General features: G+C 57.3%; 190 protein-coding genes, 1 tRNA gene, 1 rRNA gene, 3 pseudogenes and 1 riboswitch. Of the genes and pseudogenes, 80 read left to right on the top strand and 115 right to left on the bottom strand.

Translation table 11 applies throughout. From position 1 onward, the window contains the following. Positions 1-193: 193 nt before the first annotated feature. Both murI and btuB read right to left on the bottom strand, forming a co-directional pair. Complete coding sequence (murI, locus tag DXXMK7_RS01165; RefSeq protein ID WP_038917491.1) at positions 194-1,066, bottom strand: glutamate racemase; 873 nt, start codon at positions 1,064-1,066, stop codon at positions 194-196. Continuing rightward, positions 1,011-2,888: a TonB-dependent vitamin B12 receptor BtuB gene (btuB, locus tag DXXMK7_RS01160; RefSeq protein WP_038920761.1), complete on the bottom strand. Its 1,878-nt coding sequence runs from the start codon at positions 2,886-2,888 to the stop codon at positions 1,011-1,013. The genes murI and btuB overlap by 56 nt, the downstream gene beginning before the upstream one ends. A 67-nt stretch (positions 2,889-2,955) precedes the next feature. Continuing rightward, positions 2,956-3,158: riboswitch (cobalamin riboswitch) on the bottom strand. 139 nt (positions 3,159-3,297) lie between these two features. Between btuB and trmA the strand changes: the two genes are divergently transcribed. Next, entirely contained in the window at positions 3,298-4,401 is a 1,104-nt protein-coding gene (trmA, locus tag DXXMK7_RS01155) for a tRNA (uridine(54)-C5)-methyltransferase TrmA (protein ID WP_038917490.1), read from the top strand. A 12-nt stretch (positions 4,402-4,413) separates the two neighbouring features. On the opposite strand, the gene DXXMK7_RS01150 is transcribed toward trmA, so the two are convergent. After that, complete coding sequence (locus tag DXXMK7_RS01150) at positions 4,414-4,785, bottom strand: YijD family membrane protein (protein ID WP_038917489.1); 372 nt, start codon at positions 4,783-4,785, stop codon at positions 4,414-4,416. Positions 4,786-4,799: 14 nt separating this feature from the next. Continuing rightward, complete coding sequence (fabR, locus tag DXXMK7_RS01145) at positions 4,800-5,438, bottom strand: HTH-type transcriptional repressor FabR (protein ID WP_038664569.1); 639 nt, start codon at positions 5,436-5,438, stop codon at positions 4,800-4,802. Between the two features lie 206 nt (positions 5,439-5,644). Between fabR and sthA the strand changes: the two genes are divergently transcribed. Beyond that, positions 5,645-7,045, top strand: a complete 1,401-nt coding sequence (sthA, locus tag DXXMK7_RS01140; RefSeq protein WP_087881307.1) for a Si-specific NAD(P)(+) transhydrogenase — start codon at positions 5,645-5,647, stop codon at positions 7,043-7,045. Positions 7,046-7,082: 37 nt separating this feature from the next. On the opposite strand, the gene oxyR is transcribed toward sthA, so the two are convergent. Further along, the gene (gene oxyR, locus DXXMK7_RS01135; protein ID WP_033569035.1) at positions 7,083-8,000 is read right to left on the bottom strand and encodes a DNA-binding transcriptional regulator OxyR; all 918 of its coding nucleotides are present in this window, start codon (positions 7,998-8,000) and stop codon (positions 7,083-7,085) included. Between the two features lie 162 nt (positions 8,001-8,162). On the opposite strand from oxyR, the gene DXXMK7_RS01130 reads away from it, so the two are divergent. Then, positions 8,163-8,894, top strand: a complete 732-nt coding sequence (locus DXXMK7_RS01130) for a glutathione peroxidase (protein ID WP_038664565.1) — start codon at positions 8,163-8,165, stop codon at positions 8,892-8,894. A gap of 174 nt (positions 8,895-9,068) precedes the next feature. On the opposite strand, the gene metF is transcribed toward DXXMK7_RS01130, so the two are convergent. The 3 genes from metF to metB form a co-directional block, all read right to left on the bottom strand. After that, a complete protein-coding gene (gene metF, locus DXXMK7_RS01125; RefSeq protein ID WP_038664563.1) occupies positions 9,069-9,965 on the bottom strand; it encodes a methylenetetrahydrofolate reductase in 897 nt (298 codons plus the stop codon). A gap of 354 nt (positions 9,966-10,319) precedes the next feature. Beyond that, a complete protein-coding gene (locus DXXMK7_RS01120; protein WP_038917488.1) occupies positions 10,320-12,755 on the bottom strand; it encodes a bifunctional aspartate kinase/homoserine dehydrogenase II in 2,436 nt (811 codons plus the stop codon). A gap of 2 nt (positions 12,756-12,757) precedes the next feature. Then, positions 12,758-13,918: a cystathionine gamma-synthase gene (metB, locus tag DXXMK7_RS01115; protein WP_038917487.1), complete on the bottom strand. Its 1,161-nt coding sequence runs from the start codon at positions 13,916-13,918 to the stop codon at positions 12,758-12,760. Between the two features lie 188 nt (positions 13,919-14,106). Here metB and metJ point away from each other — a divergent pair, with 188 nt between their 5' ends. Beyond that, positions 14,107-14,424, top strand: a complete 318-nt coding sequence (gene metJ, locus DXXMK7_RS01110) for a met regulon transcriptional regulator MetJ (RefSeq protein ID WP_013315901.1) — start codon at positions 14,107-14,109, stop codon at positions 14,422-14,424. 116 nt (positions 14,425-14,540) lie between these two features. Here the strand turns inward: metJ and rpmE are convergent, their stop codons facing one another. Beyond that, positions 14,541-14,756 (bottom strand): 50S ribosomal protein L31, encoded by a 216-nt coding sequence (rpmE, locus tag DXXMK7_RS01105; protein ID WP_013315900.1) that lies wholly within the window; start codon positions 14,754-14,756, stop codon positions 14,541-14,543. 275 nt (positions 14,757-15,031) lie between these two features. Here rpmE and priA point away from each other — a divergent pair, with 275 nt between their 5' ends. From priA to rraA, 7 genes are all read left to right on the top strand, one after another. After that, a complete protein-coding gene (gene priA, locus DXXMK7_RS01100; RefSeq protein WP_038920760.1) occupies positions 15,032-17,230 on the top strand; it encodes a primosomal protein N' in 2,199 nt (732 codons plus the stop codon). A gap of 435 nt (positions 17,231-17,665) precedes the next feature. Continuing rightward, positions 17,666-18,736, top strand: coding sequence for a DNA-binding transcriptional regulator CytR (cytR, locus tag DXXMK7_RS01095; RefSeq protein WP_038917486.1), 1,071 nt, complete (start codon positions 17,666-17,668; stop codon positions 18,734-18,736). 51 nt (positions 18,737-18,787) lie between these two features. Next, positions 18,788-19,720, top strand: a complete 933-nt coding sequence (gene ftsN / locus DXXMK7_RS01090) for a cell division protein FtsN (protein WP_071605138.1) — start codon at positions 18,788-18,790, stop codon at positions 19,718-19,720. Between the two features lie 85 nt (positions 19,721-19,805). Then, the gene (gene hslV, locus DXXMK7_RS01085; protein WP_012767897.1) at positions 19,806-20,336 is read left to right on the top strand and encodes an ATP-dependent protease subunit HslV; all 531 of its coding nucleotides are present in this window, start codon (positions 19,806-19,808) and stop codon (positions 20,334-20,336) included. Positions 20,337-20,345: 9 nt separating this feature from the next. Continuing rightward, positions 20,346-21,677, top strand: coding sequence for an HslU--HslV peptidase ATPase subunit (hslU, locus tag DXXMK7_RS01080; protein ID WP_038664546.1), 1,332 nt, complete (start codon positions 20,346-20,348; stop codon positions 21,675-21,677). A gap of 139 nt (positions 21,678-21,816) precedes the next feature. Then, positions 21,817-22,734, top strand: a complete 918-nt coding sequence (locus tag DXXMK7_RS01075; protein ID WP_038669173.1) for a 1,4-dihydroxy-2-naphthoate polyprenyltransferase — start codon at positions 21,817-21,819, stop codon at positions 22,732-22,734. Between the two features lie 158 nt (positions 22,735-22,892). Continuing rightward, entirely contained in the window at positions 22,893-23,378 is a 486-nt protein-coding gene (gene rraA / locus DXXMK7_RS01070) for a ribonuclease E activity regulator RraA (protein ID WP_012767894.1), read from the top strand. Between the two features lie 64 nt (positions 23,379-23,442). On the opposite strand, the gene zapB is transcribed toward rraA, so the two are convergent. Then, positions 23,443-23,685: a cell division protein ZapB gene (gene zapB, locus DXXMK7_RS01065; RefSeq protein WP_013315893.1), complete on the bottom strand. Its 243-nt coding sequence runs from the start codon at positions 23,683-23,685 to the stop codon at positions 23,443-23,445. A gap of 550 nt (positions 23,686-24,235) precedes the next feature. On the opposite strand from zapB, the gene DXXMK7_RS01060 reads away from it, so the two are divergent. The 4 genes from DXXMK7_RS01060 to fpr all read left to right on the top strand — a co-directional run bounded on the left by DXXMK7_RS01060 (position 24,236) and on the right by fpr (position 28,620). Further along, positions 24,236-25,081 (top strand): MIP/aquaporin family protein, encoded by an 846-nt coding sequence (locus DXXMK7_RS01060; protein WP_038664541.1) that lies wholly within the window; start codon positions 24,236-24,238, stop codon positions 25,079-25,081. A 27-nt stretch (positions 25,082-25,108) separates the two neighbouring features. After that, on the top strand, positions 25,109-26,620 hold the full coding sequence (gene glpK / locus DXXMK7_RS01055) for a glycerol kinase GlpK (RefSeq protein WP_038917484.1): 1,512 nt from the start codon (positions 25,109-25,111) through the stop codon (positions 26,618-26,620). Between the two features lie 133 nt (positions 26,621-26,753). Further along, on the top strand, positions 26,754-27,764 hold the full coding sequence (gene glpX / locus DXXMK7_RS01050; protein ID WP_038664536.1) for a class II fructose-bisphosphatase: 1,011 nt from the start codon (positions 26,754-26,756) through the stop codon (positions 27,762-27,764). Between the two features lie 109 nt (positions 27,765-27,873). Next, positions 27,874-28,620 (top strand): ferredoxin--NADP(+) reductase, encoded by a 747-nt coding sequence (fpr, locus tag DXXMK7_RS01045; protein ID WP_038917483.1) that lies wholly within the window; start codon positions 27,874-27,876, stop codon positions 28,618-28,620. Between the two features lie 13 nt (positions 28,621-28,633). On the opposite strand, the gene DXXMK7_RS01040 is transcribed toward fpr, so the two are convergent. Continuing rightward, positions 28,634-29,059 (bottom strand): DUF805 domain-containing protein, encoded by a 426-nt coding sequence (locus tag DXXMK7_RS01040; RefSeq protein WP_038917482.1) that lies wholly within the window; start codon positions 29,057-29,059, stop codon positions 28,634-28,636. A gap of 148 nt (positions 29,060-29,207) precedes the next feature. Here DXXMK7_RS01040 and DXXMK7_RS01035 point away from each other — a divergent pair, with 148 nt between their 5' ends. The 3 genes from DXXMK7_RS01035 to phoA all read left to right on the top strand — a co-directional run bounded on the left by DXXMK7_RS01035 (position 29,208) and on the right by phoA (position 32,290). Next, positions 29,208-29,801 carry a YiiQ family protein gene (locus tag DXXMK7_RS01035; RefSeq protein ID WP_107760925.1) on the top strand — a complete coding sequence of 198 codons (594 nt, stop codon included), beginning with the start codon at positions 29,208-29,210 and terminating at the stop codon, positions 29,799-29,801. Positions 29,802-29,942: 141 nt separating this feature from the next. Beyond that, on the top strand, positions 29,943-30,713 hold the full coding sequence (tpiA, locus tag DXXMK7_RS01030) for a triose-phosphate isomerase (RefSeq protein WP_038909994.1): 771 nt from the start codon (positions 29,943-29,945) through the stop codon (positions 30,711-30,713). A gap of 152 nt (positions 30,714-30,865) precedes the next feature. Further along, entirely contained in the window at positions 30,866-32,290 is a 1,425-nt protein-coding gene (gene phoA, locus DXXMK7_RS01025) for an alkaline phosphatase (RefSeq protein WP_038917480.1), read from the top strand. A 97-nt stretch (positions 32,291-32,387) separates the two neighbouring features. On the opposite strand, the gene aguA is transcribed toward phoA, so the two are convergent. Then, positions 32,388-33,488: an agmatine deiminase gene (gene aguA, locus DXXMK7_RS01020; RefSeq protein WP_038917479.1), complete on the bottom strand. Its 1,101-nt coding sequence runs from the start codon at positions 33,486-33,488 to the stop codon at positions 32,388-32,390. Positions 33,489-33,491: 3 nt separating this feature from the next. After that, complete coding sequence (gene aguB, locus DXXMK7_RS01015) at positions 33,492-34,376, bottom strand: N-carbamoylputrescine amidase (protein ID WP_038917478.1); 885 nt, start codon at positions 34,374-34,376, stop codon at positions 33,492-33,494. A gap of 23 nt (positions 34,377-34,399) precedes the next feature. On the opposite strand from aguB, the gene DXXMK7_RS22440 reads away from it, so the two are divergent. Then, complete coding sequence (locus DXXMK7_RS22440; RefSeq protein ID WP_049842589.1) at positions 34,400-34,654, top strand: hypothetical protein; 255 nt, start codon at positions 34,400-34,402, stop codon at positions 34,652-34,654. A 59-nt stretch (positions 34,655-34,713) separates the two neighbouring features. On the opposite strand, the gene pfkA is transcribed toward DXXMK7_RS22440, so the two are convergent. The 3 genes from pfkA to DXXMK7_RS01000 form a co-directional block, all read right to left on the bottom strand. Further along, entirely contained in the window at positions 34,714-35,676 is a 963-nt protein-coding gene (gene pfkA / locus DXXMK7_RS01010; RefSeq protein WP_038664512.1) for a 6-phosphofructokinase, read from the bottom strand. 257 nt (positions 35,677-35,933) lie between these two features. Next, the gene (gene fieF / locus DXXMK7_RS01005) at positions 35,934-36,836 is read right to left on the bottom strand and encodes a CDF family cation-efflux transporter FieF (RefSeq protein WP_038917476.1); all 903 of its coding nucleotides are present in this window, start codon (positions 36,834-36,836) and stop codon (positions 35,934-35,936) included. 129 nt (positions 36,837-36,965) lie between these two features. Next, the gene (locus DXXMK7_RS01000) at positions 36,966-37,436 is read right to left on the bottom strand and encodes a 2TM domain-containing protein (RefSeq protein ID WP_038917475.1); all 471 of its coding nucleotides are present in this window, start codon (positions 37,434-37,436) and stop codon (positions 36,966-36,968) included. 202 nt (positions 37,437-37,638) lie between these two features. Between DXXMK7_RS01000 and DXXMK7_RS00995 the strand changes: the two genes are divergently transcribed. After that, complete coding sequence (locus DXXMK7_RS00995) at positions 37,639-38,103, top strand: NUDIX hydrolase (protein ID WP_038917473.1); 465 nt, start codon at positions 37,639-37,641, stop codon at positions 38,101-38,103. On the opposite strand, the gene DXXMK7_RS00990 is transcribed toward DXXMK7_RS00995, so the two are convergent. The 8 genes and pseudogenes from DXXMK7_RS00990 to cpxP all read right to left on the bottom strand — a co-directional run bounded on the left by DXXMK7_RS00990 (position 38,100) and on the right by cpxP (position 45,523). Beyond that, positions 38,100-38,720, bottom strand: a complete 621-nt coding sequence (locus tag DXXMK7_RS00990) for a tail fiber assembly protein (RefSeq protein ID WP_038917471.1) — start codon at positions 38,718-38,720, stop codon at positions 38,100-38,102. The genes DXXMK7_RS00995 and DXXMK7_RS00990 overlap by 4 nt on opposite strands. Next, on the bottom strand, positions 38,720-39,856 hold the full coding sequence (locus DXXMK7_RS00985) for a phage tail protein (protein ID WP_038917470.1): 1,137 nt from the start codon (positions 39,854-39,856) through the stop codon (positions 38,720-38,722). Before DXXMK7_RS00985 ends, DXXMK7_RS00990 begins: the two co-directional genes overlap by 1 nt. 357 nt (positions 39,857-40,213) lie before the next feature. After that, the gene (locus DXXMK7_RS00980; protein ID WP_038917469.1) at positions 40,214-41,332 is read right to left on the bottom strand and encodes a phage tail protein; all 1,119 of its coding nucleotides are present in this window, start codon (positions 41,330-41,332) and stop codon (positions 40,214-40,216) included. A 232-nt stretch (positions 41,333-41,564) separates the two neighbouring features. After that, positions 41,565-41,942 carry a tail fiber assembly protein gene (locus tag DXXMK7_RS21490; protein WP_038917468.1) on the bottom strand — a complete coding sequence of 126 codons (378 nt, stop codon included), beginning with the start codon at positions 41,940-41,942 and terminating at the stop codon, positions 41,565-41,567. Positions 41,943-41,950: 8 nt separating this feature from the next. Continuing rightward, positions 41,951-42,202, bottom strand: coding sequence for a hypothetical protein (locus tag DXXMK7_RS22950; RefSeq protein WP_231348822.1), 252 nt, complete (start codon positions 42,200-42,202; stop codon positions 41,951-41,953). A gap of 359 nt (positions 42,203-42,561) precedes the next feature. Beyond that, positions 42,562-43,176: pseudogene (locus DXXMK7_RS22945) on the bottom strand (phage tail protein); the annotation flags it as partial. A gap of 213 nt (positions 43,177-43,389) precedes the next feature. After that, a complete protein-coding gene (locus DXXMK7_RS22940) occupies positions 43,390-44,667 on the bottom strand; it encodes a phage tail protein (protein WP_231348823.1) in 1,278 nt (425 codons plus the stop codon). A gap of 331 nt (positions 44,668-44,998) precedes the next feature. Then, on the bottom strand, positions 44,999-45,523 hold the full coding sequence (gene cpxP, locus DXXMK7_RS00960; RefSeq protein WP_038664476.1) for a cell-envelope stress modulator CpxP: 525 nt from the start codon (positions 45,521-45,523) through the stop codon (positions 44,999-45,001). Between the two features lie 185 nt (positions 45,524-45,708). On the opposite strand from cpxP, the gene cpxR reads away from it, so the two are divergent. From cpxR to DXXMK7_RS00940, 4 genes are all read left to right on the top strand, one after another. Then, positions 45,709-46,407 (top strand): envelope stress response regulator transcription factor CpxR, encoded by a 699-nt coding sequence (cpxR, locus tag DXXMK7_RS00955; RefSeq protein WP_038664473.1) that lies wholly within the window; start codon positions 45,709-45,711, stop codon positions 46,405-46,407. Between the two features lie 16 nt (positions 46,408-46,423). Beyond that, a complete protein-coding gene (gene cpxA, locus DXXMK7_RS00950) occupies positions 46,424-47,794 on the top strand; it encodes an envelope stress sensor histidine kinase CpxA (RefSeq protein ID WP_038917467.1) in 1,371 nt (456 codons plus the stop codon). 241 nt (positions 47,795-48,035) lie between these two features. Further along, positions 48,036-50,225 carry a hypothetical protein gene (locus DXXMK7_RS00945; RefSeq protein ID WP_038917466.1) on the top strand — a complete coding sequence of 730 codons (2,190 nt, stop codon included), beginning with the start codon at positions 48,036-48,038 and terminating at the stop codon, positions 50,223-50,225. Then, positions 50,195-50,968, top strand: coding sequence for a DUF3142 domain-containing protein (locus DXXMK7_RS00940; RefSeq protein ID WP_038917465.1), 774 nt, complete (start codon positions 50,195-50,197; stop codon positions 50,966-50,968). Before DXXMK7_RS00945 ends, DXXMK7_RS00940 begins: the two co-directional genes overlap by 31 nt. A gap of 17 nt (positions 50,969-50,985) precedes the next feature. Here DXXMK7_RS00940 and DXXMK7_RS00935 read toward each other — a convergent pair whose 3' ends face one another. Beyond that, on the bottom strand, positions 50,986-51,531 hold the full coding sequence (locus tag DXXMK7_RS00935; RefSeq protein ID WP_038917464.1) for a hypothetical protein: 546 nt from the start codon (positions 51,529-51,531) through the stop codon (positions 50,986-50,988). Between the two features lie 88 nt (positions 51,532-51,619). Then, entirely contained in the window at positions 51,620-52,084 is a 465-nt protein-coding gene (locus DXXMK7_RS00930; RefSeq protein ID WP_038917463.1) for a tRNA (cytidine(34)-2'-O)-methyltransferase, read from the bottom strand. A gap of 232 nt (positions 52,085-52,316) precedes the next feature. On the opposite strand from DXXMK7_RS00930, the gene DXXMK7_RS21485 reads away from it, so the two are divergent. Further along, positions 52,317-52,598: a DUF2756 domain-containing protein gene (locus tag DXXMK7_RS21485; protein ID WP_039695771.1), complete on the top strand. Its 282-nt coding sequence runs from the start codon at positions 52,317-52,319 to the stop codon at positions 52,596-52,598. Positions 52,599-52,672: 74 nt separating this feature from the next. Here the strand turns inward: DXXMK7_RS21485 and DXXMK7_RS00920 are convergent, their stop codons facing one another. From DXXMK7_RS00920 to DXXMK7_RS22435, 7 genes and pseudogenes are all read right to left on the bottom strand, one after another. Next, positions 52,673-53,629, bottom strand: a complete 957-nt coding sequence (locus DXXMK7_RS00920; RefSeq protein ID WP_038917461.1) for an AEC family transporter — start codon at positions 53,627-53,629, stop codon at positions 52,673-52,675. 186 nt (positions 53,630-53,815) lie between these two features. Beyond that, a complete protein-coding gene (gene ugpQ, locus DXXMK7_RS00915) occupies positions 53,816-54,559 on the bottom strand; it encodes a glycerophosphodiester phosphodiesterase (RefSeq protein ID WP_038917460.1) in 744 nt (247 codons plus the stop codon). Continuing rightward, positions 54,556-55,632 carry a sn-glycerol-3-phosphate import ATP-binding protein UgpC gene (locus tag DXXMK7_RS00910; RefSeq protein WP_038917459.1) on the bottom strand — a complete coding sequence of 359 codons (1,077 nt, stop codon included), beginning with the start codon at positions 55,630-55,632 and terminating at the stop codon, positions 54,556-54,558. The genes ugpQ and DXXMK7_RS00910 overlap by 4 nt, the downstream gene beginning before the upstream one ends. Before the next feature lie 6 nt (positions 55,633-55,638). Continuing rightward, positions 55,639-56,487, bottom strand: coding sequence for a sn-glycerol-3-phosphate ABC transporter permease UgpE (gene ugpE, locus DXXMK7_RS00905; protein WP_038917458.1), 849 nt, complete (start codon positions 56,485-56,487; stop codon positions 55,639-55,641). A 29-nt stretch (positions 56,488-56,516) separates the two neighbouring features. Beyond that, complete coding sequence (gene ugpA, locus DXXMK7_RS00900; protein ID WP_038664443.1) at positions 56,517-57,404, bottom strand: sn-glycerol-3-phosphate ABC transporter permease UgpA; 888 nt, start codon at positions 57,402-57,404, stop codon at positions 56,517-56,519. Positions 57,405-57,487: 83 nt separating this feature from the next. Next, positions 57,488-58,807, bottom strand: coding sequence for a sn-glycerol-3-phosphate ABC transporter substrate-binding protein UgpB (gene ugpB, locus DXXMK7_RS00895; protein WP_038664440.1), 1,320 nt, complete (start codon positions 58,805-58,807; stop codon positions 57,488-57,490). Positions 58,808-59,140: 333 nt separating this feature from the next. Beyond that, a pseudogene (locus DXXMK7_RS22435) lies at positions 59,141-59,278 on the bottom strand (serine hydrolase); the annotation flags it as partial. A 476-nt stretch (positions 59,279-59,754) separates the two neighbouring features. Between DXXMK7_RS22435 and DXXMK7_RS00890 the strand changes: the two are divergent. From DXXMK7_RS00890 to DXXMK7_RS00870, 5 genes are all read left to right on the top strand, one after another. After that, positions 59,755-61,437, top strand: coding sequence for a methyl-accepting chemotaxis protein (locus DXXMK7_RS00890; protein ID WP_038917456.1), 1,683 nt, complete (start codon positions 59,755-59,757; stop codon positions 61,435-61,437). Between the two features lie 329 nt (positions 61,438-61,766). Then, positions 61,767-63,440: a methyl-accepting chemotaxis protein gene (locus tag DXXMK7_RS00885; RefSeq protein WP_050569982.1), complete on the top strand. Its 1,674-nt coding sequence runs from the start codon at positions 61,767-61,769 to the stop codon at positions 63,438-63,440. Between the two features lie 537 nt (positions 63,441-63,977). Next, positions 63,978-65,654: a methyl-accepting chemotaxis protein gene (locus DXXMK7_RS00880; protein WP_038917455.1), complete on the top strand. Its 1,677-nt coding sequence runs from the start codon at positions 63,978-63,980 to the stop codon at positions 65,652-65,654. Positions 65,655-66,715: 1,061 nt separating this feature from the next. After that, positions 66,716-68,344, top strand: a complete 1,629-nt coding sequence (locus tag DXXMK7_RS00875; RefSeq protein WP_038917453.1) for a methyl-accepting chemotaxis protein — start codon at positions 66,716-66,718, stop codon at positions 68,342-68,344. Between the two features lie 572 nt (positions 68,345-68,916). Further along, complete coding sequence (locus DXXMK7_RS00870) at positions 68,917-70,542, top strand: methyl-accepting chemotaxis protein (RefSeq protein ID WP_038917452.1); 1,626 nt, start codon at positions 68,917-68,919, stop codon at positions 70,540-70,542. A 97-nt stretch (positions 70,543-70,639) separates the two neighbouring features. Here DXXMK7_RS00870 and DXXMK7_RS00865 read toward each other — a convergent pair whose 3' ends face one another. Next, the gene (locus tag DXXMK7_RS00865) at positions 70,640-71,563 is read right to left on the bottom strand and encodes a hypothetical protein (RefSeq protein WP_038917451.1); all 924 of its coding nucleotides are present in this window, start codon (positions 71,561-71,563) and stop codon (positions 70,640-70,642) included. A gap of 762 nt (positions 71,564-72,325) precedes the next feature. Between DXXMK7_RS00865 and DXXMK7_RS00860 the strand changes: the two genes are divergently transcribed. Further along, positions 72,326-73,963 (top strand): methyl-accepting chemotaxis protein, encoded by a 1,638-nt coding sequence (locus DXXMK7_RS00860; RefSeq protein ID WP_038917449.1) that lies wholly within the window; start codon positions 72,326-72,328, stop codon positions 73,961-73,963. A 66-nt stretch (positions 73,964-74,029) separates the two neighbouring features. Here the strand turns inward: DXXMK7_RS00860 and DXXMK7_RS00855 are convergent, their stop codons facing one another. After that, positions 74,030-74,944: a LysR family transcriptional regulator gene (locus DXXMK7_RS00855; RefSeq protein WP_038917448.1), complete on the bottom strand. Its 915-nt coding sequence runs from the start codon at positions 74,942-74,944 to the stop codon at positions 74,030-74,032. A 387-nt stretch (positions 74,945-75,331) separates the two neighbouring features. Between DXXMK7_RS00855 and DXXMK7_RS00850 the strand changes: the two genes are divergently transcribed. The 4 genes from DXXMK7_RS00850 to DXXMK7_RS00835 all read left to right on the top strand — a co-directional run bounded on the left by DXXMK7_RS00850 (position 75,332) and on the right by DXXMK7_RS00835 (position 79,162). Further along, positions 75,332-76,627: an MFS transporter gene (locus DXXMK7_RS00850; protein ID WP_038917447.1), complete on the top strand. Its 1,296-nt coding sequence runs from the start codon at positions 75,332-75,334 to the stop codon at positions 76,625-76,627. Between the two features lie 101 nt (positions 76,628-76,728). Continuing rightward, on the top strand, positions 76,729-77,589 hold the full coding sequence (gene ttdA, locus DXXMK7_RS00845; protein WP_038920755.1) for a L(+)-tartrate dehydratase subunit alpha: 861 nt from the start codon (positions 76,729-76,731) through the stop codon (positions 77,587-77,589). After that, entirely contained in the window at positions 77,586-78,194 is a 609-nt protein-coding gene (gene ttdB, locus DXXMK7_RS00840; protein WP_038664423.1) for a L(+)-tartrate dehydratase subunit beta, read from the top strand. The genes ttdA and ttdB overlap by 4 nt, the downstream gene beginning before the upstream one ends. A gap of 80 nt (positions 78,195-78,274) precedes the next feature. After that, entirely contained in the window at positions 78,275-79,162 is an 888-nt protein-coding gene (locus DXXMK7_RS00835; protein ID WP_049842579.1) for a fumarylacetoacetate hydrolase family protein, read from the top strand. 53 nt (positions 79,163-79,215) lie between these two features. Here DXXMK7_RS00835 and DXXMK7_RS00830 read toward each other — a convergent pair whose 3' ends face one another. The 6 genes from DXXMK7_RS00830 to DXXMK7_RS00805 all read right to left on the bottom strand — a co-directional run bounded on the left by DXXMK7_RS00830 (position 79,216) and on the right by DXXMK7_RS00805 (position 85,350). Continuing rightward, complete coding sequence (locus tag DXXMK7_RS00830; protein ID WP_038917446.1) at positions 79,216-80,400, bottom strand: PLP-dependent aminotransferase family protein; 1,185 nt, start codon at positions 80,398-80,400, stop codon at positions 79,216-79,218. Between the two features lie 87 nt (positions 80,401-80,487). Next, complete coding sequence (gene livF, locus DXXMK7_RS00825; RefSeq protein ID WP_038917444.1) at positions 80,488-81,189, bottom strand: high-affinity branched-chain amino acid ABC transporter ATP-binding protein LivF; 702 nt, start codon at positions 81,187-81,189, stop codon at positions 80,488-80,490. A gap of 5 nt (positions 81,190-81,194) precedes the next feature. Continuing rightward, positions 81,195-81,965, bottom strand: coding sequence for a high-affinity branched-chain amino acid ABC transporter ATP-binding protein LivG (gene livG, locus DXXMK7_RS00820; RefSeq protein WP_038664417.1), 771 nt, complete (start codon positions 81,963-81,965; stop codon positions 81,195-81,197). Then, entirely contained in the window at positions 81,962-83,236 is a 1,275-nt protein-coding gene (locus tag DXXMK7_RS00815; RefSeq protein WP_038917443.1) for a high-affinity branched-chain amino acid ABC transporter permease LivM, read from the bottom strand. Before DXXMK7_RS00815 ends, livG begins: the two co-directional genes overlap by 4 nt. Next, positions 83,233-84,159, bottom strand: a complete 927-nt coding sequence (livH, locus tag DXXMK7_RS00810; protein ID WP_038664411.1) for a high-affinity branched-chain amino acid ABC transporter permease LivH — start codon at positions 84,157-84,159, stop codon at positions 83,233-83,235. The genes DXXMK7_RS00815 and livH overlap by 4 nt, the downstream gene beginning before the upstream one ends. Positions 84,160-84,237: 78 nt before the next feature. Continuing rightward, positions 84,238-85,350 carry a branched-chain amino acid ABC transporter substrate-binding protein gene (locus DXXMK7_RS00805; protein ID WP_038917441.1) on the bottom strand — a complete coding sequence of 371 codons (1,113 nt, stop codon included), beginning with the start codon at positions 85,348-85,350 and terminating at the stop codon, positions 84,238-84,240. 403 nt (positions 85,351-85,753) lie between these two features. Between DXXMK7_RS00805 and panM the strand changes: the two genes are divergently transcribed. Then, positions 85,754-86,173: an aspartate 1-decarboxylase autocleavage activator PanM gene (gene panM / locus DXXMK7_RS00800; RefSeq protein ID WP_038664405.1), complete on the top strand. Its 420-nt coding sequence runs from the start codon at positions 85,754-85,756 to the stop codon at positions 86,171-86,173. Between the two features lie 132 nt (positions 86,174-86,305). On the opposite strand, the gene rpoH is transcribed toward panM, so the two are convergent. The 4 genes from rpoH to ftsY all read right to left on the bottom strand — a co-directional run bounded on the left by rpoH (position 86,306) and on the right by ftsY (position 90,474). Then, complete coding sequence (gene rpoH / locus DXXMK7_RS00795) at positions 86,306-87,163, bottom strand: RNA polymerase sigma factor RpoH (RefSeq protein WP_038917440.1); 858 nt, start codon at positions 87,161-87,163, stop codon at positions 86,306-86,308. A 335-nt stretch (positions 87,164-87,498) separates the two neighbouring features. Continuing rightward, positions 87,499-88,464, bottom strand: a complete 966-nt coding sequence (ftsX, locus tag DXXMK7_RS00790) for a permease-like cell division protein FtsX (RefSeq protein ID WP_038917439.1) — start codon at positions 88,462-88,464, stop codon at positions 87,499-87,501. After that, positions 88,454-89,122, bottom strand: coding sequence for a cell division ATP-binding protein FtsE (gene ftsE, locus DXXMK7_RS00785; protein WP_038917438.1), 669 nt, complete (start codon positions 89,120-89,122; stop codon positions 88,454-88,456). The genes ftsX and ftsE overlap by 11 nt, the downstream gene beginning before the upstream one ends. 5 nt (positions 89,123-89,127) lie before the next feature. Further along, positions 89,128-90,474 (bottom strand): signal recognition particle-docking protein FtsY, encoded by a 1,347-nt coding sequence (ftsY, locus tag DXXMK7_RS00780; RefSeq protein WP_038917437.1) that lies wholly within the window; start codon positions 90,472-90,474, stop codon positions 89,128-89,130. Between the two features lie 299 nt (positions 90,475-90,773). Between ftsY and rsmD the strand changes: the two genes are divergently transcribed. Beyond that, on the top strand, positions 90,774-91,394 hold the full coding sequence (gene rsmD, locus DXXMK7_RS00775) for a 16S rRNA (guanine(966)-N(2))-methyltransferase (protein ID WP_038917435.1): 621 nt from the start codon (positions 90,774-90,776) through the stop codon (positions 91,392-91,394). Beyond that, on the top strand, positions 91,384-91,665 hold the full coding sequence (locus DXXMK7_RS00770; protein ID WP_038920753.1) for a DUF1145 family protein: 282 nt from the start codon (positions 91,384-91,386) through the stop codon (positions 91,663-91,665). The genes rsmD and DXXMK7_RS00770 overlap by 11 nt, the downstream gene beginning before the upstream one ends. A 60-nt stretch (positions 91,666-91,725) precedes the next feature. On the opposite strand, the gene DXXMK7_RS00765 is transcribed toward DXXMK7_RS00770, so the two are convergent. Next, on the bottom strand, positions 91,726-92,052 hold the full coding sequence (locus DXXMK7_RS00765) for a DUF1820 family protein (RefSeq protein ID WP_038664391.1): 327 nt from the start codon (positions 92,050-92,052) through the stop codon (positions 91,726-91,728). Positions 92,053-92,325: 273 nt separating this feature from the next. Between DXXMK7_RS00765 and DXXMK7_RS00755 the strand changes: the two genes are divergently transcribed. After that, positions 92,326-92,955, top strand: coding sequence for a lysoplasmalogenase (locus DXXMK7_RS00755; protein WP_038917432.1), 630 nt, complete (start codon positions 92,326-92,328; stop codon positions 92,953-92,955). A 44-nt stretch (positions 92,956-92,999) separates the two neighbouring features. Here DXXMK7_RS00755 and tusA read toward each other — a convergent pair whose 3' ends face one another. Next, positions 93,000-93,245 (bottom strand): sulfurtransferase TusA, encoded by a 246-nt coding sequence (gene tusA, locus DXXMK7_RS00750; protein WP_038917431.1) that lies wholly within the window; start codon positions 93,243-93,245, stop codon positions 93,000-93,002. A 414-nt stretch (positions 93,246-93,659) separates the two neighbouring features. On the opposite strand from tusA, the gene DXXMK7_RS00745 reads away from it, so the two are divergent. Continuing rightward, positions 93,660-94,331 carry a 7-cyano-7-deazaguanine/7-aminomethyl-7-deazaguanine transporter gene (locus DXXMK7_RS00745; RefSeq protein WP_038917430.1) on the top strand — a complete coding sequence of 224 codons (672 nt, stop codon included), beginning with the start codon at positions 93,660-93,662 and terminating at the stop codon, positions 94,329-94,331. Positions 94,332-94,502: 171 nt separating this feature from the next. After that, positions 94,503-95,066 carry a DcrB family lipoprotein gene (locus DXXMK7_RS00740; RefSeq protein WP_038917429.1) on the top strand — a complete coding sequence of 188 codons (564 nt, stop codon included), beginning with the start codon at positions 94,503-94,505 and terminating at the stop codon, positions 95,064-95,066. A 55-nt stretch (positions 95,067-95,121) separates the two neighbouring features. Here the strand turns inward: DXXMK7_RS00740 and DXXMK7_RS00735 are convergent, their stop codons facing one another. Then, the gene (locus tag DXXMK7_RS00735) at positions 95,122-96,345 is read right to left on the bottom strand and encodes an MFS transporter (RefSeq protein ID WP_038917428.1); all 1,224 of its coding nucleotides are present in this window, start codon (positions 96,343-96,345) and stop codon (positions 95,122-95,124) included. A gap of 223 nt (positions 96,346-96,568) precedes the next feature. Between DXXMK7_RS00735 and yhjD the strand changes: the two genes are divergently transcribed. From yhjD to kdgK, 3 genes are all read left to right on the top strand, one after another. Then, complete coding sequence (gene yhjD / locus DXXMK7_RS00730) at positions 96,569-97,555, top strand: inner membrane protein YhjD (protein ID WP_038917427.1); 987 nt, start codon at positions 96,569-96,571, stop codon at positions 97,553-97,555. A 28-nt stretch (positions 97,556-97,583) separates the two neighbouring features. Beyond that, positions 97,584-97,787, top strand: a complete 204-nt coding sequence (locus DXXMK7_RS00725) for a 2-hydroxymuconate tautomerase family protein (RefSeq protein WP_015848366.1) — start codon at positions 97,584-97,586, stop codon at positions 97,785-97,787. Between the two features lie 182 nt (positions 97,788-97,969). Continuing rightward, entirely contained in the window at positions 97,970-98,902 is a 933-nt protein-coding gene (gene kdgK, locus DXXMK7_RS00720; protein ID WP_038917426.1) for a 2-dehydro-3-deoxygluconokinase, read from the top strand. Between the two features lie 132 nt (positions 98,903-99,034). Here the strand turns inward: kdgK and DXXMK7_RS00715 are convergent, their stop codons facing one another. The 10 genes from DXXMK7_RS00715 to DXXMK7_RS00670 all read right to left on the bottom strand — a co-directional run bounded on the left by DXXMK7_RS00715 (position 99,035) and on the right by DXXMK7_RS00670 (position 115,681). Next, positions 99,035-100,528: a pitrilysin family protein gene (locus DXXMK7_RS00715; protein ID WP_038917425.1), complete on the bottom strand. Its 1,494-nt coding sequence runs from the start codon at positions 100,526-100,528 to the stop codon at positions 99,035-99,037. A gap of 435 nt (positions 100,529-100,963) precedes the next feature. Next, positions 100,964-102,250, bottom strand: coding sequence for a dicarboxylate/amino acid:cation symporter (locus DXXMK7_RS00710; protein WP_038917423.1), 1,287 nt, complete (start codon positions 102,248-102,250; stop codon positions 100,964-100,966). Between the two features lie 397 nt (positions 102,251-102,647). Then, on the bottom strand, positions 102,648-103,646 hold the full coding sequence (locus DXXMK7_RS00705) for a glycosyl hydrolase family 8 (RefSeq protein ID WP_038917421.1): 999 nt from the start codon (positions 103,644-103,646) through the stop codon (positions 102,648-102,650). A gap of 12 nt (positions 103,647-103,658) precedes the next feature. Beyond that, the gene (gene bcsD, locus DXXMK7_RS00700) at positions 103,659-104,126 is read right to left on the bottom strand and encodes a cellulose biosynthesis protein BcsD (RefSeq protein ID WP_038917420.1); all 468 of its coding nucleotides are present in this window, start codon (positions 104,124-104,126) and stop codon (positions 103,659-103,661) included. Positions 104,127-104,128: 2 nt separating this feature from the next. Then, positions 104,129-108,166, bottom strand: coding sequence for a cellulose biosynthesis protein BcsC (locus DXXMK7_RS00695; RefSeq protein WP_049842578.1), 4,038 nt, complete (start codon positions 108,164-108,166; stop codon positions 104,129-104,131). A gap of 11 nt (positions 108,167-108,177) precedes the next feature. Next, positions 108,178-110,709, bottom strand: a complete 2,532-nt coding sequence (bcsB, locus tag DXXMK7_RS00690; protein WP_038917419.1) for a cellulose biosynthesis cyclic di-GMP-binding regulatory protein BcsB — start codon at positions 110,707-110,709, stop codon at positions 108,178-108,180. After that, positions 110,706-112,799 (bottom strand): UDP-forming cellulose synthase catalytic subunit, encoded by a 2,094-nt coding sequence (gene bcsA / locus DXXMK7_RS00685; protein WP_084682745.1) that lies wholly within the window; start codon positions 112,797-112,799, stop codon positions 110,706-110,708. The genes bcsB and bcsA overlap by 4 nt, the downstream gene beginning before the upstream one ends. 104 nt (positions 112,800-112,903) lie before the next feature. Further along, positions 112,904-113,719: a cellulose biosynthesis protein BcsQ gene (gene bcsQ, locus DXXMK7_RS00680; protein ID WP_038664349.1), complete on the bottom strand. Its 816-nt coding sequence runs from the start codon at positions 113,717-113,719 to the stop codon at positions 112,904-112,906. After that, positions 113,710-114,309, bottom strand: a complete 600-nt coding sequence (gene bcsO, locus DXXMK7_RS00675) for a cellulose biosynthesis protein BcsO (protein WP_038917418.1) — start codon at positions 114,307-114,309, stop codon at positions 113,710-113,712. Before bcsO ends, bcsQ begins: the two co-directional genes overlap by 10 nt. Before the next feature lie 463 nt (positions 114,310-114,772). Next, positions 114,773-115,681: an EamA family transporter gene (locus DXXMK7_RS00670; RefSeq protein WP_038917417.1), complete on the bottom strand. Its 909-nt coding sequence runs from the start codon at positions 115,679-115,681 to the stop codon at positions 114,773-114,775. A gap of 199 nt (positions 115,682-115,880) precedes the next feature. Between DXXMK7_RS00670 and DXXMK7_RS00665 the strand changes: the two genes are divergently transcribed. The 6 genes from DXXMK7_RS00665 to DXXMK7_RS00640 all read left to right on the top strand — a co-directional run bounded on the left by DXXMK7_RS00665 (position 115,881) and on the right by DXXMK7_RS00640 (position 120,826). Then, a complete protein-coding gene (locus tag DXXMK7_RS00665) occupies positions 115,881-116,582 on the top strand; it encodes a YafY family protein (protein WP_038917415.1) in 702 nt (233 codons plus the stop codon). Positions 116,583-116,703: 121 nt separating this feature from the next. Next, positions 116,704-117,075: a VOC family protein gene (locus DXXMK7_RS00660; RefSeq protein ID WP_038917414.1), complete on the top strand. Its 372-nt coding sequence runs from the start codon at positions 116,704-116,706 to the stop codon at positions 117,073-117,075. Between the two features lie 118 nt (positions 117,076-117,193). Continuing rightward, positions 117,194-118,627 carry a PLP-dependent aminotransferase family protein gene (locus DXXMK7_RS00655; protein ID WP_038917413.1) on the top strand — a complete coding sequence of 478 codons (1,434 nt, stop codon included), beginning with the start codon at positions 117,194-117,196 and terminating at the stop codon, positions 118,625-118,627. Positions 118,628-118,724: 97 nt separating this feature from the next. After that, positions 118,725-118,997: a helix-turn-helix domain-containing protein gene (locus DXXMK7_RS00650; RefSeq protein WP_038917412.1), complete on the top strand. Its 273-nt coding sequence runs from the start codon at positions 118,725-118,727 to the stop codon at positions 118,995-118,997. After that, positions 118,990-120,237, top strand: a complete 1,248-nt coding sequence (locus tag DXXMK7_RS00645; RefSeq protein ID WP_038917411.1) for a type II toxin-antitoxin system HipA family toxin — start codon at positions 118,990-118,992, stop codon at positions 120,235-120,237. Before DXXMK7_RS00650 ends, DXXMK7_RS00645 begins: the two co-directional genes overlap by 8 nt. Before the next feature lie 58 nt (positions 120,238-120,295). Next, positions 120,296-120,826 (top strand): DUF3828 domain-containing protein, encoded by a 531-nt coding sequence (locus DXXMK7_RS00640; protein WP_038917410.1) that lies wholly within the window; start codon positions 120,296-120,298, stop codon positions 120,824-120,826. Between the two features lie 87 nt (positions 120,827-120,913). Here DXXMK7_RS00640 and dppF read toward each other — a convergent pair whose 3' ends face one another. From dppF to dppA, 5 genes are all read right to left on the bottom strand, one after another. Continuing rightward, positions 120,914-121,909: a dipeptide ABC transporter ATP-binding subunit DppF gene (dppF, locus tag DXXMK7_RS00635; protein WP_371206762.1), complete on the bottom strand. Its 996-nt coding sequence runs from the start codon at positions 121,907-121,909 to the stop codon at positions 120,914-120,916. Positions 121,910-121,917: 8 nt separating this feature from the next. Continuing rightward, positions 121,918-122,898, bottom strand: coding sequence for a dipeptide ABC transporter ATP-binding protein (gene dppD / locus DXXMK7_RS00630; protein ID WP_033568951.1), 981 nt, complete (start codon positions 122,896-122,898; stop codon positions 121,918-121,920). Between the two features lie 28 nt (positions 122,899-122,926). Continuing rightward, a complete protein-coding gene (dppC, locus tag DXXMK7_RS00625; RefSeq protein ID WP_038917409.1) occupies positions 122,927-123,829 on the bottom strand; it encodes a dipeptide ABC transporter permease DppC in 903 nt (300 codons plus the stop codon). Between the two features lie 12 nt (positions 123,830-123,841). Further along, a complete protein-coding gene (gene dppB / locus DXXMK7_RS00620; protein ID WP_038664321.1) occupies positions 123,842-124,861 on the bottom strand; it encodes a dipeptide ABC transporter permease DppB in 1,020 nt (339 codons plus the stop codon). A 192-nt stretch (positions 124,862-125,053) separates the two neighbouring features. Then, positions 125,054-126,661 (bottom strand): dipeptide ABC transporter periplasmic-binding protein DppA, encoded by a 1,608-nt coding sequence (dppA, locus tag DXXMK7_RS00615; protein WP_038917407.1) that lies wholly within the window; start codon positions 126,659-126,661, stop codon positions 125,054-125,056. A gap of 1,210 nt (positions 126,662-127,871) precedes the next feature. Between dppA and DXXMK7_RS00610 the strand changes: the two genes are divergently transcribed. Then, positions 127,872-129,215: a 2-hydroxycarboxylate transporter family protein gene (locus DXXMK7_RS00610; RefSeq protein ID WP_038917406.1), complete on the top strand. Its 1,344-nt coding sequence runs from the start codon at positions 127,872-127,874 to the stop codon at positions 129,213-129,215. A 104-nt stretch (positions 129,216-129,319) separates the two neighbouring features. On the opposite strand, the gene dcuR is transcribed toward DXXMK7_RS00610, so the two are convergent. From dcuR to ibpA, 5 genes are all read right to left on the bottom strand, one after another. Next, positions 129,320-130,042, bottom strand: coding sequence for a two-component system response regulator DcuR (gene dcuR, locus DXXMK7_RS00605; RefSeq protein WP_013315799.1), 723 nt, complete (start codon positions 130,040-130,042; stop codon positions 129,320-129,322). Between the two features lie 12 nt (positions 130,043-130,054). Continuing rightward, entirely contained in the window at positions 130,055-131,668 is a 1,614-nt protein-coding gene (locus DXXMK7_RS00600; RefSeq protein ID WP_038917404.1) for a sensor histidine kinase, read from the bottom strand. Between the two features lie 158 nt (positions 131,669-131,826). Further along, positions 131,827-133,239, bottom strand: a complete 1,413-nt coding sequence (locus tag DXXMK7_RS00595; protein ID WP_038917403.1) for an anion permease — start codon at positions 133,237-133,239, stop codon at positions 131,827-131,829. 673 nt (positions 133,240-133,912) lie between these two features. Continuing rightward, complete coding sequence (gene ibpB / locus DXXMK7_RS00590; RefSeq protein ID WP_038917402.1) at positions 133,913-134,362, bottom strand: small heat shock chaperone IbpB; 450 nt, start codon at positions 134,360-134,362, stop codon at positions 133,913-133,915. A gap of 150 nt (positions 134,363-134,512) precedes the next feature. Further along, positions 134,513-134,926 (bottom strand): small heat shock chaperone IbpA, encoded by a 414-nt coding sequence (gene ibpA, locus DXXMK7_RS00585; protein WP_013315795.1) that lies wholly within the window; start codon positions 134,924-134,926, stop codon positions 134,513-134,515. Between the two features lie 299 nt (positions 134,927-135,225). Here ibpA and DXXMK7_RS00580 point away from each other — a divergent pair, with 299 nt between their 5' ends. Further along, a complete protein-coding gene (locus DXXMK7_RS00580) occupies positions 135,226-135,597 on the top strand; it encodes a YceK/YidQ family lipoprotein (protein ID WP_049842576.1) in 372 nt (123 codons plus the stop codon). Here DXXMK7_RS00580 and DXXMK7_RS00575 read toward each other — a convergent pair. The 7 genes from DXXMK7_RS00575 to DXXMK7_RS00545 all read right to left on the bottom strand — a co-directional run bounded on the left by DXXMK7_RS00575 (position 135,591) and on the right by DXXMK7_RS00545 (position 145,060). After that, complete coding sequence (locus DXXMK7_RS00575) at positions 135,591-136,595, bottom strand: LacI family DNA-binding transcriptional regulator (protein WP_038917400.1); 1,005 nt, start codon at positions 136,593-136,595, stop codon at positions 135,591-135,593. The two genes, DXXMK7_RS00580 and DXXMK7_RS00575, sit on opposite strands and share 7 nt — an antisense overlap. Before the next feature lie 99 nt (positions 136,596-136,694). Continuing rightward, entirely contained in the window at positions 136,695-138,044 is a 1,350-nt protein-coding gene (locus DXXMK7_RS00570) for an MFS transporter (protein ID WP_038917399.1), read from the bottom strand. Positions 138,045-138,157: 113 nt separating this feature from the next. Then, complete coding sequence (locus DXXMK7_RS00565) at positions 138,158-139,267, bottom strand: exo-alpha-sialidase (protein WP_038917398.1); 1,110 nt, start codon at positions 139,265-139,267, stop codon at positions 138,158-138,160. A gap of 16 nt (positions 139,268-139,283) precedes the next feature. Continuing rightward, positions 139,284-140,243 carry a dihydrodipicolinate synthase family protein gene (locus tag DXXMK7_RS00560; RefSeq protein ID WP_038917396.1) on the bottom strand — a complete coding sequence of 320 codons (960 nt, stop codon included), beginning with the start codon at positions 140,241-140,243 and terminating at the stop codon, positions 139,284-139,286. 3 nt (positions 140,244-140,246) lie between these two features. After that, positions 140,247-141,899: a signal transduction protein gene (locus DXXMK7_RS00555; protein ID WP_038917395.1), complete on the bottom strand. Its 1,653-nt coding sequence runs from the start codon at positions 141,897-141,899 to the stop codon at positions 140,247-140,249. Positions 141,900-141,948: 49 nt separating this feature from the next. Further along, the gene (locus DXXMK7_RS00550; RefSeq protein ID WP_038917394.1) at positions 141,949-143,535 is read right to left on the bottom strand and encodes an FGGY-family carbohydrate kinase; all 1,587 of its coding nucleotides are present in this window, start codon (positions 143,533-143,535) and stop codon (positions 141,949-141,951) included. Between the two features lie 238 nt (positions 143,536-143,773). Further along, on the bottom strand, positions 143,774-145,060 hold the full coding sequence (locus tag DXXMK7_RS00545) for a DUF3748 domain-containing protein (protein ID WP_038917392.1): 1,287 nt from the start codon (positions 145,058-145,060) through the stop codon (positions 143,774-143,776). A 235-nt stretch (positions 145,061-145,295) separates the two neighbouring features. On the opposite strand from DXXMK7_RS00545, the gene DXXMK7_RS00540 reads away from it, so the two are divergent. Beyond that, positions 145,296-145,553: a YdgH/BhsA/McbA-like domain containing protein gene (locus DXXMK7_RS00540; RefSeq protein ID WP_038917390.1), complete on the top strand. Its 258-nt coding sequence runs from the start codon at positions 145,296-145,298 to the stop codon at positions 145,551-145,553. A 78-nt stretch (positions 145,554-145,631) separates the two neighbouring features. Here the strand turns inward: DXXMK7_RS00540 and DXXMK7_RS00535 are convergent, their stop codons facing one another. Further along, positions 145,632-146,327 carry a FadR/GntR family transcriptional regulator gene (locus DXXMK7_RS00535; RefSeq protein ID WP_038917389.1) on the bottom strand — a complete coding sequence of 232 codons (696 nt, stop codon included), beginning with the start codon at positions 146,325-146,327 and terminating at the stop codon, positions 145,632-145,634. 319 nt (positions 146,328-146,646) lie between these two features. Here DXXMK7_RS00535 and uxuA point away from each other — a divergent pair, with 319 nt between their 5' ends. Continuing rightward, positions 146,647-147,831, top strand: coding sequence for a mannonate dehydratase (gene uxuA, locus DXXMK7_RS00530; RefSeq protein WP_038917388.1), 1,185 nt, complete (start codon positions 146,647-146,649; stop codon positions 147,829-147,831). 304 nt (positions 147,832-148,135) lie between these two features. Here the strand turns inward: uxuA and yidA are convergent, their stop codons facing one another. Next, positions 148,136-148,951: a sugar-phosphatase gene (gene yidA, locus DXXMK7_RS00525; RefSeq protein ID WP_038917387.1), complete on the bottom strand. Its 816-nt coding sequence runs from the start codon at positions 148,949-148,951 to the stop codon at positions 148,136-148,138. 231 nt (positions 148,952-149,182) lie between these two features. Here yidA and DXXMK7_RS00520 point away from each other — a divergent pair, with 231 nt between their 5' ends. Continuing rightward, a complete protein-coding gene (locus tag DXXMK7_RS00520) occupies positions 149,183-151,189 on the top strand; it encodes a methyl-accepting chemotaxis protein (RefSeq protein WP_038917385.1) in 2,007 nt (668 codons plus the stop codon). 102 nt (positions 151,190-151,291) lie between these two features. Here DXXMK7_RS00520 and uspA read toward each other — a convergent pair whose 3' ends face one another. Continuing rightward, positions 151,292-151,726 carry a universal stress protein UspA gene (uspA, locus tag DXXMK7_RS00515; protein ID WP_038917384.1) on the bottom strand — a complete coding sequence of 145 codons (435 nt, stop codon included), beginning with the start codon at positions 151,724-151,726 and terminating at the stop codon, positions 151,292-151,294. A 585-nt stretch (positions 151,727-152,311) separates the two neighbouring features. Between uspA and uspB the strand changes: the two genes are divergently transcribed. Next, the gene (gene uspB / locus DXXMK7_RS00510) at positions 152,312-152,647 is read left to right on the top strand and encodes a universal stress protein UspB (protein ID WP_038920750.1); all 336 of its coding nucleotides are present in this window, start codon (positions 152,312-152,314) and stop codon (positions 152,645-152,647) included. Between the two features lie 127 nt (positions 152,648-152,774). Here the strand turns inward: uspB and pitA are convergent, their stop codons facing one another. Further along, positions 152,775-154,283, bottom strand: coding sequence for an inorganic phosphate transporter PitA (gene pitA / locus DXXMK7_RS00505; RefSeq protein WP_038917382.1), 1,509 nt, complete (start codon positions 154,281-154,283; stop codon positions 152,775-152,777). Between the two features lie 304 nt (positions 154,284-154,587). Between pitA and DXXMK7_RS00500 the strand changes: the two genes are divergently transcribed. Further along, positions 154,588-155,772, top strand: a complete 1,185-nt coding sequence (locus DXXMK7_RS00500; protein ID WP_038920749.1) for an NAD(P)/FAD-dependent oxidoreductase — start codon at positions 154,588-154,590, stop codon at positions 155,770-155,772. A 124-nt stretch (positions 155,773-155,896) separates the two neighbouring features. On the opposite strand, the gene DXXMK7_RS00495 is transcribed toward DXXMK7_RS00500, so the two are convergent. From DXXMK7_RS00495 to DXXMK7_RS00470, 6 genes are all read right to left on the bottom strand, one after another. After that, positions 155,897-156,148 (bottom strand): DUF1471 domain-containing protein, encoded by a 252-nt coding sequence (locus DXXMK7_RS00495; protein ID WP_038917381.1) that lies wholly within the window; start codon positions 156,146-156,148, stop codon positions 155,897-155,899. 197 nt (positions 156,149-156,345) lie between these two features. Continuing rightward, a complete protein-coding gene (locus tag DXXMK7_RS00490; protein WP_038917380.1) occupies positions 156,346-157,209 on the bottom strand; it encodes an endonuclease/exonuclease/phosphatase family protein in 864 nt (287 codons plus the stop codon). Between the two features lie 25 nt (positions 157,210-157,234). Beyond that, a complete protein-coding gene (locus DXXMK7_RS00485; protein ID WP_038917379.1) occupies positions 157,235-158,338 on the bottom strand; it encodes an ABC transporter ATP-binding protein in 1,104 nt (367 codons plus the stop codon). 4 nt (positions 158,339-158,342) lie between these two features. Next, positions 158,343-159,389: a carbohydrate ABC transporter permease gene (locus tag DXXMK7_RS00480; protein WP_038917378.1), complete on the bottom strand. Its 1,047-nt coding sequence runs from the start codon at positions 159,387-159,389 to the stop codon at positions 158,343-158,345. After that, positions 159,386-160,303: a carbohydrate ABC transporter permease gene (locus tag DXXMK7_RS00475; protein WP_049842575.1), complete on the bottom strand. Its 918-nt coding sequence runs from the start codon at positions 160,301-160,303 to the stop codon at positions 159,386-159,388. The genes DXXMK7_RS00480 and DXXMK7_RS00475 overlap by 4 nt, the downstream gene beginning before the upstream one ends. A 49-nt stretch (positions 160,304-160,352) precedes the next feature. Beyond that, on the bottom strand, positions 160,353-161,723 hold the full coding sequence (locus DXXMK7_RS00470; protein WP_038917377.1) for an ABC transporter substrate-binding protein: 1,371 nt from the start codon (positions 161,721-161,723) through the stop codon (positions 160,353-160,355). Positions 161,724-161,823: 100 nt separating this feature from the next. Here DXXMK7_RS00470 and DXXMK7_RS00465 point away from each other — a divergent pair, with 100 nt between their 5' ends. Beyond that, on the top strand, positions 161,824-162,927 hold the full coding sequence (locus DXXMK7_RS00465; RefSeq protein WP_038917374.1) for an ROK family transcriptional regulator: 1,104 nt from the start codon (positions 161,824-161,826) through the stop codon (positions 162,925-162,927). A 58-nt stretch (positions 162,928-162,985) separates the two neighbouring features. Here DXXMK7_RS00465 and DXXMK7_RS00460 read toward each other — a convergent pair whose 3' ends face one another. Beyond that, positions 162,986-163,252, bottom strand: coding sequence for a DUF1471 domain-containing protein (locus tag DXXMK7_RS00460; RefSeq protein WP_038917373.1), 267 nt, complete (start codon positions 163,250-163,252; stop codon positions 162,986-162,988). A 283-nt stretch (positions 163,253-163,535) separates the two neighbouring features. Between DXXMK7_RS00460 and DXXMK7_RS00455 the strand changes: the two genes are divergently transcribed. Then, positions 163,536-163,898: a RidA family protein gene (locus DXXMK7_RS00455; protein ID WP_197724557.1), complete on the top strand. Its 363-nt coding sequence runs from the start codon at positions 163,536-163,538 to the stop codon at positions 163,896-163,898. A 62-nt stretch (positions 163,899-163,960) separates the two neighbouring features. Here the strand turns inward: DXXMK7_RS00455 and DXXMK7_RS00450 are convergent, their stop codons facing one another. The 6 genes from DXXMK7_RS00450 to DXXMK7_RS00425 all read right to left on the bottom strand — a co-directional run bounded on the left by DXXMK7_RS00450 (position 163,961) and on the right by DXXMK7_RS00425 (position 177,319). Then, the gene (locus tag DXXMK7_RS00450) at positions 163,961-164,674 is read right to left on the bottom strand and encodes a 4'-phosphopantetheinyl transferase (RefSeq protein ID WP_159077963.1); all 714 of its coding nucleotides are present in this window, start codon (positions 164,672-164,674) and stop codon (positions 163,961-163,963) included. 50 nt (positions 164,675-164,724) lie between these two features. Further along, positions 164,725-165,495, bottom strand: a complete 771-nt coding sequence (locus DXXMK7_RS00445; protein ID WP_157987363.1) for a thioesterase II family protein — start codon at positions 165,493-165,495, stop codon at positions 164,725-164,727. Between the two features lie 45 nt (positions 165,496-165,540). Continuing rightward, positions 165,541-166,473: a DMT family transporter gene (locus DXXMK7_RS00440; protein WP_049842573.1), complete on the bottom strand. Its 933-nt coding sequence runs from the start codon at positions 166,471-166,473 to the stop codon at positions 165,541-165,543. Between the two features lie 56 nt (positions 166,474-166,529). Continuing rightward, entirely contained in the window at positions 166,530-176,240 is a 9,711-nt protein-coding gene (locus DXXMK7_RS00435) for a non-ribosomal peptide synthetase (RefSeq protein WP_071605134.1), read from the bottom strand. A 354-nt stretch (positions 176,241-176,594) separates the two neighbouring features. After that, positions 176,595-176,861, bottom strand: a complete 267-nt coding sequence (locus DXXMK7_RS00430; protein ID WP_038917369.1) for a DUF1471 domain-containing protein — start codon at positions 176,859-176,861, stop codon at positions 176,595-176,597. Positions 176,862-177,037: 176 nt separating this feature from the next. Next, positions 177,038-177,319: a hypothetical protein gene (locus tag DXXMK7_RS00425; RefSeq protein WP_038917368.1), complete on the bottom strand. Its 282-nt coding sequence runs from the start codon at positions 177,317-177,319 to the stop codon at positions 177,038-177,040. 386 nt (positions 177,320-177,705) lie between these two features. Between DXXMK7_RS00425 and DXXMK7_RS00420 the strand changes: the two genes are divergently transcribed. Together DXXMK7_RS00420 and DXXMK7_RS00415 are read left to right on the top strand one after the other, a co-directional pair. Next, on the top strand, positions 177,706-179,073 hold the full coding sequence (locus DXXMK7_RS00420) for a D-serine ammonia-lyase (RefSeq protein WP_038917367.1): 1,368 nt from the start codon (positions 177,706-177,708) through the stop codon (positions 179,071-179,073). Positions 179,074-179,086: 13 nt separating this feature from the next. Next, positions 179,087-179,551, top strand: coding sequence for a GNAT family N-acetyltransferase (locus tag DXXMK7_RS00415; RefSeq protein ID WP_038917366.1), 465 nt, complete (start codon positions 179,087-179,089; stop codon positions 179,549-179,551). 21 nt (positions 179,552-179,572) lie between these two features. Here DXXMK7_RS00415 and DXXMK7_RS00410 read toward each other — a convergent pair whose 3' ends face one another. The 6 genes from DXXMK7_RS00410 to DXXMK7_RS00385 all read right to left on the bottom strand — a co-directional run bounded on the left by DXXMK7_RS00410 (position 179,573) and on the right by DXXMK7_RS00385 (position 186,295). Beyond that, positions 179,573-180,628 carry a hypothetical protein gene (locus tag DXXMK7_RS00410; RefSeq protein ID WP_038917365.1) on the bottom strand — a complete coding sequence of 352 codons (1,056 nt, stop codon included), beginning with the start codon at positions 180,626-180,628 and terminating at the stop codon, positions 179,573-179,575. Positions 180,629-180,640: 12 nt separating this feature from the next. Continuing rightward, complete coding sequence (locus DXXMK7_RS00405; RefSeq protein WP_049842572.1) at positions 180,641-181,648, bottom strand: bile acid:sodium symporter; 1,008 nt, start codon at positions 181,646-181,648, stop codon at positions 180,641-180,643. 136 nt (positions 181,649-181,784) lie between these two features. Beyond that, positions 181,785-183,215 (bottom strand): CehA/McbA family metallohydrolase, encoded by a 1,431-nt coding sequence (locus DXXMK7_RS00400; RefSeq protein WP_038917364.1) that lies wholly within the window; start codon positions 183,213-183,215, stop codon positions 181,785-181,787. Continuing rightward, positions 183,208-184,488, bottom strand: a complete 1,281-nt coding sequence (locus DXXMK7_RS00395) for an extracellular solute-binding protein (RefSeq protein ID WP_082202654.1) — start codon at positions 184,486-184,488, stop codon at positions 183,208-183,210. Before DXXMK7_RS00395 ends, DXXMK7_RS00400 begins: the two co-directional genes overlap by 8 nt. Further along, the gene (locus DXXMK7_RS00390; RefSeq protein WP_049854813.1) at positions 184,488-185,375 is read right to left on the bottom strand and encodes a carbohydrate ABC transporter permease; all 888 of its coding nucleotides are present in this window, start codon (positions 185,373-185,375) and stop codon (positions 184,488-184,490) included. The genes DXXMK7_RS00395 and DXXMK7_RS00390 overlap by 1 nt, the downstream gene beginning before the upstream one ends. A gap of 11 nt (positions 185,376-185,386) precedes the next feature. Continuing rightward, positions 185,387-186,295: a carbohydrate ABC transporter permease gene (locus DXXMK7_RS00385; protein ID WP_038917362.1), complete on the bottom strand. Its 909-nt coding sequence runs from the start codon at positions 186,293-186,295 to the stop codon at positions 185,387-185,389. A gap of 301 nt (positions 186,296-186,596) precedes the next feature. Here DXXMK7_RS00385 and DXXMK7_RS00380 point away from each other — a divergent pair, with 301 nt between their 5' ends. Beyond that, a complete protein-coding gene (locus DXXMK7_RS00380) occupies positions 186,597-187,877 on the top strand; it encodes a histidine-type phosphatase (protein ID WP_038917361.1) in 1,281 nt (426 codons plus the stop codon). Positions 187,878-187,913: 36 nt separating this feature from the next. On the opposite strand, the gene DXXMK7_RS00375 is transcribed toward DXXMK7_RS00380, so the two are convergent. From DXXMK7_RS00375 to DXXMK7_RS00365, 3 genes are all read right to left on the bottom strand, one after another. Continuing rightward, entirely contained in the window at positions 187,914-189,086 is a 1,173-nt protein-coding gene (locus DXXMK7_RS00375) for an MFS transporter (protein WP_038920741.1), read from the bottom strand. 168 nt (positions 189,087-189,254) lie between these two features. After that, positions 189,255-190,145, bottom strand: coding sequence for a LysR family transcriptional regulator (locus DXXMK7_RS00370; RefSeq protein WP_038917359.1), 891 nt, complete (start codon positions 190,143-190,145; stop codon positions 189,255-189,257). 41 nt (positions 190,146-190,186) lie between these two features. Continuing rightward, positions 190,187-191,365, bottom strand: a complete 1,179-nt coding sequence (locus DXXMK7_RS00365) for an MFS transporter (RefSeq protein ID WP_038917358.1) — start codon at positions 191,363-191,365, stop codon at positions 190,187-190,189. Here DXXMK7_RS00365 and DXXMK7_RS22765 point away from each other — a divergent pair. From DXXMK7_RS22765 to DXXMK7_RS00350, 4 genes are all read left to right on the top strand, one after another. Beyond that, positions 191,364-191,510 carry a hypothetical protein gene (locus DXXMK7_RS22765; protein WP_157987362.1) on the top strand — a complete coding sequence of 49 codons (147 nt, stop codon included), beginning with the start codon at positions 191,364-191,366 and terminating at the stop codon, positions 191,508-191,510. The genes DXXMK7_RS00365 and DXXMK7_RS22765 overlap by 2 nt on opposite strands. 157 nt (positions 191,511-191,667) lie before the next feature. Continuing rightward, positions 191,668-192,318 carry an iron-containing redox enzyme family protein gene (locus DXXMK7_RS00360; RefSeq protein WP_038917356.1) on the top strand — a complete coding sequence of 217 codons (651 nt, stop codon included), beginning with the start codon at positions 191,668-191,670 and terminating at the stop codon, positions 192,316-192,318. 4 nt (positions 192,319-192,322) lie between these two features. Next, positions 192,323-193,117: an SDR family oxidoreductase gene (locus DXXMK7_RS00355; protein WP_038917355.1), complete on the top strand. Its 795-nt coding sequence runs from the start codon at positions 192,323-192,325 to the stop codon at positions 193,115-193,117. Positions 193,118-193,254: 137 nt separating this feature from the next. After that, the gene (locus DXXMK7_RS00350) at positions 193,255-193,881 is read left to right on the top strand and encodes a tetratricopeptide repeat protein (RefSeq protein WP_038920739.1); all 627 of its coding nucleotides are present in this window, start codon (positions 193,255-193,257) and stop codon (positions 193,879-193,881) included. Positions 193,882-194,313: 432 nt separating this feature from the next. On the opposite strand, the gene DXXMK7_RS00345 is transcribed toward DXXMK7_RS00350, so the two are convergent. From DXXMK7_RS00345 to ligB, 3 genes and pseudogenes are all read right to left on the bottom strand, one after another. Continuing rightward, positions 194,314-194,390, bottom strand: a tRNA-Pro gene (locus DXXMK7_RS00345). Between the two features lie 149 nt (positions 194,391-194,539). Then, positions 194,540-196,221: pseudogene (gene eptB, locus DXXMK7_RS00340) on the bottom strand (kdo(2)-lipid A phosphoethanolamine 7''-transferase). A 365-nt stretch (positions 196,222-196,586) separates the two neighbouring features. Next, entirely contained in the window at positions 196,587-198,269 is a 1,683-nt protein-coding gene (gene ligB / locus DXXMK7_RS00335) for an NAD-dependent DNA ligase LigB (protein ID WP_038917354.1), read from the bottom strand. 306 nt (positions 198,270-198,575) lie between these two features. Here ligB and gmk point away from each other — a divergent pair, with 306 nt between their 5' ends. The 7 genes from gmk (at position 198,576) to DXXMK7_RS00300 (ending at position 207,886) form a co-directional block, all read left to right on the top strand. Then, positions 198,576-199,199, top strand: coding sequence for a guanylate kinase (gene gmk, locus DXXMK7_RS00330; RefSeq protein WP_013315746.1), 624 nt, complete (start codon positions 198,576-198,578; stop codon positions 199,197-199,199). A gap of 54 nt (positions 199,200-199,253) precedes the next feature. Further along, on the top strand, positions 199,254-199,529 hold the full coding sequence (gene rpoZ, locus DXXMK7_RS00325; protein ID WP_013315745.1) for a DNA-directed RNA polymerase subunit omega: 276 nt from the start codon (positions 199,254-199,256) through the stop codon (positions 199,527-199,529). A gap of 24 nt (positions 199,530-199,553) precedes the next feature. Beyond that, on the top strand, positions 199,554-201,656 hold the full coding sequence (gene spoT / locus DXXMK7_RS00320; protein WP_038917353.1) for a bifunctional GTP diphosphokinase/guanosine-3',5'-bis pyrophosphate 3'-pyrophosphohydrolase: 2,103 nt from the start codon (positions 199,554-199,556) through the stop codon (positions 201,654-201,656). Positions 201,657-201,662: 6 nt separating this feature from the next. Then, positions 201,663-202,355 carry a tRNA (guanosine(18)-2'-O)-methyltransferase TrmH gene (trmH, locus tag DXXMK7_RS00315; RefSeq protein ID WP_038917352.1) on the top strand — a complete coding sequence of 231 codons (693 nt, stop codon included), beginning with the start codon at positions 201,663-201,665 and terminating at the stop codon, positions 202,353-202,355. Beyond that, on the top strand, positions 202,355-204,436 hold the full coding sequence (recG, locus tag DXXMK7_RS00310) for an ATP-dependent DNA helicase RecG (protein ID WP_038917351.1): 2,082 nt from the start codon (positions 202,355-202,357) through the stop codon (positions 204,434-204,436). The genes trmH and recG overlap by 1 nt, the downstream gene beginning before the upstream one ends. A gap of 178 nt (positions 204,437-204,614) precedes the next feature. After that, complete coding sequence (locus tag DXXMK7_RS00305) at positions 204,615-206,003, top strand: NCS2 family protein (protein ID WP_038664174.1); 1,389 nt, start codon at positions 204,615-204,617, stop codon at positions 206,001-206,003. 155 nt (positions 206,004-206,158) lie between these two features. Next, on the top strand, positions 206,159-207,886 hold the full coding sequence (locus tag DXXMK7_RS00300; RefSeq protein WP_038917349.1) for an AsmA family protein: 1,728 nt from the start codon (positions 206,159-206,161) through the stop codon (positions 207,884-207,886). Between the two features lie 63 nt (positions 207,887-207,949). Here the strand turns inward: DXXMK7_RS00300 and fabY are convergent, their stop codons facing one another. The 4 genes from fabY to typA all read right to left on the bottom strand — a co-directional run bounded on the left by fabY (position 207,950) and on the right by typA (position 212,146). Next, positions 207,950-208,891, bottom strand: coding sequence for a fatty acid biosynthesis protein FabY (gene fabY, locus DXXMK7_RS00295; protein ID WP_038917348.1), 942 nt, complete (start codon positions 208,889-208,891; stop codon positions 207,950-207,952). A gap of 33 nt (positions 208,892-208,924) precedes the next feature. After that, positions 208,925-209,362 carry a D-aminoacyl-tRNA deacylase gene (gene dtd, locus DXXMK7_RS00290; protein ID WP_038917347.1) on the bottom strand — a complete coding sequence of 146 codons (438 nt, stop codon included), beginning with the start codon at positions 209,360-209,362 and terminating at the stop codon, positions 208,925-208,927. 7 nt (positions 209,363-209,369) lie between these two features. After that, positions 209,370-209,981, bottom strand: a complete 612-nt coding sequence (yihX, locus tag DXXMK7_RS00285; RefSeq protein WP_038917345.1) for a glucose-1-phosphatase — start codon at positions 209,979-209,981, stop codon at positions 209,370-209,372. A gap of 341 nt (positions 209,982-210,322) precedes the next feature. Next, a complete protein-coding gene (typA, locus tag DXXMK7_RS00280; RefSeq protein WP_038664160.1) occupies positions 210,323-212,146 on the bottom strand; it encodes a ribosome-dependent GTPase TypA in 1,824 nt (607 codons plus the stop codon). Between the two features lie 375 nt (positions 212,147-212,521). On the opposite strand from typA, the gene glnA reads away from it, so the two are divergent. The 4 genes from glnA (at position 212,522) to DXXMK7_RS22430 (ending at position 217,001) form a co-directional block, all read left to right on the top strand. Then, on the top strand, positions 212,522-213,931 hold the full coding sequence (glnA, locus tag DXXMK7_RS00275; RefSeq protein WP_038917344.1) for a glutamate--ammonia ligase: 1,410 nt from the start codon (positions 212,522-212,524) through the stop codon (positions 213,929-213,931). A 204-nt stretch (positions 213,932-214,135) separates the two neighbouring features. After that, entirely contained in the window at positions 214,136-215,185 is a 1,050-nt protein-coding gene (glnL, locus tag DXXMK7_RS00270) for a nitrogen regulation protein NR(II) (RefSeq protein ID WP_033568900.1), read from the top strand. Between the two features lie 8 nt (positions 215,186-215,193). Next, complete coding sequence (gene glnG, locus DXXMK7_RS00265) at positions 215,194-216,606, top strand: nitrogen regulation protein NR(I) (protein WP_013315733.1); 1,413 nt, start codon at positions 215,194-215,196, stop codon at positions 216,604-216,606. Positions 216,607-216,878: 272 nt separating this feature from the next. Beyond that, the gene (locus tag DXXMK7_RS22430; RefSeq protein WP_022635449.1) at positions 216,879-217,001 is read left to right on the top strand and encodes a YshB family small membrane protein; all 123 of its coding nucleotides are present in this window, start codon (positions 216,879-216,881) and stop codon (positions 216,999-217,001) included. Between the two features lie 74 nt (positions 217,002-217,075). On the opposite strand, the gene hemN is transcribed toward DXXMK7_RS22430, so the two are convergent. Together hemN and yihI are read right to left on the bottom strand one after the other, a co-directional pair. Beyond that, on the bottom strand, positions 217,076-218,449 hold the full coding sequence (gene hemN / locus DXXMK7_RS00260; RefSeq protein WP_038917343.1) for an oxygen-independent coproporphyrinogen III oxidase: 1,374 nt from the start codon (positions 218,447-218,449) through the stop codon (positions 217,076-217,078). A 181-nt stretch (positions 218,450-218,630) separates the two neighbouring features. After that, positions 218,631-219,164, bottom strand: coding sequence for a Der GTPase-activating protein YihI (yihI, locus tag DXXMK7_RS00255; RefSeq protein ID WP_038664149.1), 534 nt, complete (start codon positions 219,162-219,164; stop codon positions 218,631-218,633). A 224-nt stretch (positions 219,165-219,388) separates the two neighbouring features. Between yihI and yihA the strand changes: the two genes are divergently transcribed. Beyond that, complete coding sequence (gene yihA / locus DXXMK7_RS00250) at positions 219,389-220,033, top strand: ribosome biogenesis GTP-binding protein YihA/YsxC (protein WP_038917342.1); 645 nt, start codon at positions 219,389-219,391, stop codon at positions 220,031-220,033. A 464-nt stretch (positions 220,034-220,497) separates the two neighbouring features. On the opposite strand, the gene polA is transcribed toward yihA, so the two are convergent. From polA to DXXMK7_RS00230, 4 genes are all read right to left on the bottom strand, one after another. Then, complete coding sequence (polA, locus tag DXXMK7_RS00245) at positions 220,498-223,503, bottom strand: DNA polymerase I (protein ID WP_038917340.1); 3,006 nt, start codon at positions 223,501-223,503, stop codon at positions 220,498-220,500. A gap of 383 nt (positions 223,504-223,886) precedes the next feature. Then, positions 223,887-224,510 carry a thiol:disulfide interchange protein DsbA gene (gene dsbA, locus DXXMK7_RS00240; protein WP_038664140.1) on the bottom strand — a complete coding sequence of 208 codons (624 nt, stop codon included), beginning with the start codon at positions 224,508-224,510 and terminating at the stop codon, positions 223,887-223,889. A 22-nt stretch (positions 224,511-224,532) separates the two neighbouring features. Beyond that, positions 224,533-225,519 carry a serine/threonine protein kinase gene (locus tag DXXMK7_RS00235; protein ID WP_038917339.1) on the bottom strand — a complete coding sequence of 329 codons (987 nt, stop codon included), beginning with the start codon at positions 225,517-225,519 and terminating at the stop codon, positions 224,533-224,535. A 41-nt stretch (positions 225,520-225,560) separates the two neighbouring features. Continuing rightward, entirely contained in the window at positions 225,561-225,830 is a 270-nt protein-coding gene (locus DXXMK7_RS00230) for a YihD family protein (protein ID WP_016942702.1), read from the bottom strand. A gap of 110 nt (positions 225,831-225,940) precedes the next feature. On the opposite strand from DXXMK7_RS00230, the gene mobA reads away from it, so the two are divergent. Then, the gene (gene mobA / locus DXXMK7_RS00225) at positions 225,941-226,516 is read left to right on the top strand and encodes a molybdenum cofactor guanylyltransferase MobA (protein WP_038664134.1); all 576 of its coding nucleotides are present in this window, start codon (positions 225,941-225,943) and stop codon (positions 226,514-226,516) included. Next, positions 226,509-227,036: a molybdopterin-guanine dinucleotide biosynthesis protein MobB gene (gene mobB / locus DXXMK7_RS00220; RefSeq protein WP_038917338.1), complete on the top strand. Its 528-nt coding sequence runs from the start codon at positions 226,509-226,511 to the stop codon at positions 227,034-227,036. Before mobA ends, mobB begins: the two co-directional genes overlap by 8 nt. A gap of 181 nt (positions 227,037-227,217) precedes the next feature. On the opposite strand, the gene rrf is transcribed toward mobB, so the two are convergent. Continuing rightward, positions 227,218-227,333, bottom strand: a 5S ribosomal RNA gene (gene rrf / locus DXXMK7_RS00215). Positions 227,334-227,371 lie beyond the last annotated feature (38 nt).

Genomic DNA, 227,371 nt, shown 5'->3' with positions numbered 1-227,371 from the left:
AGCATGACCACTTACCGTGGTCGCGGGTCGCATATATTATGCTTTCCCGAAAAGAAGTCAAGCGATATGCGCCTGATTTCTTACTGAAACCGCTTCGGTTTGTTGCCGTTGCCGTGTCAGTGGAGGCGCATTATAGGGACTTCTCCGTCGCTGACAAGCACTAATTTCAAAAATAATTTTGACCGCTCAATATTTATTCGCCAGCAGGCAAAAGCGTTAATCGTTCCAGCGAACTGAAACCATAACGGCGCAGAACAGGCAACAGTGTCGCGACCTTAGGTGTAATCGATAAACAGTAAGCCAGATTGCGCTCTGTCGACAATTTCGGATTCTCCAGATGCTCGATCAGCCATGCTGTTCTGCGCGCAATAGCGGAGCCCGAATCGACAAGCCGTGTGCCGTCAGGCAATACCTGCTGCAACTCTTCCGATAACAGAGGGAAATGAGTACATCCCAGAACGACCGTATCCGGGGGTTCCGACAATTTCAGCCAGGGCTTGAGGATTTTCCGCAACGCGTCCTCAGGTACCGTTTCCCCATGAAGTTTGGCCTCCCCCCATTCAACCAACTCTGCAGACCCCAGCAACAGAATCTGACAGTCATTGGCAAAGCGGGAAATCAGTTCGTGCGTATAAGGACGCTGGACCGTGGCACGCGTCGCCAGCAACCCAACGACGCCGTTCCGGGTCAATTTGGCAGCCGGTTTTACCGCGGGCACCACACCAACGACGGGGAAATTAAAGCGCGCACGCAGTGCCGGGAGTGAAATCGTACTGGCTGTATTACAGGCAATGATGACCAATGACAGCGGATGTTGTTTTTCCACCGCGTCAACGATAGACACCACGCGCTCAATGATAAATTGCTCAGGCTTTTCTCCGTAGGGAAAAGCCTCGTTATCAAAGGCGTAGATATAATGTAAGTCCGGCAGTAGGTTGCGAACTTCATCATAAACAGACAAACCGCCCACCCCGGAATCAAATACAAGGACCGTGGGGCGGGCGGGTAAATCAGAAACTATAGCTTCCGGTGAGATAGTATTCTCGCCCTGCAGTTCGGTAGCCATATACCGTCTCATAATTCTTATCGAACAGGTTGGCTATTCTAGCACGAACTGTCAGATGTGAGGTGACGGGATATGACGCAGCAACATCCCACAGACTGACACCAGCCAACTTCACCCTCTCTGATGTATTAAAGTTCTGGTCATAACGCTCACCTAAATAATGATAGGTCACCGTCCAGTCTAGGTCGTTGAACTGCCAGTCCAGATCATATTTGAATTGCTGCCGGGCACGTCTGGTCAGAACTTCATTCGTGTCGACATTACGTGGATCCAGATAATCGTATGACAGTTTGTGTGATACGAACCCTGTATCAAACGATGCGGTTGCTTCCACACCTTGTAAACGGGCGCGTCCCACGTTCATATTTGCAAAAGTCGGCGCACTGCCGCTCTGGATCAGGTTATCCACATCATTGCGATATGCCGATACATGCCAGTTCACCGGACCGGTAAGACCTTCAATACCGCCTTCCCATTGCTTGCTTTCCTCAGGTTTCAGGTTGGGATTTCCAGCAAATGACCCATACAATTGACCAACTGTAGGTGCCTTATAACCCGTCTCATAAGAAGCCAGCAGACGATACCCTTCAACAAACTCCCACGCGGCACTGCTCTGCCAGGTAGTATGCTGACCAAACTGAGAGCTATCATCACTACGCAACGCACCTTCAAGTGTTACTGGCCCGAATGACTGCAACGCCGTGGTATAAACGCCAGTATTCCGCAACTCATACCCATTGGTGACAAAATTGGTTCCAGGCTCGGTGGTCTGTTTCTGCCAGTCGACCCCAACGCCGATATTCCCTTTACCAACCTGAACACTGTTGCCCCACTGAACGTTGTACTGCTGAATATCATCCAACGTTGCGGAAATATCAGAGCGGCCAAAACGCGGATCGTAATTATAGTCTTTACTGTGGCTGTAGCTGGTAATCAGCTGAGATGACCAAATGTCTTGGTGATAACGTAATCCACCATCCCAAGATTGGCTATAGAGCTGCCTTGTATCGGGAAATGCCCCCACACGATTAAAGCTGGCGGTACCATCATACGCGGTCCGATTGTCAAAACCGTATCCACGTAAGAATCCACTTATGCTATCGCTGAACTGATGCTCGACATTGCCGTATAACGTTTTGCTCATAAAGCCATCGCGGTCAGACTGAGCAGGATCCCCAAAGGGATCAGGCAAGTTGGCAACCACATTAAACCCTCTGGTATAGGTGTAATTGCCTGCAAAGGTTGCCAGCGTATTGGCCCCCAGCTGCTGCTGGGTCGCAGCGTCATAAGATTGATAACCATTGGAGCCGATACCTGCGGAAAGCGTGGTACCTTTCTTCTCGCGTGTCGTGATGATGTTAACCACACCGCCAATCGCATCCGAACCATAAACGGCGGAACGCGGTCCGCGGATATATTCTACTTTCTGAACCAGAGAGATCGGGATTTGGCTGATATCGGAAGAACCGCTGACGCCGGCCTGGTTAAGCCGAATACCGTCAATCAACACCAGCACATGGCTTGAAGAAGAACCACGAATAAACAGAGAGTTCAATTGCCCCAACCCGCCGCTCTGGTAGAAATCGACACCCGGAAGTCGGCGCATCACATCCGACAAACTCTTCGACTGCCAACGATCAATATCATCACGCGTCACCACGGTAGTGGGTGCCAGTACGGAAGAAATCGGCTGGGGGAAACGGTTGGCGGTCACCACCATTGCGTCATTGCTGTTTTGCTGTGTGTTGTCGCTACCCTGCGCCCATCCTGAAAAAGCTGTGGCTACCATCGCCGCCAGCATTGTGGTTTTTTTAGTAAACATTCTAAGCATCCAAACTGAATTGGCAGGATGCCGCACCCTCATGATCGATAGCACGCGATGACCATGAAACATTGCGACGTATTCCGGCAGGTCTTCGGACTCGGGGTTATGCCATGATGACTGGCTAGGCGGCGATGACTTCCCATCCGTCAGGACAGTGTCCGCATCACGCTATCGTCGCCCATTCCCCTTACCGCTGCGCGTCAGTTCCAGATTCGCACTGGATTCCCTTTTCACCTGCGAGGCAAGACCGGACGCCCATGCTACGATCGAGGCAGGTGGATGTCTAGACTTCCATTTTGGATAAGAGAATCCGTGCAACAAGGCTGGACATCCCTTCTGGATGCCCTACAATCGCGCCCTGACAACATCGCCACCCTATCCCAGCCGTTTTTCAGATGAGACCATCATGACGCCAGAGATTCTGCCCATCGACCAGTATGACGCCCAACTTGAAGAAAAAACCGGGCGCCTCGGAGCCATGATGGCGCCATTCGATGCGCCGGCGCCGGCCGTGTTCCGATCGCCGGTCAGTCACTACCGGATGCGGGCGGAATTTCGGATCTGGCATGATGGCGATGACTTGTACCACATTATGTTTGATCAGCAGACCAAACAGCGGATCCGCGTCGATCAGTTTCCGGCCGCCAGCGAGTTGATCAACCGCCTGATGCCGGCGCTGCTCAGTGCCCTGCGGGCCGAGCCGGTGCTGCGGCGCAAGCTGTTTCAGATTGATTATCTCTCCACGCTTAGCGGTGAGATTGCAGTTTCGTTGCTCTACCACAAAGCGCTGGATGACGAATGGCAGCAGCACGCCCGCCTCCTGCGTGATCAACTGCGCAGTCAGGGTTTTGCCCTGCAACTGATTGGCCGCGCCACCAAAACCAAAATCTGTTTGGATCGGGATTACGTGGACGAGTGCCTGCCGGTCGCCGGCCGTCAGATGATTTATCGTCAGGTGGAAAACAGCTTCACCCAACCCAATGCGATGATGAATATCCAGATGCTGGAGTGGGCGCTATCGGTGACGCAGGGGTCGAAAGGCGATCTGCTGGAACTGTACTGCGGCAACGGTAACTTTTCGCTGGCGCTGGCGCGCAATTTCGAGCGGGTGCTGGCAACCGAAATCGCCAAGCCATCGGTCGCGGCGGCGCAGTACAATATTGCCGCCAACCAGATTGATAACGTACAGATTATTCGCATGGCGGCGGAGGAATTCACCCAGGCCATGAACGGCGTGCGTCAGTTCAACCGCCTGCAAGGCATCGATCTGAGCGGCTATCGCTGTGAAACCATTTTTGTCGATCCGCCCCGCAGCGGCCTGGACGACGGCACCGTAAAACTGGTGCAGGCGTACCCGCGCATTCTGTACATCTCCTGCAACCCGGAAACGCTGTGCGCCAACCTGGAAACCCTAAGTCAGACGCACCGAATCAGCCAGTTGGCGCTGTTTGACCAGTTCCCTTATACCCACCACATGGAATGCGGCGTGTTACTGGAAAAGCGTCAGTAACCTCACTACGGATTAAGGCGTGTTGGTTTCACTGTCGGGCTTGCGGGCCCGCAGCTTCACTACCAGCCACAGCGCCAGCACCACGCACAGGATTGACGGCACGAAATTGGAGCCGATTTGCGGGTACTCGGCGCGCACAATAGCGCTGTAAAGCAGCAAACCGAACAGGAAACAGCCCGCCGCCAGCAGCGGTGTGCCTTTTGGCATGGCATGATGCATGTAACGCTGATGCAGGCAGTACACCGACAGAACCAGCGCAATCAGCGGAAAGATGGAAAACGGCACGATAGAACTGAACACGGCGACAAAGGAACCATTCGCGGACAAACCGGCCGCCAGCGCCAGCACCAGCGTACTTTTCTCTGAATTTATCTGCTCTGTCATGACTTTTCCTCTGATTATCCCTCAGGGTAGGCAAACCCCTTACCCTGCTCTTTGCGATACCAGTAATAGGCGCCTTTGGCAATCATGCGCAACTGCAACACCAGCCGCTCTTCCAGCTGGCGTCGCTGCTCTATATCCACATCCAGCGCTTCAGCGCCGGCGCTGAATACGATGATCACCATCGCTTCCGCCTGTGCCTCCGCGAAGCTGCGCGGGATATGATTTTCGACTTCAAGATAGTCCGCCAGTTCAGCGATAAAATGCTGAATTTCACGCGCCACGGCAGCACGGAATGCCGCTGAAGTACCGGAACGTTCGCGCAAGAGCAGCCGAAAGGCGTTGGGGTTATTGCCGATGAATTCCATGAACGTCGATACCGATGTTCTGATCACGCTGCCGCCGCTTTTGACGATACGCTGGCGCGCCTGCCGCATCAGCTGGCGCAGCATCAACCCGCTTTCATCCACCATCGTCAACCCCAGTTCGTCCACATCGCGGAAATGGCGATAAAACGAGGTAGGGGCAATGCCGGCTTCACGAGCCACCTCACGCAAACTCAGGCTGGCAAAACTGCGTTCAGCGCTTAACTGGCTGAAAGCGGCCTCAATCAGGGAACGACGAGTTCGTTCTTTTTGTTGTGCTCTGACACCCATTATCCTGCCCGCAGTCATCGGCTCTCCTTAAATCAAGGGAAGCACTATAACAAACTTTACTCTCCACATACTGCGCCAAAGTTTGCCATAGTAAAAATGTGATCATCGGTTCCCATACGGATATCAGGGATGATTGGGTTATCAGCAGGACGATGTTACAATCGCGTTAGTAATTTGTATAAAAACAGGTGGTTCCTACCATGTCCATACAACAGCAATACGATTACGATGCCATCGTGATTGGTTCGGGTCCGGGCGGTGAAGGGGCGGCCATGGGGCTCGCCAAACAAGGGGCGAAAATTGCCGTGATAGAACGGCATTACAATGTTGGCGGTGGCTGTACCCACTGGGGAACCATCCCATCCAAAGCCCTCCGACACGCCGTCAGCCGCATCATCGAATTCAATCAAAACCCACTCTACAGCGACAACGCCCGCGTCATCAGTTCCTCATTTTCCGATATCCTGCGTCACGCCGACAGCGTGATCGGCCAGCAAACCCGCATGCGCCAGGGTTTCTACGAACGTAATCACTGCGAACTGTTTTCCGGCGAGGCGCGTTTTATTGATGCGCATACCGTCGCGGTCTTCTACCCGGATGACACCCACGATACGCTGACCGCCGCAAATATCATTATCGCCACCGGTTCGCGGCCTTATCATCCGGCCGGGGTGGATTTCCATCATCCCCGCATCTACGACAGCGACTCCATTCTCGATCTGGATTATGAACCCAAACACGTGATCATCTACGGTGCTGGGGTGATCGGCTGCGAATATGCGTCGATCTTCCGGGGGTTGAACGTGAAGGTCGATCTGATCAATACCCGCGATCGGCTGCTGGCGTTTCTCGATCAGGAGATGTCCGACGCGTTGTCCTATCACTTCTGGAACAGCGGCGTGGTAATTCGTCACAACGAGGAATTCGAACGCATCGAAGGCCTGGATGACGGCGTCATCATCCATCTGAAATCCGGCAAAAAGATGAAGGCGGATTGCCTGCTCTACGCCAACGGACGCACCGGCAACACCGAAACGCTGGGGCTGGAAAATATTGGGCTGGAAACGGACAGCCGCGGCCAGTTGAAGGTTAACAGCATGTACCAGACCGCTCAGGCGCACATCTACGCCGTGGGCGATGTGATCGGTTATCCCAGCCTGGCGTCGGCCGCCTATGATCAGGGCCGCATCGCGGCGCAGGCCATCACCAAAGGCGACGCCACCGCGCATCTGATCGAGGATATTCCCACCGGTATTTACACGATCCCGGAGATCAGCTCCGTCGGCAAAACCGAGCAGGAACTCACCGCCATGAAAGTGCCGTATGAAGTCGGCCGCGCCCAGTTCAAGCACCTGGCGCGAGCGCAAATTGTCGGGATGAACGTCGGTAGCCTGAAAATTCTGTTCCACCGCGAAACCAAGCAGATTCTGGGCATTCACTGCTTTGGCGAACGCGCGGCCGAAATCATTCACATCGGTCAGGCCATCATGGAACAGAAAGGCGAAGGCAATACCATCGAGTATTTTGTGAACACCACATTCAACTACCCGACTATGGCCGAAGCCTATCGGGTAGCGGCGCTGAACGGTTTAAACCGGTTGTTTTAACAACCGGTTTTTTGATAACGAATCGTTTTGGCTTTGATTAATCAGACTGTTTTGACAGCTGTTCCATGTGGAGCTGCATGTGCTCGCGCACTGAATCGGCCAGTTGTTCATAACGGCCGCGCAACGGCGAGCCCGGACGATACACCAGCGCGATGGTGCGTTTGGGCTCCGGTTTGTAACAAGGCAAATAGCACACGCCGTCACGCACTCGTTCCCGCGGCACCGCCAGCGACGGCAGCAGGGTAATACCGCTGCCCGCCGCTACCATGTTGCGCAGAGTTTCCAGACTGGTGGCGCGGAAATGGGTATCCTCGTCCGCGCCCGCCTGGAAACAAAATCCCATCGCCTGATCGCGCAGGCAGTGCCCGTCTTCCAGCATCAGCAGTTTTTCGCCCGACAAATCGGACATCGCCACCCGCTCGCGGTTCGCCCAAGGGTGATCCTGATAAATCGCCAGCTTCATCGGCTCATCAAACAACGGCACTTCGATAAACGCTTCCGACTCTTTCACCATCGCCAGAATGGCGCAATCCAGCTTGCCGCTGTCGAGCTGGGCCAGCAGTTGGTGAGTCTGGGCTTCATGCAGGTACATTTCCAGCTTCGGGAAAGTGCGGTGCAACATCGGAATAATCTGGGGCAGCAGATAAGGACCGACCGTCGGGATCAGGCCGATATGCAGCGGACCGGACATGGTTTCGCCCTGCTGACTGGCCATCTCCTTCAGCACCTTCACTTCACGCAATACGGTTCTGGCCTGCTCGACCAGCAGCAACCCCGCCTGAGTGAACAGGACTTTGCGGCTGGTTCTCTCCAGCAGCATCACCCCCAGTTCGTCTTCCAGTTTGCGGATCTGGCCGCTCAGCGTGGGCTGGCTGACGTGGCAGGAGTCCGCTGCGCGTCGAAAATGGCGATGCTCCGCCAATGCCACCAGATACTCTAAATCCCGAATATTCATGCCCTGATTCCCCTAAACATGATAGTCCCTAGCGATAGATAGGATAGCAACGAACGATTAGTCCTATCAACATTTGATAATGAATAATGTCCCTAACGAATCGAGTCCTGATCACTGACGGATTCAGCCAAACAGAACGTTTCGACTAGCAGGGACTGAAAAATGTTTGTAAGCCAAGAAGGCAAGAAAATTCCGTCAGTAACTTTCCATACCCGTCAGGGGGATCAATGGGTTGACGTGACGACCGGGGAACTCTTCAACAACAAGACCGTGGTCGTCTTTTCCTTGCCAGGGGCCTTTACACCAACCTGCTCTTCCAGTCATTTGCCACGCTATAACGAGTTGGCTGCGGTATTCAAGCAATTTGGCGTGGATGCGGTTTTATGCGTATCTGTGAACGATACTTTTGTGATGAATGCCTGGAAAGCCGACCAAGACGCAGAAAACATTACGTTTATTCCCGATGGCAACGGCGAATTCACCCGCGCCATGAACATGCTGGTCGAAAAAGCAGAACTGGGCTTCGGCCCCCGCTCCTGGCGCTACTCCATGCTGGTTCGTCACGGCGTGGTGGAGAAAATGTTTGTTGAACCCAACAAGCCGGGCGACCCGTTTGAAGTTTCCGACGCCGACACCATGCTGAAGTACCTTGCTCCTCACTATAAGGTTCAGGAATCTGTTTCACTGTTTACCAAACCCGGCTGCCCGTTTTGCGCCAAAGCCAAACAGTTGCTGCAGGATCGCGGTATTCAATACGAAGAAATCATGCTGGGTAAGGATGCCACCACGGTGAGCCTGCGGGCGGTGACCGGGCGTAGCACCGTTCCCCAGGTATTCATGGGCGGCCGCCATATCGGCGGCAGCGAAGAACTCGAAACATTCCTGACCACATAAATTTTTATAAAGCCAACGAAACTTTGGCGGGCTTCGGCCCGCCCTTTTTTTATCTTCGAATAGCGCTTTTTATTTTCGAATATCGTTATTCACGCCAAATACCCCATGCCTTAAGCACGAATGCCCGCCCGGATATCTCCGGGCGGGCATTCAGCGCAATAATCGGCGAGGAAATCAGGCGGCCGTCACCGGGCGCACGCCCAGCGTATGGCAGATGGCGTAGCTCAGTTCCGAACGGTTCAGGGTATAGAAATGGAAATCCTTCACGCCTTCACGGCTGAGGATCTTCACCATATCCATGGCGATCGACGCGCCGACCATCTTGCGGGTTTCCGGGTCGTTATCCAGCCCTTCGAACATGGCGGTCATCCAGTTCGGCACACGCACATTGGTCATGGTGGCGAAACGCTGCAACTGTTTGAAGTTCGACACCGGCAGAATACCGGGGACGATTTCCACATCGATGCCGGTCGTGACGCAGCGATCGCGAAAGCGCAGATAGCTTTCCACGTCAAAAAAGAACTGTGTGATGGCACGGCTGGCGCCGGCGTCAATCTTGCGTTTGAGATTGATCAGGTCCGCCTGCGCGCTTTTCGCTTCCGGATGCACTTCCGGATAGGCCGCGACCGAAATATCAAAATCCCCTACTTCCTTGAGCAAGGTGACCAGATCAGAAGCGTACATCTCCGGTTTGCCGCTATCCGGCGGTAAGTCGCCGCGCAGGGCGACGATGTGGCGGATGCCGCTCTGCCAGTAGTCCTGGGCAATGGCTTTCAGTTCGTCGCGGGAAGCATCGATGCAGGTCAGGTGCGGCGCGGCTTCCAGGCCGGTACGTTCCTTGATGCCTTTGATGATGCTGTGAGTGCGGTCACGCTCGCCGGAATTGGCGCCGTAGGTCACCGACACGAATTTGGGTTTCAGGCTGCTGAGGCGGTCAATGGAGTTCCACAGTGTTTCTTCCATCTCGCTGGTGCGCGGTGGGAAAAACTCAAAGGAAACGTTAATCCGGCCCTGTAATTCCGCCAGGTTCTGGTTCAACGCTTCCTGATGGTTCGCGTGGAAAAAGCTCATATCCTTACCTCGATTCGCCATTATCATCGTTATTTTCTACAAACGTCTATACGTTTAGACGTCTATATAGAAAATGACCGAATCCGCTTAAAGAGTCAACGCTTTTCAGCGCGATAAATACTGATGTTTGTTCATGCAAGATGAAGAAAATTCATGGTGGCGTACGGCAGGCCGTCATGCCTCATCACAGAAAAAACACACATGAAATGTAAGGGATGCACCCTCAGTATTGGCAAAAAACGCGGCCCTCGCCACTGGATGAACCGAAGGCATAAAAAAGCCCGCGGCTGCGGGCTTTAAGACATGATGACTAACGCCGTCTGATTTCAACTGACGCGATTTCAACCGACACGATTACAACAGTTGCGCCAACCGATTGAGATCCGACTGAATCGCCCCGGCCGTTACGTCGCGACCGGCTCCCGGGCCGCGAATCACCAGCGGGTTATCGCGATACCAGCGGCTTTCGATAGCGAACACGTTATCACACGGCAACAACGCCGCCAGCGGATGATCCGCCCGCACGGCTTCCACGCCTACGCGCGCCTTGCCGTTGACATCGAAGCGGGCGACATAGCGCAGCACCAGCCCCATCTCGTTGGCGGCTTCCAGTCGCTGCAACATTTGCTGATTCAGCGGCTCGCCGTCTTCAAAGAACTGATCCACCGAACCGTTCTCGCATCCGGCAGGCACCAGCGATTCCACCCGCACCTGATTGGGCTCGATTTCATAACCCGCTTCGCGCGCCAGAATAACCAGCTTGCGCATCACATCCTGACCGGAAAGATCGACGCGCGGATCCGGCTCGGTCAATCCCTGCTGCCAGGCTTGATCCACCAGTTCGGTAAAAGGCACCGTGCCGTCAAACTGCAGGAACAACCATGACAGCGTGCCGGAGAAGATACCGCTGATAGCCAGAATGCTATCGCCGCTTTCACGCAGGTCCCGTACCGCATAGTTCACCGGCAACCCGGCGCCAACGGTGGCGTTGTACAGCCAGTGGCGCCCGGTTTTGGCGAACGCGTCGCGGATCTGCCGATAGTTGTCGCCGCCGGATGCGCCCGCCAGTTTGTTGGCGCTGATCACATGGAAACCATAGCTGGCGAAATCCAGATAGAGATCGGCAACCGACTGGCTGGCGGTCACATCCAGCACCACCAAATCATCATACGGATGGGCGCGCATCCACAGGAACAGCTCATCGTCGTCACGTTCCTGCGCTTCATCGCCGAAGAAAGCCAGCACACGACTGGCGTCCAGCCCGTCGTAATTCAGCAGGCTGCGGGAACTGTCCACCACGCCCGCCAGCGTGAACTCAAAACCGGTGCGCGCCGAAATCAGGCTCTGCTCCCGGGCAAACAGCTCCAGCCAGCGCGAACCGATGTTGCCTTTGCCGAACAACACCAGCCCGATGCGTTTTTCCGCCCGGAACAGCGAATGATGCAGACCGCGCACCAGATGCTCGGTCGGTCCTACACGCAGCACCGCCACCAGACTGATGTCGTCTTCCGCCTGCCAGACGAACTCAATCGGCTGGTCGCGCAGTTGCTGGTAGAAACGGTGGCTGTGCAGCGGGTTGCGGCAAACGCCCGCCCCCACCAGCGCCACCAGCGCCAGCCCTTCGCGCAGATGAAGCGATACCGGCAACGCCGCCTGCTCCAGCACCTGCCAGGCGCTATGCACCACTTCCGAGGTGTAGCACAGCTGCAGCAGGTTGCGATCCTGATGCACGCCCAGCGCCAGCGGCCGGATCTGGGATTTTTGCAACAACTGTTCGACGTCTTTGTGGGTGCGGGCAAAATCGTGCTCCGCCGGTACGCCAATCTCAATCAGACAAACATCATCATGACTGGTGACAATCTTGGCGCCGGTGCCGGAGGCCAGCACGCGCTCAATGCGGGTCGACCCTTGTTCAGGTTGGTAGCTACAGCGCAATTGCAGATCGATATCGCTGCCGGAAACCGGCTGCAGGGTGCGGGCATGCAATACCGGCGCCGCCAGACGGGCCAGCTCGCTGGCTTCATCCAGCCGCAGCAACGGCAACAGGCAGGCGTCTTTCACCTTACGCGGGTCAGCGCTGTAGACGCCGGCCACGTCGCTCCAGATGGTGACGCGCTCGACGCCAGCCAACGCGCCAATCTGCGTAGCGGAATAGTCGCTGCCGTTACGGCCCAGCAGGACGGTTTCGCCTGCGTCGTTACTACTGATAAAACCGGTAATCACCAGACGCTGCCCGGCATGCTGGGTCAGCAGTTGTTGCAACAGCGGCCAGGAACGACCTTCATCGACCTGCGGCTGCGCCGCACGCTCGGCGCGCAGGAAGGTACGCGCATCCAGCCAGGCGGCAGGCAGTTTTTTCTGATTCAATACCGCCGCCATCAAACGGGCGGACCAGATTTCGCCGTGCCCGACCACCTCGGCGTAGGCGGCGTCGGTGAGCTTGCCATCCAGCAACGCGGCCAGACGTTCCAGATCGCGAATGAATTCATTGATAAGCGGCGCTGCCGTTTCGGCCGGCAGCAAACCGGAAATCAGCTCGCTTTGATAACGGCGCAGCGACTGTTGTACCTGATGGGCGGAAATCCGATCCGACTGGCTGAGGTTTAACCAGCTGATCAACTGGTTGGTGGTGCTGCCCGCCGCCGATACCACCATCAAATCGCCCGCCTGGCTGTAATCCGCCATGATGCCGGCGACGCGCTGATAACATTTCACATCAGCCAGGCTGCTGCCGCCGAATTTGTGCAGTTGCCGTCCCTTCACGGCCGCTGCTATCCCTAACGCACTCATTGTTACCTCTTGGCTGCTGCCTGAAATGCTCTGTCCAGATCGGCAACCAGATCGTCGCCGTCTTCAATGCCGACAGAAATACGCAATAACGTCTCCGAGATACCGGCGGCGGCGCGCGCTTCCGGCGCCATGCCGGCGTGGGTCATGGTAGCCGCGTGAGAAATCAGGCTCTCTACGCCGCCCAACGATTCCGCCAGCGTGAACAATTCCAGTGCGGCCAGAAAACGGCGCAGGGTACCTTCATCGCCATCCAGCTCAAAACTCAGCATCGCGCCAAAACCGGACTGCTGCCGACGGGCAATCTCATGACCGGCATTCTCGGGTAAAGACGGATGATACAACGCTTTCACCAGCGGCTGATGCCGCAAATACTCCACAATTTGCAGCGCATTCTTCTGCGCGAGCGTCATACGCGGCGACAGCGTGCGCAGACCGCGCAGCAACAGGTAGCTGTCAAAGGCCGCGCCGGTCACGCCGATGTTGTTGGCCCACCAGGCCAGCTCCGTCACCACCGCTGGATCGCGGGCGATAACCGCGCCGGCTACCACGTCCGAATGACCATTGAGGTATTTGGTGCAAGAGTGCACCACCAGATCCGCCCCCAGCTTCAGCGGATTTTGCAACGCCGGGCTCAGGAAGGTGTTATCCACCACGCTCACTGCGCCCGCGTCTCGCGCCGCCTGACAGATAGCCGCGATATCCACCACGCGCAGCAGCGGGTTGCTGGGACTTTCCACCAGCACCAGCTTCGGTTTTTCCGCCAGCGCCGCCTGCAGTTCGGCCGCATTGCCCTGATCGACGAATTTCACCCGGTAGGCGCCGCGTTTGCTCAGGCTGTCGAACAAACGGTAGCTGCCGCCGTAGCAATCGAGCGGAGCCACCAACAGGTCGCCAGGCCGCAAAAACACCGTACAGACCAGCAGAATCGCCGACATGCCGCTGCTGGTCATGACCGCGCCCGCGCCCCCCTCCAGTTCCGCCAACGCGCGTTGAACCACATCACGGGTCGGGTTGCCGCGCCGGGAATAGTCGTGCGCTCTGGGTTCATTAAAGCCGGTGAAATTGTAGGTGCTGGAGAGATGAATCGGGGGAACAACGCAACCGAACTGCTCGTCATTGTTTAACCCACTGCGGACTGCGATAGTAGCCTGTTTACGCGTCATCGGTGCTTTTCCTGACTGGAGGACTGAGGTAAAGAGATTAAAGAGTAAACCCGGACGATATAGACGTCAATACATCTGGACTTCTAAACTTCTTTGCGTATAGATTGAGCATCCCTATAATAATCGTTAGAATTATGGTGTTTTGTGCCAGTGACTGTTTTTATCACGATCAATATTTAAGGTATCCCATGGCTGAGTGGAATGGCGAATACGTAAGCCCATACGCTGAACACGGCAAGAAGAGTGAGCAGGTTAAGAAGATCACCGTATCTATCCCTTTGAAGGTGCTGAAGATACTGACAGACGAGCGTACCCGTCGTCAGGTCAACAACCTGCGTCACGCAACCAATAGCGAGTTACTGTGTGAGGCGTTTTTGCACGCTTTTACCGGCCAACCCTTACCGAATGATGACGACCTGCGTAAAGAACGCGGCGACGAAATTCCCGATGCCGCCAAGGCAATTATGCGTGAGATGGGGATCGACCCGGATACGTGGGAATACTGACTCGCCCGTTTGGAGCGGATGGGGAAAGACACCAGAAACGACAAAGGCACCCGCAGGTGCCTTTGTTTTGGCTGGAAAACCGGTTAACCGGTTTTCCGCCCCGGTGCAAAAACCAATTATTTTTTGGTGCCCGGGACGCTGAAGCGTTTGTTGAAACGCTCAACACGACCACCGGTGTCAACGACACGCTGTTTGCCGGTGAAGAACGGGTGGCAAGCGCCGCACACGTCCAGGTTCAGGTCATGAGCAGCAGTGGAACGGGTTTTGATGACGTTACCGCAAGAGCAAGTAGCGGTAATTTCAACGTAATTCGGGTGAATACCTTCTTTCATGGGAAACCTCTGTTTAAGGCCGTGTCGCTATCCAGCCCTGTTCCGCCAGACACCACACGAAGTTGAGTGAAATGTTCTTTACACCACAAGGTATAAAGGCGGCGGATCATACAGAAATTAACCACCCGATGCAATTGGATCCGTGCGGACTCGCCGCCTCTGATAAACAAGATGGCGCGCAAGATTGCACAACGCATCCGCGCACAGTACCGTGACGGCAGACAAACCCTCATGCATGACGTAAGACTTTCATGACGCATTTGAACGCAGAGACCATGCCCGTTGTTCAGGTTGCCTTGCCGGTACCGCTGACGCGCACGTTTGATTACCGGCTGCCGCCAGGCGCGACGCCGCCGGTGCCGGGCGTGCGCGTCAGCGTTCCCTTCGGCAACCGTAAGATGATCGGTATCGTCACTGCCCTGAGCGCCGGCAGCGAACTGCCGCTGGAACAGCTTAAACCACTGCACGACGTACTCGACGCCGCCCCGCTGTTTCCGGACAGTCTGTGGCGCATCCTGCTGTGGGCGGCGGAGTATTACCACTATCCGCTTGGCGAGGTGCTGTTCCATGCCCTGCCGATTTTACTCCGTCAGGGAAAACCGGCCCATAGCGCGCCGCTCTGGCAATGGTTCGCTACCGAGCAGGGGCGCGCCACGCCGCTGAACGCGCTGAAACGGGCGCCCAAGCAACAGCAGGCGCTGGCGGCGCTGCTACAAGGGCCGCTGTACCGCCATCAGATGGCGGAAACCGAGCTGACGGAAGCCGCGCTGCAGGCGCTGCGTGAAAAAGGGCTGAGCGAACTGCGCGCGCTGCCGCAGCAGGTGCGGGACTGGCGCAACGATTTCAGCCTGACGGGCGAGCGCCTGCGTCTTAATACCGAACAGGCTACCGCCGTCGGCGCCATACGCAGCGAAGACGATCATTTTGCCGCCTGGCTGCTGGCGGGCATTACCGGCTCCGGCAAAACCGAGGTCTACCTCAGCGTGCTGGAAAATATTCTGGCGCAAGGCAAGCAGGCGCTGGTGCTGGTGCCGGAAATCGGCCTGACGCCGCAAACCATCGCCCGCTTCCGCGATCGATTCAACGCGCCGGTGGAAGCGCTGCATTCAGGGCTGAACGACGGCGAGCGGCTGTCGGTGTGGCTGCGCGCCAGACAAGGCGAAGCGGCCATCGTCATCGGCACCCGTTCCGCGCTGTTTACCCCTTTTGCCCGACTGGGGCTGATCGTCATCGACGAAGAACACGACGGCTCCTACAAGCAGCAGGAAGGCTGGCGTTATCACGCCCGCGATCTGGCGGTGTTCCGCGCCCGGCAGGAAGACATTCCCATCGTCATGGGGTCGGCCACGCCGGCGCTGGAAACGCTTTATAACGTGCAGATTGGCAAATACCGCCAGTTGCGTCTTAGCAAGCGCGCCGGCAATGCCCGACTGGCGCAGCAACATTTGCTGGACCTGAAAGGGCTGCCGCTGACCACCGGTTTGTCGCAGCCGTTAATCAACCGCATCCGCCATCACCTGGCCGCGGACAATCAGATCATCCTGTTTCTCAACCGCCGGGGTTTCGCGCCGGTGGTGCTGTGCCATGAATGCGGCTGGATCGCCGAATGCCAGCGCTGCGACAGCTACTACACCCTGCACCAGCATCAACGGATGATGCGTTGCCACCACTGCGACAGCCAGCGTCCGATACCGCAGCAATGCCCGCAGTGCGGCTCCACCCATCTGGTGCCGGTCGGCCTGGGCACCGAACAGTTGGAACAGGCGCTGCCGACGCTGTTTCCCGAGGCTCCGATCACCCGTATCGATCGCGATACCACCAGCCGCAAAGGGGCGCTGGAGCAGCAACTGGCGCAGGTTCGCCAGGGCGGCGCCCGCATTCTGATCGGCACCCAGATGCTCGCCAAAGGCCACCACTTTCCCGACGTCACGCTCGTGGCGTTGCTGGATGTCGACAGTTCGCTGTTTTCCGCCGACTTCCGCGCCACCGAACGCTTCGCCCAGCTCTACACCCAGGTGTCCGGTCGCGCCGGTCGCGCCGGCAAGGCGGGCGAAGTGGTGCTGCAAACCCACCACCCGGAGCATCCGCTGTTGCAGACGCTGCTGCATCAGGGCTACGACGCTTTCGCCAGCCAGACGCTGAAAGAACGCCAGAGCGTGCTCCTGCCGCCGTTTACCAGCCATGTGCTGTTCCGGGCCGATGACCACGACAATCAGCAGGCCAGCCTGTTCCTGCAGCAGTTACGCAATCTGCTGGAAGCCAGTCCGCTGCGCGACGACTCGCTGTGGCTGATGGGACCGGTGCCGGCGCTGCAACCCAAGCGTGCCGGGCGTTTTCGCTGGCAATTGCTGCTGCAGCATCCGTCGCGCGCCACGCTGCAACGACTGATCCGCAATTCCATGCCGTTGATCGATACCCTGCCGCAAACGCGCAAAGTGAAATGGGTGATGGATGTCGACCCGACGGACAATTGAGCCGATTCTGAGCCGCCGGAATATCTGATGCCAGCAGCAGCGGCATTTTTTGCGAACAGCCCCGAGAAACAGATAATTCAGGCTGCGCCTGCGTAAATTATTCGATAAATATTGAATGCAATCTGTTAAGAGTGATGGCGGAAGCAGTATGCTGATCAGGCGGTTGGCACAACACCGGACGCCAGGCGCCGGGGTGACAACCCGCCACCCAGTGCTATACCTGTGCATAGGGCTCCCGATACCGTCGCCGCCCGCACGGAGCATGTCCGGTCGGGAACCCTGAACCATACGATACTTCACGACAGCACCGCCTGGTCATGCCGCGTTTCATGACGGCGCATGGCAAAATCAGACATCCTGAAAAACGGTGGCCGGCCTTTGATAGCGGTCCCTTGACTACGGCGCCAGTAAACGCTGACGCAAGGAGGAAATGCGTTGGAGCAGAAAAAATTCATCCCGCCCGCAACGATGAAAGACGTTGCCGACCAGGCCGGCGTATCCACCGCAACGGTGTCCCGCGCCTTGACCAATCCTGAGAAGGTGTCGGCCACCACTCGCCAAAAGGTGGAGCAGGCCGCGCTGGCGGTGGGATACTCTGCACAAAATCTTGCCCGTAATATGAAACGGCATGAGTCAAGAACGATTCTGGCGCTCGTTCCCGATATCTGCGATCCCTTTTTCACCGAAATGCTGCGCGGTATTGAGGAAACGGCGGCGGAACGCGGCTATCTGGTACTGATTGGCGATTGCGCCCACCAGCGCAAAACGGAAAAGACCTTTCTGGACCTGATCACTACCCGGCAGATCGACGGCATTCTGCTGCTGGGCTCGCAGCTGCCGTTTGATGCCGGCAAGGACGAACGCCGTCATCTGCCGCCGATGGTGATGGCAAATGAGTTCGCCCCTGAGCTGGATATGCCCACCGTACACATCGATAACCTGACCGCGGCGTTCGAGGCCGTCAGTTATCTCAATCAGTTGGGGCACCGGCGCATCGCCTGTATCGCCGGTCCGGAACAGATTCCGATCAGCGAATACCGGCTACAGGGCTATATTCAGGCGTTACGCCGCTGCGGGCTGGTGATCGACAACCAGTACATCGTGCGCGGCGACTTCAGCTATGACACCGGTTCCCGCGGCCTGATACGGTTGATGTCGCACCCCACGCCGCCCACCGCGATTTTCTGCCACTGCGACGTCATGGCGCTGGGAGCGCTGACGCAGGCGCGCAAAATGGGGCTGGACGTGCCGCGTGACCTGTCGCTGGTCGGGTTCGATGACATCGCGCAGGCCAGCCACTGCTTTCCGGCGCTGACCACCGTTTCCCAGCCGCGCTACGATATCGGTCGCGAAGCCATGCTATTGCTGCTGGCTCAATTGCAGCAACACAAGGTCCAGCGGGGGTCGCGGCTGATATCCAGCCAACTGATTATCCGCGACAGCACCGCCGCGCCGTCTCTGCGTGTTACAGGCTTTAAGAATTCCGGTGCTGGTCAAACATTTTAGGGTTCAGTAACATGGCGACCTGTTACTTATTTTTTTCGCAACGAAACGATTGTGGCACAACGAGACTATGTCAGCCGGGGGCGTTCTGGAACGCGCCGGAAAAAAACATCCAGCCGGAAACGAGGCGGGTCCTCGGGCGCATCCAAGACGATGATAGCGCTGGCCGTTGCCGTGCTGGTCACGTTTGCCGGCGGACTCTATTTTATCGCCCACAATAAGCCGGACGAATCGCCGGTCCTGCCGCATCAGGGGACCAAAGGCAACGGGTTGCCGCCTAAACCGGAAGAGCGCTGGCGTTATATCAAGGAACTGGAAAACCGGCAGATTGGCGTTGCTTCGCCGACCGAACCCTCGGCGGGCGGAGAAATCCAGTCGACGGGCCAACTTACCGATGAACAGCGGCAACTGCTGGAGCAGATGCAGTCGGACATGAAACGCCAACCGACCACGCTGACGGAAGTGCCCTACAACGATCAAAGCCAGATGCCGGCCCGCTCGGTAGCGCCCAGGCCGCAGACGGTCGTGCCGATCGTGCCCAATACCAGCACCATGACGCCGCCGACGCCGCCGCGTACCACGACTGCCGTTCCGGCGGCCAGCCAGCATCATACGACCCAGGCGACGACGCCACCGGCACAGACGGCGCAGAAACCGGTGCAGACAGAGCCCCGTAAAGAGGCCGTCAAAACGGAAACGGCAGCCAAAGAAACCGCCAAAGCCGACAGCAAGACAGCAGAGAACACCAAGCCAGAGAAAGAACAACGCTGGATGGTGCAATGCGGTTCGTTCAAGACGGCGGAGCCTGCCGAATCGGTAAGAGCGGAACTGGCGTTTGCCGGCGTCGAAAGCCGTATCGCCAGCAGCGGCGGCTGGCATCGGATTATGCTCGGGCCGTACAACAGCCGTACCGTGGCCGACAAAATGGCACAAAAACTCAAAGGCATGGGGCAATCCAACTGCATCCCGTTAGCCAGCGGGGGTTGAAAACCCCCCGCCCCTCCCCCATGTTTATCGTCAATATGCCCCGCGTCCGCGCGGGGGCCTTTTTCTCAGTAACGGGGATAAACTCGTGACAACAATTGTAAGCGTACGCCGCAACGGTCAGGTCGTGATTGGCGGAGACGGACAGGCCACCCTGGGCAACACCGTAATGAAAGGCAACGTGCGTAAAGTACGCCGTCTGTACAACGACCGGGTTATCGCCGGATTCGCTGGCGGCACCGCCGATGCGTTTACCCTGTTTGAACTGTTCGAACGCAAGCTGGAGCTGCATCAAGGGCATCTGGTGAAGGCCGCCGTGGAACTGGCTAAAGATTGGCGCACCGACCGCATGCTGCGTCGGCTGGAAGCGCTGCTGGCGGTCGCCGACGAAAACGCGTCGCTGATCATCACCGGCAACGGCGACGTGATTCAGCCGGAAAACGATCTGATCGCTATCGGCTCCGGCGGCCCCTACGCGCAGGCTGCCGCGCGCGCCCTGCTGGAAAATACCGAATTAAGCGCCCGGGAGATTGTCGAAAAATCACTGGGTATTGCGGGTGACATCTGCATCTACACCAACCAGTTCCACACGATTGAAGAATTAGCCTCCAAGGCGTAAGGATCTACTATGTCTGAAATGACCCCGCGCGAAATAGTCAGCGAGCTTGATAGCTACATCATCGGCCAGCACAAAGCGAAGCGCGCCGTGGCGATTGCCTTGCGTAACCGCTGGCGCCGCATGCAGCTGGAAGAGAGCCTGCGCCATGAAGTCACCCCGAAAAACATTCTGATGATCGGCCCGACCGGGGTGGGGAAAACCGAAATCGCCCGTCGTCTCGCCAAGCTGGCCAACGCCCCGTTCATCAAGGTGGAAGCGACCAAATTCACCGAAGTGGGCTACGTCGGCAAGGAAGTAGACTCGATTATCCGCGACCTGACCGATGTCGCCATCAAGATGGTGCGCCAGCAGTCGATGGAGAAAAATCGCTACCGCGCCGAAGAGCTGGCCGAGGAGCGCATTCTGGACGTGCTAATTCCGCCGGCCAAGAACAACTGGGGCCAGACGGAAGAGAATCACGAGCCGTCTGCCGCCCGTCAGGCGTTTCGCAAGAAACTGCGCGAAGGGTCGCTTGACGATAAAGAGATCGAAATCGAGCTGGCGGCGGCTCCCGTCGGCGTCGAAATCATGGCCCCTCCGGGCATGGAGGAGATGACCAATCAGTTGCAGTCAATGTTCCAGAATCTGGCGGGTCAGAAACAGAAAAACCGCAAAATCAAGATTCGCGAAGCCTTCAAGCTACTGGTGGAAGAAGAAGCCGCCAAGCTGGTCAACCCGGAAGAGCTTAAGCAACAGGCGATCGAAGCGGTAGAGCAGCACGGCATCGTGTTTATCGATGAGATCGACAAGATCTGCAAACGGGGCGACACCTCCGGTCCGGACGTGTCCCGCGAAGGGGTGCAGCGCGACCTGCTGCCGCTGGTGGAAGGCTGTACCGTATCCACCAAGCACGGCATGGTGAAAACCGACCACATCCTGTTCATCGCCTCCGGCGCGTTCCAGGTCGCCAGCCCGTCGGACCTGATCCCCGAGCTGCAGGGTCGTCTGCCGATTCGCGTGGAATTGCAGGCGCTGACCACCGAAGACTTCGAACGTATTCTGACCGAACCCAGCGCGTCGCTGACCCGTCAGTATCAGGCATTGATGGAAACCGAAGGCGTCAACATCACGTTCCAGCCGGACGGCATCCGTCGTATCGCGGAAGCGGCCTGGCAGGTTAACGAGCGCACGGAGAACATCGGCGCCCGCCGTCTGCACACGGTGCTGGAACGACTGATCGAAGAAGTATCCTACGGCGCCAGCGAAATGAACGGCCAAACCGTGACGATCGATGCAGATTATGTACGCAGTCACCTTGATGAGTTGGTAGCAGATGAAGATCTGAGCCGATTTATCTTATAATCCGTGTTCACGGATCGCACTGATGACTGACCAGTGGGAGGCCAATGCCTCCCACTGCTGTTTTTATCACCGTCACCAGGCTTTATTTTCCAGAACTGAACGCGCCACAATCTGGCTGATACCATGGCCCATTAACACCATGACCCAATTGACACATAGCAGCAAAACCCAAGCCTGGCTGGACAGCCTGCGTCCCAAGACGCTGCCGCTGGCTTTTGCCTCCATCGTTACCGGCACCGTCATCGCCTGCTGGCACAGCAACTTCAAGCCCGGCGTGGCGCTGCTGACGCTGATTACCGCCGGCTTGTTGCAAATCCTCTCCAATCTGGCTAACGACTATGGCGACGCCGTGAAAGGCAGCGACAAGGAAGACCGCATCGGCCCGTTACGCGGCATCCAGACCGGCGCCATCAGCCTGCAGGAGCTACGCAAGGCTCTGCTCATTACCGTGACGCTGACGGCGATTTCCGGCAGCGCGCTGGTCGCGCTGGCCTGCGAAAAGCCGGTGGACATCGTGGTGTTTCTGGCGCTCGGCCTGCTGGCGATTCTGGCCGCCATTACCTATACCGTCGGCAATAAACCGTATGGTTATATTGGGCTTGGCGACATCTCGGTGCTGATCTTTTTCGGCTGGCTGAGCGTGGCCGGGTCGTACTACCTGCAAACCGGCTACTTCGACAGCAGCGTCATTCTGCCCGCCACCGCCTGTGGTTTGCTGGCCGTCGCGGTGCTCAACATCAACAATCTGCGCGATATCGACAGCGATCGGGAAAACGGCAAGAACACGCTGGCGGTAAGGCTCGGCGCTCACAAGGCCCGGCGCTACCACATGGTGCTGCTGATGACGGCGCCGGTCTGTCTGGCGCTGTTCGCCATGCTTTATCTGCATACGCTGGCAGGCTGGCTGTTTATTCTGGCGCTGCCGCTGCTGGTGAAGCAGGGGCGCTACGTGATGCGGGAAACCACCGCGTTCAGCATGCGTCCGATGCTGGAAAAAACCGTCAAGGGCGCGTTGCTTACCAATCTGCTGTTCGCGGTGGGCGTGCTGCTGAGCTAGGCGCATGCCCGCTGAGGCAGAGTAACGGCTTGTCCCGGTTGGCAAAATCACTACCGATTACTGATGCGGGTCAAAGCCGCAGTTGATGATTTTGCCAACAACAAACAGAAAGGGATATACTCAGTCTCACACTTCCAGCGGCAACAGACGTTACTCCTATGAAATACGATACTTCCGAACTGTGTGATATCTATCATGAAGAGGTCAATGTAGTTGAGCCTCTTTTCTCCAATTTTGGCGGGCGTAGTTCATTCGGCGGCAAAATCATCACGGTGAAATGCTTTGAGGATAATGGCCTGCTGTTCGACGTGCTGGAAGAAAACGGCAGCGGACGCGTGCTGTTGGTCGACGGCGGCGGCTCCGTTCGCCGGGCGCTGGTTGACGCTGAACTGGCGCGGCTGGCTACGCAGAACGAGTGGGAAGGCATCGTGGTGTACGGTGCGGTGCGTCAGGTCGATGACCTGTCGGAGCTGGACATCGGCATTCAGGCGATGGCGGCGACCCCGGCGGGGGCGGCCAGCGAAGGCATCGGCGAAACCGATATCCGGGTGAATTTCGGCGGTGTGACCTTCTTCTCCGGTGACCATCTGTATGCCGACAATACCGGCATCATTCTGTCTGAAGACCCGCTCGATCTGGAATAACAGGCGAACACCCAAGGGCGTCAACAGACGCCCTGTGCGCATCCCGTCTGTCTGACTTCGGCGATTACTGAACGTCTTCCATTTTACCCAACAGCGCACGCAGGCGCTCTTGCCATACCAGCTGTTCCTGCTTTAACTGCTCGTTCTCGCGCATCAACGCATCACGGTTGCCCGCCATACTCTCCACTTCCTGCGACAACGTATTGTTCTTCTCTTTCAGCTCTTCGATTTCCATCTGCAACAGCGTGATCGTGTCAATCGCCTGCTGAACTTTCGCTTCCAGCTTCTCAAACACTTCAAATGACATAACTTCTAACCCCTTTTGATCGCACGGCATAAGCCGGTTAACGCAGATGTACCACGAACGGGTGTGTCACGGGCGGCATTTCATCAACAGATGCCTCACGTCTTCACACCCCGGCGCTGGCGCGCCCGACGTAAACGCCAGCCAAATTGTATGTAGCCGGATCAGGCGTGTCCAGCGCACCGCCGGTAAAACAGCGACTCTGCCTGCTTTTTCGCTCATACGCTATCAGCACAGACTGAAAATCACCCTGATCATTATTAAACAGCTTTAATGTTAATGCATTTAACACCCCTGTTAACACCCGCCCGGCGGGCAGATGGGCGCTTTGTCGCTAATTACGCGAATGCGCGCATTTTCTTGACGCATCACACACATTTTGATTTCGATATTTCTCGTTTTCGAGCATTAACGATAAATTCACATCCGAAATACAAAAAGAGTCTGGCCGTGAATCCTTCCAGGACCGACGGGACAGACCAGAAACGCGCAGGTTAGTCCATCGGCCTGCGTCAACCATCCATGCTGTAGCCTACAAGCAGGAACAAGCATTATGAGTCAATCTGAACTTTCTACCCTTAAAGGCCAGTGCATCGCCGAGTTTCTCGGCACTGGCCTGTTGATTTTCTTTGGCGTTGGCTGTGTGGCGGCTTTGAAACTGGCGGGCGCCAGCTTCGGGCAATGGGAAATCAGCATTATCTGGGGGTTGGGCGTCGCCATGGCGATCTACCTGACCGCCGCGATTTCCGGCGCGCACCTCAATCCGGCGGTGACCATTGCATTATGGCTGTTCGCCTGCTTCGACGGCCGCAAAGTGATGCCGTATATCCTCGCGCAGGTGGCCGGCGCATTCTGCTCGGCCGCATTGGTCTACGGCCTCTATCACAACCTGTTCGACAATATCGAGCAGACGCACAATATGGTGCGCGGCAGTGTGGAAAGCCTCGATCTGGCCGGGATCTTCTCCACCTACCCCAACCCGCATATTTCGGTCTTGCAGGCCTTCCTGGTGGAAATGGTCATCACCGCCATTCTGATGTGCCTGATTCTGGCGCTGACCGACGACGGCAACGGCATTCCGCGCGGGCCGCTGGCGCCGTTGCTGATCGGTATTCTGATCGCGGTGATCGGCGCATCGATGGGGCCGTTGACCGGATTTGCCATGAACCCGGCGCGTGACGCGGGTCCGAAGCTGTTTGCCTATTTCGCTGGCTGGGGCAAGATCGCACTGACCGGCGGGCGCGATATTCCTTATATGCTGATACCGATTTTCGGCCCGATTGTCGGCGCCTGTCTGGGCGCGTTCAGCTATCGCACCCTGATTGGCCGCAACCTGCCCTGCGATGTCTGCGCGACAGACAACGACACGGCAGCGTCAGCCCAAACCCGTAAGGTCTAACCCTACTACGCTCACAGGATTACGTTTATGAACCAGGAAAAAAAATACATCGTCGCGCTCGACCAGGGAACCACCAGCTCACGGGCTGTCGTACTGGACCATGACGCCAACATCGTCAGCGTATCCCAGCGGGAATTTACCCAGATCTACCCCAAAGCGGGCTGGGTAGAACACGACCCGATGGAAATCTGGGCCTCGCAAAGCTCCACGCTGGTGGAAGCGCTGGCGAAAGCCGGCATCAGCAGCGACGAAATCGCCGGCATCGGTATCACCAACCAGCGTGAAACCGCCGTGGTATGGGAAAAAGAAACCGGCAAACCCATCTACAACGCCATCGTCTGGCAATGCCGCCGCTCCGCCGACATCTGCGAAAAACTGAAAAAAGACGGGCTGGAAGAGTACATCCGCGCCAACACCGGCCTGGTGGTCGACCCGTATTTTTCCGGCACCAAGGTCAAATGGATCCTCGACCATGTGGAAGGCTCACGTGAACGCGCCCGCCGCGGCGAGCTGCTGTTCGGCACCATCGACACCTGGCTTATCTGGAAAATGACTCAGGGTCGCGTCCACGTCACTGATTACACCAACGCCTCCCGCACCATGTTGTTCAACATCCATACGCTGGACTGGGACGAACGCATGCTGGAAGTGCTGGATATCCCGCGCGCGATGCTGCCGCAGGTGCGCCCGTCCTCCGAGGTTTACGGCCAGACCAACATCGGCGGCAAAGGCGGCACCCGCATTCCCATCGCCGGTATCGCCGGCGACCAGCAGGCGGCGCTGTACGGCCAACTGTGCGTACATCCCGGCATGGCGAAAAACACCTACGGCACCGGCTGCTTCCTGCTGATGAACACCGGCACCGAAGCGGTACGTTCCAAACACGGCCTGCTGACCACCATCGCCTGCGGCCCGCGCGGCGAAGTGAACTATGCGCTGGAAGGCGCGGTATTTATCGGCGGCGCGTCGATCCAGTGGCTGCGCGACGAACTGAAACTGATTGGCGATGCGATGGACTCCGAATACTTCGCCACCAAAGTGAAAGACAGCAATGGCGTCTATGTGGTGCCCGCGTTCACCGGGCTGGGCGCGCCCTACTGGGACCCGTACGCCCGCGGCGCAATTTTCGGCCTGACCCGCGGCGTTAACGCCAATCACATCATCCGCGCCACGCTGGAATCCATCGCCTACCAGACCCGCGACGTGCTGGACGCGATGCAGGCCGACGCCGATACTCGCCTGCAATCGCTGCGGGTGGACGGCGGCGCGGTCGCCAACAACTTCCTGATGCAGTTCCAGTCCGACATTCTGGGCACCCGCGTCGAGCGTCCGCAGGTGCGTGAATCCACCGCGCTGGGGGCGGCATTCCTCGCCGGTCTGGCGACGGGTTTCTGGAATGATCTGGACGAAGTGAAGAGCAAGACCGCCATCGAGCGGGAGTTCCGTCCCAGCATCGAAACCGTGGAACGCAACTTCCGTTACCGCGGCTGGCAAAAAGCGGTGGAACGCGCCCGCGCGTGGGAAGAACACGACGAGTAAAATCATCGCTATCCTTGATCGGGCGCGGCTATCGCGCCCTTTTTTCCTTCCACCTCGCCCCTCGTCCGTCATCACGCCTGTGCTACCATAATGCCCCGACAATTCCTTTATTCCCCGTTCAAGACAGGTACCCATGAAACGTGAATTAGCCATCGAATTCTCCCGCGTTACCGAAGCGGCCGCGCTGGCCGGTTACAAATGGCTGGGCCGTGGCGATAAGAACGCCGCCGACAACGCTGCGGTGCAGGCGATGCGTATCATGCTCAATCAGGTCGACATCAACGGTCGAATCGTCATCGGCGAAGGCGAAATCGATGAAGCGCCGATGCTCTACATCGGCGAGCAAGTGGGCACCGGGCACGGCGACGCGGTAGACATCGCCGTCGATCCGATCGAAGGCACCCGCATGACGGCGATGGGGCAGGCTAACGCGCTGGCGGTGCTGGCGGTGGGTGAACAGGGGGCATTCCTGCACGCGCCCGACATGTACATGGAAAAACTGATTGTCGGCCCGCAGGCCAAAGGCGCTATCGACCTTGACCGTCCGCTGGAAGACAACCTGAAACGGGTTGCAGAACGGTTGGGCAAGCCGCTCGGCGAACTCACCGTGATCACGCTGGCCAAACCGCGCCACGATCGGGTGATCGCCGACATGCAGCGGCTGGGCGTAAAAGTGTTCGCCATTCCTGATGGCGACGTGGCCGCCTCTATTCTGACCTGCATGCCGGAAAGCGAGGTCGACGTGCTCTACGGCATCGGCGGCGCGCCGGAAGGCGTGATCTCGGCGGCGGTGATCCGCGCGCTGGACGGCGACATGCAGGGGCGTCTGCTGGCCCGTCACCAGGTGAAGGAAGACAATGCGGAAAACCGTCGGCTGGGCGAGCAGGAACTGGCGCGCTGCCGTGAAATGGGCATCGAAGCCGGCAAGGTACTGATGCTGGGCGACATGGCGCGCAACGACAACGTGATATTTTCCGCCACCGGCATCACCAAGGGCGATCTGCTCGACGGCATTTCCCGCCGCGGCAACATCGCCACCACCGAAACCCTGCTGATCCGCGGCAAGTCGCGCACCATCCGCCGCATCAGTTCGACCCATTATCTGGACCGCAAAGATCAGGCGCTGCACGCCTTTTTGCTGTAGCCGCGACAAGGCACGAATTGTTTCACTGTTGTTAACAGATCGCGTATCGTAAGGTCTGGCTGCGCGCAGCCCTGTGACACCCGAGAGATCAAAACAGGAGCATAGAACCATGGCAGAGTGGGTGACCGGCAAGGTTATTCAGGTTGAACACTGGACGGAAAACTTATTCAGTCTGCGGCTGGAAGCGCCTGTGGCGCCGTTTACCGCCGGGCAGTTCGCCAAGCTGGCGCTGGAACTGGACGGCGAGCGAGTGCAGCGCGCCTATTCCTACGTCAACGCTCCCAGCGACAATCTGCTGGAGTTTTACCTGGTCAACGTGCCGGACGGCAAGCTCAGCCCGTATCTGCACCGTTGCCAGCCGGGCGACGAGGTGCTGGTGACGCAGGAAGCCGCCGGCTTCTTCGTGCTCGACGAGATTCCGGACTGCGACACGCTGTGGATGCTGGCGACCGGCACCGCCATCGGCCCGTATCTGTCGATTCTGCAGGAAGGGCGCGATCTGGAACGGTTCAAACATATCGTGCTGGTGCACGCCGCCCGTTTCGCCCGCGATCTCAGCTACCTGCCGCTGATGCAACAGCTGGAACAGCGCTATGACGGCAAGCTGCGCATCCAGACCGTGGTCAGCCGCGAGGAACAGCCCGGCACGCTCACCGGCCGCGTGCCGGCGCTGATTGAAAGCGGCGCGCTGGAGGCGGCGGTCGGCCTGCCGATGGACGCGGCGACCAGCCACGTGATGCTGTGCGGCAACCCGCAGATGGTGCGGGATACCCAGCAGTTGCTCAAAGACACGCGGCAGATGAGCAAACACCTGCGCCGCCGTCCCGGCCATATGACCAGCGAGCACTACTGGTAACGACGAGCGAGATTCAGGAAGCGCGGAGCCGCAATGGCTCCGCCGCCGGTCCAAAACGGTTTGCGCCAGCCGTACCGACAAACGCGCCGCAATCCAGCAGCATCATCACGGCAATCAACACAGGCAGAAAACGCCCCACGCCCCACTGACCGAGCGGCGGTAGCATCGACCAGTTGCCGTTGCCCAGCATCCAGGCCACCACCAGCAATAACGCCCACCAGCCGCTTTTGTTGCGGTCATGCAGCCGTTTGACCAGTATCGCCGCCAGCGGCCACATCAACACCACCAGCACGAACGCCGCTTTCTGGGTTTCCAGCCAGCCGGTACCGGCCAGCATGAACAACCCCACCATCAACGCCAGCACAATCACCATCCCTAACCAGAAATCCCGGCGGCCAACACGGCCGCGAAACGAAAAACACCATTGTTGTATCGTCATCACTTTCCATCCCCGAATGCGGTTCTACGGGCGTGAGTTTACCTTAAGTCAGGCCGGGTTTTTTATCGCACGTTTTGACAATTGAGTCCGAATCCCGTTTTAATCACACAGCATGCCAACGGTACGTGACGATACTGATAAATTGATGATGAAAAATGCCCTGTTGATTGTTTGTTGCCTGTCTGCTGGCCTACTCTGCACCCCGTTTGCCAGGAGTGACGGTCTGTTCCAGCAAAAACCCCCGACCGCCGCGCCTTATCTGCTGTCAGGCTCTCCCACGTTCGACATGACCATCGTACAGTTTCGCACCCGTTATAACCTGAGCAACCCGTCGTTGCCGATTAGCGAATACCGGGTGGTCGATACCGGCGATGACTCGCCCAATCTGACGCGCGCCGCCAGCCGCATCAACGATCGTCTGTATTCTTCCACCGCGCTGGAAAAAGGCACCGGCAAGATCAAAACCATGCAGATTACCTGGCTGCCCAAACCGAAAGATACCGACCAGAGCGGACGACGCAAACAGGCTATCGGCTACATGGCGGCGCTGGTGCGCACCTTTATGCCGTCGTTGACCACCGAGCAAAGCCTGAAAAAGATCGAAACGTTGCTGGAAAAAGGCAAAGGGCAGCGCTTTTACCAGCAAACGGAAGGAGCATTGCGCTACGTCGTGGCGGATCATGGCGAAAAAGGGCTAACTTTCGCTGTTGAACCGATTAAGCTGGCGCTATCTGATTCGTGATCACATCGAGAATTAGGCACGAAAAACAGAGCCACCGTGCCATTTCGACTCTATACTATCGTCAGTTTTGTATCATCGTCAGATTGGCTGCCTGACGCAGCCATGCATTGATTAACTGGCAATTCGCCTGGAGGAAACAAGATGCGACACCCCTTAGTCATGGGCAACTGGAAGCTGAACGGCAGCACCAGCATGGTTCACGAACTGATCGCCGGCCTGCGCAATGAACTGAGCGCCGTAACGGGTTGCGGCGTAGCCATCGCGCCGCCGGCTATTTATCTGGATCAGGCTAAACACCTGCTGGCAGGCAGCCGTATCGCACTGGGCGCCCAGAACGTGGACGTCAACCTTGCCGGCGCCTTCACCGGTGAAACCTCCGCCGCCATGCTGAAAGACATCGGCGCCCAATACATCATCATCGGCCACTCCGAACGCCGTACCTATCATCACGAAAGCGACGAGTTCATCGCTAAAAAATTCGCCGTGCTGAAAGAAACCGGCCTGATTCCGGTACTGTGCATCGGTGAAACCGAAGCCGAAAACGAAGCCGGCCAGACCGAAGCCGTATGCGCGCGTCAACTGGACGCCGTGCTGAACACGCTGGGCGCGAAAGCGTTCGAAAACACCGTGATTGCCTACGAGCCGGTCTGGGCCATCGGCACCGGCAAATCCGCCACCCCGGCGCAGGCGCAGGCGGTGCATAAATTCATCCGCAACCACATCGCCAAACAGGATGCGGCGGTAGCCGAGCAGGTCATCATTCAGTACGGCGGGTCGGTCAATGCCGCCAATGCCGCTGAACTCTTCACCCAGCCGGACATCGACGGCGCGCTGGTTGGCGGCGCGTCGCTGAAAGCCGACGCCTTCGCGGTCATCGTCAAAGCTGCCGCCGAAGCCAAAAGCCAGGCCTGATTAGCCTCGCTGATATCACGCAACGGCTCCGCTTCGGGGCCGTTTTTTTATGCTTTTTTCCACCCATACCGACCACGTTCATCATTCTGTCATTTTCTCTGTCTAGGTTTTACCGCACATGTTTATTTGTTACTTAATTTAACTGCGAGTGAATGACCATGACCCGTAAGGCTTTGATCCGCAAAACCCTGCGCTCTTCCCTGATGATGACGCTTATCGCCGGCAGCGCATTGGCCGCCAGCGCCGATTACCACCGCCAGGCTCAGGGCGACATCACTCAGCCCGGCGGCGCGCGCCGCCTCAGCGCCGATCAGACCGAGATGCTGAAAGCCTCGCTCAACGCGAAAACCGCCAAAAACGTGATCCTGCTGATTGGCGACGGCATGGGTGACTCGGAAATCACCGCCGCACGTAACTACGCGCTGGGCGCCGGCGGTTTCTTCAAAGGCATTGACGCGCTGCCGCTGACCGGCCAATACACCCACTACTCGCTGGACAAGAAAACCCGCAAACCGGATTACGTTACCGATTCCGCCGCATCGGCCACCGCCTGGTCCAGCGGCGTCAAAACCTACAACGGCGCGCTGGGCGTGGATGTGGACGGCAAAGACCATAAGACGCTGATTGAAATCGCCAAAGCGGCGGGCAAAGCCACCGGCAACGTCTCCACCGCCGAACTGGAAGACGCCACGCCGGCCGCAATGGTGTCGCACGTCACCTCGCGTAAGTGCTACGGCCCGGAAAAAACCAGCCAGCAGTGCCCGACCAACGCGCTGGAAAACGGCGGTCGCGGTTCCATCGCCGAACAGCTGCTGGTTACCCGCGCCGATGTCACGCTGGGCGGCGGCGCAGCCACCTTCAAAGAAATCGCCAAAGCAGGTAAATATCAGGGTAAAAGCCTGACAGAACAGGCGGAAGCGCTGGGCTACCACCTCGTAACCGATCTGGACGGCATGAATGCCGTTACCGCCGCCAGTCAGAGCAAACCGGTGCTGGGCCTGTTCGCCGACGGCAACATGCCGGTGCGCTGGCAGGGACCGAAAGCCAGCTACCACGGCAACCTCGATAAACCGGTAGTGACCTGTGAACCCAACGCCCAACGCGGCGCCGGCGTGCCGACACTGGCGCAAATGACCGATAAGGCCATCCAGCTGTTGAGCAAGAACAAAAACGGTTTCTTCCTGCAGGTGGAAGGCGCCTCTATCGACAAGCAGGACCACGCCGCCAACCCGTGCGGCCAGTTCGGTGAAACGGTAGATCTGGACGAAGCGGTGCAGAAAGCGCTGGAATTCGCCCGTCGCGACGGCAACACGCTGGTGATCGTCACCGCCGACCACGCCCACTCCAGCCAGATCGTCGAAAACGGCGCTAAAGCGCCGGGCCTGACGCAGGCGCTGAACACCAAAGATAACGCCGTGATGACCATCAGCTACGGTAACTCGGAAGAGGAATCGCAGGGACACACCGGCACCCAGCTGCGCATCGCCGCCTACGGTCCGCACGCCGCCAATGTGGTGGGCCTGACCGACCAGACCGACCTGTTCTACACCATGAAAAACGCGATGGGGCTGAAATAATCCCGGCATCCGACAGCGTAACCATCGATCCGCAATAATCAAAAAGGCAGGTGCGAAACCTGCCTTTTTATCTGATAGACAACAACGGGTTAAACGACTACGCCGATTTCGCCGCCGGAATTTGTTGGGTAATACAATGGATGTTGCCGCCGCCCAGCAGGATCTCGCGGGCCGGCACGCCGCTTATCCGGTAATCAGGGAACATCTGTTGCAGCAGCGCCTGCGCCTGCGCGTCGGTGCGTTCATCCAGCAACGGGTAAATGATCTGCTGGTTGCTGATCAGGAAATTGACGTACGACCCCGCCAGCCGCGACCCGGCGTTACGTTCAATGGCATTGCCGTCGGTCACGCCCGCCGCTTCTTCCGGCGTGGCGTACAGCGGGCCCGGCGCCGGCAGTTTCCAGATTTTCAGCGACCGGCCTTTCGCGTCCTTCGCCTGCGACAGCACCTGATACGCCGCCTGAGAGCGGGCGTACTGCGGGTCGGTTTCATCGTCGGTCCAGTGCAGCGCCACTTCGCCGGGGCGTACAAAACAGCACATGTTATCGATGTGGCCGTCGGTTTCGTCGTTATACACGCCGTCTTCCAGCCAGATAAAAGCGGTCACGCCGAGATAATCCCGCAGCAGTTGTTCAATCTGCGCCTTGTTCAGGTGCGGATTGCGGTTCGGGTTCAGCAGGCACTCGGCGGTGGTCAGCAGCGTGCCTTCGCCATCGGTGTGGATGGAGCCGCCTTCCAGAATCAGCGGCGCGGCATAACGCGCATCGCCGTGATACGCCAGCACCTGCGCGGCGACCTTTTCGTCACGGCTCCAGTCTTCGTACAGTCCGCCCAGCGCGCCGCCCCAGGCGTTGAACTGCCAGTCGACGCCACGGCGTTCGCCGGCGTCGTTCAGCACCACGGTCGGCCCGGTGTCGCGCATCCAGGCGTCATCGCTTTCCATCTCCACCAGCGTGACGCCGGCCGGCATGACGCTTTTGGCGAGCGCCATCTGGTCGCGTGGCACGCCCATGATGACCGGCGTGGTCTGCGCAATGGCGGCGGCAACGGCGGCAAAGGTGCGCTGAGCGGGAATGACATCCCCTTGTGAGCGCCAGTTGTCGCGGCGATACGGCCACAACATCCACACGGCGTCGTGCGGCGCCCATTCCGCCGGCATGGAGAAACCGTCCTGCAACGGCGTGGTCAGTTCAGACATCACTTATCTCCAGGTCTTGCCGTCAGAAGTGCCGATTACGCCGTACATGTCCGGGCGACGGTCGCGGAACAGGCCCCAGGAAGCGCGCTGCGCGGCGATGGCGTCCAGATCGAACTCGTGCACCAGCACCGTTTCATCCGTCTTGTTGGCCTGCGCTACCAGCGCACCGGTTTGATCGGCGATGAACGATGAACCGTAGAAGGTCATTTCCAGACCGTCGATGTATTTGCTGGCTTCGGTGCCGATGCGGTTAGAGGCAATCACCGGAATCAGGTTGGCGGCGGCATGGCCCTGCTGTACGCGAGTCCAGTGCGGCTGGCTGTCGATTTCCGGGTACGCCGGCTCGGAACCGATGGCGGTCGGGTAGAAAATCAACTCAGCGCCTTTGAGCGCCAGGCAACGGGCGGTTTCCGGGAACCATTGATCCCAGCAGATGCCCACGCCCACTTTGGCGTAGCGGGTCTGCCACACTTTGAAACCGGTGTCGCCCGGAATAAAGAACTGTTTTTCCTGATAAGCCGGGCCGTTCGGAATATGGGTTTTACGATACACATCCAGCACGCTGCCGTCGGCATCGATCATTACCAGCGAGTTATAGTAGGCGTTATTGGCGCGCTCGAAGAAACTCAGCGGCAGCACCACTTCCAGCTCGGCCGCCAGCGCGGAGAAGTGTTTGATAAGCGGGCTGGTTGCCAGCTCCTGCGCCAGCGCATAATGCTCCGGGCTCTGGTCGATGCAGAAATAAGGCGCGGCAAACAGTTCCTGAATCAGAATGATTTGTGCCCCCTGAGCATGCGCCTGACGCACCAGCCTTTCGGCGTTTTCGGTATTTTTTGGCAAATCCCAGGTGCAGGCCATCTGAGTGGCGGCAACGGTAACTTTTGTCATGCGAAAACCTCAATAATTTCTGTATGGGTGCTCATGCCTGCGCCGCCAGCGGCGTGGGTAATAGCAAGAGTCTGGTAAAAAGTTTAGGTCAACAAATCACCCTGTGCCCGGCGAACGCCGTCATACGCGACGCGGCACAGCAAAGCGGCGCCATTATGCCAGCGAATCATGACGGTGAAGATGCACAGAGCCTCCTGCCGCCGACTGCCGGCACTCGAATCGTTCGCCGATGGTTTTGCCGTTTTCTGTTTCCCAACCTGTTTTCTATTTCCAAATAAGAAATCCCGCCCTGGAGAGCGGGATTTGCTTTTTCGGCCCGGCCGTCGCCGGGCACACATCAGAACAGCTTCTTGGCGGTGTTAAGCCAGTCGCCTTTGAACGGGCGCTTCATGTTCTCGATGGCGTCGATAATATCATGATGGACCAGTTTTTCATTCTGGATCCCGACGCACCGGCCGCCGTAGCCCTGCTGCAGCAGTTCGATGGAGTACGCGCCCATGCGGGAGGCGAGGATACGGTCGTAGGCCACCGGCGACCCGCCGCGCTGGATGTGGCCCAGTACGGTGGCGCGGGTTTCACGTTCGGTTTCCTGCTCGATATAGTGCGCCAGTTCGTCCACATCGCACACCAGTTCGGTAATGGCCACGATGGCGTGCTTCTTCCCTTTGGCGATACCGGCTTTGATCTCTTCCACCAAGTCTTCTTTTTTGAAGTCGACTTCCGGCAGCACGATAAACTCACACCCCCCGGCAATCGCCGCCGCCAGCGTCAGATCGCCGCAATGACGCCCCATCACTTCCACGATGGAAATACGCTGGTGCGAAGAAGAGGTATCACGCAGGCGGTCAATCGCTTCCACCACGGTTTCCAGCGCGGTGAAATAACCGATGGTGTAGTCGGTGCCGGCAACGTCGTTATCGATGGTGCCCGGCAAACCGATGCAGGGGAAACCCATTTCCGTCAGGCGTTTGGCCCCCATGTAGGAACCGTCGCCGCCGATCACCACCAGCGCATCCAGGCCGCGTTTTTTCATGTTTTCCACGCACACCTGACGCACCGCTTCTTCGCGGAACGCCGGAAAACGGGCGGACCCGAGGAACGTGCCGCCGCGGTTGATCACATCCGACACGCTATAGCGGTCCAACTGCACCATGCGATCTTCGTACAAACCCAGATAGCCATCATAGATGCCGTATACGTCCAGGTTTTCCGCTAACCCTGCTCGCACCACGCCACGAATGGCCGCATTCATGCCCGGCGCATCGCCACCGCTCGTCAGTACTCCGATTTTTTTAATCATGACAACCTCTGGATTTGTAGATGTAAACTCGCAGATTCTTCTATCTCAAGGCACACAGGACAAAGCCTAACCGTTTATCAGCATATTATAACAAATACCCGTAGCTGAATTGATTCAGGTCAGGCATCACGCCCCATAAAAAGCCACCGCATATCACATTTTTACAACACTTTCTGGTATCGGCGGTGTTCTCCCGCCGTTTGGTTCGTCTCAAAAAGCACAACATGACACATGTTGCGTGCCAGCATGCTGGCGGTCTATAACACCCAGCGACCACGCTGTTCCTGCGGCACTACCGAGACGGGATCCTGATGAATGATAACGTCTGAACCGGGGAAACGCTTGAGCAATGCCTGCTCCAGTTCGTCCGCAATCTGATGTGATTCCACCAGCGGCAGGTTATCCGCCATTTCGAGATGCAGTTGGATAAAACGGGTCGGGCCTGAACGACGGGTCCGCAACTGATGCGCACCGCTTACGCCCGGCCATGAGGACACGATATTGACGATTTCCTGCCGCTCCTCGTCCGGCAAGGCCCGATCCAGCAACACCTGAATAGCCTCATAGGCCATTCGCAACGCACTGCCTAAAATATAGACGCCGATCCCCAGTGCGAACACCGCATCGGCCCAATTAACGCCTTTCCAGCTCAACGCCAGCGACAGCAAAATCGCGCCATTCATCAGGACGTCCGACTGGTAATGCAGCATATCCGCCCGCACCGCCTGACTATGGGTTTTGCGGATTACCCAGCGCTGGAATGCTACCAGCAAACCCGTCACCACCAGCGCGATAATGGTAATCCACATCCCCAGTTCAGGCCCTTGCAACGGCTGCGGGGTAATCAGATGCTGGGCGCCGGTCAATAACAAAAACAGCGCCGAACCGGAAATGAACATGCTCTGCGCCAGCGCGGCCAGCGACTCGGCTTTGCCATGCCCGAACGTATGTTCCGTATCGGCGGGTTGCAGCGAGTAACGCACCACCAGCAGATTAACCAGCGACGCCGCGATATCCACCAGCGAATCAACCAGCGACGCCAGCAAACTGACCGACCCCGTGTACCACCAGGCGTACACCTTCATACCAAACAGAGATAACGCCGTGGCGGTAGCCAGAAAAGCGGCTGTCGTCACCAGGCGCGCGTAATGAGAATTCATACACAATTCCATTCAAGCGAGGGGGCCAGTATACCGAATTCTGGCACCGGAAAACCGTGACACTTTATTTCCGGTTTCCCGATAAGCTCCGGTTTTCCGGCATAGGCACTGCGTTCAATAATGACAGGCTTATGGCTTGCGCAGAATTTTCTGCAACCGTTCCTGTTCCCAGCGCGACCAGCGATCGCGCAGCCAGAAAACCCGCGCCGCCCGCATCGCCAGCACCCCGCCCCAAATCAGCAACGGCCATAAGAACCAGTGCGTTTGCGGGTTGACCAACAGATTGATGGCAAACAGCAACGCATTCACCGGCACAAACAGCAGCAGGCTGCGCCAGAAACGGCTCTCCTGCCCGACCTGCGTTCTGGCCTGCTCAATACGCTGCGCCAGCGATTCACCGCTCACCGCCTGCTCGCTGTCTTCCTCCATCAACACCGTCACGTTAATGCCAAACGCGGCGGCAATGGCGCTGAGCGTTTCCAGGCTGGCGCGCTCCCCATTTTCGATCCGCTGGATGGTTCTGACGCTCAATGCAGACAGTTCAGCCAGTTGTTCCTGAGACCAAGCGCGGGCGAGGCGCTGTGATTTGATCGTATTCATGATGTACTCCTGTTGAATTAAACCTCGCTAACAGCCTGGGCCAGCCCCCTTCAATACACCACGACAGCAACCTGACAGCAACCCGACAGTTACCCGACATCCCCCGGCAACCGCGCCATCATGCGGATTTTGCCTGCCGACATGGACATCATTTCAGATGACGAGGAAAATACTGACAACCAGATATACGCCAGGAAAACTTATGAAACGCCGACCTGCCTCACGCCTGCTGATCCTCAATCCTGAACAACGGGTGTTGTTATTCCTGTTTCACCATACTCGTGATGCCCTTGCCGGGAAACGTTATTGGGCCACGCCGGGCGGCGCAGTGGAAAGCGGAGAAACCTTTGAGCAAGCGGCGCTGCGGGAACTGTGGGAAGAAACCGGCATCCGCCGTCAGGACCCCGGCCCCTGCGTCGCCGCCCAAAGTTTTAGCATGGCGATGCCCAACGGGGACACCGTGATAGCCGATGAGCGTTTTTTTGTTATTCGCGTCACAGACAGCGCCATCCACACTGACGCATGGACAGCGCACGAACGGGAAATGATGCGGGACCACCACTGGTGGAGCCGCGATGAACTGCTCGCCACGCCGGACACCTTCTACCCGGAACAGCTGGTTGAGATGTTGTGGCCCCAAACGGACGCGCCAACCGCACCCCGTTAGCAGGTGGGGGAAACAGGCCAGTTGATGCTTGGGGCGTGAGTCAGGTTGATACGGCTTAATTGCACCAGATAGGTTTTCCAATCTTTGAGTGCCTGCGTTTCCTGACTGGTAGCGATCGCCAGTTCCTGTGCGTAAGTCAGTTCCTGGATGCGATCATGCGCCATCTGGCGCCGGGCATCGCGCTCCAGCCGTGCTGCCTGTAACAGGCTCGCCTGATACACAATCGCATCCGTTGCCCACTTTTCCCCATCCCAGCGGTCACACTCGCTGGTGGGCGGCAACAGAGTCAGACCGGCGGACAGCTCGCCCAACACCTTGATGGTCTGTGGCTGACGCGTCTGCGTATGGTAAGCGGTATGTCCGCGAAAATCCGACACCGACTCCCAACACTGGCCATCAGCCGAGCGGCACAGCGCCTGCCCTTGCGTCACGGATTGCAGCGGTTCATCCGCATAACTGTGTGCCGGAATCCCGGTTCCCGGCATCAGATATTCATCGCTGTAACCATAGTATTCACGGGTTAGCGTATCTGCGTGATACACCCGCAGCCAGCCGGCATGGGATGCCAGTCCATCGGCCGCCAGCACGGCACGAGCTTCCTGTGTCGATATCGTCATTACGCGGCCCTCACGATGTAGTTAAAGGCGATGTTGCGGGGGCGATTATCCGGCGCAGTGGGAACGACTCTCGACACGTCAAGCATGATCAGTTGCCCCTCCCCACCAACGGAAGCGCCGACATGTGACGAATGAGTATTCTCGGCGAAAGTAAAAGCTCCCGTGGGAACTGGCTGATTTGATGCCCCTCCGGCGAACAGCGCCTCCGATCCGAACGATCCCAAAATATTACGTATGCCATCTTTCTGAGCAGACAAAAGCGCCCGCTCTACATCCACCCCACGCCCATCATCCCAGCCACGAATAAATTCGCCGCGCAAATCCGGCAATACGCCCGACGGATAGACCTGTGCCAGCCGTGGATAGCGACTTTTATCAAACGCCTGGCCATTACATTTGAGCCATCCATCAGGGGCTGTAGCTTGTGGCCAGGGCTGTGGGATACCAACGATGTCATTAATATCCAGTTTGAGTTTGGTGTTGGCCTCGGTTTTACCAGACAGCAAGCCAATAGCGTAAGCAACTGCATCAGCAACAAAAGCGGTAGTCGCCAGTTGTGTCGTACTTGTTCCTGCGGCGGCGGTCGGTGCCGCAGGACTGCCGGTAAACGCCGGGCTGGCAATCGGCGCATATTGCTTATGCGGATTAACAGCAGCGACATGATCGGCTAGTAACGTGTCGGCATAGCGTCGCGTCGCCAGCGCCACCGTCGGGTCAAATTTCAGCGTTATTGCATCGGTACGGCTGACAATCAGCACCATGCGTACCGTCTGTATCCGACCGGAGCCTTCTTTTAATTCCGGTTTATAGGTTTCCGGGCAGTTACCGACCGCAATCAAATCGCCATCCACGTCGTACAAACCGATCTCACGCAGCCAGAACCCACCTTCATTTTCCGGAATCACCTGCTCAGCAATCATTTGGTTGGTATTGTCCGGATCCACACTCAACGAATTGATCACCGCCCGGCGTTTTTCATTCACCAGTTTGGTCTGCATCGGATCCGGCGTCGGCAATACACCGCCACCATCCCCCACCCCCATCTGGGCGATTTCCAATGGTTTTCCGGTTGAAATGGCCTCTGCCAATTTTGCCTCACCGATACGGGTGAGCAACGTAAAGTATTTAGTCCCCATCGTTCTCTCGTCTGCATCTATTAAATAGTCAGTCAGCAGCAGAAGATATTGTGGTAATGCAAATACCCAATGTTCGTTCTGCTTTCTGACAACCATTATGTAGACGCACCAATAATATTACCCGCTTATGGCGTTGTGACGGTGATGGCACAACAGCACCGATTAATAATCGGTGCTGTTGATGAATCTATAGCAACCGGGTGGATATATTGACTAGCGAAAAAACCACTATTAATGAATAAAACAATCCACCTGGAATAACAAGGAAGCGTTATTCCAGGTGGACTCAATATACTTTTATTTTTACCGATATGATGACCGGTAAGTGTCAATGGTCGCGCACCGTATTTACAGATCTCACGCTGCTCTAACGATGTAGTTAAAGGCGATGTTGCGGGGGCGTGCAACACCGCAATATGGATAGGGATCAGTCGCAGTTTGACCGGACACAATGTTAACCCGGATGGACGGATACTTGGCTGAGGTCAATTCAGCGGTATCCCAACCTACATTGGCTTTTGTCGCTGCTTCGCCAACATTATTCAACGTCGCCATGTTGATATTGTTGGCAATATCTCCAACGATGAGCGATCCCGTCTGTGCTGACAAAATAGCGCGTCCCGCATCCACCCCACGCCCATCATCCCAGCCACGAATAAACTCGCCGCGCAAATCCGGCAGCACTCCAGATGGATAGACCTGCGCCAATCGCGGGTACAACGTTTTATCAAACGCCTGGCCGTTACATTTGAGCCAGCCCACTGGCGCTGCGCTCTGAGGCCACGGCAACGGAATACCGACGATATCGTTAATATCCAGTTTTAGTTTGATGCTGCTGTCCGTTTTATTCGACTGCAAATCAATAGCGCCCGCAACAAACGCGGTGGTGGCGAGTTGCGTCGTATTGGTTCCCGCCGCCGCTGTCGGTGCGGTAGGGTTGCCGGTAAACGCTGGGCTGACAATCAGTGCATACTGTTTGTGTGGATTCGCATCACCAATATGGCTGGTTATCAGCGCATCGGCGTAACGCCGGGTTGCCAGAGCTACCGTCGGATCAAACTTCAGCGCCACCGCGTCAGTGTGGCTGACAATCAGGATCATACGCACCGTCTGTATCCGGCCTGAGCCTTCTTTTAATTCCGGTTTATAGGTTTCCGGGCAGTTAGCTACGGCAATTAAATTACCATCCGCATCGTACAAACCGATTTCACGCAGCCAAAACCCGCCTTCATTCTCCGGAATAACCTGTTCGGCAATAATCTGATTGGGGTTAACCGGATCCACACTCAGGGAATTCAGCGGTGCTCGGCGTTTTTCATTAATCAACGCAGTCTGAGCCGGGTCTGGCGTTGTCGGATTTCCGCCTCCATCACCTACCGCCATATGGGTAATATCCAGTACTTTTCCCAACGCAGTGGCATTCGCCAGCTTCGTCGCGCCTACTTGCGTGAGTAATGTCATGTATTTCAAGGCCATACTATTTTCCCTCTGAGTCATCTTAAACAGTCTCGTGACATCGCAACCACCACAGCGAAAACGCTGCCTATTTTTGCAAACCGTTTTATTTCGTTGTTACTTCTGACAACATTATGCTGAGGGGGAAGTATTAAATCGCTGAACTGATGTTGTGTCAGCCATGGCACAACACATCAGTAAAAATAAACCCGCCATAAAGGCGGGAAAAAATAGAATAAAGAGTGTGAACTATTTATTTTCCAGGCGATACCGGCCACGCTATATTGTGAGGAAAACCGCCTTGCTCTGGAACCTGGCGCAATACTTCACGATAAGAACGCCAGGCTTGCTGATCAACCGGCGCATCCGGTACCTGGGTCCAATCGCTGGCAAGCAATAAATTGTCTCGCTGCCGCCGCACTGCCTCAGCCAACTGCGTTTCTGATACAGGTGCTGGGGTAACAGCAATAGGTTTTTTCGTCAATTCATCAAAAATAATTGTGTTACCAATCGCCTGCTCACTCAATAAGCGTTGATAATAGTCATCACCTATTTCAACCGCATCATCGGGGATGTTATCACCATTAACTTCTTTACTATAAAAACCATTACTTGATTTGGAATAAAACATATTACACCTCAGTCCCCTATCGCAATAAACTGATAAGAAATATCAGAAGAAAATTCCACAGAACCACCATTACGGACAAACGCACCGTACCCTTTCAACATTTCTCTGGTGCTGTTGCTTTGTCCATAAACGGTTACACCAGTATAATTCCATCCAACAGAGTTGTTTTCTGTAATGACTACTGAGAAAAAATTATTGGGATATACAATAGGGAATGACTGGTTAATAACACCTGCCGCTAACGTTCTTCCAATACCCATTGAATAATAATACCAGACGGCAATACCTGATAACCGTTCAACCCTGCACCGGCAACCCCTGCACCACCAATAGCTCGCCATTGCGGGCCAGTGGAAAGAAATTTTACATTTGCGCCACTTTGAATTTTCAACGTCTTCGAACCAGATGGATTATTCGGCCCGAGAATATCTAAACCTGCGCCAGAAATAATAACTGCACCATTGGAAATATTATTAAACTCAATAACTCCACCAGGACAAAGCCGTGCATCAGGCAATGTAATCGTAATATCTGCTACTTGCGATTCGATGAAACAACCAAAGGCATCACTGGTAAGTACCTTATTTTCTCTGACACCAAACGCTGATTTCATATTTCCCAACGCCCGCTGTACAAACGCGGTGGTGGCAATACTGGTATCGGCATCAAACAGTGGCGGGGTAGGTGCTACGGGATTACCGGTAAAAGTCGGGCTTTCAATGGGTGCATATTGCTTATGCGGGTTAGTCGCTAAAGCATGGTTCGCCAGCAGCATATCGGCATAACGCCGCGTCGCCAGTGCCACCGTCGGATCAAACGTCAGCGTCACTGCATCGGTGCTGTTGACAATCAAAATCATACGCACCGTCTGTACCCGGCCTGAACCTTCTTTCAACTCCGGTTTATAGGTTTCCGGACAATTGCTGACCGCGATAAGATCGCCATCTATATCGTATAAACCAATTTCACGTAACCAAAACCCACCTTCATTCTCAGGAATCACCTGCTCGGCAATCATTTGGTTAAGATTGTCCGGATCAATCGTGAGCGAATTGATTACCCCACGCCGCTTTTCATTAATCAGCCTGGTTTGTGACGGATCCGGTGCCGGCAATGAACCACCTCCATCACCTACCCCCATAAGGGCAATTTGCAGTGGTTTTCCAGCCGAGATCGACGCGGCCAATTTGACCTCACCGACCTGGGTAAGTAATGTAAAGTATTTAGTACCCATAGTTTCTCTCATCAGAAGTACTTACAGGGGAAAAGTCACACGACATCAAGGATGTGGTACTCATGAAAGAAAATGGAATACCATACATCTCAAGTGATTCACGCCCACTGTCGCTACTTAAAAAGTTATTTTCGTGCTTAAATATAAATAACAATAAAATTTCAAATAAAAAACGGAGTCGTGAATAAAACAAGAAATTTATTTAACAATACTCTATATGGAGTATTTAGATGCAAAGACGGAAAAAGTTGCATTTCCGGATGTTGCATTACTTGTCGCAACGATAATATATCCTTCATTAATAATAAAAATATCAGAATAATCATTTGATATATCGACCCCAGCAGATACATAAGTTGTTACCTGCTGACTAGATACATTACTTTTACTGCTAGCGATTGTCATGGATAAAAAACCGTCTACTGTACTACCTTGTCGGACTACACCACCAACAGACTTGACATTTAATGGAATTAAACTACTAATAGGGACATCAATGCCTGATGAATTTTTCGAGCCAGAATAGAGCTGTATTGCAGGGGTATACACCTTCCTTCCAAAGACAGATAATACGGTAAACTTACCCGCCTTAACCGGCACAACCGTCAATAATGCCGATGCTGTGTATCCATTCGGCTTATTAGTTCCGCTATAGATCTCCGGTAATTTGACGGCGGTGGCGTTAACCGCGAGCAAGCCAGACGCCATCGTCACCGGATTATAAATAGCGTAAATCCCGACAAACCCTTCATCAGGAACCGTCCCGGTATCCATCCCCCCAATGCCATTTTTTGTCAGATCGATCGTTTTTTCGAATAAACCAATACGATATTGGCTTCCTCCCAAAGACGTTCCAACAATGATTTCATCGGCAACAAACCTGGCATTAGAAGAAGCGGAGGGAATATTCATCATGGCATTTCGTGTCATACCAATGACACCGGAGAATGAACTCCTCACGCCCAAATTCTCTATAAACTGAGCTTTATCCGCAATATCCGCGCCATTTTGAGCTTTAGCCAGAGCCATGTTGTCCACATACTGCCGGCTTGCCAGCACCACCGCCGGGTCGATTTTCAACGATACGGCATCAGCTTGGCCGACCGCCAGAATCATGCGTACCGTCTGCACGCGACCGGAGCCTTCCTGCATCTGCGGTTTATAGGTTTCGGGACAGTTTGCCACCGCCACCAGATTGTCATCGGCGTCATACAAACCGATTTCACGCAGCCAGAATCCGCCTTCGTCCTCAGGAATCACCTGCTCGGCAATAACCTGATTGGGATTGGCCGGGTCGATGTTCAGTGCATTGAGCGGCGCCCGCCGTTTTTCATTAATCAGTTTGGTTTGCGTCGTATCCGGCGTCGGCAACGTACCACTACCGTCTCCCACCCCCATCTGGGTAATTTCCAGCTGTTTTCCCAGCGAAATCGCATTCGCCAGCCTGGCTGCACCAACCTCGGTAAGCAGAGCGGTATATTTTGTGCTCATAACGTGTCTCATCAGAATTAGCGATAAAAGGGACCCATGCAGGGTATGGAACCAATACCGCCACGCCCGTCGATACACGCTTTTTCAAGCGATTTCAGCCCGTTGTGGCAGTGGAGGACATTATGCTGACGGGCCAGCAAAAACGCGCGTCATGAGGGTTGGTACAGCAATGGCACAACAGCGCCGGGAAAAGGCGGTACAGAATACAGGCAAAAAAAACCCCGCCATCAAGGCGGGGAAAAAGACAGGGATGGTGTCTATGGCAAGGAAAACAGGTTACTTCTCTACACACTACTCTCAGCACTACTCTCACTACTCGGAAAAACACGCATTACTCGGTACTCTCATCCTGCCCCTGACGGGACAGTTCCAAATTCTGGCTACTCGATCCGGATGCCGACATCTGCTGCCGCACGCTTTGCATCGCCTGTTCATGCTTCTGATTCAGAATCGATTTCTGCTCCGGCGTCAGCATGTTGTACATCTGGTTGCTCACCCGGGCTATCTCCACCTGGCGCGCAATCTGCTCCTGAACCATTCTGGCGACCTGCGCCTGCACCGCCGGAGCGTCGAATTTTTCCGCCGTCACCAGTCGATGCATAATTTCCACATCGTTCGCGTCATAGGCTGGCTGTTCATGGCGGACTTGCCGCATCAGATCACGCATTTGCTGGCGCTGATGTTCCGTCAACTTCACACCGTCAAACATGCCCTGCTGACTCTCTTCGCGTTTCATGGCAGAGTCATCGCGATAACAGTTCCCCAACTCGGGGGCGTCGTTTTCAGTCGCCATTACGGTGCCGGTTACCAACATTAGCAGTGAAGCAAAAGATAACGTGATGATGGTGCCCCGCATCAATGACTCCTCTGTAATTCACGTACGGCTTGTGTTTGCGTACGGTGTGACGTGTACTGTTTGGCGAATCGATGGAGTTAGTCTAATTGCCTTGCTGCAAACATGCGTCAGACGATGTAAAACTACGTAAAGTCATGGAATAGCGGCGATCTATGACGTATTTTGCCCGTGGAGGTAGGTAAATCATGAATAAAATCCTGTTGGTTGATGACGATCGCGAGCTGACATCCCTGTTGCGGGAATTGCTCGAAATGGAAGGCTTTAACGTCGTTGTCGCCCATGACGGCGAACAGGCGTTAAGCGTGCTGGATGACTCGATTGACCTGTTATTGCTGGATATCATGATGCCGAAGAAAAACGGCATCGATACACTCAAGGAAGTGCGTCAGCGCTACCAGACGCCGGTGATCATGCTTACCGCCCGCGGCAGCGAGCTGGACCGCGTGCTCGGCCTGGAGTTGGGCGCGGACGACTATCTGCCTAAACCCTTCAACGATCGCGAGCTGGTTGCCCGCATCCGCGCCATTCTGCGCCGCTCCAGTTGGACCGACCAACAACAGGCGGGCGAAGCCAGCGCGCCGACCATCGAGGTGGATGCGCTGCGACTTAATCCGGGCCGTCAGGAAGCCAGCTTCGACGACGAAGTGCTGGATCTGACCGGCACCGAATTCACGCTGCTCTACCTGCTGGCGCAGCGCCTGGGTCAGGTGGTGTCGCGCGAACATCTCAGTCAGGAAGTACTGGGCAAGCGCCTCACGCCGTTCGATCGCGCCATCGACATGCATATCTCCAACCTGCGGCGCAAATTACCTGAGCGCAAGGATGGGCTGCCCTGGTTTAAAACCCTGCGCGGCAGAGGCTATCTGATGGTTTCCACCGCATGATTCGGGCTGCCGCTGTATGATCAACAGTCTTACCGCCCGAATCTTCGCCATTTTCTGGCTGACGCTGGCTCTGGTGCTGATGCTGGTGCTGATGCTGCCCAAGCTGGATTCCCGGCAACTCACTCCCCTGCTGGAAAACGAGCAACGGCAGGGGCTGATGCTGGAGCAGCACATTGAGGCCGAACTGGCGAGCGATCCGGCTAACGATTTGTTATGGTGGCGACGTCTGTTTCGCGTGATCGAAAAATGGGCGCCGCCCGGCCAGCGCCTGCTGCTGGTCACCAGCGAAGGGCGCGTGATTGGCGCCCAGCGTAATGAAATGCAGATGGTGCGCAACTTCATCGGTCAGTCCGACAGCGCCGATTTCCCGCAGAAGAAAAAATACGGTCGGCTGGAATTGCTGGGGCCGTTTTCCGTGCGCGACGGCGAGGACAGCTACCTGATGTACATGCTGCGCCCCGCCAGCAGCCCGCAGTCCGATTTTATCAACCTGCTGTTCGACCGCCCGCTGTTGCTGCTGATCGTCACCATGCTTACCAGCTCGCCGCTGTTGCTGTGGCTGGCCTGGAGCCTGGCGAAACCGGCGCGTAAGCTGAAAAACGCCGCCGACGAAGTGGCGCGCGGCAATCTGAAACAGCATCCGGAACTGGAATCCGGCCCGCAGGAATTCCGGGCGACCGGCGCCAGCTTCAACCAGATGGTAAGCGCGCTGGAGCGGATGGTGACGGCGCAGCAACGCCTGTTGTCCGACATTTCCCATGAGCTGCGCACCCCACTGACCCGTCTGCAACTGGCGACCGCGCTATTACGCCGCCGTCAGGGCGAAGGCAACGAACTGAACCGCATCGAAACCGAAACCCAGCGGCTCGACGGCATGATCAACGACCTGCTGGTGCTGTCGCGCAACCAGCACAAGCATGAACTGTCGCGGGAAGAGCTACAGGCGGATGAGCTGTGGAACGATGTGCTGGACGACGCCCGCTTTGAAGCCGAGCAAATGGGTAAAACGCTGGAGGTATTATCGCCGCCTGGTCCCTGGCCGCTGTTCGGCAACCCGACCGCGCTCGATAGCGCGCTGGAAAACGTGGTGCGCAACGCGCTTCGTTATTCGCACAGCCGTATCGCCGTGTCGTTCTCGGCCGATGCACAGGGCGTCACCATTGTCGTCGGCGACGATGGTCCCGGCGTTAGCCCGGAGGATCGGGAACAGATTTTCCGGCCGTTCTACCGCACGGATGAAGCCCGCGATCGCGAGTCCGGCGGCACCGGTCTGGGACTGGCGATCGTCGAAACCGCCATTTCCCAGCATCGCGGTTGGGCCAAAGCCGATGAAAGCCCGCTGGGCGGTTTGCAGCTCACGCTCTGGCTGCCGCTCTACCAACGTTGATAACCTGCCTTTTCGGGCGCGGACACCCGCGCCCGACGTCACATCCATGCCGTCAACCGATTGAGTTTTTTCCCTGCTCGGGTAGAGTGTGAACCTGTGCCGCCGGGCGAATGGCCGCGAGAAATCGCGCGCACCACACCCCGCTGGCAAAAGAAATTATCCCCTCAGTCATGCATGAAGCTGCACATGCCTGATGGAATAAGTTCTTGATGTTGCCTGACACCCTGCACAGGAAAAGGACATGAAAGGATTAGCCTTACTGGCTGGATTCATCGCCACGCTGGTACAGATGCCGACATATGCTTCCGGCGATGGCGTATGCGGTTTTTCCGATGCCGATTGCGGTATGCCCGCGCTTCCCTACCTTCTGCCGGATAACGACACCCGCACCAATCTGGTGTTGCTGCAGAGCAGCCGTAATCATATTCCGCTGCCGATACCTCAGCCGGAGCCGGATCAAACTCGTTCCCGTGTCGACCCGTTCACCGCTTACCGCGTGATGGGGCTGGCCGCTACCGAAGACAACAGCGCCGGCGCGCCGGCCGACCCCAACGCCCCCTCGGACGACAAAGCCGACGAAGAGAACGCCTCGTTGCTGCAAAAAGCCGCCCTGCTGCATTTTCCGGATACCGAACTGAATAAGCTGCGCGACCTGACGCCGGTTGACCTGGATGGGCGTTGGGTTTCCAACGACGCCACCACGCTGGAGAGCTTTTTCGATCTGCTGCTGGCGGACAAGGAACTGAACGACGCCCAGCGCACCCAGTTGGCGCTGGTGCGCATGAAAATGCTGTCCAGCGATTACGGCGTCGGCGACGCCAATACCGATCTGGCCAGCGTACCGGACGCCGGCCACGCCGGCGAACTGCGCCGCTACCTCGCCAACGCGGTGGCATTTTATGAAGGGCAGTTGGATCAGGCGGATAAAGGCTTCCAGCAATTGTTGCCGGCCAGCCAGCCGTGGGTGGCGGAAACGGCCCGTTATATGCTGATTCGGGTATCGATTAATCAGGCGATGAAAGACGCGCAGGACGAATACAACATGTTCGATCCCCGCAAGATGGACAAGGCCGCCGGGAAACAGGCGGTTCAGCGTATTGATGAGTACCTGAAACAGTATCCGCGGGGAAAATACGCCGACTCGGCCAAAGGTCTGTACCGCCGGGCCGAGTGGATCAGCGGCGACACCGTCGCGCTGGCCGGTCGTTTCAGCCAGGTGCTGGCGTCCGCCAAAAGCGTGGATCAGTTGCAGGCCATCGGCAACGAAATTGACAACAAGTTGCTGGAAGACAACCAGTTTGTGAGCTCGGCCGATACGCCGGTCCTGATGCTGGTGCAGGACATCAAACGCCTGCGCAGCCCTGACGGCTGGATGACGCTGCCCGCGCTGACGCAGGAAGAAATCACCCGCCAGCAGCCGCTGTTTGAAAAAGCGGGTATGCAGGAAGAATTCCGCTATCTGCAGGCGGCGTTTCATTACTACCTGCAACGGGACTACGCCGCGGTGTTGAAGACCTTGCCGATGACCACCGCGGACGATATCACCAACGTCACCGCCTTCAGTAGCCAGGTGCTGCGCGGGCTGGCGATGCAACAGCAAAAACAGTGGGACGAGGCGGAAGCGCACTGGCGCCATCTGCTGATGCTGAAAACCACCTACACCCAGCAACAATTCCTGCAACTGACGCTGGCGCAAACGCTGGTGGACAGCGGCCAGCCGGAACGGGTATTCACGCCGGAAAGCCCGGTCAAAAACCTGCGTTTTCGCTCCGCCATCCTGAAAGTCAGCGCCGATGCCGAGCTGTTGCACCGCCAGACCGGCCCTCAGCAGACGCATGAAGAACGCGCCATCGCCCTGCATACGCTGTTGACCAAGCAGCTGACACACCGCGATTACGCCGGTTTTCTGAAAGACAGCGCGCTGCTGAAAACCATCGCACCGCTGAAAAGCACCGAAAACATGAGCTGGAACGAGGAAGACCTGACGGTATTCGGCTGGGACGGCAGCGACACCGAGGAAGGATACGAATGCCCGACGCTACAGGAAACGGTCACAACCCTGAGCCAGAACGCCAGTGACGCCCATGCCCTCAACTGTCTGGGCGAGTTCGTCCTGCGCACCGGCAACGGCGTCGGATTCGACTGGGGCGAAAGCAACATGCTCAACGGCCTGACGGATGCCGCCGCCCAGTATCCAGGCAAGGAATTCAATCGTCTGGACAACTACATGCAGGTGATCGCCGACGCGAAAGCCGCGCCGGAAGACAAGAGTTACGCGCTCTACCGCGCCATCTACTGCTATGCGCCAAGCGGTTACAACGACTGCGGTTCGCAGGATATCAGCAAGGAAACGCGCAAGGCGTGGTTCCGGCAGCTCAAAGCGGACTTTAAAGGCAGCCAATGGGCGCGACAGCTCAAATACTACTGGTAGTCCGTTGTACCGTTGTGCTGGCGAGCCTGCTGTGCCTGAGTTCCACAGCGTACAGCGCCACCGTTAACGCCGCCCGCTATCACGCCTTCTGGCTGTGGGCGGCGGTGCAGCCGCAACCGGTGTTGTCTCAGGCGGACACGCTCTATCTGCATCAGGGGGAAATCGCCCGCCGGAACGGCAAAACCGTATTCCTGCGTCAGGGGATTCCGGTCAGCGCCCTGCCGGTCAGGCATCTCTGGCTGTCGTTTCGGGTTTCCGAGCTGCGCCTTGGCGCACCGGAACTGCGGCGTCTGCTGCAACTGCGGCAGCGTTGGGCCGCCGCCGGCAACCGGGTCGACGGCATCCAGATCGATTTCGACGCCCAAAGCTACCACCTGTCGCACTACGTCGCTTTTCTGCAAACGCTCCGCCAGCAGTTGCCGCCCGACTGTCGCCTGAGCGTCACCGGGCTGCTGGACTGGGCCAAAACCGGCGATGTCCGGCAACTCAATCGTCTGAACGGCGTGGTGGATGAACTGGTGGTGCAGACCTATCAGGGACGGCGCACGGTGGAGAATTACGCCGCCTATCTGCCAACGCTGATGAACCTGAAACTGCCGTTCCGCCTCGGGCTGGTGCAACACGGCAAATGGGATGAACAGTGGCAGCGCCGGCTGTTGGCATCGCCGTTTTACCGCGGAGAAGTGGTGTTCCTGCTCAATCCGATACCGGCGCGCCGTTCTCCCATCCTGCAGCAGCGTTGATTCCACGCGCCGGGCGTTCAGTCGTCCGACAGAATCCCCGCCATAAAACGTTCGGTGTCTTCGCGGCTGTGCAGCAAGATACGCTGTGGCGTCACGACTCGCTGCGATGGCGCGCACTGCTCAAACACCCGCAGATGCCCGCTGAACGAGCTGTTGCTTTGCCGCTCCCGGTACTCGCCCGCCCAACGCAGCAATTCGGCCAGCGCCGCTTCGTCGCCGCCACGGCGCAGCCCGCGCTGACGAATATTGGTCAGGCATTCCTCCACCGGGATATCCAGCCAAACCAACGCGGTGGCTTGCTGCACCACTTCCTGCATCAACCAGCCGTAAACCCCTTCCATGATCCAGCATTCAGCCTGCGCCAGCTCCCGAGCCTCGGCTTTGACCAGCGCCCGGTCGCGCGCTTTTCCGTAGCCGCCCGGCTCCCAGTTGATCAGATCCAGGTCGATGGCGGGCGCCTGTAGCCGGGCCGCCAGCTGTTCCGCCAGCCAGCTTTTCCCCGAACCGCTGTTGCCCATGATCAGGGTGCGCCGCAGCGCAGAAGCAGGTATCGAACAGGTCATCACGCGCTCTCCTGTTGGTCGTTCCGATGGGTTAGTCGTGTCGATGGGTTAGTCGTGTCGAACAATTGGCCATGACGGGCGAGGCGCGTCAGCGTCGGCCGCCAAAGCCATTCTGCCGCCAGGCCTCGTAACTGATGATCGCCACCGAGTTGGACAGATTCAAACTGCGGCAGTTGGGCTCCATCGGGATGCGGATACGGCATTCCGGTGTGAAGCCGTTGCGGATATCATCCGGCAGACCGGCGGTTTCAGAGCCGAACAGCAGCACATCGCCCGGCTGGTAGTCGGGTTCGTCGTAAGGGCGGCTGCCTTTGGTGGTGCAGGCGAAAATCCGGTGCCCCGCCACCGCCAGCAGAAAGTCCTGATAGTTGCGATGACGGCTGACATTCGCCAGATCGTGATAATCCAGCCCGGCGCGGCGCAGCTTTTTTTCCTCGAAATCGAAGCCCAGCGGTTCGATCAGATGCAACGAACAGCCATTGTTGGCCGCCAGACGGATAATATTGCCGGTATTGGGCGCAATCTGTGGCTCATAGAGCGCGATATGAAACATGATGAAATCAGGTACGAAAAAAGGTGGGCGTCAGTATAGCCTATTCCACGCTCACGCCCCAGCCGGGGCTGGCGCCGCGAATCGTCTGAAGTGCCACATATGAATAGTGCCACACCTGAATATGCCACACCTGAATAGTGCCCACCTGAATAGTGTCGCAGAAGGCGGGGACGACGCCCCGATTAACGGCTAGAATAAAGCGGTATCCGACAGCCGTTTCCCCGGAGGAATCATGAAAATAATATCTCCCCTGATGCTGCTCCTGAGCCTGCCGTTGCTGGCGCAGGCCGCCACGCAACAGATATCGCCCCAGCAGCAGCAATTTGAAAACGGCATCAGCAGCCAGAAGCGGCTGCTGCAGGAGATGCAGCAAAATCAGGCGTTGCAGCAACAGCAACTGAATAGCGACATCCAGCAGCGCAGCCGTGAACAACAGCGCCAGCTGCAACAGCAACTGGAACAGAATCGCCAGCGCATCCAGCAATCCGCTCCGGGCAATACCAACCGGTACTAACGCTCAACCGATACTGACGTTTCCAACCGGTTCCCGCCGCTCACCTCAGGATGGTCGGCGGGTTGCGAATGGGGCTATACTCTCACGCCCATCAGCGTCAGAATCAGCGGTGTGGTAATGCCGGCCAGCGCGGTCGACATCAACAGGCTGGCGGCGACCGGGCCGCCCAGCACATTGAATTGCCGGGACATCAGGTAGATATTGACGCCCACCGCCATCGACCCCAGCAGCACCACGACTCGTGTTTCCATCTCCGGCAGACCCAGCGCCACCGCCAGCACCCACACCACCAGCGGCTGCACCACCAGCTTGATAAGACAAATAGCGACGCTGATTTGCCAGCCGTCGCGAATACGGTATTCCGCCAGCCCCATGCCCAGCGCCACCAGCGACAGCGGCACGCCGATCTGACTCAGCATACCAATAGGCTTATCGATGCTATCCGGCAGCGGCAATCCGGTGAGGCTGTAGAACGTGCCGGACAGAATGCCGATGATCAGCGGGTTTTTCAGCACGCCGAGCGCGGTTTTGGTGAACCCCTGCATCGACAGCGAACCGTTGCGCGCCCATTCCACCGAAACGGTCACCAGCGTCCACAGAATCAGGCCGTTGAACACCAGCACCAGCGCCACGGACGGAATCGCCTGCGGGCCGAGCATCAGGGTGGCGATCGGCAAACCGAGCATCACGTTGTTGGAGAAAATCCCGCTGAGCGAAAACACCGAGCCGGACACGCCATCCAGCCGAAACACCCGGCTGGCGACAATCCGACCCAGCACAAACACGATGAGACAGCTGCCAAAGAAGGCGATCAGCAACCGGGCGTCCACCGCCGGTCGTTTGGAGAAATCGCACATCATGCGGAACAGCATGGCAGGCAGCGCCACTGAAAATACGAATTTGGTCAGCGCATCGGTTACGGTCGACGGCCAGCGGCCGAAGCGAATCAGGCCATACCCCAGCGCAATCAGCACAAACAGCGGCAGTGAAAGAAAAATCTGGTGCCAGAGAGAAAGAATAAACGTGGGCATCGCCCTTCCTTAAAAAACGCGCGGCTCACCCAGGCGAAGGCTGATGGCTTATCACGACGGCGCAGCAATAGCCCCGTCGGGGGAACGGGCCGGGCGGCCCGAGGTCATACAGGATACGCCTGAAGAAACACGCCGGTTTATTGGCCGGCGTGGCGCGCTGTCGGGACAGACGACATTCAGCCGGCGTTAATTAAATTGTGGTCCAATCAAATCTATCCGGTCGGTACAGATACAGTCAACGCCCCACTGCAGCAGGATGCGAGCGCGATCCGGTTGATTAACGGTGTACACCAGAATACGCAACCCGGCGTCTTTCAGCAGCCTGATGCGCGCCTCATCCAGCAGTTGGTGATTAAGGTGGATCGACACGCAGCCCAGCCGTTCGGTCAGGATGCGCCAGTCGTCGTCCCACTCGTCCAGCAACAGCCCGCGCGGCAGCTCCGGCGCCGCCTGCTGCGCGGCCTCCAATGCCGCAACCGAAAACGACGACAGCAGCGGCGCGACCGGATGGTTCTGCCACAGTTCGCGCGCGGCCAGCGCCACCACGCGACCGGTCAATTCCTCGCAGCCGGTGGTCGGTTTGATCTCGATATTGGCCGCCAGACCGTACTGTGCGCAACGCTTCGCCACTTCCGACAACAGCGGCAGGCGTTCGCCGTGGAACTGGCGGCTGTACCAACTGCCGACGTCCAGCCCCACCAGCTTGTCCCACGGCAGCTCGCCCGCCACGCCCCAGCCGTTGCTGGTGCGTTCAAGCGTGTCGTCGTGCAACAGGAAAATCTGCCCGTCCTGCGACAGCTTGGCGTCAAACTCAATCATTTTGTGGCCGTGATGCGCGCCGACATCAATCGCCGCCAGCGTATTTTCCGGCGCCAGAGAGCCGCCGCCGCGGTGGGCGACGATAGCAGGATAAGGCCAGTTCGGGGTCATGCTTCCATCCGTAATCCGCTTTGCGAATCAAATATATGCCAGGATGCGGCCGGCAGATTGAGCCACAGGGTTTCCCCCACCGCCGGACAATGCTCGTGCGACAGGCGCACCACGATATTCTGCCCCGCCCATTTGCCGTGCGCCAGATTATCCGCGCCCAGCAATTCCAGCGTCTCCACCACCAGCGGCACGCCGCCGGCGTCGGCGGTGGACTGCAAAATGTGCTCCGGGCGCATGCCAAGCGTGACGTCGCGCCCTTGCCATGCCGGTTTTGCGACCGGCAGCGGCAGCGAGAAATCCGCCGACAGCGCGACCCGGCTGCCGTCGGCGCTCACCTGTCCGGCCCACAGATTCATGGCGGGCGAGCCGATGAAGCTGGCGACAAACAGCGACGCCGGTTTGCGGTAAATCTCCGCCGGCGCGCCGATCTGCTCCGCCACGCCTTTGTTCATCACGATCACCCGGTGCGCCAGCGTCATCGCCTCCACCTGATCGTGGGTGACGTACAAGCTGGTGGTTTTCAGCCGTTTGTGCAGCTGTTGCAGTTCAAGGCGCATCTGCACCCGCAGCTTGGCGTCAAGGTTGGACAGCGGTTCATCAAACAGGAATACCGCCGGCTCGCGCACGATGGCGCGCCCCATCGCCACGCGCTGGCGCTGGCCGCCGGACAGCTCGCGCGGCTTGCGGTTGAGCAGCGGTTGCAGTTCCAGAATGCGCGCCGCTTCTTCCACCCGCTGGCGAATCTGCGCTTTGCCGAAACCGCGAATTTTCAGGCCGTACGCCATGTTGTCGTAAACGCTCATATGCGGATAGAGCGCGTAATTCTGGAACACCATCGCAATGCCGCGATCTTTCGGCTCTTTGTCGGTAACGCGTTCCTCACCGATGTAAATATCGCCGCTGGAGGTCTGCTCCAGACCCGCCACCATCCGCAGCAGCGTGGATTTGCCGCAGCCGGACGGGCCGACCATCACCACGAATTCGCCGTCCGCCACATCGAGATCGATCGGCTGAATCACTTGAGTATTGCCGTCATAGGATTTGGTGACGGCCTGAAGTTTTAAACATGCCATAAGATTCTATTTCTCACTATCAACCAGACCGCGAACAAACCAGCGCTGCATCAGCAACACAATCAACAACGGCGGCAGCATGGTTATCAGCATCGCCGCCATCACCTGATGCCAGGGCGTAGCGGTGTCGCCGGTGGCGATCATGCTCTGGATCCCGGCCACCGCGGTGCCCAAATGGGGGTCGTTGACGATCAACAGCGGCCACAGATACTGGTTCCAGCCGTAGATAAAGGTGATGACAAACAGCGCCGCCAGATTGGTTTTGGACAACGGCAGCACCATGTCGAAGAAAAAGCGCATCGGGCTGGCGCCATCGATACGCGCCGCTTCCAGCAGTTCGTCCGGCAGCGTCATGAAGAACTGGCGGAACAGAAACGTGGCGGTGGCGGACGCCATCACCGGCAGTGTCAACCCGACATAGCTGTTGGTCATATGGAGATGGGAAATCACCTCGACCGTCGGGAAAATACGCACTTCCACCGGCAACATCAGGGTGGAGAAAATCATCCAGAAGAACAGGTTACGGCACGGAAAACGGAAATAGACGATGGCGAAAGCCGACAGCATCGAGACGCTGATTTTGCCGATGGTGATCGCCAGCGCCATCACGAAGCTGTTAAACAGCATCAGGCCGAACGGCGCGCTGTTGTTGTCGCCTACCCCGTGCCGCCAGATATCCGCCAGGTTTTCCCACAGGTGGCCGCCGGGCAGTAGCGACATCGGCACCAGGGACATCTGTTCCGAACTCATGCTCGCAGCGACAAACGCCACGTACAGCGGGAACAGCACCACCAGAATGGCGACCACCAGCATGGCGTGACTGAACATATCCAGCCCGCGACGGTTTTCAATCATCCGGCTCCCTGTCATTACGTATTTTGCGGTCATTGATAATTCACCTTACGCTCGACAAAGCGGAACTGAATCACCGTCAGCACGGTCACCACCAACATCAGTATCACCGACTGCGCCGCCGAACTGGAGAGATCAAGACCGGCGAACCCTTCGCGGTAAATCTTGTAGATCAAGGTAGTCGTGGCCTGCACCGGCCCACCGCCGGTGGCGGCGTCGATCACCGGGAAGGTGTCGAAGAAGGCGTAGGTCAGGTTGACCACCAGCAGGAAAAAACTCACCGGCGAAATCAGCGGCAGCACCAGATTGAAGAAACGGCGCACCGGCCCGGCGCCGTCAATCGCCGCCGCTTCAATCAGCGAGCGGGGAATGGACTGCAACGCCGCCAGGAAAAACAGGAAGTTGTAGCTAATCTGCTTCCATACCGAGGCCAGCACCACCAGAAACATCGCCTGACCGCTGTGCTGGGCGTGATTCCAGTCGTAACCCCACTGATGCAGCAGCCAGGTAATCAGCCCCAAACCGGGGTTGAACAGAAACATCCACAGCACCGCTGCCACCGCGGGCGCGACCGCGTAAGGCAGAATCAGCAGCGTCTGGTACAGGCGGCTAAAACGCAGGGTGTAATCCACCAGCGCGGCCAGAAACAGCGACACGATAAGCCCAGACGCCGCCACCAGAAAACTGAACAGCAACGTGGTGTAAAACGAGCCGAGGTAATAGCTGTCGTGGAACAGATTGGTGAAGTTATCCAGCCCGACAAACTGACTGGAGAGGCCGAACGGGTCTACGCTCTGCACCGAGTACCAGAGCGCCTGCCCGGCGGGCCAGAGGAAAAAGATCACCGTGATGGCCAGCTGCGGCAGCACCAGCAGGTAAGGCAGCAGGCTGCGGCCAAAAACAGGACGGGAAGCAGTCATGCACAATGCTCTCAGAAAACAGGATTCTCAGAAAACCGGGTTCTCAGAAAAGGGTGGCCGAATCCCTTCGGCCCGGAATACGGTTACTTGTTCGCTTGTTCGAAGCGGCGCAGCAGCGCGTTGCCGCGTTCCACAGCGGCATCCAGCGCCTGCTGCGGGGTTTTCTTACCCGTCCAGACGCTTTCCAGCTCTTCGTCCACGATGGTGCGAATCTGCGGCATATTGCCCAGACGCAGCCCCTTGGTGAACGGCAGCGGTTCCTTGTTCAGCATCTGACGGGTGGCGATGTCGGCGCCGGGGTTCTTGTCATAAAAACCCTGCTGCTTGGTCAGCTCGTAAGCGGCGGTGGTGATCGGCAGATAGCCGGTCTTCTGGTGCCACTCGGCGGCGATTTCCGGCGTCGACAGGAACTGCATGAACTCAGCCACGCCTTTGTAGGTGGCGGCGTCTTTGCCGTTCATCACCCACAGGCTGGCGCCGCCGATAATGGCGTTCTGCGGCGCGCCTTTCACGTCGGCGTCATACGGCATCATAGCCACGCCGTAGTTGAATTTGGCGTACTGACGAATATTCGCCAGCGAACCGGACGACGCGGTGGTCATGGCGCAATCGCCGTTGTAGAACTTCTCGGTCGGCTCGTCTTTGCGGCCGTAGTAGGTGAAGTCCCCTTTCTTGTTCATGTCTTCCAGCATCTGGATGTGTTTGACCTGAACCGGCTTGTTGAACTCCAGCACCGCATCAAGACCGTCGAAGCCGTTGTTTTTGGTGGCGATCGGCAGGCCGTGCCAGGCGCTGAAGTTCTCAATCTGAATCCAGCCCTGCCAGCCGCTGGCGTAGCCGCATTTCATGCCGGACGCGCGCAGTTTGGCGGTGTACTCAGCCATCTGCTGCCAGGTTTTCGGCGGCTGTTCCGGGTCCAGACCCGCTTTTTTGAAGGCGTCTTTGTTGTAGTACAGCACCGGGGTGGAGCTGTTGAACGGCTGAGACAGCAGGTGTCCGGTTTTGGAATCGGAGTAATAACCGGAGACGGTCGGCACGAAGATTTTCTCGTCGTACGGCACGCCGGCATCTTTGAACACCTGATACACCGGCTTAACTGCCTTGCTGGCCATCATGGTGGCGGTGCCCACTTCGTACACCTGCAGGATAGCCGGCGCATTGCCGCTGCGGAACGCGGCGATACCGGCCGCCAGGCTCTGCTCGTAGTTGCCTTTATACACCGGCACGATTTTGACGTCGCTGTGCGTCTGGTTAAAACGGTCAGCCAGAGAATTAACGGTTTTACCCAGTTCTCCTTCCATCGAATGCCAGAACGGGATTTCGGTAACAGCCTGCGCTTGTGCGCTGGCGGCTAACGCCATAATGACAACGGCGGCGGTTTTACGGATAGCGTGCTGAAACATGCTGTCTCCTGAGATCATGTGGGTGCTGATCATTGCGGATGCTGATAATTGTTGGCGCCATGAGCGAAAAAGCGCGTTTTATGTTCGGCTGTAACATGACACGCCCGGATGACAGAAAAATAACTGCATCATGACAACCGGATGACAAGTGCATACGATTGCAGCGGGGAGAAAAACCGGCAGTAAACCGATACGACAGGTGATTATTTTTTATAAAATAATCATGACATTATAAAAAACAACCTTACGCCAGGATGATGGGCAGGAACGCCCACAAGAATACGGACTGCGCATCAACGCCGCACCCGATGGCATTTTATTTCCCGCGGTCGGTCAGCGTCGCTTCGCTAAATCCGTTAATAGAGCAATCCCCAGATAGTTACTCCAGTTAAAAGCGTTTTGCAGGACGACAATTGCGTTGCCATTTTGCTTATCAAAGCCGATAAAACTGGAATACCCGCCGATTATCCCAGCGCCGCACCTCTCGCCGGAGCCGCTTACCATCGCGAGCCAATCACGGCGACGCATTATCCGGCTATCGTCATCGACACACCCTTGCGGTAAAAACGCGATCGGAATTGCAGAAATACCACCGGAAATTATTCTTTTGATACTTTATTTGAAAAGTTTATATATTGCATTCGACAAACCAATCTCTATTCCTTACTCTTATTAACCAATAAGCTCCACTATAAACTTCAATTCCAGTTACTTTCTTATATTAATTATTGGAGTTAAAGATTCTTGTTATCGATTTTTATAAGACCATTACCTCTCTATCTATTTAAAAAGCAATCGTAATAAACAGGAGATCTGTCGGCTGACCCACAAAAATTATTCACATGAAATAGAACTAACCCAAATTATACACACATAGAGCTATTTCCATTTTACCTCCTGGACGAGGTCCCGAATAAACGCATGGAATACACGACGTAAGGATATCTATGAACGCGCTGAAAAAAATAAAACTGGGCACCATGTTGAGTGCCGGATTCGCTCTCGTCATCGTGATTGGTCTGCTGGTAGCGACATTTGGCCGAACCCAACTGGCGGGGCTGGGGGACGACATCGATCACCTCTCCTCCACCACACTCACCAACATGATGCTGATTCAGGAAGCCAAAACCGGCTTCGACACCAATTCCCGTCTGGTGCGTAATATTGCGCTCAGTAACGATCCTGAACGCATCGCGCGCGAGAAGCAGCTGATCGACCGGCAAATCGCCCGCAACACCGAGGTGCTTAAACAGTTATCGGAACGGCTTGATACACCGGAAACCCGTGATCAGCTTAACCAGTTGACGCAGGCGCGCCCCGCTTACCTGCAGGCATTCAATAATGCGGTGCAATTGGGTATTTCCGGCCAGCCAGAGCAGCGCGATCAGGCCCGTGAACTGATTCTCAACGACATGCAGACCGCCCAGAACGGCGTCTTCCGGGCGCTGGACAACATGCTCGACTTCCAGAAAAAAATCACCATGAACGTGGTGGCGGATTCCATGCAAAACGCCCGTTCAGACGGCACGGTAATGCTGGCGCTGGCGCTGGCCGCCGCGGTGCTCGGCGCGCTGACCGCCTGGCTGATCACCCGCACCGTCAAAGGCCAGCTGGGCGGCGAGCCGATTTACGCCGCGGCGGTTGCCCAGCAAATCGCCGACGGCAATCTGGCCTTTAATGTCGAACTGCGCGCGGGCGACAATCACAGCGTACTGGCAGCCATGAACGACATGCGGGAAAAACTGGGGCAGATCGTCACCCAGGTACGCCAGAGCAGCGAATCCATCGCCACCGGCGCCAGCGAAATCGCCGCCGGCAGCACCGACCTGAGCCAGCGCACCGAAGAACAGGCCGCCAGCCTGCAACAAACCGCCGCCTCTATGGAGCAGATGAGCCAGACCATCCGCCAGAACGGCGATACCGTGCGCACCGCCACCAAACTGGCGCAATCGGCCAGTTCAACCGCCGCCAAAGGCGGTGAGGCCGTCAACAATATCGTCCGCACGATGGAAGACATTTCCGTCAGCTCGCACAAAATCGGCGACATTATCAGCGTCATCGACGGCATTGCCTTCCAGACCAACATTCTGGCGCTCAACGCCGCGGTGGAAGCCGCCCGCGCCGGCGAGCAGGGCCGCGGCTTTGCCGTGGTGGCGGGCGAGGTGAGAAATCTGGCCCAACGCTCCGCTTCCGCCGCCAAGGAAATCAAGGAGTTGATCACCGCCAGCGTCGAAACGGTGGAAGCCGGTTCAACGCTGGTGGGCGAAGCCGGGTCCACCATCGACGAACTGGTGAAACAGGCGCGCCACGTGGCGGATTTGATTGGCGAAATCGGCGTGACCACTCACGAGCAGGAATCCGGTATTTCGCAGATTAACGATGCGGTTAACCAGCTCGATCAGGTCACCCAGCAGAACGCGTCTCTGGTGGAAGAGTCGGCCAGCGCCGCCGACAGCCTGAGCGATCAGGCCGCGCGGCTGGTGGAACTGATGAGCATATTCACTATTCAGAATGCGTTTAACAGCCAGAGCGACTTGCTGCAAAAACCGGGAACCGGGTTGAAAAAACCAACGCCATCCAAACTGGCGCTGGCGAGCAACGCCGGCAACAGCAACTGGGAACAGTTCTGAGTTTACCTTTCCCCTGACCGCCGCCGTTACGGTGGCGGTTTCTTTCGAATTTAGCCCCTGACGACCGAAGTCTTCACACCAAAAAGGTCAATAAAGCGACCAGCACCCCGGCAGCATGAAAGATGGTGGGTATAGCGAATATCTATTACTCAACCAGTGCCATTTTGGTTATTTATATCCTGACCTTACCAGCCACGACGCCACACAGCCGCCGACAGCCTTCAGGCCTAACGCGGCGCATAACAATATCAGCGTTTTATTGTTCTTTTTGCTATGCATTGAGCCGCCATGCCATTGGCGCTGTTACCTCAACCGCTCAGGGGGGACGCATGACTACATTCAGTAATACCAGCTTCTGGAATATCAGCTTCAAAAACATCAGGCTTTCCACCCGGCTCAACTCGGGTTTTGCGTGGGTGATCGTAATCGGTTTTCTTATTGCGTTATTTGGTCAGTTCCAGCTACGAAAACTGAGCGCCGACATGCAGTTGCTGTCGAAATCACACATGGTGACGTTGCTGCAGTTGGAAAGAATGAAAGACCACCTCAACGATGCCGCCCGCCGGGTACGCAACATTGCGCTCCTGAATGACAAAACGCAGCGAGAGCAGGAAAAACAGCGGCTGGATGAAACCAACGCCAGCATGACGAAGCTGGTCGCGCAAATCGTACAGGCCGCTGACGACCCTGACATGCAGCGAGGGCTGCAACAGCTCGACCAGTTTCGTCCCGCCTATAGCGAAGCGATGAACAACGCCGTGGAAGCGGGTATGGCGGGGCATCCGGTACAAGCGCGCAATATTATTGTCGCCGACCTGCAAAAAGCGCAGGAAGGGATTTTCACCACGCTGGATAAAATGATCGACGACCAGTCCTCGCTAACCTTGTCGATGGCTAACGACGCCGAGCGGCAGGCCAATCAGGCGGGGTTGCTGATGCTGGCGCTGGCGTTGGCAGGCTGCGTTATCGGCGGCGCCACCGCCTGGTATTTGAGCCGCTACATCCGGCGCCAGCTGGGCGGCGAGCCCCAGTATGCCGCCCGCATCGCCCAGGAAGTCGCGCAGGGAAATCTGGCGGTCAGCGTAGACCTCGCCCGCCACGACCAACAGAGCCTGCTGGCTTCGATGCATGCCATGTGCGACAGTCTCGGTCACATCGTCGGCCAGGTGCGCCAGAGCAGCGAATCCATCGCCACCGGCTCGCAGCAGATCGCCATGGGCAACGCCGATCTCAGCCAGCGCACCGAAGAGCAGGCCGCCAGCCTGCAGCAAACCGCCGCCTCAATGGAGCAAATCAGCCAGACCATCCGCCAGAACGGCGAAACCGTGCGTGAGGCCGCCCAGCTCGCCACCACCGCCAGCGATACCGCCGCCAAAGGCAGCGACGTCGTGGGTAACGTTATCCGCACTATGGACGACATTACCGCCAGCTCGCGCAAAATCGGCGACATTATCAGCGTCATTGACGGCATTGCCTTCCAGACCAATATCCTGGCGCTTAACGCCGCGGTGGAAGCCGCCCGCGCCGGCGAACAAGGCCGCGGCTTTGCGGTGGTGGCTGGCGAGGTACGCTCGCTGGCGCAGCGCTCCGCCTCCGCCGCCCGGGAAATCAAAGGGCTGATTACCGAGAGCATGGAAAAAGTGGAAAGCGGCTCGCAACTGGTTGGTCACGCCGGCACCACCATGGACGATATCGTGACGCAGGCGCGCCACGTCGCCGATTTGATCAAGGAAATCGGCGTCACGACCACCGAGCAGGAATCCGGCATCGGCCAGATTAATCAGGCGGTCAACCAGCTCGATCAGGTCACCCAGCAGAATGCCGCGCTGGTGGAGCAGTCCGCCAGCGCCGCCGACAGCCTGAGCGATCAGGCCCGCCATCTGGTGGAACTGGTGAGTATGTTCACTATCCACCATACGGCGTCACGCCAGCCTGCTGAGCCGATACAAGGGCGCCCATTCCAGCCTCAGATGGCGCTGGCGACAAACATCAACCCAACCTGAGGATGGTTCTCGCATGACGCCTGGACAAGCATCATGGAACAACGGTATTTAGCGCCGCGCCCTAGATAAAAACACAAAGAACAATCATGGGCGCAGCCAGTTTAGATACGCGGTACGTGAAGATTTCGGGCACAGTCCATTCATTCAATATGGCACGTTAACTTGGTCTATTGGGATAGGCTCTCGTATAAAAATGAGAGCCTATCGCCGACGTTTACCCTATTGACATGGCAATACTCACTGTTACTGAGAAATTCTATTTCTCCAGCATTGAACATCATCAATCAATATAAAGTCACGCACATAACTATTATTAAAAATAGCATTAACCACACCTAAAAAATAAAATAGCGTTCTGAAAACAGAAAATGAAAAATAAAAATGTAACCAAATAAAATCACCCTTCTTCCTTAAGATATAACAAAGATTCATCAATTAGATTAATCCCCGAAATCACAGATAATCTGACGATCGTATTATCAATTTTTTGTTCATATCGGTTTATCGTGATTAAAAACAACTTTTAGGGGATAAACCATGAGCATTCTCAAGAACATGAAACTTGCCACCATGCTCGGTGCCGGTTTTGTTATCGTACTGATTATCAGCTTTTTTGTTTCTACCTATGGGCAATTTCAATTACGACAGCAAAGTGACAATATCAATGCATTGGCCAGCGACCAGATGGAAGGGCTGCTGCTGATTCAAGAACTAAAAGATAATCTGAACAGCGTCGCCATTTCGGTACGTAACCTGACGCTGTTTACTGCACCGGATCAGGTAGCGCAGGAAAAACAGCGCATCAACGAAGTCATTATCAGAAATGGCGAAATCCTGAAGCGCATCGCTGAATTGGCAAATACTCCCAAAGAAAAGGCACTGTTTGAAGCGATCAACCAGGTACGGCCAGCCAGCCTTGCCGCTACGCAGAACGCCATTTCACTCAGTCTGAATAACAAGCTGGATGAAGCCAAAAGCGCCATTATGAATGAAGTGAAACCGACGCAGGACAATTACTTTAAAGCCATCAACGACATGGTGAACTACCAGAAAAGCGATACCCGGCGGTCGGCTGACGATGCCAGCGACTCGGCGCGCTCCGCCGGTATACTGATGCTGGCATTCACGGGTATCTCTACGGTACTGGGCCTCGCTATCGCCTGGCTGATTACCCGCAGAATCAAAAGCCTGCTTGGCGGCGAGCCTGTGTATGCCTCCGACATTGCACGCCAGATTGCCGGCGGCAATCTGGCCATCAACGTCGATCTGCAACCGGGCGATACCGCAAGCCTGCTGGCCGCCATGAACGATATGCGCGACAGACTGAGCAAGATTGTGCAGCAGGTACATGATAGCAGCGCATCCATTTCCACCGGCTCCAGCGAAATCGCCATCGGCAGCAACGATCTGAGTCGCCGTACCGAGGAACAGGCCTCCAGCGTACAACAGACCGCCGCCTCCATGGAGCAAATCAGCCAGACCATTCGTCAGAATGGCGACACCGTACGCGAAGCCGCCCAGCTCGCCAACACCGCCAGCCAGACCGCCGCCAAAGGCAACGAAGTCGTGCGCAACGTGATCACCACCATGGGCGATATCAGCACCAGTTCCCGTAAGATTGGCGACATCATTGCCGTGATTGACGGCATCGCCTTCCAGACCAACATTCTGGCGCTTAACGCCGCGGTGGAAGCCGCACGCGCCGGCGAACAAGGCCGGGGGTTCGCGGTGGTGGCGGGAGAAGTACGCTCACTGGCGCAGCGCTCGGCGTCCGCCGCCCGTGAAATCAAGGAGCTCATCACCACCAGTATGGAAAAAGTGGCAAGTGGCTCTCAACTGGTGGAGCACGCCGGTGAAACCATGACGGATATCGTCACCCAGGCGCAGCACGTTGCCAACCTGATTAGCGAAATCGGCGTCACCACGCAGGAACAAGAATCCGGTATTTCACAAATCAATCAGGCTATTACCCAGATGGATAGCGTAACCCAGCAAAACGCGGCGCTGGTCGAAGAGTCCGCCAGCGCCGCCGACAGCCTGAGCGAGCAGGCGGCAAAACTGGTGGAACTGATGGGCGTATTCACTATTCACAACACATTTAGCAGCCAGACTCCCCAGCGGCAGCCACACTCGGCGCCTGCACGCAAAAAACCGGCACGATCCAAACTGGCATTAACGAACAAAGCCAATCACAGCGACTGGGAACAGTTCTGACATTTACCCCTCCGCCGTCACCGCCTGCGGCGGAGGGTTTCCACCTTCACTCCTGTTAATCTTCCTCGCGCCCGGTAACACGCTCCGCATCGCCGGCAACAGAAAATGACCATTAAGAGCCTATCCCAATAGGCGTAATTGGCGTAGCCAGTTTGGACACGGACAGCGCGGAGAAGCCGGAGCGTACACGTAGTACGTGAGGATTTCGAGCACTGCCCAGGGCCAAAATGGCAAGTAAAATAGCCTATTGGGATAGGCTCTAACAGTTGCCAATAATTGCCGGACATAGCCTAACCCAGTAAGAATAAAAACTCATCAACCGGGCGAAAAAAGGGATCCAGCGATTTATTCTTTCACATAAAATAAATGAAATTCTATTCATAGTTGGGATTTTATTTTTGTCATTTCCATTAAAAACCTTTTTTTAACTATGCAGAAATAAAATAACCATCATAGCAACACTCTTTCATTTTGATTCATCGACAAACCCTTAAAAACTCGACATACTGCCTTCTGTTCAGGAAGAACCTTCTCTCAGGCATCCGTATTGCCTGAATAACGTGTTTTCATTTTTATTTTTTCAGGTTTGATTAGCAGCCTGAATCAATTATATACCTAATAGATTTCTGGTTGCAGCATACGGCTCACCGTAATCCTGCATGCGGGCAGGCCGGATAACTCAAACAACCATGTTAAATATAAGGGTATAGATTTCTTAACGGTTTAATATTCAACCCATATACAGGGGGGCATGTACTGACGAAGACTCTTCGCCGGCTACCTTGTCATTGCCTGAAACAGGTTACGGAAGCCGACATTTATACCCTAAATAATTCGAGTTGCAGGAAGATGGCAACCGAGTGAATCCCCAGGAGCTTACTCAAGTAAGTGACTGGGGTGAGCGACAAACTGGCGTAAGCCGATTTGAACGCTGCTGGCAGCGGCCCCAAAGGGGCGAGGCCCATAAAATGGGCCGAGTAACGCAGTCAACGCACCTGCAACTTGAAGTATGACGGGCATATCAGGGAAATAAATTAATCTTATATAAATAAGGTGACGCTATGCGTTTTTTTAAAGACATGAAACTCGGATCCATGTTAGGCACCGGATTCACCCTGGTTATTGCGATCGGTTTTCTGGTCGCCATTTATGGTCAGCTTCAGCTTCGTCAACTCAGTGGGGATATCCAGTCACTCTCAAAGGAACGCATTACCAATTTGTTGTTGATACAGGAATACAAAGACAACCTGAATATCGCAGCGCGGGTTATCAGAAATATTGCCCTGCTTTCCGACCCCAAACAGATGACTACGGAAAAACAGCGTATTGATGCGATCATCCCAAGAAACAGCGAAATTATCGCCATCTTGCGTAAAACTTCGGTGACACCGGAACAAAACGCCTTGCTCGACCAGCTTGAACAGAAACGTCCGGCTTATCTGGAAGCGGTCAGAAAAGCCATCGAACTGGGGCTATCGAACCAATCAGAGAAGGCAAGAAGCCTGATTCTGGGCGACGTGCGCAACGCACAGGACGCACTGTTCAAAGTGATAGAAACCATGCTGACCTACCAGAAAAACGCGACCTCTACGGCAGCTGACAGCTCGGAATCACAAGCCGACAATGCCGGTATATTGATGTTGTCGCTGGCAGCGCTGATTGCCGTCGCCGGCAGTCTGATCGCCTGGCTGATTACCCGCCGCATCAAGGGGCAACTGGGCGGCGAGCCGGCTTATGCCTCACATATCGCGCAACAGGTGGCGCAGGGCGACCTGTCCGTCGATGTCATACTGAAAACCAGCGACCACCACAGTCTACTGGCCGCCATGCGTGCGATGCGCGACAGCCTCAGCCACATCGTCGGCCAGGTGCGTCAGAGCAGCGAATCCATCGCCACCGGTTCGCAGCAGATAGCGATGGGCAACGCCGACCTCAGCCAGCGCACCGAAGAGCAGGCCGCCAGCCTGCAACAAACCGCCGCCTCGATGGAGCAAATCAGCCAGACCATCCGCCAGAACGGCGAAACCGTACGTGAGGCCGCCCAGCTCGCCACCACCGCCAGCGACACCGCCGCCAAAGGCAGCGACGTCGTGGGTAACGTTATCCGCACTATGGACGACATTACCGCCAGCTCGCGCAAAATCGGCGACATTATCAGCGTCATTGACGGCATTGCCTTCCAGACCAATATCCTGGCGCTTAACGCCGCGGTGGAAGCCGCCCGCGCCGGCGAGCAGGGCCGCGGCTTTGCGGTGGTGGCCGGCGAGGTACGCTCGCTGGCGCAGCGCTCCGCCTCCGCCGCCCGGGAAATCAAAGAGCTGATTACCGAGAGCATGGAAAAAGTGGAAAGCGGTTCGCAACTGGTCGGTCACGCCGGTACCACCATGGACGATATCGTGACGCAGGCGCGCCACGTCGCCGATTTGATCAAGGAAATCGGCGTCACGACCACCGAGCAGGAATCCGGCATCAGCCAGATTAATCTGGCGGTCAACCAGCTCGATCAGGTCACCCAGCAGAATGCCGCGCTGGTGGAGCAGTCCGCCAGCGCCGCCGACAGTCTGAACGATCAGGCCCGCCATCTGGTGCAGTTGATGAATGTATTTGTGGTCGCGGGAAATCACCGGCAAGACGAACACGCCGCGTATCCTCCCCGTGCCGATTTACGTCTGGCGCTGACATCACGCTAACCTACCGATCTGATTCATACCGTGGGGAAGCGGAAAACGAATTCCACTTCCCCATACAGGCGGCATATATCCTGAATTATTTACGTCGCCGCAAATCCCCGGCCGCTTACTCAGGTAAGTGGCTGGAGCGAGCAACAACGGATCTGCAACATGAAGTATGGCGGGTATATTTATTCCGAAATATTGCCGCCCTGCCGGCCGATATTCTTTTTACCTTCCGCCAATGCAGACGCATTCATCAGCCATAATGTTTAACGACGTTAAATGTTTTAGTGGATGATATTTTTATCAGGCAACCACTGGCCTGTCGTTATCCTGCCCGCCTATTTCCCCGCTCACCGTACCAACCAGCTGTCGTATACATTTTGTTAAAAAGTTAATTAACTAAAAAATCATTTCGTTACCTACCGCTAACAGGTTGAGATCAATTCGCGACGGATTATTTCCGCTATGGATTGCTTCGGCAACGTTTTCGTCGCCAGCGCCCATCACGACCAATACGCACAGTTCGCTTCACACCAGGAATGCGAATCCATTCATGACGGCAACACTAAAATAGAATAAGGCACATGATGCAGATACTAAAAAATATGAAACTCGGCGCTATGCTCGGATCCGGTTTTATACTGGTCATCCTGATAGGCTTTATCGTCGCGATTTTCGGACGCAGCCAGCTGATTCATGTGGGCAATAATCTGGATTACCTGTCCAATATTCGCCTGAATAACCTGATTGCCATGCAGGAAATTAAGGACAACCTGAATGCGGCCGCCCGCATTATTCGGGAAAGCGCCATACAGACCGACGCCGCCCACCTCGCTCAGGAAAAACACGATCTTGAGCAGCTCATCGACCGTAACAACGACTTGCTCAGGCAGTTGGATGAAAAACTGAAGCTGAAAAAGTCACGCGAATTGCTGGCGCAAATTAATCAGGCGCGCCCGCCTTATTCCAATGCGGTACGGAAAGTGATTGAACTGAGCATGTCCGGCCAGCAGGAACAAGCCCGCACGCTGATTCTGGGCGACCTGTTGACCACGCAGACCGTGCTGTTCAACGCGATGGACACCATGATCACCGAACACAAGAACGACACCATCGCCATGTCGCAACGTTTCATGGCGGATGCCAGCTACTCCGGCACCCTGCTGTTGATCGTGACCGCCATCAGCGCCCTGCTGGGCGCCGTGGTAGCCTGGCTGATCACCCGCCGGGTGAAAGGACAGCTGGGCGGCGAACCGACTTATGCCTCGCATATCGCCCAACAGGTGGCGCAGGGCGACCTGTCCGTCGATGTCATGCTGAAAACCAGCGACCACCACAGCCTGCTGGCCGCCATGCGCGCGATGCGCGACAGCCTCAGCCATATCGTCAGTCAGGTGCGCCAGAGCAGCGAATCCATCGCCACCGGCTCGCAGCAGATTGCCATGGGCAACGCCGATCTCAGCCAGCGCACCGAAGAGCAGGCCGCCAGCCTGCAACAAACCGCCGCCTCGATGGAGCAAATCAGCCAGACTATTCGCCAGAACGGCGACACGGTGCGCGAAGCCGCCCAGCTCGCCACCACCGCCAGCCAGACGGCCGCCAAAGGCAGCGAAGTGGTGAGCGACGTCATTCGCACTATGGAAGAGATCACCACCAGCTCACGCAAAATCGGCGACATTATCAGCGTCATCGACGGCATTGCTTTCCAGACCAACATCCTGGCGCTGAATGCCGCGGTGGAAGCCGCCCGCGCGGGTGAACAAGGCCGCGGCTTCGCGGTGGTGGCCGGCGAGGTGCGTTCGCTGGCGCAGCGCTCCGCTTCCGCCGCCCGGGAAATCAAAGAACTGATCACCGAGAGCATGGAAAAAGTGGAAAGCGGCTCGCAGCGCGTCGGCCACGCCGGCGTCACCATGGAAGAGATTGTCTCTCAGGCCCATCATGTCGCGGAATTGATTCAGGAAATCGGCGTAACCACCTCAGAACAGGAATCCGGCATCGGCCAGATCCATCAGGCGGTCAGCCAGCTCGATCAGGTCACCCAGCAGAACGCCGCACTGGTGGAACAGTCCGCCAGCGCCGCCGACAGCCTGAACGCTCAGGCCGGTCATCTGGTACAACTGATGAATGTGTTCGTCCTCGCCAGTCACACCGTTCAGCCGCAGCGGTCACACGATGACAGCGCCGCCTGGCGTCTGGCGCTGGCGTCACGCTAACCCACCGCGCAAGCGGCATATCGGGCAAGCCGTCGGGGAGGAGGAAAAACGCCGACTCCCCGAATTATTGCGCGTAGCCACGCTGCGCGCCTGACCATCAGACCTGTACATCAATCGAGACATTACCCGCGGGACCGACAGACAGATCGACGCTGACTCCGCCTCCCGTCATGCTCATCGACTGAACCGTCTTCTCCGTGTCGGCAATATATTGATTTATGGCCTGAATCTGTTTCTGGGCTTCTTTGTCGTCGTTTCTGCTGGCATGTTTCACCATCGCCAGCAGCGATTTCAGCTCGCGGACGGCATCCTGCACCGACTTCGCATCCGCCCTGCGCTGCTGCGACCCGGCGCCCCGTTCGGTGATTGCGGCCGCCACGCTCTGCAATTGCTCCGCCTCCTGCGCGGATGCGTCCCCATCGCTTTTGGCCGCCGCTGACGCCCCGGCTGCGTGGTCACTACCGTCCCCCACCCCCTCGGATTCGGCAGACGCGCTCTCGCCCGCGGCGGACACCGCCATCGCCCCGGAAAGCGCGGAAGCGGAAGTATCGCCACTGCCGTTAGCAACAGCGCCGGACTGATTTTCGCCGCCCGCCACGCCCGCCGCTCCGGTATTAGCCGCGCCGCTCCCCCCGCCTTCATTCAGGGTTTTAGCCGCCTGGCCCAGCTCTGCGGCCAGTTGGCGGATTTCGCGCAGCACGCCGGGAGGAACCGACTGACCGACCAGCGACAGCATCATCATCTTCAGCATCTGGATGCGCCGTTTGATTTGTTCGATGCGTCCGCGCGCCAGATCCTGCTCAAAATCGTTCATTTTGCTCATATTGGTCCGCATTGCGGTATCAATCCGTTTACGAACCTCGTCGCTGAATTGCACCAGCACGGAGGTGACCGACGGTTGTTCCTGGGGCGCATCCGCTTGCGCGCCGGCACGAGTCGTACTACCGGCGTCAGTATCAGTTTTGGCATTCTGCGCCGATGTACCCGCGGCAGAACGGTTGAAAGAGATGGGAGAAGTCATCGGGAATCCTGTGCAGTGCCTGTCATGAGTCATCAGCAAAGACTCAGCATGGAGGGTGTAGTCACACACCATCAGGCCGAATCTTTCTGACACATATTGAAACATAACGGCACCGCGCCCGCCGTCTTTAGGCCCGCGGTCTGTTAAAACATAAATATGCGTGAACCGTCGGACGGCGCCACGCACGCGGTTGGGCGCGCCCGCCGGGCTGGCGTCACTTTACCGGAGCGCTTCCCGGCCTTGTTGACAAAAAAATACACAGGGAGGCGATTAGACAAACGGCAAAACGCCGCTCATAGTCAAATGAGTAGTTCAAATAATCATCGCTTGTCGCTGTCGTTCGGATCGAGTGCGACGCTGTTCGACAAGCCTGAATCCAGGCCGCGCCTGCAATGATGCGTGACGTATGCCTAAGCCGGCATCCATTCTTTTGCTCTCGCCCGATTTAGGCGAGGGTCCAGCACCAGACCAAAGCAGTAGCGTGGCGGTATCCTTTAACGGGCGTGCATGGTACAGCGTCTGCGCCTCGTCATTGAACGCAAACATTCAGCACTCGCGGGGCCAGCTTCCAAACCGCGGGCGGATATTGCCGTTGGATGCCGGGGCGACCAACCTGCAACAACAACACCGGAAAAAAGGGTCACAACCCAATAAATAACGGGCGTGTCAGGCCTTAACCGTAATAGCGACGGCGGCGTGATACCCCTTTCGTTCTGGCATCGCCATCGTGCACGCGGGCGTTTACACACAGGCAAGAATATTATGAACTTATTCAAAAAGATGAAGTTGGGCACGCTGCTCAGTATCAGCTTTGCCGCCGTCATTATCATTGGCTTTCTGGTCGCCAGTTTCGGTCGTTTTCAATTGCACCAGTTAAGCGGAAATATCGAAACGCTGGCGCAAAACCGATTGGTTAAACTGGTTCTTATCCATACCTATAAAGACAATATTAATATTGTCGCCAACGCCATTCGAAATATGGTCATGATGACCGACACGGCGCAAATGGAAGCGGAAAGCAAACGCATCAGGGAAACCATTGATAAAAGCACGGAGATTATCAATACATTCAGCAGTATGACCGTTTCCCCGGATGCGAAAGTATTATTGAAACATCTGGAAAACGTACGGCCTGAAAATATTCAGGCTTTGAAAAAAGCTGAAGCGCTGGCGCTGGAAAACCGGGATGAAGAGGCAAAAGCGGTTATTCTGAATGAATTCCAGCCGGCGCAAAATAAAGTCTTCAACGCCATTGATGACATTATCAATTATCAGAAAAACGCCACCACCGACCTGGCGCACAGTTCGGAACAGCTGGCGGATAACGCCGGGCAAGCCATGCTGACGCTGGCTATCATCGCAATGGCGATCGGCAGTCTGGTGGCCTGGTTTATTACCCATCAGGTGAGAAGCAAGCTGGGCGGCGAACCGGCGGACGCCGCCAGCATCGCCCAACAGATCGCGCAGGGCAACCTGATCACGAATATCCCAGTACGGGATAAAGACAGCGGCAGCGTGCTGGCCGCCATCGACCAGATGCGCGGCGGGTTGATCAACATCGTCGAGCAGGTCAGCCAGAGCAGCCATGCGATCGCCTCAGGCGCCAATGAAATCGCCGCCGGCACCAATGACCTCAGCCAGCGCACCGAAGAGCAGGCCGCCAGCCTGCAGCAAACCGCGGCGTCTATGGAGCAAATCAGTAACGCGGTCAGCCATAACGTCGAAACCATCAGGCTGGCGACCGAATTGGCCAACGCCGCCAGTCTGACTGCCTCAAAAGGCAATCAGGTTGTGGGAGACGTGGTCGCCACCATGGCGGACATCACCCAAAGCTCACATCAGATCGTCGAAATCATCAGCCTGATCGACAATATCGCCTTCCAGACTAACATTCTGGCGCTGAACGCCGGGGTGGAGGCCGCCCGGGCGGGCGAAGAAGGCAAAGGCTTTGCGGTCGTCGCCCACGAGGTACGTTCGCTGGCGCAAAGCTCCGCCTCCGCCGCACGCGAAATCAAATCGCTGATCGGCGAAAGCGTGAAGAAAATTGAAACCGGCTCCGACCGGGTCAATCTGGCGGGCAGCACCATAAGCGAGTTGATGGAACAATCCCGTCAGGTGGCGCAACTGATCAACGAGATAGGCATCACTACCAACGAGCAGCAGCAAGGCATCGCGCAGATTAACACCGCCATCGCCCAGCTGGATCAGGTCACTCACCAAAATGCGGCGCTGGTTGAAGAATCCGCCTGCGCTACCGACAACCTGAATCATCAGGCGGCGCATCTGGTGGAGGTCATCAGCGTATTTGTGGTGGACGACGTGATTTCCCGCAAGCGGCTGGACACCCTGGACGAGCACTCATTGGTGCCGGTCGCCGGTCAGCAGTTGGTCATACACTGAAAACGCTGCCTGCCGCACGGCAACCGACACTACGGGTTGCCGTGCGCTAACCAAAAGGCGTCGTCATCAGAACTGCTGGGCAATCGACGGCAGCTCGCGCTCCAGAATCGCAATCATGCTGTCGCGCACGGGATCGCTACCGGTGCTCATCCAGGCGGCGGCCAGCGGCAATCCTTTGCATGACGAGGCGTCCTGACGCCGAATGGGGATAAACCGAACATTCGGCACCGACATGCGGGATACCCAGCGCGGCATGATCGCGCCGCCGACCTCCGCCGCAACCATATTGATAATGGTCTGTTTTTCATCCGCTTTTTGCACCACGTTCGGCTTCAGCCCCGCGTCGCTAAACAGGTTCATGGTCAAATCATGGCTGTGCGGCCGCGCGCGCCGGTCAGGCACAATCAACGGCAGGGCGGCAAGATCCTGAATCCCGACGTCCTGATGCCCCGCCAGTTCATGGTGTTCCGCAATCGCCAGCACCACGTTTTCATACAGCAGAAAGCGCGTCGTTAACCAGGGCGCCCGGCGCTCCGGAGGGCGAATAAAAATCAGGTCCAGACGACCGGATTTCAGTTTGGGCAGCAGGCGGGAGGTTTTATCTTCGTGAATCTGTACATTTACCTCGGGATACACCTGACGAAAAAAGTGCAGCAGATGCGGAATCAGGCCGATGGCGGCGCTATCGATCGCCCCCATGCGTAGAATGCTGGCGTTCACCCTTCCCTGACAGCGAAAGCGAGTCGCCAGCGCATCGGCGTCAGCCAGCAGTTTGCGGCTTTCTCCCAGCAGGGTTTGCCCGTCCGGCGTCAACGCCACGTTACGCGTCGAGCGAATAAACAGCCGGGTGCCCAGGCATTCCTCCAGTAAACGAATATGCCGCCCCAGCGCAGAAGGCAACATATCCAGCCGCTGAGCCGCATGGCCGAAATGCAGGGTTTCAGCAACGGCAATAAAACAGCGCAGCTGGTTAAGCTCCATTCTCTTCCTCAGGCGATTATGTGAAATATTTGAATAAATCATAACGCTGTTTTTTTTCTGTACAACCGGTAGAGGATCGCTCTTTGCGTCATAGCTGATCTTTATCACAGAATGGAAAATTGATTCGCGCTCATTCTGTTATTTTATTTTTAATCAACCGTAAAAATACGGTCATCATCAGGCAGAAAATACGTGAAACATTGATCGACGTCATTCTATTACCCCTCCCCCACGCACCACGACAAATTATACGAATTATTTATATAAACGCTGATGGATGATCGCCATTCCACGCCAGTGCATAGTCACCTCGCTTATTTCCATGACCCTTATCGCCTTGTCGGGCGTCATTTTTATTACCCTATTTTTATCAATCTGGAATGCATCATGAAAAAAGACCTTGAAGGTGCGGCACTCAAAAAAATAACCTGGCGAATAGTGCCCTTTGTCATGTTCGCGTATTTCATCGCTTTTTTTGATCGTATCAATATCGGTTTCGCCGCATTAACCATGAATCAGGATTTGGGTTTTTCCTCGACGGTATTTGGCATCGGCGCCGGCATGTTTTTTATCGGCTATTTCTTCACGGATGTTCCCTCCAATATTATTTTGCAAAAAGTCGGCCCGCGTATCTGGCTGGCGCGCATTATGATTAGCTGGGGAATTGTGGCCGCCTGCATGATATCGGTAAAAACCGTTACCGGTTTTTATATTCTGCGTTTTTTCCTCGGCGTGGCGGAAGCGGGGTTCTTTTCCGGCATTATTCTTTATCTCAGCACCTGGTTTCCGGTCAAACGCCGCGCTCAGGTGATCGCGTTTTTTATGGCGGCGGCGCCCATTTCATCCATGTTGGGCTCGCCGCTGGCCGGCGCCATTCTGAGTTTTCATGGCGTGATGGGGATGACCGGCTGGCAATTCATGTTTCTGCTCGACGCCGTCGCCGCCATCCTGCTGGGCGGGTTCACCTTCTTTTATCTGAATGACAAGCCGGAAAAAAATACCTGGCTGAATGAGGAGGAAACACAATGGCTGGTGAAAACGCTGAAAGAAGAAAAGGCCGCCAGAAGCAGTGAAACCAAAACCAGCGCGCTGAAAGGATTGACGGATATTCGCGTATTAACGCTGGCGCTGGTGTATTTCGGCACCTCCGCCGGTTTGTATTCGTTAAATATCTGGTCGCCGCAGTTTATTAAATCCTTCGGTTTGAGCACGCTGCAGATTGGCTTTATCAACGCCATTCCGGCGGCCATTGCCGTGGGTGCGATGATTTTCTGGGCCAGACATTCGGACGCCACCCGTGAGCGCACCTGGCATGTGGTCAGCGCCTGTATTCTCGCCAGCCTCGGCTTTGTGCTGGCCGGCTCCGTTCATTCCCTCGATTTCGCCATGCTGGCGCTGGTGCTGGCCAGCATCGGTATTTATTCCTGCAAACCGCCATTGTGGAGCATTCCGTCACTGTTTTTATCCGGCCCGGCCGCCGCGGCGGGACTGGCCGCCATCAACTCCATCGGCAATCTGGGCGGTTTCTTCGGCCCGGCGATTATCGGCTGGTTAAAAGAAAAAACCGGCGATTTTTCCCTCGCGCTCTATGCCATTGCGGCGCTGCTTTTATTGTCCGCCCTGTTAACGCTGCTCATTGAAGTCAGCCGTAAACGTAAGGTCATGAAAACGTCGATGGCCTGATGAATCGCGCCATTAACGCATTTTTAGATGCCTGCCCCATTAGGCTCTTACACCCGGAGGTTATTGTGAATACTGAATCCATATCGGAATTAATTGATGTCATGACCCGTTTTACCGGCTATGTCGGCAAACGGCTGCCCACCGACGTCATTAAAAAGCTGGAAGAATTACGAGCCAGGGAAGATAGCCCGCTGGCCAAAGTGGTCTACGACTCTATGTTCGAAAACCAGAAACGGGCGGATGAGCTGGACCGCCCCTGCTGTCAGGACACCGGCGTCATTCAATATTTTATTACCGTCGGCGCCCGCTTCCCGTTTATCGGCGATCTGGAACACGTGTTACAGCAAGCCACGCTGGAGGCCACCAAAAAAGCGCCGCTGCGCCACAATGCGGTGGAAACTTTCATTGAAAAGAATACCGGCACCAATACCGGCTCGCGCGTGCCCTGGCTGGACTGGGAAATCATCCCTGACGACGACCACTGCACCATTGAAGTCTATATGGCAGGCGGCGGCTGCTCGTTGCCCGGCGCGGCCAAGGTGCTGATGCCGGGGCAAGGCTACGAAGGCGTCAACCAGTTCGTCTTTGATGTGATCACCTCCTACGGCGTGAATGCCTGCCCGCCGTTGCTGGTGGGCGTAGGCATTTCCACCTCAGTGGAAACCGCCGCCCGCTTGTCCAAGAAAGCCATTCTGCGACCGGTCGATTCCTCACACCCGAACGCCGACGCTGCCAAAATGGAAAAACTGCTCGAAGACGGGCTGAATCAGGTTGGACTGGGGCCGCAGGGGCTGGGCGGCGCATCGTCGGTGATGGGCGTCAACATCGAATCATCCGCCCGTCACCCTTCCACCATCGGGGTCGCGGTGTCCACCGGCTGCTGGGCACATCGCCGCGGCGCCATCCGTTTCTCCGCCGATCTGTCCTATGAAATCCTGTCTCACGAAGGTGCCGTATTATGAAAAAGATTCTGACCACTCCCATCAAAGACGAAGACCTGGCTGAACTGAATATCGGCGATGTGGTTTACCTGACCGGCACGCTGGTGACCTGCCGCGATGTGGCGCATCGCCGGTTGATTGAACTGGGGCGCGAACTGCCGGTTGACCTGCGCGGCGGCGCTATTCTGCACGCCGGCCCAATCGTGGTGGAAAAGGACGACGGCACCTTCGACATGATCTCCATCGGCCCAACCACCAGCATGCGCATGGAAAAATTCGAAAAAGAATTTATTGAGCAGACCGGCGTGAAACTGATTGTCGGCAAAGGGGGCATGGGGCCGAACACCGAGGCGGGCTGCCAGCAATTCAAGGCGGTACACGCGGTGTTCCCCGGCGGTTGCGCGGTACTGGCCGCCACCTGCGTGGAGAAAATCGAAGACGCGCAATGGCGCGATTTGGGGATGCCGGAAACCCTGTGGGTCAACCGGGTAAAAGAATTCGGTCCGCTGATCATCTCCATCGACACGCACGGCAATAACCTGTTCGAGAAAAACAAGCTGACCTACAACGAACGCAAGGTGCCGGTGATCGCCGACATCAACGAGCAGATTCGCTTTATCAAATAACGTCCCACACCGGTTGGGCGACGCGCGACGAGCGACCAGCCCGGGCGCGTCGCCCCGGTGTTCAGCAACGGAACACATCTATGAAACTGGCGAGTTTTATCAATCCGCAAACCGGCGCGAAAAGCGTCGGTCTGGTGAACGAAGGGGGCCTGATTGATTTGGGCCGCCGTCTGCCCGGCCGCGTTACCGATCTGGCTACGCTGCTGCGGGCCGATGCGCTGACGACCCTGCCGCAACACAGCGCCACCGCAGATTTTCATCTCGATGAGGTGACGTTTCTGCCGGTCATCGAACGGCCGTCGAAAATTCTGTGCGTCGGCATGAACTACATGGAAAAGCGTATCGAATTTGAACAGACGACCGACGCGCCGACGCTGTTCATCCGTTTTGCCGATACCCTGTGCGGCCATCAACAGCCGTTGCTCAAGCCGGCCTCCACCAACGAGTTTGACTATGAAGGCGAACTCGCGGTGATCATCGGCAAACACGCCGACAACGTCAGCCGCGACAAGGCGCTGGATGTCGTGGCGGGTTACAGCTGCTTTATGGATGGTTCGGTGCGGGATATGCAGTACAGCTGGTTTACCTCCGGCAAAAACTGGCGCCGTACCGGCGGTTTCGGCCCCTGGCTGGTCACCGCCGACGAGATTGGCGACCCGCAGCGGCTCAGCATCAGCACCTATCTGAACGGTAACCGGGTACAGCATGACAACACCGGCAATATGGTGCGCTCCGTCGCCGAACTGATCGAATACATTTCACGTTTCACGCCGCTGTCGCCCGGTGATGTGATTATTACCGGCTCGCCCGGCGGAGTCGGGAAAAAGCGCACGCCGCCGCTGTTTATGCGGGAAGGCGACGTGGTGGAAGTGGAGATCGGCGGGATTGGCCGGCTGGTTAATCGCATCGCGACGCCGCAGCCTGCCGACGGTAGCCATGCGCCCCGTCCAGTATCTTGCGCCGTCTGAACAACCGCTGCCGGATGGCAGCGGTCATCATCGTCATCGGTTACAACGTTCAATCACAGCGCGCGACGCAGGCGGGCGACCGCCTCGTGCATCTGCTCTTCGGTCGCGGTGGCGAACGACAGACGCAGCGTGGACTGGTCCGGCCGATCGGCGAAGAAGAACTCGCCGGGCACGAACACCACCCCCTGCGCCAGCGTTTTCTGCAGCCAGGCGGTGGTATCAAACGGCTGACGGAAACGCGCCCACAGAAACATGCCGCCTTTCGGCTGGTTGAAGCTGATCACATCGCCCAGCTCACTGGTCATCAGTTCGGACAGCAGTTCGCCTTTCTGGCGGTAAGCCTGACGGATCTTGTCAATCTGCGCCGGCAGACGCCCGGTTCCCAGATAGTATTCCACGATAGTCTGAGACAGCGAGCTGGCGTGCAGATCGGCGGCCTGTTTGATGATCGCCACTTTGTGCAGCAACCAGTCGGGCAGAATCGCCCAGCCCAGACGCAGCCCCGGCGCCAGAATCTTGGAGAACGACGAGGTATAGACCACGCGATCGGCGTGTCCGGCTTCCTGCGCCAGCTGATAAATGGTGGCGTGGCGTTCTTCGGTGAAACGCAGTTCGCCGTACGGGTCATCTTCCACGATCAGGAAATCGTGACGGGCGGCCAGCGCCACCAGTTGACGACGACGCGCGTCGCTCAGGGTGACGCCGCTGGGGTTGCCGAAATTCGGCACCAGGTAGACGCCCTTGATGCGCGTCGTTTCCAGCAGGGCGGCCAGTTCGTCCACCACCATGCCGTTTTCGTCGGACGACACCGACATCACCTGCGCTTCCGCCAGTTCCAGCGTTTGCAGCGCCGCCAGATAAGTCGGGCGCTCCACCACAAAGATATCCTGCGGGTTGGTGGTGGCGCGCATCACCAGATCCAGCGCCTGCTGAGAGCCCGCCGTCACCACGATGTCCTGCGCCTGCGTGCGTACGCCACGCAGCGCGCACAGTTCGGCGATACGCTCGCGCAGCAGCGGGCTGCCTTCGGTCAGGCCATACTGGAACGCCGATTTCGGCTGCTCGGTAATCGCCAGTTGGGTCGCTTCATTCAGTCCCTGGAAATCAAACAACGCATCAGAAGGAATGCCGCCCGCCAACGAAATCACGCCGTCCATTTTGCTGTGTTTGAGCAATTCACGAATCGCGGAGCTTTTCAGGCGCGCCATGCGCTGCGCCAGTAACCCATCCGTTGACATGTTGAGTCTCACTTATTTTTTGAAAAATTATGATAGAACAACGGGCCGGAGGAGGCCGGCCCGATAAAGGTGTCGTACATAAGCAGTTTAACCGCCAAGGTAGGCAGAACGCACGGCTTCGTTAGCTAACAAAGCATCGCCGGTGTCTTCCAGCACCACGCGGCCGTTTTCCAGCACATAACCGCGATCCGCCAGACGCAGCGCCTGATTGGCGTTCTGCTCCACCAAAAAGATGGTCATGCCTTCTTCGCGCAACTGCTGGATGGTGTCGAAAATCTGCAAAATGATGATCGGCGCCAGTCCCAGCGACGGTTCGTCCAGCAGCAGCAAACGCGGCTGGCTCATCAGCGCGCGGCCGATAGCCAGCATCTGCTGCTCGCCGCCGGACATGGTGCCGGCGCGCTGGACGCGACGTTCATACAGCCGCGGGAACAGGTCGTACACGCGCGCAATGCGCTGCTGATACTGTTCGCGGCTGGCGAAGAACCCGCCCATCGCCAGATTCTCTTCCACCGTCATGCGGGAAAATACCCGGCGGCCTTCCGGCACAATGGCGATAGCTTCGCGCATGATGCGCGCCGTCTGCCAGTCGGTAATGTCCTTGCCGTCGAAAACGATCGACCCTTCCGAGGCGCGCGGCTCACCGCACAGCGTTCCCAGCAGGGTGGTTTTGCCCGCGCCGTTGGCGCCAATCAGCGTCACGATCTCGCCCTGATTGATATGCAGGCTCACCTGATGCAGCGCCTGAATTTTGCCGTAGTGCGCAGAAACCTGATTCAATGACAACATACGTTTTATCCTTCACCCAGATACGCACGGATAACATCCGGGTTGTTACGAATTTCAGCCGGGGTGCCATTCGCCAGCGGCGTACCCTGATTCACCACGTAAATCCGGTCGGAAATGCCCATCACCAGCTTCATATCGTGCTCGATCAGCAACACAGAAACCTGGTGGTTGCCGCGCAGGTCGATAATCAACTCGTTGAGTTCTTCCGTCTCTTTCGGGTTCAGGCCGGCGGCCGGTTCATCCAGCATCAGCAATTCCGGACGGGTCACCATACAGCGGGCGATCTCCAGCCGACGCTGCTGACCGTAAGCCAGGTTCCCCGCCTGACGGTTCGCCAGATCGAGCAAGCCCACCCGCTCCAGCCAGACGGCCGCGCGCTGCTGGGCGTCGGCTTCGGCGCGGCGAAACGCCGGCGTCTTCAGCAGACCGGCAAACACGCCGCTCTTGAGGTGCTGATGTTGCGCCACCAGCAGGTTTTCAATCACCGTCATTTCACGGAACAGACGCACGTGCTGGAAGGTGCGCACCACGCCCATGCGGGCAATCTGCTGGCCCGGCAAGCCTTCCAGATGCTGGTCACGCAACAAAATGGTGCCGCCGGTGGGGCGGTAGAAACCGGTCAGGCAGTTAAACACCGTGGTTTTACCGGCGCCGTTGGGGCCGATCAGCGACACGACCTCGCCCTGATGCAAATCCAGCTCGACGTTGTTGACCGCCAGCAGGCCGCCGAAGCGCATCATCAGGCCCCGGACCGACAATAATGGCTGCGTACTCATGCCTGCTCTTCCTTCTTCTCAATCTGCAACTTCATCTGCGGGCGTTTCATCGGCAACAGCCCTTGCGGGCGCCAAATCATCATCAGCACCATCAGGGCGCCCAGCAGCAGCATGCTGTATTCGTTCAGGTCACGCATCAGCTCACGAGACACCACCAGCAGAATGGCGGCCAGAATCACCGCAAACTGCGACCCCATTCCGCCCAGCACCACGATCGCCAGCACGAAGGCCGACTCGACGAAGGTGAAGGATTCCGGGCTGACGAATCCCTGACGGGCGGCGAACAGCGTCCCGGCGAAACCGGCGAACGCCGCGCTGATGGTAAACGCGGTCAGCTTGATTTTGGTCGGGCTCAGGCCCAGCGAACGGCAGGCGATTTCATCTTCACGCAGCGCTTCCCAGGCGCGACCCAGCGGCATACGCAGCAGACGGTTGATGATAAACAGCGTCAGCAATACCAGCAGCAGCGCCACCATGTACAGGAAGATGATGCGATCGCTGGGGTCGTAGGTCAGGCCAAAGAAGTGATGGAAGGTATCCCAACCGCCTTCGCGCGGCGAACGGCTGAACTCCAGACCGAAGAAGGTCGGCTTCGGAATCTGGCTGATGCCGTTCGGCCCGCCGGTGAAACCGGTATTGTTGAGCAGCAGGATACGTACAATCTCGCCAAATCCCAGCGTGACGATCGCCAGATAGTCGCCGCGCAGCCGCAGCACCGGGAACCCCAGCAGGAAACCGGACAGCGCCGCCGTCAGGCCCGCCAGCGGCAGGCACTGCCAGAAGCCAAGACCGTAGTAGTGACTCAACAGCGCGTAGGTGTAAGCGCCGATAGCGTAGAAACCGCCGTACCCCAGCACCAGCAGACCGGACAACCCCACCACCACGTTCAGGCCGAGGCCCAGAATGATGTAAATCATGGTCAGCGTGGCGATATCCACCGTGCCGCGCGATACCACAAACGGCCAGGCAACCGCGGCGATGATCAGCGCCAGCGCCAGCAGTTTCTGCCGCGGCGTACTGCCGTCAAAGCTCGGCAGCACAAAACCGGGGCCGGACACTTTCTTCGCCCCCTGAGCCAGCGCAGGCCGCAGCAGTTGAAACAGGAACACCAGCGCGCAGGCGGCGCCGATCCAGTACCAACGCACTTTTTCCGCGCCGTGCACCACCAGTTGAGTCCCATCCAGACTCAGTTGCATTCCCATCACGAACGTGGCCAGTACCAGCAGCACCAGCGCCGATACAACGGCATTAACCAGCGTGTGCAGTTTCATACCTTCTCCACCTCCGGACGGCCAAGAATCCCGGTCGGCATGACCAGCAGCACCACAATCAGCAGCGCGAAGGACACCACGTCCTTGTATTCGGTGCTGAGGTAAGCGGAGGTCAGCGCTTCGGCGATACCCAGCACCAGACCGCCGATCATCGCTCCCGGAATACTGCCGATACCACCCAGCACTGCGGCGGTAAACGCTTTCATCCCGGCCATGAAGCCGATATAGGGGTTAATCACGCCATAGAATTGGCCCAGCAACACCCCGGCCACCGCCGCCATCACGGCGCCGATGACGAAGGTCAAAGAAATCACGCGGTCGGTGCTGATGCCCAGCAGGCTCGCCATTTTCAGGTCTTCCGCGCAGGCGCGGCAGGCGCGCCCCATGCGGGAGTAACGGATAAACAGCGTCAGCGCCAGCATCGCCAGGAAGGTGACAATCCAGATGGTGAGCTGCATGGAGGAAAGCGTAGCGGCAAAACCGTTGCTTTCGCCCAGCACCCACTGGCCGTGGATCAGGCTCGGCAGCGCCACATCGCGCGACCCTTGCGTCAGGCTGACGTAGTTCTGCAGGAAAATCGACATGCCGATGGCGGAAATCAGCGCGATCAGCCGTTTGGAATTGCGCACCGGCTTATAGGCCACACGCTCGATGCTCCAGCCGTAGGCGCTGGAGATCACCACCGCCGCGATGAACGCGACGCCGATCAGCAACCAGCCGGCGTCAATGCCCATCATCATCAGGGCGGCAATCACGATAAAAGAAACATAACTACCGATCATGTAGACCTCGCCGTGGGCGAAGTTAATCATGCCGATAATGCCGTAAACCATGGTGTAGCCAATGGCGATCAGCGCATAGGTGCTGCCCAACGTCACGCCGTTGAACATCTGCTGAAGGAAATAGAGGAACTGCTCGGACATACCTTAACCTTAGACATTGCCCCCGCAGCCTGACGGCTGAGGGGGCATCGGTATTGGGAGTATTACGGATTCGGTCAATTACTTCACGGGAGAGGAAGTACCGTCTGCGTGCCACTCGAATACGCCAAATTCAAACCCTTTCAGGTCGCCTTTTTCATCCCAGCTCAGCGGGCCCATCACCGTGTCCACGGACTTGGCTTTCAGGTCGGCCGCCAGCTTGGCCGGCTCGGTGCTGCTGGTACGTTGCATCGCGGTGGTCAGCGACTGCAGCGCGGCATAAGTGGTCCACACGAACGGGCCGGTCGGGTCCAGTTTCCTGGCTTTCAGCGCGTCGACGATCGGCTGGTTGGCCGGCACCTGGTCATAACGCTTCGGCAGCGTCACCAGCATGCCTTCGGACGCCGCGCCTGCAATGTTGGACAGCGACGAGTTACCCACGCCTTCCGGTCCCATGAACTTGGTGGTCAGGCCGGCAGCGCGCGCCTGACGCAGAATCTGCCCCATTTCCGGGTAGTAGCCGCCGAAATAAACGAAATCGACGTTCTCTTTCTTCAGGCGCGCCACCAGCGTGGAGAAGTCTTTATCCCCGGCGGTCACCCCTTCGAACAGCACCACGTTGGCGTTGGCTTTTTTCAGGCTGTCCTGCACGGCGCGAGCCAGACCTTCGCCGTACTGCTGTTTGTCGTGCACCACGGCGATACGCTGCGGTTTCACGTGTTCCAGAATGTATTTCGCCGCAGTCGGGCCCTGGTCGGAATCCAGACCGGTAGTGCGCAGAACCAGCTTGTAGCCACGGGTAGTCAGGTCAGGCGCAGTGGCCGCCGGCGTAATCATGATTACGCCTTCATCCTCGTAAATGTCGGATGCCGGCTGCGTGGACGACGAGCACAGATGACCGATCACGTAGTGGATACCGTCGTTGATCACCTTGTTGGCGACGGCAACCGCCTGTTTCGGGTCGCAGGCGTCATCATATTCCACACCCACCAGTTTGTTGCCGTTGACTCCGCCTTTGGCATTGATATCAGCAATCGCCTGACGGGCGCCGGTAAACTCCATATCGCCGTACTGCGCTACCGGACCGGACATGGCTCCGACGATCGCGACCTTGATATCCGCAGCGTTCACCGCATGGCTCATCGCCGCTGCCAGGCATCCCATCAGCAGCGCGTTACCTTTGCTTAATTTCATCCGTTTTACCCCATCTGTCATTTTTGGATATTGCTATAATTATTGTCATCAACCGCTATTACTCGCACTTTTTCATAAGTAATAACGAGTTAGGCTCTATTATAAGCAATAGTTTGTAATAAGACTTTATTATTCATGATATTAAACAGGAGTTTTATGCTGTAAATCAACTGGGATTCTCAGTAAAACACGGTGTAAACAGCATAAAATACCGCTCTTAAAATCCGTATTTTGTTTCTAAAATAGTCAGTTATGCTGGTTTTACCACTGAGAGATAATTGATTACTCGAAAAATTAATGGCAGAGAAACCTTTTTCCCTGATAACCGTACAGAAAAAGTTACACAACCCTTTTTCTACAGGTTCGCTACAATATTCTTAAGAATTAACAGGAGCACCCGCGTATGAGACTCTCGGTTGAACGCCTCACAAAAATCAGCGAGCAGGACAGGCATGATTTGGCCCATATCTGGCCACACCAGAATTTCGACGCGCTGGAGCGCGACCTGAACCATGAGCATCGTCTGTTTGCCGCCCGTTTTAACGGCCATCTGCTGGCGGGCGTCATCGTCGAAATCGACAATAACAGCGACAGCGCGGAACTGACCGACCTGCAGGTCAGAACCTCCACCCGGCGGCATGGCGTCGGTAAGTATCTGGTGGAAGAAGTGCTGCGCGCCTGCCCTGACGTTAAGGAATGGTGGCTCGACGCCGCCGACCATGCGCTGGTCAGCGAAGCGGTGATGGACACATTCATGCAGTCCTGCGGCTTCTATCCGGTGTCCGGCGGCTGGGAATATGTCGTTAATCAGGAAGAGAAATAAATAGCAGGAAAAGCAGTGGCGCCCGTAGGACAGACTGCGATAAAAAAACTTCGGGTGATAAAACAAAACGACCGGGCGGCTTGCGGCTGTCCCGGTCGTTTACGATGAATAATGCGTTAGCTGCGGCCTGCGTTACGCTTCAATGGCCGCCCGCAATTTCTTCATGGCATTCTTTTCCAGCTGACGTACACGCTCAGCGGACACGCCGTAATGATCAGCCAGTTCCTGCAACGTGGACTTATTGTCGTCATCCAGCCAGCGAGCGCGGATAATATGCTGGCTGCGTTCGTCCAACCCTTCCAGCGCATAGGACAACTTGTCCGCCGCATGGGTTTCCCAGTTGTCCTCTTCAATGCCATCGGCAAAGTCGGAAGATTTGTCCTGCAGGTACAGCATCGGCGCCATCGGCTGGCCCGGCTGCGCATCATCTTCCGGCGACGGATCAAACGTCATGTCCTGCGCGGCCATGCGGGATTCCATTTCACGGACATCCTTGCTGGTCACACCCAGTTCACGCGCCACCAGTTCCACTTCGTCCTGATTAAACCAGCCCAGACGCTGCTTGGTCTTACGCAGGTTGAAGAACAGCTTGCGCTGCGCCTTGGTGGTCGCCACCTTGACGATACGCCAGTTACGCAGCACGTATTCGTGAATTTCGGCCTTGATCCAGTGCACGGCGAACGACACCAGGCGTACGCCCACATCCGGGTTGAAGCGGCGCACCGCTTTCATCAAGCCGATGTTGCCTTCCTGAATCAGATCCGCCTGCGGCAGGCCGTACCCTGAATAGTTACGGGCAACATGAATAACGAAACGCAGGTGTGAAAGAATCAGCTGCTTGGCGGCGTCCAGATCCCCGTGATAATGCAGCCGTTCAGCCAGCGCCCGCTCTTCCTCCGCCGTCAGCATCGGATAGGCATTGGCGGCACGGATGTACCCTTCCAGACTGCCCTGGGGAACTAAGGCGAAAGTTTGCATATCTTTGGTCATTCCACCCCTCTCATAGATCATTCAAATCGTTGCGCATCATCGAACAGCATACCGATCTTTGCTGCACTTTCTGTGCCTAAAAACAGAATTACTGTGCCCAAAAACCGGATTAACGCTAGTTCTGGATTAACTCTGGTTAGAGTGTGATTGACTGCACAAGTTCCACTTTTGCCCCTCTTATTTTACCTGTCAAGATAGGCGTCGTGGGGTGCAGGCTGGCGAGTGATGAAGGAAGGTGCGCATCGAAGACGCTGGCAATACGCTTCCCTCGCTGCTCGCCGCTATCACGAGGGAAGAGTATACCAGAAAACGCCCGCGCCGGGCGTCAATACAGATTATTCCGGTGTAAAACGGCGTAAATGTTGTACCGTTGCCAGCCAGGCGGCCAGCCAGCCAATCATCACCGCGATCAGAATCAACAATAACGTCTCATCCCAGCCCAGCCCACGCACCGTGAAGGTGGTGCCGAATACCGCCGCCACCTGCGTCACCGCGCTCGACAGTTTCCACACCAGCGCCTGCGACAGAATCAGCGACAAGATAGCGCCGCAGAACCCCAGCAGCGCGCCGCCATGCAGGAACGGCCGCAGGATGAAACCGTCGGTGGCGCCGATCAGCTTCATCACATTGATAGTTTCGCGGCGGCTGAAAATGCTCAGACGCACGCTGTTGCCGATCACCAGAAATACCGCCGCCACCATCAGAATCCCGATGGTAGCCGCTATCTGGCCCACCAGTCCGGTCAACGCCACCAGACGGGAGAACCAGCTGTCGTCCATGCGGACCTCGGCCACGCCCTGAACGGCGGCGATGCGATCGCGCAGGGTGTTGAGCGTCTGGTTATCCTGAAAACTCAGTTTGGGCGAGACGACCGCCACCGCTGGCAGCGGATTCTCCTCCAGCATATCCAGCGCGCCGCCAAAGCCGGACCAGTTGCGGAACTCGCCCATCGCCTCGTTGCGGGACAGGTAATTAACCTTGTCTACGCCTTCTTCCGCCTTGATCTTGCCAATCACCGCTTCGGCGGCGTTGTCGTCCAGCGATTTGTCCAGATACACCGTCAGTTGCGGCGTGGGATACCACTGCGACGCCGCCTGACTGACGTTTTTCCACACCAGATAGCAGATGCTGGGCAGCGTTAGCGAAATGGCGATCACCATGATGGTCAACAATGTCGCCAGCGGTTGGCGCAGCATATCGCGCAGCGTATTGGCCCAGGCATAACGCCACTGTTCCTGCCAGCCGCCTTGCAGAGAGCGGGTTTTGCTTCCAGCTCGCTGCGCGCGGGTATTATTCGCCATCGTGACCTCCCAGCATGCGCCCCTGCGACAATGTCAGCACCCGGTAATGGCGGCGGGCGATAAGCCCGGTATCGTGCGTAGCCATCAACACCGTGACGCCCACGCGGTTAAACTCTTCAAACAAGCGCAGAATGCCTTCGGACAGCGCATCATCCAGGTTGCCGGTCGGTTCGTCCGCCAGCAGCACGGCCGGTTTGTTCACCACCGCGCGGGCTATACCCACGCGCTGCTGTTCACCGCCGGAGAGCTGAATCGGATAGCTGCGCGCCTTGTCGAGCAGCCCGACTTTATCCAGCGCCGCCGACACCCGACGGCGGATATCTTCGGCGCTGGCGCCGGCGATAACGAGCGGCATGGCGACGTTTTCATACACCGTGCGATCCATCAGCAAATGGTGATCCTGAAAGATCATGCCGATCTGCCGACGCAGAAACGGCACCTCGCTTTTCCTCAGGCGGCTGATATCGTGACCGCCGAACAGGATGTGGCCCGCGCTTGGGCGCTCAATCCCGCAAATCAGTTTCAGCAGGGTACTTTTCCCCGCGCCAGAGTGACCGGTCAGAAATACCATCTCGGCCGGGCGGATATGAAAGTCCACCCCTTGCAACGCCTGACGGCCGCCGAGATACGCCTTACTGACCTGCTCAAACCGAATCATCCGTTTTAATCCTCACGGGCAAACAGGGCTTCAATAAAATCATCCGCCTTGAACGGCCTTAAGTCATCGATACTTTCCCCCACCCCGATGTAACGGATGGGAATGCCAAACTGGTCGGCGATGGAGAAGATCACCCCGCCCTTGGCGGTGCCGTCCAGTTTGGTCAGCGTGATGCCGCTCAGTCCGACCGCCTCGTTGAACAGTTTGGCCTGACTGACGGCGTTCTGACCGGTGCTGGCGTCCAGCGTCAGCATCACTTCGTGCGGCGCGTTTTCGTCCAGCTTCTTCATAACGCGCACGATCTTCTTCAACTCTTCCATCAGGTGCGATTTGTTCTGCAAACGCCCGGCGGTATCGGCGATCAGCACGTCGACGCCGCGCGCCTTGGCGGCCTGCAGCGCATCGAAGATCACCGAGGCGGAGTCCGCGCCGGTATGCTGCGCCACCACCGGCACATTATTGCGCTGGCCCCACACCTGCAACTGCTCCACCGCCGCCGCACGGAAGGTATCGCCCGCGGCCAGCATCACCGACTTGCCCTGCGCCTGATATTGCCGCGCCAGTTTGCCGATGGTGGTGGTTTTACCCACGCCGTTGACACCCACCATCAAAATGACGAACGGCGTCTTGCTGTCGATATCCAGCGGCGCATCCACTTTCGCCAAAATGTCGCTCATTTCCGTTTTCAGCAACGCAATCAACGCTTCGGCGTCTTTCAGTTGCTTGCGGCTGGCGTGCTCGGTCAGCCGATCGATAATTTTACGGGTGGTTTCCACCCCGACGTCGGCAATCAGCAGTTGCTCTTCCAGCTCGTCAAACAGATCGTCGTCAATTTTCTTGCCGCGAAACAGCCCGACAAATCCGGACCCCAGATTCTGGCGGGTTTTCACCAGACTGCGTTTCAGGCGAGCGAAAAAGCCCTCTTTGGTCGGGCGTTCCTGCTCCTGCGACACCACCGGCGCAGCCGGAGCAATCACCGTTTCGGGCTCGGACTCAACATCGTCTTCCGCTTCCGCGTCTGTCTGCGGTTCAGCGACAGGCGCGGCCGCCTCTGCTACCGTTTCCGGCGGTTCGACCGGCGTCGGCGGTACCTCCGCCTCAGCCTCAATCGGTTGCGATTCTGGCGGCGGCGTTTCCCCGGTTTCAGCCAGCGCGGTTTCAGCCAACGTACTATTCAGCGCCGGCTGCTCCGGTGCTTCATCGCTCGTGTGCTGCGCCGGTTCCGGAGCGGCGGGCGTTGCGTCATCCGCCTGCGGCGCTTCCGGTGACGGTTGCGGTTGTTCGGTTTTATCCTCGTCCTGACGTCCTAACCCCAGCCAGGAAAAAAATCCGCGCTTTTTCTCTTTCGCCATCGTGTAATTGCGCTCCTGCCACCCAGTGCGGCTAATCAATAACCAATAGAAGTCAATAAAACAACGAGTTTAACACTTTCCCGCCGCCAGCAACACGCGCCGGACCACCGGGGAGGGCGACAATCTCCGTAACCAGGTGTGTCAAACCCAGGCTATGTCCACTGATTTGAGGGATTTTTCCGCGCCGTCTCCCATTAACTGCATCTTTACATTTGCTACACCGGCTGGCGCCGTTAGAATAACGCCTCATCAAATCCGGCGCGCCGCCGCCGGTACCTCATTTCAGCAAAATACAGGCTATGGCAAAACATCAAGCGACATCCGCACCCGGTCAAATCCGCATCATTGGCGGTCAGTGGCGCGGCAGAAAACTCCCCGTGCCGGACAGCCCCGGTTTGCGCCCCACCACCGACCGCGTACGCGAAACCTTGTTCAACTGGCTGGCGCCGGTGATTCAGCAATCACGCTGTCTGGACTGTTTCGCCGGCAGCGGCGCGCTGGGGCTGGAAGCGCTGTCGCGTTATGCCGCTCACGCCACGCTGCTGGAAGCCGAACGCAATGTGGCGCGTCAACTGACGCAGAACCTGTCGCTGCTGCGCGCCGACAACGCTGAAGTGGCGAATGCCGATACGCTGCAATGGCTGGCTAAACCGGCTCCGCAGCCTTACGACGTGGTGTTCCTCGACCCGCCGTTTCGCCGCGGTTTGTTGGACGATACGCTGCGGTTGCTGGAAGCCGGCGACTGGCTGGCAGAGGAAGCCTGGATCTATATTGAAACTGAAGCGGAAAACCGCACGCTAGCCATCCCGTCCACCTGGACGCTGCATCGGGAAAAAACCGCGGGGCAGGTTTCCTACCGTCTTTATATCCGTCACGCATCCGACGCGACCCCAGGAGGCAACGATGAGCATCTGGATTAACCTTGGCCGGCTACTGATGTTGGGCGTATGGGGATTTTTGGTTATGAACCTGATTCACCCGTTTCCCCGCCCGCTGAATATTTTCATGATCCTGGCGATGGGATTCATGCTGCTGATGCACGGCGTGCAGTTCCTGCTGCTCAAAGCGAGCCAGCCCAAAGACGCGCCGCCGCTTAGCGGGCTGCTGCAATTGCGCATCTTCCTGTTCGGGGTATTTGAATTGCTGGACTGGCAGCGCAAACAGCCGACGCCACCGCGCAAACGGCGTTGACCGGCAGACTTGCAATCCGGGGAAACGGCGACGCGATACCGCAAAGCGCCGCCGGACAGGTCAGGGTTTCTTACCCGGCAGAGAAGGGAAATGGGTAACGTTGTCGCCCAGTTCCGAAATACGCGCGCTATCGCGCTCACGCCCGGTCACGGCGTCAATACGAATGACCGCCTGCAGTGGAATATAGCTGCGATCGACGCCGGCAAACTCCGTTTTCAGTTTTTCCGTGGTCGGGTCAACCAGCACGGCGGAGGGGTTGTCGAAAACAAAGTCGGCGATTTCAATAAATCCGAACAGATTGCTCTGCACCAGCTCGCGCACATACAGCTGATAGTTCTTGCCGTTATTCATGAACTGAATGCGGTAAAGTACGGGTTCATTGCTCATTAAAGGTTCGTCTCCTCCGACAGACCGCCGGGTATCATTATTCCGTCACAAAAACTGGCCGCTAACATAGCATGAAGCCCGGCGACCCGCAGCCCCGCGCGGACGGAGACGCGCTGTCGGAACGAATCCGCGCAGGATCCGCCTACTATACTTAGGCTGGCTGCGCCCGCTGGGATAACAAACATTGCCGGGTACGTCAGCAAGAAAAGACGGTGCGCCGACTTTCGCCGCATGGCGGAGTTCCACCCGATTCACCACGTTTAAGGACACTGTATGCTCTGGTCTTTTATTGCCGTATTTTTTTCCGGCTGGCTGTATGTCGATGCCAGTTACCGTGGTCCGGCCTGGCAGCGTTGGCTGTTTAAACCCGTCACCCTGCTGTTGATGATGCTGATGGTCTGGCAAACGCCGATGCTCGGCATCCCCGGTTATCTGGTGGTGCTGGGGCTGGCCGCGACGCTGGTCGGCGACGCGCTGATGCAGCTCTCCGGCGATAAACTGCGGTTCGCGCTGTCGGCCTATCTGGCGTCGCACCTGCTCTACACCATCAGCTTTTTCGCCTCCCGGCCATCGCTGGGGTTTTTCTGGCCGCTGCCGCTGGCGCTGATTATTCTGTCGGCGTTGTTGCTGGCACTGCTGTGGTCGCGGCTGGAAGCCGAGCGCCTGACGGTCGCCGCGCTGGTGCTGGTGACCGCCTTCATGGCGTGGGTGGCGGGGGAACACTACTTCGCGCTGGGCAACGAATCCAACTTCTCGCTGCTGGTGGGTACGCTGCTGTTATTTGCCGGCCACGCCATCTGGCTGGTGAACCACTTCCGCGTGAACTTCCGCGCCCATCAGGCGCTGGTCGCCATCTGCTACTTTGGCGGCCACTTCCTGATAGTACGCTCGCTTTACGTCTAGCGACAGCGGCCTTCCGGATTGGCCGGAGGGCCGTAAGCCGGTGCTCACGCGCCTTTGCGCAGCAGGTAACGATAAGGCAATTGCTCGGTCATCTGCGCCAGCAGCTCATGTTCCATATAACGGCAAAAGCCGGGGATATCGCGGGTGGTTGCCGGATCGTCGGCGATAATCAGCAGGGTTTGCCCCGCCTCCATCTGGCGCACCGTTTTGCGCACCATCATTACCGGTTCCGGACAGCGTAGCCCCTGAGCATCCAGAGTGCGGTCCGGATTGGCGAACATATCGGTCATTCAGCGTCTCATTAACGATTGTCGAACAAATTGCGGCTTAGTTTACGCTTCCCGCAAAGGGGGGCAAGCCGCGCGGTTTAGCAGGCCGCAATAAGCGGCGAATAACGCGTGACGGCAGTGAATGTCTCTCCCTTTTAGGCGCCCTCCGCCTTGATCGCGGTCAGTTGAGCCTGCGCTAATTACACGCATAATTGAGACATCGCCTAACGATTGCAAAGCCGCAACAACGCGGTATGATGCCGACACGTTAGCGTTAAAAAGGCGCAGATACCCTAAATAACTCGAGTTGCGTTGGCCCTTCGGGGGTAAGGCCATGTATGTGGGCCGAGTCATGCCGCAACGTGAAGTATGACGGGTATAACGAGGCAATTTGTCTGGGTTCCCTCACCCCAATAACCAAAAAAAGGTCACATTATGTTTCAGTTTTCCGCACAACAGCGGCTGACAGCGCTGTGCTGGCTATCCCTCTTTCACATCCTGGTGATTATCTCCAGCAACTATCTGGTTCAGCTGCCAATTACGCTTTTCGGCTTTCATACCACCTGGGGCGCATTTACTTTCCCGTTCATCTTCCTGGCTTCCGATCTGACCGTGCGGATCTTCGGCGCCCCGCTGGCACGCCGCATTATTCTGACGGTGATGGTGCCGGCGCTGATCGCTTCGTATCTGGTTTCGTCCCTATTCTACAAGGGCGAATGGCAGGGGTTTGGCGCGCTGAGCCAGGTGAACCCGATGGTGGCGCGTATCGCCGCCGCCAGCCTGATGGCCTATGTGCTGGGCCAGATTCTCGACGTGCATGTCTTCAACCGTCTGCGCCGGCTCAAAGCCTGGTGGGCGGCGCCGGCCGCTTCCGCGGTGCTGGGCAACCTCAGCGATACGGTGGCGTTCTTCTTTATCGCCTTCTATCGCAGCACCGATCCGTTCATGGCCACGCACTGGATGGAAATCGCTACGGTGGATTATTTCTTCAAGATCGCCATCAACCTGGTTTTCTTCCTGCCGATGTACGGCGTACTGCTTAACATGCTGCTGCGCCGTCTGAGCCAGCCGGGGAGCAACGCGCCGTACCAGGATCAGACCGCCTGATACGCTGTTTTCGCTCATAAACAGGGTTTCGGAATAACCGGAAAAATTGCCCTCCCCCACCTGATTCGGGTGCAAGACAGGGACCGTGATAACAAAACGCTTGTTTTTACGCCCCGAATCAGGTGCCATAGCGCCACTTCTGTTTTTGTTCGTGATAAAGAAAGGATACCCATGCCAAATTTAGCGAAATATATCGGTATTGGTCTGCTGGCCGCCACGCTGGCCGCCTGCGACGGCAACAGCGATAAGAAAACCAACGCGCCGGCCGCCAGCCCCGCAGCGGAGAAAACCACAGCGCAGAACGTGTCCCTGCTCTCCGGCAAACTGACCTTTACCCTGCCGGACGGCCTGAGCGATCAGAGCGGCAAACTGGGCAATCAGAACAACAACATGCACGTCTATGCGGATCAGAGCGGCCAGAAAGCCATCATCGTGATTGTGGGTGATGACACGCCGCTGGATCTGCCGGCTCTGGGTCAACGTCTTGAAGAGCAGCAACGCGGGCGCGATGCCAACCTTCAGGTACTGGGTAACAAAACCGCCGAGATCAACGGCCATCAGATTCAGCAACTGGACAGCGTCCTGACCAGCAACGGGCAGAAAGCGTTTTCGTCCATCGTGCTGGCCAAAGCGGACAATCGTCTGCTGACGCTGCAAATCACGCTGCCGGCGGATAATCTGCAGCAGGCGCAGGCCGACGCCGCTAAGGTAATCAGCTCGCTGAAGCTGAACTGATCCCCACACAGCGTCATCCCCGCCGCGCCGGCAACGGTTGTCGGCGGGATTCTGTTCACACCGCTTTCGCGTCGCGCAACCCGCGCTGATACAACCGTACCGTCAGCAGCAGCCCAGCCAGCGCCAGCCCCGCCGCCGCCAGATAAATGGCATCGATATCGGTATAAGCCATCATGACGCCGGCCGCCGGTCCAACCACCCCCAGCGACAAATCCAGAAAGATAGTGTACGTCGCCAACGCGCTGCCCTGATTCTGCGCCGACACCGCCTTGACCGCCACCACGCCCAACGCCGGGAACACCAGCGAAAATCCGGCGCCGGCAAAAAACGCGCCCGCTTCCGCCATCAGCGGGTGCGATGCCAGCCATACCAGCACCAGACCGGCGCCCTCTACGAGAAAGCAGGCCAGCGCGACCCGCAGGCCGCCAAAACGGTTAATGACATTCGGGAACAACAGCCGGGTGCCGACAAAGGCGCAGCTGAACAGGCTCAGGGTCAGCGCGGCGCCGTCCCACTGACGGCTGGCGTAAAACAGGGTGATAAAAGTCGAGATCACGCCGAACCCGGCGGACGCCAGCGACAGAATCACGCCGTACAGCCAGACCTTGCCGAGCACCTCGCGGAACGGCAGCTTCTTGCCCGGCGTCACCGTCACCGCCGGACGGGGCAACGCCAGCAGAATCGCCGCGCCGGCCACCAGCACGATCACGATCGACAGCAGCCACAACCCGCCCAGATGATAAATCCACACCCCCAGCGGCGCGCCAATCGCCATCGCGCCATAGGTCGCCACGCCGTTCCACGAAATCACCCGGCCGATATGCAGCGACCCGACTACACCGACGCCCCACAAGGTTGCGCCGGTGCCGGCGAAGCTCTGCCCAATGCCCAGCACCAGACGGCCGACGCACAACAGCGCCAGCGCCAGCACCGGCGAGCCGTCATTCCAGGCCGCCAGCGCATAAAATACGCCGCTCAGCAACACGCCGGACAGCCCGAACACCACCACCTGCTTCGGCCCTTTCTCATCCGCATGACGACCGGCTCGCGGGCGACTGAGCAGAGTAGAAAAATACTGCAGACTGATCACCAGCCCGGCCCAGAAGGCGCTGAACCCAAGCTGTTCATGCACATAGCCCGGCAACACCGCCAGCGGCAACCCGATATTCAGATAGCTGGCAAAGTTAAACATCACTACGGACATGATGCGCAAGTTTAGACGCAAGCCGCCGGGAGAGGGCTTGGGCGGCGTAGACACAGGCGGTGTGGAAGCTGGCATGGAGAAATCGGCTCGCTTACGGGTCGCGTCGACAGGCGAACGCGGCAGACATTGTGAGATTCTGAGTATAAACAAGACACTTGCGTCTTTCAGCACCAATTAGCGTGCGTCGTCATACGACTTTGACCTCTGCGCTTTTACGCTCATATGACCTCTTTTACGCTTATATGACAGAACCGCGCCTGCGTTATACTCAACGGGATACGTCGTCAGGAGAGATTGCATGCCTGTGAAGCTCAACCAGCCACGCCCCTCGACCGAACAGGACACGCCATCCGGCGCTTCCCGTCAGCGGTTCGGGTACCTAGCAGGCTGGCTGCACCGCATCAGGTCGGTGCCCGTTGTCGCCCATTTTATCCGCGCGGGAGACCGCTTTAACGACCGGATGGGCAACCAGTTCGGCGCCGCCATCACCTACTTTTCGTTTCTGTCGCTGATTCCGATTCTGATGGTATCGTTCGCCACGGCAGGGTTTGTGCTGGCTTCCAACCCCGACCTGCTGACCGATCTCATCAACCGTATCGTCAACAGCATCAGCGACCCGAGTCTCGCCCGCACCCTGAAGAACACCGTTAATACCGCGGTACGACAGCGCACCACCGTCGGGCTGACCGGTTTGCTGATCGCGCTCTATTCCGGCGTAAACTGGATAGGCAACCTGCGGGAAGCGATCCATGCCCAGTCACGCGATGTGTGGGAACGCCAGCCGCACGAGGAAGAGAAAATCTATCTGCGCTACCTGTGGGATTTTCTGTCGCTGATCGGGCTGCTGCTGGCGCTGGTGATCACGCTGTTTCTCACCTCGGTGGCCGGCAGCGCGCAGGCGACGATCGTCCGGGCCCTGGGTCTTGACGGCATTGATTGGTTGCGCCCGGTGATGACGCTGATTGCGCTGTCTATCTCCATCTTCGCCAACTATCTGCTGTTTTTGTGGATACTGTGGGTGCTGCCGCGCCATAACCCCCGGCGCGGACCGTTGTTGCGCGGCACGCTGATGGCGGCCATCGGCTTTGAAATGCTGAAGTTCGCCATGACCGTGGCGCTGCCTCAACTGGCGACATCGCCTTCCGGCGCCGCGTTTGGTTCCGTCATCGGCTTGATGACGTTTTTCTATTTCTTTGCCCGCCTGACGCTATTCTGCGCCGCCTGGATCGCCACGGCGGACCCGAAAACCGATACCAACACGCGGGCGCCGCTGCCCGACGCCTGACCCCCATAGTCCATCAACAGGAGCGACCATGCCTTTCGTCAACATTCGCATCACCAAAGACGGCGCCACCGCCGAACAAAAAAAGCAGCTGATTGCCGGCGTAACCCAGCTGCTGGTAGATACGCTGGGAAAAAATCCGGCCACGACCGTGGTCATCATTGATGAGGTGGAAACCGACAACTGGGGCATTGGCGGACAGAGCGTCACCGAGCGCCGCCAGCAGGCTTCATAACCGGACACACAACGTATCAATAGGCAACAGTCCGCTAAGGATCGGGATTACAAACGGTTTTCCCGATCCACATCATGAAAAAATAAAACATCGTTTCATCGCTATTGACTCCATGCTGCGTAATGTTGAGACTGGCGCTAGTTTCCGTTTGGTTCACCTTCTCTTTTTACAGGTCAGCTGTCATGACGACGAAGAACATTGCGATTATTGGCGAGTGCATGATTGAACTGTCACAGAAAGGCGCGGATCTCAACCGCGGTTTTGGTGGCGATACCCTCAACACTGCCGTCTACATCTCCCGTCAGGTAAAACCGGACGCGCTTGGCGTACATTACGTCACCGCGCTGGGTACCGATTCCTTCAGTAGCGAAATGATGGCTGCCTGGCAAAAGGAAGGGGTCAAAACCGACCTGATCCAACGTCTGGACAACAAACTGCCGGGGCTGTATTTCATCGAAACCGACGCCACCGGCGAGCGCACCTTTTACTACTGGCGTAACGATGCCGCGGCCCGTTACTGGCTGGAAAGCCCGGATGCCGACACCATCAGTCAGCAACTGGCGCAGTTCGATTACATCTACCTGAGCGGCATCAGCCTGGCGATCCTGAATCAAGCCAGCCGTGCGCGCCTGCTGACAGTGCTGCGCGCCTGCCGCGCCAACGGCGGCAAGGTGATTTTCGACAACAACTATCGCCCGCGCCTGTGGCAGAGCAAAGAAGAAACCCGTCAATCGTACAGCGATATGCTGGCCTGCACGGATATCGCGTTCCTGACGCTGGACGACGAAGATATGCTGTGGGGCGAACTGCCGGTAGACGAGGTGCTGAAACGCACCCATAGCGCCGGAGTGACGGAAGTGGTGATCAAACGCGGCGCAGACTCCTGTCTGGTGTCGATCCAGGGCGAATCGCTGCTGGAAGTTCCGGCGATTAAGTTGCCCAAAGAGAAAGTCGTCGACACCACGGCGGCGGGCGACTCGTTCAGCGCCGGCTACCTGTCCGTGCGCCTGAACGGCGGCAGCGCGCAGGATGCCGCCAAACGCGGCCATCTCACCGCCAGCACCGTCATCCAGTATCGCGGCGCGATTATTCCGCTGGAAGCAATGCCTGCCTGAGCAGGGTCACACGGCTGACTCAATAAAAAACGCCGGTTCAGTCTCATGCTGAACCGGCGTTGTCGTGTTTGTCGGTGCGACCAACGTATCAGTCTCAACGCGCCGTGCCCGCAGGCACACGGCAAGCTGGCGTTAACGCACCGCCGAGGTTTCGTCTTGCGACGCTTTGGCGGCATCCGGCGCGACGGCAGCGGCGCCACTATCCGGCTGCATGATGCTCATGTAGGTTTCCCGCAACGCCTTCATGTTGGCTTCCGGCTCGCCCTGCGGCTGTAGCATCACCAACGTCGCTTCCTGAGACAACTGCTGATGCAGTTCCTGATTCAGCATCTCCAGCGTGACCGACGACAGGTAGTTCTGGCGCAGCTTCTGATACTGCTCCGGCGCAATGTCCACCACCCCGTTTTTCTGCGAACGCAGACGCTGGTCCATCAGAATATCGGTACTGGCGCGGGCATACGTGGCGAACAGCTTGCTCAGCTCTTCCGCTTTACGCGCCATCAGCGTGTCAAACTCCGCCTGAGACAGTCCTTTATCCCGCAGCGCCAGTAGCTCTTTGCTCAGGAAAGTCACGCCGGCCTGCGCCGATTCGCTGGTGACATTGTCCAGATGGATGGCGCACTGGGCTCGGGCATACACCACATTGCAGTCAAAACGCACGTTGGTGTCTTTCAGCGGGCTTTTGGTCAGCACCTGCTGCATATGCCAGAACAGCGCTTCGCGCGCCAAATCGCTATGCCAGTAGCGGGCCAGCGCCTGAGAATCGCGGATAGGCTGCCACGGCATGTCCCATACCAATGACAGGATATCCTGCTTCGCGCTGCTGTCCATCAGGCTGATCGGCGTCGACGGCATCGCGGACAGCGTCGGCAACGGAGAAGGCGTCACCCGCTTGCCCTGCAACGGCGAAAACACTCTGTCGATCTGCTCGGCGATGACGCGGCTGTCGACATTGCCCACTACATACAGCGTCATGGCGTCCGGGGTGTACCAGGTTTTGTAGTATTTGTTCAGCTGTTCGGCATTCACCGACGCCTTGAGCGGTTGCCCCGGCGCATACGACAACAGCGACGACCCTTTTAGGCGGTAGCGCCAGCTCGGGTCTTGCGGATTGGTGGGCGCGGTCGCCACCGGATCAATCATCTTCATCGCCGACGCGATGCGTTTATCATTAATCTGCAACTGGCCCGCAGTATCCGCCAGCCAGCTCAACGCATCTTTCAACAGGTCAGGCCGGTTATTCGGCAGACTCAGATTGTAAGAGGTAAAGTCATACGATGTGGTAGCCGGGGGCAATGGTCGGGTTTCGCTCTCAGACTGCTGCCACAACGACGGTAGCTGCCCGGCGGAAAAGGTGTCGCGCGGCAACAACGCCAGACGCGGAATAAAATGGGAAAACCCCGTCTGTTGCGCATTTTCCGTCAGTGAACCGGTATTAATCATCAACCGTAGTTCAATCCGGTCGCTGGGACGCTGGGGTGTTGCAAGAAGCTGCCAGCTAAAGCCGTTATCCAGCTTGCCCTGTTGCCAGGCGGGATCGGGTTGTAGTGCTTCAGCCTGCACGTTGCCGACGGCAGCCGCCAGCAACACTCCACCAACAAAAAGGCCAAATTTGGTGCCTTGCATGTGAACCCCTACTTTAATCACTAACCAATACAGTATGTTTTTGTGAATTCGGGCGGCATCGTCCTGCCGCCTCACGTGTTATACCCAAAATAAGTCGAGTTGCAGGGCAAAACGATCGCGCTTTGAACAACACAACGCGTCGGCCCTTCAAGGGCAAGGCGCATACGAGCCTTGTAACGCGGCAACCGGGTGAGTGAGGGCAGCCAACGCACCTGCAACATGAAGTATGACGGGTATATTCGCCTCACAAAAAAGAGAAGCGAAGTGTACCATCCCGTTAGACAGCGTGCTTTCGTCTATGTCACTCAACGACGTGAAATAAAGAGTAAAAAAGTTAAAGGCGTCTAAATCTAGCACAGAATGGATAAGAATTACCCACAGTCCGCGAAGCGAACTGTGGGTAACTGGCAGGAGTGAATCCGCGTTAATGCACTATCAGGACGGACGGGATTCCGCCGCCGGGCCGTCATCGCGGCTGGACAGCACGTTGTTCATCTGTTTGGAATCAAGCTGCTTACACCATTTGGCCACCACTACGGTCGCCACGCCATTGCCGACCAGGTTAGTCAGCGCGCGGGCTTCGGACATGAAGCGGTCGATGCCCAGAATCAGCGCCAGACCGGCAAGCGGCAGGTGCCCTACGGCGGAAATGGTGGCTGCCAGCACGATAAAGCCGCTGCCGGTTACGCCCGCCGCCCCTTTGGACGACAGCAGCAGCACCACCAGCAGGGTGATCTGATGCCAGATATCCATGTGGCTGTTGGTCGCCTGAGCGATGAACACCGCCGCCATAGTCAGATAAATCGAGGTGCCGTCCAGGTTGAAGGAGTAGCCGGTCGGAATCACCAGACCCACCACCGATTTCTTACAACCCAGTTTTTCCATCTTCTCCAGCATACGCGGCAGCGCGGACTCGGAAGAGGAAGTACCCAGTACGATCAGCAGTTCTTCACGAATGTAGCGAATGAACTTGAAGATGCTGAAACCGGTAGCTCTGGCGATAGACCCCAGCACCAGCACCACAAACAGGATACAGGTGATGTAGAAGCAGATAATCAACTGCCCCAGCTGCACCAGCGTGCCCACGCCATACTTACCGATGGTGAAGGCCATCGCGCCGAATGCCCCCAGCGGCGCCAGACGCATGATCATGTTGATGATGCCGAAAATCACTTTGGAGAAACTTTCGATCACGTCGAAAATCAGCACGCCCTTGTCGCCCAGACGGTGCAGAGCGAAACCGAACATCACCGCAAACAGCAGCACCTGCAGGATGTTGCCGCTGGCGAAAGCGCCAATCACGCTGGAAGGAATCACGTCCATCAGGAACGGCACCACGCCTTGCTTACCGGCTTCAGTGGCATAGTTCGCCACCGCGGCCACGTTCAGCGACGCCGGATCCACGTTCATACCCACGCCAGGCTGCAGCACGTTTACCACCACCAGACCGATGATCAGCGCCAGCGTACTGACAATTTCAAAATAGAGCAGCGCAACGGCGCCGGTACGCCCGACGGCTTTCATACTCTCCATCCCGGCGATCCCGGTGACGACGGTACAAAAGATCACAGGCGCGATCACCATTTTGATTAATTTCACGAATCCATCGCCCAGAGGCTGCATTTGCTGCCCCAGTCCCGGGTAGAAGTGACCCAGCAATATCCCTATGGTAATAGCAGTAAGCACCTGAAAGTAGAGACTTTTGAATATTGATTTTTTCATAGTGTGACGTCCTTTGATGGGAAAACACACGGGGGACAAAGAACGATAAAGTTGCCGCCTGTGCTTGCGCCGGAAAATAACACCCTGATAACAGGCTGAATACTTTTATAACTTTAGTTTGTGAACATCCGGTTAAAAACAAGAGCTGAATCGCTTCAACAGATTCTTCCCAAAAACATTGCATTAATTTATCGGTAACATCACGCATGACTAACGCCGTCTAAACCTCGCGGCAAACCGCGTCATTACTCTATTCTGCGCTGATTCATAAGAATTTTTTGTGAATGGGATCACGAGTAACAATCAGGTTAACAAAGCGTGAAACATGCTATGTCTGAGGGGTAAAAATGGGGGAGATGGCGAGGACGATGCCTCGCCATGTTTACCACAGGATAGGTTATTTACCGCGTGCCAAAGTGGCCAGCAGACGCAGGCTGGACGAGTAGTAATCTTCCGATGCGCCGGTCAGATCGCTGAGTCCGTCGAAGTTGCCCATCGTCAGGTCGCGTACCGCCAATAAGCCGCCCTGCATGTTGTAAGCTGCGGCGTTATTGCTCAGCACATCGATCCAGGCCGGCGTCGTCAGACGGGAATAATTACGCCAGTACAGTTGGAACGGCACCAGCGCCGTCGTTTTGGCGTCATACCAATACAGGTACAACGGAATACGGATGGCGTCGTAACTGAAACGCGGCGGCCAGGCCGTCGCCGGCGCCATCGATCCATCCGCGTTCAACGCCACCCAGTCCGTCGGCAACCCAACCTGACCGAAACGCATTTCTCCGAGCAGCGACAGGCTGTCGTCAATCAGTTGCCGCCACACCTGAAGATGGCTGCGGTTCGCAAAGTCGCGCCAGGCCGGGAACAGGAAATATGACGGGTTAAGGATCACATAGCTGTTCTTGTTGAAGCCATAGGCGCCGGGCAACATCACGGTGCGGCCCGCAAACTGAATGATATTGTTGGCGATGATCGCTTTCTGGATACGGTCCGACGCCTGCAGGTAACGGTTGTCCTGCCATTTGTTTCCCGCTTTTAACAACGCCCAGGCGATCAGCACATCGCCATCCGAGGCGTTGTTCTTATCCACCACCGGATTGGCCGCCGGCGGGTCATAACGCCAGTAGAACAGGCCGCTGGTCGTGTTCTGTAGGTGGCTTTGCGTCCAGTTCCACAGGCTATCGAACGCGCTCCGATCACCATAATGCACCGCCATCAGCATGGCGAATCCCTGGCCTTCGGTATGGCTGACATTCTTGTTGCCGGTATCCTGAATGCGCCCATCCGCGGTCATGAAACGGCTTTTATAGATTTCCCAGCCGTTTGCCGCCGTTGCCGACACACTGAACAACACCATCAGCATCAACGCCCAACAACGCCACATTGGCTTTACCATTGCGCCTCCGGCTCAGTGTTGGTAACGGAACAGCAGGGTCGATTCGTTGTCGGTCTCTTCGCAGGACAGCGGCACAGACTCGACGCCGCCCTGCTCACGCAGCCAACGGCTGTAGAGCCCCTGCAACACCGCCGCCATCGCCATGCGCCACCTGACGCTGCCTGACGTATTCACGGAGACGGGCAACGCCAGATGATAAATCTCCAGTCGATTTTCATACGGACGCAGGTCCACGCATCCCCAATCGAACAGAGACAGCACCCGATTGATCTCCCGTTCCAGATCCACCACCGTCACCGCCGCTGACAGCGGGTAGCGTTCGGCCAGTTGCCCGCCCATGTGACGCAAAAACGCCAGCCCTTCCTGCTCACCGGCGTTATCCATCATCCCGTTGACGATCACGCCGAGCAGATCCGCCCAGCCGGGCGGCAGTTGCTGCTGGCGATAATAGTTCAATGCATGCTGTTGCAGGTCACTCATGCTTATTTGCCTCCGAGCCCGTAGCGGAAATAGAGCTGGGCCGTGGTTTCGTTATAGTTGCCAAAGGTGTCATAGCCCATCTGTCCGCCAACGGTCACGTCTTTGGTAACGCGATAATCCGCGCCGACATGCACGTTATAGCCAATGCCGCTCTTGCTGTCGCCTGCGTAGTGGGATTCTTTGGCGAAGCCGTTAGTCACAGCATCATCCAGAAACGCCTGCCAGTCCGGGTTGTTAGGGAAATAATCGCTGCGATCAAGCGAATAAGACTGATAACCCACAGCCACGCCCGCCTTGACGCTCAGGTTGTCGTATTTCTGACTCCATTCCACCGGCAACGATACCGACACGTAATTCTGCGGACTGAAATAGCCCCCCTGGCCGTAACTGTAGTAGCTCAGGTTACTGGCGAAGTTCATCCAGCTTAGGTTGACGCCGGTTTTCAACTCACGGTCGCGATCATGGAACGGCCGAATATAGGCGCCGGCATTCGCCATCACGCCAGTGTTGCTTTTCACGTTCTCGCCGAGGTAGCTATAAGCACCGCCTCCGCCATAGAAACCGACATCGCCGTTGTCATAGCTCAACAACACATTGCCGCCGTTTTTGGTGACCTGCCCCCAGCTTTTACCGCTGAAAGCCTCCTTGCTGCCAACATAAGAAAGCAGACTATCGGTAACGGCACGGCGTTCGCCGGTCACGATCAACGTCAGGAAATCGGTCAGCTTAGGCGACCACTGCACACCGCCCACCAGCGTATTCAGGTCCTGACCGAGCGGCGTACTGCCGAGATCGAGCTTATAGTTTTTGCCGATAAGCCCCAGATTAAGTTCAACCCCAGACGCTTTTTGCGAGTCGGTAGCGCTGGAACTCGCCGTATTGACATTTGGCTTATTCGACGATGCAAGCAGGTAATTTTTAATCGCCGAGTTGCCATTCAGTAATGCCAGATTGTCCTGTCCCTGCTTGGTTAACGGGTTCAATGTATCAAAATTAATGGTGTTAACAGTGGAGGGATTGATACCCTGGCTGCTTAGCAACGTGGCCAACGCTGAAGCATTACCGCTCGCAAGCTGCGACCGCATGTTAAGAATTTCAGCATTCACCGTATCAACCATATTCTGCACAGCCACAGCCCCGGCCCCTGCACCATATCGTCGATAAGCATCACCGCTGGCGCTGCCCGCACTGAGCGACATCGGCGTGACGCTAAAATTGATCCGCGCATCCCCAAACGATCCACTCGACCAGGTCAATGGTACTTTGGCTTCAGTCAACCGACTGAGGCCCGACTCGCCATCACGACCGCGAATCTGCACTCCGGACTGTACCCAGCCGCCGGTATCCCGCTCCAGATCGTCCATCATGCCGTTAATCTGGGTCAGCGTAGCAGCCTGTTGTTGTGTGGTGGTGGCTCCGGCCACCACCACCGCGGTGTCGCCACTGGCGACACCGTTACGCTGCTGCCACGGCATCACGCTGCCATAAGTGGAAGAACTGTTGGCGACACGGGTAGCCGCCGGCGTCGAACGATCGATGAACGGGTTGTCCGTCATCGCCAGTCCGCCGATCGCGGGCGCGTTGCCTGGCGCAGCGCCTTCCAGCCCCACCGCTTTCGAGCGGGCGGTTTTCAGGTAAGCCAGCGCCTGATCGCGGTTGCCTTCGGCATCCGCGATCCGAGCCAGCAGCAGCAGCCGTTCCGGCGTCTGCTCGCCCTGCAAGCCTGTTGACAGCGCATGCGCCTTTTTAGGGTCGTGACGTTCCAGCGCCACATTAATGGCGCCGACGCGCGCGTCCTGCGTTGGGTTATCGTGCAACAACAGGTAGTCGTAAACGTCCGCCGCCTCTTTGTTCATTTTGCCGGACTGGTATAGCCGGGCCATAGCGAACATTAGATCGGTATTTTTCGGATCGCGCTGCAACGCACGGGCCAGCTTGTCGTAAGCCTGCGCATACTGCTGGTTTTCGCGCAGGCGATCGGCCTCGCGCACCACGAAACCGGTACGCAATCCATCCAACTGCGTCGTGCTGCTGCGCGCCACCAGTTCCGGGCGACTCAGCCACGACCGCGCTTCATCGCTCAGTCCGGCCTGATTCAACACCCCAACCTGATCGGCGTAATCGCCGGCGTTGCCCTGCACGCCGCGTTGCATGTTGTTGCGCACCACCGCCACCGCCGCGGCGGTATCGCCGGCAGCCGCCAGCGACTGGGCCAGTTTGCCCGCGTCAGCCGGATTTTCCGGCGGCGCCACCGACAACGCCCGCAGGGTGTTAGCCGCCGCGGCGTTTTCGCCCCGCGACAGATAAACCTGGGCGGTCGCCATCTGCAGATTGAAATTGACCCGCTGCGCCAGGCTCCGGGTATCTTCATTCTGGTTACGCGGCGGAATGCGCGACAGCAGCGTGCTGGCCTGCTGCCAGGCGTTATTTTCACTGGCGAACAACGCCGCGGCGTACAGGTCGTCCGCACTGGCGCCAGCGCGGAACAGCGGCTGCATCAACGAGGTGGCGGCAGCCGTATTACCCTGCTGCTGGTAAATCCGCGCCAGATCGAGCTTCAGCCAGCCATCGTTCGGGAAACGCGCCATGCCCTGCTGCAACAGGCCGATGGCGCGGACGGTATCGCCCGTCGCCAGCGCCTGTTTAGCTTCATTGCGCACCGGCGCGCTGGTCGCGACCGGGCGCGGCGCCATGCTGCGCCGCACGCTCTCCGGCAAGGCCGCGAACAGCGTATTGGCCTCATCGGCGCGGTTTTGCTCGCGCAGTACGTAATACAGCCCTTCTTTGGCGTTGCGATTATCGACATCGGTTTGCAGAACCTCGCGATATAACCGTTCCGCCTGCGGGAAGTTGTTGGTGCGGCGCAGCACGTCAGCCCGGAACAGTTTCGCCGTCAGCCCTTTGTCGCCGCCGGCCTGCGCCAGCGGTTCGCTCAGGGTCAGCGCCTGCGCCGTATTGCCGCTCTTCATCGCCTGCTGGGCATTCGCCAGTTGGGCGTAGAAACGAGCGTCTTCCGCCTGCTGCTGGCGCTGCGTGCTGTTTTCGCCGCCTTGCCGGGCCGCTCGATCCAGATAGGATGCCGCAGCGGCAAAATCGCCGCGTCGCTGGGCGGCATACCCCATCCCCGCCAGCGCATCCGCGTCTTCCGGGTTAGCCTGCAGCACCTGACTGAACGCAGTTTGCGCGCTGGACAGATCGCCGCTGTTGAGTGCGGTAAACCCTTTGTCTTTCTCGCTGCCGCCCACATTCTTGCGGTAATAGTCCATCACCGCCGTGTCCTGCGGGTGCCGCTGCTGGTAGAGCTGATAGAACGGCGCGTCGTCCGCTTTCGGTCCCAGCCACAGCAGCGCCTGCCGCATCGCCTGATCGGCATCGGCGCTGCCGGACGCCAGCCCGCTCAGGATCTGCACCCCTTCGCGGCGGGTCGGTTCCTGATAGGTCAGCGCCTTGCCGAGCGCCACGGCGGCATTGGTGTCCTGCGGATGCGCCGCCGCAAATTCACGCAGGTGATCAATCGCCTGCGGCAGCAGCGTGCGGTCGCCCGCCATGGTCAGATAGTATTCCGCCGCGATGCCGGCGGGCGGCTGGGTGCCGCTGAACAGATTGCGCCAGGTTTGCAGCGAGGCGCTGATATTGCCGCTGCGCGCCTGCTGACGCGCCAGCGCCAGTTGCGCCTGCGGAATGGTCGCGGCCTGGCGAGCGTTGTCCAGCGCCTGCAACAGCGGGTCCTGCGGCGATGCCGTGCTCAAGCGTTCGCGCCATTTGGCCGCTTCGGCGCTGTCGCCGCTGTTCTGGGCATACAGCGCCATCAGGTAAAGCGCGCGCGGGTTGTTGGCATCCACCCGCAGAATTTTCTGCAGCGCGTCGCGGGCAAGATCGTCGTGAGAGCGCTGATGCCAGTAATCCGCCTGCTCAAACAGCGCCTGCAGCGCCGGATTCGTCTGCGCCGCCAGCGCGGAGGCCGATAGCACGCCGCCGACCACCACCCCGGTGAGAGACAGTGACTGACGGATGCGGGCTGTTAATGTCGTCATCTTCATAGGTGGCTCGCTTATTTTTTATCTAAACCCGCATCGCGTCGGGTCGACAGCCTTTTCTCCGCCAGCCGCCGGAGGATCGACGCCAGACTAAGCCCCACGACCGCCGCCAGCAGCAACGCCGCTAGCGCCAGCAACACCGAGTGCTGATTGGCGTACCAGACAATCATCATGTACCAGGGCATTTCGCCGCTGGGGAACTGCGGCCCGACCCGGAAACTGCGCACGCCGTTTTCATCGGTGATGATGGCGGTATCGCCCCGCACCGCGGCGTTGATGTTCGGCGAGTTCAGGTCGCCATACAACCGCAATAACTGTTCGTCGCCGCTGCCGGTGGCAACCACCACCACTCGCTCGGGGTTCCACGGCGACCGGTAGCTGAGGAAACCGCGCCAGGCCTCGTTGGACGAGAAATAGCGGTCCGCATCCAGCGGCGCGCGGTCCCAATCGCCGGTCAACAGGGTTCGCGCGCGCTCCCACGCGCCCGGCGCTCTGACGCCGAAGGTATGGTCGTTCACCGTGTAGGGCGAGCCAGACAGCAGGTTCTGATTGAACGCGGCCTGCGGCAGCGTGGTGACCGCCAGCACGTCGCTATTTTCGAGCTTCTGGCGATCCGCCGCGTTGGCCGGCAGGCCGAACATCACACGGTTGTGGTTGAGACTCACGCCGGTGGCGTCGCTGGCGCGTCCGGCCAGATCCAACAACAGGCCGATTTCGGCGTTGGTGGGTTTTTCCGGTAGCAGCATCACCGTCTGGGCGTAATCCGCCTGACGGGTAAACGGAAACGCCACGCCCACGAAATAGGAGAGATTCGGCAGCAGGGTGAAATGGCGCGTCCGGCTCAGATCGATCGACGCGCTGTCGGCAATCTGGCTCTTGATGTTGTTGTTGAGCAGCACGCTGCAGGGCGCATCATCCTTGGCGCGAATGTTGAAATAGAGCTGGAACTGGTTGTAGCCGTAAATCAGGTACGGCTCGACCTTCAGCGTATAGTTTTCCTGACGGGTATCGCCGCCCATTTCGCGCCACAGCTGCTGCAACACGCCGACTTTGTTCACCGTCAGGTTGCGCAGGAAGGTGCCGTTGAGCATCACGTTCAGGTATGAGCGGCTTTCATCAATCCAGCTTTCCGACGGGAAGCGGTAGTCGACTTTCACCGGAATGGTGTCGCCGTCCCACAGGAACAGATCCGGCGCGGCGCGGAAGTTGATGCGCAACGCCTCATGCCACAGCCCGCTGACCGTCATGCTTTGATCGTTGCGCAACAGTTCGCTCAGCCGTACCGGCCGGTCGGTGTTGATCCAGCGCGGCGCGTCATAGGCGCGGCGGAACGGTATGGTCTGCTGCGCCACCGACAGGGTTGAAGCATCGCCAGTCAACGGCTGGCTGACCAGACGGTACGCCGCCTGTCGCAACTGTTCGTCATCCTTGCCCACGACCAGCATCAGTTTGTAAACCGGGTTTACCGGGTTATCAATCAGTTGCAGCGTGGGGCCGGTAACGTCCGGCAGCGTCAGCGTGCCCACTTTGTCCCCAGGGCGGCCAAACACCATGCCGCTCTTCTCGGGCAACGCATCGCGTATTACCGGGAAAGTCACGCCGTAGCCGTCCATACGCATCCCCAGCCAGGAGGCCACCAGCGATGCCGCACTGACCTGCTCGGGGGTGACATCGGCCGGAAATACCATCGGCACGGTGGCGGGCGTCATCTGCAACGGGTCGATAAACGGACGCGGGAAATTCTCCAGCCGGGTACCGATATCAAGCTGCTGACCTTCCAGATTCAGGGTGGTGGTCGGCAAAATCGTCAGGTTGTAGCGGGTCGCGCTGTCGCGTTCGCACAGCAGGCGATCGGCGTCATTGATGCGAAAGCTCAGGTTGTTGCTGGACACCACCATCGCGGCGGGAATATCCAGCTGAAACAGGGTACTGTCGCCGGTGGCGGCGTTGAGCGGCACGGTGCCCAGCGGCTGACCGTTCAGCATCAGCTGCATCGACGTATTGAGCGCCGCCAGTTCGGGCGACACTCGTAGCGCCAGATCCAGACGCGCGTTGGTCACCACCTGATCGCCGGGCAGGGTGAAAATCACCCCGGCCTGCGCCTGACCGCCCGCCAGCGTAATCCCATGAATTTGCCCCATCTGCGCCACGGAGACGCTGCTGGCCAGCGGCTGGTAACCCGCCGCCGTCTGATCGCCGACGGGCGCCGGCAACAGCATGGAAGGCGTGGTCAGCGACGGCGGCGCAGGAAAATCCGAGGCCGTCGGCGCCGCAGCTGGCGTGACCGCAGACGGCGTCGCCGGCGACATCAGCGGCGACGTTACCGGCGGCATCGCCGGCAGCGCCGTGGTCGGGGCCGCAGCGGAGTCCGTAACAGGCGCAGGTTCGGTCGCAGCGGGCTGTGGATTGCTGCCGCCGGGGCTGAGCATGGCGGGCAGCGGCGCATCCGCCGCATCGCCGGCGGCCAGCGCCCCGTTGCCGCCCAGCGCCAACACGCCGCCCACGCACAGGGACAACAGCGCTTTCATAAAACGTGGCGTCATCATGCTGCGACGTCCTCCTTCTTCAGGTCCGCCTTCCTGCCGCGGCCCCGCAAACTCATCCAGAAGAACGCGCAAACGGTGCGAACCACCGCCCACAACGAACGCAAAGGGCGGTCCTGCGGCCAGGGCGGATTCATCCAGGCATCCGCGCGCGACAACACCACCCGCACCAGCGCCCGGCGCTGGGCTAACGGAATATCGACGAATTGCAGGCGAATGATGTCGTCATCCGCCGCCACCAACTGCACCGGCAGGCAGATTTCGCTGGATTGCAGCAACAGTTCAACGGCCTCAATTTCATCGGTTTTATGACGCTGATCCGGCGCTTTGAGCTGCACCCCGCCCATCGACAGGTTGATGGTGGTGGCGCGGGACGCGATACCGCTGGCGTAATGGATGATCGCGGGTACGTCCACATCGACGCGGATGGTTTTGCGCACTTGTTTGGTTTCCCGCGCCACGGCAATCGCCGCCAGCAGGGTCAGCAAACTGAGTAATGCCCACACCACGTTCAGCACGATCACATAGGGGTCAACGTTGAAATAATCATGCGCCGCGATGCGGGTAATGCCGGCCAGAACGCCCGCCCCCAGCAAAACCGCGGCAACGATGTGCGGGCGCACGATGCGAAAATCAAAAAAGCCTTCGTCCAACAGGCCGCCTTTATCGGTCACGTTGAACTTGCCGCGCGTCGGCGAAAACAGGGTAATCAGCGTCGGGATCACCAGATGGAACGCCATCACCGTTTCGTAAATCTCGCCCCAGAAGCTGTACCGGAAACGCCCGTTCATGCGCGAGTTGAGGTACATCGATATCACCAGATGCGGCAGCGCATAGGCAAAGATCATCGCCGCCGAGGCATGAATGATATTGAGGTTGAACAGCAGGTAGGCCAGCGGCGCAGTCAGGAACACCACTCGCGGCAGGCCGAACTGGAAATGCAGCATGGCGTTGAGGTAGCACAGCCGCTGCTGCCAGCTCAGCCCGCGCCCCAGCAGCGGGTTATCAATCCGGAAAATCTGCGTCATGCCGCGCGCCCAGCGGGTACGCTGGATCACGTGCAGCACCAGTCGCTCGGTCGCCAGGCCCGCCGCCAGCGGAATCGCCAGAAAAGCGGATTTCCAGCCTTTGCGCTGCATCTTGATGGCGGTGTGCGCGTCTTCCGTCACGGTTTCTACCGCAAAACCGCCGATCTCATCCAGCGCCGCACGGCGAATCACCGCGCAGGAGCCGCAGAAAAAGGCGGCGTTCCAAAGGTCATTGCCCTGTTGCACCGGTCCGTAGAACAGCGCGCCTTCGTTCGGCATGTCGCGCGCCGCACGCAGGTTACGCTCAAACGGGTCCGGCGAATAGAAGTAGTGCGGCGTCTGCAACAGCGCCAGCTTCGGGTCCGACAGGAACGGGCCAACCGTGGCCTGCAGGAAGATGCGCTTGGCGACGTGGTCGCAGTCAAATACGCAGATCAGTTCGCCCTGAGTCAGCTTAAGCGCGTGATTGAGGTTACCGGCCTTGGCATGCGCGTTGTTATCGCGGGTGATATAGCCGATACCAGCCTGCGAGGCGAACACGGCAAACTCGCTGCGCCTGCCGTCATCCAGCAGATAGACTTTTATTTTTTCGCGCGGGTAGTCGATACACTGTGCGGCCAGCACCGTATCACGCACCACATCCAGGCTTTCGTTATAGGTGGGGATATACACATCCACCGTCGGCCATAGTTGGGTGTCTTCCGGCATCGGCTCAATAACGCGTTCCAGCGGCCAGGCAGTCTGGAGAAAGCCCAATAGCAGAATCACCCAGACATAGAATTCGGCGATAAATAACCCGATGCCAAGAATGGCTTCAATTTCAGAATTGAAATGCAGGGTTTCCGTTGCGCGCCAGTATATATAGCGTGTCGAGGTCAATATCGACAGCACTATCAGTACGACCGTCACCTGCCGGCGCTTGCTCAGCCCCAGCAAAAACATCAGCGCCATGCTGATCAGACCGAATATATATTGTTTTTCACTGTCCATCGGGGTGATGACAATCACCGCCGCAGCCGGTAGCAATAACAACAATAAAACCAAAAACAGGATTTTTTCATCGATTATCCTGATATTTAATGGATAGAAAACGCCCGCGCGAGCATGCCTTGCGCTGAAAAAACCAGCCAGATAATGTCAATTTCGTACGAGTCTAGGCAGACCGGCGCTTAACTGGCCGGTACAGCCTGATAAGCTGGAAAATCGGCGTGAACTTCTCCGTTGCCAATCCTGATATCCAGCAGAGCCGCAACGCGTTTTCCGATAAGCTCAATATCAAACGCAGCGGCGGAGACCGGGCTGAAATCAAAAATGGAGCGTTGGGAGGCATTGGCTTCAGCGACACTCTCATCACGGTGTACGCTGCCAATCAGTTTGTCCGGCATACGCTGCTGAACAAACGACGAAACCTGGCTGCTGATAGCACGGCGGTTATCCGTCTGATTCAGCAGCAGGTAGTAACCTTTTTTTCGGTTCAGACGCTGACCGGTCAGTTTGTTGTCTTCGATATACGGCATCAGCGACAACGACGCGGTATCCGCCATCATCACCATCAGGTGCAGGTCGGCCAGGTCGGTCATGGCTTTCAGCGCCGGACTCGGTCCGGGCGGAAAATCCGCCACGATCACCAATCCCGGGTAGTTCATCACCGTGCTGAGGCCACGCTTGAGAAACAGCGGATCGCTTGCCAGATTATGCTCAAACGCCAGCCGTTGATCTTCGGTGACGTTGCCGTAAGGCAGCACGAAAATATTATCGTCGGTGGTCAGGATGGACTGGCTCCAGTCCGCCGTTTCGTCGGATTTAGCGACATAACCGCGCTCATCGCCGAGCGGTACGCCAAAATGCAGGCGCAGCGCGTTCTGCACATCAAAATCAATCGCCAGCACCTTGCTGCCCCCGCGGGCCAGCGCATATGCCAGATTAGCCGCCATAGTGGTTTTGCCGACGCCACCTTTCGGAGAACAAACACAAACTAACGGCATAACGCAATTTTCTCCAGCAAGGGTTTCAACAACATGGTTTTGGATACCGAATGAATTTCATCATGGCGGTGGCTACTGAATAACTGGCGGAACCGGCCGGCGTCGGATGCAACGCTGGCCTCGCTCACCGCCGGTGCAGACGCCAGCAGATGTCGGCGCGCCGCTTCAGGCTGCGCCGTTTCCATCGACAGGACCGCCGCTTGTGGCGCCGGCGCCGCCGGTTGCGGCACAGGAACCGAGACCGCCTCAGCAGGCGGCAACGATGCGGCAATAGCGTTAAACAGAGAGTGCTGATTGCCCCCGGAAGGAGCAGCGCTCAAGCTAGATGGTGGCGCTACGCGGCGGGACGACGATGAAGACGCCGCAGGCGCGGACAAGACGTGTTGGCTCACCGGCACAGGCTGCGCAATACTCACCGGTTGCGCGCCAGATAGCGTGTCGTCATCACCGGTCTGATTGCGCAACAGCTGTTTCATAATCGGCCAGACTACGGTTTCAGATTGCAATACCTGGCCGGACATGTCCCTGAAATTAATATCTTTTATCTGGGCTTTGTCCTTAAAGCGCTGCATATCATCATAACTTTTCATCTAACTGACATTTCCCTGGAAAAGGGTGACGGCGAATATGACGCTGGGCAACAGCGCAAAAAACAATCTTTTCGGATTAGTCTTATACCGATATTTGTGACGAAGGTAAATTACTCCAGAAAAATAAACAAATAATCCGTAAGTAAAACCCCCTCTCTCTAACTGCTTGAAAAAACATAATTCACCCGACTGAAATTTCACTATATAGATAGTTAATCTACGGGTAATCACAGAAGAAATTAATGGATTGGTATCGGATAATAAATAGACCAACGTGAAGATAGCGCAGTGCTCACCTGAAATCCATGATTAAATATTCACCAAATTGTTAAAATAAATTAAATAATCGCGGTAACCCTACTCCTCCAGGCTATCTGCCTTTATTTTTGCCAGTCCCTGCCTCTGACGGCATTTGCGCCCCGCAACGGGACAAGGCCGGAGGAACCGGCCTTTATCACCAAAATTAGGGCTGACGCGCCGCCCGCAACGACCATAGCCGCGCGCCGAACACATTGACCAGCAGCCCCAGCATGACCAGCAGCGCTCCCAGTAGCTGCCCGGTCGACAGATTTTCGCCCAGCAACAACGCCGCGCTCAGGATGCCGACCACCGGCACCAGCAGCGACAGCGGCGCCACCCGCCAGGTTTCATAACGCGACAGCAGGTTGCCCCAGATGGCGTATCCAATCAGGGTGGAAATAAACGACAGATACATCAACGCCAGCACGGTGGACAAACGAATAGACGTCAGGCTGGCGACTATCGTGTCTCCGCCTTCGAACAGCCAGGAACACAGCAGGAACGGACCAACCGGAATCAGAGCGCTCCAGACCACCAGCGACATGGCGTTCACCGTGTGACGGCGCATAATCTGCTTGTTGCAGATATTGCCACAGGCCCAGGAAGCCGCCGCCGCCAGCGTCAGCAACAGCGTGGTCAACGTCATGCCCGGCTGCGACGCGTTGGCCGTATTGCTCTCGGCCAGCACCACCATGCCCAGCGCCGCTACCAGAATCCCCAACCATTGATTCCACTGCAGCCGTTCTTTCAACCACCATGCGCCCAGCATCAGGGTAAAGAACGCCTGCGACTGGATCACCAGCGACGCCATGCCCACCGGCATCCCCATTTTGATGGCGCAGAACAGAAAGGCGAACTGCCCGAAACTGATGGTCATGCCATACGCCGCCAGCCAGCGCCACGGCAACGCCGGACGCGGCACCAGCAGGATGGCGGGCAACGCCACCAGCAAAAAACGCAGCCCGGCCAGCAGAAATGGCGGCATATCATGCAGGCCGATTTTCATCACCACAAAATTAACGCCCCACACCACCACCACGCACAACGCCAGCAACTGATCTTTTATTGTCATTTTTTTCCTGCCTTCAAGAACCACACCTGCTGATTAACCTACTGGTAAATCGGTACTGCCGACAGACACAGTTGCGCGCAATGACAGGTAATACAGAGCGCCGGTGTACAATCACGATATCCGGATACCATCACGATATCCGGTTACTCACGATATCCGGTTACAACCGCCACATCCGGTTTAAGAGGGAAAATCACGCATGTCCCGCGCCCAACGCCTGCTCACCCTGATCCAATTGCTGAGAAGCCATCGTTTCGCCGTGCCCGGCCCGCAGTTGGCGGACAAACTGGGCATCAGCCTGCGCACGCTGTACCGCGATATCGCCACGCTGCAATCCCAGGGCGCGCCGATTATCGGCGAAGCCGGACTCGGCTACGTGCTGCAACCGGGTTTCACCCTGCCGCCGCTGATGTTTACCGAAGAAGAGATTGAAGCGCTGGTGCTGGGGTCGCGTTGGGTGGCCAGACAGGCGGACCCTCGTTTGCAGGAAGGCGCCAGAAGCGCACTGATGAAGATCGCCGCCGTGCTGCCCGATGCGCTGCGCGACACGCTGGACGGCACCACGCTGCTGGTGGCGCCGACCAACCTGACGGCACGCGATAGCGTCGACCTGCAACCGCTGCGTCAGGCAATCCGCGACGGACGCAAAGTCACGCTGCATTATCAGGACGGGCAGGGCAATACCTCAACCCGCTTGATCTGGCCGTTCGTGCTGGGTTATTTCGAACAGGTCCGGGTTCTTGGCGCCTGGTGCGAAACGCGTCAGGCGTTCCGCCACTTCCGCACCGACCGCATCCTCGCCTTTGCGGTCGAAGCCGAAACCTACCCGGTGTCGCGACGCCGTCTGTTCAAACAATGGCGAGAGCAGCAAGGTATCCGATTGCCCAAAGAAGGCTACTGACAAAAACTGTCAGCGGAGCGAGATAAGGTACGAATACGGCACACAGCCGGACTTTCGAACCCAAGCGACATCCCGCGTTTATACGGGACACCACCTGCTTATCTCTTTATCGGAGTGCATCATGACAGACGCCCATTACGTACTTTTCTACGTTGATAACCCGGCCCGCAGCGCCCGTTTCTACGGTCAACTGCTGGATCTGACCCCGGTAGAACAATCTCCCACTTTTGCGATGTTTGCGCTGAAAGCCGACCTGGTGCTGGGGCTGTGGTCAAAACACACCGTAGAGCCCGCCGTTGCCCAGCCGGGCTTTTCCAGCGAGCTGGCTTTCCGTCTGCCGGACCCGGCGGCGGTCGATGCCTGCTACGCCCGCTGGACCGCACAGGACGTGACCGTCGTCCAGATACCGACCACCGTGGACTTTGGCTACACCTTTACGGTGCTGGATCCGGACGGCCATCGTCTGCGCGTTTTTGCCTATCCCAACGCCTGAGGATAGCCGGCCAGCCCGTTGGCCTGCGGGCTGGCTGGTTTAGCGATACGGCAGGATTGCCTGTCGCCTACGCTTCAACGTAACCTGTCGGCATCACTGCTGAATTCAGGGCCTCCCGATGTCAGACACCCCCCGTTACCGCCAGATTGCCGATCACTTCATTCGGGCCATCCAGAGCGGCACGTTGCCTGCCCATCACCGGCTCCCGTCGGTGCGGGCGCTGGCGCAGCAACATGGCACCAGCGCCACCACGGCGATGAAGGTACTGCGCACGCTGGAAGATGAGCATTTCGCCCTCGCCCGACCCAAATCCGGCTTTTTTGTCGCCGACACGCGCCGCCGCAACGCCATGACGGCGGTTCCGCAGCCGGTCGCACTGCCGGTGCTCGACGAACAAACCGAATTGCACCTGTCGCTGGTCGGCACCGAATGCCGGGTGCGGCTCGATTTGGCTAACGGCGATAACGCGCTCTATCCGCTGAAAAAGATGGGGCGGCTCATCCGTCAGGCCAGTTACACCAATCCGATGATGCTGGGCAACGACGTCAAGGGCAGCGGCTATTTGCCGCTAAAAGAAGAGATCGCCCGTCGGGCGTTGGATTACGGCTGCCACCTGCATCCCGACGATATTCTGATCACCAACGGCTGCATCGAAGCGCTGTCGCTGTCGTTGCGGGCGGTGACCCGTAGCGGCGACGCGGTGGCGGTGCAGTCGCCCTGCTATTTCGTGCTGCTGCAGATGTTGCGCAATCTGGGATTGCGGGTGGTGGAAGTCGGGCAGGACGCCAGCGGGCATATGGACGTGGACCAACTGGAGTCGCTGTTCAGCCAGCGTCAGGTGAGCGCGTTTATCTCACTGACCAACATCAACAATCCGCTCGGCACCACCTTGCCGGATACCTACAAGCGCCGTATCGCCGACGCGGCGGATCGGTACAGCATCGCGCTGATTGAAGACGATACCTTCGCCGATACCGCTTTCGGCGAACAACGGCCGTTTCCGTTACGCGCGTTCAGCCCCAATGTGCTGCTCTGCAACGGCTTTTCCAAGACGGTCGGCCCCGGCATCCGCATCGGCTGGGTCAGCAGCGCTCACTGGCAGCGCAAACTCGCCGCCCTCAAATTCACCTCCACCATGGGCACGTCGCTGACGCCGCAGGTAGCGCTGGCCGATCTGTTGCGCAATGGCGGTTACGACGCCCATCTGCGCAAACTACGCCGCGAACTGGCGCGTCAGGTTGCCCGGCTGCGTCAGGCGGTGCTGCATTACTTCCCGGCCGGCACCCAGATCTCGCAACCGGAAGGCGGCTACGCCATCTGGGTCACGCTGCCGCCGGGCTGTTGCTCGTCGCGCGATCTGTTTTCCCGCGCCCGGCAGCAGGGCATCGGCATCGCGCCGGGGCACATTTTCGCCACCGACCGGCGCTACGACCACTGCCTGCGGCTCAACGCCGGTTTCGGCTGGAACGAAGAGGTGCATGAGGCTATCCGGCTGCTGGCGCGCTGGGTGCGGGAGAATGGAACCGATCGCCCAGTGGAATTGATGCAGTAGCCAATAACATTGGTTGCCACCATAGTAGCAATCAATGTCACTTTTTCACCAAATTTGCTAATATAGTAGCAAATTTGGCGTAATCAGGAGCCTTGATATGCTATCGCTACACACGGCTTACGATATTCAACAAAACCTCAAACAGCACCTGAAAGCGATGCGCAAACATCGCAAACTCTCTGTCGATGCCCTGTCCCGACAGTCCGGTGTTCCCAACAGCACTATCCGCAAATTTGAAGCTACAGGTAACATCTCACTCAGACAGTTTCTGATGTTGTACGAAGTTCTGGGCAACCTAAACGATCTCAACACGCTCACCCATCAGTCACATACGCCGACCAGCATTGAAGAGGTGCTCAAAAATGCTTAGCGTGCCGCTGGATGTCATACGCCGCTTAAGTGATGGCCGGGACGAACGGGTTGGGCAACTGGCGGAAAACCGCCAGGGCGTCTATTTCCAGTATGACGCAGACTATCGCGCTGGCCATACATCCTCGCTCGGCCCTTTCAATCTGGTCTTCAATAATCAGCTTCAGGCAGCGCCACGCCACCCTCATTACGGTTTACACGGCATATTTGGCGACAGTCTGCCTGATGGTTGGGGCTTGTATCTGATGGACCGATTTTTCCGCCAGCAGGGTTATAACCCCGCTCGGATTACTGCTCTGGAAAGACTGGCTTTTATCGGTCACCGTGGCCCGGGCGCATTGCGCTATGAACCAGCAATGACCCGCCCTGATGGGGTTGGTGAAGAGCTGATTGAGCTGATTCAACTGGGTCATGCCGCTGTCGAAGAGTTCGAAGGCACGGAATCCAGCCTGATTGCGCACCTGATGAATGCAGGGGGTTCTGGCGGCGCCAGACCGAAGCTCAGCGTGACAAAAAAGCCTGACGGCACCTTTACCACTCGTCAGGATACGGCGGGCGACAAGCTGCTGGTCAAGCTCACGTCAGAAAAATTCGCCCTCCAGCACGCTGAAAGCCAGATCGAGTATCTCTATATGAAAATAGCCAGGCAGGCCGGTATTGATGTGGCTGACTTTGAGTTACTGCCTGTCGGTGAAGGGCGCTATTGGTTACAACAATCCCGATTTGACTGCGTGGGCGAAACAGGCCGGTTGCATATGGTATCCGCCAGCGGCTTGCTGGATGCGAGCTTCCGCGCCCCCTCTCTGGATTATGTCGATTTGGTCAAGGCAACGCGACTGCTGTGCGGCGTGGCGGAAGCCAGAAAGTTACTGCGCCGGGCACTGTTCAATTATCTGTTGGTCAATCAGGACGACCATGCCAAAAACTTCTCGTTTCTGGCGGACGATCAGGACAACTGGCGGCTTTCCCCGTTTTATGATGTGGTCTACAGCCCATCGCCACAGGGAGAACATATGACGGCGTTTAATGGTCATGGCTCACGAATTACCCTAAGCGCAATGGAGCAACTGGCGGGGCAGGCTGGGTTATCAAAGGCCAAAGCCGTACTCGACATGGCGGATGAGCTCTACGACGTCGCCAAAGGATTTCATCGTGAAGCCAGCCATTTCAACCTACCAGCTCCATTGATCACCACCATTCAGCGGGAGATCGATAGCAAGTGGCGGCAATTGAGAGAATAAAGCGCCCTATCCCGTCGAACGTCTAACACAATTACTGAACTGTTATAAGGATATAAAAATGAACAAGTTACTCCCTCTGGTACTGCTGTTATCCGCCGCATCCTATGCAGCCGACGCCCCGGCGCCAAAGCATGCCGATGCGGATACGCTCAAAGCCGAGCTGACGGCTCCCAGCGCCGCCCCCGCCGCTGAAGAGGAAGAAGAGGATGTGGATACCGCTGGTGCGGAAAAACAGGCGATTGCGTTTTATCAGTGGTATCTCAGGCAGATTATTCAGGACAAGTACCCCATTCAGGATAATGACCCGGTACTGGAAAAATATGTCGCCCGCGATACCGTTAAGGCGCTGCGCACCTCAAAAATTTCCACGGACGTGGATTTCTTTCTCCGTAGCAACGGACCTGATGAGGAAGACTGGTTGCCTAATATGAGAGTCGAGAGTACTGATGTCGACCCTGTCTGCGTCAACCTGTATATGGTGTTGGGCAAAAAAAGTCCGAAACGCCTCGTCAGTTGCTATGTACAGGAAAACGGTGCCTGGAAACTACGCTCAGTGACGGATCTGGACGAGGTGTTTACCAAGAAATAAGTGAGTGCGAAGGCTGGACAGCTGACTCCTTGTATGAAAAAACGGCCCCAGGGCAATGCCGGGGCCGTTTTTATTTCACCACCAGCGTCAGCTTACCTGACTGTCCTCTTGCTCCACCGCAAAGCAGGCGACCAGTTGCTCGCCGTGCGGTTTCAGCTGTGGCTGCAACTGGGTACAGGTGCCGAAACGGTGCTGGCAGCGGGCGTTGAAGGCACAGCCCGGCGGCGGACTGAGCGGGCTTGGCAGCTCGCCGGTCAGCTTGATGCGTTCGCGGCGGGCGTCCGGGTTCAGGCGCGGCGTGGCGGACAACAGCGCCTGGGTATACGGATGGCGCGGGTTGCTGAAAATGGCGTCTTTGCTGCCTTTCTCCACACAGCGGCCCAGATACATCACCATCACTTCATCGGCGATGTGCTCCACCACCGACAGGTCGTGGGAGATGAATACGTAAGACAGCCCCAAATCCTGCTGCAAATCCATCATCAGGTTCAGCACCTGCGCGCGTACCGATACGTCCAGCGCGGACACCGGTTCATCGGCGATCACCACGTCCGGGTCAAGCATCAGCCCGCGGGCGATGGCGATACGCTGGCGCTGACCGCCGGAAAACATGTGCGGATAGCGGTCGTAGTGCTCGGTTTTCAGGCCCACTTTCGCCATCATCGCCAGCGCTTTCTCGCGGCGTTCCGCCTTGCTGAGATCGGTGTTGATCACCAGCGGTTCTTCCAGGATCTGTCCTACCTTCTTGCGCGGGTTGAGCGACGCGTACGGGTTCTGGAACACGATCTGAATTTTCTGCCGGCGCAGCTTCTGCGCCGCCGGGTCCGGCTTGAGCAGATCCTGCCCCTGATAGTACAGCTCGCCGTGCGACGGGGTTTCGATCATGGTCAGCAGGCGGCCCAGCGTGGACTTACCGCAACCGGACTCGCCCACCACCGCCAGCGTCTTGCCGCGCTCCAGCGTAAAGGATACGCCGTCCAGCGCCTTTACCAGCCGCTCCGGCGCGAACAACCCTTTTTTAACCGGGTAGTGTTTTTTCAAATCAATCGCCTGCAGCAGGTACGGCTGCCCGGCGGCATTCATGGTCTGGCTCATACGGTTGGCCTCCCCGCATCATCCAGCGGTGTATGACATTTCACCTGACGACCGGGGATGTCCCGCATCTCAGGCTCTTCCTGACGGCAACGATCGCTGGCGTACGGGCAGCGCGGATTGAGCAAACAGCCGTTCGGCCGGTCATATTTGCCCGGCACCACGCCCGGCAGCGACGCCAGCCGGGACTTGTCCACCGCGAATTCCGGCAGCGCGCGCAGCAGCGCCTGGGTATAGGGGTGACGCGGAGCGCGGAAAATGTCCGCCGCCTTGCCGGATTCCACCACCTGCCCGGCGTACATCACGATGATGTGGTGCGCCGCTTCCGCCACCAGCGCCAGATCGTGGGTAATCAGGATCAGCGCCATGTTCTCTTTCTGCTGCAACTCCAGCAGCAGTTCGATGATCTGCGCCTGAATGGTCACGTCCAGCGCCGTCGTCGGTTCGTCGGCGATCAGCAGCTTCGGCCGACAGGCAATCGCCATGGCGATCATCACGCGCTGGCTCATCCCGCCCGACAGTTGGTGCGGATACACATCCAGCCGCGATTCCGGGTCGGGAATACCCACCTGATTCAGCAGGTCGATCGCCCGCTGACGACGGGTTTTACGGTTACCGCCCTGATGCACCTTGATGGCTTCCATAATCTGGAAACCCACGGTGTAGCAGGGGTTGAGGCTGGTCATCGGGTCCTGGAAGATCATCGCCACTTCCGCACCCACCAGTTGACGCCGTTCCTTGTCGGACAGCGTCTGCAGGTCGCGCTGGTTGAACTCCAGCCGGTCGGCCATCACCTTGCCGGGGAAATCAATCAACCCCATGATCGCCAGCGAACTGACGGATTTGCCGGAGCCGGACTCGCCGACGATGCCGACCACCTGCCCTTGCTCCACCTGATAGCTGATGCGGTCTACCGCGCGAAACGGCAGCCCCTCGTCGCCAAAGTGCACCGACAGTTTTTCTACGTTGAGTAACGCCATCTCTTTACCTCTATCACTGCTTGCTCTGTCACTGCTTGAGTTTGGGGTCGAGAGCATCACGCAGGCCGTCCCCCATCAGGTTAAATGCCAATACCGTCAGCAGAATCGCCAGACCGGGGAACGTCACCACCCACCAGGCGCTCTGCGCAAACTGCAGCACGTCGGAGAGCATGGTGCCCCATTCCGGTGTGGGCGGCTGGGCGCCCATGCCGAGGAACCCAAGCGCGGCCATGTCGAGAATGGCGTTGGAAAAACCCATCGATGCCTGCACGATCAACGGCGCCAGACAGTTAGGGAAAATGTTGACGAACATCTGGCGCAGCGGACCGGCGCCCGCCACGCGCGAAGCGGTGACGTAGTCGCGGTTGACTTCCACCAGCACCGCGGCGCGGGTCAGGCGCACGTAGTGCGGCAGCGACACGAAGGTCAGCGCCAGCGACGCATTGACGATGGATGGCCCGAAAATCGCCACCAGCACCAGCGCCAGCAGCAGGCTCGGCAGCGCCAGCATGATATCCACCAGACGCATGATGGCGGCATCGACCGCGCCGCCGAAGTAACCGGCGACCAGACCGAAGACGACGCCGAGGATCAGCGACATCACCACCACCAGACAGCCCACCAGCAGCGACAGGCGCGCGCCGTACATCAGGCGCGACAGCACATCGCGGCCGACATCGTCGGTACCGAAGAGGTACTGCCAGCTGCCGCCCTCCTGCCATACCGGCGGTTTAAGCAGCGCGTCGCGGAACTGCTCGGCCGGCGAATGCGGCGCCAGCACGCTGGCGCCAATCGCCACCACCAGCATCAGAATGATGTAGACCAGGCCGACCACGGCCCCTTTGTTACGTTTGAAATAGTGCCAGAACTCCTGCAGCGGGGTCATCGGCTTCGGCGCAGTCGTCGCTGCGGATTCGGTAACGTGAGTCATCTCCGCTTCCCCTTATTTCTTATGCCGGATACGCGGGTTCACCACGCCGTAGAGCACATCCACCAGCAGGTTCACCAGAATAATCATGGTGGCGACCAGCAATACCCCGCTCTGCACCACCGGATAGTCGCGGCGCTGCAGCGCATCGATCAGCCAGCGGCCCAGCCCCGGCCAGGAGAAGATGGTTTCGGTCAGGATCGCCCCGGCCAGCATGGTGCCCACCTGCAAGCCGATCACCGTCACCACCGGCAGCATGGCGTTGCGCAACGCATGCACCACAATCACCCGCAGCCGGCCCAGCCCCTTGGCGCGAGCGGTACGGATATAGTCCTCGCCCAGCACTTCCAGCATCGCCGAGCGCGTCATACGTACAATCACCGCCAGCGGAATAGTGCCGAGCACAATAGCCGGCAGCACCATGTGCATCACGGCATCTTTGAAGTCGCCTTCCGCGCCCCAGATTAAGGTGTCGATCAGCATAAAGCCGGTCAGCGGCAGAGAATCATCCAGAAACACGGTGTCGCCCACCCGGCCGGATACCGGCGTCAGGTTCAACTGCACCGATACCAGCATGATCAGCATCATGCCCCACCAGAAAATCGGCATGGAGTAGCCGGTCAGCGCGATGCTGACCGCGGTATGATCGAACACGGAACCGCGCTTGACCGCCGCCAGCACCCCGACCGGAATACCGACGATCACCGCGAAAATCATCGCGCAGACGCCCAGTTCCAGCGTGGCTTTGAACCGCGGCACGAATTCGTCCCAGACCGGTATGCGGCTCTTCAGGGACATGCCCAGATCGCCGTGCAACACACCGTTGATGTAGTGGAGGTATTGCTCCCAAAGAGGCTTGTCCAGCCCCAGTTCCGCCATCAGCTGCGCGTGGCGCTCCGGAGAAATACCGCGCTCACCTGCCATGATCATCACCGGGTCGCCGGGGATCAGGTGCACGAAAGCGAAAGTCAGTAGGGTAATACCGATAAACGTTGGGATAACCAGCCCCAAACGACGGAGTATGAACTGCAACATATCCCGAACTCTCTGTGCTTCTCTTATTAGAGATAAAGGGCCCGATGGCGCTCACCATCGAGCCTGACATTGCTCACTGCGTTAAAACGGGCGTTGAAGCGCCCCCTGCCGTTCCCCTACAGAAACACTCGTCTCTAGAAACAACAGGGGCGACAGCGCTGCCATCGCCCATAAAGGTGACGTGATAGATAATTAATCTACTGATACGTGATTGAAGCTGTGCACGCCGCGCGGCTCGATGACGTAGCCTTTCACGTTTTTACGGATCGGTTCATACACGGTGGAGTGCGCCACAATCAGCGCCGGAGCCTGATCGTGCATCACAACCTGAGCCTGTTTGTACAGTTCGATACGTTTAGCCTGATCGGACACCGCGCGAGCCGGCTGGATCAGGTCTTCAAACGGCTTGTAGCACCATTTGGAGTAGTTGGAGCCCTTTTTCGCCGCGTCGCAGCTGAACAGGGTAGCCAGGAAGTTATCCGGATCCCCGTTGTCGCCGGTCCAGCCCATCAGCACGGTCTGGTGTTCGCCGGCTTTGGCGCGTTTGAGGTACTCGCCCCACTCGTAGGTAACGATCTTGGCTTTCACGCCTACTTTCGCCCAGTCAGCCTGAATCATCTCCGCCATGCGGCGGGCATTCGGGTTGTACGGACGCTGTACCGGCATCGCCCACAGGTCGATTTCAAAACCGTTTTCCAGACCCGCTTCTTTCAGCAGCGCTTTGGCTTTAGCCGGATCGTAAGCGTAATCTTTAATGTCGTCGTTATAGCCCCACATGGTCGGCGGAATCAGGTTTTTCGCGGCCTGACCGGCGCCCTGATAAACCGCTTCGATGATCGCCTGCTTGTTCACCGCGTAAGTCAGCGCCTGACGCACTTTCACGTTATCCAGCGGTTTCTTCTCGACGTTGAACGACAGGTAACCCACGTTCAGGCCCGGCTTCTGCAGCAGTTCAATGTTCTTGTCCTGCTTCATGCTGGCCAGATCCGCCGGGTTCGGGTACGGCATCACCTGACATTCGTCTTTCTGCAGCTTGGCGTAACGCACGGATGCATCCGGCGTAATGGAGAAGACCAGACGGTCGATGCCCGGCTTGGTGCCCCAGAAGCTGTCAAAACGTTTGTAGAGGATGCGGGAATCTTTCTGGTACTGCTGCAACTGGAACGGACCGGTACCGATCGGATCCAGGTCGATTTTCTCCGGCGAACCGGCTTTCAGCATTTTGTCGCCGTACTCGGCGGACATGATGGAGGCAAAGTCCATCGCCAGGTCGGCCAGGAACGGCGCTTCGGCGCGGGTCAGTTGGAAACGGACGGTATAGTCGTCCACTTTCTCGATTTTGCTGATCAGCTCCGGCATACCCATGCCTTCAAAGTATTCGTAGCTGCCGCCGGAAACTTTGTGGAACGGGTGGTTAGCGTCGATCTGACGCTGGAAGGAGAACAGTACGTCGTCAGCGTTGAAGGTACGGCTCGGTTTGAACTCTTTGTTATCCTGCCACTTCACGTCTTTGCGCAGGTGGAAAGTATAGGTTTTGCCGTCGGCGCTGATATCCCATTTTTCGGCCAGACCCGGTTCAATTTCCGTGGTGCCGTTTTTGAACTCAACCAGACGGTTGTAGATAGGAATGGAGCTGGCGTCAAAAGTGGTGCCGGACGTGAACAGCTGCGGGTTAAAACCTTCCGGAGAACCTTCTGAGCAATACACCAGGGTTTTTGCCTGTACACCGGCGGCAACGGACAGCGCCAGCAAACCAAGGCTGAATTTCAGCACCCTTGATTTCATCAGGGATTTAGCCATTACATGAACTCCATTGTGGATGTTGTGTGTCAGTCAGACCTGTTGTTGTCATCGCGATCGTTGTCGTCGTGACTGTTGTCATTGCAACATGGCTATCGCGATTGGGGTTATCGCGACGGTTTTTATCGCGGTGGTCTGTACTTTTCTCTGTTTCAGCCCGAGGAACGCGTCCGGAGACTGATGTAATAGTAAACAGGGAGAGACAACAGTGCGGGACAAGCAGGAAAACCCCCGCCAGCCCTGTCGGATCAACCATAATGATTCCAGGTACTCTGCCGCCCTCCTCCTTGTGACGCCCACAATGTGTCAACAGATCACAATCGCGTCAATATAACCTGTTAGGATTTACAAACAGAAACCACAGAATCATCATGGTATAAAGTTAGCTTAAACCACCACTTTATTGGTGATAAGGTCCGCAAAATAACAAAAAAACAACAGGTAGCACCATAAAAACAGCGTCATACAATAATTATCACCATGTAAGAACTCATAGGAAAATCCTCTCGAATGATGAATTACTGCACAATAAAGCGTGTTAAAAAGGTTAAAATCAGGTGAAAATACTGACAAAACCCTGACATGGATGATGTATTCCTATCATCCCTGCTGCCCTTTCTGTAACTATTTGCGCACTATAAAAAAACTTTATACCACGCGGCAAAAGCACCAGGCGTACAGCATGGCGGTCAATCCGACCGTCACATTACGTCCACTGGTTTCTTCCCTGCTTATCACAGACAGTATGGCAGAAAATGGCGATTCCGCCGGATAGCAAAGACCTCGCCGACATAATCCCGGCCTCAATCACATCGCTCTGGAATTTTATTTATATAACTTTTTAAATTTTATTTTTTATTTATCCCTGCCGTGGTAATTTTACACAGCTAAAACTAACCCGCCTATCTAAATAATCCCACCACAATATTCACAAATTAATTTTAATTACAAAACCACGAATTAAGTTATTTAAAGTCGAATTGCTGTGAGGTTCACAATTCCCTCATGTTTGTAGTGAATGGCTATTATTTTTAACATTTACCCATGCTAGATTACCTAAAGAACATGCTGCAATAAAAATAACATCGCTTTTTTTCTTTTGATGGTGTGTCGCATGGCTATTGCGCTTTGCGCTCATAACACAATTTTCCACGTCTTGCAGAGCAAGTTGCTTATCTCTGTCCTATGCCGCTACAACAGGGTGAATATAATGAAAAACATTGAAACTGAAATCATGAGCGATAACACGCTCGCCACCGCCGCACCATCAAGCTTACTGGAAAGCTTAAATAAAACTCGCATTGGCTCCGTGCCTTTTATTCTTTTCCTGGTCATTGCCGCCATTGTATTTATTGCGGCCTATGCCAGTTATTTACCTAAAAACATGATCGGCGGATTCGCCGTTATTATGACCATGGGATTCCTGCTGGCTTATATCGGCCAGCGTATTCCGGTGCTGAAAGAAATCGGCGGCCCGGCGATTCTCTGCCTGATGGTGCCGTCCATTCTGGTGTATTTCCATCTGTTCAACGCCAACACGCTGGATACCGTCAAGCTGTTGATGAAAGACGCCAACTTCCTCTACTTCGTCATCGCCAGTCTGGTGGTGGGCAGCATTCTCGGCATGAACCGCGTCATCCTGATTCAGGGCATGATCCGCATGTTCATTCCGCTGGTGGTAGGCACCGCCACCGCGTTGGTGACCGGCCTGCTGGTAGGTAAACTGTTTGGCTACAGCTTCTACCACACCTTCTTCTTCATCATCGTGCCGATCATCGGCGGCGGCATCGGCGAAGGCATCCTGCCGCTGTCGCTGGCCTATTCCGCCATCCTCGGTCAGGCGCCGGACGTGTACGTCGCCCAATTGGCGCCTGCCGCCGTTGTCGGCAACATTTTCGCCATCATCTGCGCCGGCGTGCTGGCCCGCATCGGCGTATGGCGCAGCGACCTGAACGGTAACGGCAACCTGGTGCGCAACGAAGCCGATAACGCGCTGTTTGCGGTGAAAGACGCGCCGAAAACGGTGGATTTCCATCTGATGGGCGGCGGTCTGCTGTTGATCTGCACCTTCTTCATCGTCGGCGGGTTGTTTGAAAAAGTGCTGCATATCCCCGGCCCGGTGCTGATGATTCTGATCGCGGTGCTGTGCAAGTACGGTCGTGTTATCCCGTCCAGCATGGAAACCGGCGCCAACAGTTTCTACAAGTTCGTATCCAGTTCGCTGGTGTGGCCGTTGATGATCGGTCTGGGCATGCTGTACGTGCCGCTGGAAAGCGTGGTGGCGGTGTTCTCCGTCGGCTACGTGGTGGTGTGCGGTTCCGTGGTGCTCTCAATGGCGTTGATCAGCTTCTTCATCGCGCCGTACCTGAAGATGTACCCGGTTGAAGCCTCCATCGTGACCAGTTGCCACAGCGGCCTGGGCGGCACCGGCGACGTGGCGATTCTGTCCGCGTCCAACCGCATGTCGCTAATGCCGTTCGCGCAAATCGCCACCCGTATCGGCGGCGCCTCCACCGTGATCGCCGCCACCCTGCTGCTCGGCTGGCTGGTGTAGTCCGTCGACCGGTTCATACACAAAAAGGCCACGGATACCGTGGCCTTTTTCGTTTTATACGCCAGATAAAAAGCCACGTTGATCGTGGCTTTGTCGTTTCGGCGTTATTCGCAGTACTGTCGCAGCGCGTCCTGCTTTTCCGGCAGCAACCGGTAAAGGTAGACCGGGCGGCCGGTGGAACCGTAGAGAATATTGGTGTCGAGAATGCCGGTATCCGCCAGATAGATCAGGTATTTACGGCAGGACACGCGGGAAATGCCGATGGCGTTGGCCAGCATCTCGGTGGAGAACTCCGCGCCCTGATTGCCCTCGACCCATTCGCAGACGGTGCGCAGCGTCAGGCTGGTCAGCCCTTTCGGCAGTTTCTTACGCTCCACCGTCGGGGTGCCGCTGGTGCGGCGAATCAGGTTATCGATGTCCGACTGCGCCACAAACTCGCGGTGTTTGAGCAGGTTGGCCTCTTCCCGGTAGGCGGTCAGCGCCTGTTCGAAGCGGGCGAACTGGAACGGCTTGATCAGATAATCCACCACGCCGTAATGCAGCGCTTTCTTGATGGTATACACGTCGCTGGCCGACGAAATGATAATCACGTCCGTGTGTTCGCTGAATTCACGAATCGTGGGCAGCAAATCCAGACCGTTATCCTGCTGCATGTAGATATCCAGCAGCACCAGATCGATCTCGCAGTCCGGTTGCATCAGCAGATTTCGCGCCTGCTGCAGCGTCGGTACCGTCGCGTAGCAGCTAAACCCGGAAATCTGATTCAGATAACACTTATTCAACTCCGCCACCATGGCGTCGTCATCGACGATCAGTACATTTATCATGGTCAAACTGCCTTAATCATGGTCAAACTGCCTTGCTTGATACGGGATATTCACAAAAAACTGGGTGTAAACGTCCGGTTCGGATTCAAAATCGATGGTACCGCCGATTTTTTCCAGACTCTGCCGGGTGAGATACAAGCCGATGCCGCGTCCGGAGCCTTTGGTGGAAAATCCTTCCTGGTAAATGCGCTGCTGAATATCCGACGCAATGCCCGGCCCGTCGTCGCTCACCGTACAGTGTAACTGCCCATCCTGATGATGGAAGGTCACGGTGATCTCGCGGTTTTCCAGACCGGACAAGGCATCCATCGCGTTTTCGATCAGGTTGCCCAGCACGGTGATCAGCTCATTGGTGGCCTGGGAGTCGTCGGTATCCGGCAACAGACTGTCTTCGCTGATGGACAGCGTAACGCCCAAATCCCGTGCCCGATTGATTTTACCCAACAGGAACCCGGCAATCACCGGAGATTTTACTTTTCGGATAATCGAGCCGATTTCCGCCTGATAATTATTGGCGGTTTTTAGAATATATTCTTCCAGTTGCGGGTAATATTTTAAATGCAGCATGCCGAGAATCACATGCAGCTTGTTCATGAATTCGTGTGACTGGGCGCGCAGAGCGTCGGCGTAATACGACATCCCGGTCAGGCGCTGCAGCAGTTGGCTGACTTCCGTTTTATCGCGGAAGGTGGCGATGGCGCCGATAATATCGCCCTTCACCACCACCGGTACGGTGTTGATCAGCAACAGATTGCCGTTGAAATTGATTTCCTCATCCTGCCGCGGCGCACCGGTTTCCAGCACCTTTTCCAGATTCATCAGCGCCGGCCAGCGGCTGATGGTGCTGCCGATCGCCAGCGTTTCGCCAGACCCATGCTGACTGAACAACCGCTTGGCTTCGTCGTTGATGATGGTGACGCGCAGGTCGGTATCCACCGCGATCACCCCTTCTTTGATTTGCTTGAGCATCGCGTTGCGTTGCTCGAACAGATTGGAAATTTCGAACGGTTCAAAACCCAGCATGATGCGTTTGAGGGTTTTCACCAGAAAATAGGTGCCGAGCAGGCCGACCAGCGCGCCGAACAGGATGGTCCAGGGAATAATCCAGCGGTTTTCGTTAATCACCGACTGCACGCTGGACAGCGAAATCCCCACCGCCACCACCCCGAGCTGCTGGTTATTCTCGTCAAACACCGGCGTGAATACACGCAGCGCCGGGTCAAGCACCCCGCGGTTCACCGCCGTATTCTCCAGCCCCAGCAGCGCCGGATAGAGGTCATCGCCGATAAAATGGCGGCCAATTTGCCCCGGCTCAGGATGGGAATGACGGATACCGTCCATGCCGGTAACGATGACGAACAGCAGGTGATTGCGGCTTTTCACGTCCTCGGAAAAACGCTGTACCAGCATCGGATTGCCGATGCCTTTCAGATCGTCCACCACGATCGGCGAATTAGCGACGGTGCGGGCAATGGCGAAGGCTTTGTCCTTAAGGTGAGTTTCGGTCAGTTCGGTGATGCGAAAAAACAGCAGCGCGTAAACCACCAGCAGCACCGAGCCAATCACCGCCGACACCATCAGAATGATCGACGTGCCTAGTTTTAGCGGTGTCTTTTTCTTACTCATCTCTCGCTCCGGAATTCGCATCATCGATCCCGCTATCTTAACCTGTTCACGCTATTTCTGCGCCATTTCCGCACGCAGAGAACAAAACCGCCGCCCATATCCGGCGGCGGCGAATCAAACAGATAGGCAAAAGACGATCACCACATCCCCAGCACTTATTACCACATCCCCAAAACCTTCCACCACAGGCTGCCGATGCCCAGCCAGATGGGAATGACCACCAGCCCGACCAGGAAACCGATCTTCCACCAGGTTCCCAGCGACAGGTAGCCGCAGCCGAACATGATCGGCGCCGGGCCGCCGGAGTAGTGCGTGGTCGCCATAAACAGGTTACTGAAAGCGGCAAACGCCAGCACCGTCAGCACCGGCGGCGCGCCCGCCGCAATGGCGATCGACACGAAAATGGCGTACATGGCGCTGATGTGCGCCACCGCGCTGGCCATGAAATAGTGGCTGTAGTAGTACACCAGCAGCAACAGTCCTATCATCGGCAACCAGTGCATCCCGGCGACGGCGTGGCCGGCGATGCCGCCCAGCCAGGCGATCAGCCCCATCTTGTTCAGTTGGGTCGCCAGCATCATCAGCACGGCGAACCACACCACAGTGTGCCAGGCCTCTTTCTCGCCGGTTACGTCTTCCCAGCTCAATGCGCGGGTCAACAGCAACACGCTCAGGCCGCCCAGCGCGGTCAGGGTAGCGTCGATATTCAGCGTCGACCCCAACACCCAGAACACCACCAGCCCCAGGAACACGCACAGCACAATCCATTCGTTGCGGCTCATCGGCCCCATTTCGTGCAGGCGAGCCTTGGCCAGCTCGCGCATTTCCGGGGTTTTCTTCAGTTCCGGCGGGTAGAAACGGTAGAGCACCAGCGGGATCACGATCAGCGACAGCAGCCCCGGCACCAGCGTCGCCGCCGCCCATTCGGTCCAGGTCAGGTGAACGCCGAACTGGGTCGCCAGCTTGCTGATCAACGGGTTACCAGCCATCGACGTCATGAACATCGCCGAGGTAATGGCGTTGCACTGGAAAATAGTCTGCACCAGAAACGCGCCGATACGCCGCTGGGTGCCCTGCTCCGGCGTCGAACCGTAAGCTTCGGCGATAGAGCGGAACAGCGGGGTGATAATGCCGCCGCAGCGTGCGGAGGTTGACGGCATCGCCGGGGAAAACAGCAGGTCGGTGAATACCAGACCATACGCCAGCCCCAGGCTGCTGTTGCCGAGCTTGCTGATGAACAGAAACCCGATACGGCGGCCGAAACCGGTTTTGATAAAGCTGCGCGAAATGAAAAAGGCACAGGCAATCATCCAGATGGTGGGGTCGCCAAACCCGACCAGCACATCCTTGACCGACAGCAAACCGAGCGCCGAGACGGCGGTGATACTAAAAATGGCAATGGCGCCAAGGGGGTAAGGGGAGAGAATCAGACCGATGACCGTAGCAATAAATATTGCCAGCAGGTGCCATGCGGTAGGATTAACGCCTTCAGGAACAGGAACAAACCAAAATATAACGGCTATGCCGAGGATAATAAGAAGCTTAACTAACCTGCTGTTATTTGCAGACATACCAACACCACTCAAGATTAAAACGAAATCAGCCGCTTTTACCGGAAGTCCCGTGTTACGAGTGGAGGAGTTGTTTTATTTCTTCATCACCCTTATTTCCGCCGTCCGACTATGCGGATAGCGAGTTTTCCGGCGCGCCATCGCCATCTTTCATGGCGGGATACAGCCTGACAAACACAACGGGTACAGCATCAGCAAAAAAAAGACGAGAAAACGAAAAGAACAGGGTGCTTTTCTCGTCCCATCAAAATCAAGTGAAGTGATCAACGGGAAAAATAGTATTATAAAAGTGGAATTCACTACTGTTATTTTAATTACTAAATAGGTTTAATAATTTACTTTTGAAAATAAAAACGCCATTTCAAAAATAAATAAAACCAAAAAACTCGCCACAAAATAACAATTATGGAACATGGAATTAACGATGATGTTAATAATAATTAATTAATGAATACCGCTTTCATCACCGTTATTTATTGGTTTATTTCATTCTATTCAGGCAGGAAATAAAATAATTCTGAAGTATTTTTCGATATTTTCCCTTTAAATGCGGAAAATAACCATTGAGAACTAATGTAAACCATCGCCAGCGCCAGATGACCGGCTGGGAAAAGTGGGAAAAAATGTTAAAAAAATGCCCGCGAGTACCTCGCGGGCGGTCGATTATGGCCGGTTAAGCCTGTTCATCCGGCGCCTTCTCGTGAAGCGCGGGCGCACGGCGGCCGATGGCGATACGCTGCGGTTGCAACGCCTGCGGCACGTCACGAATCAGGTCAATGTGCAACAGCCCGTGCTGGAACTGCGCGTCGGACACATGCAGGTGATCGGCCAGCGTGAAACTCAGCGAGAACGGCTTGAACACCAGCCCCTGATGCAGGTACTGCGCCTTTTTCTCCGGCGGCGTCGGCGCGCCCTTCACGGTCAGACGCTGCCCTTCCACTTCAATATCCAGCTCCGACTGACGAAATCCAGCCAGCGCCAGCGTAATACGGTAATGGTTGTCATCGACTTTTTCGATGTTGTACGGCGGGAATTCCACCGCTTCCTGGTTGCCCATAGCGCTGGCGAGTTTGTCAAAGCCAATCCACTGACGCAGCAGGGGGGATAAATCGTAGTTGCGCATACTCATAACTCCTTCTGTGAAGCGAGATAACGGTTTCCGGCGACAGCCGGGTCGTCCCCATTCGGCGGACGAACAGATGCAATCACTCAGAGAGATCGCTGAGATCGGTTCACTCATCGCCGCGGCGTCGCGCGCCGGCGGCCATCACGATTATTTGATTTCGATACGCCGCGGTTTCAGCGTTTCCGGAATCACCCGTTGCAGATCGATGAACAGCAAACCGTTTTCCAGGTTGGCGCCGTTGATCTGAATGTGTTCCGCCAGCTGGAATTTGCGTTCGAAATTGCGCTCGGCAATGCCCTGATAAAGGTAGTTGCGTGGGGTGGCGTCGCCGCTGTGCGATCCTTTGACAATCAGCATGTTGTCGTGCGCGGTGATCTCCAGTTCGCTTTCAGCGAAACCGGCCACGGCAATCGCAATGCGGTACTGGTTTTCGTCAACCAGCTCAACGTTATACGGGGGATATCCGCCATTGCCCTGGCTCTGGCCGGCTTCCAGCAGATTAAACAGACGATCAAAACCAATAGCGGAGCGATACAGCGGGGAAAAATCGGGGTTACGCATAAACTGCCTCCTAACATGCAGCGAGGTCGAAAGATAACCGCCCTCCATTCGGACAGGCGTCTGGCGTGGGGAAATACCCTGTCGGCGTATTTCCGTCTTGCCTGATATCAATATGGTGACCCACCTCCGCTTTTCAACACCGTGAAGGAAAATTCTCTTATTCTTTCCCCGGTTCAGGTGTAATCACATACACTGGACAGCAAGCACATTTTGCTAAAACATGTGAAGGCCGTAATCCATATGCAGGGTGATGCACGCGCAGTCAACCACGTAACCGGGAAAACTCTCCTCAGGGTAGCATGATGACCATACTGAAAAATGCCTCATTGTCGTTCGTACTGTCAGGCGGGATACTGGCGACATGCGGTGGCTGCTCCAGTGTAATGACTCACTCTGGCGGCGAGCAGGGGTACTATTCCGGCACCAAATCCAGCATGGCTACCATGAAAGACGAGGACACCAGTTGGGCGATGATGCCGATGGTGGCGCTGGACGTTCCCTTCTCCGCCATGCTGGATACGCTACTGCTGCCCTATGACTATTATCGCGTCCACAGCGACCACCACAACACCTCGGCCCGCGACCGGCTGGAAGAATACGAACGCCGCAAGCAGGCAGACGAACCGCCGCCGATGATGATACCGGTTTCGGCAAATAACGCCGGTCAGTGACTTTCCGCCTGGCGGCGGTGGATCAGGGTCATGGGGATCACCGCTTTATGCGGCGGCGCATCGCCGTTCAGCGCCTGCTGCATCGCCGCAAACGCCTGTTCAGTCCAGGCGTCTTCGTTCTGACGCATTGACCAGAGCGTATTCGGTAAAAATCCCAGCATGGCGTGTTCATCGAAGGTGCCGATATTAATGTGCGCCGGAATATAGCCATAGCGCTCGCGCACCACGCTCAGCATCCCTTCCAGCACCGGCAGTGACGACGCGATGAACGCCGGCGGCGGCGCGTCGTGCTGGCGCAAAAACTGCTCCATCATCAGCATGCCGTCTTCACGGCGGTTATGGCTGGCTTCCAGCACCGCCGGGGTCAGCCCGGCCTGCTGCACCGACTGGCGATACCCGCGCAGACGGTCGCGAATCGCCGGCTGCTGCACGTCGCCGGCCATGAAAAACAGCGGCGCGGCAGGTTGGTCGGCCAGCATCGCTTCGGTCAGCGCCGCCCCGCCCTGCAGGTTGTCACTCATCACCAGCGGCAGTTGATCGATGCCGAAATCACGGTCCAGCAGCACCAACGGCTTTTTCACGACCTTAGCGTGGTGCTGAGCCGACTGTAGCGACGACGGCACCACGAATAACCCGTCGACATTGCGCTGCAACAGCGCCTCCACCAGCCGGTTTTCATACTGCGGATCGCTGTAAGAACAGCTGATCATCAGTTGATAGCCCACCTCGCGGCAGCGGGTTTCGAGCTTTTCAGCCAGCGTCGAGAAAAACAGGTTGGATAGTCGGGGCACGATCAGCCCCAGCGTTTCGGTTTTGTTCAGCTTCAGGCTGCGGGCGACGTGATTGACGGTGTAACCGTACTCGGTCACGTACTGATGGATGCGTTGCTGGGTTTTGGCGCTGATCCGATACTGTTCCGCTTTTCCATTCAGCACCAGACGCACCGTGGTCACGGACAACTTCAAGGCACTGGCAATCTGTTCAACTGTTTTCGCCATGAAACAGAATATCCCTGTGAGAACTGAAAGAGGCCAGTGTAGCGGAATAACTAACTCGACGCAGCTAAAGCGCGGCCGACCCTGGCCGCGATCAATAAATCACACCTCTTTGGTCATATCCCGACGCGACGTTTCCGGCGCTTTCCAGGCTGCGAACGCCGCCACCAGCGCCGCTACCGTGACGTAGGTCGCCACCAGCGTCCAGGACTCGTTATCCAGCGAGGTCAGCCCCTTGGCGATAAACGGAGTGAAACCGCCTGCGACAATCGCCCCCAGTTGTGCGCCGATGGACGCGCCGCTATAACGCACTTTCGGGCCGAACAGTTCGGTAAAGAACGCCGGTTGTACCGAGTTGATGGAGTTATGGGCGATGTTGATCAGCAGGATGTACCCCAGCACCATCAACCCAAAGGAGCCGCTTTCCAACAGATAGAAGAACGGAAACGCCATCGCCGCGGCGCACAGCGCGCCGAAGATATAGATCGGACGGCGGCCCACCCGGTCGGACAGCGCGCCGAACAGCGCATGCATCGGAAACGCCAGCACGCAGGTCGCCATGATCACGTTGAGCATGGTCTGTTTGGGCACGCCCAACTGTACGGTGGCGTAGGACACGGCGAACACGGTCGCCAGGAAGAACGGCACGCTTTCCGCGAAACGCAGCACCATAATCAGGCAGACGCTGCGCCACTGTTTACGCAGTACTTCCACCACCGGGCTTTGACGACGCGCCGGCTCGCTCTCACGCGCCTGCTGTTGCTGCTGTTGCTGGACCTGCTGGAACACCGGCGTTTCGTCCACCTTGCGGCGCATATACAGCCCCACCAGCACCAGCGCCACGCTCAGCATAAACGGCACGCGCCAGCCCCACGACATCAGTTGGTCTTCCGGCAGCGTCGACACCATGGCGAATATGGCCGTCGCCAGCAGTTGTCCGGAAAAACCGCCGGTCTGCGGGATGGAACCGAGCAGGCCGCGACGGTTGGCGGGCGCGGTTTCCACCACCATCAGCATCGCGCCGCCCCACTCGCCGCCCACCAAAAAGCCCTGCACGAAACGCAGTACCACCAGCAGCACCGGCGCCCAGACGCCGATCTGGTGATAAGTAGGCAGGCAGCCGATCAGAAAGGTCGCCATCCCCATGCCGCCGAGGGTAATCAACAGCGTCAGCTTACGCCCCAGGGTGTCGCCCATGTGGCCGAAGAAGATACCGCCCAGCGGGCGGGCAATGAACCCCACGCCGAAGGTAGCGAATGACGCCAGCATCGCCGTGACCGGGCTGACGGTGGGAAAGAACAGTTTGCCAAACACCAGCGCGCTCGCCAGTCCGTAGAGCAGGAAATCGTAAAACTCGATGGTGTTGCCAATCCAACTGGAGATCACCACGCGGCGGATATTGGATTTATTGTGCATCGCCTGGTGTTGGGATAATTCCACGGAAATCGACATGATGTTCCTCGCTTTATGATTTTATCGCCCTTCAGGCAAAGCCATCCGGACGCCGCCGTACCCGGAGGTCGGCGGGGGGTGTAGGGTACAGGTTTTTTTGAGTGCTACAACGACTACCCGCTGAATATCAGCGCGCAGTAAACGATATTTTTTCGATTCCAGGTGTAGGTCACATGCAATGTGGTGCCACCGGCATGAGATGTGGTGCCACCGGCATGAGATGCGGCGCCACCGGCATTAACCGTGTCGCCATCGGCAATAATGGCGGGATAAGAAAACTCGCCGGGCTCCTGCTCAAGGTCGATGCGGTTTTCCCAGTGTTCGCCGTTATCGACGGAGCAGGCCACCGTCAGCGGATAACGATGACGCCAGTTGCCGGTTACCGGGTTGTAGACCAGCACCAGACGACCCGCCCCCAGATGCGCCAGATCGACGCCGCTGTTGTTGTTCGGCAGGTCGATGGCATAAGCCTCGCGCCAGTGGCGACCGTAGTCGTCCGAATCGCTGCGGTACAGCGCGCCGCGCGTGCTGCGCATCAGTACATGCACCCGCCCCGGCGCCGACTCCCACGCCGACGGCTGAATAACGCCGTCCCACTGGAACACCCGCGTCAGGTCGTTTTCCCACAGCGCCGCCTGCTCCAGCCCCTGCCATAACGCCCCGCCGCCTTCATCGCCGGGTATGCGGTGGGTCAGCGGGATGGGCACGGCCTGCCAGTTCCGGCCCTGATCGCCGCTGAGATCCACAAAGGCATCCCAATGGCGGTCGTCCTCGACAGACGCGGGCGCCAGCCACTCGCCGTTGGACATCACCAGCAGCTTGTTCTTCACCGGCCCGCGCGGCGCGCTGTCGCCGGGCACCAGCGGACACGGCGCAGACCAGCTCGCGCCGTCATCCGTCGATACCATCACCCGGGTCTGCCAGTGGTGCACATCCGCGCCCACTTTATAGAACAGCCACAGCTTGCCCGCCTGCTGGTGCAACACCGGATTCCAGTGCGCCAGCCCGTCTTCCCACGCTATCCGCACCGGCGGCAACCAGCGCCCTTGCTCGGCGCAGGCCAGCCAGATTGCGGTATCGCCGCTGCCTTCCTTTTCGCCGGCAAACCAGGCCACCCGCAGCCGCCCGCCCGGCAATGCCGCCACGGTCGAGGCGTGGCAGTTGCCGAAGTAGTCATGCCCTTCGGGCAGGACGAATTGCTGTGTTGTCATTGTCAGCTTCATCAGGGTGTCCTTCAGGTTACCGGCGCGGTACCGGGAGCTGCGTCGCCAGCGTCTGGCCCAGCCGGAGCATGCTCTCAATCGCCTGTGGGAAAAAGCTCTCGCCGTAGGCGGCGCTGTTGCGCACCCGGCAAACATGGGTCGAGAAATTACCACATTGCTGCTGATAGAACTTGGCGCAGGCCGGATAATCAAGAAACTCCGCCAGCGCCGCCGTACCGAGATAATCCGCCAGCTGCTGCGCCGCCTGCGGGTGCTCGCGCCAGTGCTCGAACAGCCACACGTACAGCTGCGGGTGGAAGTTGGCCATCACGCCGCTGTAGGCCTGACAGCCGGCCTGCAACGACGCCAGCAACGTCTGGCTGTTGGCGTTGGCCAGATGCAGACGCGTACCCTGCGCCAGCTGCAGACGACGGCGAATGGTCGGCAGATCGCAGCAGGTGTCTTTGATGAAGGTGTAGCGCCCGCTGCGCGCGCACCAGGCGACCGTCTCGTCAGACAGCAGCCGCTTGTAGGGATAAGGGCACTCATAGATCCCCAAATCCACCTGCGCGGGCAGTTGCGCCGTCAATGCCTGCAACCGTGCCAGCGCCTGTTCGTCAGGCTCGCCCGCCAGCGCCAATCGGTTACTGATCAGGATCACGCCGTCCACGCCGGTTTCCGCCACGCCGTTTAGCTGATCCACCTGCTGGCTGAACGCGTTGGCGGTATGACCCGAGGCCACCACCGGCACCCGGCCGTCTACCTGCGCCACGATAAAGCGCACCAGTTCGCGGGTTTCCGCATCGCTTAAGAAAAACATCTCGCTGGACTGGCAGGCGGCGAACAGCCCGTGCACCCCGGCATCCAGATACCACTCCACCAGCCGCGCCAGCGAGGCGTAGTCGATTTCGCCGCGCGCGTCGAACGGGGTGAGCATCACCGGCCAGATGCCGGTGTATTTGTTTTCATCGCTGAAGGATGAGTTGTCGTAATTCATGATTTACTCCGCCAGCAACCGGTGAGCATCGCCCGCCGTCCATACCTGGATATGCTGCGTCAGCGCCTGAGCGACAAAGGCTTTCAGCACCTCGGCAAGCTTATCCTCGTCCACATACGCCACCGTCAGGTGGTTGCTCTGGTGACCCGCCATCAGGTCGTCGCGGGTGACGCCGTCCAGCACCGCGTTGAGCAGCGGCCACTCGTAGTTGGTGGCGCGGCGGCGGCGTTCAAACTCATCAGTTGGCAATTCTACCGCCGTGCCGGTGCCGATATGCATGATCACCTGCGTGCCTTCGTAATGCGCCCGCGCCCAGACAAAACGCCCCGCCTTGCCCTGCCCGGCGATGGTGGAACCGCCGTACGGGAAGAACATCGGCGGCTGACGATAGCCGGTGGCGCCGGCGATACCGCCTTTGAGGTGAGCAAACGGCACCGCGCCGGAAATTTCCAAATCCCAGTAGAAGACGCCCTGATACTCGCTGCCCCAGCGAATATCGTGCAGCGTGGTTTCCGCCGGTAGCCCCAGCCCATGCAGCAGATGCCACAACATCACCTGCGGAATGGCGCTGCCCATGTCCACTTCATTGATGCAGGGGATAGCGACATCGGGGCGAATCGGCTCGCCCTGCTCATCCGGCAGCGGGAAGCGCTCTGCGTTGCCGATCGCCCCTTCGGCGAAATCGGACGCGGCGCAGCTGTCTTTCAGCCCCTGCTGGTACTGCACCCCGACCGCCGTCAGCCCGAAGCGCTGCACGACGCGCGCCATCGCAATCATCATCGCGCACTGCTCCAGCACCTGATCCCGCGTCAGCTGGCGGCTGCCGTCGTCGCCAAACTCAAACTGCATACCACGCTGCTCATACCACGCCAGACAGTTTTCACGCAGGGCGTGCGGCACCTTCGCCATCTCCACCAGCAACGCCGACTGGGACAACGACTCGATCGGCATACCAATATTCACCATCGCCTGCTGCGGGAACACGCCGTTGATCATCCCCATGCAGAAGGTGTCGAACAGCCCGATAATCGCTTTATGCCGCAGAATGTATTCCCCCACCTGACGGCCGATCTGACCGGCAGGCGCCGCCAGCAGCGGGTGAGACGCCGCCACCGGGCGCAAATAGCCGGTCTTGTGGCTGACCGCGCCGTCGCGCAGCCAGGTCGCCAGCCCCTGACGAAACGCGTCGTCCTCAAAGGTTTCCGACCACAGCCGGGAATACGTGCGCCCCAGACTGGTCAGGCAGCCCGCCATGCACAACATGCCCACCAGCCCCGGCCAAGTGCCGTCGAAATTAGCCAGCAGCAATACCGGGCCGCGGTGGTGCACCAGCGACGGCGCGACATGGTGAGAATATTGCCAGGCGGTCAGCAGCACGATCACCGGCGCGTCGGGGTCGAGCGCGGCGAACACATCGCTGCCTTCCCGCTGGCTGCTGATGAAACCGTGCCCGCGGGCGTTGTCTACCGCATGAGCGCGCGTCATGCGGTATCCCAGTTGTTCCAGCGCGCTCTGTAGACGGCTTTCAAACTGCTGCTGGGTCGGCCAGCAGGTCAGGTTGGCGGACTCCCGCAGATCCGCATTGGTAACCAGCAAAACCTCGCGTTCGCCGACGGAAAGCCGGCGGGGTGAAGCGGGAAGATTCAGTGTCAACATATGTACTCCTGGTGTCCGTTCCGGACGATGCCGGAAGAAAATTCGGCTATCAGTGACGGCTCATCTGTTGCTGGGCGGCCTGCTGGTAGTCATACATCTGTAAATAAATCTGGTATTTGGCGTCGTGAAACGTCTGATTGCACCGGTCGGCGCGAATAAGCGGGCCGGGCTGCACCAGCGCCTGCGCCGCTTGCGGCAGCGAGGGATACGCGCCGCAGGCCACCGCCCCCAGCAACGCCGCGCCGAGCGTAACGGCGTCTTCTTCGCTCGCCAGTTGAATATCGCAACCGGTGATGGCGGCGTATTCCCGCAGCCACAGCGGATTCTTGGTGGCGCCGCCGCACATCGTCAGCCGGGTAATGTGATGACCGGCCTGATTCAATGCCTCGATAATGTGGCGGGTGCCATAAGCAATCGCCTGTAGCGTCGCCAGATACAGCCGCGCCAGCGCATCCGGCCCTTGTTCCAGCGTCAGCCCCATCACCATGCCGCGCGCATTCGGGTTGGCGCGCGGCGAGCGGTTGCCGTGGTGATCCGCCAGCACATGCAGATGACGGGTCGGCAGCGGTTCGCGCTGTTCCAACGACGCCACCCACTCGTTCAGCAGCGCATACGGGCTACGGCGCTGTTGCTCCGCCTGCGCCGTCAACGCCGGCCACTGCGCATGCTGGCGCAATGTCCATTCCACCAGCGCGCCCGCCGCGCTCTGCCCGCCTTCGTTAAGCCACCACTGCGGCAACATCGCGCCCCAGTACGGCCCCCACACGCCGGGCACCTCGACCGGCTGACGACTGACCAGCATATGGCAATTAGACGTACCGCTAATGACGGCGAGGCTGCCCTGTGGTTCGCCGCCGACCAGCGCCAGCCCGCCGGCGTGCGCGTCGATGATGCCGCCGGCCACCACCACGTTTTCCGGCAACCCCCAGTCGCGCGCCACGTCGGCGGCCAGCGTTCCGGCTGCCTCGCCCAGTTGCAGGATGCGCGGCGGGATTTTCTGCGGCAAATCAGCCAGCCCAACCGCCTGCAACAGGCTGTCGCTAAAGCGGTTTTCATGCGCCAGATAGTTCCACTTGCAGGTCAGCGTGCAAACACTGGCGGCGTCCGTACCGGTGGCGCGCCACACCAGATAGTCCGCCAGATCGAAAAAGCGCCATACCTGCTGATAACGTGCCGGGAAATGGCGTTTTAACCACAGGATCTTGGGCAATTCCATCTCGATGCTGACCTCGCCGCCTACATAGCGCAGCGCGTCGTCGCCGGTGGCGTTGATGTCGGCGGTTTCGGCGGCGGCGCGGTGATCCATCCACATGATGATGTCCCGCTGCGGGTCGTTCTGCTCAGCTACCGATACCGGCTGACCCTGCGGCCCGACCGCCACCAGCGAGCAGGTGGCGTCAAAGCCGATGGCGCGTACCTGCGAAGGCGCTATCGCCGCCATGCCCAGCGCTTCACGTACGCAAGCGCCGACCGACTGCCAGATATCCGTCGACGATTGCTCTACCACGTGCGTGCGAGGATGAAACTGTTCGATGGGCCGTACCGCAAACGCCAGACGCTGGCCATTGCCGTCAAACACCCCGGCCCTGACGCTGGCCGACCCGACATCCACACCGATGAAGCAACCGTTTTTCATGCTGAAATCTCTTTGCTAAGTCGAGTTAGCAATGTATTTGAAGCACAGAGTCGGTGACAATGTTTTTTGCTGCGAACTGTGAGGCGGATCGGTGAATAAAAAGCAATCGTTTGAAAGGAAACAGTTTTATTGGGTAATCAAAACAGCGGAGCGCTGGAAACCACCAGAGAAGGGCGGAAGCGGGGTAACAGGCGGCGGGCCAGTCTGGGCGCGCCGCCCGTCAGGAAAAACGCCGGCGTTAACGCATGACCGTCACCACAAAAATCTGTTTGTAGCCATCAATATCCCGTAGGTAGGCGATGCGATCGCCATTCGGCGAAAACACCACCGCATCCCCCACCGGCGGCGTTTCGCTGCGCACGGTCTGGCGAATCAACCGACCGGTCGCTACTTCGCACAGCATCACGCTGTTGTCGCCAATGAACGCCAGGTATTTGCCGTCCGGATGCCAGCTGAACGCCGACTGCACCGGCCAGTCGCCCTGCGTCACCTGACGGGGTTCGCCGCCGTTCGGCGATACCGTCCACAACTGCACCACGCCGCGATCGTCTTTCATCAGAAACGCGATTTGGCTGCCGTCCGGCGAACTGCGCAGCCAGTGACGCGGTTGATTGACTACGCCGGGATGTAGCCTGTCGGCGGTAAAGGTGAGACGCCGCTGGCGCACGCCGGCAGGCGGAGCAGGCAAACGATCGTCGGTGCCGCCCAACGGCCGCTCGCCGGGGCGGGCGTAATCGTTAAGTTGCTCCGGCAAATCGACGATAAACACTTCCGGCACCTTCTCGCCGCCAGCGGACAGCGTATCGCCGATAAACGCCAGCGCCCAACGCTGACGGCATCCATCCGGACGCAGATAGCCTGCCGTCCCCACCCAACCTTCTTCGTAGGCGCGGTTGATGTCATCGCTGCCGGGGCGCGGCTGCGGCGTGGTGTCGCTCACCAGCACGCAGAAATGGCTGCCGTCATGCTCGCGCGGATGACGGTGCGGCGCGACCACCGGATGCAGCGGCACCGCCACTGCGACATTGCGCAGATCCAGCGCCGGGTCGCGCTCGTGCAGCACATGGTCGTTGTAGGTGAAACTCAGCCGGCTGCCGTCCGGGCTGAACACATGCACATGGGAACCGCCGCGCAGCGCGCCGGCCAGATACGGCGCCGTCAACACGCAGGCATCCAGCGTCGTGGCCTGCTGGCGGTCATCATCCGATATCACCACGCCGCGGCGGTGATGAAAATCGTACTGCCAGCGCTCATCGGGGTGTTCCGGGCCGTGGATAAACACATAACGTTGCGGCGCCACCGGGCTGCCGGTCGCTACGCCGACATGCGCGCCCTGCCCGGCGCGGTAAATTACCTCGCGCTGACGGGTTTCCACGTTGACGCGTTCGATGGTCAATCCCGTGAATGAAGATCCGTGCGGCCGAACGTCATAAATCAACCAGTTGCCATCGCATGACCAGATATTTATATTGGTTAACTGATGTGAAAAAGCATTAAATGTTATCTGCCTGTCTTCATTCTTCACAGATTTTTCGCCTTCTTGACATAACTTGGCATATCCTAAAAAATCGCTCAAAAAACAACAAAGACAATAGAAATCATTGAGTTATTTTCCATTCCTGACTGTATTTCCCATCAAAAAAATAGAAAGATATCTTCAACAACCTCCGTTTTCCACGAAGGCCAACAGGGCGTAACCTTTCCGTTATCGAAAGGACAAACGCCTTTCAACGTCATTTACCCGAGGAAGGAAAAAGATCATGAAAAACATCAAAACCATCGCTATCGCCGCTGCCCTTGCCACCGTATCTTTTGGTTCTTTCGCCGCCCAGAACGTCAACTATGAGCAAGCCCAGCAGCTGGAAAAAATCGGTTCCGTTTCCGCCACCGCCAACGATCTGAGCTCGCTGCAGGCCAAACTGGCCCATCAGGCTGAGGCCGCCGGCGCTTCCGCTTACACCATCACCTATGCTGGCGGCGACAACACCCTGCGCGGCAACGCGGTGATCTACAAATAATCGCCCACGCTCATCATTACCCTCGACCCCGGTGCCTGTGTCCCCCCGGGGTTTTTTCATTTCTGGCGGAACTCACGCCTACTTATCACCGCTGAACAGATGATCGTACACATGCTGGAGATGGCGTTCCATGCTGGCGCGTGCCCGGGCCGGGTCGCGCGCGACGATGGCGTCGGCAATATCGGCATGGTCCTGATTCATGGTGCGGGGGAAATCGGGGTCGGCGTAGAGCGTTTCCAGCCGCACAAACCGGCTGCTCTGACGCTTGTTCCACAGGTAATCCATCATGTCCTGCAGCACTTCATTGCCGGACATTTCACTGATCAACAGATGGAAGCGCTTGTCTTCGTGCAGAAATTGCGCGTCGTTGACGTGCAGGCGTGACAGATCGCGGGTGATATCCTGCAACGCGGCGCGTTGCTCGTCGGTGGCATGCACCGCCGCCAGCTCCGCCATCATTGCCTCATATACCTGACGGGCCTGAATGAACGCCCGCAGGCTGAATTCGTCTTCCGGCGGCGCGGCGGGCGGCGCGTCCGGCAGCGGGTCGTTGACGTACACGCCATTCCCGGTGCGAATCTCCACCCAACCGGTAATTTCCAGCGCAATCAGCGCCTCGCGGATGGACGAGCGGCTCACCCCCAGCTGTTTCGCCAGTTCACGCTCCGAGGGCAGCAGTTGCCCGGCCGTAAACTGACCGTTTCTGATACAGTTAATCAGCAGGTTGGATATCTGCCGGTACAGCCGCTCAACTTTCAGTGTGGGTAACACTATATCCCCTCCGGCCGCGCCAGCCGTGTCCTGTCAGCATATGCCCTATAAGCATATGTCCTGTAAACAATAGCCCGCAGCTTACCATAGCCGCCAAAACGCCAGAAAATTAAATGCCGCAGCGCCATACGCAGATGACAAGGCTGCTATCCATCTCACACCCGGGCGCCACAGCGGCCTCTTGCCTGATGTTTGCGTGATCTAAATCACAGAAATATCACCGCAGGTGGTGAATAGTGAACCGGTCTGGTGGCCTGACCACCAGACCGGTTATTATCCGATCCCGATGATTACTCAAGTCTATAGCTTAAGGAGCTACTTTATGGAACACACCTGGCGCTGGTACGGCCCCAACGATCCGGTGTCGCTGGATGATGCCCGCCAGGCGGGCGCGACCGGTATCGTTACCGCTCTGCATCACATCCCGAATGGCGAAGTGTGGAGCGTTGAAGAGATTAAGAAACGCCAGGCGCAACTGGCTGAAAAAGGGTTGATCTGGTCGGTGGTGGAAAGCGTGCCGGTGCACGAAGCCATCAAAACCCAGACCGGCGACTACCGCCGCTACATCGCCAACTATCAGCAGTCGCTGCGTAATCTCGGCGCCTGCGGCATCGATACCGTGTGCTACAACTTTATGCCGGTGCTGGACTGGACCCGTACCGACCTGGAATACCCGCTGCCGGACGGCTCCCGGGCGCTGCGTTTTGACCACACCGCCTTCGCCGCCTTCGAACTGCACCTGCTCCAGCGCGCAGGCGCCGCCGCCGACTACACCGACGACGAACAACGCCAGGCCGCCGCCTATTTCGCCGCCATGACCGACGCGGACAAAGACAAGCTGACCCGCAATATTATCGCCGGTCTGCCGGGCGCCGAAGAAGGGTACACGCTGGAACAGTTCCGCGCCCAGCTGGCGCAGTACGACGGCATCGACAAGGCGAAATTGCGTGAGCACATGGCTGAATTCCTGCGGGCGATTGTGCCGGTGGCGGAAGAAGCCGGCATCGTACTGGCGGTGCATCCGGACGATCCGCCGCGCCCGATTCTCGGCCTGCCGCGCATCGTGTCCACCATTGAAGATATGCAGTGGCTGAAAGACGCCGTGGACAGCATCCATAACGGTTTCACCATGTGCACCGGGTCTTACGGCGTGCGGGCGGACAACGATCTGGTGAAGATGATCGAAACCTTCGCCGACCGCATCCACTTTACCCATTTGCGCGCTACCTGCCGCGAAGACAACCCGAAAAGCTTCCACGAAGCCGCGCACCTGCATGGCGATGTGGACATGGTGAAAGTGGTGAAAGCGATTCTGGCGGAAGAACACCGCCGCCGTCAGCAGGGCAACACCCGTGCCATTCCGATGCGCCCCGACCACGGCCACCAGATGCTGGATGACCTGAAGAAGAAAACCAACCCCGGTTATTCCGCCATCGGGCGGCTAAAAGGGCTGGCGGAAGTGCGCGGCGTCGAACTGGCGATCAAACAGACGTTCTTTAACGACTGATCCGCACACTCCCCTATACCCTAAATAATTCAAGTTGCAGGACAACACGCTCGCGTGTTGAACAACGCCACGCGTTGGCCCTTTAGGGCAAGGCTCAGAATGAGCCTTGTAACGCGGCGACGCAGCGAATCCCCAGGAGCTTACTCAAGTAAGTGACTGGGGTGAGCGACAACGCTGCCGGGAGCAGCGTTGAACGCGGTTTACCGCGGCCCCGAAGGGGCGAGGCCCAGGGATGGGCCGAGTAATAACGCCAACGCATCTGCAGCTTGAAGTATGACGGATATATATGTCTGGCCCGCGCGGGTCAGACATTCAACACAAACTTCTCGATAGCGTAAGCCACGCCGTCTTCACTATTAGATTTGGTGACAAACTGGCTCGCCGCCTTGACCGCGTCGATAGCATTGCCCATCGCCACACCCAGCCCGGCGAACTCAATCATCGCCAGATCGTTTTCCTGATCGCCCAGCGCCATCACTTCATCACGTTCAAGGCCAAGGTGCTGCGCCAGCATTTTCACCCCTTCGCCTTTATTCACGCGCTGGTCCAGAATCTCCAGATAGAAAGCGGCGCTTTTCATGATGGTGTAACGCGTGAAATCTTCGCGCGGAATGCGAGCGATAGCGGCATCCAGTAACTCGGGTTCGTCAATCATCATCACTTTCGGGAAACGCAGACCAGGGTCCATTTCCTCCACCGCCCGGTATTTCAGCGGCATGCTGGTCAGATGGGACTCATGCACCGTGTAGGCGCTGATGTCTTTGTTGGCGGTGTAAACATAATTGAAATCAAGCGCATGGAAGTGCACGCCCAGCTCACGCGACAGCGCCTCGAAATGGAGGTAATCCTCAAAGCTCAGCGTGGTTTGCGCCACACATTCGCCCGTCGCCGTGCGTTGCACCAGCGCGCCGTTATTGGTGATGCAGTAATGTCCGTCCTGCTGCAGGCCCAGCTGTTGCAGATAGCGCTCGACGCCGATGAACGGACGCCCGGTAGCCAGCGCCACATAGACGCCTTTTTCGCGTGCGGCGACAATCGCCTGTTTCACCACTGGCGAGATTTGATTTTCCGGCGTCAGCAGCGTGCCGTCCATATCAATCGCAATCAGTTTTATCGCCATGAATTTCCCCAATAATCAGTTCAACTCCCTGCATGCTAGCGCGATTTCGCCGGGCGAAGCCAGAAAAACAGCGTCAGTTTCATGGCTCCTACATTAAAGCCCCCTCTACGCTGGCCGATATTATAAATGTGATGCAGTTCACAATAGGGACATGGTTCAGGCTGCACACGTTCACCTGCTGTTGATTTTTCTTTCATCCATTGAATGGCTTCACACAGGGGAGTTCTCATCATGTCCATTGAGCTGGTTTCCCATACTTCCTCTACCCAGACGCCTCTGGTTTCTCTCTCCGCCGCCGGGAAGAAAAAACTGTCTACCCGCGCGCTGGTGCTGATTACCACGGTTTTCATCATTACCTGCGGCTTCATCCTCACTATCGGTTTTCTGCTGTGGCAATCCGGCCAGCAACAAAAAAACACCGCCCAACAACTACTGGAACAAACCGCCTACACCAGCGCCTATTCGGTGCAGAACCGGCTCGATATCGCGCTATTTGCCGCCCGCGACCTGGCGCAGAGCGTGACCAGCCTGCGGGAAACCGGCGCGCCGGACCGCGCCACCGCCGAGCTGTTGCTGAAAAACACGCTCAAAAGCCACCCGGATTTGCTGTCGATGTCGCTGGCATGGGAGCCGAACGCCTTTGACGGCAAAGACCAACAGTACGCCAGCCAGCCGGAGCAGGACCCGAAGGGCCGGTTTGTGCGCTACGTTGACCGCGACAACGCCGGTAAAGTGGCGCTTCACAACCTGACCGATTACGAAACGCCCGGCAGCGGCGATTACTATCTGCTGCCGCGCAAACTGCAAAAAGAGGTGATTCTCGAACCCTATAGCTACCCCTATAACGGCGTCGACGTACTGCTGACCTCGATTGCGGTGCCGATCATGATTGACGGCAAATTCTACGGTTCGGTAACCGCCGACTTCTCGCTGGATACGCTGCAGCAGATGGTCAACGGCATCAAACCTTATCAGGGCGCCGGTTACGCCACGATGTACTCCGCCTCCGGCACCTACATCGCCCATCCGGACAAGGCGCGCATCGCCAAAAAACTGGAAGGCGACCCGCCGCTGATGGACAGCATCGCCGCGGGCAAGCCCTATAACCGGCAGCGTTTCAATAGCTTCACCAACACCGACATGATGAATGCCTACGTGCCGATCGCCATCGGCAATACCGGCACGCCGTGGATGCTGGGGGTGAGCGTGCCGGAACAGGTGGTGATGGCCGAATCGGTGCGGCTGCGTTACATCGGCGCACTCATGACCCTGCTTAGCATTCTGGTGGTGTCCGGGGTGATTGGCCTGATCTTCACCCGCAAGGTACTGCGCCCGGTGGGCGGCGAACCGGTGGAAGCGGCGGCGATCGCGCTGGCGGTGGCGCAAGGCGACCTGACGCTCCACATCCCGGTTCAGCCCAAAGACACCAGCAGCATCTTCTATGCGATGTCGGAAATGCAGCAGCAGCTACGCAGCATTGTGGAACAACTGATGAGCACCAGCGAGTCGGTCAGTCACGGTGCGGTGGAAATCTCAGCCGGCAACGTCGATTTGGCGTCCCGTACCGAACAGCAGGCGGCGGCGCTGGAAGAAACCGCCGCCAGCATGGAACAGATCACCGCTACCGTGAAACAAAACGCCGATAACGCGCACAGCGCCACCCGACTGACGCAGAACGCGGCGCACATCGCCCAGCGCGGCGACGAAATTGTGGGTCAGGTGGTCAGCGTCATGGGCAGCATTGATGAAAGCTCGAAGAAAATCAGCGAGATCACCGGCATCATCAGCAGCATTGCTTTTCAGACCAACATTCTGGCGCTCAATGCGGCGGTGGAAGCGGCCCGCGCCGGCGAACAGGGTCGCGGTTTCGCGGTGGTGGCCGGCGAGGTGCGCAGTCTGGCCCAGCGCAGCGCCGATGCGGTAAAAGACATCACCGCGCTGATCGGCGAATCCGCCGAACGGGTCGGTCATGGGGTCGGCATGGTGGAAAGCGCCGGGAAAACCATGCGGGACATGCTGACCGCCGTGACGTCGGTCAACGACATCATGAGCGAGATTGTCGCCGCGTCCGACGAGCAATCCCGCGGTATCAGTCAGGTGACGCAGGCGGTGCATGAAATGGACGGCGTCACCCAGCAAAACGCCGCGCTGGTACAGCAAGCCACAGCCGCCGCCGCTTCACTGGAAGATCAGGCCCGGCAACTGGCGCAACTGGTGCAGGTGTTCCGTATTCATTGATCACCTGGCGGAACCCCATCACGCAAAAGGCATAGCCGAATGGCTATGCCTTATTCGTATCCGCCTGCTCACCCGACCCTTATCAGAGCCGCTTCGGGCGGCTTATTCCTCTTCTTCACGCAGCGGCACAATCAGCATGTCGATGTGCACCGTATTGATCAGCTGGCGCGCGGACGACATCAGTTTGCTCCAGAAATCCTGATGATGACCGCACAGCACCAGGTCGACATCATACTTGCGGATGGCGTCAACCAACACCTGGCCCAGATCGCCGCTGCCGCTCAGGGTTTCCGAGATCGGATAGCCAGCGTTTTCCGCCAGTTCCCTCAGGGCATTCTGGGTTTCTTCGGAAATACGTTGCTGCATGTCGCCCAGGTTGACATCGATCAGCCCGGTGTAGAGATCGGAGTAATTCACGTCAACATGGATCAAAGAGACTTTGGCATCATACGGTCGCGCCATGGAAACCGCTTTTTCCACTAACACCTTACTTTCCGGTGACAGGTCGACCGCGATAAGGATGTGTTTGTAAGCCATGATAAGCTCCTTCCGTAATGACTAACTGATGGGTCAGCAGATATTTCTCCTGCCAGTCTGATAACCGATGGCTGTAATGAGCATAGCACCCCGCTGATTCCGGGTTATGTTCAACAGATCACAACGCCACATATTTTGTAACGGTTCTGCGGATACTGGTAACTACTTGCCCTGAAGCGACCGTCCATCTGCGCCGATACTGTTTATAGCTGATGACGGTTTATCGCTTATAACGGTGAAACCTCCCGCCCGTATGCAAAGTGTAGTTGAAAAGGGCGCGACCTACGGAGGAGAAAGCCGGTGTCAGATCAAAAGAAGTCGTGATGTTTTTTGCTTTCAGGAACCTTACGTCAGATATGGAAAAAAAACGCAAGGCTCTTCTACAATGAAATTGAGGGGGACCCTGCAGGCCCTTCTCCAGGCAAGGATACAGCGGTGAAGAAGAACACCCGGGCAACTCGCCATGGTCTGGCAGCCCCATAACATCGCGTGAATAACGTGTGGCATAAATACCCACAGATGTGATGTCGGCAGGACTCGACACGTGAAAGCATCTGATGGGTCATAATCCGGGAGGGAAGCATGATGATTAGTACATTTGCGCTTTTCTGGGCTTTATGTGTCGTCTGTGTCATCAATATGGCGCGATATTATTCTTCGTTACGAGTGCTGCTGCTGATACTGAGAGACTGCGATCCGCTACTGTACCAGTATGTGGACGGGGGCGGTTTTTTTACCTCCCACGGTCAGCCCAGTAAACAGTTGCGGTTGGTTCGCTACATCTACGCACAACGTTATCTTGATCATCACGACCCCGAGTTCATCCGTCGCTGCGCGCGGGTGCGCGGTCAGTTTCTGCTGACCTCCGCCTTGTGCGGGCTGATTGTGGTCAGTCTCATTGCCTTGATCATCTGGCACTGAGGCGGCCCGGCAGCGTAAACCGGTCGTGTTTCTATCAACCCCAACCCTATGCCCTGACAGCAGAAAGGCGGCCTGATGGCCGCCTTTCTTATACTTATACCCGCTACGGCTTTATCACCGTGCCGAGTCAGATCAGCTTCAGCGCCAGCCAGTACAGCACGCCGGAGAGCAACATTGATACCGGCAGGGTAAACACCCAGGCCAGCAGAATGCTTTTCACGGTTTTCCCCTGTACGCCGCCGCCATCTACAATCATGGTTCCGGCCACCGCGGACGAGAGTACGTGAGTCGTGGAGACCGGCATGCCGGTATAGCTGGCGATACCGATGGACATCGCCGCCGTCACCTGCGCCGAAACGCCCTGCGCATAGGTCATGCCTTTTCTGCCAATCTTCTCGCCGATGGTCACCGCCACGCGCTTCCAGCCCACCATCGTGCCGAGCGACAGCGCCAGCGCCACCGCAACGATAATCCACAGCGGCGCATATTCCACCGTGTACAGCAAATCGCTGCGCAGATTGTTAAGCAGGCGTTTGTCGTCAGACGGGGTTTCCGGCAGCTTGACGACGCGATCCAGCGTATCGGCGATGCACATCAGCAAGCGGCGAGCGCGGGCGCGGTCATCCGCCGCCAGTTCATCGTAGCTTTTGACGTTATTCAGCAGCACCTGCACGCGGTCGATGGCGATCATCGCGCGGGAGGTATCACAGTGAAAATCCGGTTTATTGCCGGTGGACGGAATCACGTTTTCCGGCGCCGGAATCACCGGATGCGACAGGTCGATCACATGCGTCAGCGCCGCGCTGTGAGACTGGTAGTATGTCTGCAGGTTCACCACCGCGTCGCGGGTGCGGCTGATATCGTAACCGGACGCATTCATGTTCAGCATAAATCCGGCCGGCGCCACGCCAATCAGCACCAACATGATCAGACCGATGCCTTTCTGACCGTCGTTCGCGCCATGCGAGAAGCTCACGCCCACCGCAGACAGGATCAGCGCGGTACGGGTCCAGAACGGCGGTTTGCGCTTACCATCCTGTTTTTCGCGCTCGGCCGGCGTCAGGTGAACGCGTTGGCGCTTCTTATTACTGCTCCAGTAACGACGCAGCAGATACACCATCAACCCGGCGATGATCATGCCGACCACAGGCGACACCAGCAGCGACAGGAAGATACTGACCATTTTGGGAATATTGAGCGCATCCACCACCGACGTATGGGTCACCAACGCATTGGTCAGACCGATACCGATAATGGAACCGATCAGCGTATGCGAACTGGAAGCAGGCAGCCCGAAATACCAGGTTCCCAGGTTCCAGATGATCGCCGCCAGCAGCATGGAAAACACCATCGCCAGCCCGTGGGTGGAGCTAACGTTCAGCAGCAGATCGGTCGGCAGCAGGTGAACAATGGCGTACGCGACGCTCAGCCCGCCCAGCAATACCCCGAGAAAGTTGAAAACCCCGGCCATGACAACCGCCAGTTGGGCACGCATCGCACGGGTATAGATAACAGTGGCTACCGCGTTGGCGGTATCGTGAAAGCCGTTAATGGCTTCGTAGAACAGAACAAATAGCAGAGCGAGAACCAGCATCAGACCGGTGTGGAAATCAAGCCCGGCAAATAAATGTAGCATAAGTGTTAGGCCATGTAGTGGTCATGAACGCGGCGCATTATCGGCGACAAGCGGAAACGGGAAAAGCAAAATATGACATTATTTTGACTTAATTTACGCCATTCTTGCCGGTGACAATGTTTTAGTTAATTAAAATCAAGGCATTATTGTTTTTACCCCTCCACACACTTTGTTACCGGCAAACGGCGGCAGCGCAGCATGGCGCAAGGAACAAGGCGCACCTGGGCGATGACCGGCGTCGGGACATCGCCTATAATCGGCCGCCCTGTGGGGCAATGGCATGGCGGAACAACGGGAGAGTAATGTGGAACAGTTTGACGTAATCATCATTGGCGCGGGCGCGGCCGGGCTGTTCTGTGCGGCGCAGGCAGGCCAGAAAGGACTGCGGGCGCTGCTGGTGGACAACGGCAAAAAACCGGGCCGCAAGATTCTGATGTCCGGCGGCGGGCGCTGCAACTTCACCAATATGTACGCCGAGCCGGCAGCCTACCTGTCGAGCAACCCACACTTTTGCAAATCCGCCCTCGCCCGCTACACCCAATGGGATTTCATCAGCCTGGTAAACCGCCACGGCATCGCGTATCACGAAAAAACCCTCGGCCAACTGTTCTGCGACGATTCCGCGCAGCAGATTGTCGATATGCTGATGAAAGAGTGCGAAACCGGTAAGGTGACGCTGCGTCTGCGCAGCGAGGTGCTGTCGGTGGAAAAAACCGATCGGTTCCTGGTGAAGCTCAACACCGGGGTGGTACAGGCGCCGGCGCTGGTGATCGCCAGCGGCGGGCTGTCGATGCCGGGGCTGGGCGCTACGCCGTTCGGTTATCAACTGGCGACGCAGTTTGGCCTCAACGTATTACCGACCCGCGCCGCGCTGGTGCCGTTTACCCTGCATAAGCCGCTGCTGGAACAGTTGCAGACGCTCTCCGGCGTGTCGGTGCCGGCGGTGGTCACGGCCGAAAACGGCACCACCTTCCGCGAAAATATTCTGTTTACTCACCGCGGCCTGTCCGGCCCGGCGATCCTGCAGCTGTCCAGCTACTGGCAGCCGGGAGAATTCGTCACCATCAACCTGTTGCCGAACCTTGATCTGACCGAATGCCTTAACAACGAACGTCTGGCGCATCCGAACCAGAGCCTGAAAAACACATTAGCTCAGTGGCTGCCGAAGCGGCTGGTGGAATGCCTGCAGGCGCTGGGGCAGTTACCGGACGTCACGCTAAAACAGCTCAACAAGCCACAGCAGGCCGAGGTGGAAACCACGCTGCAACAGTGGCGGGTACAGCCTAACGGCACCGAAGGCTATCGCACGGCGGAAGTGACGCTCGGCGGCGTCGATACCCGCGAACTGTCGTCAAAAACGATGGAAGCCGGCAAAGTGCCGGGGCTGTACTTCATCGGTGAAGTGGTGGACGTCACCGGCTGGCTCGGCGGTTACAACTTCCAGTGGGCCTGGAGCTCCGCCTGGGCGTGTGCGCAGGCGCTGGGGTAACGATGGACTCCAGCATAGCAACCGGTTCCTTTCATCCGTTAATCCTCCCATTGTTACTTTTCTCAAAAACAACAAAGCCGCCCGAAGGCGGCCATTGTTGCGCATGATAACGGCAAACCGGTTATCAGTTGTACAGTTCAGCCACGCCGCGCATCTGGTTTTCACCGGAGGTGGCGGAGATGATGCGGAATGATTTAGCGCCGGCTGCATTGGCTTTTTCAGACAGGCTGGCCTGCAGACCGTCCAGCGTAGCAGCAGTGGCGCTGACAGAGCCAACAGACAGGCTGGCGGACTGCTGTACTTCAGTTGCTGCAAAAGTGCCGAAAGAAACGGTAGCCAGGGCGATAACTGCAACAATATTTTTGATAGCTTTCATGGTCAATATCCTTCACGTTGAATTTGGTTGGTTTCTTTAGTGAAAGCGTCTTCGCTTTCGATGGAAGTGATAATAGACCTGTTGCTGCGACGTTAAAATCGGGTTTATTTGCAGATATCTTTCAAAAAAAATGAATAAAAAATAACCATGAATTGCCTGTCACCCGCAGACCCCGCCGCGGGTGACAGACGCGCCGGTTATTGCAACTCGACCCACAACGGGTGGTGATCGGAGCCCTGATTCTCGGTATCCGCCCAGCAACGGCGTACCGTCAGCCCCAGCGATGGCGTCAACAGGCAGTGATCGATACGGCCGCCGACATTCGGATGGGTAGAACCGCTATTCTCCGGCAGACCGGCGGCGACCCAGGCATCCATCAACCCGCGGTGACGAACCAACCGGCCGTGATGCGGCGACACCGGCCCAATCAGACGGCTGTACTCCTCGCTGTCCGGCAGGCAGTTCAAGTCCCCCATCAGGATCATCTCCTGCGGCATCACCGGCATCCGACCTTCGGTCCAGCCCGCAGCCGGGTCAGGATGACCGCCGCACCAGGCGCCGCCTTCATCCGGGGCGCGGGCGAAAAGCGCCAGCATCGCCTCCACCTGCGGCAACCGGGTATCGGCGCACAGGTGACTAAGGTGGGTGTTATAGACGCGGATCGTCCCGGCGCTGGTGTCGATCACCGTTTCCAGCACGCCTTGCTGAATTGAGTGCTGGGTCAGGGTACCGAACTTCGGCAGCGGAAAGTTACGGCTGGAGAGAATCGGCCAGCGGGACAGCGTCAGGGTACCGAACTGACGACGACGATTGACGACCCGGCCGTCCGCCGCCACGGTGCTGGCATCCATGTCCAGATTGGCGCCGTAGACCCAGTGGTACTCTCCCAACAGCGCCGCCAGCTCCGCCGGTTGATCCATCATGCCGGAGCGCTGCCAGAAGCGTTCCACTTCCTGCATACAGATGATATCCGCACCGCGTACTTCATCGGCGATGCGAGCCAAATCGTAGCGACCGTCGCGGCCAAGACCGTATTGAATGTTGTAGCTGACAATGTGCATAAGGCAACCTGTTGGTAAGTGGACGTTAACCTGCCGTCCGGCAGGCGAAAACCGTATTGGCAGGCAGCACAACGCCTGCATCGGGCAGGCGGTTACCGTCGGCGTCAAACAACAGCAAGGCATCAACCGACAGCGACACCCCGACTGACATCCCCGCGTCGTACTGCGCCGTCGAACCGGCCGCCAGCGCCTGCAACGGGCCGAGCGGCGTGTGCAGGCGGTACAGAATCTCCCGCCCCATCGGCTCGACGTGTTCGATGCGCCCGGACAGCGGGCCGGCGCCCGGCGGCGTCAGGGCGACGTCTTCCGGCCGGATGCCGAGCGTCAGCGCGCCGTGATACGTCGATGACAACCCCCAGCGTGTTTCACCCACCGTCAATTGATAGCCGCTGGCCTGTCCCGGCAGCAGGCTGATAGGCGGCGAGCCGATAAAGCCGGCGACAAAGGTATTGGCGGGCTGACGATAGAGCTGTTGCGGGGTGCCTATCTGCTCCACCCGCCCCTGATTCATACAAATAATGCGGCTGGCAAGCGTCATGGCTTCCAGCTGATCGTGCGTCACCATCAGCGTGGTGGCGCGTGAGCGGGCGTGAATCGCTTTTAGCTCGGTGCGCATCGTCATGCGCAAGGTGGCGTCGAGGTTGGACAACGGCTCGTCCAGCAGCAACAGCGACGGCCGCTTAACCAACGCCCGCGCCAGCGCCACCCGCTGCTGCTGGCCGCCGGACAGCGCCGCCGGTTTGCGATCCAGCAATTCCGTCACCTGCACCAGCGCCGCCGCGTCCCGTACCCGCTGGTCGCGCTCGTCGCGTTCAGCAGGCTTGAAACGCAGCGGAAACGCGATGTTGTCGTACACATTCAGGTGCGGGTACAGCGCGTAAGACTGGAACACCACGCCAACGTTGCGATCGCGCGCATCCACGCCGTTCACCCGCTGGCCGTCGAACAAAATATGCCCTTGCGTCGGCGCATACAGCCCGGCCAGCAAAAACAGCGTGGTGGATTTGCCACAGCCGGACGGCCCGAGGATCGCCACAAATTCGCCGTCAGCCAGCGTCAGGTTAACCGGGTGCAGCACCGGTGTATCGCCCCAGGCTTTGGTGACGCCATCAAGCACAATTTCCGCCATAATCTTAGCCTTTGATTCCACCGACGCTCATTTGCGTCAGGTATTTTTGGGTTAACAGGTACAGCGCCAGCACCGGAAGGATGTAGATGACGCCCACGGCGGCAATCAGCCCGGAATCCGCGCCCATGCTGTCTTGCGATGCCCAGAACAGGTACAGGCTCATGGTCATCCTGCCGCTGTCGATCAGCAGGGTGCGCACAAAAATGTACTCCTCCCAGCCGCGCAGAAAGGCGAAGGTAGCGATGGCGATCATGCCGCCGGTCACCTGCGGCAGCACCACCAGTCGGAATGCCTGAAAGCGGCTGGCGCCGTCGGTAATCGCGCTCATTTCGATATCCCACGACACGCCGTCGAAAAAATTCTTCATCACGAAGATGGCGAACGGCAGCTCAAGCGCGCACATCACCAGCATCACGCCCCACAGGCTGTTGAGCAGCCCCATCCAGTAAAGCTGGATAAAGATCGCCACCGTCAGCGCCATCACCGGAAAGGCGTGCAACAGCAGCAGGACCTTTAGCACCCCTTCACGCCGTCGGAAACCGAGCCGGGACAGGGCATAGGCGGCAGGCACCGCCAGCAGCGTCACCAGCAGCGTGTGGCCGGCGGCGAACAGCAGCGAGTTGCCAAGCGCGGTCCAGACAGACGGCAACGTACCGCTCTGCATACCGGTGGCCTGCACGTCCGGGTTCCACAGAAAACGGTAGTTGTGCCATGTGAGTTGCGGAGCGACCCACAGGCCGAACACCAGCAGCGCCGCCAGCCCGACCAACCACCGCAAACGTCGGGCGCGCTGTTCGGTGCGCGCCCGCCAGGCGACGGCGAGCAGCAATCCATACGCCAGCGCCGCGATCGTCAGCAACCGCCACAGCACCTGGTACTCGCTGCCGCCATCCCGATGGGTAAACGAGATAGCCAGCAGCCACAGATAGGGCGTCACAATCGGTATCGATACCAGCGTCAGAAACAGCACCACGCTCGCCAGAAAACCCACCCGATTCCAGCGCGAGCGCGCCGCCTGACGCGCCCAGTCGACAGCAGTCATCGTCGTCATCGCATCACCTCGATACGCGGCGGGGTAAACTGCGCGCGCATATTCATCATCCGCCACTGCAACAGCGTCAGCAGCACGCCGAACACCATCAGCCCCAGCGCCAGCATAGCGCCGTAGCCATAAGCGCCGGACTCGAAGGCGCGCCGGTAAATGTAGAGCGCGTAGGTGGTGGTGTCGTACACCGGGCCGCCGCCGGTAATCAGCAGGATGTACTCGTAGGTCACCAGCAGCGACAGCGCCTGATACAACGCGATGAAACACACCGGGCTTTTCAGCGCCGGCAGCACCACATGACGAATCACCGACCACTCCCCGGCGCCGTCTACCCGCGCGGAATGCCACAGATGAGCCGGAATGGCGCGAATCGTGGAGGCGAGAATCACCATCGCAAAAGAAGCGCCCACCAGGCCGTTCGCCACCACAATCAGTATCATTGGATGGTCGTTGCGCAGATTGAGCGGCGGCAGCCCGAATACGCCGACCACCACCTGATTGATCAGGCTGTGGGGCGATGGGTCTGCCGCCCAGATCCACAACAGCGCGTACAGCACCGACGGCGAAATCCGCGGCAGAAACCAGATGCCGCGAAACAGCGCGCCCAGCGCCGGCGGCACGGCGGTGGTGGCAATCGCCAGCACGATGCCCAACCCCAGGTTGAACAGCAGCAGCGTACTGGCGACATACACCAGCGTGGTCAGCAGAATGGCGGGTAGGCGTTTGTCCGCCACCAGCAACCGCATCAGGTTGTCGGCGCCAAAGGCGCTTATCTGCAAATTGCTGCCCATGTCGCTAAAGGCAATCACCAGATTGAGCAGCATCGGCGCGACAAAAAACACCGCCAGCACCGAGATGGCGGGAGCCAGCCAGCGCGCGGGGTGCACGCCGGTCGGGCGATTCGGGAACGTTACAGGCATACGCCACCTCGCTCGTCAGAGCCGGAGACACGCGCGCTCCGGCTGTGTCTCAATGCAGGCTATCCACGATTTCCACGTCCTTGCCCAACTGGGTTTCCAGCTCGTCGGCGATAAAGTCCACCGCCTGCGCCGGAGTCATGCGCTTGGTTTCTACCGCCTGCAAGCCTTTGAACAGCACCCGGTTATAGTCGCCAAAGCGGGCGTGATTCGGCACAAAAGTAATGTTTTTCATCATTTTGCCGGCGTCGCTCAACGCCCAGTTGTCGGTGTACTGCGGCATCGCGGTCTGGGCATGGCTGATGGCGGTGTGATAGGAACTGACGGCGTGACGATTGTTGTAGTACGGCAGGCTGGCGATAGCCACCAGCTGCGCCGCCAGATCCTTGTACTGACTCTTGTTGCTGACCACGTAGGCGATGGGATGCGACAGGTTGGCGGGCTTGCCGCCCTTCACCGCCGCCGGCGCCGCTATCCAGCCGATTTTATGGGTGTAACCCGCTTTATCGGCGGGCCACGCCGGGCCAAAGTTATCGTTCACCTGCCAGGCCATCGCCCAAATGCCCTGATGGAACAGGAAGGCTTTTTCCTGCTTGAACGCGGTCTGGATGGTGTCCCAGCTCATGGCGGTGTTATCGGTCGGCGTCACGCCGGCCGCCACATTGCGGGCGTACCAGCTCAGCGCGGTTTCAACCTCTTTCTTCGCAAACAGCAGCTTGCCGGTTTTCTCATCCATGAATTTCGCGCCGCAGGCGGCGAACACCATCAGATAATCGATGCCGACATTCGGGCGATGCAGCATGCCGATCGGCGCGGCGCCACGGTCGACCACCTCTTTCGCCAGCGCCGTCAGGTCATCCATCGTGAACTCGCCGCTGTCCACGCGGGCGGGCAGGCTATCGATAAAGGCGTCGTCCTTGCCAATCTTGCGCAGCATGTCCTTGTTATAGAAAAACATGCGGATCTCGGCATCCTGCGGCACGCCGTACACCTTGCCCTGATACTTCATCGCCTCCCACAACACCGGCAGCACGTCGGCGTACACCCACGGATTCGCCTTGATCTGCCCGTCCATCGGCATGGCGTAACCGTTGCGGGCAAATTCGCCGATCCACTCGTGCGGCAACAGCACAATGTCCGGCCCCTGATTAACGCCGAAGGCTTTCAGCGTATCCAGCGCCAGATCGTCCCAGCCCTGCACCGCGCTGGCATGGGTATCGATAACGATTTTGCGATCCACCCCCGCCGCGGCGAATTGCTGGTTGAGCACCCCGGCCGCCTCCTCGATGTTGACGGTGCGCATCGGCGCATTGCGGTCATTCAGGGTCCAGAGCTTGAGTTTGATGACATCCGCCACCGCCGCGTGGGCTATCAGCCCGCTCGCCAGTAACGCCGACAGGGATAACGAAGCAAGTTTACGCACGGGCACCATCCTGTTATTGAGGTTGACGAATTAATTAAGTAACTTAATTATATTGCAGACGTGTGAAGGAAACCGGACAGAACCGGGACAACGGATACCCATGGAAAAGCGAGAACTCACGGCCACCCACCGCAAACTGCTGGGATTGCTGCGCCGTTCGGGCAGCCTGTCGCGCAGCGCGCTGGCCGCCGCCAGCGGCCTGACCACCGCCGCCGTCAGCATGATGACGCGGGACATGCTCAACTTAGGTCTGCTGGAAGAGAGCGACCGGGCGCAGGGGCGGCGCGGCCCGCCGCAAATCAACCTGCGACCGGCGGCGCACGCGGGCTATGTGCTGGGGGTGTACGCGGAATACGACCTGATTTGCCTGATCCTGATGGACTACGCCGGGCAGTGCGTGGCGGAAACCACGCTGCGCGGCGATTTCCGGGTTGTCGATTCCGTGGCGGATACGCTGGCCGACGCCATCCGCACCCTGCTCGACGCTCAGCCGCAGGCACGCGAGCGGCTGCTGGCCGTCAGTCTGGCGCTGCCCGCCCGGTTTGACGGCGGCGCCATGCCGGTGTGGATCGCCCCCGGTCTGGCGGCCTGGCGTGGGGTGGATATCGCCCGGCAGTTGAGCGACCGGCTCGGCTGCCCGGTGCTGGTGGAAAACGACGCCAACTGCGCCGCCATCGGCGAGCTGCATTTTGGGTCCGCCGCTCCGGACAACAGTTTTTTCTACCTGTATATCGGCAAAGGCATCGGCGGCGCGTTGATCCTGAATGGCGAACTGCATCGGGGCAAGCAAGGCAACGCGGGGGAGATTGGCGCGCTGCGTACCCGCGCGCAGTCACGCCCATCGTTTGACGATCTGCACGACGCTCTGCTGGCGGCAGGCGAGACGCTGCCTTCCACCGCCGCCGACGCGAACTGGCAGGCGCTGGCGACCTCGCCCGCCGGAGAGCGCTGGATCCAACGCGCAGCGGGCGAGCTGTATCGGTTGCTCTATACCGTCACCGCGCTGCTCGACCCGCCCAGCCTCTACCTCGGCGGCACGCTGCCCGCGCCTTTCATGGCCGGATTGCAGGCCGCCGTCATGGCTCAGACGCCGGCGCCGGACGACGATGCGCCGCTAACGCTACCGCCGGTGCGCCTCTCGACGCTACCGACACAAAACAGCGCCGCCTTCGGCGCAGCCGCGCTGGCGCTTAATCAGTACTGAAAACAACAAAGCCGCCCGAAGGCGGCCATTGTTGCTGATGATAACGATAAACCGGTTATCAGTTGTACAGTTCAGCCACGCCGCGCATCTGGTTTTCACCGGAGGTGGCGGAGATGATGCGGAACGATTTGGCGCCGGCCGCATTGGCTTTTTCCGACAGGCTGGCCTGCAGACCGTCCAGCGTAGCGGCTGTCGTGCTGACGGTGCCGACGGACAGGCTGGCGGACTGCTGTACTTCAGTCGCAGTGGACGTGGTCGCAGCGAAGGTGCCGAAAGAAACGGTAGCCAGGGCGATAACTGCAACAATATTTTTGATAGCTTTCATGGTCAATATCCTTCACGTTGAATGGGGTGAGTATTCTTTTCAGGAGGCGTTCTCGCCTTCGATGGAAGTGATAATAGACCTGTTAACGTGACGTTAAAACCGGGTTTATTTGCAGATATCTTTCAAAAAATATGAAATAAAAATAACAATGGGCGGGAGTGATAACGAGCAACGACCGAACACTGTTTTACCCTCCTGATGCGAGTATCATGAAGTTTTCCGCCATCCCGCATGAACACATTCATGCCCTGAATTATGTGAGGAGTCTGTTTTGGTTACACGCATGACCTACGCGTTTCTGCCTCAGATCAAAGGCCCTTATGTCCACGCGACAAAGCACCGTGACGCCTTGTATATCTCCGGCCTGACCGCCTTTGGCACCGATGCTCAATCGGCCGGGCTGGAATCCCAAACCCGCACGGTGCTCCAGCAAATTGCCGCCATTCTCGCCGCTGAAAAAAGAAGTACCGCTGATTTAATCAAACTCACTATCTTCGTCAGAGATATCTCTCAATTAGCCCTGATAAGAACACTGCTGTTTGATTTTTACGGCGAGCATTTGCCCGCTTGTTCGCTGATTGAAGTTTCAAGCCTGATTCACCCGGACCTGCTGATCGAAGTCGAATCGATTGTCGCACTGGCATAACTCCGGCGCGATATAAATACCACGCCTTATCACACACGATAAGGCGCTACCGCTGAGCCCGTTTATACGACCAATAACGTTACCACCGCATCATGATTAATATAAAACCTGCCAGTGAATGAGATATTGGCACGATATTGTTCGCCCCAGTCACAGGTTAGCTGAATTGTAAATCGCCGCTGTTTTATCCGTACCTGTGTTAACGCCGCCGCGGTAAAGTCGAAGAACTTATTTACTATCGGATTTAGCGCCTTAAAAAGGCTCTCTTTAGCAGAAAAGATCAGCGTACCAAGCTGTTCTACTGATAACCCACTTCCTGAACATTCAACCCTGCGCCATTCATCCCCTACGGTAATCGCCGGGAGAACCTGCATTAACGTAGCGCTATCCATGATTCTTTCTACATCAATACCGACGGCAGTATGATGCTGGCTGCTTGCAACAACCGCAACCGCACGGTCATTCGTATGAGAAATTGATCCGATATAACCGGCAGGCCATCGAGGCGCCCTGTCAGGTTGTATCTCAATCGCCGGATAGGCTACGCCGCAAGACTTCAACGCCGTGGCCGCGACAACACGCCCGGCCAGAAATTCCGCTTGCCGCTTTCTCACCGACGAGGCAATGACCGGCGGTATGGTGATATTATAAAGATGAAAAAGTCGCTCGTTAAAATGAGCAATCTGAAACGTTCCCCACCCTACGGTAAATATTTCCGTTCGCGTGCGGTTAATAACGCCTATCCGCTCAATAAACCCGGCACCGGCGTCTACCATCCTCTTTTTCTCTCGACTCGGCGATATCATGATCGCGTATTCCGTCCCTATTATTTCCCATCCGTTTTATTCAAAATATCAGCCGCAATACTTTTAATGATTTGAGTAATATCATTGATGTGGTCATGAATAAAAAAATGCCCTCCCGGAAAGGAGGCAAAAGTAACGCGGGAACTAAACAGTTCCTGCCACAACGCAATTCTCTCAGCAGGCAAATAGCGATCCCCATCGCCGGAAAAGAACATCGCGGGAACAGCGTACTTTAAGGTATCGGTATACTGGTACGTCTCCGAAATTCTGAAATCTGCTCTCAGTATCGGCAATAGCATGGCCATAATATCATTGGAATTCAGTATCTCTTCCGACGTCCCTTTCATCTCTCTCAGCATATCGATAAATTTTTCATCCGAAACATGGTGCGTTTTTCTGGCAAGCTGCAATTGATGAGGGGGACGGCTGGCAGAGCCAATAAAAAACGCCGGCAATGGCAACCCGCGGCGCTGCAACTCCACCATCAGAGCAAACCCGATACACCCTCCCAGGCTATGCCCAAAAATGATCAACGGCCGATCCAGCACTTGATGTATATACGTCATCAGTTCGCTTACCACCGCCGACATACTTTCATGCGGCGGCTCCGATAACCGGTATGACCGCCCAGGCAACTGGGCCACCACTACTTCCATGTCTTCCGGCAAATACTCATGCCAGTGTTGATACAGATTCGCGCTGCCGCCGGCATAGGGAATGCACAACAACCGGATTCTGGCTGCGGGGTTGGGCCTGAAAACCGTGAATATTCCGGCGGACAGCATATCCATATAAATCTTCTCTCCTTGCATCAGACGAATAGCTAAATCACCTGTTCAGGCGCCTTCTTTCCGGGCCAGTTTCTTTCCCAGCGGAAAAAAACGGATATTCCTGAGGTAACCGGTGCCCAGCAATACCCCGATGATGATCACCGCCATGCCGATTATCTGGATAGGCTCGACGGTTTTTCCCATAATAAAACTGATAGCCAGCGTAAAGACCGGCGTCAGGTTAGTCGTAATTGAGGTTTTTTCCGGCCCCAGCACCTGGCACCCTTTGACCCAGAAGTAATAGGCCAGTACTGTCCCGGCAATAGCCATATAAGCCAATAACGTATAGGAGAGTTGGGATATCGACAGGTAGTCATAGCTGATGTCGTGCGTCAGCGCTGCAAACACCAACATAAATGCAGTACCAAACAGAATGGTCCATCGGGTTGCCTGCACGGGAGGAACATGGGTGATCAGCTTTTTGGTCAAAACAGCATATAAACCGCCACAGGCACAGGACACGATGATCCAGAGGTCCCCGCTGTTATACCGCAGGGAAGAGAAATTCCCCTTGGCGATAACCAAAAACACGCCAAAGACACCCAATATCAACCCAATATATTGAGCCAGCGTGACTTTGGCCTTTAGCAATAACCGGGAAAACAGAATGCTCACCAATGGCATATTGGCCATGATTAGCGCCCCGTTAATAGGCGATGTCGATTTCATCCCTGCGAAGATCGCATAGTTAAAACAGAAAATCCCCAGAAAGCCTAATAAAGCGAGCGAAAGCACGTCCTTTATGGAAAGAGAAATATCCCGACCTTTGAAGATAAAAAGGGTAAAAGAAAAAATAACCGACGCGATAACAAATCGAACAATGGACGAAATGATGGGCGGCAGGTTGGCATCCAGTTCCGCAATGGCATTAAAATTACTGCCCCAGAAAAACACGGCCATAATGACCATGATCCATATATGATTATGTCTTGTATGCATATTCACTCCTGTAAAAAAGAGAGGCCCACGCCAGTGAACCTCTTTCCTTATTTGCTTTAATCAGAAACAGACATCGCTGAATGCAGATATTCCGTTACCTGTTCGAACGCGTTGGATTGGAACAGAATATGGAATGGAACTTTGACGCCCAATTCATTCTCAATCCTGACCGATAGCCGCAGCACCGTCAGCGAATCCAATGCGGCATGAACCGACGCTTGTCGTGTCTCCCTCAGCCAGAGGGTACCGAGCACGGACGCAACATCCCGCTCACCGGACAGCGGGATCGAAAACCGGCGATCATAAGCATCATAGCGACTGCAACCACCGGAACCCAGACCTTTCGCCATCCGATGCAAATCCGGATAAGCCGGCTCGCGGGTCGCCAGCACATCGTTGATAACCCGGTCATACACTGCATGAATAACCTGTAATTGCTCGTCGCTGACCACCTTCCCGTTGGCGTTAAAGATAATATTGATACCACCGGTCTTGATATCGATACCGACATTCACCAGTAACGCAAAGTCGGCATGCTCAAACCAGCGAATCCGGCCGATGAAACGCTGGTCGTCAAGCGCGCTGCCATACACATGGAAATTCGTAAAATTGAACGCCGTTTCGGTCAGTCGTTGCGCGCCGACATCGCGCTGAATCATCGCGTATGGGTAATTACGGTGTGCCAGTACCTCGGTATAATTCTCAGCCACAGCGCCGACGAGCTGCGCCATCGGTATGCGTTCATCCATCTGAAGGCGGAACGGCAGGATATTCAGATGCAGGCCGATCGTGTTATCCCCGCCTTCCTGTTCCAATCGAATATTGCCAAATACCCCGGTCGTGATATCACGCTCTCCCGTTATCACTTGCAATGACACACAGTGACACGCCAACAGCAACTGATTAAGCGACACACCATACACATTGGCCCGATCTTTCAGACGGGTCGTAATATCAGGCGCATACCGTAACGTGCGCTCACTCCATCGCGTAGCAACCGCGGCCTGAGTTCTGGGCAACGCGTTATACCGATAATCAGCCAGATACGATCGCCAGAAGGCTGAACTTTCTGCACTGCTGCGGGATGCAATCTCGTGCGCCACAACGTCACGGTAGTTCAGTCGAGTCTCACGCGGCGGCAGCACTGCGGGCTTGCCCGCCAGCAGGCCGGTGTAGACGTTGAGCAACTGCGTCATCAGGTTTGCCAGGCTCCATCCGTCCAGAATGCAGTGATTGAAACTGAAGGCGAAATGGAAGGTTTCTTCTGTACAGCGAATCGCAAAGAAACGGCCGACCGGCGCAGTTGTCCAGTTGAAACCGGTCTGTTTCTCCTGCTCAAACCAGCGATCGATAAAGCGCTCCTGCTCCGCAGCAGACAGATGTGAAATATCCATTTCCGTCAGTGGCAATGAAACATGACCATGCACAATCTGCATGATTTGACCGTAGCGGCTAAAGTCAAACGAGGTACGCAGTACATCATGTTCGGCAATCAACGATTGCAACGCCGTTCGGAAGTGCTCGCTGTCGTAAGGCAATGCAAGTTCATAACACAACAGGTCATGGAAGACGCCCTGGCGGACATCCAGTTCGGAGTGATAAATCATCCCTTGTTGCAACAGCGTTGCCGGATACGCATCCACCACACCCGCAGGTATCTGTCGCCGCTCTTCCGACGTCAGCAAAGCAAAAGGAGTCAGAGATGCGGCTTCCCGCTGACTTTCTCGAGAAAGGCACTCAGCCATCTTTCTGACCGTCTGCAACCTGAACATATCACTGACCTTGAGAGTCATCCCGGCTTGCTTGAGTTTCGCCACAATCCGGATCGCGTGAATGGAATCGCCGCCCAGAGTGAAATAACTATCATCAATGCCGATTCGCTCCAGCCCCAGCTCTTGCGCAATCAACGCGGCCAGCATCGCCTGCGGCGCGGTTTCCGGTGGAATATACGCTTGGGTATTCAGCACGTTATCAAACGGGTTGGGGAGCGATTTACGGTCCAGCTTACCATTTACCGTTATAGCGAACTTCTCGACCTCAACCAGATAAGCCGGGATCATGTGCGAAGGGAGTAACGCCTGAAGCTGCTGACGCAGAGTTCCGACATCCATCGAAGTCCCGACAGCCAGTTGGTAATAACCGGCCAGCGCCTTACTGCCGTTGTCCCGTTTCAACACCACCACCGTTGACTGAATGACGCCGTCCACTTTCGACAACGCGGCATCTACCTCCTGAACCTCAATCCGGTAGCCATTGATTTTCACCTGGGCGTCTTCACGTCCCAGATACTCCAGGTCGCCATTCGGCATCCTGCGGGCGATATCGCCGGACCGGTAAGCACGGAAGGTCTGTGTTCCGCTTTTCAACGTAACAAAACGCTCGCGATTCAACTGATCCCGCTCATGGTAACCCAGCGTAACCCCGCTGCCGCCGACAAAGATTTCCCCCGGCGTTCCTACGGGGACCGGCTGTAGCGCCTTGTTCAGCAAGGAAACCGTCAAATCCGGTATCGGTTCGCCAATCAGACTGCGGGTGCCATCACAGTCACGTTGGGTAATTTCGCGATAGGTCACGTGTACGGTGGTTTCCGTAATGCCATACATATTGATTAACCGCGGACGGCGATCGCCATAGTGTTCGAACCAGGGTCTCAACCCTGCAATATTCAACGCCTCGCCGCCAAAGATGATGGACCGTAGGCTAAACGTAGGCCGGGTATCGCGAGATAACGCCTCATTCTTAAACAGCTCAAAGGCCGACGGCGTCATGTTCAGGCGCGTGACCTGATGCAGCGCCGTCAGATCGACCATGCGGGTAATATCATGGGCTTCGCCGGGAGAAACCACGACCAGCTTGCCGCCATAAAGCAATGCGCCCCACATTTCCCACACCGAAAAGTCGAACGAAAGCGAATGGAACAGCGTCCAGACATCATCCGATGAAAAATCAAACCAATGCTGAGTACTGCCGAATAGCCGCAGAACGTTGTGATTGGCAACCAGAACCCCTTTCGGATTCCCGGTCGAACCTGACGTGTAGATGATGTACAACGGATCATCCGGTGCGACCTCAACGCTGGGATTCGAAGACCCGGCACTGTCCACTCTGGAAATATTCAGGAAAGTGCGATTCCCGAACGAACCGGCTTCATCCGTCGTTAATACCACCTCCAGACCGGCATCTTGAATGATGTAATCGATGCGCTCCTGCGGATAGGCGGGGTCAATAGGAACATAGGTGGCTCCCGTTTTCACGATCGCCAGCAGGCAGACGATTGCATCCAGATTTCGGGAGCAAAATGCGCCGACTCGCTGCGTCGGTCTGACGCCACGTTGGTTGATGAGATAGCTGGCGATACGGTTCGCGCGTTCGTTCAAAGCCCGATACGTGATATAGCGGTTTTCGAAAACCACGGCTTTCTTTTCCGGGTAGGTCGCCGCAATATGCTCGAATCTCGCCTTGATACTCTTTTCCCGGAAAACGCGGTCGGTCGCTTTCGGCACCTTCAGTTCAAAACAATCCCGTTCGGACAATAGATCCGTCGTTTGCATCGCGGCATCCGGTGCAGCGGACATCGCACCCAGCACGGCGAGGTAATAGCCAAGATAGCGATCAATCTGCTCGGCGGTAAACCGGCTGGCGTTGTAATTGACCGTGATTTCCATCTGACGGGTGAACTTGTTATTGATGAAGTTAACCAGGTAATCAAAGTTTGTCTGTTCAAAATAGCTGGCGTGCTTCAGCACAAGATCGTCGAGCGAGGAAAGGCGATCGTAGACATGGAAATCCACATAGTTGAAGTTACTGTCGAACAGAGAACTCTGCTCCGCCAGCTTCTGAATGTCGGCCAACGGCATAACGTGGTAGCCAATCAACTGATGTTCCGCCTCATGGACCGCCAGACACAGCTCACGCCAGCTCGTACGTTCGATATTCACGCGCACCGGCACCGTATTCAGGAACAGCCCGGCAGCGGCATCCACCTGCTCCATTGCCGGACGCGCATTCATGGTGCAACCCGTGGATACATCCTGCGTGTTGGTGATCATGCCCAGCACCTGCAGGTGCGCGGCAAGCATCACCGTTTTGACGGATACCCCTACATCGCTGGCCAGCGCATCGACTGCGGTTACCAGCGAAGCAGGCCATACCCGCCCCCGGCTCTGCCAGACGTAATCCGCGCCGTCGCCGTCCGCCAGACTGGGAAGCTCAGCTACCTGTAGCGCCTGCAAATACTGCTGCCAGAATGACCGTATTTCCTGATTCTGTCGGGCTTCTTCTTCCTGCTGAGCAACGATGGGCTGAATCAGCAGTTCTGTTTCCTGTACCGAGCCGGCAGCTATCGTTTCCTGACGATAAAACAGCACCAGGTCCGTCACCAGCGACGCCACACTCCATCCATCCAGAATGGCATGATGGAAGCTGAAACCAACCACCAACGAGGTGCGGTTCTGCAATGCATTGATCCTGAAAAGCTGACCTGCGGCAAAATCAAAAGGACGCTGTTTTTCAATCGCTACCCAATCATCAAACGCCGCCTTCAGTTGCGCGTCAGCGGCCCCGTCATCGTACACATACCTGCAAGGGATCTCTGCGTTCTCAAACAGCAATTGCATGGGTACATTGCAGGATGCCAGATCAAAGGCGCTGCGCAGCACCGGATGCTTACAAGCCAGTTGCCGCACCGCACGCTGGAAAGCGGCGCTGTCGTGTTTATCGAACGCGAACACAAAATAAAACACGTCGTGATAGGTATGCGCATGCAGATCAGAGTGATACAGCATTCCGGTCTGCAGCAAAGACGCCGGCCAGGCATCGCTACAGCCGACAGGCAGTTTGCCCGCCTCGTCATCAGAAACAAACCGGCGACGAACGTAGTCTTGCGACGGCAGATGCGCTTGCGTCGTCACCAGTCTCGCTGCCATATCTGATAACTTACGATGCTGGAAAACGTCCCGAAGCGTTATCTCATAGCCCAGTTCTTTCAGCCGGGACACCAGCTTCAATGAAATAATGGAATCCCCGCCCAGACGGAAAAAGTCGCCGTCACGCGAAATCGCCTCGATTTTCAGCAGTGACGACCATACCGCCGCCAGCGCCTTTTCTTGCTGCGTTACCGGCGCAACAATCCGTGATTCTTGTTGATAGGCATCGGGATGAGGCAACGCCTTCCTGTTTTTCTTGCCATTGGGGGAGAGAGGGAAATCATCCAGCCGAATATACAGGCTGGGCACCATGAATTCCGGCAGCACTTTCGCAAGAGCATGCTCAAACGCCTCGTGCTCGCCCTCGCCGGTGTAGTACGCCACCAGTTGTTCCTGCCCGGAGCGCGACTTATGCACACTGACAATCGCTTCTTTCACGCCGGAGATATTTTCCAACTGGCTTTCAATCTCACCCAGTTCAATTCTCAAACCACGGAGCTTGACCTGGTTATCTACCCGCCCGAGGTATTCGATATCGCCATCGCGGTCAAACCGCGCCACATCGCCGGTTTTATACATAACGGGCGATAGCGCCGGGTTGATCAGATTGCGGATGAACGCTTTGGCGGTCAGCTCCGGCTTATTGTGATACCCCCTGGCCAAGCCGACGCCGGCGATATACAACTCCCCTTTCACGCCAACCGGCACCGGGCTCATAAACTCATCCAGAATGTACAGCTGAATGTTGTCGATGGGCCGGCCGATCGGCACCTTACCCCCCTTCAACCCCTGGTTGCAGGACCAGAAAGACACATCAATCGCCGCTTCCGTCGGGCCGTACAGATTATGCAGCTCAACGCCCGGCAAGCTTTCCCGGAACGCAACCACCGTATTGTTGGGTAATGCCTCACCGCTGCAAAAGACGCGTTTGAGCGGGGTATGGCGCATCACGCCGTTCTGCTCCAGGAACAGGGATAGCATGGAAGGAACAAAATGCAGGGTGGTGACGCCTTTACGGCCAATAACCTCCAGCAATGCTTGCGGATCTTTATGAACTTCAGGTTTTGCTACCGCCAGCGTTGCCCCGTACATCAGCGGCCAGAAGAATTCCCAGACCGAAACATCAAAACTGAACGGCGTTTTCTGCAAAATGACGTCATGCGTAGTGAGTTGATACGCTTTCTGCATCCAGGCCAGGCGGTTGAACACGCCTTGATGGGTGTTCACCACCCCTTTGGGATTGCCCGTCGAGCCGGAGGTATAAATCATGTAGGCGGCGTCGTCTGCCGTCAGTTGCGGCAGCGCCAATGCCGTATGCCCAACGCCGGTCAGTCGGCGAATATCCACAGTGAAAAAGGCATTATCGCCATGACCAGGCATACGCAGCCCCGCTTGCGTCAGCACCAGCCGCGGTTGTGAATCGGACAGCATGTATTCGATACGGTCCGCAGGGTAATTCGGATCCATCGGAACATAAACCGCTTCGGCAAACAGCACGGCCAACAGGCTCACTACCATCTCGGGCGACCGATTCATGTAAACGCCGACAAAGTCCCCTTTAGCGACCCCCTGTCGCTTGAGTTCCGCCGCCAAAGCCGCAACATGCCCCCCCAACTCCGCATAACTAAGCCGAATATCTTCATATTCCAGCGCGGTTTTCTCCGGGCGACGCATTATCGAGTCATAAATGAACGAGACGATATTGCCATCACCATAGTCATAAGCGGTGCGGTTCCAGTCACAGGTAACGTGCTTTATCTCGTCAGGGCTCATCATTGGGCATGGCAGAACGGCACTGTCGGGCTGGCTTGCCATATTCACCAGCAGATTCCGCCAGTGCTGCGCAAAGCGCGCTATCGTTGACTCGCCAAATAAATCCGTGGCGTACTCGATTTCCAGGGTCAGATCGTCGGTATGGTGGTCCCGAAACAGAGAGAACTGAACATCAACCTTCGCCCCCTGAGAGGAGCGCCGATGCCTGTCGACTTGCAATCCGGAGAGTGTCAGCGGCGTTTCGTCCTGCTGTAGCACGAACAGGGTCTGATAGAGCGGGTTATACCCCAGGTTGCTGCCGATATTCAGCCGGTCGATGACGCTGGCGATATCGTAGGACTGATGCAACATGCCTTCATCAAGCGTTGTCTGAATCTGGCGCAACAACTCCCGCAGCGTCATGCCATCCTGAAAACAAATGCGTATCGGCAGGGTATTGGCAAAATAGCCCAGGGTGCTTTCAACCTCATGCCGAACCCGGTTTGTCACCGGAGTCGCGATCACCATATCGCGCTGTCCGGTATATTTCGCCAGCAAAACGGCATAGGCGGAGAGCAGGCCGACATATGGCGTACACCCTTCTTCTCTGGCCAGCGCCACAAGCGGTTGATACTCCGCCGCGCGGATAGTCAACCAACGGTGCGCCCCGTGGAAGGAAAACACCCCCGGTCGGGAGTAATCGGTCGGCAATTCCAGAAGTTCCGGCGCGCCTTTCAGTTTTTCAGCCCAGTATTCAACATGCTGGCTGTCGTTCTGACGGCGCTCCCATTCGGCGTAGCTAAAATAATCGATGTGCGACTCATCCCGCACGCTCTGGATATCGTTCACGCTCTGGATATCGTTATAGTTATCCGATAATTGCTGAATGAATAAATTATGTGACCAGCCATCACTGATGACATGGTGCATAACAACGGATAATTGCCATGTCTGCGCGTTCTCCCGATACAGTGCAACGCGTAGCGGCAACGCATTAAACAGATCAAACGGACGAATACGCTGCGCCGTCAGCTCCTGCTCTGACTGGCAGCGTACGATTTCAAGGCGCGCTTCAGATCTGGCGGCCTGGAAAAATTGCCCGCCGATATCGTCAAATCGGGTAACCAATACCCGATTGTCAGCAATCAATTTTTGCAGTGCAGCATTGAGTCTGTCGCTGTCCAACTCACCCGTGATCACAAAATCCATCGGGAGATTATAGGCCGTCGATTGTGGTGACAATTTCTGTAAAAACAAAAGATTACTTTGTACGCGGCTCGTCTTGTAAGCGGACTGCTGCAGATTAACCACCCGATCCGCCTCAATATCGTTATCGTTCCCGCTTTTCAATATCGATGCCTGCCCGGCGATAGTTTTTGCCGCATAAAGCGCATCAAATGTGATCCGGTATCCCTGTTTTTTTAGCTCGTTATAAACCATGAAATTTTTTATTGAATCACCGCCGACCGAAACAAAGGAGCGATCCGCCGCAATGGCATCAAGGTTTAAAATCGAGCACCATATCCGGTGTACATCGCGCTCTTCCTGTGTGCGCAAATGGTGTTCATTAATCGTCTGGCGCGGCGCGCTCAGTTGTTCATTCGCCATTGCCAACAGCCGTTGCCTGTCAATTTTATCATTCGGCAACTTAGGCAGCTTATCCATAGCGCGGATAACCGAAGGGACGACCTCTTGAGGCAGCACCCGCTCCAGCGCCGCGCGTACCTGCTGCTCACTGACCGGCATGGCGCCTCGGATGTCATAGAACAGGCAGATCCGCTTGTCTGACAGACGGGTATAGGCCAATACGGCAGCAGCACCGTGAATACCCGGAATAGTCAGCGCCGCAGATTCGATTTCACCCAGTTCAATACGCACTCCACGAATTTTTACCTGACTATCAATACGGCTGACAAAGACCAATTCGCCACGCTCGTTCTGACGCACCAGATCGCCCGTCCGGTAATAACGCTTATTGCCAAATGATTTTAATGTAAGGAATTTTTCATCTGTTGCCGCCGCGTTATTGAGATACCCCTGCGCCAGACAATCGCCGCCGATATAAAGCTCGCCTTCCTCTCCTGTCGCCACTTCATGGCCTGCATTATCCAGCAAGCGCAAATCCACCTGGCGGATCGCTTTGCCAATCGGCGCATCACCATTCAGCGGGGACGTGACCAGGTAATCCGTTACGTTAATCGCACACTCGGTCGGACCATAAATATTCAGTAATGGGATATCAAAACAGGCAAAATGGCTATCAATAAGCTGCTTATCCAGCACCTCGCCCCCGGTCGCCACCATCCTTAACTGCTTACAACGGGGGAAAAGCTCACAAGCCTGAAGGGCCCGCAGCATTGACGGCACCACCTGAATCAGGGTCACGTTCTGCCTGATCATCAGTTCACACAAATATTCCGGATTACGTTGCCCCCCTTGTTTGGGGACGACCAGCCGCCCGCCGCTCATCAGAGCACAGAATATCTCCCTGACGGCGGCATCAAAGGAAAGCGCGGATTGCTGTAAAAATGCATCCTGGTGATTGATATTATAGGTTTCAATTTGGTGGGATATATTATTCAGAACACCAAGATGGGTATTAACAACACCTTTAGGATTACCGGTTGAGCCTGATGTATAAGTGATAAAAAAAGGATCGTTTTTATTAATTTCAATATCAGATAAGGCTCGCGCATCAGATGTTGATTTTTCGTTATCAAGTATGTCAATAATCTGAATGCTATCTGTAACCCAATTTACTTCCTCACCCCGCCTGGATATAAGAAATCGACTATTCGAATTATCCAGCAGATATTTCTTTCTGGCTTCAGGAAGGTCCACCTCGATAGGCATATAACAGCAACCCGCCTTCAACACGCCCAACAGCGCGATAATAGTCTCAACGCTTCTCCCGAAAGAGATACAAACTATCTGATTTTTCTGCACTCCGGCATTTAACAAACGCATTCCTGCTGCATCGGAAAGCTTATCAAGTTGCGAATATGTAACAGAGCGACTTTCATCGACGACCGCGATGTTCTCTCCATTCTCAACAACCTGAGCTTTAATATAATCAAGCGCGAGTTTCAATGTGTTCTCCTTAACGCTGGCTGAAATAATTTATTTTCACTGAGGAGTGGAACAGACAAAAAAATAAAGAAAACAACCTATGAGATTCACATTGACAATACAAATAGCATCATAATATATAATTACTACAATAATTTTATATCAATAAATAATTATGATACCAAATTATTAAAAATGAAAATTTTATGAAAATAATTTAATAAGAATGTCACAAGAGGAGTTTAATAATATCGACACCTTAATATTTTAGATGTTCTTAATATTATTAATGCGCTTTATTCATATATATAGCCAAATATCAGAAACAACAAAGCCGCCCGAAGGCGGCCATTGTTGCTGATGATAAACCGGTTATCAGTTGTACAGTTCAGCCACGCCGCGCATCTGGTTTTCACCGGAGGTGGCGGAGATGATGCGGAACGATTTGGCGCCGGCCGCATTGGCTTTTTCCGACAGGCTGGCCTGCAGACCGTCCAGCGTAGCGGCTGTCGCGCTGACGGTGCCGACGGACAGGCTGGCGGACTGCTGTACTTCAGTCGCAGTGGACGTGGTCGCAGCGAAGGTGCCGAAAGAAACGGTAGCCAGGGCGATAACTGCAACAATATTTTTGATAGCTTTCATGGTCAATATCCTTCACGTTGAATGGGGTGAGTATTCTTTTCAGGAGGCGTTCTCGCCTTCGATGGAAGTGATAATAGACCTGTTAACGCGACGTTAAAATCGGGTTTATTTGCAGATATCTTTCAAAATATGTGAACAATATTTATTCGTTTCTTCCCGCCTTTTCCCCGCCGGATTTACTGCGGCGGACACACCCACAGCGTGTTGACGCACGAACCGGGCTTGCCGTTGCCGGCCGCCGGATGCACCGGCATGCATCCGTCGATCGCCGGCGTCTGACCTATCGCCTGGACCCTGTCCGGGTGCGCCAGCAAATATTCCGTCACAATCCGGCGGATCTCCGCCCGCTGCGCCTCGGTAAATTCACGATTGCCATCCGCCGGATAAGGCGCAATAGCCAGCCCGCATAACGGCAGCATCAGCAACACCCCGCCTGCCGCCAGCCTGTTTACTTTCATGATTGCCTCCTCACCTCGGGAGATCCGCTATGGCAGGCTCACTTCCCCCATGAAATGGGCCTGCCGCACAGCGTATCTAAGCCGTGTCGCCATCGGTTGTCCGATCCCCTCAACGATGCCCGCCCGCATTCGGTTAGCGCCGCTCCGGGAACACGCAGTCAGGCTACCGGTCAGGCGGTAAATTTGTCGTAAAAGCCGGTTATGCGGGTATAAAAATTCTGTATAGGGTAGGGAATCCGACATATCCCTATGATTAGAAAAAACAAATCCTTATTAACAAACACCCATCCGGCGATGACGGTAGGCAAATCCCCGCTAACGCAGGCATGATAAACGTCGATGATTCGCAGCGGGCACGCGCCCGCCGTTTACTGGAGACAACGATAATGGCTGACGCCGTATACGGTAAATCCTTGCCGCAATGGTTCCACGACTTTCCACTGCTGGAACCGCTGGTTAACCGCCAACCGGTGTGCTGGTTTAATCCGGCCGTGGTCCCCGTACGCGACGCGCTGGACGACGTGCCGCTGACCGATGCCGACGTAGCCGACGCCAGCCAGCGCCTGCAACGGTTCGCGCCTTTTCTGCGCCAGGCTTTTCCGGAACTGGCAGCCAGCCACGGCATCATCGAGTCCGAACTGGTGCCGGTGCCGGCGTTTGCCGCCGCAATCGCCCGGCAGGCGGGGTTGGATGCGCCATCCTCCGTGTTACTGAAGCTGGACAGCCACTTGCCGGTGGCGGGGTCGGTCAAAGCGCGCGGAGGCATTTACGAGGTGCTGTACCACGCCGAACAGCTGGCGTTGCGTCACGGCTTACTGCGGGAAAGCGATGACTATCGCCGCCTGCTGGACGACGACTGTCAGCAGTTGTTCCATCGCCACAAAGTGGCGGTTGGCTCTACCGGCAATCTGGGGATGTCGATCGGCATCGCCAGCGCCCGGCTGGGGTTTGACACCACGGTGCACATGTCCGCCGATGCCCGCCAGTGGAAGAAAGACCGGTTGCGCGCGCACGGCGTGCGGGTGGTGGAATACGACGGCGATTACGGTCAGGCGGTGGCGCAAGGCCGCCGGGAAGCGCAATCCGACCCGAGCTGCCACTTTATCGACGACGAAAACTCGACTTCGCTGTTTCTGGGCTACGCGGTGGCGGGCGAACGGCTGAAAGCGCAGTTTGCCGCGCAGGGCCGGGTGGTGGACGCCGATCATCCGCTGTTCGTGTATCTGCCTTGCGGCGTCGGCGGCGCGCCCGGCGGCATCAGTTTCGGGCTGAAACTGGCGTTTGGCGATCACGTGCACTGCATTTTCGCTGAACCGACCGAATCCCCCTGCATGCTGATGGGCGTCTACACCGGCCTGCACGATCGGCTGGCGGTGCAGGATTTCGGCATCAGCAACCGCACTACCGCGGACGGGCTGGCGGTCGGTCGGCCGTCCGGCTTTGTCGGCAACGCCATGCAGCGGCTGATCGACGGTTACTACACGCTGACGGATGAAGAAATGCTGGCGCTACTGCATGTGATGCACGAAACCCAGCAAATTCTGCTGGAGCCGTCCGCGCTGGCGGGCGCGCCGGGTTTTCTGCGTCTGTTGCAGGAAAATCAGGGCTACCGCCGGCGCGCGCCGCTGACGCCGCAGCGTTGCCGGCAAGGCACCCATGTTATCTGGGCCACCGGCGGCGGCATGGTGCCGGAAGACGAGATGGCGCGTTATCTGCAGGCGGGCGCCGCCTGCCGCCAGTCACGGATGCTGTAAGGAAACCTGCCTGATGTCGCTTATCGATTTTACGCCGGTGGATTACCCGCGCCTGATTCGCTGGGTAGACAGCGCCGAACTGAATCTGCTGTGGGGCGGCCCCACGTATTCGTTCCCACTCACCGCCACGCAGATTACCGATCATCTGGCTAACCCGCAGTTTGCCCCGTATCTGTTTGAGCATCAGGGCGCTATCGTGGGATTTGTCGAACTGTATCAGGTGGAACCGCGCCACAGCCGGCTGTGCCGGGTGTTCATCGACCCGGCGTACCGCGGGCGCGGGCTGGCGCGCGCGATGTTGCAGGCCGCCATCCGACAGGCGGCGGAGCGGTTTGAGGCGCAAGCCGTATCGCTGTCGGTGTTTACCCATAACCACAGCGCGCTGCGCTGCTATCAGTCGCTCGGTTTTCACATCACCGCCGCCGCCCCGTTCGGCGATCAGGGGCTGGAACTGACGACGATGCGCCTGACCCTGTAATGCGCCTGACGCTGTGATTATTTAGCTTTTCGACGTTTCGGCCGGCGCGCCGCAATCCGGGCAGTAGTGATAGAAGGCGTTTTTACGCAACCCGCAGGATGGGCACTGCGACAACAGTTGCAGCCCGCAATGCATGCAGAATGCCGGGGCGCCGCCGCCCTGCAGGATCAGCGGGCGGTCGCAGCCGGGGCATTGGTTGCGCGCCAGCGACGTCAACGCCGCTTCGTAGTGAATCGACTCCTTGCGTTCTTCCTGCGAGGCCGCCTGCTCCTGTTTCTTGCGTTCCAGATACGTCTGCAGCCAGCGCAGCAGCGCCCGCCCGCCGAAATAGGTCAGCACCACCCCGACGCCGTAACGAATGTAGCCGCCGAAACTCGGCAGATACGGCACCAGTTCGACAAAGAAACCGAACAGGGCGAACAGAATGAACCCCCACACGAACGGCCATTGGTTACCGCTGCGATAACGACGAAACAGCCACAGCGCCGCCAGCAGCAGCGGGCCGACAAACGCCAGCCGGATGAAAAACGCCTGCAGTTCCGCCTTGTGCAGCGCCTCGCCATAGCGTGCGTCCGCATCGGCGTACAACTGGCTGACCGCCAGCGTTATCGGCGTCAGTTGAAGCTGCAACTGCGCTTTCTGTTTTTGCAGATCGGCGATTTGCCCATCCAGTTGCTGTTGCACCGCCAGCAGGCGATCCAGCTCATGGTTGCGCTTGATCACCTCCGGGTTCTGATCGGACAGCTCGGTACTGCTGCGGGTGGCGCGCCAGTTGTCGAAGCTGGCCTTGGCTTTGGCGTAATCGTTAAGCGCCATTTCGCGCGCCTCCCGTTTATCCGCCAGCGTGTTGTCCAGCGTTTCCTGCGCCGCCTGAATCGGCGCCATGCGCGCTTTCTGGGCGTCCACCGCGGTCTGATCGATAAAGCTGCTGCGCTCCGGTTCACGGGTCAGCGACGGCAGGTCTTCCAGCACCGCGGCGCTGATCATCACCAGAAAATAGGCGAACAGCAGCGCAACGGTCCACTGTCCCATCCGAATCAGCCGTTCCGGCCCACGTAATTGTTTAAATGCTCGCATGGTTCCCTCTTGTTATTTTCTGGATGGCGCGGTGGAATGCGGCGGCTCGCCGGCAAAACGCAGGCGCGGCACCCAGCGTATATAGACCAGTTCCGCCAGCAGCTCCACCAGCGTCTGCGTCACCACTACCGCCGGAATGACCGGCAACGCATCCGGTATCGCCAGCGCCAGCGGCAAAATCACCAGCGCGTTGCGGGTGGCGCCGCTGAACACCAGCGCCCGCCCCGAGGGCGCGGGCAGCGACCACAGCCTCGCCATCAGCCAGCCCAACGCCGGCGCCAGCACGGCAAACAGCAGATAGATCGGCAACGCCTGCCGTACCGCACCGGTCGCCAGCCCCAGCCGCGGCACCACAAACGCGATGATCAACGCCAGCACCAGCGCGGTGGCCGGCACCGGCAATAGCCCGAGCCAGCCGGTCACCGCCGCGCCGACAGGATCTCGCGTCGCCCAGCGCTGAACGACGGCCGCCAGCAGCAACGGCAGCGCCATCAGGACGATAAAAGCGTGCAGGAACGGCGCCATCCCGATGGTGACCGCCGTGGTCTGCGGCAACAGCAGCGGCAGCCATAACGGCAGCAGCAACATCTGCAATATCAACAATAAAGGCGCCGCCGCCAGCAGTAATCGGGAATCCGCGCCGCCCTGATGCGAAAAGGTCACCACATAATCGACGCAGGGACACAGCAGTACAATGGCGACACCCACCGCCACCAGCGGCTCCAGCGGCCACAGACGTAGCAGTAACGCCACCAGCAGCGGTATCGCCACAAAGTTCGTCGCCACCAGCGCCAGCATAAAGCGCAGATGGGTTAGCGCCTCCAGCAGGCGGGACAGCGGCAATTGCAGAAAGGTGACAAACAGCATCAGCGCCAGCGCGGGGTTAATCGCCTCCGCCAGCGCGTCCGATGGCGGCCAGCGCCACGCCAGCACGGCGGCGACCAGCATGGTCAGCAGATAGAGGACGGTCTGGCGGCGTTCCAGCCAGCCGCTCCAGCACGATAAAAATGAGGTTGGCATCAGGGCGTCGTTGATATCTTTCGTCCGACAGGTGGCGCTGACTATGCCATTAATCACGGCGAGGCACCACCCGCCGCCAGTCGCGCCCCCCTTTTCATTACCCGGCGCAATAACGCCGACGGAGCGTCATCCCGCGCTATTTCGGCAGGCGCGCCACCGCTTCGCCCCAAGTGGTGAAGGTCTGGCAGGAGAAAATCGGGTGAGTGCCGTTATACAGCGGATTGATCAGCCCGGCAAAGTCGCCGTCCGGCCCGCGGATATCAATGCGGCACCACGGCCAGCTTGCCAGCGGCAGCGCAAAGCTCACTTCGTCGCGCCCCAGTTCATGGCGCGCAATCACCGTTCCGCCCGCTACGCATTCCGCCACATAGCCCGGCCGATCGTTTTCGATGACGAGGGTCGCCTGAACCGTGCGCGCCCCGACATTCTGCCCCGGCAACACGTCGCCGTCGTCAAACCGGAAGCGCAGGCCGCACTGCCGGTCGATATACACCCGGCCTTGCCGCAATCCGTGCAGAATGGCGTCGCCGCTCAGGCCGTGGGCAAACACCAGCGTCGTCGGGTCGCCGTACACCGAGGGCTGGGTCGCGCCGTCATAGCGTTCGTCCGGGCGCAGATGGCAATCGCTGCCGCCGACGGCGGCGATGCGCCAGCCGCCGTTCCACAACGTGCTCAGGAGCTGCAACGCCCGCTCGGTGGCGGCGGCCGACGTCGGCCAGGTCGGGTCGCAGCACACTTCCAGCGTGTTGATGCGCGCCAGCGGCATCGCCGCATACTGCCAGTGCCACGGCGGCATCATCGGATGGTTGATACTGATGTTGCCGTCGCCCGTCACATTCAGCGACAGCCCCTGACGGATCAGCGTTTCCGGCGCCATGTCCCCGTCTTCCGGCGTCAGCACCCGGCGCGGACCATGCACATTGAAATGGCCGATGTCGGTGGTCACCTCCAGCGCAGGCAGGAACAGGGTACGGCCTCCAGCCGGCAGCGCCGGGTGGCACAGGTTATGTTCAGTCAGGAACAGAAAATCGAGCTGATGCTCTTGCGCCAGCGTCACCGCCGCCGTCAGGCCGTTGTGTCCGTCCGACAGCCGGGTGTGGGCGTGCAAATCGCCGCGATACCAACGGGACGCCGGTTCGAGACAGGCGGAATAGTCAAAGCACACCTGATGGTCGCCGCGCAGCGCCACCGTCAGCAGCATCTCGTCCGGCGGCGGCAACGGCGGATCGAACGCCACCGTGATCTGGTAATCCGCCTGCGTGGGATGATTTGCCTGAGCCGGAATGCTGCACAGCGCCAGCCGCCACGCCCCCGGCGGCAGCGGCCCCGGTATGCCGCCCAACGGCAACGCACGCCGTGCGGCGATGGTCACCGACTTGGCGGCCGGCTCAATCAGCAGGTTGGCGCGCAGTTGCCGGCGGGCGTCGTAGACAAACGCATACAGGTAGCTTTTGTTGCGGTTTTGCGCGGTCAGAGTCAGGCAGTCGACCCCCTCCGGCACGGTAAACTCCACTTGCCCGCGCCCCGTCGTCAGGCAACCGGCAAGGGTCAGCTCCGGCTTATTCATTGATGCGGTCCAGCGCTTTTTGCGCTTTACGGGCCGCCTCGGTCAATACCTGTTGCGCCGGTTTGTTTTCGATTTCCACCTGATCGGCGGCCACGGTCAGCGCATCCAGAATTTTGCCTTTGGTCGGATCGATAAAATCCATACTGGCGGATTTCGCCTGCTGCACCGGCACGGCCGCCTGCGGGTTGGCGGCGACGTATTTCTGATAATCCGTGTCCTGCAACACGCTTTCACGCGCCGGAATATACCCCGTGAACATCGACCAGCGGGCGGTATTGGCCGCACTGGTGTAGAAACGCATAAAGGCAAAGGCGCCCTTCGCCGCCGCTTCCGGCGTGCCGGTTGGCATCACGAAAATCAGCGCCCCCGCCTGCGGCGCCGCCGGATTGCTCCCCCAGCCCGGCTGAGGCAACGCCGCCAGCCGCTGGAAGTCGAGATCGCCCTGATCGCCGGACGAACCGGTATACCCCAGCGCCCGGTCTTTCATCACGTCATCAATGGTTTTGTACCAGTATTCCCAGCCCTGACCGCCGTGATAAATGCGCATGATGCGCTCTTCATGAATCCACCGGCGGAAGCTGTCCCAAACCTCCACCCACGCCGGCGAATCGATCACCACCTTTTTACCGTCTTCGCTGAGAATACGCCCGCCGTTGGACAGCGCCGCGTCAATCAGGTTGCCCGGCCCCCACATCGGCTCCCAGCCGTAATAGCGGGTGTTGCCGTCGGCGTCTTTTTGGGTGACCGCCGTCGCCACTTTCGCCAGCCCCTGCCAGGTTTTCAGGTCATCCGGCGTAAAACCGTGCTGCGCCAGCATCGCCTTGTTGTAGTAAAGCACCTGTGTGGTGCCGTAGGCGGGCAGGCCGTAAACGCTGCCGTCCGGCCGGGTGACCTGACGGCGGAACGCGCCGATAAAATCGGTGAAATGGAAGCTGTCGTCCATGTACGGCCGCAGGTCGCGCAGCAACTTGCGCTCCGCCAGCGCCGTTCCCTGCGAGGCGGTCAACAGCGCGAACGCCGGGGCGTTTTGCGCCGCCATGCCGGCCTGTAATTTTTGCCAGGTTTCATCGTAATTACCCTGCAACGCGCCTTTCACCACGTATTGATCCTGACTGCGGTTAAATTCGTCGATCAGCGTCAGCATCATTTTTTGCGGCTTGGTGCCGCCGGAATACCAGAAGTTCACCTCAGTGGCGGCCTGCGCCTGCGCGGTCAGCAGCAGCGCGCACAGCGCGCCGCTCACACACCGCCACCCTTTGCGTACGGTCATCATTATTCTTTCACTCCATTATCGGAAAAGCCGGACAGGATAATTCGTTGGCACAACAGGAATAAAAACAGCATCGGCATCACGACAATGGCGCTGGCCGCCATGATATTCGACCAGTTAAAACCGTAGTCTCCCCCGGAAATAAAATACTGCCGGATGCCAATGGAAATTAAATTCAGCGACGGCGAAGTAATCACCAGACTGGGCCACATGTAGCTGTTGTAATTGGTGATGAAAATAAGCAGAAACAGCGTAGCCAGCGCCGGCTTTATTTGCGGCAGCACAATGGTACGCAGCAACGTCCATTCGCCGGCGCCGTCAATACGCGCCGCTTCCATTAATGACGGATGAATTTTTTTCAGCGCCTGATGTAAATAAAACACCCCCATCGCACTTACCGCGTTGGAAAAAATCAGGCCGATATGGGTATCCAGCAAATGCAATTTAGCCAGAATGATGTAACAGGGAATATAGGTCACCGCGCCGGGCAACATATAACAGGCCATCACCACGCCATACAGCAAACGGCCGGCTTTACCGCGCCACTGAACAACGGCGTAGGCAAACAGCAGGCTGTTGACCACCACCAGCAGCGACGTCAGCAGCGCCACCGTCAGGCTGTTGTACATAAACAGCCCGAAATGCGTTTCGCGCCATACCGCGGCGAATGAGGAAAAGTCGGGATGCGACGGCAACAGTTGCAGCGGATGGCGGAAAATTTCGTCATTGGTTTTCAGCGCGCCGGACAGCATCCACACAAACGGGAATACCATCAGCAGACCGGCCATCATCAATAGCAGGTGCTTCAGCAATCCCCGCCCGCGAAAGGCCGGGCGACGGGCTACAGCGGAAACAACCGGCTCGGCCAGCGCGATCGGCGACGACACCATACCCATGCTCCTTAGAAATAGACCCAGCGGCGGGCAATCAGGGTGTTGACCAGCGACAGCGACCCCGCCAGCAACAGGATCATCACCGCGCTGGCCGCCGCCGGTCCCATGCTGAACTGCTGGAACGCCTGCTGGTAAAACAGGTACATCAGCGTGCGGGTGCTATTGCCGGGGCCGCCCTGCGTCAGCATTTGAAATTGATCGAATGCCTGAACGGCATTCACCAGATTGACGATCAACAGGAAAAAGGTGGTGGGGGAAATCAGCGGCAAGGTGATGGTTAACAGGCGTGTAGCGCGGCTGCCGCCGTCCAGCCGCGCGGCTTCGTATAGCTCGGCGGGAATGCGGTTGAGCGCGCTGATGAAGAACATCATCGTCCAGCCGATGCCCTGCCATACCGTGACCGCCACCACCGCCAGCATGGCGCTGCCCGGCCGCTCCAGCCAGGGCACGCCCGCCGCGCCGAACAGCCCGAGCAACTGGTTCGCCAGCCCGGCGCGAGAGTCGAACACCCATGACCACACCACGGAAACCGCTACCGTCGGGGTAATCCACGGAGAAAAGATCATCGCCTGATAACAGCGTTGCCCGCGACACCGGCGATGCAGCAGCAGCGCGAATCCCAGCCCCAGCGCCACCACCGGCATCACCACCGCGATGGCGAACACCAGCGTGTTTACCAGCGCGCCGGAAAAATCGTCGCTCTGCAGCAAATCACGGTAATTATCCACACCGACGACATGATAATCCGGCGAAATATAATCCCAGTCGGTGAGGCTGATATAGAGGCTGCAAAAAAAAGGAATCACCCAGAATAGCAATAACGGGATCAGCAACGGGGCAATAAACCCGGCGCCAATAAACCCTGAGCCACCAAACCCACCGCGGTTAAATAGCGTCGGTATTTTATTGGCCTTCATGACGTCTCCGTAAATCACACCCCGGTGTTAATCCGCCAAGCCTAAAAGCGCTCTGTGACAACAAACCGGCAAAAAGAAGACAGTTTCATGATTCAGGCTTTTCTGTTTTCATTTCACGGCCTTCAGAGTGAAAGTGATGACGTTCACATCATTGCCGGGCTCAAAAAGATATTTTCTCTTCAACAAACTTATTTACAGGCTGAAAGAAATCCCACGATTCTTACATAGAAAAAATATTCTTCCCGCTACCGCCATCGCTTAGCCTTGCGGTAGCCAAAAGGCATGTACCCGAGGATTAACTATGTTATTCACACGCAAGACCGTCGCCGGGCTGTTGTTGTCGGCGTTACCCTGGCTGGGCGCGCAGGCGGAAACCGCTCCGTCAGGCTGGACGCTGGAAAAAGTGGTGGAAATAAGCCGCCACGGCGTACGCCCGCCGACCGAAGGCAACGTCAAAACCATTCAGGAAGGCACAGGACGCAACTGGCCTGCCTGGCTGACCCATTACGGCGAGCTGACCGGTCACGGTTATGCGGCGGCGGTACTAAAAGGACGGTACGAAGGGCAGTACCTGCGCCAGCACGGGCTGCTGACCCCAAATTGCCCGGCGTCCGACGACGTGTTTGTCTGGGCCAGCCCGCTGCAACGCACGCAGGAAACCGCAATGGCGCTGATGGATGGCGTATTCCCCGGCTGCGGCGTGGTGATTCGCGGCCCGGAGAGTGAAGACAACGACCCGCTGTTCCATGCCGAAACCGCCGGCGTGCCGGTGGATCAGGAACAGGTGAAGGCCGATCTGCAAAAAGCGATGCAGGGCAAAAGCGCCGGGCAGATTCAGGCGGAGTGGCAACCGGCGATCGATCGCCTGAAACAGGCGGTCTGCCTGCCGGATAAACCCTGTCCGGCGTTCAGCGCCAAATGGGAAGTGAAAGAGAGCAAAAAAGGGAACCTCTCGCTGCATGGGCCGGAAGCGCTGGCCAACATGGCGGAAACCATCCGGCTGGCCTACAGCAACAACAACCCGCTCGGTCAGGTGGCGTTCGGCAACGCCAGAACCGCCGCCGCGGTGGGCGCGTTAATGCCGCTGCTGACCGCCAACTACGATTTCACCAACGACTTGCCCTACGTGGCGCGGCGCGGCGGTTCGGTACTGATGAATCAGATAGCCCTGGCGCTCAACCCAGAACATCAGGCGGACGCCCCGCCCGACGCCAAATGGCTGCTGTACGTAGCGCACGACACCAACATCGCCAAACTGCGCGCCATGCTGGGCTTCACCTGGCAGATGGGCGACTACCCGCGCGGCAATATCCCGCCCGCAGGCAGCCTGATCTTCGAACGCTGGCGCAATCCGCAGTCCGGCCAACGCTTCGTGCGCATCTACTTCCAGGCGCAGTCGCTGGACCAGATTCGCGGGCTGACCGCGCTGGATAACGACCATCCGCCGCTGCGCAGCGAATTCTCGATGAACGGCTGCCAGAAAACCGATGTCGGCACCCTGTGTCCGTACGATGCCGTGATGAAACGCCTCAACGGCGCGGTGGATCGCACCGCGCTGCTGCCGGTGCGCTATACGCTGTAATCGTTATACCCGTCACGGGCGGAACCCCGCCCGTGATTACCGACGACTGGCCGCCACCAGCGCCAGCAGCGTCACGCCGCCGGCAAACAGCGTTACCGGCATCCAGCCGCCCGCCTGCCAGGCGGCCATCGCGCCGCTGGAACCCAGCGCCCCGCCGAGGAACATGCCGCCCATGAACAGCGTATTGATGCGCCCGCGCGCCGCCGGTTGCAGGCCATAAATCACATGCTGGTGAGCGATCAACGCGCTCTGCACCCCGAGATCCAGCAATATCACCCCGACAATCAGGCCCGCCACCGCGCCCCACAGCCCGAACACGCCCCACGCCAGCAGCGTGAGCAACGCGCCCAGCAGAATCACCGGCCGACTGCCGATGCGATCCGCCAGGCGTCCGGCCACCGGCGCCGCGGTAATGCCCGCCACGCCAATCACGCCGAACAGACCCGCCGCCGCCGCGCCCATCGGATGGCTGCAGCTGGCGAGGTATAGCGCCAGAATGCTCCAGAACGCGCTAAACGACGCAAACAGCGCACCCTGAATCCAGGTAGCGCGACGCAATGCCGGCTCCGCGCGCCACAGCGTCAGCAGTGAGCGCATCAGCGAACGCCAGGACAGCGCCGATGACGACGGCAACACAGGCAGCATGCGCCCCATCAGCGCCGCGCCCGCCAGCGCCAGCGGCACGCTCAGCCAGAACATGGCGCGCCACCCGGCGGCATCCGCCACCAGCCCGGCCAGCGTCCGGCTGAGCAGTATGCCGCTCAGCAACCCGCTCATCACGGTGCCGACCACCGCGCCGCGCTGACCCTCGCCCGCCACCGTCGCCGCTACCGGCACAATCTGCTGCGCCACCGTCGCGCCGACGCCGATCAATACCGATGCCGCCAGCAGCACCGTCGCCGACGGCGCCAGCGCCGCCAGTACCGAGGCCAGCGCCAGCAACAAAAATTGCCAGACGATCAGCTGTCGCCGCTCGAACTTGTCGCCCAACGGCACCAGCATCAGCAATCCCAGCGCGTAACCAAGCTGGGTAGCGGTGGGAATCATCGATGTCGCGCCGCTGCCGGGGAAGCTGGCGGTCATCAGGCCGAGCATCGGCTGGTTGTAATAAATATTGGCGACTGCCACACCGCTGGCGGCCGCCATGGCAAAAATCAGCGGCTTACCCGCCTGTTGTACGGCGTCATCGCTGTAAGATAACGTGCTCATGGTCATTCTCCGTGGTTGCCTGTCTGAAGGTTGTTTTCCCCTCAGGCCGGAAGCACCATCACACGGCACGACTTGGGGGACAGGTTCAGCATAAGCAAGGCGACTTCACCGCAGAAGAGCGCCATCAGCCATAATATTTATTCCAGAATGGAATGGGTGAAAGGAAACTCAGGCAGGCACAGACAGATGGTGGGCCACAAATTCGGTAAACGCCCGGGCGCGGGCCGACGTTAACCGGCCGCCGGGGTAAACCGCCCACAGATCCATGACGCCGATATGCCAGTCGGTCAGCGCCGTTACCACCGCGCCGCTCGCCAGCTCCGGCGCAAACATCCACGCCGACGCCACCGCCAGGCCGTTGCCCGCCAGCACCGCTTCCCGCACCCCTTCCGCCGCGCTGGTGCGGATGCGTCCCGACAGCGTGACCAGACATTGCCGGTCATCGCGACGAAACCACCAGTTGCCCGGCGCATCGGCCTGCAGGTAGATCACCGCGTCATGCTCTTCCAGCGCCTCGGGCAAGGCCGGCGTGCCGCGAGCGGCGAAATACGCCGGCGTGGCCAGCAACCGCATCGGCGCCGAGCCGATCTTCCGGGCGGTCAACCCGGAATCTTTCATCTCGCCCAGCCGCAACGCCACATCAATGCCTTCGGCGATCAGATCCACCGGACGGTCATCTAGAATGATGTCCACCTTCAGTTGCGGATGCTGCGACATAAACCTATGCAAACGGGGCAGCACATGCAGGCGGGCGAAAGTCACCGGCGCCGACACCCGCAAATAACCGCTCAGTTCTCCGTTACCGCCGCGCACCCCGTCCTGCGCCTCGTGCAACTGTTGCAACGCCGGGGCGACCTGCTCGTAAAACCGCTGCCCGGCTTCGGTGGGCGTCAACCCACGGGTGGAGCGCAGCAACAGCTTGACCGCCAGTTGCTGCTCAAGCTGTATGATGGCTTTGGAAATGGCCGGCTGGCCGATGCCCAGACGGCGCGACGCAGCGGAAAAGGAGCCGCACTCATAAACACAGATAAACGTTTCCAGCGTTGCCAGACGATCCATTTTCTCCCCCGGTGATTCACCACCAATACACGCCTGTCGTGCTACTCGGCCACTTCCGGACTCGCCGGTCTGGCGGCGTCCCGCTGCGTCGTCGCAAGCGCGTTGGCCGCCAGAAACAACAGCCCCAGCAACCCCAGAATAGCGATTAGCCCATCACGGCCGTACCACTGCATCAGCGAACCGCTCACCAGCGGACCGCTGAAGCTGCCGACACCCCATAAAACGCCGAACAAGGCGTTGATCGCCACCAGATCGACGCCGCTGAACTGCTTGCCCGCCCGCACCAGCGACAGAGTGTAAATACTGCCCGCCACCGCGCCCAGCAGGAAGACGTTCGCCCACACCCAGCCGGTGCCGTAGCTGAACGGCAGACCGGCCAGCATCAGCACGAACAGCACCCCGCAGACCAGATGCACCCGCACCGTACCCAGTTTGTCGGAAACCCAGCCCAGCGGCACCTGCAACAACGCATCGCCGATAAACAGCACCGTCACCAGCAGCACCGCCAGCGGTTCCTCGTAGCCGTGCGCCATGCCGTACAGCGGCAGCATCGACAGCACCGCGCCGTCGAAAAAGGCGAACGCAAATACCGCCGCCGCCAGCGCCGGCGCGGCCAGCAGCAGTGAAAACAGGTTATGTTGCCGATGGGCGCTCAGCGCCAGCCCGGAAAAAGACGAGCCGGGCACCATCAGCAGGCATACGCCATGCAGCGCCAGAATCAGCAACAGCCCGGTGGGATCGTCCAGGCCGGTGAGGGAAATCAACAGCGGCCCCAGCAGTTGCAGGCCGGTAAACGCGGTGGCGTACAATCCCACCAGCACGCCCCGGCGGTGCTCGGCGGTGTGGCCGCTGACCCAGGTTTCGCCGATGACGATAATCAGCCCACAGCAAAATCCCATCAGAAAACGCGGTGCGGCCAGCAGCAGCACATTGTCGAGGTAAAACGACAGCGTCAGGCTGACGCCCATGCCCCATGTCGACAGCGCCAGCAAGCGGCCCACCGGCAAACGCATCGCCACAGGCGCCGCCACCCAGGAAGAGACGAAGACGCCAATCGCCGGCAGCGCGGACATCATGCCAGTCAGCGCGGAGCCGTATCCCAGCGCGGTCAGTTTCAGCGTCACCAGCGGGATGGAATACCCCTGAACCAGTCCCACCAACGAGGCGCTGGTCATCACCACCCAAATCGCCAGCTGATGCGCGCGGCGCGATGTCGACATGCTGTTTCTCCGTCCCTTCGTGATTTATCAGGCGACCTACTATCACCTATACCGGATTCCGGATTTTACCTATACCGGATTTCAGTACCACTGGATTCCGGCGCCGAACCCGACGCCGACGTGTACCTTCACCGCAAACCAATGACTATAAATTTCATTATTTATCAAAACATTAATCTAGCACATCGATATTGAGATGATTTTTTAACCGTCTTAAGTCTCTCTTAATGCTCGCCCGTTAGCATGACACCATCGCACCCAGAGGCGGCCCCGACTGTCAACGCGCCATTCAGGAGTAAGACATGAGCTTTTACCAGCAACTGCAATCCGCAACATCAACATCGCAACAACTGATGATGTCCGCTCCGGTCATTGACGCCTGTCGTCAGGGAACCATCACCGGGGATATGTACATCGCCTTTCTGACGCAGGCTTACCACCACGTCAGTTATACCGTACCGCTGCTGATGGCGGCGAGCGGTCGTCTTCCCCGGCATCAGGCGTGGGTGCGTGAGGCCATTGAGGAATATATCGACGCCGAGTACGACCACAAGGCCTCGATTCTCCACAGAATTCGCGCCTGCGGCGGCAAAACGGAAACCCTGAGCCAGAACGCCGCCACCCAGTGGATTGAACTGATGGCGGCGTACCTCTATGACCAGATCCAGCGCGACAACCCGATGAGCATCTTCGGCCTGATACACGTACTGGAAGGCATCCAGGCCAACATCGCGCCCGATATGGTCAGGCAGATAGAAGCGGAACAGGGCCTGCCTGTTGGCACGATAAACGGCCTGCAGGCACAAGATCCGGCGGAGAAAACATGCCAGAACGTCTTCGCCGCGCGGATGGACAACATCAGCGACTCGGCCGATCAGACCGCGATAATTCATGCCGCTCATGTGGTTTATCAGCTGTACGGCGATATGCTGCGCAGCCTCACGGAGCACTAATGTCATGAAGCTAAAAAATAAACGTATCCTTCTGACGGGCGCCAGCAGCAGCACCGGCCAGGAACTGGCATTGTCGCTGGCCGCCAGAGGCGCCAGGTTGTATCTGGTCGGCCGTAATGAAAAGGCGCTGCTGGCGTTACAGAATCGGTTACCCGATCCCAGTCATCACAATATTTTGCTGGCGGACCTGTGCGACGAACAGGATCGCGACGCGCTGGCGGAGTGTTTCCCGGAAAACGCCAGACTGGACGTGCTGATTAACAACATAGACACATCGACCTTCGGCCTGTTTGAAGAGCAGAGCCACGACGTCATCCGTCGGCAACTTGCTCTTAATACCGAAGCACCGATACTGCTGACTCACTCTTTGCTCGACTGCATCAGCACGCCCGGCATCATCATGAATATCGGCTCGACCCTGGACGGGATCGGCTACCCGGGATACAGCGCATATTGCGCCAGCAAATTTGCCTTGCGCGGATTCAGCGAAGCGCTGCATCGCGAATTGTCATCTAAAGGGATTAAAGTACTGCATCTGGCTCCCAGATCCATCGATACCGGCCGTCACGCCCAAAAGACCAACGCTCTGACTCAGGCGCTGGGCTACCACAGCGACAACCCGGCCTGGGTGGCGGAACAGGTGGTCAACGCGCTGGAGCAGGAAACCGTGCGTCGTTGGTTGGGTTGGCCGGAAAAACTGTTTGTGCGGCTTAATGCGCTGGTGCCTGCCGTGGTGGATAATGCTATTCGTCGCCAGCTTGCCGCTATCCAGCATTATGCAAAGGCGCAGAAAAAATAGGGAAATCACACATGGTTCTCCGGGCACATATGGCAATCCAATCAGATATGACAATTCGGTCACATACGGCTACCCGCTTATATACGACTATCCGCTCGCATACGACTATCCGCTCGCATACGACTATGCGTTCACAGATGATTCTCCGAGCGGCAATGCTACTGCTCAGTGGATTGCTGACGGTAAACATGGGCCATGCTGGCGATACGTCGATGGATATCCACCGGCAATGGTCCGTCTGTCAGTACAAGACGCTGGCATCCCACAAAGATGAGTGTTTCGCCGCATTGAGCCAACAAGCGCAGGAACAGGCGGAAAGCCACCCTGATCGCGCGGATTATCTGATCTGGTCGGCGATGGTCGACAGCAGTTGGGCCGGCGTCAAAGACGGTATGGAAGCGCTCAATCTGGCCGGACAGGCCAAAAGCTCGCTGGAAAAAGCCATCGCCCTTGACCCGCATGCGCTGAATGGCGCGGCTTACACCATCCTTGGCGTGCTCTATTATCAGGTTCCGGGCTGGCCGCTGGGGTTTGGCGATGACAAAAAAGCGGAGCAGTACCTGAAAACCGCGTTGAAAATGAATCCTGCCAGCATTGATGCCAACTTCTTTTACGGCGACTTTTTGCTGAAAGCGGGACGCAAGGGCGAAGCCAGACAATATCTGACCTCCGCACTGAATGCATCGCCCCGCCCGGGACGTGAAATCGCCGATCTGGGCCGCCGCGTGGAAGCCGAAAAAGCGCTGGCGCAGCTGAAATATTGATAGAACCGCCCCCGCCGTGAGCAGTACCTCTGCCCGGCGGGAAAGCGCCGCTTATCCGTGTTGTTTTTTTCACCTTTTATCATTGCTCTCAGATTAAAACCCTTAATATTTTCGTGATGAAACTGATTGCCGGCCCGCCTAAATGTAAAAAAAGGTAAAAACCGGGAGAAATAAGCCATCGCGGATAAAAAGGCGAAGCCAAACAAAAAATTAGCGCGTCAGACAGGGAAAAATATTCGCAACGAAAAAGCATCGTCGTGAGAAAAAACAGCAGGGAAACAAGGCATAAAGCAGGATTTGGCATGAATATGCCCGAAACGCTAAGAGAAAGGTGAAAAAATCGCCACGCCGGGCTGCAGAAACAAAAAAACTCGCTATCCAGAGGATGCGAGTTTCATGTTAACGGTAACCGGGTTTTACCGTTTTAAAATTTGGTCGGTGAGAGAGGATTCGAACCTCCGACCCCTTCGTCCCGAACGAAGTGCGCTACCAGGCTGCGCCACTCACCGAATGCGGGGCGCATATTACTGCGCCCCTACCATAGCGTCAATCCCTTTTTCATAAAAGCCAACAGGTTGGCGACAAAGTGTCCGACAGGGTGGAAAAACACCGCCATTGCCGCCGGAATGCGCGTCGTCCCAACCCGCAGGCAACGGCGTTATTCACGCCCCGGCGCATTGCACCAGTTATTTTTTTCCTGAATGCCGCCATCCGGCGAGGTATATCCCAGACACCCCAGCATGGAGTCGAAAATCTCCTCATGACGCAGCACTTTTCCTTGTTGCTGCTGCGCCCGTAGTTGCTCAAACGCCTGCTGATTAAGTGGTTGCGCCAGATACTTGTCCGAAGCCCACAGCATAACCGGCGAACGGAACTGTTCCGGCGGCGCCAGCTGGCGCGGCGTGCCATGCAAATGGTAGTTGTCGTCGATCGATTCACCGTGATCGGAGGAATACACCAGCAGCGCCTTCTTGTCGCGCAGTTGGTCAATTACCCGTTTGATGAAGGCATCGGTATACAACACGCTGTTATCAAAGGCATTGATTAACTGTTCCCGGGAGCAGGATGCATCCACGCCCATACACTCCGGCTGATAACGGGCATAGCTGCGCGGATAGCGCATCGAATACAGATAGTGGGAGCCTTTGGTATGCAGCACCACCAGGTGCTTGCCGTTAGGGTAACGCATCAGCGACTGCGACATTTCATCGACCAGCAGCATGTCATCCACCGCTTTGCCCTCATTGCGCTTTTCCGAGGCAATCATTTCACGAAAGGCGTAATTGTCGGCCTGAATGTTGTTATAGAACCAGACCTCGCTCTGCATCGCGAACAGTTCGGACGTAAACCCCAGCGATTTCATGACGGCAAAGATATTTTTTTCCCGCAGCGTACGCTGCGGGTTATCGGCGGTGCCGCCTTCCCGCACGAACATGCAGCGCATCGACAGTTTGGTGGAGGTGTCGCAAGAGTGGCCGCGAAACGCCAACAGGTTCTTTTCCTTCGCCAGTTGCGGCGTAGTATCACGCTCGTAGCCCAGCAACCCCAGATGGTCCCAGCGGGTGGTTTCGCCGATGATAAAGACGACGTAAGTGTCGTCGATTCCCGGCGGCGCCTGATAGGTAAACTGTTTGCCGGGATCAATCAGCTCGTCGTCATCCTGATTTTCATCATAACGGGCATAGGCAAACAAACCGAATGCCGACAACCAGTTGGCCGGCAGATAAGAATGGGCCACCACCCCGCCGTAACTAGGCAAATCCTGATTGGACAGTTTCTCCGCCGAGGTATTCATCCGATCCAGATAGCGTAGCGGCAACCATACCAGTGCGGCAGACACCACCAGTCCCAACAGCGCGATACGTCGGCGTCCCTGAGTACGCAATTGTTCGATCAGCGTTTGCTGCAGCTGGTTTTTCCAGATGACAAACAAGGGCGGAATACCGAGCGCCACCACCCACAGCACAAAAAACAGCCCGACCACCTCTTTGGATAAATCAATATCCGTGGTCATTACCGCAGCGATAATGCCATAACCAATCACGACATTAAAAAAAGTCATGTAGTAGCTGGCGGCCACTGAAATCAAGACCAGCAATGACGCTACTACACGAAAAAAACGGCGTCCGCCGAGCGACAGAAGTCGCATCAGGAAAAAGGTAAACAGAATGCAAGCCATCGATTCCACCAGCAGGGGAATATATTTGGCGACCGGATTTTCAGTAAAAAACGGGAATGCATCTACACGCCGATAAAAAACCGGCAGATTCAAAAAAAACCAATATAGATTGCCAGCAACCAGGACAATTTAGATTGTGACAACGCCAGCAGGGATTTCATTCCAGACCATACTCCAGAGGTAAAATATCCTGTAAACAGACCAATGGTATGTTCGAAAGTTCAGGCGCCATCAGCCTATTCCGGTTTTTTCTTATGCCATTACGCCCTTTAGCTGTGGAATCTTTACACAGACAGTTCAGCATCGTTTAAGCAATCTGTTTATCCTTTCGGCTAATAAGTGAATCGCGCGGAAAAACAAGGAAAAACGTTATTAGGAGCCATTTTTATTTTAAATATCGCCGAATTGATTTTTCATGTTATTTCTATTTTTTTGTTTGCTGCTCTGACTATTTTTTCCTTTCAATTCATCACTCTGGTTATTAGCTGAAAAGCGCTGTTCTTTCCCATCAGACCGGTGATTCCCGTCATGATTTCACGCCTTGTTCATTAAGCCATGCCAGTTGCCGGACGATATCGGGGTGGTGCAGAAAGTCCCGAATACGCTGCGCCCGTCGAACGCCAATACCGGAAAACTGCTGCCATTCGGCTGCGGAACGCTGCTGCAACTGTTCGAGCGATGCACCATCCAGCGCGTGCCGGGCGCGGGATGGCACCGGTAGTCCTAACGCCAGCAACCAGTTTCGCAACGGCTGGCGACGCGCGTGCTGAAACAGGCGGTGAATCCGTTCCGCCTGTTGTTCGCCAAAATCACCGGCCGCCGCCAACTGAGCCGGCTCAAACGCCAGCCAGGACACCACATCGGCCAGCGCGCCGCGCTGTGTCAGTCGCCGCCAGGTGGCTTCGCTGATGCCGCTAAGCGACAACCCGTTGCGCCCGCTCATCCATACCAGTCGGGCCAGAAACTGCGGCTGGCACTCCCGGCTCCATTGCAAACAACTGAAAACATCAAAGGGCGACGACGCCGGGACGGTTATCGCTTCACGTACCGCACCGCGCCAGACCACGGCGTCCAGCCGGGGAATCCCCAATCCCGCCAGACTGACGCTGACCCGATCCCCCGGCAGCACATCCCATTGCCGCCAGCGGGATACCGAACCGAGATTGACCCGACTAACGGTTTTGTCATCCAGCACCACCGGCTGCAGTTGCAACACTACTGTCATTCTGCCGGTGCGCCCTACCTCAACATCGACGCCGGTGACTTCCGTCACCCGGTTCACCAACGGATATTTCCAGGCCACCGCCCACTCCGCCGGGCTGTCTTGCCAGTAACGTCCGGCGGGTTCCCGCGCCTGGCGCACCACCACGCCATCGGTCACAAACGGCAGCGGGGCACGATACCAGCGTTCACGCCACTGCGCCGCCGTCTCCAGCGAGGAAACGGGTTGCGAGTAATCCGCTGTCAGCCCAAACCCCAGTTCCCGTAATTTCGCCAGTCTCGCCGGCATGTCCGCCGGGCCGTCCGGCCAGGCCCAGATAAATACGCCAATACGGGACAGCAGCGGCGAAGGCTGTTTGCGCCGCATTTCACCCGCCACCTGCGCCCGCGCGTTAATGCCGCCGACCTGCTGTTGACGGTGGCCCGCCACCTGTAAATACAATTCGCCCTGAAAAACCTGACGGCCGGACACACCGGAAAGATGCTGTGGCACCGTATTCATCTGGCGCACCTTGTCGGTCCAGTCCTCGCCCTGCCGGCCATTGCCGCGACTGATGGCGGCAACCAGCGTCCCTTGTTCGTACACCAGCGTCACCGCCACGCCATCGATCTTGGGCTGCACCCACAAATCATGATGCTGTGCGATCCACTGCTTCAGTTCGGCCGGTTCCGACAACTTTTTCAGGCCGGTGTGCGCCACCGGATGCTGCCGTTTACCGGTGGTAGGCAGAGCTATCGCAAAACGCCCGACATCCGTCTGAAAACAGACTTGCCAGGTCGCCAGCGTTTGACGCAGTTGATCGTAAACCTGATCGTCCACCGGGCTCTGGCCCTGTTCGTAATAGGCGTTGTCCCACTGCGCCAGTTGCTGCCCCAGTTGGGCGATCTCCTGTTCAGCCCGCGCCGACGACCATGCCGGACAAGACGCCGCTTCGGCCAGCCCGCTCACAACAAACAGCGCCGCCGCCAGCACGTATCGATATCGCATCGCCTTTCCTCCTTGAGCGAAACTCCTTGAGCGAAAACCAGGGCATTAATACGCAGGCGGTCAGGAAATACGAGCACAAAGACAAGGGAATGCGAAGCATGCCGCACGGCATCGCGCCGGTTGCAGCAACCGATATAAAAGCAGGAAAGTGGTTCGCAAAATGAAAAGAGACGGGATGACAGACAGCTGGCGGAGAGTCAGGCTGTGTTTCACCACGCGACGGTTCACACAGCGGCGTGTATAATGCGGGAAAATGCGCGACTGGCCGCATCTCTCCTTTCATCTTTATCAGACACAGAATTCACTATGGCTCAAGGCACGTTATACATTGTTTCCGCCCCCAGCGGTGCGGGGAAATCCAGTTTGATTCAGGCATTGCTGAAAACGCAGCCGCTGTATGACACCCAGGTTTCCATTTCGCACACCACCCGCGCCATGCGGCCCGGCGAAGTCCACGGCGAACACTACTTTTTCGTGCCGGTAGATGAATTCAAACGTATGATTGAAGAGGACGACTTTCTGGAATATGCCGAAGTTTTCGGCAATTATTACGGAACGTCCCGCGCGGCTATCGAGCAGGTGTTATCTACCGGCGTCGATGTCTTTCTGGATATCGACTGGCAGGGCGCCCGTCAGATCCGTGAGCGTATGCCGCAAGCCCGCAGCATCTTTATTCTGCCGCCTTCACAGGAAGAACTGGAGCGACGCCTGCGCGGTCGTGGTCAGGACAGTGAAGAGGTCATCGCCCGCCGGATGAAACAGGCGGTGGCGGAAATGAGTCATTACGCCGAATACGATTATCTGATTGTGAATGATGATTTCGATCTGGCGCTGCTGGATCTGAAAACCATCATTCGCGCCGAGCGCCTGCGTCTGAGCCGTCAGAAAGTTCGACATGACGCTTTAATCACCAAACTATTGGCAGACTGACGGCTCTTTCAGTATGATGCCCAGTCATTTTATTTCCCCACTGGAGTACACACTATGGCACGCGTAACTGTTCAGGACGCTGTAGAAAAAATTGGTAACCGTTTTGACCTGGTGTTGGTCGCCGCTCGTCGCGCCCGTCAGATCCAGGTGGGTGGCAAAGAGCCGCTGGTTCCGGAAGAAAACGACAAGTACACCGTTATCGCTCTGCGCGAGATCGAAGAAGGCCTGATCAACGGCCAGATTCTGGATACTCGTGAACGTCAGGAGCAGCAGGAGCAGGAAGCAGCGGAAATCCAGGCGGTTACCGCTATCGCTGAAGGTCGTCGTTAATTCGAATTCGGTCGCGAGTCGCCCTTGTATCTGTTTGAAAGCCTCAATCTGCTGATTCAGCGTTATCTGCCGGAAGACCAGATAAAGCGCCTCAAGCAGGCTTATCTTGTTGCACGTGATGCTCACGAGGGCCAGACACGCTCCAGCGGTGAGCCTTATATCACCCATCCAGTGGCGGTGGCCTGCATTCTGGCCGAAATGCGTCTCGACTATGAAACGCTGATGGCCGCCCTGTTGCATGACGTCATCGAAGATACGCCCGCCACCTATCAGGATATGGAACAGCTGTTCGGCAAAAGCGTGGCCGAACTGGTGGAAGGCGTTTCCAAGCTGGATAAGCTGAAATTCCGCGACAAGAAAGAGGCGCAGGCGGAAAACTTCCGCAAGATGATCATGGCGATGGTGCAGGATATCCGCGTCATTCTGATCAAACTGGCCGACCGCACCCACAATATGCGTACGCTGGGATCGCTGCGTCCGGACAAGCGCCGACGCATCGCCCGGGAGACGCTGGAAATCTACAGCCCGCTCGCACATCGTCTCGGTATTCATCATCTGAAAACCGAGCTGGAAGAGCTGGGATTCGAAGCGCTCTACCCCAACCGTTATCGAGTCATCAAAGAAGTGGTGAAAGCCGCCCGCGGCAATCGCAAAGAGATGATTCAGAAGATCCTTTCCGAGATTGAAGGGCGTCTGAAGGAAGCCGGCATCAGCTGTCGCGTCAGCGGCCGCGAAAAGCATCTGTACTCCATTTACTGCAAGATGCACCTGAAAGAGCAGCGCTTTCACTCGATTATGGATATCTATGCCTTTCGGGTAATCGTCCGGGAAGTGGATACCTGTTATCGCGTGCTGGGACAGGTACACAGCCTGTACAAGCCGCGCCCCGGTCGGGTGAAAGACTACATCGCCATTCCCAAGGCCAACGGCTATCAGTCGCTCCACACTTCCCTCATCGGGCCGCACGGCGTGCCGGTTGAAGTCCAGATCCGCACCGAGGACATGGACCAGATGGCGGAAATGGGGGTCGCTGCGCACTGGGCTTACAAAGAAGGCGAAAGCAGCAGCACTACGGCGCAGGTGCGCGCCCAGCGCTGGATGCAAAGCCTGCTGGAGCTACAGCAGAGCGCCGGTAGCTCGTTCGAATTCATCGAAAGCGTCAAATCCGATCTGTTCCCGGACGAAATTTACGTGTTCACGCCGGAAGGTCGCATCGTCGAGCTGCCTGCCGGCGCGACGCCGGTGGACTTCGCCTATGCGGTCCACACCGATATCGGCCACGCCTGCGTCGGCGCCCGCGTCGACCGCCAGCCGTATCCGCTGTCTCAGGCGTTATCCAGCGGGCAGACGATCGAAATCATCACCGCGCCGGGTGCTCGCCCGAACGCCGCCTGGCTCAACTTCGTGGTCAGTTCCAAAGCCCGCGCCAAAATCCGTCAGATGCTGAAAAACCTCAAACGTGACGACTCCGTCAGTCTGGGGCGCCGTCTGATTAATCACGCGCTGGGCAGCGGCCGTAAACTGTCCGACATTCCGGAACAGAATATTCAGCGGGAGCTGGAGCGCATGAAGCTCGCCTCACTGGACGACCTGCTGGCGGAAATCGGTCTGGGCAACGCCATGAGCGTGGTGGTGGCGCGCAATCTGCTGGAAGAACACGCCGAAACCGGCGCCGCCGGTATCCGCAAACTGCCTATCAAGGGCGCCGACGGGGTACTGATCACTTTCGCCAAGTGCTGCCGCCCGATTCCCGGCGATCCGATCATCGCACACGTCAGCCCCGGCAAAGGGCTGGTGATTCATCATGAGTCCTGCCGCAACATCCGTGGCTACCAGAAAGAGCCGGAGAAATTCATGGCGGTGGAGTGGGATGAGGTGACCGAGCAGGAATTCATGACGGAAATCAAGGTCGACATGTTCAACCATCAGGGGGCGCTGGCCAACCTGACGGCGGCGATCAGCGCGTCAAACTCCAATATTCAAAGCATTAATACCGAAGAACGGGATGGCCGGGTGTACAGCGCCTTTATCCGCCTTACGACGCGCGACCGTATTCATCTTGCGAATATCATGCGCAAGATCCGCGTGATGCCGGACGTGATTAAAGTCAACCGTAACCGAAATTAGCCTGTTATGACCCCAGAACGTTATACACGCATCCGCGAAATGCTTAACAACCGTCAGCCCGACCTGACCGTGTGCATGGAGCAGGTGCACAAGCCTCACAACGTATCCGCCGTTATTCGTACCGCCGATGCGGTCGGCGTGCATCAGGTGCACGCCGTATGGCCCACCAACCGCATGAGGACCCTGGTGTCCACCGCTGCGGGCAGCAACAGTTGGGTGCAGGTCAAAACCCACCGTACCGTTCAGGATGCGGCCAGCCACCTGAAAACGCAGGGGATGCAAATTCTGGCGACCAATCTGTCCGCCAGCGCGGTCGATTTCCGTGAAGTGGATTACACCCGCCCCACCTGTATCCTGCTCGGGCAGGAAAAAACCGGCATCTCCGCCGACGCGCTGGCACTCGCCGATCAGGACATCATCATTCCGATGATCGGTATGGTGCAATCCCTGAATGTCTCGGTGGCATCCGCCTTGATTCTGTACGAAGCGCAGCGCCAGCGTCAGTTGGCCGGAATGTACCGGCGCGAACACAGTCCGCTGGATGAGGAAGAACAGCAGCGCCTGCTGTTTGAAGGCGGTTACCCGGTACTGGCCCGCGTCGCCAGACGCAAAGGGCTGCCGCGACCATTCATTGACCACACCGGTCAGGTGATTGCCGACGCGCCCTGGTGGGCGGCGATGCAATCCACGGAGCAATAATGGACAGCCGCCTGCTGCATACCCAGCCGTTGAGCACCCTTGCCGGCGTCGGGGCCAGCCAGGCGGAAAAACTGGCCCGCCTCGGTCTGGAAACGGTGCAGGATCTGCTGTTGCACCTGCCGTTGCGTTATGAAGACCGCACCCACCTTTACCTGATTAACGATGTGCTGCCAGGCATGTACGCCACCGTAGAAGGCGAAGTGCTGCGCAGCGATATCAGCTTCGGCCGCCGCCGGATGTTGACCTGCCAGATCAGCGACGGCAGCGGCATGCTGACGCTGCGCTTCTTCAATTTCAACGCTGCCATGAAAAACAGCCTGTCGCCGGGCCAGCGCGTGCTGGCGTATGGCGAAGTACGACGCGGCAAGCTGGGCGGCGAAATGATCCATCCGGAATACCGGGTACAAGGCGAAAGCACTGCGGTCGAACTGCAGGAAACGCTGACGCCGGTGTACCCCACCACCGAAGGCATACGGCAGGCGACGCTGCGCAAACTGACCGATCAGGCGCTGGAGTTGCTGAATACCCACCCGATTGACGAACTGCTGCCTCAAGAGATGCGCCACGGGTTGATCAGCCTGCCGGATGCATTGCGAACCTTGCACCGCCCACCGCCGGATGTACAACTGGCTGAACTGGAGCAAGGCAAACATCCGGCCCAGCAACGGCTGGTGATGGAAGAGCTGCTGGCCCACCACCTGAGCATGCTGGCGGTGCGAGCCGGCGCGCAACGTCATCATGCACTGGCGCTTGAACCTAAAGACAACCTGAAACAGCAGTTGCTGGCCGCCCTGCCGTTCAGCCCCACCGGCGCGCAACAGCGGGTGGTGGCGGAAATCGAACAGGATATGAACAGGTCGTTTCCAATGATGCGTCTGGTGCAGGGCGATGTGGGTTCCGGTAAAACGCTGGTGGCGGCGCTGACAGCGTTGCGGGCCATCGCTCACGGCAAACAGGTGGCGCTGATGGCGCCCACCGAACTGCTGGCTGAGCAGCACGCCGCCAACTTCCGCCGCTGGTTCGAGCCGCTGGGCATCGAAGTCGGCTGGCTGGCGGGCAAGCAAAAAGGCAAGGCGCGGCAGGCCCAGCAAGAGGCTATCGCCAGCGGGCAGGTATCAATGGTGATTGGTACCCATGCCATTTTTCAGCAACAGGTGCAGTTTAACGGTCTGGCGCTGGTGATCATCGACGAACAACATCGCTTTGGCGTGCATCAGCGGCTGGCGCTGTGGGAAAAAGGCGAAGAGCAGGGGTTCCATCCTCACCAGTTGATCATGACCGCCACCCCCATCCCCCGTACGCTGGCGATGACCGCCTATGCCGATCTGGACACCTCGGTGATCGATGAACTGCCGCCGGGCCGCACGCCGGTTACCACTGTCGCCATTCCGGATACCCGGCGCGATGACATCATCCAGCGGGTGCGCAACGCCTGCCTGCAGGAAGGGCGTCAGGCGTACTGGGTCTGCACCCTGATCGAAGAGTCCGAGCTGCTGGAGGCGCAGGCGGCCGAAGCCACCTGTCAGGAGCTGAAAGCGGCGTTGCCCGACCTCACTATCGGGCTGGTGCACGGCCGGATGAAAGCACAAGAAAAACAGGCCGTCATGGAGGCGTTCAAAACCAATCAGCTGCACCTGCTGGTCGCCACCACGGTGATTGAAGTCGGGGTGGATGTGCCGAACGCCAGCCTGATGATCATCGAAAACCCGGAGCGACTCGGTCTGGCGCAATTGCACCAGCTGCGCGGCCGTGTCGGCCGCGGCGCGGTCGCCTCCCACTGCGTGCTGCTGTACAAAACGCCGCTGAGTAAAACGGCTCAGATACGGCTACAGGTTCTGCGCGACAGCAACGACGGTTTCGTGATCGCCCAGCGCGATCTGGAAATCCGGGGGCCGGGCGAGCTGCTGGGTACCCGTCAGACCGGCAACGCCGCCTTCAGGGTGGCGGATTTGTTGCGGGATCAGGCATTAATTCCGCAGGTTCAGCGGGTGTCGCGTCATATCCATGAGCACTACCCGGAACACGCCAGAGCGTTGATCGACCGCTGGTTGCCGGAACGCACCCGTTATACCAACGCCTGAGGACGACCGGCATCGTGGTTCCCGTCGCCTCGTCTCTGGCTTGCATTTATCCCTATGGTTAACAAGGTATTCTAGCCCGGCGTATTCCGGCAATAAGAAAACCGCATTCCGCAAACGATTGCTTTTACAGAGAAGATGATTAAAATGCGCTTTTGCCGTTCAGGAGCGCCGCCATATCATGAGTCTTTCCACCACTGAGCTACCTCAGGCCGATGCCGCCACCCCGGCACACAGCGAGCTGATTTACCGTCTGGAGGACCGGCCTCCTTTACCGCAAACCCTGTTTGCCGCCTGCCAGCACCTGTTGGCGATGTTTGTCGCGGTGATTACCCCGGCGCTGCTGATCTGTCAGGCATTGGGCTTGCCGGCGCAGGATACCCAGCACATCATCAGCATGTCGCTGTTCGCTTCCGGCCTGGCATCCATTTTGCAAATCAAGACCTGGGGGCCGGTTGGTTCCGGCCTGCTGTCCATTCAGGGTACCAGCTTCAACTTCGTCACCCCGCTGATTATGGGCGGCATGGCGCTGAAAAACGGCGGTGCGGATGTACCGACGATGATGGCGGCGTTGTTCGGCACCCTGATGGTCGCTTCCTGCACGGAAATCCTGCTGTCGCGTGTGCTGCATCTGGCGCGTCGTATCATCACGCCGCTGGTTTCCGGCATCGTCGTCATGATCATCGGCCTGTCGCTGATTCAGGTCGGCCTGACCTCAATCGGCGGCGGTTTTGCCGCCATGAGCAACCATACCTTTGGCGCGCCGAAGAACCTGCTGCTGGCGGCCGTCGTGCTGGTGGTGATCATCCTCCTGAATCGCCAGCGCAATCCTTACCTGCGCGTAGCATCGCTGGTGATCGCGATGGCCGTTGGTTATCTGGCCGCCTGGCTGATGGGTATGCTGCCGGAAAGCGCCGGTACGTCCAGCCAGGCGCTGATTAACGTGCCGACGCCGTTGTACTACGGTCTTGGCTTTGACTGGAATCTGCTGATCCCGCTGATGCTGGTGTTCATGGTGACTTCGCTGGAAACCATCGGCGACATCACCGCTACCTCCGACGTGTCTGAACAGCCGGTCAGCGGCCCGCTGTACATGAAGCGCCTGAAAGGCGGCGTGCTGGCCAATGGCCTGAACTCCTGCCTGTCCGCGGTGTTCAATACCTTCCCCAACTCCTGCTTCGGTCAGAACAACGGCGTGATTCAGCTGACCGGCGTTGCCAGTCGGTATGTGGGTTTCGTGGTGGCGCTGATGCTGATCGTGCTTGGCCTGTTCCCGGCGGTGAGCGGTTTTGTACAGCACATTCCTGAACCGGTGCTGGGCGGCGCGACCATCGTGATGTTCGGCACCATCGCCGCATCCGGGGTGCGTATTGTGTCCCGCGAGCCGCTCAACCGCCGCGCCATCATGATCATCGCATTGTCGCTGGCCGTCGGTCTGGGCGTTTCCCAGCAGCCGCTGATTCTGCAGTTCGCGCCGGAATGGCTGAAAACGCTGCTGTCGTCGGGCATTGCTGCGGGCGGTATCACAGCGATTGTGTTGAATCTGGTCTTTCCTCACGAAAAAGAGTAAGCCGCGCTTCCAGAAATTTTTCGTCTTACGTGATAATAAGGGCCGATGGTGTAACATCGGCCCTTATTTATTGTCTGTAATAAGTTACCTGTTGAGACGACTGGATAATTACGGCATAACACGATCATCCCTTGCGACTGGCGCGGACTTGAGCAATGAAACTTATCGGGAAACTTCTTCTCACACTGCTGTTACTGGCGCTGCTGGCTGTAGTGGTGTTGTACGTACTGGCCCAGACTGAATGGGGTGCCAGGCATATCAGTCAATGGGTTAATCAACGTAGCGAATACCAGGTGTCATTCAGAAAGATGGCGCATGACTGGTCCTCACCTGGACGCATTCAATTACTGGACGTCAGCTTCGGCCATAAAAACCAGCACGTTACCCTGGTCGCGCAAAGCGTATCCGCAGGATTCAGCGTGCGCCAGATTACCGATCCGCGCCATTTTTCCAGCCTGATGCTGGAAGGCGGCACCCTCAATCTGGGTCAGACCGGTTTTACGCTGCCGATTGAAGCCGATGTTCTGCAACTGAAAGCCATGGCGTTGCATGCGCAGGATGGCGACTGGCGATTGAGAGGCGAACAGGTGACGGGCGGCATTACCCCGTGGCAGCCGGAACCCGGCTATCTACTGGGTAAAAAGGCGGCGTTTCAGCTCAGCGCGCACTCTCTGCTCCTCAACGACCTGCCGGCCAGCAAGGTATTGGTGCAAGGGCAGTTTAATAACCAGCAACTGACGCTGGAAAACTTCGGCGCCGATGTGGCGCGAGGCGAGCTGACGGGCAGTGCTTCCCGCGCGGAGGACGGCAGTTGGCTTGTCAATAACCTGCGGCTGAGTAATGTCCGGTTGCAAACCCGGCAGTCGATGGCGGATTTCTGGCAACCGGTGACTCGCCTGCCAGCGGTAACCGTCAATCGCTTCGACCTGATAGATGCCCGTATCGAAGGGCAAAACTGGGCGTTCACCGATCTGGACGTCACCCTGCAAAACGTGACCTTTCGACAGAACGACTGGCAGAGCGACGACGGCTCGCTGTCATTCAACGCCACCGATATCGTCAACGGCAACATGCATCTGGTCGACCCGATCGTCAGTCTGGATTTGTCGAAACAGGGCGTGAACATCAAACAGTTCTCTACCCGTTGGGAAGGCGGACTGCTGCGCACCAGCGGCAACTGGCTACGCAGCAACCAGCGGCTGACGCTGGATGAACTGGTGGTGGCCGGCATGGAATACACGCTGCCGGCGGACTGGCGTCAACGCTGGCAGCAGACGCTGCCCGACTGGTTGGCGGAAGTGGAACTTCGGAAATTCAGCGCCAACCATAACCTGCTGATCGATATCAATCCGGCGTTTCCATTCCAGCTTACCGCGCTGGACGGCTTCGGCAGCAATCTGTTGCTGGCGCGCAACCACCAGTGGGGCGTGTGGCAAGGCGCGCTGAACCTGAACGCCAGTGACGCCACCTTCAACAAAGTCGATGTGCGCCGCCCGTCGCTGGCGCTGAACGCCAATGACAACCAAATCACGCTGACGGACCTGAGCGCCTTCACCCAGAGCGGTTTGCTGGAAGCCAAAGCGGTGATTGCACAACAGCCGGCTCGAACTTTTACGCTGGATCTGACCGGCAAAGCCGTCGCGTTCGATGTCCTGACCCGCTGGGGCTGGCCTGCCCCGGCCACCGCGCCCACCGGCAACACCAACCTGCAGTTACACCTGAATGGCCGACTGGAAGCAACAAACCCGCTTAGACCGACGCTCAACGGCACGCTGCAAGGCATTGACAGCGCCGGACACGCCATCAGCCAGGCAATGCATCAGGGAACGGTGGCAGACAGCGCACCCGCCACGTCGACCCCGCCGCCAGCCACACAGCCTTAAGCACAGGACAACATAAAACAAACAGCCACCGTCATGGTGGCTGTTGCATATCCGGTTTCAGGACTAGCGAATGGCAGAACCGCCCTGTTCCAGCAATTCATTCGGATCCGGCGGCAGCACGATGTAGACACCTTCAAACACCGCGCCTTTTTTATCATTGCCAAACAGCTCCACCTGCAACTGCACCCGCGCTTTACGCCCGCGCGCCAGCCGATCCAAATCGCCGCTCAACGACCCTAAATCCGCCACCGCGCTGGGGCGACCGGTCACCGGCGTGCTGTAGCGGATATGCGCATCCGCCAGAATAATGGTGCCGCCCAGCTGCCGCTCACGCAGCAGCAACCAGATCAATCCCCACCCGGTAAGCGTCGCCAGCGAGAACATGCTGCCGGCGAACAAAGTATGATGCGGGTTCTGGTTCCCCGCCTCCGGCATAGTGGTAATAAATTTCTGCCCGGTGTACTGACTGATGCGCACACCCATTTTTTCGCTGAGAGGAATGTGGTTGTACCACGCCTGTTGCAACTGCCCACACCAGTCCGGGCGATGCAGAATATCATCCAGCGTCGCCACCGGTTTAATCATCAAAAAGTGGCGCACCGGCGTGGTCATCGGCGTGGTGATTTCCCCCTGATTGACAAAGCCAAGGCGGGAAAAGAACGCCATTGCATCCTCGCGAGCGCTGCACACCACTCGTTTCACCCCTTCCTGGCGCGCGACCGACTCCAGCGCCATCGCCATTAGCGTTCCCAGGCCCTTGCGCTGTACGTCGGGATGCACCGCCAGAAAGCGGATCGAGGCTTCATTATCAGCATTAATAGAGAGACGACCCACCGCGACCAGCTTGCCGTGCCCATCGACAATGGTTTGATGGTGCGCCAGCGCATCATAGGCATCCCGTTCGGAACCGAGCGGCTGATGCAGCGGTTTACGCAACATTTCCCAGCGGAACTGGTAATAAGCATCCAGCTCTTCGGCGCTTTCAGGCACTCTCAGGTAATACATAACCGCCCCTCTCAACGCATGCTTAATTGCAGCTTAGACCTGCAACCAGAAAGTTACAGGCCCATCATTTACCAGAGATACTTTCATGTCCGCGGCAAAACGACCGGTTTCAGTCGTTAGCCCGCGCTCACGGCACTGGCCGACAAAATACTGGTACAACCGGTCGGCTTCGGCGGGCGCCGCGCCGCGGGAAAAGCTGGGGCGCATGCCCTTTTGCGTATCCGCCGCCAGCGTAAACTGCGACACCACCAGCAAACTGCCGCCGGCTTGCTGAACGTTCAGATTCATCTTGCCGTTGTCATCGCTGAAAATCCGATAGCCGATCACCTTTTCACATAAACGAGCCGCTTTCTGCTCGTCATCGCCTTGCTCTATGCCCAGCAATACCAGCAGTCCGTGATCGATTTCCCCGATTACCGCGCCCTCTACCGTCACACTCGCGCCGGATACCCGCTGAATTAATGCGATCATAACGACCTTACGACTCCTGCTTAAAAACCTGGCTGGCAAAAAAATCCGGCACGACCTGCCGATCGCTAACCAGAATGGAGCGGATGCCTAATGCATTCGCCGCGTCCACATTGGCGGCATTGTCGTCAAAAAAGAGCGCGTCATGGGCGTCAACGCCTTCTTCACGCAGAACATGGTGGTAAATCGTCGCCTCCGGTTTACGCTGGCCGATATCCTGCGACAGATAAAGCCGGTCCACGGCTTGCTGAACCTCCGGGTATTCGTCCGGCCAGAATTGACAGTGCAAGCGATTGGTATTGGAGAGTATTACCACGCGATGCCCTTCCTGCCGCAAACGATGCATGATATCGATCACATCTTTGCGTACACCTATGAAAATTGCCTGCCAACCGGTCGAGAACTGCTCAAAACTGAGCGTCATTCCCAGCTCATGACTCAAGCGCGACGCAAATTCCTCATCGCTGATTTCACCGCGCTCATGTTGTTCAAAGGTATGTCCCAGAACAAAACGTTCACGCAGGGTCGCCAGCGGCGCGCCGCTCAGATTGCTCCACACCCCCAAAACACGATTGAAATCAATATCTATAACCACATTACCCAAATCAAAGATATACAGCATGCGTCCTCCAGATTGGCCACCAGGGTTTTCACTGTAGCGAGAAAAATCCGTGCTGAATAGGGAGGATAAGCAGGATCATAATAAGGTCAAAAATGGTGCAGATTCGGTCCGGAGCGAATACCGGACGCGCAGAAAAAAATAAAGGCCCCAAAATGGGGCCTTATCGCAAGGCAGCACGGTCAAATACCGTATTCCACCTTATATACCCGTCTCAAGTTGCAGGTGCGTTGGCTGCGCTCGTTCACCTGAATCACTTACCTGAGTAAGCTCATCGGGATTCACTCACTTGCCGCCTTCCTGCAACTCGAATGCTTGGGTATATATCACCGAAAAACAGTGAATTATTCTTCCTTGGCGCTGCGGCTGGCGCGGCGACGATCGTTTTCCGTCAGGTGACGTTTACGCAGACGGATAGAGGTCGGCGTAACTTCAACCAGTTCGTCGTCATCGATGAACTCCAGAGCCTGCTCCAGCGACATTTTCACCGGCGGCACCAGTACGGTAGCTTCGTCAGTACCGGAAGCGCGCATGTTGGTCAGCTTCTTACCGGTCAGGCAGTTAACCGTCAGGTCGTTGGAACGGGTATGAATACCGATGATCTGGCCTTCATACACTTCAGCGCCGTGGCCCAGGAACAGCTTGCCACGCTCCTGCAGACTGAACAGCGCATAGGCGACAGCTTTACCCTGACCGTTGGAGATCAGTACGCCGTTCTGACGCTGGCCGATTTCACCCGGACGAATGTCATCGTAGTGGCTGAACGTGGAGTACAGCAGACCGGTACCGGAGGTCATGGTCATGAATTCGGTACGGAAGCCGATCAGACCACGGCTTGGAATCACGTAATCCAGACGTACGCGACCTTTGCCGTCCGGAATCATGTCACGCATTTCGCCTTTGCGCAGACCCAGCGCTTCCATCACCGAGCCTTGATGCTGCTCTTCGATATCCACGGTTACTTGCTCGAACGGCTCCTGACGGCGACCGTCAATGGTGCGGAAGATAACTTTCGGACGGGATACCGCCAGTTCGAAACCTTCACGACGCATGTTCTCGATCAGAACGGACAGGTGCAGTTCACCACGACCGGATACGCGGAACGCGTCCGGGTCTTCCGTTTCTTCTACACGCAGCGCCACGTTGTGCACCAGCTCTTTACGCAGGCGGTCCAGAATCTGGCGGGACGTTACGTATTTGCCTTCCTTGCCGCAGAACGGCGAGGTGTTGACGCAGAAATACATGGTAACGGTCGGCTCATCCACCGACAGCGCCGGCAACGCTTCCACGCAGGAAGTATCGCAGATGGTGTCGGAAATGTTCAGCTCGCCCAGGCCGGTGATTGCGATGATGTCGCCAGCTTCAGCCAGTGTACTTTCAATACGCTGCAGGCCCAGATGGCCCAGCACCTGGTTTACTTTACCGTTACGTACTTTGCCTTCGCTGTCGATGATGCTGACCTGCTGGTTCGGCTTCACCACGCCGCGTTTGATGCGGCCGATGCCGATAACGCCAACATAGTTGTTGTAGTCCAGCTGGGAGATCTGCATCTGGAACGGACCGTTAAGGTCAACGTTCGGCGCTTCAACGTGCTTCACGATGGCTTCGAACAGCGGAGTCATGTCTTCCGCCATGTCGTTATGATCCAGACCGGCGATGCCGTTCAGCGCGGACGCATAAACGATCGGGAAGTCCAGCTGCTCATCGGTGGCGCCCAGGTTCACAAACAGGTCGAAGACCTGATCGACAACCCAGTCAGGACGCGCGCCGGGGCGGTCAACCTTATTAATGACAACGATCGGCTTCAGGCCATAGGCAAAAGCTTTTTGGGTCACGAAACGCGTCTGCGGCATCGGACCGTCCATCGCGTCTACCAGCAGCAGTACAGAGTCCACCATGGACATCACTCGTTCTACCTCGCCGCCGAAATCGGCGTGTCCCGGGGTATCCACGATATTGATGCGGTAGTCGTTCCAGTTGATGGCGGTGTTTTTGGCGAGGATGGTAATTCCGCGCTCTTTTTCCAAATCATTGGAGTCCATAACACGTTCGGTGGCTTCGTTACGCTCACCCAACGTACCGGACTGTTGCAGCAGCTTGTCAACCAGGGTAGTTTTTCCATGGTCAACGTGCGCAATAATAGCGATGTTACGCAAATTTTCGATCACAGCTTTGCCTCAGGCATTTTAGAAATAGCGCGCTATTGTACACGTATTAATCGAGCGACTGAACAAGATCACAATCATCTTCTACAAACAACCTGCGAATTACGGGTCTGTGATCCCTTTCACGGTGCAATAAAGCAGCACTCCTTAAATGACAAGGCACCAATTGGGTGCAATAACACCAAAATGGTGCACCATATTAGTGCGGTTAACTATCTTGGTGCAGTGGAGGAGGACACAAAAAACCAGCAGGAATGCCTGTTAGAACTATTCATAAAAGTTGGCACAGTTTTAGCTATAACCCCTGTACGGTAACAACATCATTCCACAACGATATTCGTTCCACGACGATAAATGACACAATCGGGAGAACCAAGTATGTCAGTAGAACACGTTTTGACGATGCTGAATGAACATGAGGTGAAGTTTGTTGACCTTCGCTTCACGGACACCAAAGGTAAAGAACAGCACGTCACCATTCCGGCCCACCAGGTTGATGCTGACTTCTTCGAAGACGGCAAAATGTTTGATGGTTCCTCGATTGGCGGCTGGAAAGGCATCAACGAATCCGACATGGTGTTAATGCCGGACGCGACTACTGCGGTTCTGGATCCGTTCTTCGAAGAACCGACCCTGATCATCCGTTGTGACATTCTGGAACCGGGCACCATGCAGGGCTACGACCGCGACCCGCGCTCCATCGCCAAGCGCGCAGAAGACTTCCTGCGTTCTTCCGGCATCGCCGACACCGTACTGTTCGGGCCTGAGCCGGAATTCTTCCTGTTTGACGACGTTCGTTTCGGCAGCAGCATCTCCGGTTCTCATGTTGCTATCGACGACATCGAAGGCGCCTGGAACTCCAGCACCAAATACGAAGGCGGCAACAAAGGCCACCGTCCGGCAGTAAAAGGCGGTTACTTCCCGGTTCCGCCGGTAGATTCTGCGCAGGATCTGCGCTCCGCCATGTGTCTGACCATGGAGCAGATGGGTCTGGTGGTTGAAGCTCATCACCACGAAGTGGCAACCGCTGGTCAGAACGAAGTGGCAACCCGCTTCAACACCATGACCAAGAAAGCCGACGAAATCCAGATCTACAAATATGTCGTGCACAACGTGGCGCACGCCTTCGGCAAAACCGCAACCTTCATGCCGAAACCGATGTTCGGCGATAACGGTTCCGGTATGCACTGCCACATGTCTCTGGCCAAAGACGGCGCCAACCTGTTCTCCGGCGACAAATACGGCGGCCTGTCCGAAACCGCGCTGTACTACATCGGCGGTGTGATCAAACACGCTAAAGCCATCAACGCGCTGTCCAACCCGACCACCAACTCCTACAAGCGTCTGGTTCCGGGTTACGAAGCGCCGGTTATGCTGGCCTACTCTGCCCGTAACCGCTCGGCGTCTATCCGTATCCCGGTGGTGTCCAGCCCGAAAGCACGCCGTATCGAAGTGCGCTTCCCGGACCCGGCCGCCAACCCGTACCTGTGCTTCGCCGCACTGCTGATGGCCGGCCTGGACGGCATCATCAACAAGATTCACCCGGGCGATGCCATGGACAAGAACCTGTACGATCTGCCGCCGGAAGAAGCGAAAGAGATCCCGACCGTAGCCGGCTCTCTGGAAGAAGCGCTGAATGCCCTGAATGCAGACCGCGAGTTCCTGACCCGTGGCGGCGTATTCACCGACGACGCGATCGATGCTTACATCGAACTGCGTATCGCTGAAAACGACCGTGTTCGCATGACGCCGCACCCGGTTGAGTTCGAACTGTACTACAGCGTGTAATACCTGCGCTTGGACGGCAGGACGAAGAAAATGATGTTCACATTGCCGTCCGATAACCGTTTTCTGTTTATGTTTATTTTTGTTGCCGTGGAAACTTTTCAGCCCATCTTCGGATGGGCTTTTTTCTCCACAAGACATCTTACAGTTGCTACTTAAACTACAATCCAGAATAGTGTGCACTAAAATGGTGCGGGAGTCTGCGTTATGGCAACAGGCACGCTGCCCGATGCTGGGCAGATCCTAAATTCTTTAATAAACAGCATCTTATTGCTTGATAAAGATCTGGCTATTCACTACTCCAACCCAGCGGCGCAACAACTTCTGGCCCAAAGCTCACGCAAACTGTCTGGAACGCCACTGCCGGAGCTGCTCGGTTACTTTTCGTTGAATCTCGACCTGATGCGGGAAAGTCTCGACTCAGGGCAAGGCTTTACCGATAACGAAGTCACCATCGTGGTGGATGGCCGGGCGCATATCATGTCGCTGACGGCACAGCGCATTCAGCACGATTTTATCCTGCTGGAAATGGCGCCGATGGACAACCAGCGCCGTCTCAGCCAGGAACAACTGCAACACGCCCAGCAACAAGCAGCGCGCGACCTGGTGCGCGGTCTGGCGCATGAAATCAAGAACCCGCTCGGCGGTTTGCGCGGCGCGGCGCAGTTACTGTCCAAAGCGCTGCCGGACCCGGCGCTGATGGAATACACCAAGGTCATTATCGAACAGGCCGATCGCCTGCGTAATCTGGTTGACCGTCTACTTGGCCCGCAACAGCCCGGCCTGCACGTCACGCAAAGCATTCATCAGGTGGCCGAACGGGTATTCCAGTTGGTATCGATGGAAAAAGCGGACAACGTGACGCTGGTGCGTGACTACGACCCCAGCTTGCCGGAACTGATGCACGACCCGGACCAGATAGAACAGGTACTGCTGAACATTACCCGCAATGCCATGCAGGCGCTGGGGGAAGAAGGCGGCACCATCACCATCCGCACCCGCACCGCGTTTCAGTTGACGCTGCATGGCGTGCGTTACCGTCTGGTCGCCCGTATCGATATTGAAGACGATGGTCCCGGCGTGCCTGCTCATCTGCAGGATACGCTGTTCTATCCCATGGTGAGCGGCCGCGAAGGCGGCACCGGGCTGGGCTTGTCGATTGCCCGCAACCTTATCGATCAACATTCCGGAAAAATTGAATTTAACAGTTGGCCAGGTCATACCGAATTCTCGGTTTATCTGCCCATTCGCCAGTGAGGTTCACGATGCAACGAGGGATAGTCTGGATTGTCGATGACGATAGCTCCATCCGTTGGGTGCTTGAACGTGCGCTTACCGGGGCGGGCTTAACCTGCGCAACCTTTGACAACGGCACTCAGGCGTTAAATGCGCTGACCACCCAAACACCGGATGTACTGCTGTCGGATATCCGCATGCCCGGCATGGACGGATTGGCGTTGCTGCAACAGATTAAACAGCGCCACCCGATGCTGCCGGTCATCATCATGACTGCCCATTCCGATTTGGACGCAGCGGTCAGCGCCTATCAACAAGGGGCGTTCGATTATCTGCCCAAGCCGTTTGATATCGACGAAGCGGTGGCGCTGGTTGAGCGCGCCATCAGCCATTACATGGAACAGCAACAACCGGTGCGCAGTCAGCCGATTAGCGGGCCGACCACCGACATCATCGGCGAAGCGCCGGCCATGCAGGACGTGTTCAGGATTATCGGCCGGCTTTCCCGTTCATCGATCAGCGTGCTGATCAATGGCGAATCCGGCACCGGTAAAGAACTGGTCGCTCATGCGCTACACCGCCATAGTCCACGCGCCAAAGCGCCGTTTATCGCGCTGAACATGGCGGCCATTCCCAAGGATCTGATCGAATCGGAATTGTTCGGCCATGAGAAAGGCGCATTTACCGGCGCCAATCAGATTCGGCAAGGCCGTTTCGAACAGGCTGACGGCGGCACGCTGTTTCTCGATGAAATCGGCGATATGCCGCTGGATGTGCAAACCCGCCTGCTGCGCGTGCTGGCCGATGGTCAGTTCTATCGCGTCGGCGGCTATGCGGCAGTGAAGGTGGACGTGCGTATCATCGCCGCCACTCATCAGAATCTGGAATTACGGGTTCAGGAAGGCAAATTCCGCGAAGACCTGTTCCACCGTCTGAACGTAATTCGCGTCCATTTGCCGCCGCTGCGCGAGCGCCGGGAAGATATTCCGCGTCTGGCGCGCTACTTCCTGCAGGCGACCGCCAGGGAGCTGGGTGTGGAGCCGAAAAATCTGCATCCGGAAACCGAAGCGGCGCTCACCCGTCTGCCCTGGCCGGGCAACGTGCGTCAGCTGGAAAATACCTGCCGCTGGCTGACCGTAATGGCCGCCGGACAGGAAGTCCTGATTCAGGATCTGCCGCCGGAACTGTTTGAAACCACCGCGCCGGACGCCACCGTGCATGTCATGCCCGACAGCTGGGCTACGCTGCTGGCGCAATGGGCCGATCGGGCGCTGCGTTCCGGTCATCAAAACCTGCTGGCCGAGGCGCAACCGGAAATGGAACGCACGCTGCTGACAACGGCATTGCGCCACACGCAGGGGCACAAACAGGAAGCGGCAAGGCTGCTCGGCTGGGGGAGAAATACCCTGACGCGCAAACTCAAGGAACTGGGCATGGAGTAACGGCGATTTGCCGTTTTTATCCGTCGCCGGCCATCGCCTGATAGTGGCGATAAAAAGTACAATATGACGTACAAATTCGCCACTATACCCAAAATAATTCAACACGCTCACGCGCTGAACACAGCGCGCTGCGGCCCCGCAGGAATAAGACCCATTTATGGGCCGGGTAAGAAAGCCAACGCACCTGCAACTTGAAGAATAACGAGTATATTTTGTACTTTACTTGCGCCGCGCCAGCAGTATGATCGTGTCGCTGACTGGAGAGGGTAACCATGCTGGAATCCATTTTTTCTGCCGTGACGCACGGCGCTGAAATCAGCAGTGCGGTGGGTCACTCATCGCAAACTGCGATTGCAGCCGTGTTGTGCGCGGCACTGATCAATTTCTTCAGCTAAATCATTGCTGACAAGAAACAGGAAAACAGCCAGTCATATCGACTGGCTGTTTTCTTTTATCATTCCAGATCGGCTCAGATAACCCGAGAGAACTGACGTTCACGCATCTTGCTGCGCAGATACACGTCAAAACACATGCAGATATTGCGGATCAACAGACGCCCTTTGGGCGTCACCTGAATACGATCCGGCAGAATATCCACCAGCCCGTCCTGCGCCATCGGCGCCAGCAACGCCAGGTCCTCGCGGAAATATTCGCCAAACGACAGATCATACGCCCGCTCAATCGCGGTGAACTCCAGTTGAAAATGACAGATCAGCGCCTTGATTACGTCACGGCGCAGACAATCATCACGGGTCAGGGCTAAACCGCGCCACAATGCGTGACCATGCTGTTCGACGTCAGCGTAGTACAGCTTCAGTTCTTTCTGGTTCTGGGCGTAGCTGTCGCCAATCATGCTGATGGCGGATACCCCCAGCCCCAATAAATCGGTATCGCCCTGGGTGGTGTACCCCTGGAAATTGCGATGCAGTTTTCCTTCGCGTTGCGCCACCGCCAGCTCGTCATCCGGCCGGGCGAAATGATCCATCCCGATGAACTGATAGCCCGCCGCAGTCAGGCTTTGAATGGTCTGCTGCAAGATCGCCAGCTTTTGCTCCGCATCCGGCAGATCGGCCTCTTTTATCTTGCGCTGGGCGGCAAACAGACTGGGTAAATGCGCATAGTTGAATACGCTAAGGCGGTCCGGCCGCAGCTCCGCCACCCGCTGCAGGGTAAAGGCAAAGCTGTCCGGCGTCTGTTTTGGCAAACCGTAGATCAGGTCGATGTTGGTGGAGGCGAACCCCAGCGCTTTGGCCCGCTCGATCAGCGCAAAAATAAAGGCTTCATCCTGCTCGCGATTGACCAGGCGCTGCACCTCTTTATTGAAGTCCTGCACCCCCATACTGAGGCGATTGAACCCTTCGGCACGTAAATGATCGAGCACATCCAGTTCGATTTCCCGCGGGTCCACTTCCAGCGACATCTCGGCCTGTTCGGCAAAGCGGAAATGCTGGCGCAGCAGCCCCATCAGGCGGCTAATCTGTGTTTTGTTCAGAAAGGTCGGTGTTCCGCCGCCCCAATGCATCTGAGTGACAACGCGGCCGGCAAACAAGGGCGCGCGCTGACGGATTTCCAGCGCCAGCCGGTCAAGATACTCATCCGCCTTGTGCAACTGACGAGTCACCAGCTTATTGCAGCCGCAGAAGTAGCACAAACGGTGACAGAACGGGATATGCAGGTACAGCGACAGCGGCCGGTTAGGGTAACGGGCTACCGCCTGAGCAAACGCGGCGTTGTCGTAACTGTCGCTGAATTCCAGCGCGGTAGGATAGGAGGTGTAGCGCGGTCCCGAATAATTGTATTTCTGGATCAGGGATAAATCCCAGTCTATGGTTTGTTCGGGCATGCTGCTCACTCCTTCCGGTAACCGGTCCTCGCCGCACGGCGCGGGGGCAGCCGACGCTGCCCCGACAATACGGCACGCTGTAATCTGTCTTTCCGTTTCGACAGGCACCACAGTTTAACCAACAGACCGCCCAAAAAACACAGAACCAGTAAGGTTATGAGCAGAAACAGCGCTTTCAGCATCAATAGCCGTCTTTCGGATTATTGCGACGGAGCAGTTGCAGCATATCCTCTTCCTGCTCTTCGTCTTCCTCGTCGTCATCCAGACTGATGCCCAATTGCTCCATCAGAATATCGATACGATCCAACGTCTCATCCAGCCAGGACTGTTCTTTGGCCGGCAGCGTTTCGCCTTTCTCCAGTCTGTCCAGCAATTCATCAAGGCGCGGATCATTTTCCAGCATTTCCAGCTCTTCCTGCGGCGACAGGCGAGCGGGTTTCTCTTTCGCCGCCACCGGCGCTTTCACCGCTACGGCCGCACCTTCCGGCAGCAACGACACCGGTTTTTTGCTGCCAATGCGCGGGTCTTTCAGCTTGTCGGAAGCGGAGTTTTGCTGGCGGTCGCCGGACGGCTGGGTACGGCTTCCCGCAACATGACCACGGTGCTTTTTCTGACGTTTGCGTTCGCGAGCTTCCAGATCCAACTGCTCACGGCTTTTTCTTTTGATCTTCGGTGCGGGAGCTTTGCGTCCCGCCCCTTTTGATGGTTGTTTCATAGCGTCAATCTCGGGTTCAGATGAGCGGATATAAGGAGAATTGCGGCGGAATCTAGCAGAAAGCATACCAATAAAAAAGTGCTCCAAGAGCTGTGTGCTGGTTTTATTTTTTTCAGTCTGTTAAGACGGTAACACCGCGACAAAAACAGATAAACGCCGCCTTTCTTATCGGTTGCAGGTATAATCAGCCACATAAAACCGTGATCCAGACAGAGACGCAAACTGTGACCCAACAATACAACTACCATGTGACCCATTTCGTCACCAGCGCGCCGGACATTCGTCATCTTCCTGCCGACAGCGGTATTGAAGTCGCTTTTGCCGGCCGCTCTAACGCGGGCAAATCCAGCGCGCTCAATACGCTGACCAACCAGAAAAGTCTGGCCCGCACCAGTAAGACACCGGGTCGGACCCAGCTTATCAACCTGTTTGAAGTAGCCGATGGCGTACGTCTGGTCGACTTGCCTGGTTATGGTTACGCCGAAGTGCCGGAAGAGATGAAACGCAAATGGCAGCGTGCCCTTGGCGAATACCTGCAAAAACGTAACTGCCTGAAAGGGCTGGTGGTACTGATGGATATCCGTCACCCGCTTAAGGACCTGGACCAGCAGATGCTGGAGTGGGCCGTTAATGTCGGCTTACCGGTACTGGTACTGCTGACCAAAGCCGACAAGCTGGCTCAGGGTGCCCGCAAATCCCAGTTGAACATGGTGCGGGAAGCAGTGTTGCCGTTCATGGGGGATATTCAGGTTGAAGCGTTTTCTTCGCTGAAAAAAACCGGTGTAGATAAATTACGTCAGAAATTAGATAGCTGGTTTAGTACGTTACCATCAGCAGAGTTGCAATCTCAGCCAGAATCCGACCAGTAATACACCGGCCAATCCTTCCCAACAGAATCGCTATCCCGATGACTACCGGCTGAGTGTTCCGCCGGTAACATAGGTTTTTGTTATCCAGCTCATCCGCCATTCAGACAATAAAAAACGCCCCGGTCAGAAACCTGACCGGGGCGGCTAACATTCAGCCAAATCCGATTACGTGAAGTAAAAGGTCTGAAAGATAGAACATCTTACCTCTGTACCCTACGCGTTTAACTCTACCCCATTTCCTTTCTGGAAAAAAGGTTTTTTTGTTGTTTAATTTCATAAAAATCGGTGATGAATTAAACAAACTCAAACCGGGTCACACAATCCTGTAGTTTAATTACAGGATTGCTTAGGATTCAGCTGAAAAAACCAACAGAAAAAAGAAAGGCGATATTTCTTATGGCATTCATGGCAAAAATCCGCATAACACCCAGAATCATTCAGACCCGCTTCTTTCACCAGACAGCTTAATGGGCCTGATCCCAGTTGCTGCCGGTGCCGATATCCACCTGTAAAGGCACGTCCAGCTGCATGCAGCCTTCCATCAGATTGCGTATTTTCGCGCTGGCTTCGTCCAATACGGAGTGGTGCACTTCAAACACCAGTTCATCGTGTACCTGCATCAGCATCGTCACCAACGGTTTTTCCTGTTGCAGCCAGGCATCAATGGCGATCATCGCTTTCTTGATGATATCCGCCGCTGTGCCCTGCATCGGCGCGTTAATAGCCGCCCGCTCCGCCGCCTTGCGGCTATTGGCGTTGCGGGAATGAATATCCGGCAAATAGAGACGACGGCCATCCAGCGTGGAGACATATCCTTGATCCGCCGCCTGCTGGCGAGTGCGCTCCATGTACTCCTGCACGCCCGGGTAACGCTCAAAATAGAGGTTCATATATTTTTGAGCTTCGTTACGCGGAATAGCCAACTGGCGGGACAAACCAAATGCGCTCATGCCGTAAATCAAACCAAAGTTGATGGCTTTGGCGCTACGGCGCTGTTCAGTGGTCACCCTGTCGAGCGGCAGACCGAATACTTCGGCAGCCGTGGCGCGGTGAATATCCAGACCTTGGGAAAACGCCCTCAGCAATCCGGCGTCCCGTGACAGATGCGCCATGATGCGTAATTCAATCTGCGAGTAGTCCGCCGCCAGAATGCAGTATCCTTCCTGTGCAATAAACGCCTGACGGATACGCCGCCCTTCTTCATTACGCACCGGAATGTTCTGCAGATTGGGGTCGCTGGAGGAAAGACGCCCGGTTGCCGTTACCGCCTGATGGTAAGAGGTGTGCACCCGCTTGGTCAGCGGATTGATCATCTGCGGCAATTTATCCGTGTAAGTGGATTTCAGTTTCGCCAGTCCGCGATACTCCAGAATCAACTTCGGCAGCGGATAATTCAGCGCCAGTTCGGCCAGCACTTCTTCATTGGTGGAAGGCGCGCCCTTCGGGGTTTTCTTGATAACCGGCAACTGCTGTTTTTCGTACAGAATGGTCCCTAACTGTTTGGTGGAAGACAAATTGAAGACTTCCCCCGCCAGTTCATGCGCCTGCACTTCCAACTCCGCCAGACGTTGTGTCAGCTCCCGCGAATGCTCCGCCAGAATAGCGGTATCGATCAGCACCCCGGTGCGCTCCATGCGCGACAACACCGGCACCAGCGGCATATCGATATTCAGGAACACCTTGCGCAGTTCCTGCTGCGGCTCCAGTTTCGCCCATAACGTCTCATGCAAACGCAGCGTCACATCGGCATCTTCAGCCGCGTAGACAGATGCCTGCTCCAGTGGAATCTGATTGAACGTCAGCTGTTTTTTGCCCTTACCGGCAATCTCTTCGAACGTAATGGTCTTATGCTGCAAATAACGCTCTGACAGGCTGTCCATGTCATGGCGTCCAGCCACACTGTCAATCACATAGGATTCCAGCATGGTATCGAAAGCAATGCCGCGCAGATCGATACCGTAACGAGCCATCACGCCTTTATCGAATTTCAGGTTTTGCCCAATCTTGCGAATGCTGTCATCTTCCAGCAGCGGTTTCAGTTGCGCCAGCACCCAATCGAGGTCCAGTTGTTCAGGTACATTTTCAGTGCATGTGTTCGGTGCGCTCATCGCAGGCGATACAGTACTGTTGTAAACGTTGCAGGAGTATATTCTCTGTGCAATTCCGTTCGGAAGTGTCTCCTCCGTCTGCGTACTCGGTGCACTCATCGCTGGCGATACAGTACTGTTATAGACGTTGCAGGAGTATACCCTCTGTGCAATTCCGCTCGGGGGGGCTTCTTTTGCGTACTCACCATTCAAATCATCATGACCTAATGGCAGGTAAGCCGCCTCACCCGGCTTGATCGCCAGTGAAATCCCAACCAGATTAGCTGTAAGGGTATCAAGACCATCGGTTTCAGTATCGAATGAGAACAGACCAGCGGCTTTGATTCGTGTAATCCAGTCCTGAAATGTCTGTTCATCCAGAATGGTGACATAACCGTCCTGAGACAGCACGCTGGCCGCTTCTTTCGGCTCGTCCTCCACCGTCGCCTTGACGAATGGCACGGCCGGTGGATTCTTTTTGTTGCCGCCTTGCAACCACTGCCCGGCTTCCACATCCACCAGCCAGCGTTTGAACTCATAACGGGTGAACAGTTCGCGCAGTTCCGCCACATCCGGCTCATTCACCGTCAGTTGTTCACACCCCTGCTCCAGTTCAACATCCGTTTTGATCGTAGCCAACTGGTAGGAAAGGTAAGCCACCTCTTTATTCTGTTCCAGCTTGGCAGCCATGGTTTTGGCGCCCCTGAAGGTCAGGCCGGCAATTTTATCCAGATCGGCATACAGGGTATCCAGCCCCCCCAGCCCCTGCAGTAATGCCTGTGCGGTTTTTTCACCCACGCCCGGCACACCAGGAATGTTGTCGGAGGAATCCCCCATCAGAGCCAGAAAATCAATGATCAGCGACGGCGGAATACCGTATTTGGCGCATACCTCATCCGGCCCCAAAATAGTGTTGTTCATGGTGTTGATCAGCGTGATATTCGGCGTCACCAACTGCGCCATATCCTTATCGCCGGTGCTGATCAGAACAGGTTTACCCGCACGTTCCGCCTGCTGCGCCAACGTTCCAATCACATCATCCGCTTCTACGCCGGAAATGGAGAGCAACGGCAATCCCATCGCTTTTACCATGCGGTGCAACGGTTCAATCTGAGCGCGCAGATCATCCGGCATCGGCGGCCGATGAGATTTGTAGTGCTCAAACAAATCATCACGAAACGTCTTACCCTTCGCGTCAAACACCACCGCGACATGACTGGGATGGTATTGCTGCAGCAAACTGCGCAACATGTTGAGCACACCATACATCGCGCCGGTCGGTTCGCCGGCACTGTTGGTCAGTGGGGGGAAGGCATGATAGGCGCGGTAAAGGTACGATGAACCGTCAACCAGAATGAGGGGATTATCTGCTATTTGAACCATGATATTTCGCGATCGTTGTTTTCTGACATGAAGTTAAGGATGCCATAGCTGGCAGTCAGAGACGAATATTAACGCTCGCTCATTACGCTTTTTGCACAATGCCTCGCAAAAAAACCTGTGGATAACTTTGTGCATAGAAATTGAAAGATAATTAACAGAGATACCGATAGAAGTGGAATGTATATGTAATTCATTGTTAATCATTGCGTTAGAAGAAAAACATTGACATTGCAGTTATATCAAGGCGTTGTTATTGATGTGGATATATATGAAATCAAAATGTTTGCCGGTAAGTAGAATTGTCCAGACATTACCATTAGCGCCGCAACAAAAACAAACGCCACACGCGGTAAGGCGTGTGGCGCATAGAAAAAGCAGAAAGCTTATTTCTGAGAGAGCAGGAATTTCACTACATCAGCATATTGTTTGACGTAGTTGTCCATAGAGCTGGTATCAAGCCCATCGCTTTTTATCATGTACTTGCCGTTCACGAACACGGCCGGAACACCCCGCAGCTGCAGGTCGGCAGCAGCTTTCTCCTGCTGCGCAACCAGCGACTTCACCACAAAGCTATTCAGGGCGCTGTCATAATCTTCAGCTTTTACGCCCGCAGCCACAAAGACCTGACGAATGTCTTGCGGTTGTTTCACGGTCTGGGTCTTCTGAACAGCATCAAACATCAACGGGCTGACTTTATCTTCCACACCCAGAGCGATCGCCACCGCCCAGGCCTGGGTCAGATCTTTGCCCAACGGCCCCAGGAAATCGACATGATATTTGGTTAACTTGGCATCGGCCGGCAGCGCTTTCTGAATGGCGTCAGGAATGTGGTAAACCTGAGCGAACTGGTAACAATGCGGGCAATAGAATGAAAAGAATTCCAGCACCTGAGGGGATTGAGGAACCGGTTTATCCAGCGTGGCATACTGTTTGCCATCGGAAAAATCAGCTGCTGACGCACTGAACGCCAACACCATGCCAGCCAGCGCAAGCCATATTTTCTTCATATCAACGTTATCTCCATAAGTGTCAGTACATCGGTGTCAGCTGCAGCGGTGGTTCCTGCAACAGCCTTACCTGTTCAGTAAAAATAGTGGCCTGCTTTGCCCAGAAATCAGCTTCCTGCATCCATGGAAAACTACGAGGAAAAGCAGGGTCATGCCAACGGCGGGCTACCCAGGCCAGATAGTGAACCATACGCATGGCGCGTAGCGGTTCAATCAATGCCAGTTCCGCTTCATCAAAAGAGGCGAACTCACTGTAGGCATCCAGCAAAATATCCAGCTGGATGCGCTGCTCCTGACGATCTCCATGCAACAGCATCCAGAGATCCTGTACCGCTGGGCCATTACGCGCATCGTCCAGATCGACAAACAATGGGCCGTCACGCCAGAGAATGTTACCAGGGTGACAGTCGCCGTGCAGGCGCCTGGCTTGCCAGTTCGTATTCCAGTGCAGTTTCACTTCATCAATCAGCCGGGCTGTCGCCGTTAGAAACGACGCTTTTTGCGCGTCAGAAATCAGGGGACTGTCAGTTAACGTGACCAGCGGGTCATCAAGGTATTCCTGCAACCCGACAGTAGGGCGAGTTGAAAACAGATTTCGGCTACCGGTCTGATGAATTCTACCCAAATAACGCCCAACCTCTTCCAGTTGGTCGTCATTGTCCATTTCATACTGACGCCCGCCAACGCTTGGAAACACGGCAAACCAGAAACCATCATGCTCATGCAACGTGTTGCCCTGTAAGGCCAGCGGCGCCACCACCGGCACTTCATCAGCGAACAACTCGGCCGCAAAATGATGCTCTTCGCTAATCTGAGCAGCATTCCAGCGCTGTGGTCGATAAAACTTCACCACATAACGTTTACGGTCTTCATCACTAAACTGATAAACCCGATTTTCATAACTATTAAGCGCTGTCAGGCCGGAATCGACACGGATATCCACAGACCAGAGTGCATCCATGATGACATCCGGCGACAGAGTATGAAAATTGAATACGGAATCATGCATGACGGGCACAGCTCCATCGCATCGGGCTATGAGTGAAGCCGCTAATCCTTGATAACGCCACGGGCACGCAGTAATGCGGTTTTGAAATCTTCTTCATAATCTTTCTGCAAGCCAGGAATCGGCTGTGCGCTATCTGCGTCACGCAATTTTAAATGATAAATAAGGATATCATCAGTCAAATCACTAAGCGCCCCCTCGAACCCGGCTTCCTGTGCAAGTTTTTGTAAAAATTGCACCAAATTCAAATCCGGCTCTTTTTGCCAGGCCGGATGCAGCAGCTCAATCAATTCATTTACACGATGGCATTTCATTATCACTACCTCAAATATTAATGACTGTTTATCTAGTATGGGGAAAGGGCTTGGCCTTGCGCCATACTTTTCCGACAATAACGCATCAAATCATTATGGATGCCAATACGATGATAACAGGTGTGATTCTGGCTGGCGGCCAGTCATCCCGCATGGGAGGAAACGATAAGGGGTTAATTGAACTGGAGGGCAAGCCGCTCTATCAGCACGTTCTTGAGCGTCTGAAGCCGCAGGTCGATACCCTGCTTATCAACGCCAATCGTCATCAGGAGCGTTATCAGCAAAGCGGTTATCCGGTGATCGGTGATATTAACCGTAACTTTTCTGGTCCGCTGGCTGGTATTTTCACCGGGTTAAGCATCGCCAAAACAGACTGGGTCGTGTTTGTTCCCTGCGATGTTCCCGCGTTGCCTCTTGACCTGGTTTCCCGGTTGCTGCGGTTCAGTAATCATCACCTTGCCGCTTATGCCACGGATGGGTCTCGCGAGCATCCGACATTATTGGCGATCCACACTTCGCAGGTCGATAAACTGAAGGCTTATCTGAGTAACGGCGATCGAAAATTGATGCTTTTTCTGCAGCAGATAGAGGCAGAAGCCGTCTCTTTTGCGGATCAACCGTTATCATTTCGTAATCTCAATACGCCAGAGGATCTGGCTCGCTGGCAGGAGCCGCTCCATGACTGATATACCGCTTCTGGCTATTGCTGCTCACAGTGGTACAGGCAAAACCACCTTACTAAAGCAGCTCATTCCATTGCTGAATGCGATGAAGATTCGGGTGGGTATCATCAAACACACGCACCACGATATGGACGTCGATAAACCGGGTAAGGACAGCTATGAACTGCGCAAGGCCGGTGCTGACCAGACGCTGGTTGCCAGCAATACTCGCTGGGCATTGATGACTGAAACACCGGAGCAGCAGGAACCCAATCTGCACTTCCTGGCCAGCAGAATGGACAGCTCAAAGCTGGATTTGATTCTGGTAGAAGGCTTCAAACACGAACCGATCGATAAGATCCTGCTTTACCGTCACGAATCTGGGCGTGATATCGCCACGCTGATCGATGCCGACACGCTGGCCGTGGCCAGTGATTCCGCATTAACGCTTGCCCTGCCGTGTCTGGATCTCAACCAGCCGGTACAGATCGCCGCGTTTATCCGTGACTGGCTGCGAAGGCGAATCGGGACAACCGGAGACTGAGTACGTGTTGAGGAAGTATTTTATCCGCCGGCAGGCACAAAAAGGGACAGGGTACACCGAGGAAGCATCGCGTAACGCCGGGAGACCGGGCCGCCGGTCATCTCCGCCCTGGCACTCGGTTCTGCCACCGCGCCCCCCAAAGCAAAAAACCCCCGGCATAACCGGGGGTTCCTTATGTGATGCCTGGCAGTTCCCTACTCTCGCATGGGGAGACCCCACACTACCATCGGCGCTACGGCGTTTCACTTCTGAGTTCGGCATGGGGTCAGGTGGGACCACCGCGCTCTCGCCGCCAGGCAAATTCTTTTCATTCCAACCGTCATGCCCACGCTACC

Origin of the sequence: Dickeya sp. MK7 (assembly GCF_000406305.1) — a bacterium.
GTDB classification, from domain to species: domain Bacteria; phylum Pseudomonadota; class Gammaproteobacteria; order Enterobacterales; family Enterobacteriaceae; genus Dickeya; species Dickeya fangzhongdai.
Note: the sequence above shows the minus strand (reverse complement) of the source record. Positions and strands in the feature narration are given on the sequence as shown.

What these genes read in the sequence shown, in the direction of transcription:
- DXXMK7_RS00765 (WP_038664391.1), bottom strand. Translation starts at nt 92,052, where the DNA reads ATGAGCAATGAACCCGTACTTTACCGCATTCAGTTCATGAATAACGGC.
- rpoZ (WP_013315745.1), top strand. Translation starts at nt 199,254, where the DNA reads ATGGCACGCGTAACTGTTCAGGACGCTGTAGAAAAAATTGGTAACCGT.
- glnG (WP_013315733.1), top strand. Translation starts at nt 215,194, where the DNA reads ATGCAACGAGGGATAGTCTGGATTGTCGATGACGATAGCTCCATCCGT.
- livF (WP_038917444.1), bottom strand. Translation starts at nt 81,189, where the DNA reads ATGTTGTCATTGAATCAGGTTTCTGCGCACTACGGCAAAATTCAGGCG.
- tpiA (WP_038909994.1), top strand. Translation starts at nt 29,943, where the DNA reads ATGCGACACCCCTTAGTCATGGGCAACTGGAAGCTGAACGGCAGCACC.
- livG (WP_038664417.1), bottom strand. Translation starts at nt 81,965, where the DNA reads ATGAGTACGCAGCCATTATTGTCGGTCCGGGGCCTGATGATGCGCTTC.
- DXXMK7_RS00725 (WP_015848366.1), top strand. Translation starts at nt 97,584, where the DNA reads ATGCCTTTCGTCAACATTCGCATCACCAAAGACGGCGCCACCGCCGAA.
- hslU (WP_038664546.1), top strand. Translation starts at nt 20,346, where the DNA reads ATGTCTGAAATGACCCCGCGCGAAATAGTCAGCGAGCTTGATAGCTAC.
- DXXMK7_RS00430 (WP_038917369.1), bottom strand. Translation starts at nt 176,861, where the DNA reads ATGAAAGCTATCAAAAATATTGTTGCAGTTATCGCCCTGGCTACCGTT.
- DXXMK7_RS00705 (WP_038917421.1), bottom strand. Translation starts at nt 103,646, where the DNA reads ATGGTAAAGCCAATGTGGCGTTGTTGGGCGTTGATGCTGATGGTGTTG.
- DXXMK7_RS00355 (WP_038917355.1), top strand. Translation starts at nt 192,323, where the DNA reads ATGAAGCTAAAAAATAAACGTATCCTTCTGACGGGCGCCAGCAGCAGC.
- DXXMK7_RS00390 (WP_049854813.1), bottom strand. Translation starts at nt 185,375, where the DNA reads ATGGTGTCGTCGCCGATCGCGCTGGCCGAGCCGGTTGTTTCCGCTGTA.
- aguB (WP_038917478.1), bottom strand. Translation starts at nt 34,376, where the DNA reads ATGACAAAAGTTACCGTTGCCGCCACTCAGATGGCCTGCACCTGGGAT.
- DXXMK7_RS22940 (WP_231348823.1), bottom strand. Translation starts at nt 44,667, where the DNA reads ATGAGCACAAAATATACCGCTCTGCTTACCGAGGTTGGTGCAGCCAGG.
- DXXMK7_RS00570 (WP_038917399.1), bottom strand. Translation starts at nt 138,044, where the DNA reads ATGTCGATTTCCGTGGAATTATCCCAACACCAGGCGATGCACAATAAA.
- DXXMK7_RS01150 (WP_038917489.1), bottom strand. Translation starts at nt 4,785, where the DNA reads ATGACAGAGCAGATAAATTCAGAGAAAAGTACGCTGGTGCTGGCGCTG.
- DXXMK7_RS00745 (WP_038917430.1), top strand. Translation starts at nt 93,660, where the DNA reads ATGTTTCAGTTTTCCGCACAACAGCGGCTGACAGCGCTGTGCTGGCTA.
- ibpB (WP_038917402.1), bottom strand. Translation starts at nt 134,362, where the DNA reads ATGCGCAACTACGATTTATCCCCCCTGCTGCGTCAGTGGATTGGCTTT.
- DXXMK7_RS01060 (WP_038664541.1), top strand. Translation starts at nt 24,236, where the DNA reads ATGAGTCAATCTGAACTTTCTACCCTTAAAGGCCAGTGCATCGCCGAG.
- DXXMK7_RS00655 (WP_038917413.1), top strand. Translation starts at nt 117,194, where the DNA reads ATGTCAGACACCCCCCGTTACCGCCAGATTGCCGATCACTTCATTCGG.
- DXXMK7_RS00875 (WP_038917453.1), top strand. Translation starts at nt 66,716, where the DNA reads ATGCGTTTTTTTAAAGACATGAAACTCGGATCCATGTTAGGCACCGGA.
- mobB (WP_038917338.1), top strand. Translation starts at nt 226,509, where the DNA reads ATGACTGATATACCGCTTCTGGCTATTGCTGCTCACAGTGGTACAGGC.
- DXXMK7_RS00375 (WP_038920741.1), bottom strand. Translation starts at nt 189,086, where the DNA reads ATGAGCACGTTATCTTACAGCGATGACGCCGTACAACAGGCGGGTAAG.
- DXXMK7_RS00300 (WP_038917349.1), top strand. Translation starts at nt 206,159, where the DNA reads ATGAAACTTATCGGGAAACTTCTTCTCACACTGCTGTTACTGGCGCTG.
- DXXMK7_RS00920 (WP_038917461.1), bottom strand. Translation starts at nt 53,629, where the DNA reads ATGCCCACGTTTATTCTTTCTCTCTGGCACCAGATTTTTCTTTCACTG.
- DXXMK7_RS00410 (WP_038917365.1), bottom strand. Translation starts at nt 180,628, where the DNA reads ATGCGAGCATTTAAACAATTACGTGGGCCGGAACGGCTGATTCGGATG.
- DXXMK7_RS00520 (WP_038917385.1), top strand. Translation starts at nt 149,183, where the DNA reads ATGTCCATTGAGCTGGTTTCCCATACTTCCTCTACCCAGACGCCTCTG.
- DXXMK7_RS00480 (WP_038917378.1), bottom strand. Translation starts at nt 159,389, where the DNA reads ATGACGACGATGACTGCTGTCGACTGGGCGCGTCAGGCGGCGCGCTCG.
- gmk (WP_013315746.1), top strand. Translation starts at nt 198,576, where the DNA reads ATGGCTCAAGGCACGTTATACATTGTTTCCGCCCCCAGCGGTGCGGGG.
- metF (WP_038664563.1), bottom strand. Translation starts at nt 9,965, where the DNA reads ATGAGCTTTTTCCACGCGAACCATCAGGAAGCGTTGAACCAGAACCTG.
- trmA (WP_038917490.1), top strand. Translation starts at nt 3,298, where the DNA reads ATGACGCCAGAGATTCTGCCCATCGACCAGTATGACGCCCAACTTGAA.
- metJ (WP_013315901.1), top strand. Translation starts at nt 14,107, where the DNA reads ATGGCTGAGTGGAATGGCGAATACGTAAGCCCATACGCTGAACACGGC.
- dppA (WP_038917407.1), bottom strand. Translation starts at nt 126,661, where the DNA reads ATGGCTAAATCCCTGATGAAATCAAGGGTGCTGAAATTCAGCCTTGGT.
- zapB (WP_013315893.1), bottom strand. Translation starts at nt 23,685, where the DNA reads ATGTCATTTGAAGTGTTTGAGAAGCTGGAAGCGAAAGTTCAGCAGGCG.
- pfkA (WP_038664512.1), bottom strand. Translation starts at nt 35,676, where the DNA reads ATGATTAAAAAAATCGGAGTACTGACGAGCGGTGGCGATGCGCCGGGC.
- DXXMK7_RS00395 (WP_082202654.1), bottom strand. Translation starts at nt 184,488, where the DNA reads ATGATGACCGTACGCAAAGGGTGGCGGTGTGTGAGCGGCGCGCTGTGC.
- DXXMK7_RS00995 (WP_038917473.1), top strand. Translation starts at nt 37,639, where the DNA reads ATGAAACGCCGACCTGCCTCACGCCTGCTGATCCTCAATCCTGAACAA.
- ugpA (WP_038664443.1), bottom strand. Translation starts at nt 57,404, where the DNA reads ATGACTGCTTCCCGTCCTGTTTTTGGCCGCAGCCTGCTGCCTTACCTG.
- priA (WP_038920760.1), top strand. Translation starts at nt 15,032, where the DNA reads ATGCCCGTTGTTCAGGTTGCCTTGCCGGTACCGCTGACGCGCACGTTT.
- DXXMK7_RS01035 (WP_107760925.1), top strand. Translation starts at nt 29,208, where the DNA reads ATGAAAAATGCCCTGTTGATTGTTTGTTGCCTGTCTGCTGGCCTACTC.
- pitA (WP_038917382.1), bottom strand. Translation starts at nt 154,283, where the DNA reads ATGCTACATTTATTTGCCGGGCTTGATTTCCACACCGGTCTGATGCTG.
- DXXMK7_RS00610 (WP_038917406.1), top strand. Translation starts at nt 127,872, where the DNA reads ATGAAAAACATTGAAACTGAAATCATGAGCGATAACACGCTCGCCACC.
- DXXMK7_RS00890 (WP_038917456.1), top strand. Translation starts at nt 59,755, where the DNA reads ATGAACGCGCTGAAAAAAATAAAACTGGGCACCATGTTGAGTGCCGGA.
- glnA (WP_038917344.1), top strand. Translation starts at nt 212,522, where the DNA reads ATGTCAGTAGAACACGTTTTGACGATGCTGAATGAACATGAGGTGAAG.
- DXXMK7_RS00490 (WP_038917380.1), bottom strand. Translation starts at nt 157,209, where the DNA reads ATGCACATTGTCAGCTACAACATTCAATACGGTCTTGGCCGCGACGGT.
- DXXMK7_RS00230 (WP_016942702.1), bottom strand. Translation starts at nt 225,830, where the DNA reads ATGAAATGCCATCGTGTAAATGAATTGATTGAGCTGCTGCATCCGGCC.
- DXXMK7_RS21485 (WP_039695771.1), top strand. Translation starts at nt 52,317, where the DNA reads ATGAAAATAATATCTCCCCTGATGCTGCTCCTGAGCCTGCCGTTGCTG.
- DXXMK7_RS00990 (WP_038917471.1), bottom strand. Translation starts at nt 38,720, where the DNA reads ATGACGATATCGACACAGGAAGCTCGTGCCGTGCTGGCGGCCGATGGA.
- DXXMK7_RS00405 (WP_049842572.1), bottom strand. Translation starts at nt 181,648, where the DNA reads ATGCCAACCTCATTTTTATCGTGCTGGAGCGGCTGGCTGGAACGCCGC.
- ftsY (WP_038917437.1), bottom strand. Translation starts at nt 90,474, where the DNA reads ATGGCGAAAGAGAAAAAGCGCGGATTTTTTTCCTGGCTGGGGTTAGGA.
- murI (WP_038917491.1), bottom strand. Translation starts at nt 1,066, where the DNA reads ATGGCTACCGAACTGCAGGGCGAGAATACTATCTCACCGGAAGCTATA.
- dppB (WP_038664321.1), bottom strand. Translation starts at nt 124,861, where the DNA reads ATGTTGCAGTTCATACTCCGTCGTTTGGGGCTGGTTATCCCAACGTTT.
- bcsO (WP_038917418.1), bottom strand. Translation starts at nt 114,309, where the DNA reads ATGAAAAGTTATGATGATATGCAGCGCTTTAAGGACAAAGCCCAGATA.
- ttdB (WP_038664423.1), top strand. Translation starts at nt 77,586, where the DNA reads ATGAAAAAGATTCTGACCACTCCCATCAAAGACGAAGACCTGGCTGAA.
- phoA (WP_038917480.1), top strand. Translation starts at nt 30,866, where the DNA reads ATGACCATGACCCGTAAGGCTTTGATCCGCAAAACCCTGCGCTCTTCC.
- DXXMK7_RS00930 (WP_038917463.1), bottom strand. Translation starts at nt 52,084, where the DNA reads ATGTTTCATATCGCGCTCTATGAGCCACAGATTGCGCCCAATACCGGC.
- DXXMK7_RS00565 (WP_038917398.1), bottom strand. Translation starts at nt 139,267, where the DNA reads ATGAAGCTGACAATGACAACACAGCAATTCGTCCTGCCCGAAGGGCAT.
- yihI (WP_038664149.1), bottom strand. Translation starts at nt 219,164, where the DNA reads ATGAAACAACCATCAAAAGGGGCGGGACGCAAAGCTCCCGCACCGAAG.
- recG (WP_038917351.1), top strand. Translation starts at nt 202,355, where the DNA reads ATGGACAGCCGCCTGCTGCATACCCAGCCGTTGAGCACCCTTGCCGGC.
- DXXMK7_RS00305 (WP_038664174.1), top strand. Translation starts at nt 204,615, where the DNA reads ATGAGTCTTTCCACCACTGAGCTACCTCAGGCCGATGCCGCCACCCCG.
- DXXMK7_RS00580 (WP_049842576.1), top strand. Translation starts at nt 135,226, where the DNA reads ATGATGACCATACTGAAAAATGCCTCATTGTCGTTCGTACTGTCAGGC.
- uspB (WP_038920750.1), top strand. Translation starts at nt 152,312, where the DNA reads ATGATTAGTACATTTGCGCTTTTCTGGGCTTTATGTGTCGTCTGTGTC.
- DXXMK7_RS01000 (WP_038917475.1), bottom strand. Translation starts at nt 37,436, where the DNA reads ATGAATACGATCAAATCACAGCGCCTCGCCCGCGCTTGGTCTCAGGAA.
- DXXMK7_RS00415 (WP_038917366.1), top strand. Translation starts at nt 179,087, where the DNA reads ATGTCGCTTATCGATTTTACGCCGGTGGATTACCCGCGCCTGATTCGC.
- DXXMK7_RS00830 (WP_038917446.1), bottom strand. Translation starts at nt 80,400, where the DNA reads ATGTCAACGGATGGGTTACTGGCGCAGCGCATGGCGCGCCTGAAAAGC.
- DXXMK7_RS00710 (WP_038917423.1), bottom strand. Translation starts at nt 102,250, where the DNA reads ATGAAAAAATCAATATTCAAAAGTCTCTACTTTCAGGTGCTTACTGCT.
- dcuR (WP_013315799.1), bottom strand. Translation starts at nt 130,042, where the DNA reads ATGATAAATGTACTGATCGTCGATGACGACGCCATGGTGGCGGAGTTG.
- DXXMK7_RS00445 (WP_157987363.1), bottom strand. Translation starts at nt 165,495, where the DNA reads ATGGATATGCTGTCCGCCGGAATATTCACGGTTTTCAGGCCCAACCCC.
- ftsE (WP_038917438.1), bottom strand. Translation starts at nt 89,122, where the DNA reads ATGATTCGGTTTGAGCAGGTCAGTAAGGCGTATCTCGGCGGCCGTCAG.
- DXXMK7_RS00365 (WP_038917358.1), bottom strand. Translation starts at nt 191,365, where the DNA reads ATGTCGACATCGCGCCGCGCGCATCAGCTGGCGATTTGGGTGGTGATG.
- DXXMK7_RS00360 (WP_038917356.1), top strand. Translation starts at nt 191,668, where the DNA reads ATGAGCTTTTACCAGCAACTGCAATCCGCAACATCAACATCGCAACAA.
- DXXMK7_RS00980 (WP_038917469.1), bottom strand. Translation starts at nt 41,332, where the DNA reads ATGGCCTTGAAATACATGACATTACTCACGCAAGTAGGCGCGACGAAG.
- glnL (WP_033568900.1), top strand. Translation starts at nt 214,136, where the DNA reads ATGGCAACAGGCACGCTGCCCGATGCTGGGCAGATCCTAAATTCTTTA.
- DXXMK7_RS00235 (WP_038917339.1), bottom strand. Translation starts at nt 225,519, where the DNA reads ATGCATGATTCCGTATTCAATTTTCATACTCTGTCGCCGGATGTCATC.
- cpxP (WP_038664476.1), bottom strand. Translation starts at nt 45,523, where the DNA reads ATGCGGGGCACCATCATCACGTTATCTTTTGCTTCACTGCTAATGTTG.
- DXXMK7_RS00910 (WP_038917459.1), bottom strand. Translation starts at nt 55,632, where the DNA reads ATGGCATGTTTAAAACTTCAGGCCGTCACCAAATCCTATGACGGCAAT.
- DXXMK7_RS00645 (WP_038917411.1), top strand. Translation starts at nt 118,990, where the DNA reads ATGCTTAGCGTGCCGCTGGATGTCATACGCCGCTTAAGTGATGGCCGG.
- mobA (WP_038664134.1), top strand. Translation starts at nt 225,941, where the DNA reads ATGATAACAGGTGTGATTCTGGCTGGCGGCCAGTCATCCCGCATGGGA.
- DXXMK7_RS00640 (WP_038917410.1), top strand. Translation starts at nt 120,296, where the DNA reads ATGAACAAGTTACTCCCTCTGGTACTGCTGTTATCCGCCGCATCCTAT.
- rraA (WP_012767894.1), top strand. Translation starts at nt 22,893, where the DNA reads ATGAAATACGATACTTCCGAACTGTGTGATATCTATCATGAAGAGGTC.
- aguA (WP_038917479.1), bottom strand. Translation starts at nt 33,488, where the DNA reads ATGTCTGAACTGACCACGCCGTTGCAGGACGGTTTCTCCATGCCGGCG.
- DXXMK7_RS00870 (WP_038917452.1), top strand. Translation starts at nt 68,917, where the DNA reads ATGCAGATACTAAAAAATATGAAACTCGGCGCTATGCTCGGATCCGGT.
- DXXMK7_RS00450 (WP_159077963.1), bottom strand. Translation starts at nt 164,674, where the DNA reads ATGGTAGACGCCGGTGCCGGGTTTATTGAGCGGATAGGCGTTATTAAC.
- DXXMK7_RS00860 (WP_038917449.1), top strand. Translation starts at nt 72,326, where the DNA reads ATGAACTTATTCAAAAAGATGAAGTTGGGCACGCTGCTCAGTATCAGC.
- rsmD (WP_038917435.1), top strand. Translation starts at nt 90,774, where the DNA reads ATGGCAAAACATCAAGCGACATCCGCACCCGGTCAAATCCGCATCATT.
- DXXMK7_RS22765 (WP_157987362.1), top strand. Translation starts at nt 191,364, where the DNA reads ATGCTGTTTCTCCGTCCCTTCGTGATTTATCAGGCGACCTACTATCAC.
- DXXMK7_RS00370 (WP_038917359.1), bottom strand. Translation starts at nt 190,145, where the DNA reads ATGGATCGTCTGGCAACGCTGGAAACGTTTATCTGTGTTTATGAGTGC.
- ibpA (WP_013315795.1), bottom strand. Translation starts at nt 134,926, where the DNA reads ATGCGTAACCCCGATTTTTCCCCGCTGTATCGCTCCGCTATTGGTTTT.
- DXXMK7_RS00540 (WP_038917390.1), top strand. Translation starts at nt 145,296, where the DNA reads ATGAAAAACATCAAAACCATCGCTATCGCCGCTGCCCTTGCCACCGTA.
- ftsX (WP_038917439.1), bottom strand. Translation starts at nt 88,464, where the DNA reads ATGGCGAATAATACCCGCGCGCAGCGAGCTGGAAGCAAAACCCGCTCT.
- DXXMK7_RS00735 (WP_038917428.1), bottom strand. Translation starts at nt 96,345, where the DNA reads ATGCCAGCTTCCACACCGCCTGTGTCTACGCCGCCCAAGCCCTCTCCC.
- DXXMK7_RS00475 (WP_049842575.1), bottom strand. Translation starts at nt 160,303, where the DNA reads ATGCCTGTAACGTTCCCGAATCGCCCGACCGGCGTGCACCCCGCGCGC.
- DXXMK7_RS00835 (WP_049842579.1), top strand. Translation starts at nt 78,275, where the DNA reads ATGAAACTGGCGAGTTTTATCAATCCGCAAACCGGCGCGAAAAGCGTC.
- DXXMK7_RS21490 (WP_038917468.1), bottom strand. Translation starts at nt 41,942, where the DNA reads ATGTTTTATTCCAAATCAAGTAATGGTTTTTATAGTAAAGAAGTTAAT.
- DXXMK7_RS00380 (WP_038917361.1), top strand. Translation starts at nt 186,597, where the DNA reads ATGTTATTCACACGCAAGACCGTCGCCGGGCTGTTGTTGTCGGCGTTA.
- DXXMK7_RS00455 (WP_197724557.1), top strand. Translation starts at nt 163,536, where the DNA reads ATGACCTACGCGTTTCTGCCTCAGATCAAAGGCCCTTATGTCCACGCG.
- DXXMK7_RS00935 (WP_038917464.1), bottom strand. Translation starts at nt 51,531, where the DNA reads ATGACCTGTTCGATACCTGCTTCTGCGCTGCGGCGCACCCTGATCATG.
- DXXMK7_RS00575 (WP_038917400.1), bottom strand. Translation starts at nt 136,595, where the DNA reads ATGGCGAAAACAGTTGAACAGATTGCCAGTGCCTTGAAGTTGTCCGTG.
- DXXMK7_RS00940 (WP_038917465.1), top strand. Translation starts at nt 50,195, where the DNA reads ATGGGCGCGACAGCTCAAATACTACTGGTAGTCCGTTGTACCGTTGTG.
- panM (WP_038664405.1), top strand. Translation starts at nt 85,754, where the DNA reads ATGAGACTCTCGGTTGAACGCCTCACAAAAATCAGCGAGCAGGACAGG.
- DXXMK7_RS22440 (WP_049842589.1), top strand. Translation starts at nt 34,400, where the DNA reads ATGGGTGCTCATGCCTGCGCCGCCAGCGGCGTGGGTAATAGCAAGAGT.
- glpX (WP_038664536.1), top strand. Translation starts at nt 26,754, where the DNA reads ATGAAACGTGAATTAGCCATCGAATTCTCCCGCGTTACCGAAGCGGCC.
- DXXMK7_RS01120 (WP_038917488.1), bottom strand. Translation starts at nt 12,755, where the DNA reads ATGAGTGCGTTAGGGATAGCAGCGGCCGTGAAGGGACGGCAACTGCAC.
- DXXMK7_RS00805 (WP_038917441.1), bottom strand. Translation starts at nt 85,350, where the DNA reads ATGAAATTAAGCAAAGGTAACGCGCTGCTGATGGGATGCCTGGCAGCG.
- DXXMK7_RS00880 (WP_038917455.1), top strand. Translation starts at nt 63,978, where the DNA reads ATGAGCATTCTCAAGAACATGAAACTTGCCACCATGCTCGGTGCCGGT.
- DXXMK7_RS00650 (WP_038917412.1), top strand. Translation starts at nt 118,725, where the DNA reads ATGCTATCGCTACACACGGCTTACGATATTCAACAAAACCTCAAACAG.
- DXXMK7_RS00885 (WP_050569982.1), top strand. Translation starts at nt 61,767, where the DNA reads ATGACTACATTCAGTAATACCAGCTTCTGGAATATCAGCTTCAAAAAC.
- trmH (WP_038917352.1), top strand. Translation starts at nt 201,663, where the DNA reads ATGACCCCAGAACGTTATACACGCATCCGCGAAATGCTTAACAACCGT.
- livH (WP_038664411.1), bottom strand. Translation starts at nt 84,159, where the DNA reads ATGTCCGAGCAGTTCCTCTATTTCCTTCAGCAGATGTTCAACGGCGTG.
- ligB (WP_038917354.1), bottom strand. Translation starts at nt 198,269, where the DNA reads ATGCGATATCGATACGTGCTGGCGGCGGCGCTGTTTGTTGTGAGCGGG.
- fabY (WP_038917348.1), bottom strand. Translation starts at nt 208,891, where the DNA reads ATGTATTACCTGAGAGTGCCTGAAAGCGCCGAAGAGCTGGATGCTTAT.
- DXXMK7_RS00755 (WP_038917432.1), top strand. Translation starts at nt 92,326, where the DNA reads ATGCTCTGGTCTTTTATTGCCGTATTTTTTTCCGGCTGGCTGTATGTC.
- dtd (WP_038917347.1), bottom strand. Translation starts at nt 209,362, where the DNA reads ATGATCGCATTAATTCAGCGGGTATCCGGCGCGAGTGTGACGGTAGAG.
- ugpB (WP_038664440.1), bottom strand. Translation starts at nt 58,807, where the DNA reads ATGTTTCAGCACGCTATCCGTAAAACCGCCGCCGTTGTCATTATGGCG.
- rpmE (WP_013315900.1), bottom strand. Translation starts at nt 14,756, where the DNA reads ATGAAAGAAGGTATTCACCCGAATTACGTTGAAATTACCGCTACTTGC.
- DXXMK7_RS01040 (WP_038917482.1), bottom strand. Translation starts at nt 29,059, where the DNA reads ATGACGATACAACAATGGTGTTTTTCGTTTCGCGGCCGTGTTGGCCGC.
- uxuA (WP_038917388.1), top strand. Translation starts at nt 146,647, where the DNA reads ATGGAACACACCTGGCGCTGGTACGGCCCCAACGATCCGGTGTCGCTG.
- DXXMK7_RS00665 (WP_038917415.1), top strand. Translation starts at nt 115,881, where the DNA reads ATGTCCCGCGCCCAACGCCTGCTCACCCTGATCCAATTGCTGAGAAGC.
- DXXMK7_RS00695 (WP_049842578.1), bottom strand. Translation starts at nt 108,166, where the DNA reads ATGAAGATGACGACATTAACAGCCCGCATCCGTCAGTCACTGTCTCTC.
- DXXMK7_RS00385 (WP_038917362.1), bottom strand. Translation starts at nt 186,295, where the DNA reads ATGAAGGCCAATAAAATACCGACGCTATTTAACCGCGGTGGGTTTGGT.
- fieF (WP_038917476.1), bottom strand. Translation starts at nt 36,836, where the DNA reads ATGAATTCTCATTACGCGCGCCTGGTGACGACAGCCGCTTTTCTGGCT.
- DXXMK7_RS00495 (WP_038917381.1), bottom strand. Translation starts at nt 156,148, where the DNA reads ATGAAAGCTATCAAAAATATTGTTGCAGTTATCGCCCTGGCTACCGTT.
- ugpQ (WP_038917460.1), bottom strand. Translation starts at nt 54,559, where the DNA reads ATGACCCCGAACTGGCCTTATCCTGCTATCGTCGCCCACCGCGGCGGC.
- DXXMK7_RS00560 (WP_038917396.1), bottom strand. Translation starts at nt 140,243, where the DNA reads ATGAATTACGACAACTCATCCTTCAGCGATGAAAACAAATACACCGGC.
- fabR (WP_038664569.1), bottom strand. Translation starts at nt 5,438, where the DNA reads ATGGGTGTCAGAGCACAACAAAAAGAACGAACTCGTCGTTCCCTGATT.
- dppF (WP_371206762.1), bottom strand. Translation starts at nt 121,909, where the DNA reads ATGAATGCCGCCGGGCAGCCGTACCTGCTGCAGGCGATTGATTTGAAA.
- DXXMK7_RS00555 (WP_038917395.1), bottom strand. Translation starts at nt 141,899, where the DNA reads ATGTTGACACTGAATCTTCCCGCTTCACCCCGCCGGCTTTCCGTCGGC.
- DXXMK7_RS00350 (WP_038920739.1), top strand. Translation starts at nt 193,255, where the DNA reads ATGATTCTCCGAGCGGCAATGCTACTGCTCAGTGGATTGCTGACGGTA.
- ugpE (WP_038917458.1), bottom strand. Translation starts at nt 56,487, where the DNA reads ATGATTGAAAACCGTCGCGGGCTGGATATGTTCAGTCACGCCATGCTG.
- DXXMK7_RS00660 (WP_038917414.1), top strand. Translation starts at nt 116,704, where the DNA reads ATGACAGACGCCCATTACGTACTTTTCTACGTTGATAACCCGGCCCGC.
- DXXMK7_RS00715 (WP_038917425.1), bottom strand. Translation starts at nt 100,528, where the DNA reads ATGCAAGGCACCAAATTTGGCCTTTTTGTTGGTGGAGTGTTGCTGGCG.
- fpr (WP_038917483.1), top strand. Translation starts at nt 27,874, where the DNA reads ATGGCAGAGTGGGTGACCGGCAAGGTTATTCAGGTTGAACACTGGACG.
- DXXMK7_RS01075 (WP_038669173.1), top strand. Translation starts at nt 21,817, where the DNA reads ATGACCCAATTGACACATAGCAGCAAAACCCAAGCCTGGCTGGACAGC.
- cpxR (WP_038664473.1), top strand. Translation starts at nt 45,709, where the DNA reads ATGAATAAAATCCTGTTGGTTGATGACGATCGCGAGCTGACATCCCTG.
- dppD (WP_033568951.1), bottom strand. Translation starts at nt 122,898, where the DNA reads ATGGCGTTACTCAACGTAGAAAAACTGTCGGTGCACTTTGGCGACGAG.
- DXXMK7_RS22950 (WP_231348822.1), bottom strand. Translation starts at nt 42,202, where the DNA reads ATGGGTATTGGAAGAACGTTAGCGGCAGGTGTTATTAACCAGTCATTC.
- DXXMK7_RS00670 (WP_038917417.1), bottom strand. Translation starts at nt 115,681, where the DNA reads ATGACAATAAAAGATCAGTTGCTGGCGTTGTGCGTGGTGGTGGTGTGG.
- DXXMK7_RS00865 (WP_038917451.1), bottom strand. Translation starts at nt 71,563, where the DNA reads ATGACTTCTCCCATCTCTTTCAACCGTTCTGCCGCGGGTACATCGGCG.
- DXXMK7_RS01130 (WP_038664565.1), top strand. Translation starts at nt 8,163, where the DNA reads ATGTTTGTAAGCCAAGAAGGCAAGAAAATTCCGTCAGTAACTTTCCAT.
- DXXMK7_RS00465 (WP_038917374.1), top strand. Translation starts at nt 161,824, where the DNA reads ATGGAAAAGCGAGAACTCACGGCCACCCACCGCAAACTGCTGGGATTG.
- yidA (WP_038917387.1), bottom strand. Translation starts at nt 148,951, where the DNA reads ATGGCGATAAAACTGATTGCGATTGATATGGACGGCACGCTGCTGACG.
- DXXMK7_RS00485 (WP_038917379.1), bottom strand. Translation starts at nt 158,338, where the DNA reads ATGGCGGAAATTGTGCTTGATGGCGTCACCAAAGCCTGGGGCGATACA.
- DXXMK7_RS00740 (WP_038917429.1), top strand. Translation starts at nt 94,503, where the DNA reads ATGCCAAATTTAGCGAAATATATCGGTATTGGTCTGCTGGCCGCCACG.
- DXXMK7_RS00850 (WP_038917447.1), top strand. Translation starts at nt 75,332, where the DNA reads ATGAAAAAAGACCTTGAAGGTGCGGCACTCAAAAAAATAACCTGGCGA.
- DXXMK7_RS00400 (WP_038917364.1), bottom strand. Translation starts at nt 183,215, where the DNA reads ATGAATAAGCCGGAGCTGACCCTTGCCGGTTGCCTGACGACGGGGCGC.
- glpK (WP_038917484.1), top strand. Translation starts at nt 25,109, where the DNA reads ATGAACCAGGAAAAAAAATACATCGTCGCGCTCGACCAGGGAACCACC.
- DXXMK7_RS00815 (WP_038917443.1), bottom strand. Translation starts at nt 83,236, where the DNA reads ATGAAACTGCACACGCTGGTTAATGCCGTTGTATCGGCGCTGGTGCTG.
- DXXMK7_RS00460 (WP_038917373.1), bottom strand. Translation starts at nt 163,252, where the DNA reads ATGAAAGCTATCAAAAATATTGTTGCAGTTATCGCCCTGGCTACCGTT.
- yihX (WP_038917345.1), bottom strand. Translation starts at nt 209,981, where the DNA reads ATGCTGTATATCTTTGATTTGGGTAATGTGGTTATAGATATTGATTTC.
- bcsD (WP_038917420.1), bottom strand. Translation starts at nt 104,126, where the DNA reads ATGAGTGACCTGCAACAGCATGCATTGAACTATTATCGCCAGCAGCAA.
- metB (WP_038917487.1), bottom strand. Translation starts at nt 13,918, where the DNA reads ATGACGCGTAAACAGGCTACTATCGCAGTCCGCAGTGGGTTAAACAAT.
- DXXMK7_RS00595 (WP_038917403.1), bottom strand. Translation starts at nt 133,239, where the DNA reads ATGTCTGCAAATAACAGCAGGTTAGTTAAGCTTCTTATTATCCTCGGC.
- DXXMK7_RS00945 (WP_038917466.1), top strand. Translation starts at nt 48,036, where the DNA reads ATGAAAGGATTAGCCTTACTGGCTGGATTCATCGCCACGCTGGTACAG.
- yhjD (WP_038917427.1), top strand. Translation starts at nt 96,569, where the DNA reads ATGCCTGTGAAGCTCAACCAGCCACGCCCCTCGACCGAACAGGACACG.
- DXXMK7_RS00425 (WP_038917368.1), bottom strand. Translation starts at nt 177,319, where the DNA reads ATGAAAGTAAACAGGCTGGCGGCAGGCGGGGTGTTGCTGATGCTGCCG.
- cpxA (WP_038917467.1), top strand. Translation starts at nt 46,424, where the DNA reads ATGATCAACAGTCTTACCGCCCGAATCTTCGCCATTTTCTGGCTGACG.
- bcsQ (WP_038664349.1), bottom strand. Translation starts at nt 113,719, where the DNA reads ATGCCGTTAGTTTGTGTTTGTTCTCCGAAAGGTGGCGTCGGCAAAACC.
- uspA (WP_038917384.1), bottom strand. Translation starts at nt 151,726, where the DNA reads ATGGCTTACAAACACATCCTTATCGCGGTCGACCTGTCACCGGAAAGT.
- rpoH (WP_038917440.1), bottom strand. Translation starts at nt 87,163, where the DNA reads ATGACCAAAGATATGCAAACTTTCGCCTTAGTTCCCCAGGGCAGTCTG.
- dppC (WP_038917409.1), bottom strand. Translation starts at nt 123,829, where the DNA reads ATGACTCACGTTACCGAATCCGCAGCGACGACTGCGCCGAAGCCGATG.
- dsbA (WP_038664140.1), bottom strand. Translation starts at nt 224,510, where the DNA reads ATGAAGAAAATATGGCTTGCGCTGGCTGGCATGGTGTTGGCGTTCAGT.
- DXXMK7_RS00855 (WP_038917448.1), bottom strand. Translation starts at nt 74,944, where the DNA reads ATGGAGCTTAACCAGCTGCGCTGTTTTATTGCCGTTGCTGAAACCCTG.
- DXXMK7_RS00440 (WP_049842573.1), bottom strand. Translation starts at nt 166,473, where the DNA reads ATGCATACAAGACATAATCATATATGGATCATGGTCATTATGGCCGTG.
- DXXMK7_RS22430 (WP_022635449.1), top strand. Translation starts at nt 216,879, where the DNA reads ATGCTGGAATCCATTTTTTCTGCCGTGACGCACGGCGCTGAAATCAGC.
- bcsB (WP_038917419.1), bottom strand. Translation starts at nt 110,709, where the DNA reads ATGATGACGCCACGTTTTATGAAAGCGCTGTTGTCCCTGTGCGTGGGC.
- DXXMK7_RS00985 (WP_038917470.1), bottom strand. Translation starts at nt 39,856, where the DNA reads ATGGGGACTAAATACTTTACGTTGCTCACCCGTATCGGTGAGGCAAAA.
- polA (WP_038917340.1), bottom strand. Translation starts at nt 223,503, where the DNA reads ATGGTTCAAATAGCAGATAATCCCCTCATTCTGGTTGACGGTTCATCG.
- DXXMK7_RS00550 (WP_038917394.1), bottom strand. Translation starts at nt 143,535, where the DNA reads ATGAAAAACGGTTGCTTCATCGGTGTGGATGTCGGGTCGGCCAGCGTC.
- hemN (WP_038917343.1), bottom strand. Translation starts at nt 218,449, where the DNA reads ATGCCCGAACAAACCATAGACTGGGATTTATCCCTGATCCAGAAATAC.
- DXXMK7_RS00600 (WP_038917404.1), bottom strand. Translation starts at nt 131,668, where the DNA reads ATGAGTAAGAAAAAGACACCGCTAAAACTAGGCACGTCGATCATTCTG.
- ttdA (WP_038920755.1), top strand. Translation starts at nt 76,729, where the DNA reads ATGACCCGTTTTACCGGCTATGTCGGCAAACGGCTGCCCACCGACGTC.
- DXXMK7_RS00420 (WP_038917367.1), top strand. Translation starts at nt 177,706, where the DNA reads ATGGCTGACGCCGTATACGGTAAATCCTTGCCGCAATGGTTCCACGAC.
- btuB (WP_038920761.1), bottom strand. Translation starts at nt 2,888, where the DNA reads ATGTTTACTAAAAAAACCACAATGCTGGCGGCGATGGTAGCCACAGCT.
- tusA (WP_038917431.1), bottom strand. Translation starts at nt 93,245, where the DNA reads ATGACCGATATGTTCGCCAATCCGGACCGCACTCTGGATGCTCAGGGG.
- oxyR (WP_033569035.1), bottom strand. Translation starts at nt 8,000, where the DNA reads ATGAATATTCGGGATTTAGAGTATCTGGTGGCATTGGCGGAGCATCGC.
- kdgK (WP_038917426.1), top strand. Translation starts at nt 97,970, where the DNA reads ATGACGACGAAGAACATTGCGATTATTGGCGAGTGCATGATTGAACTG.